172 protein-coding genes, 2 tRNA genes, 1 pseudogene and 1 riboswitch (1 of these 176 running past the window's edge) are annotated in these 168,585 nt (G+C 64.4%); of the genes and pseudogenes, 73 read left to right on the forward strand and 102 right to left on the reverse strand.

Translation table 11 applies throughout. The annotated features are described in order from the left end of the window. Positions 1-222 carry the 5' portion of a CBS domain-containing protein gene (locus tag LZ538_RS12270; protein ID WP_249832314.1) on the reverse strand. The gene continues 207 nt to the left of window position 1, outside the view, so only the first 222 of its 429 coding nucleotides appear in the window; it begins with the start codon at positions 220-222; its stop codon lies off the left edge, out of view. Positions 223-292: 70 nt separating this feature from the next. Here LZ538_RS12270 and LZ538_RS12275 point away from each other — a divergent pair, with 70 nt between their 5' ends. Together LZ538_RS12275 and LZ538_RS12280 are read left to right on the forward strand one after the other, a co-directional pair. Then, on the forward strand, positions 293-577 hold the full coding sequence (locus tag LZ538_RS12275) for a DUF4231 domain-containing protein (protein WP_249832315.1): 285 nt from the start codon (positions 293-295) through the stop codon (positions 575-577). Next, entirely contained in the window at positions 570-959 is a 390-nt protein-coding gene (locus tag LZ538_RS12280; protein ID WP_249832316.1) for an acyl-CoA thioesterase, read from the forward strand. Before LZ538_RS12275 ends, LZ538_RS12280 begins: the two co-directional genes overlap by 8 nt. Here LZ538_RS12280 and LZ538_RS12285 read toward each other — a convergent pair. The 8 genes from LZ538_RS12285 to LZ538_RS12320 form a co-directional block, all read right to left on the reverse strand. Next, positions 938-2,449 (reverse strand): DUF4139 domain-containing protein, encoded by a 1,512-nt coding sequence (locus LZ538_RS12285; RefSeq protein ID WP_249832317.1) that lies wholly within the window; start codon positions 2,447-2,449, stop codon positions 938-940. The genes LZ538_RS12280 and LZ538_RS12285 overlap by 22 nt on opposite strands. A 3-nt stretch (positions 2,450-2,452) precedes the next feature. Next, complete coding sequence (locus LZ538_RS12290; RefSeq protein WP_249832318.1) at positions 2,453-3,871, reverse strand: DUF4139 domain-containing protein; 1,419 nt, start codon at positions 3,869-3,871, stop codon at positions 2,453-2,455. Positions 3,872-3,991: 120 nt separating this feature from the next. Next, positions 3,992-4,630: a DUF4167 domain-containing protein gene (locus tag LZ538_RS12295; protein WP_249832319.1), complete on the reverse strand. Its 639-nt coding sequence runs from the start codon at positions 4,628-4,630 to the stop codon at positions 3,992-3,994. A gap of 222 nt (positions 4,631-4,852) precedes the next feature. Next, a complete protein-coding gene (gene prmC, locus LZ538_RS12300; RefSeq protein WP_249832320.1) occupies positions 4,853-5,680 on the reverse strand; it encodes a peptide chain release factor N(5)-glutamine methyltransferase in 828 nt (275 codons plus the stop codon). Then, a complete protein-coding gene (gene prfA / locus LZ538_RS12305) occupies positions 5,677-6,762 on the reverse strand; it encodes a peptide chain release factor 1 (RefSeq protein WP_249832321.1) in 1,086 nt (361 codons plus the stop codon). The genes prmC and prfA overlap by 4 nt, the downstream gene beginning before the upstream one ends. Next, a complete protein-coding gene (hisS, locus tag LZ538_RS12310; RefSeq protein ID WP_249832322.1) occupies positions 6,759-7,997 on the reverse strand; it encodes a histidine--tRNA ligase in 1,239 nt (412 codons plus the stop codon). Before hisS ends, prfA begins: the two co-directional genes overlap by 4 nt. A gap of 37 nt (positions 7,998-8,034) precedes the next feature. Beyond that, positions 8,035-10,614, reverse strand: coding sequence for a TonB-dependent receptor plug domain-containing protein (locus tag LZ538_RS12315; protein WP_249832323.1), 2,580 nt, complete (start codon positions 10,612-10,614; stop codon positions 8,035-8,037). Between the two features lie 107 nt (positions 10,615-10,721). Then, positions 10,722-11,036 carry a DMT family transporter gene (locus LZ538_RS12320; protein ID WP_249832324.1) on the reverse strand — a complete coding sequence of 105 codons (315 nt, stop codon included), beginning with the start codon at positions 11,034-11,036 and terminating at the stop codon, positions 10,722-10,724. A 50-nt stretch (positions 11,037-11,086) separates the two neighbouring features. Between LZ538_RS12320 and LZ538_RS12325 the strand changes: the two genes are divergently transcribed. Then, on the forward strand, positions 11,087-11,728 hold the full coding sequence (locus tag LZ538_RS12325) for a DUF1345 domain-containing protein (RefSeq protein ID WP_249832325.1): 642 nt from the start codon (positions 11,087-11,089) through the stop codon (positions 11,726-11,728). Here LZ538_RS12325 and LZ538_RS12330 read toward each other — a convergent pair. From LZ538_RS12330 to ispG, 3 genes are read right to left on the reverse strand one after another with little or no spacing between them, the layout of a single operon-like run. Next, positions 11,725-12,624, reverse strand: a complete 900-nt coding sequence (locus LZ538_RS12330; RefSeq protein ID WP_249832326.1) for a DMT family transporter — start codon at positions 12,622-12,624, stop codon at positions 11,725-11,727. The two genes, LZ538_RS12325 and LZ538_RS12330, sit on opposite strands and share 4 nt — an antisense overlap. Positions 12,625-12,643: 19 nt before the next feature. After that, positions 12,644-12,769 (reverse strand): hypothetical protein, encoded by a 126-nt coding sequence (locus LZ538_RS13315; RefSeq protein WP_283937823.1) that lies wholly within the window; start codon positions 12,767-12,769, stop codon positions 12,644-12,646. Between the two features lie 39 nt (positions 12,770-12,808). Continuing rightward, positions 12,809-13,945, reverse strand: a complete 1,137-nt coding sequence (gene ispG, locus LZ538_RS12335; protein WP_249832327.1) for a flavodoxin-dependent (E)-4-hydroxy-3-methylbut-2-enyl-diphosphate synthase — start codon at positions 13,943-13,945, stop codon at positions 12,809-12,811. Positions 13,946-14,064: 119 nt separating this feature from the next. On the opposite strand from ispG, the gene LZ538_RS12340 reads away from it, so the two are divergent. From LZ538_RS12340 to LZ538_RS12360, 5 genes are read left to right on the forward strand one after another with little or no spacing between them, the layout of a single operon-like run. Further along, positions 14,065-16,254 (forward strand): TIR domain-containing protein, encoded by a 2,190-nt coding sequence (locus LZ538_RS12340; RefSeq protein WP_249832328.1) that lies wholly within the window; start codon positions 14,065-14,067, stop codon positions 16,252-16,254. Positions 16,255-16,267: 13 nt separating this feature from the next. After that, positions 16,268-16,651 carry a hypothetical protein gene (locus LZ538_RS12345; RefSeq protein ID WP_249832329.1) on the forward strand — a complete coding sequence of 128 codons (384 nt, stop codon included), beginning with the start codon at positions 16,268-16,270 and terminating at the stop codon, positions 16,649-16,651. A 41-nt stretch (positions 16,652-16,692) separates the two neighbouring features. Beyond that, a complete protein-coding gene (locus tag LZ538_RS12350) occupies positions 16,693-17,274 on the forward strand; it encodes a hypothetical protein (protein ID WP_249832330.1) in 582 nt (193 codons plus the stop codon). After that, a complete protein-coding gene (locus LZ538_RS12355; RefSeq protein WP_249832331.1) occupies positions 17,231-19,090 on the forward strand; it encodes a hypothetical protein in 1,860 nt (619 codons plus the stop codon). The genes LZ538_RS12350 and LZ538_RS12355 overlap by 44 nt, the downstream gene beginning before the upstream one ends. Positions 19,091-19,126: 36 nt before the next feature. Next, a complete protein-coding gene (locus LZ538_RS12360; protein ID WP_249832332.1) occupies positions 19,127-20,047 on the forward strand; it encodes an isoaspartyl peptidase/L-asparaginase family protein in 921 nt (306 codons plus the stop codon). On the opposite strand, the gene LZ538_RS12365 is transcribed toward LZ538_RS12360, so the two are convergent. Genes LZ538_RS12365 through LZ538_RS12385 form a run of 5 tightly spaced genes read right to left on the reverse strand, consistent with a single transcriptional unit; the run spans position 20,023 to position 23,342 of the window. After that, positions 20,023-21,189 (reverse strand): GNAT family N-acetyltransferase, encoded by a 1,167-nt coding sequence (locus LZ538_RS12365; protein WP_249832333.1) that lies wholly within the window; start codon positions 21,187-21,189, stop codon positions 20,023-20,025. The two genes, LZ538_RS12360 and LZ538_RS12365, sit on opposite strands and share 25 nt — an antisense overlap. After that, complete coding sequence (locus LZ538_RS12370; protein WP_249832334.1) at positions 21,143-21,859, reverse strand: glycerophosphodiester phosphodiesterase family protein; 717 nt, start codon at positions 21,857-21,859, stop codon at positions 21,143-21,145. The genes LZ538_RS12365 and LZ538_RS12370 overlap by 47 nt, the downstream gene beginning before the upstream one ends. Beyond that, positions 21,834-22,295: a RidA family protein gene (locus LZ538_RS12375; protein ID WP_249832335.1), complete on the reverse strand. Its 462-nt coding sequence runs from the start codon at positions 22,293-22,295 to the stop codon at positions 21,834-21,836. The genes LZ538_RS12370 and LZ538_RS12375 overlap by 26 nt, the downstream gene beginning before the upstream one ends. Positions 22,296-22,326: 31 nt before the next feature. Then, on the reverse strand, positions 22,327-23,073 hold the full coding sequence (locus LZ538_RS12380) for an SDR family NAD(P)-dependent oxidoreductase (RefSeq protein WP_249832336.1): 747 nt from the start codon (positions 23,071-23,073) through the stop codon (positions 22,327-22,329). Further along, positions 23,070-23,342, reverse strand: a complete 273-nt coding sequence (locus tag LZ538_RS12385) for a DUF3572 family protein (RefSeq protein ID WP_249832337.1) — start codon at positions 23,340-23,342, stop codon at positions 23,070-23,072. Before LZ538_RS12385 ends, LZ538_RS12380 begins: the two co-directional genes overlap by 4 nt. Before the next feature lie 45 nt (positions 23,343-23,387). Here LZ538_RS12385 and LZ538_RS12390 point away from each other — a divergent pair. Next, positions 23,388-23,735: pseudogene (locus LZ538_RS12390) on the forward strand (response regulator); the annotation flags it as partial. 188 nt (positions 23,736-23,923) lie between these two features. Here the strand turns inward: LZ538_RS12390 and rpmG are convergent. Next, positions 23,924-24,091 (reverse strand): 50S ribosomal protein L33, encoded by a 168-nt coding sequence (rpmG, locus tag LZ538_RS12395; RefSeq protein WP_249832338.1) that lies wholly within the window; start codon positions 24,089-24,091, stop codon positions 23,924-23,926. 167 nt (positions 24,092-24,258) lie between these two features. Between rpmG and LZ538_RS12400 the strand changes: the two genes are divergently transcribed. From LZ538_RS12400 to LZ538_RS12410, 3 genes are read left to right on the forward strand one after another with little or no spacing between them, the layout of a single operon-like run. Then, entirely contained in the window at positions 24,259-24,567 is a 309-nt protein-coding gene (locus LZ538_RS12400) for a hypothetical protein (RefSeq protein WP_249832339.1), read from the forward strand. A 41-nt stretch (positions 24,568-24,608) separates the two neighbouring features. Further along, positions 24,609-26,210: a cisplatin damage response ATP-dependent DNA ligase gene (locus LZ538_RS12405; RefSeq protein WP_249832340.1), complete on the forward strand. Its 1,602-nt coding sequence runs from the start codon at positions 24,609-24,611 to the stop codon at positions 26,208-26,210. 45 nt (positions 26,211-26,255) lie between these two features. Beyond that, positions 26,256-27,551 (forward strand): metal-dependent hydrolase family protein, encoded by a 1,296-nt coding sequence (locus tag LZ538_RS12410; RefSeq protein WP_249832341.1) that lies wholly within the window; start codon positions 26,256-26,258, stop codon positions 27,549-27,551. A 59-nt stretch (positions 27,552-27,610) separates the two neighbouring features. Here LZ538_RS12410 and LZ538_RS13320 read toward each other — a convergent pair whose 3' ends face one another. After that, a complete protein-coding gene (locus tag LZ538_RS13320; protein WP_283937824.1) occupies positions 27,611-28,399 on the reverse strand; it encodes a cold-shock protein in 789 nt (262 codons plus the stop codon). Positions 28,400-28,609: 210 nt separating this feature from the next. Between LZ538_RS13320 and LZ538_RS12425 the strand changes: the two genes are divergently transcribed. Genes LZ538_RS12425 through rpoN form a run of 5 tightly spaced genes read left to right on the forward strand, consistent with a single transcriptional unit; the run spans position 28,610 to position 32,680 of the window. Further along, positions 28,610-29,233, forward strand: a complete 624-nt coding sequence (locus LZ538_RS12425) for a ribonuclease D (protein ID WP_249832342.1) — start codon at positions 28,610-28,612, stop codon at positions 29,231-29,233. Positions 29,234-29,235: 2 nt separating this feature from the next. Then, the gene (lptC, locus tag LZ538_RS12430) at positions 29,236-29,874 is read left to right on the forward strand and encodes an LPS export ABC transporter periplasmic protein LptC (protein WP_249832343.1); all 639 of its coding nucleotides are present in this window, start codon (positions 29,236-29,238) and stop codon (positions 29,872-29,874) included. Positions 29,875-29,879: 5 nt separating this feature from the next. Then, positions 29,880-30,431 (forward strand): LptA/OstA family protein, encoded by a 552-nt coding sequence (locus tag LZ538_RS12435; RefSeq protein WP_249832478.1) that lies wholly within the window; start codon positions 29,880-29,882, stop codon positions 30,429-30,431. Continuing rightward, complete coding sequence (gene lptB, locus LZ538_RS12440; RefSeq protein WP_249832344.1) at positions 30,431-31,204, forward strand: LPS export ABC transporter ATP-binding protein; 774 nt, start codon at positions 30,431-30,433, stop codon at positions 31,202-31,204. The genes LZ538_RS12435 and lptB overlap by 1 nt, the downstream gene beginning before the upstream one ends. 15 nt (positions 31,205-31,219) lie before the next feature. Continuing rightward, a complete protein-coding gene (gene rpoN, locus LZ538_RS12445; protein WP_249832345.1) occupies positions 31,220-32,680 on the forward strand; it encodes an RNA polymerase factor sigma-54 in 1,461 nt (486 codons plus the stop codon). On the opposite strand, the gene LZ538_RS12450 is transcribed toward rpoN, so the two are convergent. The 12 genes from LZ538_RS12450 to LZ538_RS12505 all read right to left on the reverse strand — a co-directional run bounded on the left by LZ538_RS12450 (position 32,677) and on the right by LZ538_RS12505 (position 46,872). Further along, a complete protein-coding gene (locus tag LZ538_RS12450; RefSeq protein WP_249832479.1) occupies positions 32,677-33,402 on the reverse strand; it encodes an endonuclease/exonuclease/phosphatase family protein in 726 nt (241 codons plus the stop codon). The genes rpoN and LZ538_RS12450 overlap by 4 nt on opposite strands. A gap of 73 nt (positions 33,403-33,475) precedes the next feature. Beyond that, positions 33,476-36,001, reverse strand: coding sequence for a DNA topoisomerase (ATP-hydrolyzing) subunit B (gene gyrB, locus LZ538_RS12455; protein WP_249832346.1), 2,526 nt, complete (start codon positions 35,999-36,001; stop codon positions 33,476-33,478). A 593-nt stretch (positions 36,002-36,594) separates the two neighbouring features. Further along, complete coding sequence (locus tag LZ538_RS12460; protein WP_249832347.1) at positions 36,595-36,840, reverse strand: hypothetical protein; 246 nt, start codon at positions 36,838-36,840, stop codon at positions 36,595-36,597. A gap of 53 nt (positions 36,841-36,893) precedes the next feature. Beyond that, positions 36,894-38,420, reverse strand: a complete 1,527-nt coding sequence (locus tag LZ538_RS12465) for a DEAD/DEAH box helicase (RefSeq protein ID WP_249832348.1) — start codon at positions 38,418-38,420, stop codon at positions 36,894-36,896. A 187-nt stretch (positions 38,421-38,607) separates the two neighbouring features. Further along, a complete protein-coding gene (gene recF / locus LZ538_RS12470) occupies positions 38,608-39,666 on the reverse strand; it encodes a DNA replication/repair protein RecF (protein ID WP_249832349.1) in 1,059 nt (352 codons plus the stop codon). Positions 39,667-39,696: 30 nt separating this feature from the next. Then, entirely contained in the window at positions 39,697-40,800 is a 1,104-nt protein-coding gene (gene dnaN, locus LZ538_RS12475; protein ID WP_249832350.1) for a DNA polymerase III subunit beta, read from the reverse strand. 84 nt (positions 40,801-40,884) lie between these two features. After that, positions 40,885-41,484 (reverse strand): fasciclin domain-containing protein, encoded by a 600-nt coding sequence (locus LZ538_RS12480; protein WP_249832351.1) that lies wholly within the window; start codon positions 41,482-41,484, stop codon positions 40,885-40,887. Between the two features lie 89 nt (positions 41,485-41,573). Next, a complete protein-coding gene (locus LZ538_RS12485) occupies positions 41,574-43,067 on the reverse strand; it encodes a hypothetical protein (protein WP_249832352.1) in 1,494 nt (497 codons plus the stop codon). 131 nt (positions 43,068-43,198) lie between these two features. Continuing rightward, entirely contained in the window at positions 43,199-44,443 is a 1,245-nt protein-coding gene (locus LZ538_RS12490) for a spinster family MFS transporter (RefSeq protein WP_249832353.1), read from the reverse strand. Next, positions 44,440-45,606, reverse strand: a complete 1,167-nt coding sequence (locus LZ538_RS12495) for a class V aminotransferase (protein ID WP_249832354.1) — start codon at positions 45,604-45,606, stop codon at positions 44,440-44,442. Before LZ538_RS12495 ends, LZ538_RS12490 begins: the two co-directional genes overlap by 4 nt. Beyond that, positions 45,603-46,370 (reverse strand): tryptophan 2,3-dioxygenase, encoded by a 768-nt coding sequence (locus LZ538_RS12500; protein ID WP_249832355.1) that lies wholly within the window; start codon positions 46,368-46,370, stop codon positions 45,603-45,605. Before LZ538_RS12500 ends, LZ538_RS12495 begins: the two co-directional genes overlap by 4 nt. Positions 46,371-46,416: 46 nt before the next feature. After that, positions 46,417-46,872, reverse strand: a complete 456-nt coding sequence (locus LZ538_RS12505; RefSeq protein ID WP_249832356.1) for an outer membrane protein assembly factor BamE — start codon at positions 46,870-46,872, stop codon at positions 46,417-46,419. 185 nt (positions 46,873-47,057) lie between these two features. Between LZ538_RS12505 and LZ538_RS12510 the strand changes: the two genes are divergently transcribed. Next, positions 47,058-47,516, forward strand: a complete 459-nt coding sequence (locus tag LZ538_RS12510; protein ID WP_249832357.1) for a ubiquinol-cytochrome C chaperone family protein — start codon at positions 47,058-47,060, stop codon at positions 47,514-47,516. After that, a complete protein-coding gene (locus LZ538_RS12515; RefSeq protein WP_249832358.1) occupies positions 47,513-48,043 on the forward strand; it encodes a YceD family protein in 531 nt (176 codons plus the stop codon). Before LZ538_RS12510 ends, LZ538_RS12515 begins: the two co-directional genes overlap by 4 nt. On the opposite strand, the gene ssb is transcribed toward LZ538_RS12515, so the two are convergent. Genes ssb through LZ538_RS12540 form a run of 5 tightly spaced genes read right to left on the reverse strand, consistent with a single transcriptional unit; the run spans position 48,040 to position 52,264 of the window. Next, positions 48,040-48,525, reverse strand: coding sequence for a single-stranded DNA-binding protein (gene ssb, locus LZ538_RS12520; protein ID WP_249832359.1), 486 nt, complete (start codon positions 48,523-48,525; stop codon positions 48,040-48,042). The genes LZ538_RS12515 and ssb overlap by 4 nt on opposite strands. A gap of 27 nt (positions 48,526-48,552) precedes the next feature. Beyond that, positions 48,553-50,400 (reverse strand): ferrous iron transporter B, encoded by a 1,848-nt coding sequence (gene feoB, locus LZ538_RS12525; RefSeq protein ID WP_249832360.1) that lies wholly within the window; start codon positions 50,398-50,400, stop codon positions 48,553-48,555. Further along, entirely contained in the window at positions 50,397-50,666 is a 270-nt protein-coding gene (locus LZ538_RS12530; RefSeq protein ID WP_249832361.1) for a FeoA family protein, read from the reverse strand. The genes feoB and LZ538_RS12530 overlap by 4 nt, the downstream gene beginning before the upstream one ends. Positions 50,667-50,708: 42 nt before the next feature. Further along, positions 50,709-51,362 (reverse strand): COQ9 family protein, encoded by a 654-nt coding sequence (locus LZ538_RS12535; protein WP_347402775.1) that lies wholly within the window; start codon positions 51,360-51,362, stop codon positions 50,709-50,711. A gap of 5 nt (positions 51,363-51,367) precedes the next feature. Continuing rightward, positions 51,368-52,264, reverse strand: coding sequence for a DMT family transporter (locus LZ538_RS12540; RefSeq protein WP_249832363.1), 897 nt, complete (start codon positions 52,262-52,264; stop codon positions 51,368-51,370). A 156-nt stretch (positions 52,265-52,420) separates the two neighbouring features. On the opposite strand from LZ538_RS12540, the gene LZ538_RS12545 reads away from it, so the two are divergent. Then, the gene (locus LZ538_RS12545; RefSeq protein WP_249832364.1) at positions 52,421-53,509 is read left to right on the forward strand and encodes an alkene reductase; all 1,089 of its coding nucleotides are present in this window, start codon (positions 52,421-52,423) and stop codon (positions 53,507-53,509) included. On the opposite strand, the gene ribH is transcribed toward LZ538_RS12545, so the two are convergent. From ribH to LZ538_RS12580, 7 genes are read right to left on the reverse strand one after another with little or no spacing between them, the layout of a single operon-like run. Beyond that, positions 53,506-53,928: a 6,7-dimethyl-8-ribityllumazine synthase gene (gene ribH, locus LZ538_RS12550; protein ID WP_249832480.1), complete on the reverse strand. Its 423-nt coding sequence runs from the start codon at positions 53,926-53,928 to the stop codon at positions 53,506-53,508. The genes LZ538_RS12545 and ribH overlap by 4 nt on opposite strands. 4 nt (positions 53,929-53,932) lie before the next feature. Next, positions 53,933-55,216: a 3,4-dihydroxy-2-butanone-4-phosphate synthase gene (gene ribB / locus LZ538_RS12555; RefSeq protein WP_249832365.1), complete on the reverse strand. Its 1,284-nt coding sequence runs from the start codon at positions 55,214-55,216 to the stop codon at positions 53,933-53,935. Positions 55,217-55,270: 54 nt separating this feature from the next. Beyond that, positions 55,271-55,879: a riboflavin synthase gene (locus tag LZ538_RS12560; RefSeq protein ID WP_249832366.1), complete on the reverse strand. Its 609-nt coding sequence runs from the start codon at positions 55,877-55,879 to the stop codon at positions 55,271-55,273. Between the two features lie 8 nt (positions 55,880-55,887). After that, positions 55,888-56,844, reverse strand: a complete 957-nt coding sequence (ribD, locus tag LZ538_RS12565) for a bifunctional diaminohydroxyphosphoribosylaminopyrimidine deaminase/5-amino-6-(5-phosphoribosylamino)uracil reductase RibD (protein WP_249832367.1) — start codon at positions 56,842-56,844, stop codon at positions 55,888-55,890. A gap of 17 nt (positions 56,845-56,861) precedes the next feature. After that, a complete protein-coding gene (locus LZ538_RS12570; protein ID WP_249832368.1) occupies positions 56,862-57,215 on the reverse strand; it encodes a phage portal protein in 354 nt (117 codons plus the stop codon). 7 nt (positions 57,216-57,222) lie between these two features. Further along, positions 57,223-58,542, reverse strand: a complete 1,320-nt coding sequence (gene gltX / locus LZ538_RS12575; protein ID WP_249832369.1) for a glutamate--tRNA ligase — start codon at positions 58,540-58,542, stop codon at positions 57,223-57,225. Then, positions 58,539-60,200, reverse strand: a complete 1,662-nt coding sequence (locus LZ538_RS12580) for an NAD+ synthase (RefSeq protein ID WP_249832370.1) — start codon at positions 60,198-60,200, stop codon at positions 58,539-58,541. The genes gltX and LZ538_RS12580 overlap by 4 nt, the downstream gene beginning before the upstream one ends. Positions 60,201-60,292: 92 nt before the next feature. Between LZ538_RS12580 and LZ538_RS12585 the strand changes: the two genes are divergently transcribed. The 8 genes from LZ538_RS12585 to LZ538_RS12620 all read left to right on the forward strand — a co-directional run bounded on the left by LZ538_RS12585 (position 60,293) and on the right by LZ538_RS12620 (position 64,811). Next, positions 60,293-61,228 carry a ribose-phosphate pyrophosphokinase gene (locus LZ538_RS12585; protein ID WP_249832371.1) on the forward strand — a complete coding sequence of 312 codons (936 nt, stop codon included), beginning with the start codon at positions 60,293-60,295 and terminating at the stop codon, positions 61,226-61,228. Between the two features lie 16 nt (positions 61,229-61,244). Beyond that, a complete protein-coding gene (locus LZ538_RS12590; protein WP_249832372.1) occupies positions 61,245-61,901 on the forward strand; it encodes an SDR family oxidoreductase in 657 nt (218 codons plus the stop codon). A gap of 130 nt (positions 61,902-62,031) precedes the next feature. Then, positions 62,032-62,235 carry a 50S ribosomal protein L35 gene (gene rpmI / locus LZ538_RS12595; RefSeq protein WP_028968696.1) on the forward strand — a complete coding sequence of 68 codons (204 nt, stop codon included), beginning with the start codon at positions 62,032-62,034 and terminating at the stop codon, positions 62,233-62,235. Positions 62,236-62,248: 13 nt separating this feature from the next. Then, positions 62,249-62,617 carry a 50S ribosomal protein L20 gene (gene rplT / locus LZ538_RS12600; protein WP_249832373.1) on the forward strand — a complete coding sequence of 123 codons (369 nt, stop codon included), beginning with the start codon at positions 62,249-62,251 and terminating at the stop codon, positions 62,615-62,617. A 121-nt stretch (positions 62,618-62,738) separates the two neighbouring features. Next, a complete protein-coding gene (locus LZ538_RS12605) occupies positions 62,739-63,494 on the forward strand; it encodes a carbonic anhydrase (protein ID WP_249832374.1) in 756 nt (251 codons plus the stop codon). A gap of 111 nt (positions 63,495-63,605) precedes the next feature. After that, positions 63,606-64,070, forward strand: a complete 465-nt coding sequence (locus LZ538_RS12610) for a hypothetical protein (protein ID WP_249832375.1) — start codon at positions 63,606-63,608, stop codon at positions 64,068-64,070. Then, on the forward strand, positions 64,067-64,522 hold the full coding sequence (locus LZ538_RS12615) for a hypothetical protein (RefSeq protein ID WP_249832376.1): 456 nt from the start codon (positions 64,067-64,069) through the stop codon (positions 64,520-64,522). The genes LZ538_RS12610 and LZ538_RS12615 overlap by 4 nt, the downstream gene beginning before the upstream one ends. A gap of 133 nt (positions 64,523-64,655) precedes the next feature. After that, entirely contained in the window at positions 64,656-64,811 is a 156-nt protein-coding gene (locus LZ538_RS12620) for a hypothetical protein (RefSeq protein WP_249832377.1), read from the forward strand. Positions 64,812-64,882: 71 nt separating this feature from the next. Here the strand turns inward: LZ538_RS12620 and LZ538_RS12625 are convergent, their stop codons facing one another. The 4 genes from LZ538_RS12625 to aceA are packed head-to-tail and all read right to left on the reverse strand — an operon-like array spanning position 64,883 to position 68,551. Continuing rightward, on the reverse strand, positions 64,883-65,386 hold the full coding sequence (locus LZ538_RS12625; protein WP_249832378.1) for a hypothetical protein: 504 nt from the start codon (positions 65,384-65,386) through the stop codon (positions 64,883-64,885). Between the two features lie 56 nt (positions 65,387-65,442). Continuing rightward, a complete protein-coding gene (aceB, locus tag LZ538_RS12630; RefSeq protein WP_249832379.1) occupies positions 65,443-67,011 on the reverse strand; it encodes a malate synthase A in 1,569 nt (522 codons plus the stop codon). After that, positions 67,008-67,211: a DUF4170 domain-containing protein gene (locus LZ538_RS12635; protein ID WP_249832380.1), complete on the reverse strand. Its 204-nt coding sequence runs from the start codon at positions 67,209-67,211 to the stop codon at positions 67,008-67,010. The genes aceB and LZ538_RS12635 overlap by 4 nt, the downstream gene beginning before the upstream one ends. Positions 67,212-67,246: 35 nt before the next feature. Beyond that, entirely contained in the window at positions 67,247-68,551 is a 1,305-nt protein-coding gene (gene aceA / locus LZ538_RS12640) for an isocitrate lyase (RefSeq protein ID WP_249832381.1), read from the reverse strand. 127 nt (positions 68,552-68,678) lie between these two features. Here aceA and LZ538_RS12645 point away from each other — a divergent pair, with 127 nt between their 5' ends. Beyond that, the gene (locus LZ538_RS12645) at positions 68,679-70,097 is read left to right on the forward strand and encodes a helix-turn-helix domain-containing protein (RefSeq protein ID WP_249832382.1); all 1,419 of its coding nucleotides are present in this window, start codon (positions 68,679-68,681) and stop codon (positions 70,095-70,097) included. On the opposite strand, the gene LZ538_RS12650 is transcribed toward LZ538_RS12645, so the two are convergent. Further along, positions 70,094-71,005, reverse strand: coding sequence for a DUF5996 family protein (locus LZ538_RS12650; RefSeq protein ID WP_249832383.1), 912 nt, complete (start codon positions 71,003-71,005; stop codon positions 70,094-70,096). The genes LZ538_RS12645 and LZ538_RS12650 overlap by 4 nt on opposite strands. Positions 71,006-71,065: 60 nt before the next feature. Here LZ538_RS12650 and pheS point away from each other — a divergent pair, with 60 nt between their 5' ends. Both pheS and pheT read left to right on the forward strand, forming a co-directional pair. Beyond that, positions 71,066-72,127, forward strand: coding sequence for a phenylalanine--tRNA ligase subunit alpha (gene pheS, locus LZ538_RS12655; RefSeq protein ID WP_249832384.1), 1,062 nt, complete (start codon positions 71,066-71,068; stop codon positions 72,125-72,127). Beyond that, positions 72,124-74,571, forward strand: coding sequence for a phenylalanine--tRNA ligase subunit beta (pheT, locus tag LZ538_RS12660; protein WP_249832385.1), 2,448 nt, complete (start codon positions 72,124-72,126; stop codon positions 74,569-74,571). Before pheS ends, pheT begins: the two co-directional genes overlap by 4 nt. Here the strand turns inward: pheT and LZ538_RS12665 are convergent. From LZ538_RS12665 to ftsE, 4 genes are read right to left on the reverse strand one after another with little or no spacing between them, the layout of a single operon-like run. Then, positions 74,548-75,249, reverse strand: a complete 702-nt coding sequence (locus tag LZ538_RS12665) for a lysophospholipid acyltransferase family protein (protein ID WP_249832386.1) — start codon at positions 75,247-75,249, stop codon at positions 74,548-74,550. The genes pheT and LZ538_RS12665 overlap by 24 nt on opposite strands. Beyond that, positions 75,249-75,785, reverse strand: a complete 537-nt coding sequence (locus LZ538_RS12670; RefSeq protein WP_249832387.1) for a YdcF family protein — start codon at positions 75,783-75,785, stop codon at positions 75,249-75,251. The genes LZ538_RS12665 and LZ538_RS12670 overlap by 1 nt, the downstream gene beginning before the upstream one ends. Further along, positions 75,782-76,654 (reverse strand): cell division FtsX domain-containing protein, encoded by an 873-nt coding sequence (locus tag LZ538_RS12675; RefSeq protein ID WP_249832388.1) that lies wholly within the window; start codon positions 76,652-76,654, stop codon positions 75,782-75,784. Before LZ538_RS12675 ends, LZ538_RS12670 begins: the two co-directional genes overlap by 4 nt. After that, the gene (gene ftsE, locus LZ538_RS12680; protein ID WP_249832481.1) at positions 76,654-77,373 is read right to left on the reverse strand and encodes a cell division ATP-binding protein FtsE; all 720 of its coding nucleotides are present in this window, start codon (positions 77,371-77,373) and stop codon (positions 76,654-76,656) included. Before ftsE ends, LZ538_RS12675 begins: the two co-directional genes overlap by 1 nt. A gap of 116 nt (positions 77,374-77,489) precedes the next feature. Between ftsE and LZ538_RS12685 the strand changes: the two genes are divergently transcribed. Further along, positions 77,490-78,371: a zinc-ribbon domain-containing protein gene (locus LZ538_RS12685; protein ID WP_249832389.1), complete on the forward strand. Its 882-nt coding sequence runs from the start codon at positions 77,490-77,492 to the stop codon at positions 78,369-78,371. A 1-nt stretch (position 78,372) separates the two neighbouring features. Here the strand turns inward: LZ538_RS12685 and LZ538_RS12690 are convergent, their stop codons facing one another. After that, complete coding sequence (locus LZ538_RS12690; RefSeq protein ID WP_249832390.1) at positions 78,373-78,597, reverse strand: hypothetical protein; 225 nt, start codon at positions 78,595-78,597, stop codon at positions 78,373-78,375. Between the two features lie 170 nt (positions 78,598-78,767). Between LZ538_RS12690 and LZ538_RS12695 the strand changes: the two genes are divergently transcribed. Continuing rightward, positions 78,768-78,854, forward strand: a tRNA-Leu gene (locus LZ538_RS12695). A gap of 21 nt (positions 78,855-78,875) precedes the next feature. Here LZ538_RS12695 and LZ538_RS12700 read toward each other — a convergent pair. The 5 genes from LZ538_RS12700 to LZ538_RS12720 form a co-directional block, all read right to left on the reverse strand. Next, the gene (locus LZ538_RS12700) at positions 78,876-81,566 is read right to left on the reverse strand and encodes an MSCRAMM family protein (protein ID WP_249832391.1); all 2,691 of its coding nucleotides are present in this window, start codon (positions 81,564-81,566) and stop codon (positions 78,876-78,878) included. A gap of 27 nt (positions 81,567-81,593) precedes the next feature. Next, positions 81,594-82,421 (reverse strand): fimbrial biogenesis chaperone, encoded by an 828-nt coding sequence (locus LZ538_RS12705; protein ID WP_249832392.1) that lies wholly within the window; start codon positions 82,419-82,421, stop codon positions 81,594-81,596. 96 nt (positions 82,422-82,517) lie between these two features. Next, positions 82,518-83,024, reverse strand: coding sequence for a DUF4402 domain-containing protein (locus tag LZ538_RS12710; RefSeq protein WP_249832393.1), 507 nt, complete (start codon positions 83,022-83,024; stop codon positions 82,518-82,520). A 171-nt stretch (positions 83,025-83,195) separates the two neighbouring features. Continuing rightward, positions 83,196-83,741 carry a DUF4402 domain-containing protein gene (locus LZ538_RS12715; protein WP_249832394.1) on the reverse strand — a complete coding sequence of 182 codons (546 nt, stop codon included), beginning with the start codon at positions 83,739-83,741 and terminating at the stop codon, positions 83,196-83,198. A gap of 151 nt (positions 83,742-83,892) precedes the next feature. After that, a complete protein-coding gene (locus LZ538_RS12720) occupies positions 83,893-84,417 on the reverse strand; it encodes a DUF4402 domain-containing protein (RefSeq protein ID WP_249832395.1) in 525 nt (174 codons plus the stop codon). A 132-nt stretch (positions 84,418-84,549) separates the two neighbouring features. On the opposite strand from LZ538_RS12720, the gene LZ538_RS12725 reads away from it, so the two are divergent. Next, complete coding sequence (locus LZ538_RS12725) at positions 84,550-86,673, forward strand: transglycosylase domain-containing protein (RefSeq protein ID WP_249832396.1); 2,124 nt, start codon at positions 84,550-84,552, stop codon at positions 86,671-86,673. Here the strand turns inward: LZ538_RS12725 and LZ538_RS12730 are convergent. Beyond that, a complete protein-coding gene (locus LZ538_RS12730) occupies positions 86,626-87,273 on the reverse strand; it encodes a M48 family metallopeptidase (protein WP_249832397.1) in 648 nt (215 codons plus the stop codon). The two genes, LZ538_RS12725 and LZ538_RS12730, sit on opposite strands and share 48 nt — an antisense overlap. 46 nt (positions 87,274-87,319) lie before the next feature. After that, positions 87,320-87,757, reverse strand: coding sequence for a YcgN family cysteine cluster protein (locus LZ538_RS12735; protein WP_249832398.1), 438 nt, complete (start codon positions 87,755-87,757; stop codon positions 87,320-87,322). Between the two features lie 62 nt (positions 87,758-87,819). Here LZ538_RS12735 and LZ538_RS12740 point away from each other — a divergent pair, with 62 nt between their 5' ends. Further along, a complete protein-coding gene (locus LZ538_RS12740) occupies positions 87,820-88,395 on the forward strand; it encodes an ankyrin repeat domain-containing protein (protein ID WP_249832399.1) in 576 nt (191 codons plus the stop codon). 2 nt (positions 88,396-88,397) lie between these two features. Here LZ538_RS12740 and LZ538_RS12745 read toward each other — a convergent pair whose 3' ends face one another. The 8 genes from LZ538_RS12745 to LZ538_RS12780 form a co-directional block, all read right to left on the reverse strand. Then, entirely contained in the window at positions 88,398-88,883 is a 486-nt protein-coding gene (locus tag LZ538_RS12745) for an MmcB family DNA repair protein (protein WP_249832400.1), read from the reverse strand. Positions 88,884-88,970: 87 nt separating this feature from the next. Further along, complete coding sequence (locus tag LZ538_RS12750; protein WP_249832401.1) at positions 88,971-89,582, reverse strand: cell wall hydrolase; 612 nt, start codon at positions 89,580-89,582, stop codon at positions 88,971-88,973. Positions 89,583-89,825: 243 nt separating this feature from the next. Further along, positions 89,826-90,161 carry a DUF1491 family protein gene (locus tag LZ538_RS12755; RefSeq protein WP_249832402.1) on the reverse strand — a complete coding sequence of 112 codons (336 nt, stop codon included), beginning with the start codon at positions 90,159-90,161 and terminating at the stop codon, positions 89,826-89,828. Positions 90,162-90,170: 9 nt separating this feature from the next. Next, positions 90,171-90,635, reverse strand: coding sequence for a PTS sugar transporter subunit IIA (locus tag LZ538_RS12760; protein ID WP_249832403.1), 465 nt, complete (start codon positions 90,633-90,635; stop codon positions 90,171-90,173). Positions 90,636-90,692: 57 nt separating this feature from the next. Next, complete coding sequence (gene hpf, locus LZ538_RS12765) at positions 90,693-91,265, reverse strand: ribosome hibernation-promoting factor, HPF/YfiA family (RefSeq protein ID WP_249832404.1); 573 nt, start codon at positions 91,263-91,265, stop codon at positions 90,693-90,695. Between the two features lie 57 nt (positions 91,266-91,322). Continuing rightward, positions 91,323-92,021, reverse strand: a complete 699-nt coding sequence (gene dnaQ, locus LZ538_RS12770; protein WP_249832482.1) for a DNA polymerase III subunit epsilon — start codon at positions 92,019-92,021, stop codon at positions 91,323-91,325. Positions 92,022-92,028: 7 nt separating this feature from the next. After that, a complete protein-coding gene (gene coaE / locus LZ538_RS12775; RefSeq protein ID WP_249832405.1) occupies positions 92,029-92,622 on the reverse strand; it encodes a dephospho-CoA kinase in 594 nt (197 codons plus the stop codon). Beyond that, complete coding sequence (locus tag LZ538_RS12780; protein ID WP_283937827.1) at positions 92,619-93,200, reverse strand: Maf family protein; 582 nt, start codon at positions 93,198-93,200, stop codon at positions 92,619-92,621. The genes coaE and LZ538_RS12780 overlap by 4 nt, the downstream gene beginning before the upstream one ends. A 316-nt stretch (positions 93,201-93,516) precedes the next feature. Here LZ538_RS12780 and hemE point away from each other — a divergent pair, with 316 nt between their 5' ends. From hemE to LZ538_RS12830, 10 genes are all read left to right on the forward strand, one after another. Next, positions 93,517-94,551 carry a uroporphyrinogen decarboxylase gene (gene hemE, locus LZ538_RS12785; protein WP_249832484.1) on the forward strand — a complete coding sequence of 345 codons (1,035 nt, stop codon included), beginning with the start codon at positions 93,517-93,519 and terminating at the stop codon, positions 94,549-94,551. Next, complete coding sequence (locus LZ538_RS12790; protein WP_249832406.1) at positions 94,548-95,000, forward strand: CopD family protein; 453 nt, start codon at positions 94,548-94,550, stop codon at positions 94,998-95,000. Before hemE ends, LZ538_RS12790 begins: the two co-directional genes overlap by 4 nt. 195 nt (positions 95,001-95,195) lie before the next feature. Next, positions 95,196-96,452 (forward strand): transcription termination factor Rho, encoded by a 1,257-nt coding sequence (rho, locus tag LZ538_RS12795; RefSeq protein WP_249832407.1) that lies wholly within the window; start codon positions 95,196-95,198, stop codon positions 96,450-96,452. A 9-nt stretch (positions 96,453-96,461) separates the two neighbouring features. Further along, positions 96,462-97,133 carry a YjbE family putative metal transport protein gene (locus LZ538_RS12800; RefSeq protein ID WP_249832408.1) on the forward strand — a complete coding sequence of 224 codons (672 nt, stop codon included), beginning with the start codon at positions 96,462-96,464 and terminating at the stop codon, positions 97,131-97,133. 72 nt (positions 97,134-97,205) lie between these two features. Beyond that, positions 97,206-97,928 (forward strand): TerC family protein, encoded by a 723-nt coding sequence (locus tag LZ538_RS12805; protein WP_249832485.1) that lies wholly within the window; start codon positions 97,206-97,208, stop codon positions 97,926-97,928. Between the two features lie 32 nt (positions 97,929-97,960). Then, on the forward strand, positions 97,961-99,241 hold the full coding sequence (gene mnmE / locus LZ538_RS12810; RefSeq protein ID WP_249832409.1) for a tRNA uridine-5-carboxymethylaminomethyl(34) synthesis GTPase MnmE: 1,281 nt from the start codon (positions 97,961-97,963) through the stop codon (positions 99,239-99,241). 66 nt (positions 99,242-99,307) lie between these two features. Continuing rightward, entirely contained in the window at positions 99,308-100,969 is a 1,662-nt protein-coding gene (gene mnmG / locus LZ538_RS12815) for a tRNA uridine-5-carboxymethylaminomethyl(34) synthesis enzyme MnmG (RefSeq protein ID WP_249832410.1), read from the forward strand. After that, positions 100,966-101,616, forward strand: coding sequence for a 16S rRNA (guanine(527)-N(7))-methyltransferase RsmG (rsmG, locus tag LZ538_RS12820; protein ID WP_249832411.1), 651 nt, complete (start codon positions 100,966-100,968; stop codon positions 101,614-101,616). The genes mnmG and rsmG overlap by 4 nt, the downstream gene beginning before the upstream one ends. Continuing rightward, positions 101,573-102,355, forward strand: coding sequence for a ParA family protein (locus tag LZ538_RS12825; protein ID WP_249832412.1), 783 nt, complete (start codon positions 101,573-101,575; stop codon positions 102,353-102,355). Before rsmG ends, LZ538_RS12825 begins: the two co-directional genes overlap by 44 nt. Further along, positions 102,352-103,242, forward strand: coding sequence for a ParB/RepB/Spo0J family partition protein (locus tag LZ538_RS12830; protein WP_249832413.1), 891 nt, complete (start codon positions 102,352-102,354; stop codon positions 103,240-103,242). The genes LZ538_RS12825 and LZ538_RS12830 overlap by 4 nt, the downstream gene beginning before the upstream one ends. Positions 103,243-103,249: 7 nt before the next feature. Here the strand turns inward: LZ538_RS12830 and holA are convergent, their stop codons facing one another. From holA to LZ538_RS12850, 4 genes are read right to left on the reverse strand one after another with little or no spacing between them, the layout of a single operon-like run. Next, on the reverse strand, positions 103,250-104,266 hold the full coding sequence (holA, locus tag LZ538_RS12835) for a DNA polymerase III subunit delta (RefSeq protein WP_249832414.1): 1,017 nt from the start codon (positions 104,264-104,266) through the stop codon (positions 103,250-103,252). Beyond that, positions 104,263-104,760: an LPS assembly lipoprotein LptE gene (gene lptE, locus LZ538_RS12840; protein ID WP_249832415.1), complete on the reverse strand. Its 498-nt coding sequence runs from the start codon at positions 104,758-104,760 to the stop codon at positions 104,263-104,265. The genes holA and lptE overlap by 4 nt, the downstream gene beginning before the upstream one ends. Then, positions 104,760-107,279, reverse strand: a complete 2,520-nt coding sequence (gene leuS, locus LZ538_RS12845) for a leucine--tRNA ligase (protein ID WP_249832416.1) — start codon at positions 107,277-107,279, stop codon at positions 104,760-104,762. The genes lptE and leuS overlap by 1 nt, the downstream gene beginning before the upstream one ends. Positions 107,280-107,289: 10 nt before the next feature. Further along, positions 107,290-107,724: a DUF3576 domain-containing protein gene (locus LZ538_RS12850; protein ID WP_249832417.1), complete on the reverse strand. Its 435-nt coding sequence runs from the start codon at positions 107,722-107,724 to the stop codon at positions 107,290-107,292. Between the two features lie 184 nt (positions 107,725-107,908). On the opposite strand from LZ538_RS12850, the gene LZ538_RS12855 reads away from it, so the two are divergent. Next, positions 107,909-108,622 (forward strand): porin, encoded by a 714-nt coding sequence (locus LZ538_RS12855; RefSeq protein WP_249832418.1) that lies wholly within the window; start codon positions 107,909-107,911, stop codon positions 108,620-108,622. Between the two features lie 8 nt (positions 108,623-108,630). On the opposite strand, the gene LZ538_RS12860 is transcribed toward LZ538_RS12855, so the two are convergent. Further along, a complete protein-coding gene (locus LZ538_RS12860) occupies positions 108,631-109,176 on the reverse strand; it encodes a thiamine phosphate synthase (RefSeq protein WP_249832419.1) in 546 nt (181 codons plus the stop codon). On the opposite strand from LZ538_RS12860, the gene LZ538_RS12865 reads away from it, so the two are divergent. Next, complete coding sequence (locus LZ538_RS12865; protein ID WP_249832420.1) at positions 109,175-109,855, forward strand: YggS family pyridoxal phosphate-dependent enzyme; 681 nt, start codon at positions 109,175-109,177, stop codon at positions 109,853-109,855. The two genes, LZ538_RS12860 and LZ538_RS12865, sit on opposite strands and share 2 nt — an antisense overlap. Then, positions 109,855-110,523, forward strand: a complete 669-nt coding sequence (locus LZ538_RS12870) for an HAD family hydrolase (RefSeq protein WP_249832421.1) — start codon at positions 109,855-109,857, stop codon at positions 110,521-110,523. The genes LZ538_RS12865 and LZ538_RS12870 overlap by 1 nt, the downstream gene beginning before the upstream one ends. On the opposite strand, the gene ribA is transcribed toward LZ538_RS12870, so the two are convergent. The 4 genes from ribA to LZ538_RS12890 all read right to left on the reverse strand — a co-directional run bounded on the left by ribA (position 110,520) and on the right by LZ538_RS12890 (position 115,597). After that, entirely contained in the window at positions 110,520-111,569 is a 1,050-nt protein-coding gene (gene ribA, locus LZ538_RS12875; RefSeq protein ID WP_249832422.1) for a GTP cyclohydrolase II, read from the reverse strand. The two genes, LZ538_RS12870 and ribA, sit on opposite strands and share 4 nt — an antisense overlap. After that, positions 111,566-112,360 carry an exodeoxyribonuclease III gene (locus tag LZ538_RS12880; RefSeq protein ID WP_249832423.1) on the reverse strand — a complete coding sequence of 265 codons (795 nt, stop codon included), beginning with the start codon at positions 112,358-112,360 and terminating at the stop codon, positions 111,566-111,568. Before LZ538_RS12880 ends, ribA begins: the two co-directional genes overlap by 4 nt. 203 nt (positions 112,361-112,563) lie before the next feature. Next, positions 112,564-113,172, reverse strand: coding sequence for a LolA family protein (locus LZ538_RS12885; RefSeq protein ID WP_249832424.1), 609 nt, complete (start codon positions 113,170-113,172; stop codon positions 112,564-112,566). Between the two features lie 106 nt (positions 113,173-113,278). Further along, positions 113,279-115,597: an FtsK/SpoIIIE family DNA translocase gene (locus LZ538_RS12890; RefSeq protein ID WP_249832425.1), complete on the reverse strand. Its 2,319-nt coding sequence runs from the start codon at positions 115,595-115,597 to the stop codon at positions 113,279-113,281. Between the two features lie 103 nt (positions 115,598-115,700). Here LZ538_RS12890 and LZ538_RS12895 point away from each other — a divergent pair, with 103 nt between their 5' ends. After that, positions 115,701-116,915, forward strand: a complete 1,215-nt coding sequence (locus LZ538_RS12895; protein WP_249832426.1) for a UbiH/UbiF/VisC/COQ6 family ubiquinone biosynthesis hydroxylase — start codon at positions 115,701-115,703, stop codon at positions 116,913-116,915. A 6-nt stretch (positions 116,916-116,921) separates the two neighbouring features. Here the strand turns inward: LZ538_RS12895 and LZ538_RS12900 are convergent, their stop codons facing one another. Further along, on the reverse strand, positions 116,922-117,557 hold the full coding sequence (locus LZ538_RS12900; protein ID WP_249832427.1) for an LON peptidase substrate-binding domain-containing protein: 636 nt from the start codon (positions 117,555-117,557) through the stop codon (positions 116,922-116,924). Continuing rightward, positions 117,554-118,459: a tetratricopeptide repeat protein gene (locus LZ538_RS12905; RefSeq protein WP_249832428.1), complete on the reverse strand. Its 906-nt coding sequence runs from the start codon at positions 118,457-118,459 to the stop codon at positions 117,554-117,556. Before LZ538_RS12905 ends, LZ538_RS12900 begins: the two co-directional genes overlap by 4 nt. 168 nt (positions 118,460-118,627) lie before the next feature. Between LZ538_RS12905 and LZ538_RS12910 the strand changes: the two genes are divergently transcribed. After that, a tRNA-Gly gene (locus LZ538_RS12910) sits at positions 118,628-118,702 on the forward strand. Between the two features lie 114 nt (positions 118,703-118,816). After that, on the forward strand, positions 118,817-120,256 hold the full coding sequence (locus tag LZ538_RS12915; RefSeq protein ID WP_249832429.1) for an NAD-dependent succinate-semialdehyde dehydrogenase: 1,440 nt from the start codon (positions 118,817-118,819) through the stop codon (positions 120,254-120,256). Positions 120,257-120,270: 14 nt separating this feature from the next. On the opposite strand, the gene LZ538_RS12920 is transcribed toward LZ538_RS12915, so the two are convergent. The 5 genes from LZ538_RS12920 to hemC form a co-directional block, all read right to left on the reverse strand. Beyond that, positions 120,271-120,840 (reverse strand): prolyl hydroxylase family protein, encoded by a 570-nt coding sequence (locus LZ538_RS12920; protein WP_347402774.1) that lies wholly within the window; start codon positions 120,838-120,840, stop codon positions 120,271-120,273. A 40-nt stretch (positions 120,841-120,880) separates the two neighbouring features. Next, positions 120,881-121,993, reverse strand: coding sequence for a class A beta-lactamase (gene bla / locus LZ538_RS12925; protein ID WP_249832430.1), 1,113 nt, complete (start codon positions 121,991-121,993; stop codon positions 120,881-120,883). Between the two features lie 128 nt (positions 121,994-122,121). Beyond that, on the reverse strand, positions 122,122-122,928 hold the full coding sequence (locus tag LZ538_RS12930; protein WP_249832431.1) for a hypothetical protein: 807 nt from the start codon (positions 122,926-122,928) through the stop codon (positions 122,122-122,124). Then, a complete protein-coding gene (locus tag LZ538_RS12935; protein ID WP_249832432.1) occupies positions 122,925-123,587 on the reverse strand; it encodes a uroporphyrinogen-III synthase in 663 nt (220 codons plus the stop codon). Before LZ538_RS12935 ends, LZ538_RS12930 begins: the two co-directional genes overlap by 4 nt. Further along, a complete protein-coding gene (gene hemC / locus LZ538_RS12940) occupies positions 123,584-124,501 on the reverse strand; it encodes a hydroxymethylbilane synthase (RefSeq protein WP_249832433.1) in 918 nt (305 codons plus the stop codon). Before hemC ends, LZ538_RS12935 begins: the two co-directional genes overlap by 4 nt. A 52-nt stretch (positions 124,502-124,553) precedes the next feature. Here hemC and tsaD point away from each other — a divergent pair, with 52 nt between their 5' ends. Together tsaD and LZ538_RS12950 are read left to right on the forward strand one after the other, a co-directional pair. Next, the gene (gene tsaD / locus LZ538_RS12945; protein ID WP_249832434.1) at positions 124,554-125,585 is read left to right on the forward strand and encodes a tRNA (adenosine(37)-N6)-threonylcarbamoyltransferase complex transferase subunit TsaD; all 1,032 of its coding nucleotides are present in this window, start codon (positions 124,554-124,556) and stop codon (positions 125,583-125,585) included. Next, a complete protein-coding gene (locus LZ538_RS12950; RefSeq protein ID WP_249832435.1) occupies positions 125,582-126,562 on the forward strand; it encodes an NAD(P)H-dependent glycerol-3-phosphate dehydrogenase in 981 nt (326 codons plus the stop codon). Before tsaD ends, LZ538_RS12950 begins: the two co-directional genes overlap by 4 nt. Here the strand turns inward: LZ538_RS12950 and LZ538_RS12955 are convergent. Further along, on the reverse strand, positions 126,559-126,726 hold the full coding sequence (locus tag LZ538_RS12955) for a DUF1674 domain-containing protein (RefSeq protein WP_249832436.1): 168 nt from the start codon (positions 126,724-126,726) through the stop codon (positions 126,559-126,561). The genes LZ538_RS12950 and LZ538_RS12955 overlap by 4 nt on opposite strands. 28 nt (positions 126,727-126,754) lie before the next feature. Between LZ538_RS12955 and LZ538_RS12960 the strand changes: the two genes are divergently transcribed. Genes LZ538_RS12960 through purH form a run of 4 tightly spaced genes read left to right on the forward strand, consistent with a single transcriptional unit; the run spans position 126,755 to position 131,923 of the window. Then, positions 126,755-127,996, forward strand: a complete 1,242-nt coding sequence (locus tag LZ538_RS12960; RefSeq protein ID WP_249832437.1) for an RsmB/NOP family class I SAM-dependent RNA methyltransferase — start codon at positions 126,755-126,757, stop codon at positions 127,994-127,996. 18 nt (positions 127,997-128,014) lie between these two features. Further along, positions 128,015-128,677, forward strand: a complete 663-nt coding sequence (rpe, locus tag LZ538_RS12965) for a ribulose-phosphate 3-epimerase (RefSeq protein WP_249832438.1) — start codon at positions 128,015-128,017, stop codon at positions 128,675-128,677. Next, positions 128,674-130,317 (forward strand): heparinase II/III family protein, encoded by a 1,644-nt coding sequence (locus LZ538_RS12970; RefSeq protein ID WP_249832439.1) that lies wholly within the window; start codon positions 128,674-128,676, stop codon positions 130,315-130,317. The genes rpe and LZ538_RS12970 overlap by 4 nt, the downstream gene beginning before the upstream one ends. 16 nt (positions 130,318-130,333) lie before the next feature. Further along, positions 130,334-131,923: a bifunctional phosphoribosylaminoimidazolecarboxamide formyltransferase/IMP cyclohydrolase gene (gene purH, locus LZ538_RS12975; protein ID WP_249832440.1), complete on the forward strand. Its 1,590-nt coding sequence runs from the start codon at positions 130,334-130,336 to the stop codon at positions 131,921-131,923. Here purH and LZ538_RS12980 read toward each other — a convergent pair whose 3' ends face one another. Then, positions 131,924-133,474 (reverse strand): lipopolysaccharide biosynthesis protein, encoded by a 1,551-nt coding sequence (locus LZ538_RS12980; RefSeq protein WP_249832441.1) that lies wholly within the window; start codon positions 133,472-133,474, stop codon positions 131,924-131,926. It abuts the gene before it with no gap. Then, on the reverse strand, positions 133,471-136,290 hold the full coding sequence (gene polA / locus LZ538_RS12985) for a DNA polymerase I (RefSeq protein ID WP_249832442.1): 2,820 nt from the start codon (positions 136,288-136,290) through the stop codon (positions 133,471-133,473). The genes LZ538_RS12980 and polA overlap by 4 nt, the downstream gene beginning before the upstream one ends. Before the next feature lie 283 nt (positions 136,291-136,573). On the opposite strand from polA, the gene LZ538_RS12990 reads away from it, so the two are divergent. Beyond that, a complete protein-coding gene (locus tag LZ538_RS12990; RefSeq protein ID WP_249832443.1) occupies positions 136,574-138,514 on the forward strand; it encodes a S8 family peptidase in 1,941 nt (646 codons plus the stop codon). Positions 138,515-138,591: 77 nt separating this feature from the next. Here LZ538_RS12990 and LZ538_RS12995 read toward each other — a convergent pair whose 3' ends face one another. From LZ538_RS12995 to LZ538_RS13005, 3 genes are all read right to left on the reverse strand, one after another. Beyond that, positions 138,592-138,861, reverse strand: coding sequence for a hypothetical protein (locus LZ538_RS12995; RefSeq protein WP_249832444.1), 270 nt, complete (start codon positions 138,859-138,861; stop codon positions 138,592-138,594). Between the two features lie 107 nt (positions 138,862-138,968). Next, positions 138,969-140,555 (reverse strand): L-aspartate oxidase, encoded by a 1,587-nt coding sequence (gene nadB / locus LZ538_RS13000; RefSeq protein ID WP_430741986.1) that lies wholly within the window; start codon positions 140,553-140,555, stop codon positions 138,969-138,971. 2 nt (positions 140,556-140,557) lie between these two features. After that, on the reverse strand, positions 140,558-141,487 hold the full coding sequence (locus LZ538_RS13005; protein ID WP_249832487.1) for an ABC transporter ATP-binding protein: 930 nt from the start codon (positions 141,485-141,487) through the stop codon (positions 140,558-140,560). 116 nt (positions 141,488-141,603) lie between these two features. Between LZ538_RS13005 and LZ538_RS13010 the strand changes: the two genes are divergently transcribed. The 5 genes from LZ538_RS13010 to LZ538_RS13030 all read left to right on the forward strand — a co-directional run bounded on the left by LZ538_RS13010 (position 141,604) and on the right by LZ538_RS13030 (position 144,982). Continuing rightward, on the forward strand, positions 141,604-142,128 hold the full coding sequence (locus LZ538_RS13010) for a DUF4402 domain-containing protein (RefSeq protein WP_249832446.1): 525 nt from the start codon (positions 141,604-141,606) through the stop codon (positions 142,126-142,128). Positions 142,129-142,253: 125 nt separating this feature from the next. Next, positions 142,254-142,775: a DUF4402 domain-containing protein gene (locus LZ538_RS13015; RefSeq protein ID WP_249832447.1), complete on the forward strand. Its 522-nt coding sequence runs from the start codon at positions 142,254-142,256 to the stop codon at positions 142,773-142,775. A 52-nt stretch (positions 142,776-142,827) separates the two neighbouring features. Beyond that, positions 142,828-143,028, forward strand: a complete 201-nt coding sequence (locus tag LZ538_RS13020) for a zinc-finger domain-containing protein (RefSeq protein WP_249832448.1) — start codon at positions 142,828-142,830, stop codon at positions 143,026-143,028. Beyond that, a complete protein-coding gene (gene tldD, locus LZ538_RS13025; protein ID WP_249832449.1) occupies positions 143,025-144,446 on the forward strand; it encodes a metalloprotease TldD in 1,422 nt (473 codons plus the stop codon). The genes LZ538_RS13020 and tldD overlap by 4 nt, the downstream gene beginning before the upstream one ends. Further along, on the forward strand, positions 144,443-144,982 hold the full coding sequence (locus tag LZ538_RS13030; RefSeq protein WP_249832450.1) for a DUF924 family protein: 540 nt from the start codon (positions 144,443-144,445) through the stop codon (positions 144,980-144,982). The genes tldD and LZ538_RS13030 overlap by 4 nt, the downstream gene beginning before the upstream one ends. A 6-nt stretch (positions 144,983-144,988) precedes the next feature. Here the strand turns inward: LZ538_RS13030 and LZ538_RS13035 are convergent, their stop codons facing one another. The 3 genes from LZ538_RS13035 to LZ538_RS13045 all read right to left on the reverse strand — a co-directional run bounded on the left by LZ538_RS13035 (position 144,989) and on the right by LZ538_RS13045 (position 149,548). Then, positions 144,989-145,396, reverse strand: a complete 408-nt coding sequence (locus tag LZ538_RS13035; protein ID WP_249832451.1) for a protein tyrosine phosphatase family protein — start codon at positions 145,394-145,396, stop codon at positions 144,989-144,991. 4 nt (positions 145,397-145,400) lie between these two features. After that, positions 145,401-147,617, reverse strand: coding sequence for a M3 family metallopeptidase (locus tag LZ538_RS13040; RefSeq protein ID WP_249832452.1), 2,217 nt, complete (start codon positions 147,615-147,617; stop codon positions 145,401-145,403). A gap of 110 nt (positions 147,618-147,727) precedes the next feature. After that, positions 147,728-149,548, reverse strand: a complete 1,821-nt coding sequence (locus LZ538_RS13045) for an ABCB family ABC transporter ATP-binding protein/permease (RefSeq protein WP_249832453.1) — start codon at positions 149,546-149,548, stop codon at positions 147,728-147,730. Positions 149,549-149,658: 110 nt separating this feature from the next. On the opposite strand from LZ538_RS13045, the gene LZ538_RS13050 reads away from it, so the two are divergent. The 6 genes from LZ538_RS13050 (at position 149,659) to LZ538_RS13075 (ending at position 152,547) form a co-directional block, all read left to right on the forward strand. Further along, a complete protein-coding gene (locus LZ538_RS13050; RefSeq protein ID WP_249832454.1) occupies positions 149,659-149,910 on the forward strand; it encodes a hypothetical protein in 252 nt (83 codons plus the stop codon). Between the two features lie 48 nt (positions 149,911-149,958). Next, a complete protein-coding gene (locus tag LZ538_RS13055; RefSeq protein ID WP_249832455.1) occupies positions 149,959-150,099 on the forward strand; it encodes a hypothetical protein in 141 nt (46 codons plus the stop codon). Between the two features lie 3 nt (positions 150,100-150,102). Then, positions 150,103-150,957, forward strand: coding sequence for an SDR family oxidoreductase (locus tag LZ538_RS13060; protein WP_249832456.1), 855 nt, complete (start codon positions 150,103-150,105; stop codon positions 150,955-150,957). A gap of 365 nt (positions 150,958-151,322) precedes the next feature. After that, positions 151,323-151,508 carry a PspC domain-containing protein gene (locus LZ538_RS13065; protein WP_249832457.1) on the forward strand — a complete coding sequence of 62 codons (186 nt, stop codon included), beginning with the start codon at positions 151,323-151,325 and terminating at the stop codon, positions 151,506-151,508. 54 nt (positions 151,509-151,562) lie between these two features. Beyond that, the gene (locus tag LZ538_RS13070; protein WP_249832458.1) at positions 151,563-151,997 is read left to right on the forward strand and encodes a DUF1810 domain-containing protein; all 435 of its coding nucleotides are present in this window, start codon (positions 151,563-151,565) and stop codon (positions 151,995-151,997) included. Positions 151,998-152,022: 25 nt separating this feature from the next. Further along, positions 152,023-152,547: a peroxiredoxin gene (locus LZ538_RS13075; RefSeq protein ID WP_249832459.1), complete on the forward strand. Its 525-nt coding sequence runs from the start codon at positions 152,023-152,025 to the stop codon at positions 152,545-152,547. Between the two features lie 4 nt (positions 152,548-152,551). Here LZ538_RS13075 and LZ538_RS13080 read toward each other — a convergent pair whose 3' ends face one another. The 4 genes from LZ538_RS13080 to LZ538_RS13095 all read right to left on the reverse strand — a co-directional run bounded on the left by LZ538_RS13080 (position 152,552) and on the right by LZ538_RS13095 (position 156,228). Continuing rightward, positions 152,552-153,457, reverse strand: a complete 906-nt coding sequence (locus LZ538_RS13080) for a hypothetical protein (RefSeq protein ID WP_249832460.1) — start codon at positions 153,455-153,457, stop codon at positions 152,552-152,554. 64 nt (positions 153,458-153,521) lie between these two features. Then, positions 153,522-154,397, reverse strand: coding sequence for a hypothetical protein (locus LZ538_RS13085; protein WP_249832461.1), 876 nt, complete (start codon positions 154,395-154,397; stop codon positions 153,522-153,524). Positions 154,398-154,544: 147 nt separating this feature from the next. Then, positions 154,545-154,991, reverse strand: coding sequence for a nuclear transport factor 2 family protein (locus tag LZ538_RS13090; RefSeq protein WP_249832462.1), 447 nt, complete (start codon positions 154,989-154,991; stop codon positions 154,545-154,547). Positions 154,992-155,151: 160 nt separating this feature from the next. Further along, complete coding sequence (locus tag LZ538_RS13095; RefSeq protein ID WP_249832463.1) at positions 155,152-156,228, reverse strand: retroviral-like aspartic protease family protein; 1,077 nt, start codon at positions 156,226-156,228, stop codon at positions 155,152-155,154. A 274-nt stretch (positions 156,229-156,502) separates the two neighbouring features. Here LZ538_RS13095 and LZ538_RS13100 point away from each other — a divergent pair, with 274 nt between their 5' ends. The 3 genes from LZ538_RS13100 to LZ538_RS13110 all read left to right on the forward strand — a co-directional run bounded on the left by LZ538_RS13100 (position 156,503) and on the right by LZ538_RS13110 (position 159,859). Then, complete coding sequence (locus LZ538_RS13100) at positions 156,503-158,053, forward strand: ATP-binding protein (protein WP_249832488.1); 1,551 nt, start codon at positions 156,503-156,505, stop codon at positions 158,051-158,053. Between the two features lie 94 nt (positions 158,054-158,147). Further along, positions 158,148-158,876, forward strand: coding sequence for an aquaporin Z (gene aqpZ / locus LZ538_RS13105; protein ID WP_249832464.1), 729 nt, complete (start codon positions 158,148-158,150; stop codon positions 158,874-158,876). Positions 158,877-159,205: 329 nt separating this feature from the next. After that, positions 159,206-159,859, forward strand: coding sequence for a hypothetical protein (locus LZ538_RS13110; protein WP_249832465.1), 654 nt, complete (start codon positions 159,206-159,208; stop codon positions 159,857-159,859). Positions 159,860-160,325: 466 nt separating this feature from the next. On the opposite strand, the gene LZ538_RS13115 is transcribed toward LZ538_RS13110, so the two are convergent. The 5 genes from LZ538_RS13115 to LZ538_RS13135 all read right to left on the reverse strand — a co-directional run bounded on the left by LZ538_RS13115 (position 160,326) and on the right by LZ538_RS13135 (position 164,201). Continuing rightward, positions 160,326-160,736: a MerR family transcriptional regulator gene (locus LZ538_RS13115; protein WP_249832466.1), complete on the reverse strand. Its 411-nt coding sequence runs from the start codon at positions 160,734-160,736 to the stop codon at positions 160,326-160,328. 202 nt (positions 160,737-160,938) lie between these two features. Beyond that, the gene (locus LZ538_RS13120; RefSeq protein WP_249832467.1) at positions 160,939-161,253 is read right to left on the reverse strand and encodes a YciI-like protein; all 315 of its coding nucleotides are present in this window, start codon (positions 161,251-161,253) and stop codon (positions 160,939-160,941) included. Continuing rightward, positions 161,250-163,085 (reverse strand): phosphomethylpyrimidine synthase ThiC, encoded by a 1,836-nt coding sequence (gene thiC / locus LZ538_RS13125; RefSeq protein WP_249832468.1) that lies wholly within the window; start codon positions 163,083-163,085, stop codon positions 161,250-161,252. The genes LZ538_RS13120 and thiC overlap by 4 nt, the downstream gene beginning before the upstream one ends. A 10-nt stretch (positions 163,086-163,095) precedes the next feature. Further along, positions 163,096-163,506, reverse strand: a complete 411-nt coding sequence (locus tag LZ538_RS13130) for a DUF2065 domain-containing protein (protein ID WP_249832469.1) — start codon at positions 163,504-163,506, stop codon at positions 163,096-163,098. Next, positions 163,497-163,604: riboswitch (TPP riboswitch) on the reverse strand. Its footprint overlaps the gene before it by 10 nt. Before the next feature lie 69 nt (positions 163,605-163,673). Next, positions 163,674-164,201 (reverse strand): EF-hand domain-containing protein, encoded by a 528-nt coding sequence (locus LZ538_RS13135; protein WP_249832470.1) that lies wholly within the window; start codon positions 164,199-164,201, stop codon positions 163,674-163,676. A gap of 426 nt (positions 164,202-164,627) precedes the next feature. Between LZ538_RS13135 and LZ538_RS13140 the strand changes: the two genes are divergently transcribed. Then, positions 164,628-168,585 (forward strand): beta strand repeat-containing protein (locus LZ538_RS13140; protein WP_249832471.1); only part of this gene is annotated, 3,958 nt, incomplete at its 3' end.

Consider the following 168,585-nt stretch of genomic DNA (forward strand, 5'->3'; position numbering starts at 1 on the left):
TACCCTGCCTACGGGCCAGGCCAACACCTCCGCCCCGTGGTCGCGCAGGCAGTAGATCACGTCCCGTTCGGAGATCATGCCGACGATTCGCCCGTCCTCGGTCACCGGCAGGGCTCCGATTCGCTTTTCGCCGAGCCTGCGGACCGCCTCGAACATGGTCGCATCCGCGGAGATGGTTTCGACGGCGCTACCCTTGGAGCTCAGCACTGCAGAGATTGTCATTGCACTCCCTTTCCGCGGACTCGGCGAGCGACGCCTTGATAGTCCCATTTCGCGTGCGCAAAGGGAAGGCATGCCTCAAATCGATCCGATCCCCAGCCCGCGAATATCGACGATGCACCGCTTCTGGCGGATTTTCCGGCTCCTTGCCCTTCTGTCGATCGTCATCGCCGCAATCGCCGTGTTCATCGTCGCGCGCGGCGATTCGACCATCCACGTGCACATGCTGATAGCGACGGCGCTAGGGATTGGCCTGACGGTCCTGCTCGGTACGGGGCTGATGACATTGGTGTTCCTGAGTTCGTCGAGCGGGCACGACGAGCAGGCGACCCCCCGCAGCGAGAATGAGAATGACTGATAACGAGCGGAAACCGATCCTGCGGGTGATGCCGGGGCCGACTGACATCAATGCCAACGGCCATATCTTCGGAGGCTGGGTGCTAAGTCAGATGGACATAGCGGCCGGCATCGTCGCGTCGCGCCGCTCGAAAGGCCCGGTCGCAACCGTCGCGATCGAAGCCATGGAGTTCATTCAGCCGATCCACCTGCGCGACCTGATCTCAGTCTATGCCCACGTGGAACGGGTTGGACGGACTTCGATGGGCGTAAGGATCGAGGTCATTGCCGAACGCGACCTTGGCGAGACCCAGGTGAAGGTGACCGAAGGCTTGTTCACCTTCGTTGCCCTCGACGCGAATCATCGTCCGCGTTCGGTCGATCAGTCGCCGCCGATCGTATAGTGAAGTTCCGCAATGCCGTTCGCCGGTACGATCGCGCGCCACAGCTTCCAGCCATCGCGCGCCGCGAGCTTAGGGCCAGTCATCGATCTGGCTCCTAGCGGAAATTCGACCTCCACGAGTTGAGATCGAGGGAGGTCGTTGGTGAGCTTGAGTTCGAGATGGTAGCTCTCGCCTAGCCCAACCTGTCTCAGATCGGCCAAGACGCCAGTGGAGGTCGTAACGGGAATCTCGACCTTCTCTCCAACGGTATAGTCGTCGATCCTGCCTTCGCCGAGCAGGATACGCCGGCCGTCTGTTCTACCGAACAACGCGACCTTCCCTGCCGGCAAGGCCAGGCCAAGGCCCTCGGCAACACGATTCCGAGTGACAAGCACTCGTTCCACCTGCGGTGAACCGGATTGATGAGGGCGGAGGCGCAGAATGCTCTCGACCTTCACCGCTGGCTGCCGAAGCAATGCAATCTGCTTTTGCGACTTGGCCGCAACCGTCACCTCGATCGGTATCCGGTAAAGCCTGACATCGCCGAGCTGTTCTTCCTGCGCCATTACGTCGCCTCCGCCGCGCTCGGGCGCTGCGGCCGGCGGCGGTGGTGGCGGCGGGGGCGGGGGAGCGCGAGGAGCGATCATGCGCGACCCGGTTACGGCGATGAATTCGCTTTCCTCGGGCAAGTCGCTGGTCGTGCCTTGCGGCCAGCATTGGATCGAGATCGGTTTCGCCTGGCCGGGATCGACCCACACCCGCTGGCGGTTCAGCTTGCCCGCGACCGCCTGCGTGCGGGCATTCTCAAGCCCCGTGGAATCTCCATTCGCCATTGTCAGCCAGCCGAACAGTGAGATGCTGTCTCCATTATTGGAGAGCTCGGCGACGTAATCGGCCTGCCAGTCGAAATTGTTCGTGATGTAGGAGAGCGTGACCTGACGCTCGATCGCGCGGGGACTGCGCACGCGCACCGACAGCGTGGGCTTGGCGGAAAGGTCGGCCGGCACACGATCCGCCAGCAGCGTTTCCGGCAACCCCGTGCATCGCAGCGCCTCAACTCCGTCTGCGCTCTGGATCACTACCCCGTCATTGTTCGCCCGCACGATGGCATCCTGTTCGCGCACGGCGCCAGTCGCCTTCGACGTGCGCCGAAGATGCAGCCGCTCCCCAAGTGTCGCGTCGAGCAAGGTGCCGGGGGATAGCAGTCGCGCATCGCGATTCTTCTCGATCACGGCTTCGCCAAGTCCGGTGACGATCGCGCTCTGCGGGACGATGCCCGACGTGACGCCGACGAAGCGCAACTCGCTCTCGCCCGCCGGCAGTCTTACGTGGCGCGTCTCACTTACCAGCGCATAGCCGCCGAGCCACGACAGGTTGAGCGGCTGCAGTCCCCGGTCGGGATCGCGGTACACCGTTACGGATACGCGGTCGGGTTCCGGCGAACTGACGATCGCCTGGGCCTCGACGCGCCCTGCCAAGGCAAGCGCGACCAGCGGGAGCAGCACGCGCACGGTTCAGTAGCGGCTGTCGAACGTCGCCGTGACTGTTGCTTCGCCGTTGGCGGGCACGGGAACCCGCCAACGCGCTTCGTCGGCGCTCAGCCGTTCCGATTTCGCGCTTTGGTCGGTGATGCGCGTGTCGCCCCACAGGCCCGATTGGATCAGGTCCACCGTGATCGGCTTGGGTCCGGCATTGGTCAAAGTATAACGCATGCGCGTACGCCAGCGGCTGTCTCCGACTTTCGTCCTTTCCTCCACAACCGGGCGCACCTTGACGTCAAATGCCTGGCCCGTCGCCAGGCTGATGTCCGAACCCATTGGCGTATGGCCGATCCGGTGCTCGCCGACGAACTGCGGATTGCCGCGCGCGTCGCGCTGGTAGACGCGCACCGTCCCGGCCGGCAGCGCATCGCCGAGCCCTTGATTTCGCGAGCTGGAAAAACGCAGGACAGTATTGGCGCTCAGTGGCTGGTCAGCGGTCGAGAGCCATCCGTTGCGGAACTCATATGCCCGCGCGGCCGGTGTATTCTGCACGTCGAGGAAGCTAACCTGCTTGGTCTGCTTGTCGGCGATCGTAGTTCGCTCGGGGAGCGGATAGAGGTAGAAGTCTCCCAGTCGCTCACGCGTTGCCGTCTCCGTGCCCGCGCGATCGATAACCCCCGGTGGCGGAGGGGGTGGCGGGGGCGGCGGATATCCTCCGCCATACCCTCCCCGATACCCGGAATTCTGGCCGACATTGCCGGCCACCAAAAGCGTCGACGCATTCACGTAGGGGGTGCCGCTGTTGTTTGTCAGCGTGACCCATCCCTGCACGTCCATGCGCCCGTTGGCTTCGTCGAACAGCGCAACATAATCCGCCGCCCAGCCAAGGCCTGGGGTGAGATAGGTCAGCGTCACGGGCCGCGATCCGCTCGCATTGGAATCGAGCGTTACCGACAAAGTCGGCCGCGCCCTCAGGCTTGCAGGCACGGCGTCGAAGATCACGCGCGCCGGCAATCCGTCGTCGCGGAGCACTTCGATGCGATCGCCGATCTGCATCACAACGCCGCCATTTGCTGCGAGGATGCGTGCGGGCTCCCGCACTTCTGCGCCGGTCGCCGGATTGACGCGAACCAAGGTCACGGTCTGGCCGACGGCGTTTTGCATCAATGCTGACGGCGACAGCAGATCGAAATCGAAATTCTGCTCTACGATACCGATTCCGCGTCCGTTGAGCGTCACTGTTTCCGGCTGGATTTGCGCTGAGACGTCGCGGAATTCCTGGCGGCTGCGCCCGGCTGGAAGATCGAGCGTGCGCTTGTCCTCAACGAGCGCGCGATCGTTATTGTAGATGGTAACGGCGACGTCGCCCTGCGCGGTCTGCGCCGGGGTTGGAACCGGCTGCGCATAAGCAGCCGACGCAGCGAGCAAGGCTCCCAGCGAGATTAAACGCATGCACTCTCCCCTCCGGTGAATGCGCAGTTTTCACGTCGCCTAGCTGAACCGCAAGTGAGCCGGGTCAAAGAAAAAGGCGACGGGAAACCCCGCCGCCTCAATCTTCATGAGAGATCCAAGTCAGGCCGCTGGCGCGATGTCGCTGTCGTTATCGTCCGAGCGTTGAGCCCTCGTCCGGCGACGCGGCCGCCGCGGTTGCTCTTCCTCGGCTGCCTCGGCGCTTTCTTCGTCACGGCCGATGGCTGGCGGGAGGATGTCGAACGGAATGGTTTCGCCACCGCCGTTTACACGCGGCTGACGGTCTTCGTTGTCGCCAGCATCGTCGGCGGACTGCTCGTCCGCATTACGTGGACGACGCTCCCGGCTGCGGCGATTGAAGCGTTCGCCACGATCGCGGCGGTCTTCGCGCTCCTCGCGCTCGTCGCCTGCGGCCTGCTCTTCGCCCGCATCGACGAGTTCGTCCTCGCCTTCCTCATCATCGAGATCCTCGCCGCGCTGGCGCCTTTGGTCCTCAAAGCGCGCGCGGCTTTCGCTCAGCACGCGGAAATAATGGTCCGCGAACTGCAGATAATATTCGGTCTGGACGCGATCGCCGGCAAGCTGGGCGTCGCGCGCCATATTCTTGTATTTTTCGAGCAGCTGCGCGGCATTGCCCCGCTGACGATTGTCCTGGCGATTCCCCGGCTGTCCGCCGAGGTTCTGTCCCCGCTGTCCCCCGCGACCGCGCCTGCGGCCGCCACCCTGTCGATTGTTGATCAAATGCCTACGTCCTTACGCAGTGTAGTCAGCCCCTTGGGCCCTCAGTCGGGCAGGACCGCAAGCGCGGATCCTGACCCTCTCGTTCCGGTCTCACGCTGAAGCGTGAAGCGAACGGCCGATTGCGTCGGGGGTGGACGGGATGCGCTCTTCAATCCTGGTGGAGCGGACCCGGCCCTGGACACTGATGTAGTGTGCCGGACAGTCAATGCCAAGCAATTTCGTTCAAACCCAGGTTAGAAGCACCGCCCGGGGCCGACCAGCCAGATCGAGTGCGACCTGTGCGTCCAGCCCATCGCGTCCGAGCAGCGCAGGCACTTCCGCGGCCTGATCGTACCCGATCTCGACGGCTGCCAGCCCCCCCTTGCTCAGTAGCGCGGGAAGCTGCGGCGCAAGAACATGATAAGCGTCGAGGCCCTCGCTTCCGGCAAACAGCGCCTCATCCGGCTCGAACTCGCGCACGCCCGGCCCAAGGTCCGCATCGTCGCGGATGTAAGGCGGATTGCACAGGATCAGGTCGAATGTCTCCCTGACACCTGCCGCCCAGTCTCCGAGCTGGAGCTTGAGCCTTTGTTCAAAGCCGAGGCGGCGCGCATTGGCTGCTGCGTAGGACAGCGCCTGTCGCGACAGGTCGATGCCGAGCCCGGTTGCCTGGGGCCAGATGTCGAGCGCCGCCAGGAGAAGGGTGCCGGGGCCCGTGCCCAGGTCAAGCACGCGCTTCGGTCCCGCCGTCCCCTCGAAATGCTCGATGGCCGAAGCGATGAGCACTTCGCTGTCGGGACGGGGAATCAGCACTCCGGGTCCGACATGGAGCTCGATGTTCCAGAATGCGCGCCGCCCGGTGATGTAGGCGATCGGCTCTCCTGCCTGGCGGCGGCCGATCATGTCCCAGAAGCGCTCGGGCACGTTTCGGTCGGGTGGCGAAAGGATCAGCTTGTCGCGGTCGATGTGAAGCGCCTCGGACATCAGCAGCTCCGCGTCCAGGCGCGGGGTATCGCTGTTCTTCTCGAGCTGACGCGCTCCATCCGCGAGCGCGCGGGCAATCGCTTTCACGCGTCCTCCAGACCCGCCAGGCGCTCCGCTTCGTCTTCCGCGACCAATGCATCAATAATCTCGGTTAGTCCGGCGCCTTCCAGGACTTCGTCCAGATTGTGCCGCGTGAGGTTGATGCGGTGGTCGGTCACCCGTCCTTGCGGGAAATTATAGGTGCGAATCCGCTCCGAGCGGTCGCCCGAGCCAACCATGGATTTGCGAGCGCCCGCGCGTTCGTTGGCGAGCCTTTCGCGCTCCATCTCGAACAGGCGCGTCCGCAAGACCTTGAGCGCCTTGGCCTTGTTCTTGTGCTGCGATTTCTCGTCCTGCTGGATCACGACCAGCCCGGTCGGCAGGTGGGTAATGCGCACCGCGCTGTCGGTCGTGTTCACCGACTGACCGCCGGGACCTGACGATCGATAGACGTCGATGCGCAGGTCCTTGTCGTCGATCTGGACGTCCACGTCCTCCGCTTCGGGAAGAACGGCTACGGTCGCCGCCGACGTGTGGATGCGCCCGCCGCTCTCGGTGACCGGCACCCGCTGGACGCGATGGACGCCGCTTTCGAATTTCAGCCGCGCGAACACGCCCGCGCCGTTGATGGAGGCGATCGCCTCCTTGAAGCCGCCGACGTCGGACTCGCTCGCCGAGATCAGCTCGAACCGCCATCCCTGCGTTTCCGCAAAGCGCTGGTACATGCGTAGCAGGTCGCCCGCGAACAGCGCTGCTTCATCGCCGCCTGTGCCGGCCCGGATTTCGAGCATCGCAGCGCGGTCGTCCGCCGCGTCGCGCGGCAGCAGCCTGACGGCCAGGTCGCGCTCCGCCTGTGGCAGCTTGTGGCGGATTTCTTCAGCCTCCGTCGAAGCCATTTCCTTGAGTTCCGGCTCGGCCGTCGGGTCTGCGACCATGCCGTTCAAGACCTCCAGCTCCGCACGCAGCCGCCGGACTTCGCGTGCAGCGGCAGCGACCGGTTCGATCGCCGCATAGTCCTTCGACAGCCGAACGAACTCCTCGGGCGACACGTCCGCGCGCGCCATGGCGTCGGCAAGCTCCTGCTTGCGCGCCTCGATGCTCGCGATGCGTTCCGACGAGATCTGGGTCATTGGCGGATCGCGTCCGCGATAAGGTCGAGGGAGACGCCGCGCTGCTCGCCGGTGGAGAGATTCTTCAGCTGCGCTTGTCCGCGATCGAGCTCGTCGTCACCAAGGATCAGGGCATATTTCGCGCCGGAAGTATTCGCGCGGGCAAGCCTCTTCTTCATATTGCCGCGGTAGCCGATCTCGGTCGCAATGCCTTCGCGTCGAAGGCCAGCCACGATGCGCTGCGCTTCCGCATCCGCGCGCTCACCAAGCGGGATGACCGCGACCGACGCCGTTTCCGCGGGCGGCGCATCGATCATCATGCCAAGACGCTCGATGCCGGCTGCCCAACCGACTGCGGGGGTGTGCGGACCGCCGAGCGCCTCGATGAGGCCATCATATCGTCCGCCGGCGATTACCGTTCCCTGGGCACCCAGGCGATCGGTTACGAACTCGAATGCCGTGTGGCGGTAATAATCGAGGCCGCGAACCAAGCCCGCGTTCCGCTTCCACGGCACGCGGGCGGCGTCCAGCCCAGCGGTGACCGCCGCAAAAAAATCCGCGGCCTCACCCGTCAGATGCTCGTCGATGGCCGGAGCATCCGCACTGATCGCTTTGTCCCGCGCGTCCTTGCTGTCGAGAATCCGCAGCGGGTTGCGCTCCAGCCGCGTCTGGCTGTCTTCGGAAAGCTCGCCGCGATGCGCTTTGAAATAGTCGACGAGGGCGGTGCGCCACGCATCGCGGGTCTCCGGGTCGCCGAGGGTGTTGAGCTCGAGCGTCACGCCCTCGGCGATTCCGAGCTCCTGCAACAGCTGGTAGCCGAAGCTCAGTATCTCCACATCCGCCTGCGGCTCCGCGGCTCCGATGATCTCGGCGTCGAGCTGATGGAATTCTCGGAAGCGGCCCTTTTGCGGACGTTCGTAGCGGAAAGCCGAACCATGGGTCGCGACTTTCAGCGGCGCATATTGCTGCCACCCCTCGGAGAGATAGGCGCGGCAAATCCCAGCGGTGAACTCGGGCCGCAAAGTGATCGATTCTCCGCCGCGGTCCTCGAACGAGTACATCTCCTTTGAGACAACGTCCGTTGTCTCCCCGATGCTGCGCGCAAAGACCTGCGTTTGCTCGACCGTTGGGACCTCGACGCGCCTGAACCCATAAAGACGGCGCACACGGTCGAACGCAGCCACCACCGCCGCAAGGCGGTCGGCGTCTTCTCCCAACAGGCTTTGCATGCCCCGAACGGGCTGAACCGGCGTCATTGCCCGGCCCTAAAGCACAAAATTGCGCAATGCGGAATCAGCGCGGCGGATTGGTCTGCTGCTGCTCGCGCTCGCGTTGCTGCCGATACCAGCTCGGCGGAGGCGAGAATAGCTTGCGGAAGCTGATCATGATCGTTCGGCCGAGGGGCTGCAGCAGGTCCGCCTGGTAGTTGAGCGGCACCTCGCCAGACGCATCCCGCACCTTGGGTTTGCTATTGAAGATGTTGTTCGCCTCGAGGCGGATCTGCGTGCCACGCATCCAGGGCTGCTTCAACGCGAGCTCCGGAATGTCGCCGGGATTGGCGAACAGTCGAAGATCGAACGTGCCGTAGGGGGAGAAGTCGAGATCGTTGCCGTCGAGGCTGTCGACGTGCGTTCCACTGCGCCAGTTGGCCGCCACCCTTGCGCCGAGGCCGTTGTTCGACCAGCCGGCCTGCGCCTGGACCTGATGGCGCGGGGTACCGCCTGTCGATCCCGCTGCGTCGCCATGCAGATAATCGACCTTCGGGATTCCCGGCGCGATGCGCACCTCGTCCACAAGGGTGACCGTGTCGGTTATCGAAAACTGCAATCGCCCGCGGCTGCCGAATCCGCCGCGCCCGAAGCCTCCGCCACCGAAGCCACGGCCTCCCCCGGGACCGCCGAAACCTCCGCCGCCGCCCGGGGGCGGTCCGGCATCGGGCGGTGGCGCTCCCTCAGGCGGCGGAGGCGGAGGCGCACTCTCGCCCTGTGCTCCCGCGCCGCCACTGGACGGTCGACTGCGGCCTCCGAACTGCGCGCGAATCTGATCCATGACCGACTGGGAAGGCCGCCTCGACTTCAACGGCTTCGAGAAGTCGAATCCTATGCGTAGGGTGTCGCGGCGGGCTTGGTCGAAATTGATTGGCCTAAGGTCGACGCTGATGAGAGGGCCGAGGCAAGGCGCCGGCGTCGGGCAATCGCGCACGAACCGTTCGGGAAACGCTGCTTCGATCTCGGGCGTGGCGCTGATGTTGGAGACCGGTTTGTCAATCGTCGAGTGAACATACTCAGCCCGCAGCCTCAGGTCCGTATCCTTGATGGGCTGCCAATTTCCGCCGATCTTCCAGACGTTGCGGCGGTCGGCGAGCAAATCGGGATTGCCGCCGGTGGTAGCCGTTACCTGCACCGTCTCACCCGTCGTGAAGTCGAATATTCGGGCGTTGGGGGTCGTGATAATCGGATCGCCGAGCTGGTTGAGCGTGGGCGCGCCCTCCTCCCTTGTCCAACTGCTGATGAAATTAAGCCGGTCGGCAGGGGACCAGTTCGCACCCGCGCCCAGCACCGTCAGCGTGCCGAAGTCGGACAGATGATCGACTTCCGCATTCGCATTCAGGGTGAGATTGCCGAGCGCGCTGAAGTCGCGATTGCGACGCGATACCGGCAGATCGAAATTGACCGACGCGGTCTCGCTCGTCCTGCCAAGATCGCTTGGGGTCAGGCCGGTCTCGTCGCGGGTCTCGCTGTCGAGCTGGACCGTGCTCAGGCCGAGGCGGAGCGTCGTCATCGCGTCACCGGCGGGCAGGCTGAATAGTTTACCGTTGGCAGTGCCTGTCAGATCGCCCGAAAGCTGGTCGCTAGAAGCGCGATCGCGATCTCCGCTGACATCATCCCGATCGGATCGAGTGACTGAGTGCAGATAGTCGCCGTTTCCGGTGACGTTCCAGTTCCAGCCGCTTTTGTCCCAATTCAGCGTGGTGCCGAGGTGGGCGCCGTTGCTGTTCGTGTCGCGGACGAGCGGTTCGAGCAAAGTCTCGCCAAGCCCGAACAGCGAGCGGCCATCTATATGCTCGACTTCGGTGTTGAGCGTCGCCGACACGTCGCCGAATATGGTTCGGTTGAACACCCCGCTCCCGCGCAGCAGCGTCTTCGATGGGACGAGCGAACGGGCTTCGAGGGCTTGGTTTTCCGTCGCCCCGGCAGGTACATTGGACGCTATGATGTCCCTCTCCGCCTCGGTCAGCATCCCGTTGCTCTCTGCGTGGACGTTGATCTGTGTGCGCCCGTCGCGGCCGATCATCAGCCGGGTAAGGTCTCCCGTGCCTCCGAGATAGCCGCCTTCCGTCGCTGCGTTCGCGCGCGCCTCCGCTACCGTTGACCGGAAACGCTGGCGAAGCACGATGTTCACGACGCGCTGGTCGGCGCGATAGCCATATTTAAGCGCCACCTCTTCCGGCAGGATTTCAACCCGCTGGATCGCTTCCGTCGGGATGTCGCGCAGCTCGCGAAAGCCCGAAACCCTTCGGCCGTTCAGCAGGAGGACCGGGGGACCGCCTTCGCGGCCGCGGGCGCTCCCGATCTGAGGGGCTAGGGCGTCGAGCAATTCGCTGATGTTCGTCGCGCCTGTCGCGCGCACGTCGCGAGAATCCAGGGTCTGTTCCGGGGGAATATCGCCGACGACGGACCCGCGGGGCCGCGCGCCCATGACGACGATTTCCTCGTCGCCATAGTCGCTCGGCTCGACGGCGGGTTGCGGTTGCTCAGCCTCGCCCAGCGCAGCTGCCGTCGCTGAGGAGGGCTGCTGCACGGGCTCAGCCTCCTGTGCTCGAGCCACGGTGGAAAGCGGGAGCAGGAACGCCGCGCTCCCGAGCAGTTTCATCCGAATAAGCATTGCGGCCTGCGCTAGCCCCGCGAGGTGAACCGGGCCTGACAACGCTCGCACGGTCGACAAAGTGCCTACTGCTGCCGACGAGCGGCCGCGGCAGTTCACCCGGTTAGCTTCAGTCCTGCAATTGCCGCGACGATTGCGAAGATCAGCAAGATGCGGATCAGCGCCGCTGGCTCATTGAAGAACAGGATGCCGACAAGGACCGTCCCGACGGCCCCGATCCCGCCCCAGACCGCATAAGCGGTTCCCATCGGGATTGAGCGCGCGGCCAGCTCGAGCAGCCCCATGCTGATCGCCACAGAAATCAGGAAGGTCAGCGTCCAGGGTATGTTCCTGAAGCCGTCGACAAAGCGGAGCGACGTCGTGAATCCAACTTCGAACAGGCCGCCGACGATGAGCCAGAACCACGCCATTGCCAGCCTTCCACTAGACGATTGAACAGGATTCGTTACGGATTGGAACCATGGCTGACCGCCGCTTCATCGGCAATGTGATCGCGCCTCCCCGCTTCCTTCTGTTCCTCGCGTTGCTGCTTGTCGGCTCTTGGATTGCCATCCGCTGCTTGGCCGACACGGCGCTGGGAATCCTGGCGGGGTTCGATATCGCCGCTGCGGTTTTCCTGGTCTCTTGTGTCCCGCTTCTCCGAACGCGCGAAGCTACGACCATTCAGCGGCATGCTAATGCCAATGACGCGAACCGCGAGGTGCTGCTGGTCATAACGGCAGTCGTGATGCTCGTGCTGCTGCTGGCGATCGCCGCTGAAACGATGGGACAACGCCCCCAACCGCTCACCAAAGTCTTGGTTGTTGTCACTCTTCTTGTCGCATGGGTGTTCAGCAACGCCATCTACGCGCTGCATTACGCCCATCTTGCATATCGAGGCCCTGACGCTGACTGCGCCGTCTTGCAATTCCCAGGCACCCCAGCTCCCGTTTACTGGGATTTCATCTACTTCTCATTCACGCTCGGGATGACATTCCAGACTTCGGACGTGACTATCGCGAACCAATCCATACGCCGCGTTGTGATCTTCCATTCGGTCGCGGCGTTCGTTTTCAACATCGGCGTGCTCGCCTTCACGATCAACGTACTCGGAAGCAGTTAGGTATAGTCCATTTCCGGAGGGTCGGTGACTTTGCCGCGCGCGGCCACCGCGCATCCGCCGACGATCAGGGCCGCGCCTGCTACCGTGTAGAGCGAGACCGGCTCCCGGAAGATCAGCCAGCCGAGCGCGGATGCCCACAGGAACGCGCTATATTCGGTCACTGCGAGATAGCTCGCCTCTGCCCGAGCATAGGCCCACGAGAACAGCAGGCCTCCGGCGGTCGACATCAGTGCGGCGGTCAGGATCCACATCCACCAGCCTGCGGGCCAGTGCGGGACTCCAAAAAAAGGTACGGCAGCAAGCCACAGGGCGAGCACCGTGATCGACTGGAAGAAGTTGATCTCGAGCGGTTTCGCGGCGAGGGACTGATGTCTCATCAGTACGATGTTGCACGCATAACAGAGGGCGGACCCCACGATCGCCAGGCTGCCGACCAGCACTTCTTCGCCGAGGTCGGCGCGGGCCTGACCGAGCACGATCACTAGAACCCCCGCGAAAGCCGCGAACGAGCCCGCGACCGAGCGGCGCCCGATCCTCTCATGAAGGAAGAGCGCGGCGAGGATAAGCGCGATCAGCGGAGCGATGAAGGTGAGCGCGATCGCCTGCGCCAGAGGCACGCGCCCGATGCCCCAGAAGAACAATGCCGCCATCACGGTAACCACCACGCCACGGGCGACATGGATCTTCAGCGTCTGACGGCTCGGCCAGGGCAGTCGGCGCGGCAGGTAAAGCGCCCCGGTCAGGACAAGGTTCGTGACCGAGCGCCAGATGCTGACGGAATAAATCCCGATCGCAATCACCAGCGCTTTCATCACCGCGTCCATGATCGACAGGATCGCGACCGCGCCGAGAGCTGCGGCAAAGGCCTGCACGGGATGCTGCGCGACGCGGTTCATCCGCCGCGCTTAGCGGCGATCAGTTCGATGCGTCGAGAGCGGCTGGTGACGGCCCAGAGTCGATCAGCAAGGGCGGCGCAGAGGGCGGTGCAAGCGCATTCGCGAGCGCTCCGCCGATCAGCAGGATGAGCAACAGCTTGGTCACGGCGCCAAGCTGCGCCGATAAGGTTAAGGAAGGCTAACCTTACTCGGCCGCGTCGAGCGTCCGATGCTCTTCCGCGCCCGCCGCTTCGATCTCGGCCGCCTTCTCCTCGACCAGCCGGACGATGTGATCGATCATGTCGGCGTCCTGCACGTGATGGTCCGTCACCCCCGACAGGTAGACCATATGCTTGCCCTGGCCGCCGCCGGTGATCCCGATGTCCGTCTCGCGCGCTTCGCCGGGTCCATTCACCACGCAGCCGAGAACGCTGAGCGACATCGGCGTCTTGATATGCTGCAGCCGCTCTTCCAGCGCCTCGACGGTGCGGATGACGTCGAAACCCTGGCGCGCGCAGCTCGGGCAGGAGACGACGCGCACACCGCGGCTGCGGATTCCGAGGCTCTTGAGGATCTCGTAGCCGACGCGAACCTCTTCCTCCGGCTCCGCCGACAGTGAGACGCGTATGGTGTCCCCGATGCCGGCCCACAGCAGGTTTCCGATCCCGATGGCGGATTTGACGGTGCCGCCGATCAATCCACCAGCCTCGGTGATCCCCAAATGCAGCGGGCAATCCACTTCGCCTGCAAGTTGCTGGTAGGCGGCGACGGCAAGGAAGACGTCGCTCGCCTTCACCGCGACCTTGTAATCGCGGAACCCGTGATCCTCGAGGATCCGGATATGGTCGAGCGCGCTTTCGACCAGAGCTTCGGGGCAGGGCTCGCCATATTTCTCGAGCAGGTCTTTCTCGAGGCTTCCGGCGTTGACGCCGATCCTGATCGCGCAGCCGTTTGCTCGGGCCGCGGCGATCACTTCGCGCACGCGCTCCTCGGAGCCGATGTTGCCCGGGTTTATGCGCAGGCAGGCCGCCCCGGCGTCGGCCGCTTCGAGAGCGCGCTTGTAGTGAAAGTGGATGTCCGCGACGAGCGGGACGCGCGCGGCGCGGACGATCTCCCTGAGCGCCGCCGTGCTGTCCGCAGTCGGGCACGACACGCGGATGATATCTGCACCGGCATCCTCGCAGCGCCGGATCTGGTCGATCGTCGCGCGCGCATCCTCGGTCGGCGTGTTGGTCATCGTCTGCACGGAAATCGGCGCATCTCCGCCAACCGGGACGGAGCCGAGCATGATCTGCCGCGACTTGCGCCGATCGATATCGCGCCAGGGACGAATTGAAGACATTGGCCGCCATATAAGGACCCGGCACCCCCGGGCAAAGCCAGGCCGGCAGATTATGCAAAGACAATCGCGACTCTTAGCCCGTTGTGTTAACAGGCTTAGCGAAAGTCAGGGGGCTGGCCATGCTGAAGCTGGCAGATGTGCCGGACCGACAGGGAGCGCCGAACGCGGCGGCGCAGGACGGATCAGCCATGTTCCGCCCGCAGCACGTTTATTACGCCTTCCTCAGCTACAGCCACAAGGACCAGGAGTTCGCGCAGTGGCTTCATGACGAGCTTGAGGCCTTTCACGTCCCGCGTTCGCTCGCGGGTCAGCTGACGACCAACGGCATCATACCGAGCAGGCTCACCCCGATCTTCCGGGATCGCCAGGAGCTCGCCGCCGCCGACGATTTGACCGTCGAGATCGGAGAGGCGCTGACATCCTCCCGTTTCCTGATCGTGCTTTGCTCGCCCGACGCGGCCAAGTCGCGCTGGACCAACGCCGAGATCGAGACGTTCAAGCGGGTGCGGCGCGAGGGGTGCGTGCTTGCCGCCATTGTCGACGGTGAGCCGTTCGCGAGCGACCTCGAAGATCATGTGGACGAGGAATGCTTCCCGCCCGCTCTTCGCCACCGTTTCGACAAGCGCGGACGCATCACCAACAAGCGCGCCGAGCCGATCGCAGCAGACTTCCGTGAGGGCAAGGACGGACGGCGGCTCGCCTTCCTCAAGCTTGTCGCGGGCATGCTCGGCGTCGGGCTGGACGATCTCGTCCGCCGCGAGCAGACCCGCAGGCAACGGCGCCTCGCGTGGCTCGCAGCCGCCTCGATTGCCGGCATGGGCGTGACAAGCACCCTCGCCATCATGGCCGTCCAGTCGCGCGATGCCGCTCGCGATCAGCGGCGCCAGGCGGAGAGCCTCGTCGCCTTCATGCTCGGGGACCTGAAGGACAAGCTCGAACCGCTCGGCCGGCTCGACGTGCTCGACTCCGTCGGCGCCAGGGCGCTTGCTTATTACCAGAACCAGGACACGGCTGAGCTCTCGGACGATGCTCTCGCCCAGCGATCGAAGGCACTCACCCTGATGGGCCAGGTCGCCAGCAACCGCGGCGATCTCGCCAAGGCCCTAGGCTTTTACCAGGCCGCGTTCGACGGCACGGCGGAGGCGCTTCGCCGTTCGCCCGACAACCCGCAGCGCATCTTCGACCACGCCCAGAATGTCTTCTATGTCGGCGATGTCGCGCGCTCACGCGGCGACCTGAAAACGGCGGAACTCTCCGCGCGGGAATATAAAAAGCTGGCGCAGCGACTGGTTGCCGCGGACTCCTCCAATCCGAAATGGCAGATGGAGGCGATCTACGCTGACAGTAACCTCGGCGTGCTGCTCAACGACCAGGGACGCTATCCCGAAGCCGGCGCGGTCTTCGCCAACGCCCTGGTCGACCGCGAGAGACTCGTGGCGGCGGATCCCGGCAACGAACAATATCGCAAGGCGATGATCGAGGTCGTCTCGTGGCTGGGCGACACGCGCGAGAAGGAAGGCCGGCTCGACGATGCCCTGGCACAGCGCGAGCGGCAGATCGCCTTGCTTTCGCCGATCGTCGCCCGCCCCGGCAGCGATGTCGAATATCGGCGACAGATGGTGGTCGCCTATCGCGCGGCAGGCCGCCTGAATGCAGTCCGGGGCGATGCGGCAAGTGGCGCCGCACAGCTCCAGAAATCGATCGCGCTCGCCGACCAGCTCGTTGCCGCCGAACCGTCGAACACGGATTGGACGTGGCTTTCGGGCTGGTCGAAGTTCGACCTTGCGCGGCTGGATCTGGGCCGCAATTCGATCGAGGAGGCGGCGGCGCTGGTGCGTTCGGGGTGCGATATCAACAACCGGCTGATGGCGAAGGACGCCACCGTCGTCGAATGGCGCGTCCGGATGCGGGGCGAGTGCATGGAGCTCACAACCCGCGTGGCGCTTGCCCGTGGCGCGCAGGCGGAGGCCGAAGATGATGCGGCAAGGATGCTCCAGGGCGCGAAGGACGAGCTCGTGAAAAACAAATCCACGGATGCTCGGCTCGCCCTGGCCAACGCCTATGTCATGACAGGCATAGTGGCGCGCGCGGGGTCGCGACGAGCGGACAGCGCGCGCGCTTTCAATTTCGCCGCGACGACATGGCCAAAGGACCTTCCCGACCGGCCCAGCCTGATTGCCAGGAAAGTCCTGATCATGCGCGGGCTGGGGCGTGGATCCGACGCGCTGCAACTCGCCGGCAAGCTCGACCGAATGGGCTACCGTGAGCCGATTTACCTGCGCGATGCGGCAAGCTTGCGGTCATTATGAGAGGAGCGAGCAGATGGATGTGAAGGTCACTGCCAATGGAAATGCGGCCGGCGGGATCGACTGGGATCTCGACGGGAAGAAGCCCCACCAGTCGCAGATCGATTTTCCGAAGGGCACAGGAGCGCGGGACGTCGCGTTCAAGCTGTTCGATCGCACAGGCCGCAACCTGCGCTTCGACAGCGCGGCCCCGATCTGGGATCATGTCCACGACACGGACTGCCCGCCGAGCGGCGCGGCAAGCGGACAGATCGACGTCGTCGACTGCTCCGACAAGCAGCTGTCAGTCAACAACAAGAATTCCGCAGCTTGCACGCTGCATTACCAGCTCAACTTCGTCGACGGAAACGGTCAGGCCGAAGCGGTCGATCCGATGTTCAAGAATGGCGGCGGCGGCTGATTCCGGACCGCCGGACTGTGTGATAGCCGAAGGGGGAAATTATGGCAGAAGTCATGACAGCTACGCCCACCATGGGCACGGACGGCATTGAGTGGAAACTTTGCAACGTCAGCAAGAATGCATGCGGATCGGGCAAGCCCCAGGATCCATACCCCGCGATCGACCTGGGACCCAACACGGGTCCCCAGGACGTGATCTTCGTGATCAATGACCCCGCGCATCTCGGGATCAAATTCGCAACCAACGCCTTCTGGATGATGCCGGGCAAGGGAAAGCACCCCACCAACCCGAGCGTCGATTCGAACAATCAGATAACGGGAGTCCTGCAGCCAAGCCCGTCGGTGCTCATCGTTTCGGACAAGAACAACGGCAACCAGCAATGGTTCTCTTATCGGCTAAACTTCGTCGACAATGCGAATAACACGGTCAATCCGATCGATCCGGACTGGAAGAACGGGGGCGGAGGCGGCACCCACGCGATGTCCAATCCGCTCGCGACCGCCGGGCTCCTGTTGAGTCTGGCATCTTTGCTGGCAATTCTGTTCGTGATTTACCAGAACTCCTCCTTGAGGCGGATGATTGCGGGGGGTCGATCTGGACCAGCAAGCGGTAATCCCGGCTAGGCAGGAGGCGGTGGGTCGCTCGCTCAAGCGCGGCCCACCCCGCCTGCCCTTCGTGCTCAGCGTCGGCGTCACGGGCCATCGCATCGAAGCCCTTCCGGCAGGAACGGTCGACGGGCTGAACGACAGGATCACAAGAAAACTCGCTTTATTGGCGGAGGGCGCAGCACGGCTGCTGGAGAAGGAGCGCGATTCCTTTGCGCCGGGGCCGGCGCGCATCCGGTTCGTCACGCCCATCGCCGATGGCACGGACCAGATCGCCGCCGAAGCCGCGCTTGCCCTGGGCTGGGAGCTTCATGCGATCCTTCCGTTCGAACGCGGCTTCTATCGCACCACGCTCGCGAACGACGAGGCCCGGCTGCGGTTCGACGCACTTCTCGCGAAGGCCGACCGCGTGCTCGAGCTTCCCGGCGAAAAGGGAGACGAGACCGAGGGCTATGCGCTGGCCGGCAGAGCGACGGTCGCGCATAGCGACATCATCATCGCCGTTTGGGACGGCCTGAAGGCGCGCGGCAGGGGCGGTACCGGCGAGGTCGTGGAGCTGGCCGTCATGCGCGGCAAGCCGGTCGTGCATATCCCGCCCGAAATGGACCGGGCGAGCAGGATCCTGTGGGCTGCGTTCGACCCGGTCGTCGATACGATGGGCGACGACCCCAAGGCGGAGCGCCCATTCGATCGCGAGCATGTCGAGATAATGCTTACCGGGATGCTCGTGCCGCCTCCGGCGCCTCAGGAAAAGAAATTCCTGGCGCGCTTCATGCGTGAGCATCTGCCGCGCTACCGATGGCGGCAGGAATATGCGCTCCTGCTGGCGGTCGCCGGGATCAAGCCCTTCCGGTTTCGCAACATTAAGGAAGAACATGTTCACGCTTATGTGCGCGAGGAATGGGAGCAATATCGCAGCGACGCTGCACCCTACGGCGTAGATGCGCCGCTAGACCTTCTCCAGGACGCCTATAGCTGGCCGGACATCCTCGCGACGAACCTGGCCGCGACCTATCGCAGCGGGCATATCTTCAGCTTCGTCCTGGGCGGTCTGGCCGTCTGCATGGGCCTCGCCGCGTTCATGCTGCCGCACCTCAAGCTGCAGCAGGCCGCGTTCGAAATGGTGATCACCGTCGCCATCATCCTCAATGCGCACATCGGCACCAAGAACGAGTGGCATCGCCGCTGGCTGGATTACCGCCAGCTTGCTGAGCGCCTCCGGGCCATGCGCAGCCTCAAGCTTCTGGCGGTGGCGGCGCCCGATCCGCCGGGCACGGAGACCAATCCCGTGCCGCAGCGGTGGATCGACTGGTACGCCGGCGCGGTGTGGCGCGCGATCGGCTGTCCGGACGGAGCGATTTCGCAATCGTCTGCCGCCAAGATCGCGGAATTCGTGAGCGACAAGGAGATCGCTCCCCAGGTCAGCTATCACAAGCGTAACGCGCACCAGATCCAGCTTCTTGACGAGCGGCTGGAAAAGCTCGGCACATTGCTGTTCTTCGCGACGCTGGTGGTGTCGATCGCGACGCTGGTCGGCCTCTCCTGGCACGCGGAATTCGTGAACACCTATGGCAACTGGTTCACATTGGTGTCCGCCGGATTCCCCGCGCTCGCGACCGCGGTCTTCGGAATCCGCTTCCAGGGCGATTTCGGCGGAGATGCCCTGCGCTCGCTGGCGACAGCGGATGTGCTCGGGCAGATCGACAACGAGCTGCGCAAATATGTCAGCCTCACGCGCGCCGCGGACCTCACCGAACAGGCCGCGCGGATCATGCTGTCCGACCTGGACGAGTGGCGGCTGGTCAACCAGCAGCGGGACTTGGGCGTCGGCTAAGCTGGACAGCCGCAGGAGCGCCGCTATGCGCGCCCCATGACGCGTTGGCGATTAGTGATTCATGGCGGCGCCGGATCGATGCAGCGCGGCCGCCTCGATCCCGAGCAGGAAAAGTGCGCGCGCGCGGGCCTGGAGCAGGCGCTCGCTGCCGGTTCGGCGATACTTTCGAAGCGGGAGAGCGCCGTCGACGCCGTCGAAGCTGCAGTGCGCGTGCTGGAGGAGGACATCTGCTTCAACGCCGGCCGCGGCAGCGTCCTGACCGCGACCGGGTGCATCGAGCTCGACGCCGCAATCATGGACGGCCGCAACCGAAGGACCGGTGCGGTATCCGGCCTTCGCACGACGCGCGCTCCGATAACGCTTGCGAGGCGGCTGCTCGACGAAGGTCCGCACGTCTTCCTGTCCGGTCACGGCGCGGACGACTTCGCGCGCGAGCATGGGTTCGAGCAGGTCGACAACGGCTGGTTCGAGGTGCCCGAGCGCCGCCGGCAGCTGGACGAGTTGCTCGGAAGCGGCGGGTTCGACGACGAGGTGAAATATGGGACGGTCGGCGCCGTCGCGGTGGACGTCGACGGGCATGTCGCGGTCGCGACCTCGACGGGAGGCCTTACCGCCAAGCGCTGGGGAAGGGTTGGAGACACGCCGCTGATCGGCTGCGGGACTTATGCCGACGACCGGTCTGCTGCCGTCTCCGCCACGGGCTCGGGAGAATATTTCATCCGCGCCGTGGCCGCCCATCAGCTTGCGGAACGGATCCGCCTGGGCGGCCAGTCGCTTCAGGAAGCGCTCGACGACGTGCTCGCCGACATTCGCACGCTGGGCGGGAAGGGCGGCCTGATCGCAGTCGCCTCGAACGGCGACGCGGCCTGGGGCTTCACCACCCCGTCCATGTATCGCGGCATGGCCGACGCGACCGGGCGGACCGTCGCGATCTATTCCGACGACGACGAGCGGTAGGGCAGGCTGTCGCGGAGCCAGCCGGCTTCGCTGGCGATGCCCGCGCGCTCGGACTCGAGGAAATCGCCGACCGCTTCGCGAAAGCTGCGGTTGGGGATGAAGTGCGCGGACCTTGTGATCACCGGCTCATAGCCGCGGATGACCTTATGCTCCCCCTGCGCGCCCGCCTGGACGGACGCGAGGCCCTGCGCGATCGCCCACTCGATGGCCTGGTAGAAGCAAAGCTCGAAATGGAGGAAGGGGACGTCCTCGACGCAGCCCCAATAGCGCCCGTAAAGCGCATCCGGGCCGATGAGGTTGAGCGCCCCGGCGATGGGCCGCTCGCCGCGGTAGGCGAGGAGCAGCAGGAGCCGGTCGCCCATCCGCTCTCCGACCTGGTCGAAGAAGGAGCGGGTCAGGTACGGGCGGCCCCATTTGCGGCTGCCGGTGTCCTGGTAGAACAGCCACATCGCATCCCATTCCGCAGGCCCGATCTCGCTGCTGCGCAATGCGCGGAACTCCAGGCCGTCGCGGGCTGCCCTGCGTTCCTTGCGGATGGTCTTGCGCCGCGAATGCCTTAGCGCGGCGAGGAAGTCGTCGAAGCTGGAATAGCCGCGGTTGAACCAGTGATATTGGACGCCCTCGCGGACCAGCCAGCCGCGGCGCTCGCACTCGGAGACGCCGGCATCGTCGATGAAGGTGATGTGCGCCGACGACAGCTCATTCTGGATGGTCACGGCCTCGATCGCGGCAAGCAAATGCTGCGGCCTTGAGCCGAGCAGGCGGGGGCCGGGGACGGGAGTGAACGGCACAGCCACCTGCAGCTTCGGATAATATTGGCCGCCCGCGCGCTCCCACGCGTCGGCCCAGCCATGATCGAAGACATATTCGCCCTGGCTGTGGCTCTTGAGATAGGCGGGCGCGGCGGCGACGAGATGCGATCCCTCGTCCTCGACGAGGATCGGCGCCGGCGTCCAGCCGGTGCCCGGTCCGACGCTTCCGGAATCTTCGAGCGCGGACAGGAAGGCGTGGGAGATGAACGGGTCGCCATTCCCAAGCCGATCCCAGGCATGGGGGTTCAGTCCCGCCACGCCCGCGGCGATCTTGGCGACGATGTCAGATTCGCGGTCGGCCATCGCCTTCCCAGATGAGGGCGTCGGCATGAACCTCGGCTTGCACGCGCTGCTCGGCCGAGGCGATAGTCCAACTGTAAACCGGCATCCTCCGTCGAGCCTGGGCAACCCATGACCTTCCGAGTGCCCTACGTTCAACGGCCAGGAAATGCGGGTCCGCGAGCCACGTCGCCAGCCGCCTCTTGAACGGTGGCAAGCTGTCGCGCACGACCAGGCCGCGCGGAACCTCGGGCATGTTGGTCTTCAGCAACCGAGGAAGCCGCGGGTCGAAGCTCATCACGCCGAAAGGGCCATCGTACCGCGAAATCGCGGGCTTCAGCGCGGGCGCCCAGCGCCAAAGGTCGGAGTCGACCTTGACCTCAAGCAGCAGAGGAACCCGTCCGCCAACGAGGTCGAGGAGGTTTTCGATCGTCGGAATCGGGTGCTCCCCCACGCGAAGGCGTGAAAGCTCGCTCAATCGCTGATCCGAAATGCGCATCGGGCTTCCGCACAGCCGCATGGCGTCGGCATCGTGGAAGACAATGATCCGATTATCCGCAGTCAGCCTGAGATCGCATTCGATCCCGGCGCCGGCCTCGAGCGCGGCGGCAAAAGCAATGAAGCTATTCTCGGGAAAGGCCGAGCCCTGATGAAGCCCGCGGTGCGCGAAGCCGGCCGGGCCGGGGTCGAGCGGGTCAGTCCTTGATCGCGACGATCGCATCCACTTCGACTGCGACGCCGAGCGGCAGGACAGTGACACCGACCGCGCTGCGGGCATGCCGCCCCGCTTCACCGAATACTTCCTGCATCAGCTCCGAGGCGCCGTTGGCGACCTTGGGCTGGTCGGTGAAGGAAGGCGCGCTGTTGACGAAGACCCCAAGCTTCACGACCCGCTCCACCCTGTCGAGCGAGCCGAGCGCGGCCTTGATCTGCGCGAGCAACATCACGCCGCAACGGCGCGCGGCGGCAATGCCGCCGTCAAGGTCGACATCCTCGCCCAGGCGCCCTTTGATCAGGGTGCCATCCTCAGCAAAGCTGATCTGGCCGGAGATGTGCAGAAGCCCGTGCTGTTCGACCGCCGGAACGTAAGACGCGACCGGCGCGGCCGGCGTGGGCAGCTCGATACCGAGTTCGGTGAGGCGTTGTTCGATGCTCATGACGTGCCCCAAGCACCGGGGAGCGGATGAATCAACCCTCGCGATAAACGTTGAAGCCCGCCCAGCTTTGAGTAACCGGCATCAGCTCTATCGCGTTGATGTTGAGATGCGGAGGGAGATTGGCCAGCCACCAAAAGAGGTCGGCAAGATCTTCCGCGGTCATCGGATCCATGCCCGCATAAAGCTTGTCCGACGCGTCCTTGTCCCCTCCGGTGCGCACGACCGTGAATTCCGTTTCCGCCATGCCGGGTTCGATCGAGGTGACTCGAACGCCCGTTCCGGCCAGGTCGCAGCGCAGGTCGAGAGAGAATTGGCGCACGAAGGCCTTGGTGCCGGCGTAGACCGCGCCGCCCTTGTAGGGATAGGTCGCGGCGACCGAGGACAGGTTGATGATGTGGCCTTTCCGCTCGACCAATTTGGGCAGCAGCGCGCGTGTCAGCGCGACCAGCCCGGTCACATTGGTTTCGATGACCTGCTCGACGCGATCCCAGTCGGTCTCGGGCAGAGGATCTGTCGGCGGCGCCAGCCCCGCATTGTTGAGCAGCAGGTCGATATCGCCCCATGGCGAGTCGAGCTTTGAAAGGCTTTCGACCGCCTTGCGATCGCGCATGTCGACCTCGAGCGGAAGAAAGGCCCCGCCGAGGTCGTCCTGAAGCGCGCGCAGGCGTTCCGCGCGCCGGCCCGTGCCGATGACCTTCCAGCCACCGTCGGCGAACTTGCGCGCGGCGGCCTCGCCAAATCCAGCGGTTGCCCCGGTGATCAATATCGTCTTGCTCATGAAATATGCTCTAGCTCGCGCCGCGCCGCTGCCAAGGCCGCCGGATCGATTCCGATTTCCTCGGCCACGGCCACGAGATCCGGCTCATGTGCTTCGAGGAACGCGATCAGCGCGCCCAGCAGCTGGGGCTCGCCCGCCCTGCGCCTGAGTTCATCCGTCCCAATTCCGGTCAGGTCCAGGAACCGGCGGGCCCGACGTTCGTCGCAAAGCGTTGCCGCAAGCGCGGCAAGGGCAATCGTCAGCGGGTCATTTGGCGTCTGAGCGGTCACGCCCTAGGATCGCGCGATGAAAGTGGGGAAAGCGACTTGGCCAAGATACTGATCGTCGAGGACAATGCGCTCAACATCAAGCTGTTCTGCGACCTGCTTGCCGCGCACGGGCATGAACCGGAGGCCGTGACGGACAGCCGCAACGCGCTGGATGTCGCGCGCAGCTTTTCCCCCGATCTCGTGATTACCGACATCCAGCTGCCGCACGTCAGCGGACTGGAGCTCATCCGGATGATTCGGGCCGACGAAAATCTCGCGGAAGTGCCCATCATGGCCGTCACTGCCTATTCCGCGCGTGGGGATGAGGAGCGCATCCGTGGAGCCGGAGCGCAGGCTTATGTCTCGAAGCCGATCTCGGTTGCGAAATTCGCTCAGACGGTCGACGAGTTGCTCGGCCCGGCCAAAGGGGCGGAACAGCAAGCGGCAGTGTGGGCCAATGAGTCGGAGGACGGTCCTGGGCCGTCCGAACCGGGCGGCGAGGAGGTTTAGAAGTGCTCCTGCGAGGCAGGAGCCCAGTCCTTCTTTTGGCTGGATCCCGGATCAAGTCCGGGATGGCGAACGGAGCGTAACCGCTCAGTTCGTCACTTGATTTTGGCTTCCTTGAACTCGACGTGCTTGCGCGCGACCGGATCGTACTTGCGGAAGCTCAGCTTCTCGGTCTGCGTGCGCGGGTTCTTCTTGGTGACGTAGAAGAAGCCGGTGTCAGCGCTGCTGACGAGCTTGATCTTGACGGTTGCCGGCTTGGCCATCGCTAAAACCTCGAACTGTAGAAAAAAGAAAAGCGGCTTCACGCCGCCCCAAAGTCGCGGGCTCCTTGGCTCAACGGGGCGATTCTGTCAACCGACACAGAGCTCGCACGAAGTCGTAACGGCCCCTTAACTAAAATCCCGGACACTGTTTCTCAAGGAGAAGCAGCATGGCAACCGACGCGCTGGATATGGTCCGAGCCCAGGTCGGTTTGCGTGTCGCCGAAATCCGCAGTGCCGGCACCCGCCTTTCACCACTCGATCTTTACGCGCGGATGGATGCGATCCGCCAGCTGGCAGCCGAGCACGGCCTTGCGGCCCTGGAGAGCCTGGCGCGGCGCTCGGCGCAATTCGCGCTGCTTCCGGGCCATCGTGTCGCGATGCAGTCCTGCCTCGAACATGTGGAGGAAGCCCTCGACAGCCGTTCGTCGGCGGACGGCACGATAATCCTCGCTGCGCTCGCGGTCCGTCTCCACTAACGTTTCGGCACCGTAGCGGGGTTCGCGCATTGTGATGCGCGATGCGCGCATTTTCCCAGCTCCTCGATGACCTGACCTACACCCGGTCCCGCAACACCAAGCTCAAGCTGATTGGCGACTATCTGAAGGACACGCCGGACCCGGACCGCGGCTTCGGCCTGGCCGCGTTGACCGGCACGCTGGATATTCCTGCCGTGAAAGGCGCGGCGGTGCGGGCGATCGCCGAACAGCGCGTCGATCCGGTGCTTCTCTACATGAGCCGCGATTACGTCGGCGACATGGCCGAGACCGTATCGCTGCTATGGCCCAAGCCAGGGACCGAGCCGCCTGAGGTCGATGATGCGACGATTTCAATATCGGATGCGATCGCGAGGTTGCGGTCGACATCCCGGCTCGACGCTCCGCAAACCCTCGCCTCCATGCTCGACCATCTCGATGCGTCCGGCCGCTTCGCACTGTTGAAGCTGGCCACCGGCGAGCTTCGGGTCGGCGTCAATGCGCGGCTTGCAAAGCAGGCGCTCGCAGACGCGTTCGGCCTCGATGTCGATGCCGTTGAGGAGGTCTGGCACGGCTTGCGGCCGCCGTTCGACGAGCTGTTCGCCTGGGCCGAAGGCCGCGCGGATCAGCCCGCCGTTCGCGACTTGCCTGTCTTCCGGCCATTCATGCTCGCGCACGCGCTCGAGGAGACCAAAGTCTCGCTCGACGATTATGCCGCCGAGTGGAAGTGGGACGGCATTCGCGTGCAGCTCGTCCACGCGGGCGGGCAGACGCGCCTGTTCAGTCGCACTGGCGACGACATTTCGGGCAGCTTTCCGGACCTCGCCGAAGCGTTCAGCACCCCCGGGGTGCTCGACGGAGAATTGCTGGTGCGCGGCTCCGACCAGGGCGTCGAAGACGTTCACGGCGGGGCCGCGGCCAGCTTCAACGCGCTGCAGCAGCGGCTCGGCCGCAAGAATGTCAGCCAGAAGATGCTGGCCGCATACCCTGCCTTCGTGCGTCTCTACGACATATTGTTCGACGCAGGAGAGGACCTGCGGGACCTGCCGTGGAGTGAGCGCCGCGGACGGCTCGAGCTACTTGCAGCGCGACTGGATCCCGAGCGGTTCGACATTTCCCAGCTGATCGCCGCAAGCAGCTTCGACGAACTGGAGCAGCTGCGCGCCAACGCACGCGACGTCTCGATCGAAGGCATGATGCTGAAGCGTCGCGACAGCCCCTATGTCGGCGGGCGCCGGGCCGGGCTCTGGTACAAATGGAAGCGAGATCCCCTGACCGCCGACTGCATCCTGATGTACGCGCAGCGCGGCTCGGGTAAGCGATCCAGCTATTACAGCGACTATACTTTCGGCTGCTGGGCAGATGGCGGAGAGTTGCTGCCCGTCGGAAAGGCCTATTTCGGCTTCACCGACGAAGAGCTTCGCTGGATCGACCGTTGGGTCCGCGGCCATACCGTCCAGCGGTTCGGCCCTGTCCGCGAGGTTGAGAAGAGCCTCGTCCTCGAAGTCGCTTTTGATTCCATCCATAAGAGCACGCGGCACAAATCGGGCCTGGCAATGCGCTTTCCGCGCATCAGCCGTATCCGCACCGACAAACCCGCGGCGGAAGCCGACAGGGTCGAGACTTTGCAAGCGATGGTGACTTGAAGGCTTTCGCAAGCGCGCTAGCCTGCGCCCCAGAGGGGACTATCAATGATGAGACGCTTACTTGCCGGCGCGCTGGCGGCGGCAATCGCACCGACGGCACATGCCGAGACCTATGCGATACAGGCCGGTCGGCTGATCGTGGACGCGGCCCGGCCGGCGCGCGAAAATTCCACAATCATCGTCGAGAACGGCCGCATCGCGCGGATCGAAGACGGGTTCACGGCTCCGGCGGGCGCTACGGTCGTCGATCAGCGCACCCGCACCGTGATGCCCGGTCTAATCGATGTGCATGTCCACCTGACGCAGACGTCGGGCACGCCTTGGTACGCTTATTACACGCAGAAATATTCCAACGCTTATTCGACGACGCTGGGGCTGACCCACGCGCTCGAGATGGCGCGCGCCGGCTTTACGACCGTCCGCGATTTGGGCGGCAATACCGCGTCGGTCATTGCCGTCAGGGACGCCGTGGCCGAAGGCCGGTTCCCGGGCCCAAGGATCAAGGTCTCAGGCGACCCGCTTTCGATCATTGGGGGCCATGCCGATCCGGCCACCGCGCTTCCGCCGGAATTGGCCGCGGCCGTCAGCGACGCGCACCTCAGCTCAGCCGTTTGCACGGGCGTCGAGCAATGCCAGGAGGTCGTTCGAAAGCTCGCCGCTGCCGGCGTGGACGTCATCAAGATCATGGCGACGGGCGGGGTGCTCGACCCCGGCGCGCTCGGGCTGGAGCAGCATTTCACGAATGAGGAAATGAAGGCGATCGTCGACATGGCGCATGCCATGCACTTGAAGGTCGCAGCGCATGCCCACGGCGCCGGAGGCATACTCGCGGCGACCAACGCGGGCGTGGACTCGATCGAGCATGGGACCTTTCTCGATGCAGCCGGAGCGCAGGCGATGAAGGCGCACGGCACATATTACTCCGCGACGCTCATGGCCTTCACCGGTGTGCAGTCCATCATGGGAACTGGAAAACTCACGCCGGAGATGGAAGCCAAGGCCCGGCTGACGTTCGACGTTTGGGGCAAGGGCCTGAACCTCGCTTACCGTAGCGGAGTGAAGATCGCGCTCGGCACCGATTCGGCAGTTGCGCCGCACAAGGACGCCGCCAAGGAACTTGGGCTCATGGTCAGCAAGGGAGGGATGACGCCGCGCGACGCGCTGATCGCCGCGACCAAAAGCGGCGCGGACCTGCTGAATATCTCGAATGAGACGGGGACGCTGGAAGTCGGCAAGTCGGCGGACCTCATCGCCGTCGACGGCGATCCGCTCGCCGATCCTTCCGCGGTAACCCATCTGGGTTACGTGATGGTCGGAGGCAGGCCCATACCCCTTCAATAAGCAAACGCCCGCCCGAACCTGGGTCCGGACGGGCGCCTTCGCCCCCTGAAGGGCTGATCCTAGCTGATCGTCTGCAGGTTCACCGCGGCATATTTGCCGCGACGGTCGACCTCCAGCTCGAATTCGAGTCGGTCGCCTTCGTTGAGCGTCGGGATGCCCGCCCGCTCGACGGCCGAAATGTGAACGAACGCGTCGGGCTGCCCGTCATCGCGCTGGATGAAGCCAAAGCCTTTCATCGCGTTGAAGAACTTGACCGTTCCGCTCGCCTTCTCGCCAGTAAGCTGGCGCTGCGGACCACCGGCGCCACCGGCGCCGCCGCCGCCGCCACTGCGCTCCACGGGCATCGGATCGCCTTCGATCCGAAGGTTGGTTGCCGAGATGCGTCCGCCGCGATCGACGAGCGTGAACTCGAGCGGCTGACCGTCGGCGAGGTCCGTCAGGCCGGCCTGTTCGACCGCAGAGATATGGACGAAGACGTCTTCGCCACCGTCATCACGGACGATGAAGCCGAAACCCTTTTGCGGGTTGAAGAACTTTACCGTGCCTTTGCCTTCGCCGACGACCTGTGGAGGCATGCCGCCGCCACCGCCGCCACGAAAGCCGCCGCCGCCACCGCCGCGGAAGCCGCCACCGCCGCCGCCGCCGCCGCCGCCGCGGTCGCCGAAACCACCGCCGCCGCCGAAGCCACCGCGATCACCGAATCCGCCACGTCCGCCGCCGCCGCCGCCGCCGAAGCCGCCGCGTTCCTGGAACCCAAAATCTCCGCCGAAATTCTCTTCGCCGAAACTTTCGCGCTTATCGCGACCGCGACCGCCGCGATCCCCCTTGCGCCCTCTATCAAAACCCATGAATTATCCGAACTCTAACCTGCCCCGTTGAACATCGAACCAACGCGCTCGGGCAAAAGGGCGCAACCGGTCGGCGCGATTCTGACTCACGCACGGTTCACGTGCTTACAGGAAAAATCCTGCGTTCTCTAGTGATTCGAGTCCCTCGGGGGGCTGGCATGGCGGGCGCCTGCCGGACTAAAGCGGCGTAGCAGCGATTGAGGAGCGAGAATGACCGTCCATCTCCATCAGGAGGACCTGCCCGCCGACGTGCGGTTTGCCGACGGTCCGATAGCCGTGGATACCGAGGCAATGGGGCTTATCCCGGGCCGCGACCGGCTTTGCCTCGTCCAGCTGTCAGACGGCAAAGGCCACGAGCATTTGGTCCGCTTTCGCAATGGGAGCGATTATTCCGCGCCGAACCTGAAGGCGCTGCTCGGCGATCCCAGCCGGCTCAAGCTTTACCACTTCGCGCGTTTCGACGTCGGCATCATGCAGGCCTATCTCGGAATCATGGCCGCGCCGCTTTATTGCACCCGAACCGCGTCGCGGCTGGTGCGGACCTACACTGATCGTCACGGCCTCAAGGACCTGGTCAAGGAGCTGCTGGGCGTCGACCTGTCGAAGCAGCAGCAAACGAGCGACTGGGGAGCGCCGGAGCTTACGGACGCGCAGCGGGAATATGCCGCGAGCGACGTGCGCTACCTCCATGCGCTCAAGGCGCAGCTGGACGAACGTCTCGCGCGGGAAGGCCGTACCGAACTCGCCCAGGCTTGTTTCGACTTCCTGCCCGCCCGCGCCTTGCTCGATATCGCCGGATGGCCCGACCAGGACATCTTTGCCCATGACGGATAGTCATGTCTGAAGCGGCCACCCGCGGACGCATCGTCCGCCAGCGCTGGGCAGTGCCCGGAAGCGCCCACGACAAGCTCGTGCGCTGGTCGAAGGTCGTGCTGCCGATGGCCGTCGGGGTGCTCGTCGCGATCCTCGCGGTCGCACCGCTCGGCAAGAACGGGGACGTGAGCTTCATCCTCGACAAGAAGAAGGTCGAGAATGCCCCGGAGCGCATGCGTGTCGAGGCAGCGCGTTATGTGGGCGCGGACAACAAGGGCCAGAAGTTCCAGATTACCGCCAACAGCGCCATCCAGCGGAGCTCGGACATCCCGATCGTCGACTTGCGCGGCATGTTGGCGCGGCTCGCAATGACGCAGGGCCCGCTTGTCATCGCGGCGAACCAGGGCCGCTACAATCTCGACACGCAGCAGATCGGAATCAACGGACCGGTGCGCGTCGTCGGTGGCGATGGCTACCGGCTCGCGACGCGGGACGTCCACGTCGATCTGAAGGATCGCAGGCTCCAGAGCCAGGGACCGGTTGCCGGAGAAATGCGCCTTGGCGAGTTCCAGGCGAGCCAGCTGAAAGCCGATCTCGATTCAAGAACCGTCGTGCTCGATGGCCGCGCTCGCTTGAAAATCGTGCAAGGCGCGGTCAGATGAGACAAATGAGGGGCATTGGCATTCTTCTTGCTATGGCGGGCGTGCCCGCCGCAATCGCGGTTGGCCTTTCCGCAACGGCTGCTCTTGCTCAATCGCGCGAGCCGATCTCGGCGCTCAAGGGGCACAATAGCGACGCCCCCGTCGACGTCACAGCCGATCGCATCGAGGTGCAGGACCGCGCCGACCGTGCGCTGTTCACCGGCAACGTCCATGTCACGCAGGCCGAGCTCACGATGGACACAGCGCGGCTAACCGTCGCCTATTCGAGCAACGGGGGCGTGCAGATTCGCCGGCTCGACGCCGCCGGCGGAGTCGTCGTGCGCAGCCCGTCGGAGACGGCGCGCGGGGAGTTCGGCATCTACGACCTGGACCGGAAGCTCATCACCCTGATCGGCAACGTCCAGCTCGACCGCGAACAGAATCGCGTGAGCGGCTCGCGCCTCGTGATCGACCTCGATTCCGGCCGCGCGGTGATCGACGGCGGGCCCGCCGGGGTGAACCAGAGCGGCGGCCGAGTGACGGGCCACTTCACGGTGCCGCAGAAACGCGGCGACTGATGAACGAAGCCGCGGCCTTGGTGCGGCCTGCAAGCGAGGCGGAGCGAGTGGGCGTCGGCCTCGAGGTGCGTTCCATCGCGAAAGCTTACGACCGCCGCGCTGTCCTTCACGACGTCTCCCTGGAGGTTCATCGCGGCGAGGTCGTGGGCCTGCTCGGGCCCAATGGCGCTGGCAAGACGACCTGCTTCTATTCGGTGATGGGGCTCGTGCGCCCGGACAGCGGCCGCATCTTTCTCGATTCGCAGGACATCACCGACCTGCCGATGTACCGCCGCGCGATCCTCGGTCTCGGATATTTGCCCCAGGAGACGTCCATCTTTCGCGGCCTCACGGTCGAGCAGAACATCCGCGCGGTTCTTGAGGTGGCGGAGCCGGACACAGGCGCACGCCGCGAGCGCCTGGAACAATTGCTCGAAGAGTTCGGGATCGAAGGCTTGCGCGATGCACCGGCAATGGCCCTCTCCGGTGGCGAGCGCCGCCGTTGCGAGATCGCGCGGGCGCTGGCTGCGGATCCGTCGATCATGCTGCTCGACGAGCCGTTTGCGGGCATCGACCCGATCTCGATCTCCGACATCCGTGAATTGGTCCGCGAGCTGAAGGGCCGCGGAATAGGCGTGCTCATCACCGATCATAATGTTCGCGAGACGCTCGACATCGTCGACCGGGCTTGCATCATCTACGACGGCCAGGTGCTGTTCGCAGGTACTCCCGAAGCGTTGGTTGCGGACCAGGAGGTCCGGCGGCTTTACCTCGGCGAGAGCTTCGCGTTGTAGCGCGGGAGCAGTCCCGTGGGACTCGGCCCATCCTTAAGCATCCGCCAGTCGCAAGCGCTGGTTCTGACCCCCCAGCTCGCGCAGGCCATCAAACTGCTGCAGCTGAGCAATCTCGAGCTCGAAGCCTATATCGCGGAGCAATTGTCGAAGAACCCGCTCCTCGATAGCCCGGCTGGCGAAGACCAGCCGGAAGGGGGAGACGCAGGGACGGCGGACTTCGCCGACGACGACGGCGACGACGCGCCCGATGACCCGGGCGCAGACGATCTGATCCTGGCGAAAGCCGAGGACGACCGACCCCTGGACGTCGACTGGACCGCTGAGGCGCTGGAAACCGACAGCTTCTCCGACGTTGTTACCTCCGGGGGTGGCGAAGAGGCGTTCGACTTCGACCGCTTGGAATATTCCGCGGCGTCGCTCGCGGAGCATCTCATCGACCAGCTGCACGGCGCCTCGGGACCGGTAGGGGATCTCGCACGGATTCTTGCCGAGATGCTCGATGAGACAGGCTATCTGACGGTGCCGCTGCCCGACATAGCCGAAGCGAGCGGTGCTCCAATTACCGTTGTCGAGCAGGCTTTGGCGCTGGTTCAGGATCTCGAGCCGGCCGGCGTCGGCGCACGCTCGCTCGCCGAATGCCTCGCTCTCCAGGCGAAGGCCGCCGATCGCTACGATCCCGCGATGGCCAGGCTGATCGACAATCTCGATTTGCTATCGAAAGGCCGCACCTCGGACCTGAAGCGTATTTGCGGTGTCGACGACGAAGACCTCGCCGACATGATTCGCGAGCTTCGCGCTTATGACCCGAAACCCGGCTGCCGCTTTTCCCGCTCGGGTGCAGAGGATGTCACTCCGGATGTGTTCGTCCGCAAGGCCAGCGGCGGCTATGCCGTCGAACTCAATCAGGCAACGCTGCCGCGGGTTCTGGTCAACCGCCGCTACTATCAGGAGCTGCGTTCGGGACCTCAGGACAAATCCTCAAAGGCGTGGCTAAGCGAGTGCCTCGCCAGCGCCAACTGGTTGGTGAAGGCACTGGACCAACGCGCGCGGACGATCGTGAAAGTCGTTTCCGAGATCGTGAAAAGGCAGCAAGGCTTTTTCGACCGCGGGGTCGCGGCGATGAAGCCGATGACTTTGCGGGAGGTCGCGGAAGCCATCGAAATGCACGAATCGACCGTGAGCCGCGTGACGTCGAACAAATATCTGCTGTGCGATCGCGGACTGTTCGAGCTGAAATATTTCTTCGGCTCCGGCGTAGCCTCAGCCGAGGGCGATGGCGCTGCGGCGGAGGCCGTGAAGGCGGGGATTCGGGAAATAATCGACGCCGAGGCGGAGATATTGAGCGACGATGCCATCGCCGCCTTGCTCAAGCAGCGCGGCTTCGACGTGGCGAGGCGCACGGTCGTCAAATATCGAGAGGCGATGGGAATCGGTTCGTCGATCCAGCGACGCCGGCTCCGGAAGATAGCCGGTTAAGCGCTCAGCCTCGCCCAGATCGGCAAATGATCGGATGCGCGCCGCGCGGCGGCGCTCATGTGGACCCCCGCCGCCTCGATGTTCAGGTCCTTGTCGACGATGATCCGGTCCAGCGCCGCCACGGGATGACGCGCGTGGAAGCTTGGCCCGGTAGGAGCCACGTGGAAGTCGGGCTCGACCTCGTTCAGGCAGCCTGACGCCTCGCGCCACTCATTCGTGTCGCCCATAAGGACCGTGGGCATCTTCTGGGGCCTGGCGGAGACGGCGCGAAGGATGGCCTGCATCTGGCGGCGGCGCCACAGTCCGGACAGATCCAAATGCATGCCGACCACGCGGATCGGGCGATCCCCGATCAGCAGTTCGGCGAGGACCGCGCCGCGAGGCTCCAGCGTCGGGAGCTCCAGGGCAGCACAATCGATCACCCCGACATGCTGCTTCACCAGAATGGCGTTGCCGTGCCAGCCGATGTTGCGCGTATTCACCTTGAGCAGGCGATCCGCATGTTTGCGCGCCTTGTCGAAGACCCTCTTGTGGCGCACCCCGAGATGAACCGGCTTGTACATGCCATGGCTATCGATGAGCTCGTGAGGAACGGCCGATCCTCGGCCGCCGAACCTTTTATCGGCTTCCTGCAAAGCAATGATGTCGGCGTCGATCTCATGCAGCACATCGAGCACGCGATGCGGGTCACGGCGACGGTCGAGACCGATCGCCTTGCGCATGTTGTAGCTGGCCACGGTGATGCAGGGGGACACGCTCACGTCTGCGCCAATAGCCGTAGCTTACATATGGTTCCTAGACGTCCAGGTTCGCGACGCTGAGCGCATTGTCCTGGATGAACTCGCGGCGAGGTTCGACGACGTCGCCCATCAGCCGCGTGAAGATCTCGTCCGCGACGTCGGCCTGCGCGACTTCGACCCGCAGCAGCGAGCGATTGGCCGGGTCGAGCGTGGTCTCCCAAAGCTGGTCCGGATTCATCTCGCCAAGACCTTTGTAGCGCTGGATGCTGAGGCCCTTGCGGCCAGCGGCAAGCACGGCGTCGAGCAGCTCGGACGGCCGCGTGACCTGAACCGGCTTGCCCTTCGTGTCCGCTTCGACGGCTTCGGTCTCCGCCTCTGCCTCGCCCTCGTTCTCAGTCGCTGGCGCCTGCTCCTGAACCGTCGGCGCGCCCTTCTTCAGGGTACGCAAGATCGCGGGCTTGGCGTAATCCGCGCCCTGCTCGGCCGCGAGCGCATGGAGCTTGCGCGCTTCAGCAGAGACGAGGAAGCTCTCTTCGATGACGTAGGCATCGGTTACCCCGCGCCACAGCCGGCGCAGGAGGTAGCCGCCTTCCGCGGCCAGCTCACCCGACCAGGTCGCTTCCTGGTCGGCAGCGTTGAGCCAATCGGCGACCTTGGCGATCGCTTTCGCCTTCCCGTCCTTGTCGAGGTTCGGCTTGAGGGCGCCATTCACCGCGAGGGCTTCCACCAGCGCCGAATCATATTTCCGCGGCGCGTAGCGCAAAAGGGTGCGCATGCGGCGCGCGTGATCGACAAGCGCCTTCAAATCATTGCCGGAACGCTGACCGCCAGGCCCGTCGAGAACGAGCCCATCGAGGCCTGCCTCCTCCAGATAATCGTCGAGCGCGGCATCGTCCTTGAGATAGACCTCGGACCGTCCGCGGCTGACCTTGTAGAGCGGCGGCTGGGCGATGAAGAGGTGCCCGGCCTCGATCAGGTCGGGCATCTGCCGATAGAAGAACGTCAGCAGCAGGGTCCGGATGTGCGCGCCGTCGACGTCGGCGTCGGTCATCAGGACGATCTTGTGATAGCGAAGCTTCTCGAGATTGAACTCTTCCCGCCCGATGCCGGTGCCGAGCGCCTGGATCATCGTCCCGATTTCCTTGGACGACAGCATTCGGTCGAAGCGCGCCCGCTCGACGTTCAGGATCTTGCCCTTGAGCGGCAGGATCGCCTGATATTTGCTGTCGCGCCCCTGCTTCGCGGAGCCGCCGGCGCTGTCACCTTCGACCAGGAACAGTTCCGACTTGGCCGGATCACGCTCCTGGCAATCGTGCAGCTTGCCGGGAAGCGATGCGATGCCCATCGCGGATTTGCGGCTGGCTTCGCGCGCCTTGCGGGCGGCCTCGCGCGCAGCCGCCGCATCGATGATCTTCTGGACGATCGCACGCGCGTTGGCCGGATTTTCCTCCAGCCATTCGCTCATCTTGTCGGCCATCAGGCTTTCAAGCGGCTGGCGCACCTCGGAGCTCACCAATTTGTCCTTGGTTTGCGAGCCGAACTTGGGGTCCGGAAGCTTGACCGAAACGATTGCGGTCAGTCCCTCGCGCATGTCCTCGCCGGTCAGGCTGACCTTCTCCCTCTTCATCAATCCCGAGCGATCGGCGTAGCCGTTGAGGGTTCGCGTCAGCGCCGCTCGGAATGCGGCGAGGTGCGTACCGCCGTCACGCTGCGGGATGTTGTTGGTGAAGCAGAGCACGTTCTCGTAGTAGGAATCGTTCCATTCGAGGGCGACGTCGATGCCGATCCCGTCGCGCACGGCCGAAATGGCGATCGGCTCCGGGAATAAAGGCGTCTTCGCGCGGTCGAGATATTTTACGAAGGCTCCGATGCCGCCTTCATAGTAAAGCTCATGCTCGACCCGTTCGTCATGACGGGCATCGACGAGGACGAGCCGCACTCCTGAGTTGAGGAAAGCAAGCTCTCGGTAGCGATGCTCGAGGCGCTCGAAATCGAACTCCGTGATCTTGAAGGTGTCAGGACTGGGAAGGAAGGTCACGCGCGTTCCCTTCTTGCCCTCCGGCGCCTTGCCGACGACCTTCAGCGGCGCTTCGGCATCGCCATGGCGGAAGCGCATGAAATGCTCCTGGCCGTCGCGCCAGATGGTAAGGTCGAGCCATTCGGACAGCGCGTTGACGACGCTGACGCCCACCCCGTGCAAGCCGCCTGAGACCTTGTAGGCATTATCCTCCGACGTGTTCTCGAACTTACCGCCAGCGTGCAGCTGGGTCATGATGACCTCGGCCGCCGAGACACCCTCTTCCTTGTGAATGTCGGTCGGGATTCCACGCCCATTGTCCTCGACGCTAACCGAGCCGTCGGGATTGAGCTGGATCAGGATCCGGTCGCAATGGCCGGCCAAGGCCTCGTCGATCGCATTGTCGCTGACTTCGAAGACCATGTGGTGGAGGCCGGAGCCGTCATCGGTGTCGCCGATGTACATTCCGGGCCGCTTGCGCACCGCATCGAGGCCCTTCAGGACCTTGATGCTCTCCGCGTCATAGCTGTTGGTGTTGCCGTTGTTTTCGGGGTCGGTTGCCATAGTCCAGATATAGGGATTTCCGCCCCGATGTCACGCGCGCGCGGGCGTGTGCGTGCGGGCGCGCACACGCGTGGGAATGAATGAAAACGGGGCTCCTTCCACTTCCTCCACTTTGTGACCTTCAAGAAAGCCGGCGAGCCCGTGACGAGTGGTGCAAATAGGATTGGGCCGAAGGGGAAGTTGACCAAGTTGACCGTGCCGCACGCACCGGCGCGAGGCAGCATGCGCCTTCATGGTTGCTTGCGAAGACGGATCGGAAGCGGAGCAGCGCGCCATCGCCGAGCGTGAAGCACAAGAAGGCCGCTGTAGGACAGCGTTTTCCATCGCCGCTAATGTCTGCTTTGGGTGGAAATCAGACATTCCGGCAGCCTAGTCCAACTGTCGTTAGCGGCCCTACTTACTTTTTTTGTGCGGCATGTGTGGCGTTGCCAAGGCACGACGAAGATCATCTTGGAAGCGCCGTGCTTCGAGCTTCATTTGGTCGTAGGTGGATTGGTTTCGGTAATGGTCCATCCGCCTACAGCGGTTCACTTGCCGCGCAGTTCCTTCGACTGTTTCCTCGCACCTATCGGCTTATACTCAGGTCACGAAGCTCATGGGCCGTACTGCTTGACGTTTTGCCTAATCATTCGATCAACATCGGCTTCGTTCTCAGCCGCCTGATCCTTCTTCAGCCGCGCTTCCTGAATGAGCCGCTGGTTACGGTCATCTGGGGTCTCCAGTCGTCGATGCTTTTGCATTGCCGCCTCCACAGCCATCGAACGTTTCGCAGCCATAATAGTCGCATCAGTCGCGCGGCTCTTAACCCAGAGCGTCAGCTTTGGGTCGATAGCTGCCATAAGCGATCGCGCCCGCAAATGGCGGACGCTGATCAGCTTGCCGATTGGAGCGTTTAGCCCTGCGCTCGGCGCGGGCCGCCCGGGCGTCCGCGACGGCCGTGGAACTTGCGCTTGGGCTGGCCGCCATCGGGGCGGAAGTTGCCACGCGCTTCGTTCGCGCCAGCCGGACGCGGGCCGGCATCGGCTTCGCGATAGGCTTCGGGACGGTAGGACGAACGGGCGCCCTCTTTGCGCTGATCGTCGCGGCGCTGGCCGTTGCGATCCTGCGCGCCCGAGCGATGGGCCGCATGGCCATCGGCCCGATGCGGATGCCGCTGACGGTCGTTGCGCTGTTCGCGGCGCTGACCGTCCGCGCGGCGATCCGACTTTGTCGCAGGGCGATGACCGCGCTGAGAGCGCTCCTCCTGCTTCGGCGCGGGCTTGAGGCGCTTCAACGCTTCGGCGGCCTGGACGAACCCTTCGGGCAGCGGTGCGACTTCGATCTTCTGACGGGTTAGTCGCTCGATGTCGCGCAGCAGGCCGCGCTCATCATGGGCACAGAAAGCGATCGCCTTGCCTTCCGCGCCGGCGCGCGCGGTGCGACCGATGCGGTGGACATATTGCTCCGCAACCTCGGGCAGGTCGTAGTTAATGACGTGGCTGACGCCCGGAATGTCGATCCCGCGTGCCGCGATGTCGGTGGCAATGAGCACGGGCACCCGGGCTGACCTGAAGTCGGCGATGGCGCGCTCGCGCTGCGCCTGGCTCTTGTTGCCATGGATCGCGTTGGAGGCGATCCCCGCTGCCTCGAGCATGCGAACGATCTTGTCGGCGCCATGCTTGGTCCGGCTGAAGACCAAAGTCCGCTCCGTTTTCTCGGCCTGAAGGAACATGGTCAGGAGCGCGGTCTTCTCCGGCTGATTCACGAGCACGACCTTCTGATCGACGCGGTCCGCGGTCTTGGCGACGGGCGTCACCGCGACCTCGGCAGGATTGCTGAGATAACGATCCGCAAGCTCCTTGATCGCCTTCGGCATTGTCGCCGAGAAGAACAGGGTCTGGCGCTTGGGCGGGACCAGGCTGACGATACGCTTCAGCGCATGGATGAAGCCGAGGTCGAGCATCTGGTCGGCCTCGTCGAGGACGAGGATTTCGAGCTCGCGCAACGACAGCGCGCGCTGGTCGATGAGGTCGAGAAGGCGGCCAGGGGTCGCGACGAGCACGTCGAGGCCGCGCGCGACGGTGCGAACGCTCTTCGAATTCGGCACGCCGCCGAAAATGACGCCGACGGACAGGCGCATGAAGCGGCCATAGGCCTGCGCGCTGGCCGCGATCTGGGCCGCGAGCTCGCGGGTCGGTGCAAGCACCAGCATCCGCACGTGGCCCGGCTTGGGGAAAGTTTTGGCCGCGGCAAGGCGGTCGAGCGACGGCAGCATGAACGCCGCGGTCTTGCCGGTGCCGGTCTGGGCGATGCCGAGGAGGTCGCGGCCGGTCAGGACGGCGGGAATGGCTTCGCGCTGGATCGGCGTCGCCTGCGAATAATCCTTCGCGGCGAGCGCATCGAGCAGGGGCTTCGAAAGCCCCAGAGAGATGAATGACATTAAAGAATTCCAATATGAACGGCCGCGCCGAAGCGCGGTCGGAGGGGGTCAAAAAGCGCCCCGCGTGAATTGGGAAGCAAGATCGGTCGAGGCGCGGGCCGGGTCCTCGAACTGTCGAGACCGTTCACGCCGCTTGTTGGAAAGCGCCTCGTGTTGCAGTGCAATATAGAGAGAAAGTCCGAAAAGTCTAGGCCGGGTGGACCGAGCCGCTCTCGACGTGGAAGCGGGACGCCTGGCCGATCCCGGCGAAGAGTCCCGCTTCGGTCGCTGTCATCCATACCTGCCCGCGCCCTTCGAGCCGGGTGAAAAGGGCGGCGCGGCGTCCGGGATCGAGGTGGGCGGCCACCTCGTCGAGGAGCAGGATCGGCGGCTCGCCGCGACGTTCGGCCACCAGCTCCGCATGCGCAAGCATGATGCCGAGCAGCAATGCTTTCTGCTCGCCCGTCGACGATCGTGCAGCGGGCATGTCCTTGGCGCGGTGCGTCACGAGCAGGTCCTGGCGATGCGGGCCAACTGTGGCGCGGCCGGCCGCCGCGTCGCGGGAGCGGCTGCTCCGCAAGGCCGCGACGAGATCGTCGCCATTCCAGCCCTCGAGCGCCAGCGAAGCCCGCGCGAATTCATCGTCCGGGCCAGTATCGAGGTGCGTATCGAGCGCGGCCACGGTCCGCGCGCGGGCCGAGCCGATGGCGCTGCCGTGCTCGGCCATCTGCTGTTCGAGGGCGGCGAGCCATGCGGGATCCCCCGGAGCCTCGTCCGCCAGTAGCTTGCTTCGTGCGCGCATGGCCGCTTCGTAGCGCGCGCTGTGGTGCGCGTGGCTCGGCTCAAGCGCGAGGACGAGCCGGTCGAAGAAACGGCGGCGGTCGCCGGGACTGGCGCTGAACAGCCGGTCCATCGCGGGCGTGAGCCAGAGGACCGACAGCCACTCGCTGAGGGAATTGACCGCTGCCGGCGCGCCGTTGATCCGGACTTGCCGGCGCTCCGGGGCCGCGGCCAGCGCCCCCGTCCCGATCTCGCTTTCACCGATCCGCGACGCGACGGCGAACCCTCCGCCGCCGCCGATCCTTGCCATTTCGCCCATGGACGCCCCGCGCAAGCCCCGACCCGGGCTCAGCAGCGAGACAGCCTCGAGCAGATTGGTCTTGCCCGCGCCATTGTCGCCGGAAAGCAGGACGAAGCCGGGCCCGGGCTCGATCAGCGCCGAGGCGTAGGAGCGGAAGTCGGTAAGGGCGAGACGGGCGACCGGCATCCAGCCGACCGTAGCAGTTCAGTCCGGCGCTTAAACCCGCATCGGCATGAGGACGTAGAGCGCGTTCGACTTGTCGTTTTCGCGCAGGAGCGTCGGCGCGGCGGCATCCGCGAGATGCACTTCGACCGTATCGCCGTCGATCTCACCCAGGATGTCGAGCAAATAGCGCGCGTTGAACCCGATCTCGAGCCCGTCGGAACCATAATCCGCCGGGAGTTCCTCGGTCGCGATGCCGTTCTCGGGAGAGGTGACGGAGAGCGTAACCTTGTCGCGGTCGAGGCTGATCTTGACCGCGCGCGTCTTTTCGCTGGCGATCGTCGATACGCGATCGACGCCGGCCGAGAAGCTTTTGGGATCGAGCTTCAGGAGCTTGTCGTTCGCGGTCGGGATCACGCGATTGTAGTCCGGGAAGGTGCCGTCGATCAGCTTGCTCGTCAGGATCGCGCTGCCCAGTCCGAAGCGGATCTTGGTAGGCGACAGGGAAATCTCGACCGTCCCCTCGAGCTCCTCGAGCAGCCGGTACAGCTCGGCGACGGCTTTGCGTGGCACGATCACGTCCGGCATGCCGTCGGCTCCGTCGGGCCGGGCGACGGTGATGCGGGCGAGGCGGTGCCCATCGGTGGCCGCTGCGCGCAACTGGTCGTCGACGATGTGGAAGAATATCCCCATCAGATAATAGCGCGTCTCCTCGCTCGAGATTGCGAAGCGCGTCTTCTCGATGATCTGGCGAAGGGTTGCGGCGGGAAGCTCGAAGCGCGTCGGGAGATCGCCTTCGGCGATGACCGGGAAGTCGTCCCGCGGCAGGGTCGACAGGTTGAACCTGGACCGACCGGCGAGGACCTGCATCTTGCCCTCGGCGGCGGCGATCTCGACCTGGCTGCCCTCCGGCAGCTTGCGCACGATGTCGAACAACGTGTGCGCCGAGACGGTCGTCGCCCCCGGCTGCGCGACATTGGCGGGGACGCTCTCATCCACCTGGAGATCGAGGTCCGTCGCCATCAGGCGGATCGAACCGTCCTCGCGCGCCTCGATCAGAACGTTCGACAAGATCGGAATGGTGTTGCGGCGCTCCACGACCGATTGGACGTGGCCGAGGCTCTTGAGGAGTGTCGCCCGCTCAATCGTCGCTTTCATCTTCTAAAGCCCCATCTTCCGCACGCGTTACGCTCGTTATAGCGAGCCTTACCGCATGCGGAAGTGGGTTGATGAAAGCCTTTTTTAGCCGGCCTTCTCGCCCTTCACAGGCGCTTTGCTCTCCTTGGACGGCATCAGCACCCCGTCGATCTGGTGCACCACGCCGTTGCTGAACTGCTCGTCGGCCTGGGTGATCGTCGCCTTGTGGCCCGCGGCGTCGGTCAGGACGGTCTTGCCGGCCTCCTTGGTCGCGGTCACGACACCGCCGCCCATCGTGGCGAGCGGCGCTTTCCCCTTGCCCGCGTCGATCGCCTTGTCGATGTCCGCGGCAAGAACGGTGCCGGGAAGGATCAGGTTGGTGAGGATGCCAGTCAGCTGAGCCCTGTTCTCAGGCTTGGCGTCGAAGGTGCCCGCCGGAGCAGCGGAGAAGGCCTGGTCGCTCGGGACCAGCACCGTGTAAGGTCCGGCACCAGCAAGAGTCTGATCGAGCCCGGCAGCTTTCGCCGCCGCCATGAACTGACCGTTCCCCGCGAGACCCTGAGCGATCGTCTTGTCGCCTGCAGCCTTCTTGGCTTCCGGCGTCTGCGCGTTGGGGGCGGCGCTGTTGCCGCCATTGTCCTTGTTGCATGCCCCTACGGCGAGAGCTGCGGCCGCGAGGCCGAGCGCGAGTACACGGGTCTTCATGCCCTACGAACTCCTTATTGTTATAGGTACGGAACGGCCCGGCAACGCATGCCGGGCCGTTCTTGTTCAATTTATCAGACGATCCGTGATCAGGTCAGGATCGAGGCCACGATCGCCGTGACGAGCTGCGTCGTCGGGTCGACCTGGTAGATGTAGCCATTGTTGTAACGGTACCAGGCGTTCGGCGTGTCGTAGTAGGTGCTCCTGTACGCCATGGGCACGTTGTACATGTTGTACCCCATCGGGAGCGGCTGACCGACCGCGAAGCCCGGCGTTAGCAGGGCGGCGACCGAGCTGATCATGCTGGTCGACGGGTCGACCTGGTAGATGGCGCCGGGCGCGTACCAGTAATTATAGTCCGGCGTGTTGTAGTACATGTCGCGGTACTGAGACGGCACGTTGTAATAGTTGTACGACACCGGAAGCATCTGTCCGACGCCATAGCCGCCCGCGTAAAGCGGGATCACGTCCTGTACGAGGCCCGTGGCGCAATCCACCTGATAGACGGTGCCGTTGGCGTAGCGATTGCACAGGTTGTTGTAGCCGTAGCCATATCCCGGATCGTAGCCGTACCCGCCGCCGTAGCCGTAGCTGGACGGATAGAAGCTGTTGAACCCGTAATAATTGGGCACGTAGCTGTTCATGTAGGAAGTCGGCAGATACTGCCCCGGCATGAAGCCGCCCGCGAGGAGCGGAAGCACCCAGTTGATCAGGTTGTCGCTGCGATCGACGCGGTACACGTACCCGCCGCCGTAACGATAATAGTAATCGTTTGTGTCGGGATAGAGGTACGAAATGGTCGACGGCATCGCCAGCAGCGGCGTGTAGGCCGAGACCGTATTCACCGGCTCACCGATGAACGTACGGACGCGAACCGGCTCGACGAACTGCGTCGCGATGCGATTGTCGAGTGCCGCGAGGCGGGTGGCCGCGAGGGCCTGCCTCGTCGCGCGGCGATCGTCGATGCGCGCCCAACGCTGGGCGACCGTATTGTCGCGAAGGATTGCCTGGGGGTCTGCACGACGCTCGTCGCGCAATTCCTGACGATTGATCTGCATCGCCTGGCGATCGATCCGTCCCTGCGTTCGAAGCGCTTGATTGTCGCGGACGCGTTCGCGATCCGCCATGCGCACCTGCTGCCGCTCCACGCGGTTCTGACGAACGTCCTGATTGCCGCCGGCGAGCCGGTTTGCGCGCTCCGCCCGCTGGCGTTCCACGCGCTGGTTCTCGGCGCGCGCTACGCGCTGACGCTCGATGTTCGCGGTCCGGTCGACTCGCGCGTGGCGCTCCTGACGCTCGACGCGCTGAGTCTGCTCCGCACGCGCCATGCGCTGCGGCCGTTCGACCCGCTGAGTCCGCTCGGCGCGAACCTGGCGTTGCTGACGTTCCACACGCGGCGCGCGTTCGACGCTTGCCTGGCGCTGCACACGCTCGGTGCGCTGAGCACGCTCCGCACGTTGCGGGCGCTCTGCCCTCTGACTCTGGCCGCCCTGACCGCCATGCTCGCGGTCTGGCTTTGCACTGGCCGGGGCTGAAATCGCCAGCGCGGCAACGCCGGCGGCGAGGATCACCCTATTGAACACGTTATGTCTCCTTTCGAACGGCTAGAACGGTCCGCTAAGCGCACCGTTCCAACCACTAAACGGATGGATCGTGCACCTTAGCGCACTAGGGTGAACCTGAAATGTCCTTGTCGTTCAGATAGTTGGCTGAATTATTCGTCGACCCAGTCAGCCCTCAGGCGGCGCGCGGCGAAAAGCATCAGAACAGCCGCGAGCAGGTAGAAGCCCACCACGCTGACCGCCGCATAGCGCAACGACTCGATCCCGAACTGCTCCGTGAACGCCACCGACAGCGCGCCGATCAGCGTGGGGCCGACGCCGAGACCGATCAGATTGTTGATCAGCAGGAAGCTGGCCGACGCGGTAGAGCGCAACGGTTGCGGAACGAGATGCTGGACCGCAGTGGTGACTGGGCCCAGCCACAGGATGTTGAGCGCATTCGGGATCAGCAGCAACGGCCAGGCGGCCCATGGGTCGGTCGAAAGCAGGCCGAGCGCAAAGGTCGGCGCGGTAATGAGCCAGGCGATCGCAGGCAGCCACGCATACCAGCGGCGGTCGGACTGACCCAGTCGGTCCGCAAGCCAGCCGCCGGCGAAGACGCCGGCAGTGCCGCCGATCAGGAAGATGGACGCCAGGAACTGACCGCGCTCGATCAGGCCGAAGCCGAAGCTGCGCTCGAGCACCGATGGCGTCCACAAAGCCAGGCCGTATCCGGCCAGTGAGCTGCACGACGCAGCAGCTGCCAACAGCCAGAATGTCGGCTTCCTCGCGATCATCGGAAAGGTGCGCCTGAGCGGCGTCGCCCCCGCGGGCGAGGGCCGGGGCAGGTCGCGGACGACGAGAAGCATCAGCGGCGCCAGGACCAGCCCGGCCACGCCCATGGTCATGAATGCGACGCGCCAGTTCACCCAGGCCGCGAGATAGGCGCCGATCAGCGTGCCGCCCGCGAGACCGAGCGGGATTCCGAGCGAGAAGATCGCCAGCGCACGCGCCCGGCGCTGCGGCGGGTAATAATCGGCAATCAGCGCATAGGAAGGCGCCACACCGCCTGCTTCGCCTACCCCGACACCGAGCCGGTAGATGAACATCTGTCCGAAGCTCGCCGCGGTTCCGCACAACGCCGTGAAAGCGCTCCATACCGCCAACGAGCCCGCGACGACCCTGCTCCGGCTCGTCCGGTCGGCAAGCAATGCGAGCGGGACACCGAGCACCGAGTAGAGCAAGGCGAAGGCGAGCCCGCCTATTGCACCGAACTCCGCATCGCTAAGGTGCAGGTCCTTGATGATGGGACCGGCGAGGATGCCGAGGATCTGGCGGTCGAGGAAATTGAAGATGTATGCGGCCAGGAGCAGCGCGAGCACGAGCCCACCGCGCGATTTTACCTCGTCTGCACTCAAGCAAGCCTCCCCAACAACGCAACCAGGCGGTCGACGTCCGCCGCGTCCTGATAGATTCCAAAGCCGATCCTCAGCACGTCGCCGCGGACGTCGGTCATGCAGTTCGCGGACTTGAGGTCGGCATACCAGCGCTGCGCATCGGGGCTGCGGAAAGCCAGGAATCGGGCGTGCGGACCTGATCCGCTCAAAGGATTGAGCAGCTCCGCGCGAGAAAGAGGCGTGCGATCGAGCGCCTCGACCAGCTGCCGCTGGAGTTGCTCGACGTGATGCGAGACCTCAGAAGTCAACAGGCCCTTCGCCTGAAGCATCCGCTGCACGGAGTTGAAGCGATAGAGCGCTGAGGGGTCGAAGGTTGCGCCAAGCAATCGGGTCGCATCCTTCGCATAGCCAACGCTGCCCGGAGGCAGGCTCAGGTCCTCGAACTCGGCGTACCAGCCGGTGACCGGCGGGCGCGGAGCGAACCCCGCGGGCGCGTGAAGGAAGGCGCATCCCTCACCTGCCATCGCATATTTATATCCGCCGCCCAGGTAGAAGGCGGTCGAGCTGGCCGAACCTCCGAAGGGCGCATCGATCGCCATGAAGGCGTGATAGCCGTCGACCACGACCCACGGCCCGCCCGGCCGGCCGAGCGTGGCCAATTCCTCAACCGCCCCAAAAATTCGGCCGCTGCCGAACAGGACATGACTTACGAATATCAGGTCATGGTCGCCGCTTCGCGCACGGGACGAATAGCGCTCGGTGAAGCTATCGAACGGCTCGGCCGAAATGCGCTCGACCTTGATCCAGCCTTCTTCTTCCCACCTGGCGAACTGTCGTCGCGCGCTGTGGAATTCGCCGTCCGTCGTCAGGACCCGCAATGGCCCTCCCTGCCTGCGCGGCGCCGCCGTCACGAGCCGGATCAGGAAATCGTGCGTGTTCGAGGAAAATACGACCGCGTCGGATTGGCCCGTGCCCAGCTCGCGCGAGACGTGGGCCTGGGCTTCGGGCCACACCTCGCCCATGACCTTGTCCCATTTGCGGTCGGCAAGGCGGGCGGCATCGTTCCACGCTTCCGTTTGGCCTTCGAAGCTCGCGTCGGGCCAAAGGTGATGGCTGTGCGCGGCGAAGTGCAGCCGGTCGGGATCAGCCGACAGGCTGCGCGAGAACAAATCCTTGAAGCTCAAAGATCGGTCCTCAGCGCCCAGAGCTCCGGGAAGACGCGCTTATCCAACGTGGCCCGCAGATAGGGCGCCCCGGCGGAGCCGCCCGTGCCGGGCTTGTTTCCGATGATCCGCTCCACCGTCAGAACATGCTTGTGGCGCCAGGCCGCGAGCGCATCGTCAATGTCGACGAGCTTTTCGGCCAGCCCGTAAAGATCGAACCAGCGCTCGGCGTCGCGATAGACCTGCAGCCAGGCCTGGGCCAATGCCGCGACCGAACGGTCGCCGAGATCGAATCCCGCGCGCTCGAGCGCATCCTGAGCGACATCCCTGAGGCTCGGCTCCGCCAGCGCGCCTTCCAGGCGCTGACGCTCGGCGCTCCCTTCCGGATAATGCTCGGTGAACTTCGGCTCCTTGAGGCCGAGGCGGAACTCGATCTCGCGGAACTGCGCCGACTGGAACCCGGACGAGGTTCCAAGCACGTCGCGGAACTTGAGGTAATCGACCGGAGTCAGCGTCGACAACACGTCCCAGGACAGGGTCATGACCGCCTGAATGCGGCTGATCCGGGCCATTGCTTTATAGGCTTCCGCAAACCGGTCCTGCTCGACGAGCCCGATCGCCAGCCGAAGCTCGTGAAGCATCTGCTTCATCCACAGCTCTTTGGTCTGGTGGATGACGATGAAGAGCATCTCGTCGTGGAGAGCCGACAGCGGCTGCTGCGCGCTCAGCAGCTGGTTGAGCTTCAGATAATCGGCATAGGACATGCCGGCGGGCGTCGCGGTCATGCTGGACCGCTTAGGCTAAACAGCCGCAGCGAGAAAGCGGTGGGTCCTACTGGCCGCTGGGCAGGCCGGGCGCGCCGACGGTGCCGATATTGCCGAACAGATCCTCGAAGAAGCCGCGCTGCCGCCCGAGGGTCGGCGTCTTGCGCGAGCTTGGATCCAGCCCGGCGACATATTCCTTGCCCGACTTCTGGATGGCGGCGACGTTGCCCGCCTGGTCGAACTTCACGAGCAACACGGTTTGCTCCCGCACGCGCGGATTGCGGAAGGCGATCTGCTTCGTATCGCGCGACAGATAATACCAGTCGTTGGCGTTGAACTGCCCGGTGAAGGTCGGGCGGCCGAGAAGCTTTTCGACGGACGTCTTGTTGTCGATTCCCGGCTGAATGCTTGCGGCGAGCTGGGGATCGACGACCGCGCCCTTGTGCGCGAGCACACCCGTGCAGCCGCCAACGGTCGCCGCCGCGCAAAGCGCCAGGGAAATTCTGACCAAGCGGGTGTTCATGCGTCTTCGAACCTTTGTCGATCGTGAAAGCCTAGTCGGCTCGGGCTTGCAGCTCAGCGGACCAGCCTCAATATGCTGGGCCTCCGCAGGGGCGCAAGCCTCTGAATCTTTCGAGGCGTTCGACCGTCCCTATGCTCAGGCACCTGTTCCCCGGATTAACGCGCGACCGGAGCCGCGGAGCGACCTTGATCGCCGAGCTGATCAAAATTGCGCGGCAGCCTCGCTGGTATGTCGAGGGGCAAGTTCCGGACACGATCGATGGGCGCTTCCGCATGCTCGCTACCGTTACCGCCCTGACGATGGTGCGCCTCGACCAGCTTGGGCCCGAGGGAGAGGCGATCTCCGCCCGCCTGACCGAGCGGTTCGTCGAGCTGATGGAGACGGAGCATCGGGAGATGGGCCTTGGCGACCCGACCCTCGGCAAGAGGATCCGCCAGCTGGTCGGCGCGCTGGGCAAGCGCGTTGGCCTGTGGCGCGGCGTCTCAGAGGGTCCCGGTGAATGGAACAGCGCGACGGCCGAAAGCGTCTATTCGGGCGATCATCCGCTGCGGGGCGTGGCGTTCACGGCGGGCGCGCTCAAAGATTTCTGGTCGAGGCTTGGCCTGCTGACTCTCGATCAGATCGAAAATGGGGGGCTGCAATGACCGACTCGTTCGCCCACGCGCTGCGCCTCGACCAGATCCGCGACGGCGACCGGCTCGACCTCAATGCCGACGAGGCCGAGCGGCGCGTGATCGCCAAGCGCCTGGGACTTCCATCGCTGCAATGCCTGGAGGCGCATGCGGCCTTGTCCCGCACTGGCGGCGATATCGTGCGCGTTCAGGGCCGGCTCCAGGCTGCGCTCGATCAGGCCTGCGTCGTCACCGGCGAGCCTGTGCCGGCACATGTCGACGAGCATTTCGACCTGCTTTTCATGCCCGAGCCGCAAGGCGACAGCACTGAAGAAGAGATCGAGCTCGGGTCAGCCGACTGCGATATTGTTTTCCACGACGGCGCGGCAATCGACCTCGGCGGCGCGATCGCCGATACGCTGGCGCTCAGCCTCGACCCCTATCCGCGCAGCGCCGGAGCCGACGCCGCCCTGAAGGAGGCTGGGATCATGACCGAGGATCAGGCCAGTCCGTTCGCCGTGCTCGCGCAGCTCAAGCGAAGCGGCAACGACAAATCCTAGAAGGGGACGTCGTCGTCCAGGTCCGTGTCGAAGGCTGCAGGCTGCGGCCGCGACTGAGGCCGCGACGAACCGCCGCCACCGCCGCCGAAATCGTCATAATCCTCGCCGAAAGCGCTGCGGCCGCCGCCGGCCCCTTCGCGGCTATCGAGGAGGACGAGCTCCCCACGGAAGCGCTGCAGGACGATCTCCGTCGTGTAGCGGTCGTTGCCCGACTGGTCCTGCCACTTGCGGGTCTGTATCTGGCCTTCGAGATAGACCTTGCTGCCTTTGCGCAAATAGCTCTTTGCGACCCGGCCGAGGTTCTCGTTGAAGATGACGACGTTGTGCCACTCGGTCCGCTCCTGGCGGTTGCCGTCGCGGTCCTTCCACTGCTCGGACGTGGCGACTCGCATGTTCACCACCTCGCCGCCGTTGTTGAGTGACCGCGCCTCAGGGTCCGCGCCCAGGTTGCCGACCAGGATCACCTTGTTCACGCCCGCCATCGTCCACTCTCCTTCGCTTGAGAGTAGCTATAGACCTAGCGACACCGCCGTCCAGTAGGTCAGTCCCGCAGCGCAATAAGCGAGGACGAACAGATAGGAGACCATGAACAGCGGCCATTTCCAGCCGTTGGTTTCGCGGCGCGTGACCGCGATCGTGGAGATGCACTGCGGCGCGAACACGAACCAGGCGAGGAATGCGAGCGCGGTCGCAAGGGACCAGCGTCCCTGAAGCCGGTCCTCGAGCTTGGTCGCGGCCGCGGTCTCGTCGGAAGAATCGATCGAGTAAACGGTGGCGATGGCGCTGACCGCGACCTCGCGCGCGGCCATCGCGGGAAGCAATGCCAGCGCGATGTCGTGATTGAAGCCGATCGGACGGACAACGACCTCAATCCCGCTGGCGATCTTGCCCGCTATCGAAGCGTCGACCTGGCTCTCGCCGGGCCGCGCCTGGGGGAAGCTCGCCAGGGCCCAGAGCAGGATGGTGGTCCCGAGAATGATCGTGCCAGCGCGCTTCAGGAATATCTCGACGCGGGTGAGAAGGCCGATCGCCACGTCCTTGGCCGCCGGCCACTGATACTTCGGCAGCTCCATCATGAAACCGCCGCCGCCACCCTTGAGGACCCCGCGGCGGAGGACGAACGCGGCAAGCAGCGCGCCCGCGATCCCAGTCACGTAGAGGCCAAACATCACCAGGCCCTGCAGGCCGACGCCCCAGGCCAGGCGCGTGTTCGGGATGAAGGCGGCGATAATCAGCGTATAGACGGGCAACCGCGCCGAGCAGGTCATCAGCGGCGCTACGAGAATGGTGGTCAGCCGGTCCTTCGGGTCGTCGATGGTACGTGTCGCCATGATCCCAGGCACCGCGCAGGCGAAGCTCGACAGCAAAGGGATGAAAGCGCGACCTGACAGTCCGACCCCATGCATCACCCGATCCATGAGGAACGCGGCGCGCACCATGTAGCCGGTGCCTTCCAGCAGGAGGATGAAGAAGAACAGGATCAGGATCTGCGGCAGGAAGGTGATGACCGCTCCGACGCCAGCGATTGCCCCGTCGACGACCATCGAGCGAAGCAGGCTGGAAGGGATGATTTGCGCCGCGAGGCCGGACAGCGCGGCCACGCCGCTTTCGATCCATGCCACGGGCGTTTCGCTCCACGCGAAAACGGCCTGGAACATCACGAACATGATCGCAGCGAGGATCACCGGCCCCATGATCGGGTGAAGCAGCACCGAATCGAGGCGATGGGTCCAGCGGCGCACGGGCGTTTCGCGGATGACAGCGGCGGCCGCGATCTCGCGAGCGCGCCGCTGCAGGTGGATGATGTCAGCCTTCACCGACTCGTGAACGCCGCAGCGGGGAGCGGCGAGCATATCGTCGAGAGCGCCCTGCAGCTCGGAAATGCCGCGCCGGCGGACCGCCACCGTCTCGACCACGGGAACGCCGAGCTCACGCTCGAGGACGCTCGGATCGAGCTCCAGGCCGTCACGCTTCGCGAGGTCGACCATGTTGAGCGCGACGATCGTCGGCAGCCCAAGCTCGATCAACTGCAGCGCGAACCTTAGATGGTTGTCGAGATTGGATGCGTCGAGGACGATGACCAGGGCGTCCGGCTGTCGCTCGCCTTTCTGCTGGCCGAGAAGCACGTCGCGGGTGACGGCCTCATCCGGGCTCGCCGGCTCCAGGCTGTAGGCGCCGGGCAGGTCGACCAGCTCCAGCGGCCGCCCGTCCGCCAGCTGGAGGCGCCCGGATTTTCGCTCCACCGTCACGCCGGGATAATTCCCAACCTTCTGGCGAGCGCCGGTGAGCGCGTTGAACAAGGCGCTTTTGCCGGCATTCGGGCTGCCGGCCACGGCGACGAGCGGGAGCGGGTTCACTTGACGGTCGGGACGACCCGGACGGCGCCGGCGTGCTTGCGTCGGATGGCGACCGTCATTCGGCCGACCCGCACGGCCAGCGGATCGCGACCGAACGGTCCCAGATGCAAGGTCTCGACCGTGACGCCTTCATCGAAGCCGAAATGACGCAGCCGGCTCGATTCGGCCGAGTCCAGTGCCTGCCAATCTATGGCGGCGACCACAGCGCGCGCTCCCAGCTCAAGCTGGTCGAGCGATATGCTGTCCGGTTGGAAGGGTGCGTTCATTCTTGCGACTGATTATCATTAACCGCAGCCGCAGGGAAGCGTCTAGCGCGGTGGGTAGCGCAGCCTCCCCAGGAATCGCGAGACGCTGACCCGGCGATCGGAGGATCCGCGCCACTGGGCCTTCCACTTTTCGAACGTCATGACGTCATCGATGCGCCGGTCGAGGAAGGCCGCGGTTTCAGCCCAGCCTTCGCTTTGATCGTCGAGCCAGACGAGCAACGTCGAGCCGTAGACCGCCCCGAGCGTCATGCGCTTCGTATAGTGATTGAAGTCGGTGCTGGTGTCGCCGGCGAGACGCCACATCAGATCCGCCGTCTGCCACGACGTACGCAGCGCTTGGGCCACGTTTTGCGGCATGGCAAGAATGGCCAGTCCCCGCCGGACCGCCTCACGCGCCGGCCCCATGATCTCGAGCCGGTGCCATATGAGCGCCCGGATCCTTTCGCGAATCTTCATGCCCGCGAGGCGCTTCTGGGTAAAAGAGGCTTCCAGCGCGCGGTCGACCTCCTGGATATAGGCATCGATCATGTCGGACTGGCTCTTCGGCATGGCCAGCCGCGCCTGCAGCGGGTCGACGCCGAGTTGCGCCGCGGCGGAGTCGACTGCCGCCTTGGTCCATCCATCGAACACGGCATTCTCCCCGACCGCGAGGGCGAGCTTGCGCCGCAACCGTTCGAGAGGACTCGGACCTTCCACGCGGCTCAACTGGGCTGCTCCTGCGGGACTGGCAAGCCCCGCTCGGGCAAGCGCACCAGCACGAGCGCCGCGCCGATCGCGATCGCGCCCACCCAATCAAGCGGCGAGAGGGTCTCGCCATAAGCCATCCAGCCGACGAAGGCCGATATCGCGGGCTGGCTCAACAAGGTGAGGCCGACCACCAGCGGCGAGAGGCTGCCGATCGCATAGACGAGCAGGCCCTGGCCGAAGACCTGACTGCTCAGCGCGAGCAAGAGAACCGGAGTCCAGTGGGGCGGCATGATCTGCTCACCGAGCAGCAGGGAAAAGGGCAGGAGCATCGCTGCGCCGAAAGCACTGGCGATGAACAACAGGGGCATCGCCGACAGCATTCCTCGGGCCCGCTGAACCGCCACGAGATAGCCGGTGTAAAGCAGGCCGGCGATCAGGGCGAGCGCATCGCCGCGGACATTGCGGGCGGACAATTCGGCGCTGCTTCCCATCAAAAGGCCGGCCCCGACTGCCGCCAGGATCAGCGCGCCGCCCTGCCGCTGCGACGGCCAGCGGCGCGCCTGCCACAAGCCCCAGGCCGCGAAGCCGAAGCTCGACGCATTGCCGAACAAGGTCGCATTGCCGAGCTTGGTCATGTGGATCCCGGTGTGCCAGGCGGCGAGATCGGCGGCGAAGAAAAATCCCGCGAGCGCAACCAGCATGCCGAGGCGATGCCCCGGCCAATGCGCCGGCCGCCCCGAGACGCTCGAGAGGACGAACAGAAAGGGGAGCGCAAGGAACAGCCGCCAGAATCCGGCGGCGACCGGTCCAACCTCCGAGAGCCGAACCATCCAGGGCCCGACGGCCAAAGCGGTACTTCCGACCAGCAGTGCCGGGAATGCGAAACGATGATGTTCGGGCTTGTTGCTCACTGGCCGCGCCTAGGGGCTTTAAGCCGGGGGCGGAAGCCCGTCTCCGCATGCTCGTCAATAAGGCTGGCTTATGATGCCCCTCGCTGAACTGCGATTGATTGGTCGCGGATCGAAACTAACTTCGCCAGCCAATTCGAGGCAATCAGGAACACCCACATGGCCAGCCTGTTCGATCCGCTCGAGCTCGGAGCGCTCCATCTTCCCAACCGCATCGTCATGGCGCCTCTCACCCGTGCCCGCGCCGGGCGCGACGCGGTGCCGACCCCGATCATGGCCGAATATTATGCACAGCGCGCGAGCGCCGGCCTGATCATTTCCGAAGCAACCGGAATCACCCGCGAAGGGCTCGGCTGGCCCAATGCTCCGGGCCTTTGGAACCAAGCGCAGGTCGAAGGCTGGAAGCCCGTCGTCGCGGCGGTCCACGAAGCCGGCGGCCACATGGTCGCCCAGCTATGGCACATGGGACGGCTGGTCCATCCCGACCTCGGCGAGACCCAGCCGGTCTCTTCGTCGCCGATCACCGCCCCCGGCGACGCCCACACTTACGAGGGCAAGAAGCCCTATGTGGAGCCGAGAGCAGCGACTGCCGCGGACATCGACCGGATCGTGAAAGATTATGCGCGGGCGGCTCGCAACGCCGTTTCCGCAGGGTTCGACGGAGTCCAGATCCATGGCGCCAACGGCTATCTGGTCGATCAATTCCTGCGCAACGGCGCGAACAACCGCGCCGACAATTACGGCGGGTGGATCGACAATCGTCTGCGCTTCATGACCGAGGTGCTGGAGGCAGTCGGCGCCGAAATCGGCATGAGCCGGGTCGGGATCCGATTTTCCCCCAATATCCTCGTCCAGGGCGTCGAAGACACGAACCCGCTGTCGCTGTTCACGGCGGTGGCCGCGCGGCTCGAGGAGCTGAAAGTGCCATGGATAGAGCTTCGCGAAGCACACCGGCCGACGAGCGCGGGCGCAGTGCCGACAGAGCCTGTGAGCCAGGCCATGCGTCCCATCTATTCCGGCAGGATCCTGCTCAACAGCGACTACGACGGACCGACCGCGCGTGCGCGGATGGCGGAAGGCATCGCCGACGGCATTGCCTTCGGCCGGCCGTTCATCTCCAATCCCGACCTGGTGCACCGCATTGCGGCCGGCGCGCCGCTCGCGCCCGGCGACAGCGCGACTTTCTACTCCGGCGGTGCGGAGGGATATGTCGACTATCCCGTTTTCGAAGAGGCGCGGGCCGCTTAAGGGCCGTACTGCTCCCGAAGCTCGTACAGCGCCAGCGCCGCGCGCGCTGCGTCACCGCCCTTGTCGCCCTGGCCCGGGTCGGCGCGCACGATCGCCTGGGCTTCATCCTCGACGGTCAGGATTCCGTTGCCGATCGCGAATCCCTGGAGCGTGAGGTCCAGCAGGCCGCGCGCGCTTTCCGACGAGACGACTTCGAAATGATAGGTCTCCCCGCGGATGACGACGCCGAGCGCGACGAAGGCGCAGAAACGCCCGCTGCGGGCCGCAAGCGCGATCGCGCCGGGCAGCTCGAGCGCGCCGGGCACCGTCAGCGTCTCATGCTTGTGCCCGGCCTTCTCGATCGCAGCTCTCGCGCCTGCGAGCAGCATTTCATTGAGGTGCGGATAGAAGCGAGCTTCGGTGAGCAGGATCGTTGCCATCGCGTCAGGCGTCCTGCTCAATCGCGCGCTCTTCGACGATCGCCAGTCCATAGCCGGACAGTGCGATCGGCGAGTGGTGCGTGTTGGTGAGCAGGATCATGTCGTGGATTCCGAGCGCGGCGAGGATCTGCGCACCGACGCCATAGCCGCGCACGGCGTCGCCAGCCTCCGCAGGCTTTCCGGCGCGCAAGTCGATCGATCGCGAGAGCGAACCCGGCGCCGCCGCATGCAGCGCGACGACCACGCCCGAGCCTTGCTCCTCGATCGCGCGCATCGCGCCCTGCAGCAGCCCCGATCTCGAGCCCGCTTCCCCGAGCACGTCGGCGAACAGGTCGAGGCTGTGCATCCGCACAAGCACCGGAGCGGAAGGGTCGAGGGTGCCGTGAACCAGCGCCAGCTGTTCCTCGCCGGTTGTCCGGTCCCGGAACACCTGCGCCTGCCACTGCAGCCCACTCTGCGCGTTGAACGGGCTGACCGAGACGCGCTCGACCAGGTGATCCTTCTTGAGCCGGTAGGCGATGAGATCCCGGATGGTGCCGATCTTCAGCCCATGGGCGCGCGCGAAGTCCATGAGATCGTCGAGCCGCGCCATGGTGCCATCCTCGCGCATGATCTCGCAGATCACGCCGCTCGGATTAAGGCCTGCAAGGCGCGCGACGTCCACAGCCGCCTCGGTATGCCCGGCCCGGACGAGAACGCCTCCGGGCTTGGCCACCAGGGGAAAGACATGGCCGGGGGACACCAGAGCGTCCGGGCCGTTTGCCGCGTCGATTGCGACTGCGATGGTGCGCGCGCGATCCGCGGCGCTGATTCCGGTGGAGATTCCTTCCCTGGCCTCGATCGAGACCGTGAAAGCGGTTTCGTTGCGGCTGCGATTGGTGCGCGCCATCGGCTCTAGGCCAAGGCTGTCGGCGCGATCCTTGGTCATCGCCAGGCAAATCAGCCCCCGCCCATGCCGGGCCATGAAATTGACCGCGTCCGGCGTCGCCATCTGAGCCGGAATCACGAGATCGCCTTCATTCTCGCGGTCGTCGTCGTCGACGAGGATGAACATCCGGCCGTTGCGCGCCTCGTTGATGATGGTCTCGGTGCCGACGAGGACTTCCGTCGTTCCGCGGTGGATCAGTTTCTCCAGCCTCGTCAGGGTATCGGCGGTCGGGTTCCAGTCCTCGCTCCCAAGCTTGCGCAGCGAATTGGGATGGAGCCCTGCGGCCCGGGCAAGCCCGGCGCGGCTGATCTCGCCGGTGGCGATGATCGCGTTCAGCTGTTCCATGAGAGTCGTGCTCATGGGCGCGCCATTTATCACATCATAATGTGATTGTAAGGAGGAACAGCGATGTTCCTATTGTGCGCGGGCGGTGAGCATCCGATCGAGATAGCGGGCCAGCACGTCAACCTCGACATTAAGTTGTTGTCCGGGCGCGATTTGTCCCAAGGTCGTCTGCCGCGCGGTGTGGGGGATGACGTTCACGGAGAAGTGGGTCGTGCCATCCTCGGCTTCACGCACTTCGTTGACCGTCAGCGACACGCCGTCGAGACTGATCGAGCCCTTCGAGGCGATCATCGGCCCTAAAGCGCGCGGCACGCTGAGGCCCACGCGCAGCGAATCGCCTTCCGGGCAAGTCCCAATGACGGTGGCCACCGCATCCACGTGGCCGGTGACGATATGGCCGCCCAGCTCGTCCCCGAGGCGCAGCGACCGTTCGAGATTCAATGGCGCGCCTTCGCGCCACAGGCCGGACGCCGTCCGTGAAACCGTCTCGGCCGACACATCGACGGCAAACCAGTCGTCGCCCTTGTCGACGACCGTGAGGCAAACCCCGGAGCAGGCGATCGACGCCCCGAGATCGACCGTCGCCAAGTCGTAGCCGGTGGCGATAGTCAGCCTCAGGTCGCCGCGCTGCTCCACGCTGCGCACGCTGCCGACGTCGGTGACGATCCCGGTGAACATGCCGCCGCCTAGCTCTCCCGCACCCGCTCGTAAACTTCGAGGCGGTCGACGCCGAGCCTCTGCTCATCGACCAGGCGCCAGCGGCCGTGCGCGTCGGCGATCGCGTCGAGGCCGACATAACCGAACGAGGACTTGCCCTCGCCGACGATGATCGGCGCGCGATAGATGAGGATGCGGTCCACCAGATCTTCCCCGAGGAAGGCGGTTGCGGTGGCCGACCCGCCTTCGACCAGCAGGTCGTTGACGTCATGAAGTCCGTGGACATCCTGCGGAGATCGAAGGGTTTTCCATCCGTCCACAGCCTCCCCGCGAGTCAGCAGCGCGCGCTTGGGCGAACGTTCTTCCAGCCCGGGCAGGCGAACGTCGAGTCGCGGTCGATCCGCCATAAAGGTGCCGCGCCCGACCAGGATCATGTCGCTCTTCGCCCGCTCCAGGTGGACATGGCGGCGCGCATCCTCGCCGGTGATCCACTGGCTCTCGCCCGAGGGCAGGGCGATCTTGCCGTCGATCGACAAGGCGAGCTTCAACGAGATCCTCGGGCGGCCGAGCTGCAGGCGGGTGAGCCAGCCGGCGAGAGATTCCTTCGCCTCCTGGCGGCAGACGCCCAGGGTCACTTCTATGCCGGCACGGCGCAGGCGACGGATCCCCTTGCCGGCCGTGCGGGGATCGGGATCGCGCAATCCGATCACGACCCGTTCCGGTTGCGCCTCGAGCAGCAGATCCGTGCACGCCGGCCCTCTTTGGCTCGCATGCGCGCAGGGCTCGAGGGTTACGTAGACGGTCGCGCCCATCGCCCTTACGCCTGCCTGGCGGAGCGCAACCGCTTCGGCATGAGGCCGCCCCCCGGACGCCGTAGCCCCGCGCCCGACCACGCGCTCGTTCGGCGAGACGATCACGCAGCCGACGTTCGGATTGGGTGCGGAGCGGCCGCGCGCCTGATCGCCCAAGGCGACCGCGTCGGCCATCCAGCGCCGATCAGGCGTTACATCCCCAGCTTTTTCTCGAGCGCCTGGAATTGCCGTTGCTTTTCTTTTTCGAAGGCTTCCTTTTCCGCCTGATCCTTTTTCTGGTCGGCGATGATCTCCGCATCGGTGCGGTTTTCCGACCAGCTGTCAACGTAGATGATCTGCGGTGACGGGCCGGTACCAATCTTCGCGTCGACGATGAACTCGATGACGATGATCGTGGTGACGAGCAACGCTAGCGCCGCGCCGATCACCTGCTCACGGCTGCGCTGGCGCATGAAGGCGCGAAGATCGCGAAAAGCGACGCTGGGACTGGACGGTCGCGGAAACCAGGACATGCGCGGAAGATAGGGCGTCGCGACGCCCTTCACCAGCCCGCTACCGCCTCGCCGCGGCCTCCAGCCGCCTGACGGCGCGCTCCTTGCCCATGCGCGCAACCAGGCCCGCCATCTCCGGACCGCTGTCGCGGCCGGTCAGCGCGAGACGGAGCGGATGGAACAGTTCGCGCCCCTTCTTGCCGGAGGATTCCTTGAGCTCGGCCGTGAGCTGCTTCCACGGCTCGCCAGCCCAGTCGACACTTTCGGTGACCGTCGCGGCCTCCTTCAGCAGCAACCGCTCGTCATGGCTCAGAGCCGGCGGGTCGATCTCACCGCGAAGCACATCGAACCAGGCCGGGAAGTCCGCGAGTCGCTCCAGATTCGGCCGGAGAAGAAGCCAATCCTCCTCGCTTGCGCTTTCCGGAAGACGATCGGCGACCGCGCCATAATCGAGCTGGTGCAGCAGGCGCGCATTGATCAGCTCAACGTCGTGAGGATCGAAATGCGCAGGGGCCCGCCCGAACGTCGCGAAGTCGAAGCCTTCGGCAAGTTCGTCGAGGCCGAGCGCCGGCTCGACCGGCTGCGACGTGCCGATGCGGGCCAGCACCGCCAACAGCGCAAGCGGCTCGACGCCTTCCTCCCTGAGGTGCGGCGCGCCGTAGGAGCCGAGCCTTTTCGACAATTTCCCTTCGGCCGCCACCAGCAGGGCCTCGTGCGCGAATTCGGGCGGCTTCGCGCCGAGCGCCTCGAACATCTGGATCTGGGCGGCACTGTTCGACACATGGTCCTCGCCGCGAACGATATGCGTGATTCCGAGGTCGACGTCGTCGATGACGCTGGGCAGCAGGTAAAGCCAGCTTCCATCCTCACGGCGAACGACGGGGTCGCTGAGCAGCTTCGGATCGAAGCGCTGCGCGCCGCGGATCAGGTCGGTCCACTCGATTGGAGCTTCATGGTCGAGCTTGAAGCGCCAATGCGGCGAGCGCCCCTCGGGAACTGCCGCATCCGCCGGCTTGCGCTCGTAGACGGGCGGCAGCCCCCTCCCGAGCAGGATCTTGCGCCGAAGCTCTAGCTCCTCGGGCGTCTCATAGCACGCGTACACCCTGCCGGCGGACTTGAGACGCTCGAACTCCCGCTCGTAAAGTTCGAACCGCTCGGACTGGCGGACGCAATCGTCCCAGCCCAGGCCCATCCACTGCAAGTCGTCGCGGATCGCCTCGTCGAACTCCCGCGTCGAGCGCTCGCGGTCCGTGTCGTCGATGCGCAGGATGAAGCGGCCGCCATGCTTGCGCGCGAACAGGAAATTGTGGAGCGCGGTGCGGATGTTGCCGACATGGAGACGGCCTGTCGGGGAAGGCGCGAAGCGCGTGACGACGGTCATTTCGGTGCTTTCGCCTGCGGGCCGGTGTGGAAGAAGTTGCTGATCGGGTAGCGGCGGTCGCGACCGAAATTGCGGCTGCCGATCTTGACGCCGGGCGGCGCCTGCCGCCGCTTATATTCGGCCTTGAGCAGCTTGCTTTCGATGTCGGCGACCAGCGCGGGGTCGGCCCCGGTCGCGTTCGCGACTTCCGTGACCGACATTTCCTTGTCCACCAGCCCTTCCAACATCCGGTCGAGAACCGAATAAGGCGGCAGGCTGTCCTCGTCCTTCTGGTCAGGGCGCAGCTCGGCGCTCGGCGGCTTGGTGATGACGCGCGCCGGCATGACCGGTCCGTCGGGGCCGAGCGCGCCTTCCGGCTTGTTCTCGTTCCTCCAGCGCGACAGCGCGAACACCGTCGTCTTGTAAGCGTCCTTCAGCACCGAATATCCGCCAGCCATGTCGCCGTAGAGCGTCGCATAACCGACGCTCATCTCGCTCTTGTTGCCGGTGGTGAGCAACATCTGACCGCCTGAGTTCGACAGAGCCATCAAGGCGACCATGCGCAGGCGGGCCTGGACGTTCTCGGCCGCCAGGCCGCTCATCTGAGGCAGCATCGCGTCGACCGCGCCGACGGCCGGCGAGATGGTTACGACGTCATGGCGGCAGCCCAGCAGGCGCGCACACTCGCGCGCGTCTTCGAGGCTTTCGCCGCTCGTATATTTCGAGGGCAGCATCACGCCCCAGACCTTGTCCGGCCCCAGCGCGTCTACAGCGACTGCCGCGGAGAGCGCGCTGTCGATCCCGCCGGACAGGCCGAGGATCACGCCGGGGAACCCGTTGCGCTCCACATAGTCGCGAAGCCCGACCATCATCGCCAGATAGACGTCCTTGGGAAAGGCATCGAGCTCGTGCGTCTCCCGCGTCATGCACCGCCACCCTGCCGACGTTCGCTCCCAGTCCGTGATGAGCAACGCTTCTTCCCAGTCGCACAGCTGGACGACGCGTTCGCCGTCCGGATGAAGGACGAAGGACGATCCGTCGAACACGAGCTCGTCCTGCCCGCCGACACGATTGAGATAGGCAATCGGCAGGCCGGTCTGCAGGACGCGGCTGCGCACCAGCCGATAGCGAATGTCGTCCTTGTCGAGCTCATAGGGCGAGCCATTCGGCACAAGAAGGATCTCGGCGCCCGATTCGGCGAGGTGCGCGCAAACCTGCTCCTGCCAGATGTCCTCGCAGATCGGCACGCCGATCTTCACGCCCTTGAACTCGATCGGCTCGGGCAGCGGGCCCGGCGCGAACACGCGCTTTTCGTCGAACGTCCCGTAGTTCGGCAGCTCGCGCTTGAGCGTCGTCGCGATCACCTTGCCGCCGTCGGCGAGGACCATCGCATTATAATCGAGCCCGTCTTCGTGAACGATCGTGCCGATCAGCATTGCCGGGCCCGGTTCCGTCGTGGCCGCGACAAGCTCGTCGGTGCATTCGTGGACCCGGCGCACGAACTCCGGCTTCAGGACAAGGTCCTCGGGCGGATAGCCCGTAACCTGCAGCTCCGGGAGAAGGAGCAAGTCGGCGCCCGCCGCCTCGCGCCGCATCTCCAGCATCGCCCGCGCATTGCCTTCCAGGTCGCCGACGCGCTGGTTCATCTGGGCAAAGGCGATCCTCAAGCGATCCGTCATGCGCGCGATTTAGCGCTCCGCCCCGCTTCGGCAACCTTTGCGGAACGGCGACCGCCTCGCTAAAGCCCGCTCAGCCGCTGGGGAAACGACACATGAAATTGCTTGCGGGCAACAGCAACCTTCCGCTGGTCCGATCGATATCCGACTATCTCGAAGTGCCGCTCACCGATGCGAGCGTCCGCCGCTTCGCCGACGAGGAAGTGTTCGTCGAGATCAACGAAAACGTGCGCGGCGAGGATGTTTTCGTCATCCAGTCGACCAGCTACCCGGCCAACGACAACCTCATGGAGCTGCTGATCTGCATCGACGCGCTGCGGCGAGCGTCGGCCAAGCGGATCACTGCGGTTCTCCCATATTTCGGCTACGCGCGCCAGGACCGGAAGCCGGGCCCGCGAACGCCGATCTCGGCCAAGCTGGTGGCCAATTTGATCACCACCGCAGGCGCCAATCGCGTGCTTTCGATCGACCTCCATGCGGGCCAGATCCAGGGCTTCTTCGATATCCCGACCGACAATCTTTTTGCTTCGCCGGTGATCGCGACGGACATCCACGCCCGGCTGGGGAATCGTCAGCTCATGGTGGTTTCGCCCGACGTCGGGGGCGTCGTGCGCGCGCGCGGCCTCGCCAAGCGACTCAACAACGCGCCACTCGCAATCGTCGACAAGCGGCGCGAGAAAGCGGGCGAGTCCGAGGTCATGAACATCATCGGCGACGTCGAAGGACGCAGCTGCGTGCTCATCGACGACATCGTCGATTCGGCCGGCACCTTGTGCAACGCCGCCGCCGCGCTGAAGCAGCAGGGCGCCGTCGAAGTGTTCGCTTATTGCACGCACGGCGTCCTCTCGGGCGGCGCGGCCACCCGCGTCGCCAAGTCGGAGCTCACGGAGCTGGTCGTCACCGACACCATCTGGAGCGGGGAGGCCGACCCCAAGGACAGCAAGATCCGCCGCCTCAGCGTCGCTCCCCTGCTTGCCGAGGCGATCCGCCGGATCGCCGACGAAAGCTCGGTGTCGAGCCTGTTCGACTGACCGACGGGACGGGCTGATGCCTTCCGTCCTGATCACTGGCGCAAACCGCGGCATCGGGCTCGAGTTCGCGCGCCAATATTCCGGCGATGGCTGGGACGTCATCGCGACGACGAGACAGTCGAGCCCGGAGCTCGATGCGCTCGGCGTCGGCGTCGAGACGCTCGAAATGGCGGATGCGGACGCCGTCGCCGCATTCGCAACCAAGGTCGCCCAACCGCTCGACCTCGTCATCGCCAACGCCGGCACCAACCATCCGATGCACGGAGAAAGCGCCGAGGACGCCCGCGCCTGGCAATCGATGATGATGGTCAACGCGATCGGGCCGTACATCCTGGCCAGCGCGCTGCTTCCCCACATGTCCGACGGCGGCAAGATGGTCGCGATCTCCAGCGGCATGGGCAGCATCGCCGACAATGGCGGCGGCTGGGTGCCCTACCGAACGTCCAAGGCTGCGCTCAACATGGCGTGGAGCTCCCTTGCGCTTCAGGCCCGTGGCTGCGGGGTCGCCTGCGTGGTCCTGAGCCCGGGCTGGGTGAAGACGCGCATGGGTGGCGCCGGCGCCGATATCAGCGCGGAGCAGAGCGTCGGCGACATGCGCAAGCTCATCGACCGCCTGGCGATCGGGGACACCGGCCGCTTCCTCCGCCGCGACGGGTCGGAGCTTCCCTGGTAGGTTGCCTTCGCTCGGAAGCGCCTCTATAGGCGCGCGCTTCCAAGTCATTGGAAACAGCAGGAACGGCCCGGCCGAAAGGGCTGCCGTGGCGGTTCGATAACTCGCTCCCCAAGGGAGCAAAGGAGAGAAAATGCCCAAGCTGAAGACCAAGAGCGGCGTGAAAAAGCGCTTCAAGCTCACGGCGACCGGCAAGATCAAGCATGGTGTCGCTGGCAAGCGCCACCGGCTGATCAGCCACAACGCCAAGTACATCCGCCAGAACCGTGGTACCGAGATTCTCGCCGACGCCGATACGGCGCGCGTGAAGGCTTGGGCGCCCTACGGCCTCAAGTAAGGAGTAGAGCACCATGGCACGCGTCAAAAGGGGTGTAACCACCCGCGCCAAGCACAAGAGGATCCTGGATCAGGCGAAGGGCTATTACGGCCGCCGCAAGAACACGATCCGCATCGCCCGTCAGGCCGTCGAGAAGGCCGGGCAGTACGCCTATCGCGACCGCAAGGTGAAGAAGCGGAGCTTCCGCGCCCTGTGGATCCAGCGCATCAACGCTGCGGTCCGCGCGGAAGGGCTGACCTACGGCCAGTTCATCCACGCCCTGAACCTCGCCGGCATCACGCTGGACCGCAAGGTCCTCGCCGACATCGCCATGCATGAGACGGAGGCGTTCAGCGCCATCATCGCGCAGGCGAAGAACGCGCTGGAGAAGAAGGCCGCCTGAGCCTTCTAGCTTTCAGGACTATTGAAGGGCGTCGGAAGCGATTCCGGCGCCCTTTTCCTTGTTGGGACTTGTCCGGATAGGAAAGCCGCCGCGCCCTGCTAGCCCGTCTGCGGAGGTCCGCATGAACCTTGCTTCCACCGTCGCGCTCGGCACCGCAATCATCCTCGGCAGCTCTGCGCTCGCCAGCGCCGAAACCCACCACTGGAGCTATTTCGGCAAGGAAGGGCCCACGCACTGGGCGGAGCTGAACGACCAGTTCAAGGCATGCGCCGCCGGCAAGAACCAGTCGCCGATCGACATCGACACCCACAGGATCCAGACTGCCGCCCTGCCGGCGTTACAGTTCGACTACCAGTCCAGCGCCCTGCACATCGTCGACAATGGGCATACGGTGCAGGTCAACCTGGATCCCGGAAGCTCGCTGGCGGTCGGGAAGGATCGTTATCAGCTGGTACAGCTGCATTTCCACCATCCGAGCGAGGAGCGGATCGACGGGAGGCGCGCCGATATGGTGGCGCACCTCGTACACCGCGACGCGGAGGGCCGTCTGGCGGTCGTCGCCGTGCTTCTCACGTCCGGCAAGCAGAACGACATGGTCGAGGCATTGTGGGACCATCTTCCGAAGCACAAGGATTCGGAGGCGAGCCCAAAGGGCGTGCGGATCGACCCGGCCGCGCTGATCCCGCCGAAGCACAGCTATTTCACCTACATCGGGTCGCTGACCACTCCGCCCTGCACCGAAGGCGTCCGCTGGCTCGTGCTGAAGTCCCCTCAGACGCTTTCCGAGAAAGAGATCGCCACGTTCGCGGCGCATTATCCCAACGACGCCCGGCCGATTCAGCAGCTGAATCACCGCAAAGTTCTCTCGACCAACTGATAAGCGGCCTATTCGTCGTCGAAAGCGCGCACCCGTCGCAGATGCAATAGCCGTCGCAATGTCAGCGACTTAACGCTCGGCCGTCTTCCATGAGATCGGTCGGGGCCCCTCATGCATCGCGTGTTTTTCGGTACTTTGTTGCTTGCTATTGTCGCGGCCTCGCCAGCTTCGGCGACGGGCCCTGCGGTCACGAGTGCCGAACGATTTCCGACTCCTTCTCCATTGCCCGATGGACCGGCACTGCCCGGTGACGAGGCGCTCGATTGCGCGTCGCTCTACGCCGAGAGCAAGTACCGCCTCGCGGAGAACAACAAACTCAACAAGCAGGCGCTCGACAAGACCTACGTGAAAGGGGCCGAAACCAAGGCGCTCGAGACGGTCGGCATGCTGGGCGGGATGATTCCCGTCTTGGGCAGCGTGGTCTCGATGGGCGCGGCGATGGGCCAGATGGCAACCACGAAGGCCGATGCGGAGCGCAATTACGGCGAAATCGACCGCAAGGGCGACTGGGCGCTGGATCGCATGGTTTACGTGTCGGACCTTTACCGCAAACGCTGCATCAGGGGAGCGAAGTGACCTCAATCCGCATAATGTGTCTCGTCGCATGGTCGACGGCTGCCCTCATTCCTGCCGCAGCTTTCGCCGCGCCCGCTACGCCCGCCGCCCCCGCCGGCGATCTGAGTGTCTGCGAGGCCCTGAACACCGAGATGGATGTCATCGGCAAGCAGACGGAAAAGCAAATGGTCGCGATGGGCGGTCGCATCGGCGAGATGGCCACGCAAGCGATTGCCGACAACAAGATGCACAATGCCATTCAGTCGCAGGTCGGGAAGTTGAACTGGGTCGCTCCCGGCCTGGGCACCGCGCTGGATTTGATCAATAAATCCGCGCGCGACGCGAAGACCAAGATGCGGGAGTTGCGAATGGAGCGCGAGCGCGTCGCCGCGACCCTCACCGTCGAGCAGGCGGTGTCCCGAATGGTCGCCTTGTCGAACGAGTTAATCCTCAACGATTGCGCGCAGCTTTAGCCCCCGGATCTGTCAGATCATCGTCCTGCATCCGCAACGGCTGGCATTGCCCATCGGTAGAAGTTACGATGGCTCCCTCCACCGCGCGCTGCCAATGAACAAAGAAAGCGGTCTCGAAACAGGGAGGTAGATCATGAAGTCCAGGGTGCTGAAGGCCTTGCCGCTGGTTGCTCTATTCGCGCTTCTCGGATGTGAGACGGACCCGTACGGGCCGACGCTGCTCGAAAAGCAATATTATGCCGGTTGCGCGACATCGCCTCCGGAAAATCCGGCCTGCGGACACCACTAAGCTTCAGCTCAATCCACCGGGGGCAGCTTAGATTGAAGGCGTCGGAAGCGTTCCGGCGCCTTTCGCCGCGCTTACCCTCTTTCGGGTGAGGGAACCGGCACGCTCTCGCAATAGCCCCCGGGGTCCATCGTCGAACCAGGGGCGCATTGCGCAGCCGGCGGGGCCGGCGCGGCCTGCGGTATTGGCACGGGTTGCGGCGGCGGCGGAAGCACTGGCGGCGGGGGTGGCGGTAGCGGAACGACGTAGACCGGCGGCGGCGGCGGAATCATCGCCGCGATGAATATGGTCGGCCCAGCGTAACCGTAATAGCCGCCATAATAGGGCCGGTAGGCGTAATATGGCCGATAGCCGCCATATCCCCAGCTCCGATAATAAGGACGAGCGATGTAGCCGTACGGACCCGCGTAGCGGCCCGCATAGCTGCGATAACCATAGCCATAATGCCGAGCGGCTGACTCGCCCGGAATGGAAATCAGCGCACTCGCCAGGACGAGCTTCGCTGCAAGAGACAAATGGCTGTGCACGCGGCACCTGCCTTTCTGCGCGCGCGTCTGGCGCGCGATGACGGAGCTCATCGTGCCGGTTGCGAAACGTCACAATCGGGGCATACCCCAAGATCAGGTGGCTGCCGTCAGCCCAGCAATTCGTAGGCAGGCAAGGTCAGGAATTCGACGAGGTCGTCCGACACGATCATGTCGTGCATCAGGCGGGCGGCCTCCCCAATGTCCGGGACCTCAGCGAGCAAGCCCACCTCCTCGTCGAACCATTGCTCGAACAGGTCGAGGGTGAAAGGCCGTCCGTCGTCGAGCGGCGCTTCGAACCGCAGCCACTGCCATAATTGGGTCCGGCAGATTTCCGCCGTCGCCGCATCCTCCATCAGATTGTAGAGCGGCACGGCGCCTTTGCCGCCAAGCCAGGCGGCGAGATACTGGACGCCGACGCGGATATTCTCGCGCGCGCCCGCCTCCGTGCGAGCGCCCTCGTGCAGCTGCAGCATCTCTTCGCGTCCGGGAACATCACCGGGCATCTTCGATAGCTGATTGGGACCCGCCATCGCTTCGAAAGCTTCCATCGCGACCGGGACGAGCGCCGGATGAGCCACCCAGGTGCCGTCGTGGCCATTGCTGACCTCGCGCAACTTGTCTGCGCGCACCTTGTCCATCGCCCCGGCGTTCGCAGCCTCGTCGCCTTTCACCGGGATGAAGGCCGACATGCCGCCCATGGCGAAAGCGCCGCGGCGATGACAGGTTGAAACCAGCCGCAGCGAATAAGCCGCGAGAAAGGCCTTATCCATCGTCATCAAGGATCGATCCGGAGTCAGGCGGTCTGCCGAGCGGCCCAGGCGCTTGATGTAGCTGAAGATGTAATCCCAGCGGCCGCAATTGAGCCCGACGATATTCTCGCGCAGCGCGTAGAGTATCTCGTCCATCTCGAACGCTGCAGGAAGCGTCTCGATCAGGACGGTCGCCTTGATCGTCCCGCGCTCCAGCCGGAGCTTCGCTTCGGCGTGAGCGAAGACGTCGCTCCACAGCGCCGCCTCCTCCATGCTCTCGAGCTTGGGAATGTAGAAATAGGGTCCCGAACCCTTGGCCAATGCGGCGCGAGCGTTATGCCAGACGGTCATGCCGAAATCGAAGAAGGCGCCTGCGACGGGCTCATGACCGACCGTCACATGCTCCTCGGGAAGATGGAGCCCGCGCGGGCGGACCATCAGCACAGCCGGATCGTCGCAGACCGCATATTGCTTGCCGCTGTCGGGGTCGGTGAAGCTTAGCCTGCCGAGCCAATAATGTTTGAGGTTCGCCTGCCCCTGGATCAGCTCGTCCCAGGTGGGGCTGGTCGCATCCTCGAAGTCCGCCATGAAGACCTTCGCGCCGCTATTCAGCGCGTTGATCAGCATCTTCGCGTTGGTCGGTCCGGTGATCTCGACGCGGCGATCCTGAAGATCGTTCGGTATGGATCCGATGGACCAGTCGGCATCCCGGATCTCGCGCGTATCCTCCCGGAAGTCGGGCAGATCGCCGGCGTTGAACCGATCCTGGCGGTCGAGCCGCCGGTCGAGCAGTTCGCGCCGCCGCGAGTCGAACCTTTCGTGGAGCTCGCTCACGAAATCGAGCGCGTCAGGCGTGAGCACGGCCCCCGCCCCGGGCACGCGCGACGGCTCCGCAACGACACGCGACTGATCGATGACTACGTTCACTGGCGCTGGATAGCCGGCTCGATGCAGATCGAATAGCGCTCGGTCGCTCCGCAATTGTCGCGGAAGGTCAGTCGCTGCCATTCCATGCGCGCCTTCACCTCATCGGCGAATGGGCCGCTGATCCTTTCGGTGCCCGGCTGAAGATCCCTGAAACGACAATCGGAATAATGGCCGCCGACAACCCAGTAACGCTGTCCCATGGCTATGCTCCTCCTCTGGTCCGCCCCTGCGCTCTTCACTCCGCCGGAATGGCGTGAACGACATGCTGTTCGGTCCTGAACTGCGCCGCCTCGGTCGATTCCCCGAGTGCGACGGTCGATGATTTGCCGCCGCTGACTGCCATTGCGATCGCGTCGAAATAGCCGGTGCCGACCTCGCGCTGGTGACGGGTGGCGGTGTAGCCGTCAGCCTCGCTCGCGAACTCGGCCTGCTGAAGTTCGGAATAAGCCGCCATGCCGCGATCGCGATAATCGGAGGCGAGCTCGAACATCGCATGGTTGAGGCTGTGGAAGCCAGCCAGGGTCACGAACTGGAACTTGTAGCCCATTGTGCCGAGCTCGCGCTGGAATCGGGCGATCGTGTCCTCGTCGAGCTTCGCCTTCCAGTTGAAGCTCGGCGAGCAATTGTAGGCAAGCATCTTGCCGGGGAACTTCGCGTGGATTCCCTCGGCGAAGAGGCTGGCTTCCTCCAGATTCGGGTGACTGGTCTCGAACCAGATCAAGTCGGCATGCTCAGCAAAGGCCAGCCCGCGCGCGATGCAATGATCGAGGCCAGTGCCGTCGGCGAGGCGGAAGAAGCCCTCGGGGGTGCGCTCTCCGGTGATGAATCGCCTGTCGCGTTCGTCGATGTCGCTGGTGATCAGCTTGGCGCTTTCGGCGTCTGTCCGCGCGACGACGATCGTCGGTACGCCGCAGACGTCAGCGGCTAGCCGCGCCGCGTCGAGGTTGCGGATGGCCGCCTGCGTCGGAATCAAAACCTTGCCGCCAAGGTGTCCGCACTTCTTTTCGCTTGCGAGCTGGTCTTCGAAATGAACGCCAGCGGCACCTGCCTCGATATAGGCCTTCATGATCTCGAAGCAGTTCAGCGGTCCGCCGAAGCCCGCCTCGGCGTCGGCCAGGATCGGCGCGAACCAGTCGCGGTTGGCCCCGCCCTCCAGATGCTCGATCTGGTCGGCGCGCTGCAGCGTCTTGTTGATTTTCTTGGCCAGCTCGGGACCGGAATTGGCCGGGTAGAGAGACTGGTCGGGGTACATCGCACCGGCCACGTTCGCATCGGCGGCGACCTGCCAGCCGGAAAGATAGATGGCTTCGAGGCCGGCGCGAACCATCTGCATCGCCTGGTTGCCGCTGAGTGCGCCCAGCGCCCGCACCGGCTCGTCGCGCTGCAGCAGCTCCCAAAGCTTGAGCGCGCCGCGTCGTGCCAGCGTATGCTCGACCGGGATCGACCCGCGCAGCCGCAGCACGTCGTCGGCGGAATACGGCCGCTCGATGCCGTCGAACCGACCTTGGGGAGCCGCTACTACCTGGCCGAAATCCGTCATGCGCTGTGCCTTTCGCTCGGGTTGTGAGGCGAAGAGAACCATAGCTTCTTGAAAACGATGCACGGAAAAGTGCGAATGTGTCAGGTCAAGACTTGTGAAGTTTGTAAATTCCTTCACAACATGACGAATGACCCCGCAACGCAAGCTCTTCCTGGGAGCCAGGCTGAAGCGCCTGCGGCGCGACCGCGGGCTCAACCAAAGCCAGATGGCGGATCAGCTCGGCATCTCCGGATCGTACCTGAACCATCTCGAACGCAACCAGCGACCGGTGACTGCCGGCATCTTGCTGCGCCTGGCCGAAGCCTTCGATGTCGATGTGAAGGCGTTCGCTTCGGAAAGCGCGGATAGCACCGGCGCGGGCCAGCTGACCGAAGTCTTTTCGGATCCGATCCTCGCCGACCTCGGCGTGAGCCGTCACGAATTGCTGGAGCTCGCCGACAATGCGCCCGGCGTCGCCGAGGGCATTGCCCGGCTCTACACGGCGCTACGGGAATTGCAGCGCCAGCCGGCCGATGCGGGGACGGGCGGCGCCGATCCACGTGTGCTGATCACCCCCGAGACCTGGGTGCGCGATTATATCCAGGCGCAGCGCAACCACCTCCCGGAGCTGGAGGAAGGCGCCGAGACGCTTGGCGGTGCGCTGAGCCATCCGCTGTCGCTCGCCGAGCCGCTTCGCCAGCGCCTGAAGGAAGCCTGGGGCGTCGAGGTCCGCGTCGTCGATCCCGAGTTCCTCGAGGACGCCAGCCAGCATTTCGACCAGCAGCGGCGGATCCTCATGATCTCCTCGCTGCTGCGACCCGAGAATCGCCAGTTCGCGATCGCCTACCAGCTCGCGCTGCTTGAGTTCGCACCGATCATCGCGCGCATGCTGGAATCGGCACGGCCGCCCGACCCTGGCAGCCGTCGGTTGCTGCACATGAGCTTCGCCAATTATGCGGCGAGCGCGATTCTCATGCCCTACGGCAAGTTCCTCCGCGCGGCCGAGGAGCACCGCTATGCCATCGACCGCCTCTGCTCTCAGTTCGGCTCCAACGTCGAGCAGATCGCGCATCGCCTGACGACGCTGGGGCGCTCGGGCGCGAAGGGCGTGCCCTTCTTCATGCTGCGCGTGGACCCGGCCGGGAACATCTCGAAGCGCTATGCGGGCGAGAGCTTCCCCTTCTCCCATTTCGGAGGGACATGCCCGCGCTGGCACCTGCACACAGCGTTTCAAACGCCGGGACAGACCATCCGACAACTGATCGAGACGCCCGACGCTCAACGCTTTTTCACGATCAGCCGCACAATAGAACGACCAATCCGCCCCGATCTCAGGGACGACGCGCTGCTCGCGATCGGCCTTGGTTGCGACGTGAAACATGCGCACCGCATCGCTTATGCGGATGGGCTCGACCTCACGAACACGCCGGCGACTCCGGTGGGACCCGCCTGCGCGATCTGCCCGCGGCTGCAGTGCCCCTATCGCGCGACGGCTCCCGCAGGGCGGATACTCGCGGTCGAAGAGAACCGTAAGACGATTTCGCCTTACCCGTTCGTCCCAAGCTAGGGAGCGACAGGCTCGCGCTCGAGCGTGCTGCGGTCCCATTTCGCGAGGCCGGCCGCGGCGTCGTAGCTGGACTGGAGGAACTCCCCCAGCATGCGGGCCGGGTCGGCGGACGCCCGGACATCGGCATAAGGCAGGACGAACTCGCCGTAGGTTTCGTCGAAACGTCCGTGAGCCACATCGGCCTCCCGAAAGCGGTCAGGCTCCGGGTAAGCGTAGCTGTAGAAGAACGCCTCCGCGGCCGTGGCGCCGCCGGCCCAGAAACCGGCGCTCGACACTTCATGGCTGTACGCCTCACGCGTGACCCGGTCGGGAAGGCCCGGCACCCCGCCCGGATGCGTCGGCGCCTGGCGCCCCGAAAAGCGGCTGACCGCGAGATCGAAGCTGCCCCACCAGAAGTGCACCGGGCTCGCCTTCCCGGCGAAGCCGGCGCGGAGTCGGGCGAAGACCGGCAGCATGGCCGCGATCGCTTCGCGAAAGCGCGCGGCGGAGTCGCGTTCGTAAAGGCGCGGCGCCGAATCGTCGGCAAAGGGAGTCGCGCCCTCGATCTCGCTCGGGGTCCCGTTGAACGTCGACGGCAGGCTGTGCCGGTCGAGCATCGCGATGAGCCGCTTGTGAAGGGCGGCGATGCTTCCAGCGTTCAAGGGAAGTTCTTCCCGTGTCTCGTCGCTCGCCCAGAGCACGATCGCGTGGCGGCACAGGTCCAGCGCGAGGGTGAAGGTGCGGCTGTCGCTCGCTCCTGTGGGCAGCGTCGACAGGCCGCGGGCGTTCGGCTGGAGCGCGACATGCCACCCGTGATTCATCCATGGAGCATGGGCGACGCGGATCTTGCCGAGCATCTGCGCGGCAAGGTGCAATACCGCCAGCGTTTCATGATCGCGCTCTACGCTGAGCTCTGGCCACTCGCTCATCGACATCGCCTGTAGCACGCCTTTGCATTTTGCGCCGCAGCGCGGCTAGAGCCGGTCGCAATGTCCGACGCACTGCTCGACCGCATTGCCGCAACTCAAAACCTGCAGGACCTGGAGTCCGTGCGGGTGTCACTGCTCGGCAAGTCCGGGGAAATCACCGCCAAGCTCAAATCTCTCGGATCGATGGATCCCGACACCCGCGCCAGCGAGGCGCCGAAGATCCACGCGCTGCGCGAGCAAGTCACGGATGCGCTGACCACTCGCAAGGCCGCGCTCGAGAATGCGGAGCTCGAACGCCGCCTTGCCGGCGAGCGCGTCGACCTCTCGCTTCCGGCGCCGCAGGCGCTGCAGGGCACGGTCCACCCGGTAAGCCAGGTGATGGACGAGCTCGCCGAAGTCTTCGCCGATCTCGGCTTCTCGGTCGCCGAGGGACCCGAGATCGAAACGCAGTGGTATAATTTTACGGCGCTCAACATGCCCGAGGATCATCCGGCGCGGGCGATGCAGGACACATTCTACCTGGAGCCGCGCGATGGCGAGGCGGAGCCACGCGTGCTGCGAACGCACACGTCACCGGTGCAGATCCGGACGATGGAGAAGACGCCGCCGCCGCTTCGGCTGATCGCCCCGGGCCGCGTCTACCGCTCCGACAGCGACGCGACGCACACACCCATGTTCCACCAGATCGAAGGGCTGGTGATCGACAAGAACATCACGCTCGGCCACCTCAAGTGGACGCTCGAGACATTCCTTCGCGCCTTCTTCGAGCGGGATGACATCGCGATCCGCATGCGTCCTTCCTATTTCCCGTTCACCGAGCCCTCGGCGGAAGTCGACGTCGGCTATTCGGTCGACAAGGGACGGCGGGTCGTCGGCGGGCAGGAAGGATGGATGGAAGTGCTCGGCAGCGGCATGGTCCATCCGCGCGTCATTGCCAATTGCGGCCTCGATCCCGACGAATGGCAAGGTTTCGCGTTCGGCACCGGCGTCGACCGGCTGGCGATGCTCAAATATGGCATGGACGATCTTCGCGCCTTCTTCGACGGCGATATCCGCTGGCTCAAGCATTACGGATTCAGGGCGCTCGACGTTCCGACCCTTTCGGGCGGGGTCGGCGCATGAAGTTCACATTGTCGTGGCTCAGGGATTGGCTGGATACGGACGCCGATCCACAGTCGATCGCGGACAAGCTCACCGCAATCGGGCTGGAAGTGGAAGGCATCCACAATCCCGCCGAGGCTTTGGCGGCGTTCCGCGTCGCGAAGGTCCTGACGGCGGAAAAGCACCCCCAGGCGGATAAGCTGCAGGTGCTGACGGTGGACGACGGATCGGGTGAAGCGATCCAGGTCGTCTGCGGTGCGCCGAACGCGCGCGCGGGCATGCTCGGCGTTTTCGGCCCGCCGGGAGCCTACATCCCCGGCAGCGACCTGACGCTCAAGGTGGCCGCGATCCGCGGGGTCGAGAGCCGGGGAATGATGTGCTCGGCGCGGGAGCTGGAGCTCGGCGAAGACCATGACGGCATCATAGAGCTGCCGGACGATGCGCCGGTCGGCACGGCCTATATCGACTATGCCGGGCTGAACGATCCAGTCTTCGACGTGAATGTCACTCCGAACCGGCCGGATTGCCTCGGCATCGACGGCATCGCCCGCGACCTCGCGGCGGCCGGAATCGGCCGCTTCCGGCCCCGCGCGTCGGCAGCGCTCCCGGGAGGCTTCGAGCCCGATCCGAAGGTGATCGTGGAGTCCGGTTCCGGCTGCTACGTCTTCTGGCGCCGCGTTATCAGGGATGTCCGCAACGGACCGAGCCCGGATTGGCTGCAACAGCGGCTGAAGGCCGTCGGCCTTCGTCCGATCTCGGCCCTGGTCGACATCACGAACTTCTTCTCGATCGACCAGGCCCGGCCGCTGCACGTCTATGACGTCAAGAAGCTGAAGGGGCATATCACCGCGCGCCGGGCGCGGGCGGGCGAGCGCTTCATGGCGCTCAACGACAAGGAATATGAAGCGACGCCCGACGATTGCGTGATCGCGGATGAAAGCGGCGCGATCGGCTTCGGCGGAGTGATCGGCGGCGAAAGCACCGGCGTCGACGAGAATACGACGGACGTCCTTCTGGAATGCGCCTGGTTCGATCCAGCGGCGATCGCCGCCACCGGCCGCCGCCACGGGATCGTTACCGATGCTCGAGCGCGGTTCGAGCGCGGAATCGATCCGATGAAGCTGTCATCGGCAATCGAGGATGCGGCGCAGATGATCGTTGAACTTTGCGGCGGAGAGGCCTCGGAACCGCGGATCAGCGGCGAATTCCCCGCGGAGGGCTATCCCAATCGCGACAATGTCGTGCCCTACCGTCCTGCGCGGCTGGCAGCCTTGGCAGGCATAGATCTTCCCGTCGACGAGCAGCGGGCAATTCTCGGGCGCCTGGAATTCCTGGCGCTCGACCCGAAGGATGGGGAAAGCTGGCTCAACAAGGGCCAGCAACAGGAGCTGGTCGAGAAATATGACCCGGCCTCTTACTGGTTCGTGCGCGCACCGACCTGGCGGCCGGACGTCGACGGCGAGGCGGACATCGTCGAAGAGATTGCGCGCATTCACGGCTTTGAGGATCTGCCGTCCACGCCGCTCGAAAGAGGCGACGGCGTCGCACGGCCGACCGCGACGCGAACGCAGCTCATGGAACGTCGCCTCCGCCGCACCGCGGCGGCGCGCGGCCTCGACGAAGCGGTAACCTGGAGCTTCGTGTCGGAAAAGGAGGCTGCGGCTTTCGGAGGAGGCGACTGGCGGATCGCAAACCCGATCAGCGAGGATATGAAGGTCATGCGCCCGTCGCTGCTTCCGGGCCTCATCTCCGCGGCCCAGCGCAACCTCAATCGGGGCGCGTCGAGCGTCCGGCTGTTCGAGATCGGCCGGCGCTATCTCGGCGACTCGGAACATGCGACGCTCGGCCTTTTGCTGACCGGCGACCGGACGTCGCGCGACTGGCAGACCGGTAAGGCACAGGATTTCGACGCGTATGACGCCAAGGCGGAAGTGCTCGCCCTGCTTGATGCCGCCGGAGCTCCAACGGCTAATCTGCAGGTGTTCCCGGATGCCGGACCGACATGGCACCCGGGCCGCTCCGCCACGCTGAGGCTCGGCCCGAAAACGATCGTCGCCTCTTTTGGAGAGCTGCATCCGCGCCTTGTCGCCGAGCATGATGCCCCCGGCGGAACGGTTGCGGCGGAAATATACACCGATGCGATCCCGGCCCAGCGCTCGGCCGGCCGGGCACGGCAGGCCTATAGTCCGCCGGCGTTACAGTCCGTCGTGCGCGACTTTGCCTTCGTCGTGCCCAGCGACGTCTCCGCCGATGCGCTCGTGCGCGCCGTGCGGGGTGCCGACAAGGCAAGCATCACTTCGGCCCGCGTGTTCGATCGGTACCTGCCAAAAGACGGCGACCTGAGCCTGGCGATCGAAGTCACTTTGCAGCCCGGGGACAAGAGCTTCACGGAAGCCGAGATTGCGGACATCTCCAGGCGGATCGTGGCCGCGGCAGAGAAACTAGGCGCCCAGCTCCGGAGCTAGCTCGAGTACGTTGATGGCAGCGTGGACGCGCGCTTCGATCTCATCGCGCTTCAAGCCTGCCGGGATGGCTTCTCCAATGTGGAAGGTGATTGTCCCGGCTCCCTTGCTAAGGCCCCTGCTCCACAGCTTCCCGCTATCGACCGCGACGGGGATCACCGGCAGGCCGAGGGCTCGATAGAGCCCCGCGAAGCCCGACCTCAAAGGCGGATGCTGGCCCGGCGGAACCCGCGTGCCTTCCGGGTAGATCAGGATGGCTCGATTGGCGGCGATCGCCTCCTTTCCGGCGGTCAGCATTTCGCGCAACGCCTTCGGTCCCGCTTCCCGATCGACAGGAATGACGCCCCATTGACGCGTCGCCCAGCCGAACAGGGGAATGTCGCTGAGCTCGCGCTTGAGGACGATCACTGGGAGGTCCGTAAGCCGAACCATCTCGAGCGTTTCGTACATCGCCTGATGCTTGACTGCGATCAGGCACGGGCCCGGCGGGATCGATCCTGTGACGCGGGTGCCAATGCCCAGCAGATGCAGGCAGAGCCAATGGTGGAAATCGGCCCACGCGCGAACCACGGAATGCAATGGCCGCTTGCCGAGCGGCAGGGCCGCGAAACAGCCGAGCACGAAGAATGCGGTCGCCGGATAGAAGATCGCCGCGAACAGCAGCGACCTGACCGCCTGCATCACAGATCTGCCCAGACCGCCAAGCGGCGAAGCACATATTTGTTATATTCGCCGAACAAGGTCAGGAAGCTCGGCTCGGAGCGGACGGCGTCCGGGACGATCCTGTATTTGGAGCTCAGGACCTTCCGAAACTCATATTCCGCGCGGCGCATGTGCCAGTCGCTGGTGATGAGCCGCACCGAGCCGAAGCGGTGACGAGCCAGCCAGCGCGACGCTTCCTCCGCATTGGAGCGCGTGTCCACGGATTCGCTGCCGAGGTCCACGCAGCATTGCAGCAATCGGCGACCGCCATTCAAACGGCGGCCCAGATCCGCTTTTGTGACGGCAGGATCCGCACCGGCGACGAGGACACGCCGGACCTTCCCTTCTCGCAGCACGTCGACTGCATGCTCGATGCGTCCGCTGCCGCCCGTGAGCACGACCGCCGCATCGGTTTGCGCAGCGCTCGCCTTCGCCGGCTTGCCCAGCGTGAAAGCGAACATCACGAAGCCGAGGGCATAAAGCAGCAGCAGGAAGGCGGCGGCACGTGCAATCACAATGCCTGCCGCAATGCTGTGAGAACGGCAGTTCGCGCAACCCATGTCGCCAGCGCGGTCAGGGCGAGGGGCAACAGCAAAAGCAGCATGATGTCGGCGAGACCCAGGCGCACGCCCCCGGTCAGTTCGCCCAAAGCCGTCGCACTGGCGGTAAATAGCAGCAGGACCGCAGCGGCAGCGGCAGCACCGGCGGCGCTGCCCACCAAGGCGTCGATCGCGATCTTGCGCTGGAACAATTGGGTGACCTGGACATCCGTCGCGCCCATCCCGTGCATCACGTCGATGGTGAAGCGATGCGTGTCGAGCGCTCCTCGCGCCGCGAGGACGACCGCGGCGGCGGCGGCGGCCGCAAGCAGCGCGACAAGTCCGAGCGCGAGCCACTGAAGCACGCGAAGCGAGCGCAATACCGGCCTGAGATTTTCGCGATGCGCAACAATCGTCGCATTCGGGGCCGCTGACTTCACTTGCCGCTCGACTGCCGCGATGTCGGCTCCCGCGGCCAGGTCGAAGCTGGCCATCGCCGGCACAGGCAGATCGGGATTGTCCGCCTCGCTCCCGAGCCACGTCTTCAGCGTGGCCCGCATGTCCGCTTCCGGGACGGCCTCGGCCCCGCTGACCCCGCGCGCCGAGCGCAATGCCGATATGACCGCGGGCAGGTTGCGCGCACCGTCCGGAACCTGGACCGAGTATCGATGCTCAGCCGACTTGGCGATCGTGCCGGCGGTGTTCGAGACGGCGAGTCCGGCCGCCGCGACCACGATCATCGAGAAGCTCATGATCGCGATCAGCCACGGAGTCGGACCGCTGACGCCCGCAGGGCGGCCGAGGATGCGACGCTGCGAGGACGAGGCGAAAAGCCAGCTCAACATCACCGCTGAACTTCCACCCAACCCGTCTGGGGCGGGTTCTTGAGCGCGCCGGTGGGGTCGACCATGGTCCCGCCCTCCAGCCGGATCATGTGCGCACCCGGCATTTCCTTGATCAGGCTGATGTCGTGCGTGGCGACGACGACCGTGGTCCCGAGACGGTTCAGGGCGGTGAACAGGTGCAGGAGCCGCTGGGCCATGTCCGCATCGACGTTGCCGGTCGGCTCATCCGCGACGAGGAGCTGAGGTCGGTTGATCACCGCGCGGGCGATCGCCACGCGTTGCTGCTCACCGCCGGACAGCGTTGGCGGACGGGCGCTCGATCGGTCGGCGAGCCCGACCCAAGCCAGCATTTCGCGTACCGGCGCTTCGACGTCGGCCTCGCTCGATCCGGCGATCCGCAGCGGCAACGCGACATTGTCGAAAGCCGACAAATGGCGGATCAGCCGGAAGTCCTGGTAGACGATGCCGATCCGTCGCCGGAACTCGGGCAAGGCCGCTCGCGGCGCATCGCTAATCTCCTCGCCGAACAACTGGACACGCCCGCGCGTCGGCCGCTGCGCCAGGTAAAGGAGCTTCAGAAGCGACGTCTTCCCCGCACCCGATGGCCCGGTCAGGAAGTAGAACCCGCCCTTTTGAAGACGGAAGTTGAGGTCGCGCAGGACCTCTGCGCCCGTCCCGTAGCGCAAGCCAACGCTGTCGAACTCAACTATCGCGGACAGACCTCGTCCCCCTTTTCCGCCGGCCGGTCTCGCTTCGGCATGGCCTCCGCCTTGCCATTGTGGCCGCATTCCTGTTTACCGTGAGATCACCGTCCCGGAAGAGGGCTTTTGCGTCGATGATCCTCACCTGCCCGAATTGCGGCACTCAATATGTGGTGAAGGACGGCGCAATTCCGCCGCAGGGCCGTCAGGTTCGCTGCGCTTCATGCAAGCATAGCTGGCATCAGGATCCGGAGCCCGGGTCCGGCGCGGACGATTCCCCGGTCGAGGAGCACGAGGCTGCCGAGCCGGAAGGCGAAACGATCGCCGAAGCCACCCTGATCGAGCCCCGAAGCGGCCCCGAAGCGGAAGAGCGCGCGTACGAAGAGGCGATGGTCGAGGAAAATGGGCCGGCTCCAGCCGTCGTGCCGGCCGAAGATGAGCCTGAAGAGGATCGGGCAACGGAAAGCTTGGCGGACGATCGCGTCGAGTTCCGCCCCGAACAGCCGCCGGCTGCCGAAGCGGACTGGCGCGAACCGCCCGATCCCGAGGCGCAGGACGACAGCTTCTCGCCTTTCCCGAACCGGCCGGAGAACCCGCCGCGGCGCGGCAGCGGGATAATCCGAGCGGTTCTCGTGGTCCTCGTTGTGGCCGCCTTGGCCGCGGCTTTCTGGTTTTTTGCGCCGCCTGAGTGGAAAGCACGTGTGGGCCTTGGTGTCGGAGGCGCCAGCCCGCTCGCCCTGGTGACCACGCACATGGACCGGCAGCGGCTGGAAAGCGGCAACGAGCTCCTCACCGTCACGGGACGGGTCATCAACCCGACGAGCGAAAGCCAGAGCGTGCCGCCCTTGCAGGCGCAGCTGAAGACCAAGACCGGGCAGGTCGTCTACAGCTGGACGATCGCCCCGCCCGCGCGGAGCCTGCCGCCTGGTGCAAGCGCCCGGTTCAACAGCGCCGAGGTAAACGTCCCCCCCGGCGGCGACGAGCTGACGATCAGCCTGGGCTCGCCGAAAGCCTAGATTATTCGAATTCGATGATGCGCGCCGCATAGGTCGCCTCGCCGATCCGCACCTTCGTGCGGGTCGTGGACGGCGTTTCCCCGGCAGTCGCATTCGTGAAATCGAGCCGAGCGGCGCGCAGGATCCGCACGCTTGCGGTAGCCTGGACGACCGGCGTCGCCGGAGCGCGCGGAGGTTGCTGCGCAATGCTCTGCGAAGCGAGGACGGCGGCGGCAAACCAGAACATGGCTTCACCCTAACGCCGCCGCGCGAATTTGGTAAAGAAAGTCTTAAAGCGGGTCCCGATCTGGGACGCGACCGGCGCAAGCCGTCGCGGCATTGCGTCGCTTATGGGGCTTTGCTAGGGGCCGCGCCTTGCCAGTGCCGGCTGTTCCAAGCCGGCTCATTTCATGACGTGCGGTCGTGGCGGAACTGGTAGACGCGCAGCGTTGAGGTCGCTGTGGCCGAAAGGCCGTGGAAGTTCGAGTCTTCTCGACCGCACCAATAGCAAATTGTAGCCGGGTTTCAGGGAGTTGCGGAGCCGCTTCCAGCCGCTGCGATGACCGCGATGGGGCTGACCGGGATGGACCCCAGCCGGACCACGCTCTTGTTCGGACCGATATCGATTCGAGCATCGATCATCGGCGAAATCTTCGCGGCAGCGGCGGATTCGGGTGCAATGCGCAACCCGTAGCTACCGTAGGGCACGCGTTCGAACAGGAAGAAGCCGTCGAAGTCGGTCTGAACGGTCGCGACGACCTTGCCTGCCTGGTCGACGAGTTCAAGCGTAAGGCCTTCGAACCCCAGGCCGCCGCTCTTGACGATCGCCCCTTCGACGTCGCCGCCGCCGACCAGGCCGATCTGCACGTCGACCGGAATTCCGGCGCGGGGCACGACAACCTGCAGCGCTTTGCGGGGCGTGAGGGTCGGATCCGATAGAGAAGTTTCATCGATGCCGATGGCCACGGGCGTATATGTGGCGAGGCCGGCCACCGTGGTCGCCCCCTTGGCGTCCGTGAGATGATCCGCCGGCCTCGTTCCGGCCGTGATCAGCGCACCTTTCTCAAGCGGCTCCGAAAAGTCGCGAACGCCATTGTCGTTGAGGTCGCGATAGACCGTCGCCCGCACCAGCCCTCCCTGCGCCAGCGGGGTCCGGGAAATCGAAAGGCCGTTCCGCGGATCGAGCGAGAAGTTGACGTTGAAGCCAAGCGCGACCGATCCGTCGGTCGCCGCCTCGCCGGTCAGCGCGATGGCCATGCTGTCGAGCCGTCGGATATGCGAGACGCGGGCTCGAGCGCGCTTGCTGTCCGCTTCGTATACCAGGTCGCCTTCCCAATCGACACGATCCGAGGCCGACCAGTAAGCCGACAGCTCCGCCGTGCGAAATTGCGCCTTGGGCGAAATGTCGAACGTTCCACCGCCTCGGAGCCGGACGTCGCCGATGCGCCCCGTTCCGATGACGCCCCAGTTGATTTCGGCGGGAGGTGGATCGGCGCCTGTCCCACTGTCCTTGCGATAGCGAAGATCGGTGGCGAGATTGAATCGGCTGAAATTGGCCGCCAGCCTGGCCGCAGCTTCGAGTTGGCGGGTGCCATCCTTGCGATCGACGAAATGCACGTCGGCGTGCGCAGGAAACACCGTCCGCCCGATCTTCAAGGGCGCATCCAAAGCGAGGCGGGCATCCCGCAAGCTTCGCTGACGCGTTCCCTGCAAATGAAAATCGCTTGCAATAATGGCTTCCGCGTTGACGTTGACGGGCCCGAACCGGCCGAGAATCTGCGCGCGGGCGGCCGTTCGGCCGCTCGACTCCCGAGCCGCCGACACTTCGACCATTGCGGGGCCGACCGACCGGCGAATGCTACCCTCGACGAATGTCACGCGCTCATCGTCGAGCAGCATCGTGCGCGCGAGGGCACCGACAGAAGTGCGGTCGTCGATTCCATGTTCGACGGACACCGCAGCCTGCGCCTTCGGAACGTCCGCGCTGACTGCGGTTTTGTGGAGCGCGAAGAGATCGTGGGCCGGCTGATTGAGCCCGGCCCAGTACCAGGTCTTCCCCTTGGGCACGTTCTCCTGCCCTACGTTGATCTGCTCGTCACGCGTTCGCACCTGCCCCTGGGGGCCGTACATCCGTATCTCGATATGGTTGTCGCCGTAGAGAAGCTGAACATCCTCAAACAGATAGCGCTGGTCGGAAGTGGGCTTCGCAAAAGCGAGGAGCTCGCCATTACGGTAGATCTCGGCTTCCCAGCCAACGGGCAGGTCACCTTCGAAGCGCGTTCGATCGAAGGCGGTCTGGGTAACCAGCGGACGGTTGGTCACCACGGCCCCGCGACCGCTGCTGCCCGCCCCCGTCAGCCGACTGTCGAAGCCTACAACATCGCCGACACCGAAATGAGTAGCTTTCAGCGGGCCTAGCAGCTGCGCATCGGGGTCGGAACGGAAGGCACGCACGCGGACGCTCTCCGGCATGCCCTTTTCATTGCTCGTATATTGGGCATCGTAGGACATGCGGGCGATCTCGCCGGCCGCATAGACCGACGTGCGGCGATCGATCCGCATACCGTCCTTGGCGCGGTAGGTGATGCCGCCGCTGACGACGAAGTCGAGAGCAGGGGCGCGCCACATTCGATAGGGCAATCGAATTTGCGGCAAGCCATTGAGGTCGAAAGACGCTTTCCTGATGTGCTTGGCGCGCTGCGCTCGCTCGGCCGCCAGCTCAACCGGAAGCTTCTGAGCCGATTCGAGCTTCAGGACCGAGCCCGACATCACCGGCTTTACGCTGATCCCGAACCATCTGCTCAACGCTGCGGTGTCGACGCACCATCCTTCGGGCGTCTCGCGCACCGTGCCCTCGGCGAGTTGCTCGCTCGCCTCGCCATAGTGCGCCGTGCGCGCCGCATAGTCGATCGCGATCCGGTTCTTCTCCGTGAAAGCCCAACCGCTGGCCCGCTTCGTGGCCAGGTCGATGCTGATCGGAACGTCGAGCGCAGTCAGAAAGTCGCCCAAGACGACACAGGCGCCCTCCGGCATCTGATAAGCCCGCACCCCATCCCCCAGGCGGAGCTGCCGAATGTTGACGTCAAGAAGGAACTGGGTGTCCGGATCGGCAGTCCAGGCGTCGGCCAACGCGCCCGGCGCCGACGCGCCGATGCCGCCGGCACAGAGCGCCAGCAGCACCGCCGCCTTGCGCAGCCATTTGCGGCCGCCGGTCATGACTGCCAGTCCGCGTTCCCCGGGTGCCTAGCGCAGAACTGCCTGGGTCTCGGCGATCACGCGCGAGCCGTCGTCATAAGTCTCGGCATATTGGACGGTGACGGGTCCGGCGAGCTCACCCTTGAAGCGATCGTCCACGGGTACGATCACCCGCCTTTTGCCGACTTCGGTATAGATCGCGACCGCTCGCTGCAGGGCGATAGGCTCCTTCACGCCCGGCTTCAGCACGCGGACCTCCCCGAAGGTCGAACGCGTGCCGTTGCGGCTGAGCTCGAGGGAAATCGCGCGTCCCGTAGCGCTTTTGTCGATCTGCACGTCGGAAATGCCCGCAGTCGCCTGCAAATTGCCGAGCCGCACGATCACCGGGATCGTCACGCCGTAGATCGGGCGCAGCTGGAAGCTGACTCCCTTCACCTGCTTGGCGGCTGCCTCGGCGACAACAGGCTCGGGCGGCGGCACCGCCCGGAACAACAGATGGATGCGATACTCGCCGTCCTGAATGCCCTGCGGAGCACGCGCGGCAATGCGAATGGCCTGAGGTTCTCGCGGGGCGAGCGTCACGCGCCGCGGCGCATAGACGATCATTTCTTCCGCCAGCTTTTCAGCTGCCGAAGGATCCTTCACATCCTCGAGGCTCCCGTCCTCCAGCATGCGCCGAAACTCGACCGACACGCGGTAAGTGGCCGGTTCCTCGCCAATGTTGTTGAGGATGATCTCGGTGCCTTTGCGACCGTCGAGGATGATCCGCGTCGGCGCCACGAGAAGGTCGCCAACACCCGCGCTGGCGGGTGTCGGCGACGCGAGTAGCGGCACTGCAAAGGCGAGCGCCATCGTCGTCCTGGTCCACAAGTTCATTGGAAGCGATCCCCCACTGGGCCCGATGCCGAGCCAATCGCTTCCGCTTTGGTCCAAAATGGTTGATTTTCGGTCAACCATGAATGTTTCAGGGAATCAGTAGTCGACCGTTACGTTGAAGGTGCCTTTGTAGACACCGCCTGCGGTCGTCGAGCTTAAGGTGATCCGGCCGCCGAGCGGAAAGTCGACGCCCTTGTTCCCGGAATTGGGAAGACTGACCGTACCCGGACTGTCGACGACCATTATGAGCGTCTGCGTATTGTCGGCCTGGTTCACCAGGGTCACGTTCGGCGCAGAGATGCGGACCGTCGTCCCGTTGGTTCCGGTCACATTATATTTCGCGACTGCCGTCGGGCCCGTGCACACCAGTGCGGCCGGACAAGTGAACACGCCGGCGCGGGAGATGCCGACGACAGCTCCGGAAAAAGCGCCCGTTCCTAGAGCGATGGTGCCAAGATCGAGATTCTGAAGCCAGGTGACCGTAAGCGGCTTCACCACCTGAGCGTTGACCTGCACGTTGCTGGTCGCTGCATGCGCGGGGCCGGCGGCAACCGCGGCCACCACACTGACGGTACTGAGCCAGAGCGTAGCAAGGCCGCGCACGATTCCCCCCTCGCCCGAGACGGACGACACCAGCCGTGCGGGTACAACCGGAATGGTTTATTTTCGGTCAACCATGGTCAATTCGAGCGGGCAGTAAAAAAGGGGCCGCCGATTAACGGCGACCCCCCCTTGCCTTCCAGCGGTCGTTCGAACCGCCTTCAACGCAACGAATTACATATAGTCAGCGGTGACCGCGAAGTTGCCCGTGTAGACACCGTCCGGCGTCGCCTCGGTAAGGTCGAACTCGCCGCCGATTGCGACGTCAACGCCGCTGTTGCCCGAGTTGGGGAGCAGCACGTCGCCGGCAACTCCCGAAGGCGCCAGGTTGTTGGCTGCAAGCAGGCGGACGGTAATGCTTCCGCCGCCGCCCACGCGATTCATCGTCACGTTCGGCGTGCTGACATGAACCAGCTGGTTGTTCGTGCCCTTGACGTTGTACGAGGCGACCGAAGTCGTGCCCGAGCAGGTCAGCGGCGCCGGGCAGACGATCGGGCTGCCGTTGAAGGGAACGCGAACGGTCGCCGTGAACGGATTCGTGTCGAGCACGATGTCGGCGAAGTTCAGGTTCGTGTTGTTCCACGTGATGCTGAGCGGCTTCAGGATGCGGGCGTTAGCCGTCGCCTGAGACGTCGGCGTAGCCGCCTGGGCCGGAGCGGCCGTGAAAGCGAGAGCAGCGACGGTCGCGGCGACCGACGTCATGCGAAGAAGAGTGCGCATCGAATGTTACCCCACTATTGGTTCCAGTTGCCGGCTGTCCTGACTTCAGTCCGGCCACCCGTGGCGCTGCTATTAACCCTGCCCGCTTACGGCTTCCCTCAAGGCTGTGGTTAATGGCGAATTAGGCTTTCCGCCGAATTGGACCCGATGGTCAGAGGTACTCGACGGTGATGGGCAAATCCCCGCGGAAATCGCCTTCGGCGTCGCCCTCGACGCGAATGCGCCCCCCGAAACGGAAGCTCAGCTGACCTGCCGAATCGAGCCGCGGCAGAGCGGCAAGATCGGTGACGATCTGGTCGAACGTGATCCGCCCGCCATTCATCGAATAGAGCTCCACGCGTTGCGGCATCTCCACGCGCACCGCGCGACCAGGCTCACCGTGTATCGCCGCGCTGCCGACCATCGCCCGCCCGGCAATGGCAGCGATCGCGCCTTCGGTGCTGGTCGTGCCGTCAGGGCGGATGAGCGCGGAGCCGCCACCCTCGCCCGCAAGTATCAATCGATCGAAATCGAGGCGCGTCTCAATCTCCAGGCGTACCTGGGAATCGCTCGATATCGACGGGGCCGAGGTAGTCGGGCGATCGCACAAGCGGCATTGCGCCCGCGACGGCGAAATGCCGGCGCAGGCTGCGGCAAGGGCCGCGATCCCGAGAGCAAGGACTTTCGACCGGCTCATTCCTGCCGCTCTATGCGGCGCAGGCTAAGACAGGGTTAATGGCCCGCTAACGCGACTCATCGGCCCGCACGGCCTGTCGCGATAAATTGCGCCTATTGTCGGTAGCGCTCCGACTTTCTATCCCCTCGCCGAATGGCTCGAGTGCCCACCGCCAAAACGCCCAAGGGGCGATCGACTGCGTCCTCCATCCTCAAGGGTCTGGCCTATGCGGCGCTGCTGGGCTTGCTTGGACTGGTGGTCGCGGTCGCGGTGGCGACGGCCTATCTGCCGAGCTACTCGGAACTGACGAAGCGGTCCGACCTCGGGCAGATGATCCGCGTGCGCGCGGCCAACGGGACGGTGCTCGTCTCGCTTGGCCCCAGCTTCGGCAAATGGCTGCCTTACGATCAGATCCCACCGGAAATGCGGGCGGCCATGATATCGGTCGAAGACAAGAGATTCAGGAGCCATGTCGGCGTCGACCCGATCGGAATTGCGCGGTCGATCAAGGTTCGTATTCAGAGCGGCCACTTCCGGCAGGGCGGGTCGACCATCACGCAGCAACTCGCGCGCAACATCTTCCTGACCAACAGCCGCACCTTCGGGCGCAAGCTCAAGGAAATGGTGTTGGCGCTCGCCATCGAGCGGAAGTTCACGAAGAACCAGATCCTCGAGCTCTACCTCAATCGCGTCTATTTCGGCGGCGGCGCATATGGCATCGATGCTGCCAGCCGCCGGTTCTTCGGGCATAGCGCCGATCGCCTGAGCCTGGGTGAGGCGGCGATCATCGCGGGCCTCGTCAAAGCGCCGTCCAACTATGCTCCGACCGCGGACGCCGAAGCCGCGCGCAACCGCTCGAGCGTGGTTCTTCAATCGATGGTCGAGAACGGCTTCATCGACGCGAGCGCAGCATCGAGCGTGGACCCGGCGGCAGTCAGGATCCAGCAGACGACACGACAGAACAGCGTAAGGTATTTCACCGACTGGGCGCTTCCGCAGCTCGACGCGCTGATCGATGAGACGTCGGAGCCGATCGACGTCTGGACGACGCTCAGCCCGTCGATGCAGGCCGCCGCCGACAAGGCTATCGCAGCCAACGCGCCCAGCGGAGCGCAAGGTGCTTTGGTCGCGATCGACCGCGACGGCGCAGTTCGAGCGATGGTCGGCGGCAAGGACTATGTCGATTCCATCTATAATCGCGCCACCCAGGCGGAGCGTCAGCCGGGATCGGCGTTCAAGCTCTTCGTCTATCTGACTGCGCTCGAATCCGGCATGAAGCCGACCGACACGATCGTCGACGAGCCGGTGACGATCGACGGGTGGAGCCCGCGCAACTCAACGCGGACCAATCTCGGCCCGGTGACCCTCCGCGAGGCCTTCTCGCGCTCCATCAACACGATCAGCGCAAAGATCGGCGCCCAGCTGGGCTTCGGCACGATCGCCGACATGGCGCGCCGCTTCGGCATAACCACCCCGATCTCGGTCTATCCGTCGATGGTGCTTGGAACCAACGACGTCAGGCTCATCGACATGACCCGCGCATTCGCGTCCGTCGCGAGCAAGGGCGTCGCGATAACGCCCTACGGCATTCGGAAGGTCGTCACCGCGGATGGACGCCTGCTGTACCAGCATGAGCAGGATGAGGAGCGGGTGCTCGTCGCGCCGTGGGTGGCTGCCGAAATGACGGACTTGCTGCAGTCCGCAGTGCTCACGGGCACGGGTCGTGCGGCTCAGATTGGCCGGCCCGTGGCGGGCAAGACCGGAACCACCCAATCGAACAAGGACGGCTGGTTCATCGGCTTTTCGAGCGGCCTTACGACGGGCGTGTGGATGGGCCGCGACGATGCCCGTCCGATCGCCGGGCTGCAGGGCGGCACCGCCCCCGCGCGCGCATTCCATGATTTCATGGCCGCCGCGGTCGCCAATCGCCCCGTCGAGCAGTTCGAGACGCAGGTGCCGATCCCCGACTGGCAACTGACCCCCGAAGAGGAGATGTACGGCGACACCGAGATGGACCCGAACGCGGTGCAGCAGATGGTCGACGAGAACGGAATGCCGATTGGCATGCCGCCGCCTGAGCCGGGAATGCCGCAGCAGCAGCCCATGGTGCGCCCCGACGGAACGGGAGAGCCGACGCAGCAATGGCTGGACCAGGTGCTTCCGCCGCAACAACGGCAACCCCAGCAGCAACAACCGCAGCCGGGGCAGCAGGAGCCGCAGGACGACCGGTCAGCTCCGCCGGCCGATCCGTCGCAACCGAGGGCCTATACGCCTTAAGGTCGCCTTCGCTTCTCCGACGCCAATCCCGAACAGTCGCGCCTCAAGGGCCTTGAACTCAGGCCCGTGGTTGAAGTGCTTCAGATGCGCCACCTCATGCGCAACCACGTATCGCCGGACGTTCGCGGGAGCGAGGATCAAACGCCAGCTCAGGCGCAATCGTCCCTGCGACGAGCAGCTGCCCCAGCGCGAACCCGCGTCGCCTACGGTCACGGCGAGGACCTTGACGCCAGCGGCGGCGGCGAACTCGGCGGCCTCTTTCGACATCGTGGTTCGAGCCAGCGCCTTGAGGAAATTCTCGATGCGGCGCGCATAGCCTTCAAGCGGCCCGCCGCAGCGTAGCTCGGTGCCGTCGAGCTGAGGCGTTCGTGGAAGATGCTCCGACCAGAACAGGACCCGATCGAGCCCCTCGACCGGAATGACGGAGCCTGGCTCGAACGGTTCAGGCGGCCCCGCACGCGCGAGCTGCGCTTCGATCCATTCGTGCTGATCGAGGGCCCACCTCAGGGCCGCACGGCGGCTGCTGCGGGCCGGGCAGGTCAGCTTGAGCGTGCCGGCTGCCTCGTCGAACCGAAGCCGATAGCGCTTCGCGCTTCTCATCTGACGGACTTCTATCGGAACGGGAAATGCGGCATCGAGCCGCGCTTCAGAGTTCGCGCTCGACCACATGATATTCGAGCTCGCCGGCGTCTTCCTCGCTGACCGTCCAACCGCGAGTGGACTGACCGGCCTCGTGCACGGTCTCGCGATTACCGGATATCAGGTAATGCCACTCCGGAAGCGGTTTGCCCGCGGCCCGAAGACGGTAGGCGCAGGTATCAGGAAGCCAGTCGAGCGAGGACAGGTTCTTGCGGTCCAGCCTGACGCAATCAGACACGCGCTTCATGCGGTGCTTGTAGTCGAGGCAGCGCCCGTTACGCCGGTCGAGCAGCTTGCACGCGACATTGGTCGCGTAAAGCATGCCGGTCTCCTCGTCCTCGAGCTTGTGGAGGCAGCAGCGACCGCAGCCGTCGCACAGCGCTTCCCATTCGCCGCGATCGAGCGATGCGAGGGGCTTCTCCCAAAAGGCGCCATCACCATTCATGACAAGGCTACACTTGGTCTGCTATCCGCCCGCGATCAAGCCGGGGTGAAGGGGTTAAGTTGGTGAAGAAGCTTATCTTTGCGCTTGCAGCTGCAGCCAGCCTTGCGCCGGTGCCGGCTGCTGGGCAGCAGCTGAACAGCAATCCCACCTACGATTTCATCAAGGCCGTGCGCGATCGCGACGGCACGAAGGCCAACCAGGTTCTGAGCGACCATCCCAATGTCGTGAACTCGCGGGACACGTCGGGCGATACCGCTCTTAACATCGCGGTGGCGCGGAAGGACGAGGACTGGACCGGCTTCATGATCAACAATGGAGCCGACGTGAACCTTCCGGGCCGCGGAAATGATACGCCTTTGATTGCCGCCGCCCGCGTCGGGTTCGAACAGGCCGTTACGTGGCTGCTGCAGCGCGGGGCCAAGGTGGACGGCACCAACAAGATGGGCGAGACCCCCTTGATCATTGCTGTCCAGCAGCGCCAGGCGCGAATCGTAAAGGCGCTCCTCGATGCCGGCGCCAACCCGGACAAGGCGGATGCCGCGGCGGGACTGTCCGCGCGCGATTATGCCAAGCGCGACTCGCGATCGCCGCAGATCCTGCAAATGATCGACTCCAAGAAGCCGAAAGCCGCCAAGTAAGCCTAGAAAGCTTCTCCGACTGAGGGGTCGATCTGCGCAGCGAGCCGGCGCGCCGCCCGACGCGAGAAGTTCAGCAGTTCCGCCTTTCTGCGTGCCGGAGCCATCGGGCGGTGCGCCGCCGGCCGCACGATTGCGGCGTCGTATCGATCGGCGACGATCAGTCCGGCGGCGCCGGGAAGGTAACGCTCCTCCTCCAGGATCGCGGCTAGATAAGGCGGCACCGCCCAATAGAAGCGGTCGCAATAGTCCAAATAATCCGGCCACTTGCCATCGCCCAGCAAGTCCGCCTTGGCGACCTTGATCTCGACGATCGTGAGCCCGCCCTTCGGATCGATGGCCATCAGGTCCGCGCGCCGCCCATTCGGCAGCGGCATCTCGCAAATGGCGAACTGATCCTGTCGACAGAGCAGCCGGGTCACGCCTCTGGCAACGTCAGCCGCGATAGGCGGTGCGTCGGAAAAACAAGGAGACTCGAGCTGGGTGGCCATCGCCCGATGCTAGAACATCGTTAGAACGGAACCAAAGAAAAACGGGCGGGACCAGCCCGCCCGTTTCCGCCCCCGCGTTTGAAGTTTCTAGCGGTAGAAGACGTGATTGCCGATCGAGGCAACGCGCTTCAGCCGCCAGCCCGGCGATACGTAGCGGGCATGGAAGAAGAGCGCGTTCCCGACCCCAGATTCCTGAAGGTCGCCGTCCACAATCTTGGCGACGGCCACGGCCGTTTTCCATTGCTTGCTCGCGCGCGGAACGCTCGGCAGCGAATGACCGCGCACGAACGAAAACTGGCCGCGCTGGAAAAGCACGCCGCAGTAAGAGGGCGGGAAGCGCCCGCCGGACTTGGCGCGATTCGCGATCACCTGCCCAACGGCCAGCTGGCCGGCGAGAGGCTCGCTCTTGGATTCGAAGTAAATGCCGACGGCCAGGCAATCGAGCTCACGGCTTCCAGCCTCCGACGAGCGGAGCTGCTCCACCATGGAAGCGAGGTCGCCGGTGACGTGCGCGACAGCGGGCTGGGCTAGGGTCGGCTCGGGCTGATCGGCGGCCGGATCTGCGGATTGATCAGCGGGTTGGGAAAGAGCGGGCTCAATGCCGTCGTTCAGCAAATCAGGTGTGGAAACCTTCGGAAGCGATGCGACTTCAAACGCCGATACGGACTCCTCGGTCGGACCGGCTTGAGCCGGCGCCATGGAAGTCGCGCAGAGCGCGCCACAAATCAGCAGCGCTGAACGAAGAGAAACCAGCATGAATTGCCTGAAGCTTTGCGGTGAACGCTCAATATAAGCGAGGCAAAATACTAGCGGTTTACTTCCGCTCAGCCTCAATGATTGTTCCCCGTCTCGCGTGGCACCCGCCGAATGTTCGCGGCGAAATGCCCCCCGCTCTTGTTGTTGATGAGGGTTTCCCTTGCATGAACGTAAGGGTCAACCCGATCAGGTCGTTTCAGCGATGAACCGTTCAGGCTCCGCGATATCCAGTTCAATAACCCATGAATCCTCGTCGAACCGTGTCCGTTTGGCGAGGAATTCATCGATTTCGATGGAACTTGCCGATTCTTTCGGCCCGACCCGCTGCCACTTGTAGATTCCGTCAAATCCCAGAATCCGCTCAAGGATCGCGGCGTGCTGGCCTCTGTTGGCAAGCACGAGCATCAGCGAGCCGCGCTCGGCGTCGCCTTTCCTGAGCACTGTCGCGAAGCCGCCGGCAGCCTCCGCCCGGCGCAAAAGGCCCGCTACTTCCAGATGAGCAGGGAGCCGGTCGCGGCTCAATCCGGGGCCTTAAGCCGCGTCGCGTTCATCGGCGCCCAGGAGCACCGCCGCAAGCGCGTCGCGGCTCCGGGCACCGCGCATCTTTTCCAGCACTGCGCTGTGGCGGGTGACGCGGCTGATGGCCGCGAGAGCCTTGAGATGCTCGGCACCGGCATCGGGCGGCGACAAAAGCAGGAATACAAGGTCGACCGGCCGACCGTCGATGGCCTTGAAGTCAAGCGGCTCGGCGAGCCGGACAAAGATGCAATAAATGCGATTCAGCCCCTCGATCTTTCCATGAGGGATGGCGACGCCCTGTCCGAATCCGGTCGAGCCCAGCTGCTCTCGCTCGAGCAGGCTTGCGTGGATCAGGGCTGAGTCCAGGCCGAGCCGCTGACCGGCGAGATTCGCCAGCTGCTGAAGCAGCGAACGCTTGTTGCCGCCCGAAAGGGCCGGCTTGATCGCGTCGAAGTCCAGGAAGTCGGAAAGGTGCATTCGGCAAGCTCGTATGCAGCGGCAGTCGCATTATCGGCGACCGGTTTGAAGATGGTGTCAGCGGCCCGTCGGCTCAACCCAGCCGATATTCCCGTCCTCGCGGCGATAAACCATGTTGAGTTCACCGGTCCCCGAATTCTTGAACATTAGGGCCGTAGTGTTGCGCAGGTCCATGAGCATCACTGCGTCCGAAACGCTCGCTTCGGGAATATCGACACGGGTTTCGGCGACGATCGCCGGGAAGTCGGCGTTCTCGCGCTCGGCCAGATCTTCGGAGCCGGAAAGAATCGTGTAGCCGGCATTCTCAACCACCGGCTGGGCAGTCTCGTCGACCTTATGTTCTTTCAACCGGTTCGTGTAGCGGCGCAGCTGCTTTTCGATCCTGTCAGCGGCCCCGTTGAATGCGATCTGCGGCTCACGGCCACTATAAGAAGCCTTCAGCACGACGCCGTTCACCACGGGGGCGACGATGTCGCACGTATAGTCGTTGTTCGGCCCTCGCCCGAAGGTGACGTTGGCTCCTACCGAACGCGAGAAATATTTCTCGGTGATGTCGGCGATGCGCTGCACGGCATGGTCCCGCAGCGATTCGCCGGTGTCGACCTGATGACCCGCGACCCGAACGTCCACTTGGCTAAGCTCCTTCGCTCTTGTCGGCGGTCGCTTAGGACCGCCTGGAAGCTTGCGTCAACCAGCCGCGGCGAAGCGCGCCCAAAGCGGATTGACCAGCTTGGAGATAAACGCGCGATGCCGCTCGAGTTCCTCCGCGGCGGCAAGGTGGGGGCGAGCGGGTCGCGGCTCACGTATCGTCACGGGCCGGCTAGCGGCCGAAACCGCCACTTCACGAGTCTCTGCGACGAGCCCGAGGCCAATCTGCCGCCCACCTGTCAGCTCTACATAAACTTGAGCGAGAAGCTGGGCGTCCAGAAGCGCGCCGTGCTTCACGCGCTGGCTTCGGTCAATCCCGAAGCGCATGCATAATGCGTCGAGGCTGTGCTTCGCGCCGGGATGCCTGGACCGGGCAAGGCTGAGCGTATCGACCATCCGGCTCATGCACACCGCCGAGCGGCCACATCTCTCGAGCTCGAAATTCAGGAAACCAAAGTCGAAGCCCGCATTGTGGGCGACCAGCGGCGAATCCGCGATAAACTCGAGCAGCTCTTCGGCCTTTTCCGAGAAGCGCGGCTTGTCGGAAAGGAAAATAGCCGTGAGCCCATGGACGGCCTCTGCGTCGCTCGGCATTTCCCGCTCGGGATTGAAATAGGCATGGAAATGGCGGCCCGTTTCCACCCGGTTGAACATCTCCACACAGCCGATTTCGACCATGCGATCGCCGCCGATTGGGTTGAGCCCGGTGGTTTCCGTATCGAAGACGATCTCTCGCACGCCGGTTTTATTCACCTGCCTTGATTCCGAGACAAGTCAGAATGTCCCTGACCTGGGCCTCAGTTGTGGATAGGTCGGCGCCCGTATCCACTACAAAATCTGCCCGGCGCCGCTTCTCTTCATCTGGTATTTGACGGGCAAGGATGGCTTCGAGCTTATCTTCGGTCATGCCCGGCCGCGCTAAAACACGCTTGCGCTGAACTTCGGCAGGCGCCGAGACGACCACAATCTTGTCGAAGTCGCGGTCGCCGCCGGTTTCGAACAAGAGCGGGATCTCGAATATGAGGGCTGGCGCGGTCCCATGCTCGGCGATGAAGGCCTCGCGAGCGTCTCGCACGGCTGGATGGACCATGCGTTCCAGTTTCTCGAGGCTGGCTGGATCTTCCAGCACGACGCTCGCAAGCAGCTCGCGGTCGAGCATGCCGTCTCGTACGGTCCCTGGAAATTCTCGGCCGATCGGCTCGACCAGGGCCCCGCCCTGACCCTGCAGCTTCCTGACCTCCGCATCAGCGTCGAACACTGGAACGCCCGCTCGTTCGAATATGTGCGCCACGGTCGACTTGCCCATCCCGATCGAACCGGTCAGCGCGATGCGTATCATGACGAAATGATTTCCCGGTCGCGCAATGCGCCGAGCAAAGGAAGGAGCGGCATGCCGAGGATCGTGAAATAGTCGCCGTCTATCCGGTCGAACAATTGCACGCCGCGGCCCTCCAGGCGAAAGACTCCAACGCAATAGCCCACGTCCGGCCATTCCGCGTCCAGATAGTCCTGGATGAATCGGTCCGACAGAGTCCGCACATGCAAGAGGGCGGATTCGACGTGGGTCCAAGCGACCGATCCCGCCTGCACAATCGCGACCGCGCTGGTCAACCGCATGATGCGCGCGGAAAAGAAACGTAGATGCTCCATGGCCTGGTCACGATCCACCGGCTTGTCGAAGAGGCGGCCTTCGACGGAGACCACGCTGTCACTGCCGATGATCCAATCCCTGTCATGCCTCTTGCTAACGTCGAGCGCCTTCACGGCCGCGAGCTGTTCCGCAATCTGCTCGGGATCATCGAGCTCGGCCTTGATGCGGCCTTCGTCGACGCTGGAAGGGTCAGCGGCATAAGCCACGCCCGCATGGTCGAGCATCGCGCGACGGATGGCACTCGAGGACGCCAGGATCAAAGCCAATGAACAACCCTGTGGAAAAGCAGCGGTGCAACGCTAGCGCGACGATGAGGACAAGCTCAACGCTGAAACCATCGCCAACCGCTTCAGCTTTATACGTAGATTCATCCACGGGGACGAAATCGGCCCCCAGCCTGTGAATAACGGTGGCAGAACCGCACGACTCGCGAATCCGCCGAGAGCGGCCCTTGTCCACACCTTGTTGGCAAAATCGGGAGGTGCGCCTAAACCCCGCACTCCCCCGCGCAATCACATCATCAATCTTACCTATATATATAATAAAGGAGTGAAGAGGGTGGCCTCCGAGCCGGCACGCAGCATGACCGGAGCCGACAAGCCCTTGCTCGCCGTGCTGCGCGGCGAACGTCGTGATCCCACCCCGATGTGGATGATGCGTCAGGCCGGCCGCTACCTGCCCGAGTATCGCCACCTGCGAGAGGAGAAGGGCAGCTTCCTGAACCTGGTCTATGACAGCGATGCAGCCGCCGAGATCACGCTTCAGCCATTGCAGCGCTTCCCATCTCTCGACGCTGCTATCCTCTTTTCCGACATCCTGATCGTGCCTTTTGCAATCGGCCAGAACCTGACCTTCGTTCATGGCGAGGGACCACGCCTCACTCCGCCACTGACAAACGCCGCCCTTGGCGATCTACAACCCTTTCCCGCGCGGCTCGACCCGATCTCCGAAACCGTTCGCAAGGTAAAAGCGCGGCTGGATCCGGAAAAGACCCTGATCGGCTTTGCAGGCGCACCGTGGACCGTCGCGACCTACATGGTGGCAGGGCAAGGCAGCCGCGATCAGGGCGAGGCCCGCACGATGGCTTATGGCGATCCCGGCGCATTTGGAGCGATCATTGACCGTATCGCTGACCTCACGTTCGATTATCTGTCGTCTCAGATCGAAGCGGGCGCGGATGCCGTCCAGCTGTTCGATAGCTGGGCTGGGAGCCTGGCCCCGGCAGAGTTCGATCGGTGGGTCGTCGCGCCGACCCGCGGGCTCGTCTCTCGGCTGAAGGAAAAACATCCGGATGTGCCGGTGATCGGATTTCCGAAAGGCGCCGGCGGGAAACTTGTCGCTTATGCGCGGGAGACCGGGGTCGACGTTATCGGACTCGATGAAACCGTTGACCCCGATTGGGCCGGCAAGGAGCTGCCGCGCGGGATGCCGGTGCAGGGCAATCTCGATCCGCTTGCGCTACGCGCCGGCGGAGAGGCCCTGGAGGCAGCTGCCGCGACCATCCTTGACGCGCTTCGCGAGCGTCCGCACATCTTCAATCTCGGGCATGGCATCCTGCAGGATACGCCGCTTGCCCATGTCGAGCGGCTGATCGAACTGGTGAAGGGGGCGGGGTGACGGAGCTGACCGGATTTCTGGGGCCGGCCTATTTGTGGGTGAAGGCCGCCCACGTCACCTTTGTCATCTTCTGGATGGCGGGCTTGTTCCTTCTGCCGCGCTTCTACGTCTACCATCAGGAGACGTCGCCCGGCTCGCCCGAAGACCGGGCATGGATCGAGCGCGAGTCCCGCATTCGTTCGATCATCCTGACGCCCGCGATGGCGCTCGTCTGGGTGCTTGGGATCATGCTCGCGCTGCATCTCGATGCATTCCGCGAGACCTGGTTGCAGGTGAAGCTCGTGCTGGTGATCGCGCTGAGCGGCTATCAAGGCTGGCTCGTCGCCTACGGCAAGAAGCTGGCCTCAGGGACGCGTCCGGTATCCGGTCGCGCACTGCGCATGATCAATGAGATTCCGGGCATTGCCGCGGCACTGATCGTCGTCCTGGTGATCGTCCGGCCGTTTTGAACGGTTCGCCGACGACAGGATGAGTGCCAATTGACAGCGGCGGCTGTCGACCATACCTCGAATCCAGAGACGGCTCGTTCGGCCAGTTCCTCAATCGACATGCCGATCACCGTCAGTCCAAATTCGCGGCGTCCTGCCGTGTCACGCGCTTAATCAGACGAGCTCGTAATCGAAATCCCAAGAAAAGACCGTCCAATGCATTTGAAAGAACTGAAAAAGAAATCTCCCGCCGAGCTTGTTTCGATGAGCGAAGAGATGGGGATCGAAGGCGCGTCGACGATGCGCAAGCAGGACCTCATGTTCTCGATCCTCAAGGTCCAGGCCGAAAATGGCGTCGAGATCATGGGGACCGGCACCATCGAGGTGCTGAACGATGGCTTCGGCTTCCTGCGTTCGCCGGAAGCGAATTATCTGGCGGGACCCGACGACATTTATGTCGCTCCCAACGTAGTCAGGCGCTTCGGCCTTCGCACCGGCGACACCGTCGAAGGCGAGATCCGCGCTCCGCGCGACGGTGAACGATACTTCGCTCTGACGCGCGTCACGGCGATCAATTTCGACGATCCCGACGCCGTGCGCCACCGCGTCAATTTCGACAACCTGACGCCGCTCTATCCCGATGAGAAGCTCAAGCTCGACACCCTTGATCCGACGATCAAGGACAAGAGCGCGCGAGTGATCGACATCGTTGCTCCGCTCGGGAAGGGCCAGCGCGCACTGATCGTCGCTCCGCCGCGCACCGGCAAGACCGTGCTCCTGCAGAATATCGCCCGCGCGATCACCGACAATAATCCCGAGGTCGTGCTCATCGTGCTGCTCATCGACGAGCGGCCGGAAGAGGTTACCGACATGCAGCGTTCGGTGAACGGCGAGGTCATTTCCTCGACGTTCGACGAGCCGGCCTCGCGCCACGTCCAGGTCGCGGAAATGGTGATCGAAAAGGCCAAGCGGCTCGTCGAGCACAAGAAGGATGTAGTGATCCTTCTCGATTCCATCACGCGTCTCGGCCGCGCGTACAACACTGTGGTTCCGAGCTCCGGCAAGGTCTTGACCGGTGGTGTCGACGCCAACGCGCTGCAGCGGCCCAAGCGTTTCTTCGGCGCCGCGCGGAACATCGAGGAGGGCGGATCGCTCTCGATCGTCGCGACCGCTCTCATCGATACCGGATCGAAGATGGACGAAGTCATCTTCGAAGAGTTCAAGGGCACCGGCAACAGCGAGATCGTGCTCGACCGGAAGGTCGCCGACAAGCGCATCTTCCCGTCGCTGGACGTCGGAAAGTCCGGGACCCGCAAGGAGGAGCTGCTGGTGGAGCAGGGCACCCTCACGAAGATGTGGGTGCTTCGCAGGATCCTGATGCAGATGGGCACTGTCGATGCGATGCAGTTCCTGCTCGACAAGATGAAGGACGCCAAGTCGAACGAAGATTTCTTCGCTTCGATGAACCAGTAGCGCTTCGCCATGATCGGCTTTCCGGCCCTGAACTTCTCCGCGGTGTTCACCGCGAGCGGGCTGTCCAAGCTGGGGCAAATCATCGTCGGCGACCTGACCATGGCCGGCGACAATGTCGTCATTATGGGATCGCTTGCCTCGGGCCTGCCCGAGAAGGACCGCCGGCGGGTCCTGATGCTAGGTGTCGGCATGGCTCTGGCGTTCTTGATAACCTTTGCGGTTATCGCGACCCAGCTGCTCAAGGTCACGGGGCTGGTCTTCGCCGGAGGGCTCTTGCTCCTATGGGTGTCCTACAACATGTGGCGGGAGCTCCATCCGCGACAGCCTGTCATTTGCGACGATCCCGACACCCCCGAGATCGAAGGCCCGCCAAGGACGAAAACCTTCCTTCAGGCGGCGGTGCAAATCACGATCGCCGATCTCAGCATGAGCCTCGACAACGTGCTGCTCGTCGCGTCGATTGCCCGTGAGGAACCGGCGCTCCTTTTCATCGGCCTGACCTTTTCCGTGTTGTTCATGGGCTTGGCCGCCAATTACGTGGCGCGGCTGATTCAGCGGCACCATTGGATAAATTATATCGGCCTCGCGGTGATCCTATGGGTTGCGTGCAACATGATCTACGAGGGTTGGGTCGGTGGCGAGCATATTCTCGGCCTGAGGAGCGTGCTCGCCGGGACTTAAGTGGAACAAATGGGCCGCCCTTCGCTTGAGCAGGGTGACCGCAAAGAGGGGGAATCCGTGATCGACGCTCTGATGGTGATGGCGGCCGAATCGAGCGGCTTCGGCGGTCCGGCGGAGATCTGGAAGTCCATTATCAGGGACTTTTCCAGCCTCGATCAGCCGGGGGCCCTAACGGCATTCTTCCAGGTATTGTTGATCGACCTGGTTCTCGCCGGTGACAATGCCATCGTCGTGGGCGCGCTCGCGGCCGGACTTCCCGCCGACCAGCGTCGGAAGGTAATTATGATCGGTGTCCTCGCAGCGCTCGTGCTGCGGGTCGCCTTCGCTCTCCTCGTTACGCAATTGCTCCAGATCGTCGGGCTCATTCTCGCGGGCGGGCTGCTGCTTTTGTGGGTGGCGTGGAAGATGTGGCGCGAGCTTCGCAAGCCGGAAGAATGTTCACCGGGATCTGAAGAGATCGTGGGGGACGAGCGCTCCGGGCTCTATGCGGCCAAGAGCTTCGCGGGCGCGGCCTGGGGCGTGGCCATCGCCGACATCAGCATGAGCCTGGACAATGTGCTGGCCGTCGCTGGGGCGGCGCGTGAGCACCCTGGCATACTGATCGTCGGGCTGGTCTTCGCGGTCGCGCTCATGGGCGTCGCTGCGAACCTCATCGCTCGCTACATTGAGCGGTATCGCTGGATCGCCTGGCTCGGCCTGGTCGTGATCCTGTGGGTCGCGACAAAGATGATCTGGGACGGCTATCATGACGTCGCGCCAGTGCTTGGATGGCCTGCAGCGCATGAGGTGATTTGATCGCCCAGCCGCCCGCGCCTAGGCGCTCTCCGGTGAAGCGAGATACGATTTTTGCACTTTCGAGCGGCCGCCCGCCCGCCGCCATCTCGATCATTCGCGTCAGCGGTTCCGCGGCCCACGATGCCGGCGCTCGCCTTGCGGGAAAGCTCCCGCCACCCCGCAGCGCGGCGGTCAGGCAGCTTAGGTCGCCCGCATCGGGAGAGCATCTGGATGATGCCCTGATCCTGCGCTTCGACGCTCCCGTCAGCTCCACCGGCGAAGATGTGGTCGAGCTCCATTGTCATGGCGGCCGCGCGGTCGTGGATGCTGTGCTTGGCGCGCTCGGGGAGTTCGAGGCCCTGCGCCCCGCGAATCCCGGCGAGTTCACGCGCAGGGCGTTTGAACATGGCCGGATCGACCTAACGGAGGCGGAGGGCCTCGCGGATCTTATTGAGGCTGAGACCGAGTCACAGCGAAAGGCCGCCATCGGAGTTGCGGAGGGCGGCCTTCGCCGAAAGGTCGCTACTTGGCGGGATCGCCTGCTTGCGCTCTCCGCAGAAGCAGAACGTGCAATCGATTATGTCGACGAGGGCGACGCAGAGGCCGCCCAGCTTTCTAGCGATTGCGCCGCATTAGCATCAGAGCTTGGAGAATGGCTCGCTCTCCCGCGAGTCGAACCCCTCAAGGACGGTGTCCGGGTAGTGGTCGCAGGCCCACCCAACGCCGGCAAATCTAGCCTTATCAATGCGATAGCAGGGGAAGAGAAAGCGATCGTTACCCCAGTCGCGGGGACGACTCGGGATCAGATCGAGGTGCCGTTGGCACTTAGCGGAGTGCCGATTTTGTTCACGGACACGGCCGGAATTCGGGAAGCGACCGACGAGGTCGAATCCATAGGTATTGACCGGGCGCGCAAAGCGTCCGCCGCTTCCGACATCCTACTCTGGCTCGGCGAGGCCCCTGAGTCTCCAAAGCATGGGACGATCGTGCTGATCCATTCAAAGGCGGATCTTGCGGATCGCGCCGACGCCCCTCCCGGGTCGATCGCCGTGTCCGCGCTCACCGGCCAGGGCATAACCGATTTGCTTGAGCGGGTCCGAATGGAAGCGCTCCGCATGCTTCCGCGCGCCGATGCAATTGCATTGAACCGTAGGCAAGCGAACCTCATTGCGGAGGCCGAAGCGGCCTTGGGGCGCGCCGCAGAATCAAATGACCCTGTCTTGATTGCAGAGGATTTGCGGCTGGCCCGAACGGCATTTGACCGCCTGACGGGGCGGGCGGGCGTCGAAGACGTGCTCGACGCGCTATTCGGTCGGTTTTGTCTAGGGAAGTGAGTTCGGTTGTTTCACGTGAAACAGGCGTTCTCGCCTTCCACGCCGACTTCGATTAAGCCCCAGCGGATGTTCGACGTACTGGTCATAGGCGCCGGCCATGCGGGATGTGAGGCTGCTGCTGCTGCCGCCCGGCGCGGCGCGCGGGTAGGCTTGCTCACCTTTCGGCCAGACGACGCCGGACAGATGTCGTGCAACCCATCGATCGGGGGAGTGGGGAAGGGGCATCTCGTCCGTGAGCTCGATGTGTTCGACGGGTTGATGGCGCGCGCTGCAGACTGTGCGGCCATCCATCGGCGCATGCTGAATCGGAGCAAGGGGCCTGCGGTCTGGGGCCCGCGCGTCCAGGCGGATCGAAAGCTCTATCGCTCCGCTATCGCCAAGAGCGTTGCAGAGAACGGAGTGCAGCTTGTCATTGCCGAAGCGAGAAAGCTTCTCCTTGGAAACGGCCGCATTGCCGGCATCGAGACAGATCAGGGAGTGATTGAGTGCAGTGCGCTTGTGATCGCCACGGGCACGTTCCTCGATGCTCGAATGTTCATTGGCGAAGCGATCTTCGAAGGTGGGAGGCGAGGCGAAAGATCCTCGGCCGCCCTGGCGGTCCAGGTTCGTGAGATCGGACTCGCGCAGGGGCGCCTGAAGACCGGCACGCCGCCCCGGCTGGACGGCCGCACGATTGACTGGTCTCGAATGCAAGATCAGCCGAGCGATGAGGAATCGTGGTCAATGTCGGCGTTGGATGCCGGCGTTCGCCAGCCGCAGCTGAGCTGCGCAATCACGCGCACGAGTGCCCAGACGCATGAGATCATCGCAGCAAATTTCGATCGATCCCCTTTGTTCGCGGGGACGATCGAGGGCCGTGGCCCACGATATTGCCCCTCTATTGAAGATAAGGTGAAGCGCTTCGGTGACCGAGACGGCCATCAGATCTTCCTCGAGCCCGAGGGATTGGACGACTTCCTGGTCTATCCCAACGGCATATCGACCTCGCTCCCCGCGGACGTACAGCTGCAGTTCGTTCGCTCAATCGACGGGCTCGAGCGTGCCGAAATTGTGCGCCCCGGCTACGCGGTCGAATATGAGTTCGTCGATCCACGTACGCTCAATGGAACGCTCGAGGTTGGAAATATTCCGGGGCTCTTCCTCGCGGGCCAGATCAACGGGACGACCGGATATGAGGAAGCGGCGGCCCAGGGTTTGTTGGCAGGATTGAATGCGGCGGCGCGCGCATTGAGTCTGGACGAGGTCCGCCTCGATCGGCGCACGAGCTATATTGGCGTGATGGTGGACGATCTCACGCTCCAGGGGGTCAGCGAGCCCTATCGCATGATGACTGCTCGGGCCGAGTATCGATTAGCCCTTCGTGCGGATAACGCGACCGCCAGGCTGGGGCCGACGGCGCTTGCCGCTGATTCTGTAACCCCACGCCGCCGGCGAAGCATTCTGGATCGGCTCGAACGCGGGCCGAATGCGGCCGAGGCTGAGGCGGACCGGTTGTACGCTCCTTATCTCGAGAGGCAGCAGCGCGAATGGGACGCCGTACGAACAGACGCAACTGCCTGGATCCCGCGCACGCTCGACTATGCCACCGTCCCCGGCCTTTCGAACGAGATGGTTGAACGTCTTTCGTTAGCCCGTCCCGAAACGATCGACCATGCGTCTAGGGTCCCCGGTGTCACCCCGGCTGCCCTTTCCGCATTGTATGTAGCCGCGACCCGACGCGCCGCATGATTGGTCAGCTGGAACAGGCTGCTGCCCGTCCTGTTTCACGTGAAACATTCGACAAGATCCGTTCCTACGTGAATTTGCTGCAGGCCGAGAGCAGGCGGCAAAACCTGATTTCTGCGACTTCCGCGGAGCAGCTATGGGAACGCCATATCCTTGATTCAGCCCAGCTGGTGCGGTTCGAGCCCCAACCCCGCGCTTCGTGGGCCGACATCGGTTCGGGGGCGGGCCTTCCCGGGATCGTTATCGCGTGTCTGGTGGAGGGGCGAGTGACGCTTATCGAGCCTCGCAAGCTTCGGGCGGAATTTCTCGCACAAGTTGTCTCGCAATTGGATCTGAACGCGGTGGTTTTGGCGACTAGGGCGGAAAAGGCGTCCGGCCAATTTGACGTGATCACGGGGCGTGCGGTCGCGCGCCTCTCTGATTTCCTCCAATTGTCCGCACATCTGTCCACAAGAAAGAGCGTTTGGGCGCTTCCCAAGGGCCGAAGCGCCCAGTTGGAACTGGTCGAGGCTCAGCGAACATGGCAAGGTACGTTCCACGTGGAACAAAGTGTTACCGACCCCGGATCTTACATCGTGGTCGGGACGGGGGTGAGGGCGAAGCAGAATGATCCGCATCGCGGTAGCCAATCAAAAAGGCGGGGTCGGTAAAACGACGACTGCGATCAACCTTGCGACTGCGCTCGCTGCGATCGGTTCACGGGTATTGCTCATCGACCTTGATCCCCAGGGCAATGCATCGACCGGCGTCGGGATCAGCCCGGCTCAGCGCGTCCGCTCGAGTTACGACGTCCTTATCGGAAACTCTTCAATAGTGGACGCAGCACTAGCAACACGCGTGCCGCGGCTCGACTTGCTGCCTGCGACCGTCGATCTGTCGGGGGCGGAAGTGGAGATGGTCGCTCTCGAGGACCGAGCGCATCGCCTGGACAATGCGATCGCGGACACGCCCCCTGGGCGATGGGATATTTGCCTGATCGATTGTCCGCCCTCACTGGGCCTGCTGACAGTGAACGCGCTTGTCGCTGCACGTCATCTCCTGGTCCCGCTGCAATGCGAGTTCTTCGCCTTGGAGGGACTCAGCCAGCTGCTTCAGACCGTCGATCGGATCCGTCAGGCGTTCAACCCGAGCCTGGCGATTCTCGGTGTAGCGCTGACAATGTTCGATCGCCGGAACAACCTTTCCAGCGCGGTGGCGGAGGACGTTCGGGCCTGCCTGGGGCAGGCGGTCTTCGATACCATCGTTCCTCGGAACGTGCGCCTGTCGGAGGCCCCGAGCCACGGACTGCCGGCACTTATCTACGATCTGCGCTGCCCAGGCTCCGAAGCCTACCTTAGGCTTGCAAGAGAATTGATCGGGCGCCTCCCGGCGCTCGCGGAGGCCGCATGAGCGCCGATCGCCCCGCCAAGGGGCTTGGAATGGGATTGTCCGCGCTTCTTGGAGAGGGGGGACGGCCGCCGGCCCCTTCAGGAGAGGCGGTTGGGAGCGGGGTCCGGGAGATCGAGCTGACCCGCATTCGGCCCAACCCCAACCAGCCGCGCCAACAGTTCAGCGAAGAATCTATTGCGGAGCTTGCCGATTCGATCGGGCAACGCGGTGTGCTTCAACCAATCCTGCTGCGGCCCGACGGGGAGGGGTATCAGATCGTTGCGGGCGAGCGGCGTTGGCGGGCGGCCCAGCGCGCTCGGCTTCACAAGATTCCCGCGATCATCCGCGACGTCGACGAGGGCACAACCGCGGAGCTCGCTCTGATCGAGAACATCCAGCGGGAAGACCTCAACGCGATCGAGGAAGCCGAGGGCTACCGGCAGCTGGTCGAACATTATGGTCATACCCAGGAAGATCTCGCCAAGATCGTGCACAAGTCGCGAAGCCATGTCGCCAACTTGTTGAGACTATTGGATCTTCCAGACTTCGTAAAACAATCGCTAGTGCGAGGCGATATCAGTATGGGTCATGCGAGGGCCGTTGCGACGGCTCCGGATCCGGATGCTCTCACGCAGGAAGTGATCGAAAAAGGCTTGTCCGTCCGCCAAACCGAGGCCAAGGCACGAAACGCCAAGGGGCCGGGCTACGACATTGCGCGCGGTAGCGCCCGGCAGGCCAAGCAGAACATGGACGCCGACCTGGCTGCGCTGGAACGGCAGCTCGGCGACATGTTAGGCCTGAAGGTTCATGTGGCTCACAAGGGGCAGGGCGGGCAGGTCACACTCCATTATTCGAGCCTCGATCAACTCGACATGATTTGCCAGCGCCTGTCAGGCGAGCCAATCTGACCCAGTCTTAGCGGCGGCTTCGCGCTGCGCGCGCGATCGAAAGCAGTTCCTCGCCAAGGCTCTCCCGCTCCGGGGAAGGACTGAATATCAGGGTGCGCTCCAGCTTCGCCGCGCGTTCCGCAACCTTCGCCAAACCAGCCGCGTTCCAGCGTGAGAGCATCCGGCCTACGATCTCCTTGTCCTTCCAGAACAGAGACTTGCCCAACGACGTCATGACGGCGTCCAAGCGGTCGCCGTGCTCCATCCGCGCGCGTGCGGGCGCGAGCATCATCAAGCGGCGCTGGAGCGCGCGAACGACTGGTATGCCTTCAGCGCCCGTCGGCAGCTTCGCGAGCTCTTCCGTGAGTGCTTTCAAATCACCCGCGAGCGCAAGATCGGCCACGCGGGGAATATTGCCCTCCGACAGTTCAGCGCCCACTGCGTCGAGCGCCTCAACGTCCAGGGGCTTCGGCGTCTGCGGGGATGCGTCGACATAAAGCGCGAGCTTCTGCATCTCCTGCGCAACCAGCGCCTGGTCGTTGCCGCAGCTCTCGGCAATTCGGTTCGCAAGTCGCGGGTCGCACTTCAGCCCAAATCGCCGGCCGACATCGATGACCATGCGATCCGCTTCCGCACCCTCTGGCGGGTAGGCGGCGAAGGCGACCGCTCGGGGCGACGCCTCCGCGAGCTTGAGCAGCTCCGACGTCTTGCGCAGCGCTCCTGCAATGGCGACGACGGCGCTCTCGGTGGCTTCGATTTCGAGAAGGGCGCGGACGCCCTCCGCGATGTCTTCGCTGGCAGGTTCAATCCAGATAAGGCGCCGGCCCCCAAACAGGCTGATCGCCGCTGCTTCCGAGGCTATCAGCGCGGGGTCCGACTTCACCGCTCCAGCCGCAATGATGACCTTTTCGGCGCCAAGCGCCTCGACCAAGCGTGCGCCGAGCGCTCGCGATTGCCCGTCGTCCGGACCATGAAGCAGATAGAAGCGGACCGCTGGATCGGGCTGATCGATGCTCCGGGCGACGCTCTGCTTGCTGACCTTCACTGCTTCGGCGGTGTCCGTGAGGCATAGAGCCCGATGCGCGCGACAATCTGGTCCGCTACCACCTCCGCCAGATGCTCGAGCGCGGTCTGTTCGCTTGCAACGGTCGCATATTCCGAGCTCACGATGTCGATGCCGGCGTCAGAGCCCGCAGTGGCGTCGAGAACGACCAGGCCGGTGTCTACGCTTACGAGCTGGTACCTGGCGCGGAGCGTCCGACGTTCGCGGGTCGCGGCCTGGTCCCTCCGGATACCGAAGGCAGTAATGTTGTCGTCGAGCGTCACATCGAGGCGGTAAGCGGCAGTTCCCTCGCCGCTTTCTTGAAGCCGGTCGACCAGCTTGTTCCTGACAAGCCAGCCGCTTTGTCCCTCTATGGGCCCGACCTGCACCGAGCGTAACACGGAAGCGACCTGGCTATTCTCTCCGCCTGCGTAGAGCGGGCGCAAGCCACATCCGCAAAGAGCAAGGGCACCGGCGACGATTAAGGAGGCGCGCATCACGCGACGATATTCACCAGTCGGTCCGGAACGACAATGACCTTCCGCGGGGTCGCGCCTGCCAGCAAGCGCTGCACTTTCTCCGAAGCCAAGGCCAGCTCTTCAGCCGCTGCTCGCTCCAGACCGCGCGGGGCCATCAAGGTATCGCGCAGCTTGCCGTTGACCTGCACCGCGAGCGTTACCTGGTCATCCACCAGCAGCGCGGGGTCGAACGACGGCCAGTCTGCCTCAGCGACGAGGCCGGCCTCGCCCAGATTTGCCCATGCCTCTTCGGCAAGGTGCGGCGCCATCGGCGCGATGAGCTGAATTAGCGTCCTGACCGCCTCAGCGCGCGTCTGCGAGGGCGCGGCCTTCTCGATTGCGCTGACGAGCTCGTAAAGCTGCGCAACCGCCTTGTTGAACTGAAGCCCATCGATGGCCTCACCGACGGCGGCAACAGTCCGGTGAAGCTTGCGACGGAGCGTCTCGTCTTCCCCCTCGCCCCCATTCTCGGCAGTTGCCAGACGCCATACGCGCTGGACGAAACGCGAAGCGCCCTCGATCCCAGCTTCCGACCATTCGAGATCCCGCTCGGGCGGACTGTCGGACAGCATGAACCAACGCACGGCATCGGCGCCGTACTTGGCGACGATCGGCTCCGGATCGACGGTGTTACGCTTCGACTTGGACATTTTCTCGATCCGGCCCAGCGACACGGGATGGCCGCTTTCGATGTGTATCCAGTCGTCGCCGTCACGGCGAACTTCGTCGGGGCTTAGCCAGCTGCCGTCTCCGGCGCGATAAGTCTCGTGGGTGACCATGCCCTGCGTGAACAGGCCTTTGAACGGCTCGGCCATTCCCAGCCGCCCGATCCGCTGCAGCGCTCTCGTCCAGAAGCGCGCGTAGAGAAGGTGAAGGATCGCGTGCTCGACGCCGCCGATATATTGCGCGACCGGAAGCCATTTCTCCGCTTCTGTCCGATCGAACGGTCGGTCCTTCGGCTGGCTGGCGAAGCGCATGAAATACCAGCTCGAATCCACGAATGTGTCGAGTGTGTCGGTCTCGCGCGTGGCTGCTTCCCCGCAGGACGGGCAGCTAACGTACTTCCACGTCGGATGACGATCGAGAGGGTTGCCAGGAACGTCGAAGCTGACGTCCTCTGGAAGTACGACCGGCAGCTGCGCGCTCGGAACGGGGACCGCCCCGCACACGCTGCAATGGATGATCGGGATCGGCGTGCCCCAGTAACGCTGGCGCGATACCCCCCAGTCGCGAAGACGATAGGCGGTCGTACCCCTGCCCCAACCGGCTTGTTCGGCACGCCGAATGACCTCAGCAGAAGCCTGGCCGGAGGTTAGCCCATCGAGGAAATCTGAATTTACGGCGACGCCCGGCGCATTCTCGGCCTCGGCGCCGATCGGCTCGGAAGCCTGGTCCGTGCTGGCGGCGACCACGCGCCGGATCGGGAGCTTGTACTTCTTCGCGAACTCATAGTCCCGCTGGTCGTGGCCGGGCACGCCGAAGATCGCGCCGGTGCCATAATCCATCAGGACGAAGTTCGCGATGTAGACCGGTAGCCGCCAATCCGGATTGAAGGGGTGGACCGCCTCAACGGACGTCTGGAAACCCTTCTTTTCGGCCGTTTCCAGCTCGGCCGCGCTGGTGCCTCCAGCTCGGCATTCCTCCACGAAAGCATGTGCGTCGGCGTCCGCCTCGGCGGCGGCAAGCGCGATCGGATGGCTCGCCGCCACTGCCACGAATGACGCACCGAAGATCGTATCGGGCCGCGTTGTGAAGACGTCGACTTCTTGCAGGTTGGCGGAAGACCCCGTCAGCCGGAAGCGGAATTGCAGGCCCCGGCTCTTCCCGATCCAGTTCTCCTGCATGACCCGTACCTTGTCGGGCCACTGATCGAGGGACTTTAGCCCTTCGAGCAGCTCGTCGGCGAAGTCGGTGATCCTGAGGAACCATTGTGCGAGCTTGCGGCGCTCGACCGGTGCGCCGGAACGCCAGCCCTTGCCGTCGATGACCTGCTCGTTCGCGAGCACGGTCATGTCGACAGGGTCCCAATTGACCTCGCTCTCCTTGCGATAGACCAGTCCGGCCTCGAACAGGTCCAGGAACAGCGCCTGCTCATGCCCGTAATAAGCGGGGTCGCAGGTTGCCAGCTCGCGGTCCCAGTCGAGCGCGAAGCCGAGCCGTTTGAGCTGCTCGCGCATCGTCGCGATGTTTGCCCAGGTCCACTCCCCCGGGTGGACGTTGCGTTCCATTGCCGCATTTTCGGCCGGCATCCCGAATGCGTCCCAACCCATCGGGTGCAGCACTTCATGCCCCTGCATGCGCCGGTACCGCGCGATCACGTCACCCATCGTGTAGTTGCGGACATGGCCCATGTGGATGCGCCCCGAAGGATAGGGGAACATCTCCAGCACATAGGTCTTGGGCTTCGCGCTCTCGCTGTCGGCAGCGAAGCTTCGCGCTTCCTCCCAGCGCGCTTGCCAGCGCCGGTCGGCTACGTTCGGGTCGAACCGCCCGGTCATGTCAGCGCACTTAGCCCGGGATAGCAGCGCGGCGAAGGTCGCGGGCGCGGGTGAGGATGATCTCTTCGACCTTCTGGACTGTGGCGGCCTGGACCGGCGCATCGACCCACGCGCCATTCTGAAGGATCTGGCGCGATGCAGCGACACGGAGCGCGTCGGCGCGCAAGTCAGCGTCCAGCACGGCAACGGTAAGCTTCACGCGCTCGGTCGGAACTCGCGGATTCTGGTACCAGTCGGTGATGATAACCCCCGAACTGACGTTCGCCTGAAGAAGCGGCGCGAAGGAAACGGTGTCGATCGCGGCGCGCCACAGGTAGGAATTGACGCCGATATTCGTCACCCGCGATGGGGCGAGCTGCGTTGGCAGCGAACGATTCTTGGCGCAGCCGGAGCCTGCAACGGCAACGACAATCAGTGCAGCGGCAACTTTTTGCAGGCGATTCATCTACGATCCTCGGCAGAATTTCCGTGTTTGGCCGCGTTATAGATGGTCAAGGCCCTCCCGCAAGCTGTCCCGTGCCGGGGCGAAGTCGTTGTGATTCGGCAACAGACGCGGACGGAATCGATTCGGGTCATGGAACCTTCAGCTACGGTTGACTATATCGACTCGTGAACAGGGAGTTGGTGGATTGCTGAGTCTCGCGCATCGTAGGGAAGCCAAGCTGCTCGCGGCCGTTGCCGCGGCCGGCCTGCTGCTGACCCCTGCATTCGCGGCCAGCACCTCCAAGAAGCGGGCGCCGGCAGTCTCGGTGAGCTTCGATCCGATGACCTCCTTCACTCCGGCGAATGCCGATCCGAAGCTGGCTGCGGCTCTTGGCGACCGTGGCATGTCGCTCACGGATTTCAAGTTCACGCCAGCTCCGGCCAAGGGTCGTCCGTCGCAGGTGCGGGTGGCGATTCGTGCGAGGACCGCACCGGTCCAGACACAGCTCGCGTCCGTCGACAGCACGGTGGCCGTCAACGCGCTTAACCCGACCAGCTATAATCTGGGCGTGGCCGTCGGCTGGAAGCGCTTCGCGATATCGGGCGATGTCGGGAAGGTCAGCAACCCGAACAAGGCGATCGGCGATCGCGAGAGCGCTATTGTGGGCGTCAGCTACTCGCTGAACAAGTTCACGGGCCGGGTTGCGGTCGGTGCAGACCGTCCGACGGGCAACGCATTGCCGGCATTGCGCCACGGCGAGAATTATTCGGTCGACGTCGGCGGATCCTATTCGCTTTCGAAGCGGATCGCGCTGACTGGCGGAGTCCGGTACAATCGTGAATTGGATCGCGCATCGGCGCTGAACGATGAGCGCCGCGACAGCCAGGCCGTCTACGTCGGCACGGCGTTCAAGTTCTAAGCGCCCACTCAATCTTCTAGCCAGGCGTCGATACCAGCCCATCCATGAAACGCGCCCTGCAGCGGCGCGAATCTTTGCGCGTTCATCCCGCCCATCGCGATGGCGGGAAGGCCTGCTGCTGCAGCGATCGCGACGGCAGCATCGGGTCCGAGCGGTTCGCGCCCTGGATGAGAACGCGTCGCGAAGACCGGCGAAATGAAAACCAGAGCGGCGCGCTGAGCGCGGGCCCGAATCGCATCTTCGATCGAATGAACCGACTTCGAAAGGCGAAGCGTCCCTGCCGGCTCAGGGGCATTGTGAATGAAGTCGGCGCCGACTTCGTGGGCCAGCGCGGCATCGCTGCCCAGGCCCAAGGCAAGATCGCGCTTCCTGCAGCACTCGGCTACTTGCGCTGCAAGCCGCCCGCGAACGGTCTTTTCCGTCGCATAATGACGGAATACGATTCCGGCCTCACCGGCAGGCAGCCGCTCGATCGCCTCCCATAGCCGATTGCCCATCCGCTCGTCGGTCATCAGCCACAGGCGGGGGAGCATCATCATCTGGCGACCCATCATGGCGCTCCCTATAGCCCAGCCGATGATGAGTGCCGCAGACCGTCTTGCCAGCGTTCGTGGAGATATCGCCGCTGCCGCGAAGCTCGCCGGCCGCGATCCCGCCGGGGTCGAGCTGGTAGCCGTGAGCAAGTCTCGCGCCAGCGATGAGATCGAGGCCCTCATTGCGGCAGGCCAGCAAGAATTCGGCGAAAGCCGCGTCCAGGAAGCCCTTACGAAGTGGCCGCCCCTTCTCGCCGCGCATCCTGATGTGCGGCTCCACTGCATCGGGCGCCTCCAGTCGAACAAGGCGGCGGAGGCGGTAAAGCTGTTTGAGACGATCCATTCGGTCGATCGTTTGTCGCTACTCGATGCGCTCGTTCGCGAGGCGGAAAAAGCGCGCTGCACGCCGCGGGTCTACGTGCAGGTCAACATCGGTGAGGAGGAACAGAAAGGCGGTTGTGCGATCGGCGAGGTCGGAAAGCTGGTAGACGCCGTTCGCAGATCCCCCCTCCCCCTTGCGGGCCTGATGGCCATACCGCCTCTCGACGTGGAGCCGAGTCCTTATTTCGCACTCCTCGCACAAATCGCCCGGCGTCATGACGTCGAAGGGCTGAGCATTGGAATGTCTGGAGATTTCAAGGAAGCGGTGATGCTTGGCGCGACTGCTGTCCGCGTCGGAACGGCCCTGTTCGAGGACTGATGCGAGCGGTCGACGCGATCATTTTCGATTTCGACGGCGTGCTCCTCGAAAGCGAATTCGAGGGCAATGCGATGCTCGCCGAGTTGCTTACCGATCTCGGCCATCGCACCAACGTCGCGGAGGCTATAGAATATTATGTCGGTCTCAACGGCCCCGAGTTCATCGCAGCGATCGAAGATCGTATCGGGACCGAGCTTCCGGCGGAGTTTCACGAGCGCCGCAGGGAACAGTCGATTCGCGCGCTGCGGGAAGGCGTCGGGGCCGTGGCCGGCGCCGTCGAGTTCGTGCGCTCGCTGCCACCTACGATTCCCCTCGCCGTCGCCTCGTCCAGCTCGACTCGCTGGCTGAATGGCCACCTCCGCCATCTCGGACTGACCGATGCTTTCGGTGAGCATGTGTATAGTGGTCGGGAGCATGTGAATCGCGGCAAGCCCGCTCCGGATCTCTATCTTCATGCGGCCAGTCAGTTGGGCGTCGATATTCGCCGTTCCGTGGTCCTCGAAGATTCCAGGATTGGAGTCACCGGCGCGCTCGCGTCTGGCGCCTGGGTCATTGGCCTGGCTGCGGGCAAGCATTGCTTCGACGGGCACGCCGAATCGCTTCGGGCGCAAGGAGTCGCCGATGTCGCGCACAGCTTCGACGAGGTGCGTGACCTTCTGCGCCTCTAGGTCAAGTGACCGCTCTTCTTCCGCTTCGTCGCAAGATAATCGGCGTTGTGCGGATTGGTCGGCATATGGTGTGCAACCCTCTCCACGACCTCGATCCCTGCGTCGCCGAGGCCGCTGACCTTCGAGGGATTGTTGGTGAGCAGTCGCACGCTGCCGATGCCGAGCGCATGCAGGATCGCGGCCGCATGCGCGTAATCGCGCTCGTCGTCCGGAAAGCCCAGGCGCAAGTTTGCATCCACGGTGTCGAGACCTCGATCCTGGAGTGCATAGGCGCGCAACTTGTTCGCGAGACCGATCCCGCGACCTTCCTGGCGCAGGTACAGCAGCACCCCGCCGCCTTCGTTCCCAATGATGCGAAGGGCCTCCTTGAGTTGCGGTCCGCAATCGCACTTGAGTGAGCCGAACACGTCGCCGGTGAGGCACTCGCTGTGGATGCGCACGAGGGGCGGCTTGCCACCGAAGGCACCGACAATCAGCGCAACATGGTCTTGCCCGTCATCGTCCGCGCGAAAGGCCACGATCTGCGTATCCGGAAGGTCTTCAACCGGCAGCCTTGCGCGCGACAGGAGTTGGACGCCTCCACGAGATTCCGTAATTTCTTCGATGGAGACGGATTCCTTGACCTGGCCGGAATCCACGACCCACAGCGCAGGCAGTAGGCCGGCCAGCCGCGCCAGGGTCAACCCCGCCTTGGCCGCGTCGGCGCAATCGAGCGAAACCGGGTGCAGCGGCCCGATCGGAGCCCGGTCGAGATCGCGCGCCGGGTCGGCAATCGCCAGGGCGGCTTCGGGGTCCAGCCACTCCGCAGGCTCGATCAAGGCCGGCGCTGCCGGGTCGGCGGCGTCGCGGATGTTGGACAATGACAGGGCAGCGGCTCTTTCGCCGCTGATGAGAAGCCGCGCGTGCTTGTGCGGGTCAAGGATTGCCAGGATTTCCGGCGTGGCGGTCTCAACTGCCAGGATTGTCACCGGACCCGATCCCGTCAGCCTCAGCGGCCGTCCCGATCGCAAGGTCGCGATCGCGCGCCGGACAGGGCTGTCCGTCAAACTTCAAGCTCGCAAATGAGCGGGACGTGATCGGACGGGCGCTCCCAGCTACGACATGGCTTCAGCACGCGATGGGCGGTCAGCGATCCCGCCAGCTCCGGGGACGCCCACATATGGTCCAGCCGTCGGCCGCGATCGTTCCTGGTCCAGTCGGGAGACCGATAGCTCCACCAGGTGAAGCAACGCTCGGGCGCGGGGATGAACCTACGTCCGATGTCGATCCAGTCATGCGCCTGCTGCAGCCGGTCCAGCGCTTCGACTTCGACCGGAGTGTGGCTGACAACATTCAGCAGCGCCTTGTGGCTCCAGACGTCGCACTCGAGCGGTGCGACGTTGAAGTCGCCTAAGACGATTGTCGGGTCGCGCAGACCGTCCGACCAGCGCGTCATTCGCTCGATGAAATCCAGTTTCTGGCCGAATTTCCTGTTCTGCTGACGGTCAGGAATATCGCCGCCGGCCGGCACATAGACGTTTTCGATCCGGATTCCGCATTCCAGGCGAACGCCGATGTGACGCGCTTCGCCATTGTCCTGCCAGTCGTGCCGCCCCGGCTCCCTCACGGGCACGCGGCTGAGAATGGCGACTCCATGATGCATACGCTGCCCATTGAGCGCCATATGCTTGTAGCCGTGACGACGGAACAGGTCGGCGGGGAAGACGCCGTCGACCGCCTTGGTCTCCTGAAGGCACAGGATGTCGGGCTGCTCTTCGACGATCAGCCGCTCCACGATGCCGGTTCGGGCGCGGACCGAGTTGATGTTCCAGGAGGCGATTTTCAGCTGTTTGCTCACGCACGATCCCTAGCCTGACGGACCGAAATGTAAAAAGGCCCCCGCTCCGGGGGCGTGGAGCGAGGGCCGACCAAGCGTTCGTCACGCAAGGGATCCTGCAGCCCGGGTAACAGGGGGAAACCCCAAGCAAATGCAGAATCGGTTTTCTCTCTACGCGCCCCTGTCTGACGCCGGGATGAACAAGTCCCGAATTGCAACGGACTTTATCGCCGCTTCTTCGGCTCGGCATAAGTGAAGGCGCTGTCGGGCACGGCGACATTATAGCGCACGTTAGACAACCGCACGGTCGTGCGCTTGTTCTGTGCATCGATCGCCGTCCACCCGTGTAGCTGGAGTCCGCCCGGTGCGCTCGGGCTCCGCACGAACGCCAGTAAGAGCGAGCCATATTGGGCAGGATCGCGGGCCTTGATCACAACCACCCTGGGGTCGTTGCCCGGCACGACCTGCGCCCGGCCCCTCAGGTTGGGTGAGCCGGAAAGCAGAACGCCGAGCGGCGTGCGGCTGAGCGGCCAGCTCGATTTCTGGCCAACCTGATAGTCCAGGTAGCTGAGCGTCTTGCCGTTGGCGACCAGCAGCAGGTCCCCGCTGCCATATTCGAAGCGGACGCGACCCGGCCGCTTCATCTGGATCTTGCCCGCAGCGGCGCGCCCGCGCTGATCGGTCTGGACGAAGTTGGCCGTCATGGTCTGCACGGCCGAGATGTGCGCGGCAAGCTTGGCGAGGTCCGCGGACTCTGCCGCCGGCGCCGGCGCTGCGGCGGCAATCACTGCCACTGCGAAAGTGGCGCGCGCGAACGAACTTGAGAAACTCATTCGAATACTCCTGGGATTTTGCCCGCCGCTATGGCCTTGGTGCTTTGAATGCGCTCTTAACTCGCCGGTTCCGTAACGTTCAGGCGGGCACGGTGGCGCGAACCGGTCAGATCGGGTGTCCGTCCGGGTCGATCAGCACCTCGCGCCTGCCCACATGGTCGGGCTGGCCGACCAGGCCTTCCTTCTCCATTCGCTCGATGAGCCGCGCCGCGCTGTTGTAGCCGACGCGTAGCTGGCGCTGCAGATAGGATGTCGACGCCTTCTGGCTTTCGGCAACGATCTGCACCGCTTTACGGTAGAGCTGCGTCTCCGCGTCTTCTTCTCCGGCCGGCTGTCCGTCGAGCAGATAGCCGCCGTCTTCGGGCTCTTCGGTGACCGCCTGTATGTAGTCGGGAGCGCCCTGCCTCCGCCAATGCTCGGCAACGGCGCGGACCTCCTCGTCGGAAACGAAAGGACCGTGAACGCGCATGATCTGCTTCCCGCCCGGCATGTAGAGCATGTCGCCCTTGCCCAGGAGCTGCTCGGCGCCCTGCTCGCCCAGGATCGTGCGGCTGTCGATCTTGCTGGTGACCTGGAAGCTGATGCGGGTCGGCAGGTTCGCCTTGATGACTCCGGTGATGACGTCGACGGATGGCCGCTGGGTGGCCATGATCAGATGGATTCCGGCGGCGCGCGCCTTTTGGGCCAGCCGCTGGATGAGGAATTCCACTTCCTTGCCAGCCGTCATCATCAGGTCGGCGAGCTCATCGACGACGACGACGATTTGGGGAAGGACCTCATATTCGAGTTCCTCCACCTCGTAGACGGGCTGGCCCGAATCCGCATCGTAGCCGGTCTGCACGCGGCGCCCGAGCTTCGAGCCCTTGGCTTTGGCTTCGCGCACTTTGGCGTTGAAGCTCGGCAACGCGCGGACGCCGAGGTTCGCCATCATGCGATAACGCTCCTCCATCTGCTCAACCGCCCATTTCAGCGCGCGGATCGCTTTCGGCGGCTCGGTGACGACCGGCGCCAGCAAGTGCGGGATGTCGTCATAGATCGACAGCTCCAGCATCTTGGGGTCGATCAGGATGAGTTTGCACTGGTCCGGCCCGTACCGATACAGGAGCGATAGGATCATGCAGTTGAGGCCGACCGACTTTCCGGATCCAGTCGTGCCGGCCACAAGCAGGTGGGGCATCGGCGCGAGGTCAGCGATCACGGGATCGCCGGCGATGTTCTTGCCCAGGATCAGCGGCAGAGCGTGGTTCTGATCCTCGAAAGCCTGGCTGCCGATCAGTTCGGCCAGGCTCACCGATTCGCGTTTCGGGTTGGGCAGCTCGATGCCGATGACGCTGCGGCCGGGTATCGTCGCCACACGCGCCGACAATGCCGACATGTTGCGCGCGATGTCGTCGGCAAGCTGGATGACGCGGCTGGCCTTGATTCCGCTGGCAGGTTCCAGTTCGTACATCGTCACCACGGGCCCGGGCCGCACCTCGACGATATCGCCCCGCACATGGAAGTCTTCGAGAACGCTTTCGAGAAGCCGTGCATTCCGCTCCAGCCCTGCGCGGTCGATCTGCTGCTTTCCCTTCTCCGGAGGCCGCGCGAGCAGCTCCAGCGTCGGAAGCTGGTAGCTGTCGCCAAGAGCCAGCGTGGGCTGGGCGACGCTCTTTCTAGCGGCGCCCCGGCCGGCCGGCGCAATCGCCCTCGCAGGCTCGGCGACTGCGACCGTTGGACGCGCCTTCGGAGGAGCGGGCAGCGTCCGCTCTTCCCGAAGTTCCGTTGCGCGGGGCTCGGCGCGCCGTTCGCGTGGCCTGCGACGAAGCATTCCGCCCATGCGCTCTTTCTCGTCGGGCCGTAAGCCTAGAGCAACGTAGCCAAGCAGCAGTCCGCCAATCGCGAACAGCAGCAATACGGTCAGTCTTGCGGGTCCTGCTATTGAGGGATTCTCGATCAGATCTGCCGCCTGGTCGATCGCCCAGGCACCTCCGAGTCCGATCGCGCCGCCCCATCCGGCGGGCAGCCCCGAAACCGCCGAGGCGCTGGTGAGGCTGAGTGCTATGCCAAGCAGGAGAGCGCCTGCGCTGGCGACGGCGAGAGCTCGGCCGAGCCTTTCGGCAGGCTGCAGGCGAAGCATGCGGATGCCGGCAAGCGCAAGCACCGGTAACAGCAACACCGAGCCGATGCCGAAGACGAGCAGGAGCGCATCGCTGGCATAGGCGCCGACACTTCCCATCCAGTTGGTCGCCGGTCCGCCGGCCGCCGTGGTGAACGAGGGGTCCGTGGGGCTGTGCGTCGCCAGTGCAATCGCTGCAGCAATGCTGAGGCCGAGCAGGAAGGCGCCGACGAGGCGCACGACCAGGCGGCGCAGCGAGTCGCGGAGCGCGTCCCGCCAGTCAGGCCCCAGTTCGCGCTTCGGCGCGCGTGTGGCCACAGTCGCCATTCCCTACCCCCAATACCTTCCGAAACCGTAGAATCCTCCACGCGGACTCGTCGGTCAAGCGAACTTCTTGGCGTCATTGCCGAGCACGAGTACGGACATCGCAATGGATCGTGCGGACGTGATCATTTTCGGCGGCGGCATGGTCGGGTTGGCGCTTGCGGCCGCCCTCGACAGCAGCGGTGTTTCCGCCGTTGTCATCGATCCTGCCGATCCTGCGCCGCGCACTAGCTCGGCGTTCGATGGCCGGACGAGTGCGGTCTCGTCGAGCTCGATGCGTATGCTCGAGACAATCGGCGTGACACAGCATCTGCCTGCTCCCGGTTGCCCGATCCGGCGCATTTCGGTCGCGGACGGACTTCAGCCCGGCGGCCTGCATTTCGATGGCGATGACGAAGAGCCGCTCGGATGGATGCATGAGAACCGGCATCTCCGCGCAGCGCTTCAAGCCCGCGCGGAAGCTGGCAGGCATACCTGGCTGCTCTGGAAATCGCGGGTCGCGGACGTGGTGAGGGGCGAGACCGGCGTGCTTGTCTCTCTCGAAGACGGTCGAAAGCTCAATGCGCCTCTGCTGGTGGCTGCGGACGGCCGCAACTCGCGCACGCGGGAAGAGGCAGGAATCCGGGTCGCGCGCTGGAGCTACAGGCATCAAGCCATAGTCTCCGTGCTCCGGCACCAGCGGCCTCACGACCATGTTGCCTATGAAATTTTCTATCCGTCGGGCCCGTTCGCCCTGCTGCCGATGACCGACGATTCGCAGGGCCATCGCTCGGCGATCGTCTGGTCCGTGCGGCAGGATGATGCGGCCGGCTGGCTTTCCTTGAGCGACGAGGATTTCGCCGCCGAAGCCGAAGCTGCGATGGGCGGTTTCCTCGGGAAGATCGCGATGCTGGCGCCGCGCTCGTCCTTTCCGCTCGGCTTCCATCATGCCGCGCAGATCAGCGACAAGCGGCTGGCGCTGATCGGCGATGCCGCGCATGCGATCCATCCGATTGCCGGACAGGGCGTGAACCTGGGATTCCGGGATGCTGCCGCACTGGCGCAGGTGCTTGTCGAAGGCGCGCGGCTCGGGCTCGACCTCGGCGACGCACAACTGCTGGCTCGCTATCAAAGGTGGCGCTCGCTTGACGCGCTTTCGGTAGCCTTCGCGACGGACTCCCTGACGCGCATCTATGGCATACCGGGCCGGGCTGCCTCGGCGGTTCGCCGCTTCGGCATGGGCCTCGTCGAACGGATATCGCCGGTGCGCGATCGATTGATGAGCGAAGCGCGCGGGACGAGCGGCGATCTCCCGCTGCTCCTCAGGGGCCTGCCGATCTAAAGACGGCTATTGCAACGTTGGCTCGACCTCGACGCCGCCGGTCATCGCGATGCGCTGGAATTGCATGAGCTGGACAAGCAGATCTGCACGGCTCGTGAGTGTCGGCTCCTCGAGCAGCGCCTGCTTGGCGCCATAGTCGAAAGGCGCAACCTGGGCGATCGCATTGACCAGGGTCTCGTCGTCGAGGCGGCTGACCGCCGCCCAGTCGATCACGAGGTTCATCGCATCTCCAAGACGGCGGGATTCGCGTTCCACTTCGGCGCGCTGACCTAGCGACAGGGCTGGGGGCTCGCTGTCATCGAAGGCTTCGATGTCGATCTCGCCGCAACGGTAGCTTGCATCGATCTCCGCTTCCCGCACCAGCCTGAAACGGTTGGTTCCAAGCAGCACGATGTTGAAGCGACCGTCATCCAACTCTTCCACGCCGACGATCTCACCGACGCAGCCGGTCTCGTAGAGAGGCGGATCCGCCTCGTCGTCGAGGCGCGAGGGTTGTATCATTGCGATGCGGCCCGGGCCCTCGATCGCGTCACTCACCATCTCTCGATAGCGATTCTCGAAAATGTGAAGCGGGAGCTGCGCGCGAGGAAACAGAATCGCGCCCGCGAGCGGGAATAAGGGCACGCGGAGCAGACGGCTCATGTGAAGAGGACGGCCGACAAGCGCCGGCGCTGAGCGCTCGACCACGGATCTTCGAGCCCTTGCGCCTCAAGCAGCTGGAGGAAGCGCTTCCGCGCTGCCCCATCATTCCACTCGCGGTCGCGCCGGATGATCTCGAGCAATGCATCGGCTGCGCTGTCGCGATCTCCCGCCGAAAGCTTGGCGTTCGCGAGTTCTAGCCGCGCCTCATGATCATCGGCATTTGCAGCGAGCCTCCCTTCGAGGTCCGCGGTATCGGCCGGCGCCGCTCCAGAGAGTTCGAGCAATGCCTGCGCGCGGGCAATCTCCGGCTTTCTTGCAAGCTCCGCCGGAAGCCCGCTGAGGATTTCGCGCGCCTCATCCAGTTGTCCGTCAGCCGTCAGCGCGCGGAGCAAACAGCCGATGCCGCTCGCATTATCGGGTGCCAAATCGCGGACCTGCCGGAAAATGTTCGCTGCACGCGCCGCATCTCCCTCGCCTAGCACCTGCTCGCCCGTGGCGATGAGCGGCTCGACGTCGGCCTGCGGCTCCACGTCTTGGGGCTCGATGTGGAGCTGCGCCAGCAGCTGATCGATCACCTTCTTGAGCTGCCCTTCGGTCCGGTAATTCGTGAGGTCAGCTACCGGCTGGCCACGGTAGATGGCGTAGACAGTCGGAATGGACTGGATGCGAAACTGTGCCGCTATCAATTTTTCCTGGTCGACGTCGATCTTCGCGAGGATGATGCCTTTGGCGGCGTAATCAGCGGCAACCTTTTCCAGGACAGGCCCGAGCTGCTTGCACGGCCCGCACCACTCGGCCCAGAAGTCGAGGATGACGAGAGACGTCATCGACGGATGGATGACATCCGCCTCGAAACGTTCGACCGCCTGGCGTTCGGCTTCGGTCAGGCCCAGCGTCGCCACGTCTCACAGCCTCCTTCACATACGGTCGGGCAGGCTCCATATGGTCGGGAGCGGCGCTCGTAACAAGCTTGCGAACGCCGCGCTTGCGGGAGGCCCATGGCCCATGCTAGGCGCCCGCCTCACCTCCGCCGGAGAGCGCTCTCGAAGCCGCCGGTGTCCAGCGCACGAGCGGGCGTAGCTCAGGGGTAGAGCACAACCTTGCCAAGGTTGGGGTCGAGGGTTCGAATCCCTTCGCCCGCTCCAGCGCCGATCCCAATAGCCGGCGGCCGATCCTGCTGATCGAGCCATGTGATCGGAGCCCCATTGGTCGGCTGCGCCATCAAGCCTATGCGCGACCCACAAGTGGGAGATTCGCGCATGGTCGAACAGGCTGAACTCACTCACCCACCGAGCAATGAGCGTTTGCGGACGACAAACCCTGCCACCGGCGAACCGGGGCGAGCCTATGACCCGCACACGATCGACGATGCGCGTTCATCCGCCGCAGCCGCGCGCAATGCTTTTCTCGATTGGCGCGGCACGAGTTTCGCCGACCGCGCTGCGGTCATTCGCAAGGCAGCCGAGATCCTCCGCTCGCGGCAGGATGAGTTCGCGCGGCTGATGACCGAAGAGATGGGGAAGACGATCGCCGACGGGCGGGCCGAAGTCGAGAAGTGCGCCTTTCACTGCGATTGGTTCGCCGGCCACGCGCAGCAATATCTCGCGAATGAGCCGATCGACATCGGCGGCGGCGAAGCGTTCGTGACCTTCAATCCCATCGGCGTCGTACTCGCGGTGATGCCATGGAACTTCCCGTTCTGGCAGGTCTTCCGCTTCGTCGCGCCTGCGCTGATGGCGGGCAACGGAGCGCTTCTCAAGCATGCGAGCAACGTTCCGGGATGCGCTCTCGCGATCGAGCAGATCCTCCACGAGGCCGGGGTGCCTTCCGATCTCTTCCGCACGCTTCTGCTTCCAAGCCGGAACGTCGAAGCGCTGATCAAGGACGAGAATGTGGCCGCGGTAACCCTGACCGGCAGCGTTGCCGCGGGAAAAAGCGTCGCAACGGCTGCGGGATCGATGCTCAAGAAATGCGTTCTCGAGCTTGGCGGGTCCGACGCCTACGTCGTGCTCGAAGATGCCGATATCGAAGCGGCGGCGAAGGTCGCGGCGACTGCACGCATGGTCAATGGTGGGCAGAGCTGCATCGCCGGCAAACGCTTCATCGTGGTTCATTCGATCCTTGAGCAGTTCGAGGCCGCAATGGTCGAGGCGATGGCCGGTTACGAGATGGGCGACCCGCTCGATCCCGCGACAAAGCTCGGACCCATGCAGAGCGTCAAGGCGCGCGACGAGATCCACCAACAGGTCGAGAGCAGCATACGGAACGGCGCCCGCCTCCTGTTGGGTGGGAAAGTGCCGGATCGATCTGGCGCCTGGTACCCGGCTACGGTTCTTTCGGACGTCCAGCCGGGGCAGCCCGCCCACGATGAAGAAGTGTTCGGACCTGTCGCGGCGATCATTGCCGCCAACGACGAGGCCGATGCGATCAGGATCGCCAATGACAGTGAGTTTGGCCTCGGATCAGGCGTCCTCACCGGCGACCTCGACCGGGGCCGGCGAATCGCCGCCGAGCAGCTCGAAGCGGGCATGAGCTTCGTAAACGAGAACGTTCGCTCCGACCCGCGAGCCCCCTTCGGCGGCGTCAAGCATTCCGGTTACGGCCGCGAATGCGGGAGCTTCGGGATCCGCGAGTTCGTCAACATCAAGACCGTCCACGTGAAGCCGCAGAGCGAGGGCGGCAACTCACGCACAGAATGACCCCGGGGCGGCGCTCAGCCGGCCCGCTCGCGAAACCATTTGGTCAGCACATATTTGGTCCCGCGGCGCACCTTCATCCCCTGGTGCAGGGTTGCCGGGTTGGGACGACCGTCCGGCAACAGGTTGTTCCAGGCCAGGAGCTTGCCCGTTTCGGGCTGGACAGTTTTTCCTATCGCCTTGAAGCGAGTTGCTCCGCCGTCCTCCGGCTCATTGAGGTAGCACATGGCGGTCCATGTCCGCTGGCCCCTGTCACTCGTATGGACGAGGAAGTCGTAACCGCCTGGCTCGAACGTGTCCGTGTGAGGCCTGAACTCCTGCCCCGTAGCATAGCGCTGGCCTTGCAGCGGCTCGCTTGCGGCCAGCGGCAATCCGAGCAGCTCGGCTATGCGGCTGTCGACGGTTGCTACGACCGGGTCGCGCCAATCGAGATCGCAGGTTTCGCTCGTCCGGAACTTGGCGATGCCGACATCGTCCGCGATCTCGGAGGGCCGTGGGCGCTCGTCGATGCGGCGGATCAGCGATGCGCAAGTCGCTTCGTCCAGGAAGCCGCGGACGATGAACAGCTCAAGCTCGCGGCTCGGCACGCGCTGCACGCCCGGAGCAGCGCGCAGCAGTTCGGCCGGGCTAGCGGCCGGAGGCGTAGGCCGCCCCGCGCATCATCTCATGCTGGGCGATCACTGCGCGCACGACATTGTTCATCAAGGTCATGCGCGTCGGCAAAGGCGTGGATGTCTTCTTGATCATCACCGCGACAGCATAGCTCCGGCCGTCGGGCGCGGTCAGAACGCCTATGTCGTTGTAGCCGGCTTGATAGGGGCCGTAGACTTGCCCGGTGCCGGTCTTGTGGCTGAGGGACCAGCCAGCTTGCAATCCGCCCTTGAGGCGATTCGCGCCGGTCTTCGTGTTGCCCATGATCCCGAGCAGACGGCGCGTGGATTCCGGCGAAAGAAGCTCGCCACGCTTCAGGCGCGCGAGCGCCGCGGCGATCGCACTGGGCGCTGCGCCGTCATACGGGTCGGCGACGTAGCGGTCGAAAGCAGCCTTGCGGATCGACGCCGGCAAAGCGTCGCGCGCCTTGTAGAAGGCCCCGCCGACCGAATAGCTCTGCGTCCAGGTCAAACCGGCGATCTTGCTCTGCAGCGAGCGCTCGCCGTTGTAGAAGCGGATTGCGCCGAGGCCCTTGCGGCCGATCATGTCGCGCACGGCCTGCGGCCCTCCCACCGAGCGCATCAGCTTGTCGTTGCACGTGTTGTCGCTCTTTGTGATCGCGTCGAACATCAGGGCGGACAAGGTCGTCGTATAGCCTCCGCCCAGGATCTTGGCCGAGATCGGCTGGTGGAACAGCGTAAGGTCATCACGGGTCAGTGTGACCTTGTCGTCGAGCCGCACCCGCCCGCGATCGACCGCGTCCAGCGCCGTGATCGCCACCCATAATTTGCTCACGCTCTGCTGCGGGTAGAGATCATCGGCCTTCCATCCGGTCGCCCAGCCGCCGTCGATCGACCTGACGGCAATGCCGACCTGGCCGTTGAACTTGCGCCCGAGCTCATCGACGCGATCACGAATGTAGGCAGGGGCTTGCGCCGCCACGGGAACGGCCTGGGCGACCTTCTGGGGCTTTTGGGGCTTCGGAAGTGGCGTCCTTGGAGCCGTCTGCTGCGTCGCGGCGGATGCGCTGATCTGTGCGCCCGCGGCCATCACCAGCCCAAGTCCCAAACGCCTCCAAATTGACGTCATGACTGCAATTCCCCCACAGAATATGCTCGTTCGGCAGATGCTTAGCGCAGGGCAGGTGAATCCAGCCTGTGCGCAAGCAGCCCAAGACTCGCATCAACAGGAGTCCTTGCCAACCCCCGTTTCGTCGATCAGCGAATGTTATTTGCCGGGGTCAGAAGCGCCGCGGATTCAACCTCGTCGAGCGCGCGATGGACGGCGATGTAGCGGCGCGCCCGGGCGACCCAGGCTCCCGCGTTGGCCGCCCCCGGCAAACGCATGGTCTGGGCCAGCGCCTGGTCCACCTCACCGGCAGACAGTCGCTGCAAGGCCTGGTTGTAACGCGCGTCGGGATTCGTCGAAGGCTTGTCCGCGCGGTGGACTTCCACGAGCGAGCCGAGCTCGCGCTGGAAATTGGTCCACCAGCTGTCCTGCGGTCCGCCGCGGCGAAGGTCGGGCGCCAGCGCCTGATACTCTGCGATTAGGTCGCTGAGGGGCACCGGCTGGTGGGAAGCGGTGACGATCGTCGCCACCGCCGCCTGGTGCTGCGCGCCGAACCGGTCAACGAGGGCATTTTCAAGATATCCCAGCGCGACTCCGCGATCGATCGCGCGGCGTGCAGCGAAAGCGACGACGAGCGCGTCTGCCCGGCCCGCGGACCCTGCCGCGCGCTGCGTTGCATTCTCCACGCGGGCCAGTCGTGCTTCCAGCTCGGCGACGCGGCCGTCGTCCAGCGGCGGAACGGCGGCGCTAACCGCATCGTGGCTGCCCGCTCCGGTCGAGACCAGGCGCTGCGGCTGCGTCTGCGTTGGAGCAGGGGCCACCCCGAGCAAGCGGGCGGCGGGCTGGTAATGAGCAAGCCCCCATGTCGCGGCCGCAGCACCGGCAATGATCAGGACCATGCCGATCAGAAGTCGCGCGCTCCAGCTTATGCCTGTGCGAGATGTGGCTGTGTTCATTCCCCGTCAGGCTTGTTGCACAGCCTCGCGGCGAGAGCCAGCAGCGCATCGTCGTTCGGGCTTTCTGCTGCCTCTACGCTCTGCCATCCGTACCCGGTGGCTTCCGCCGCCGCGCGGCTGATCGCGGCGACGCAAACGTTTCCGCGGTCTTTTACCAGAGTTGCGAGGCGCCGCGCTGCGCGGGGCGAATGCACGACTATGACGGCCCCGCTTGTCTCCCCCAGGTCCGCAGCTCGTTCCTTCGCACGATAGACAATGACCGGCGTGATTCTCTGGCGCGCGTCTCCCGGAGCCGTCCTGTCTTCACCGCACAAGTGAAGCAGTTTCAGGTCTGCGTCGATCGATTCCAGCAGGCGGTCAACGCCGTCACCGCCAATGCTCTTGATGTCGAGGCCTGCATCTCTCGCCGCATCCGCCGTCGCTTGGCCCACCGCATATGCCGGCAGTCCGCGGAGATCGCGCAGCCGTTCGCCAGCATGCCTCACAGCATTCGCGCTTGTGAGCAGCAGCCCGTCGAAGCTTCCCTGGTGCGGCACATTCCATTGGACCGGTTCGATCTCGAACAAGGGAATGGAGATCGCATTCAGCCCGCGTTCCTGGGCCTTTTTCAGGGTGGCGCTCGCGCCCGGCTCAGGGCGCAGGACCAGCAAGCGCCTCATCGCGCCGCGAATAGCTTTCTTATCGAATCGGGCGCCTTGGCCAGCAAGGCACGGGCGAGTTCAGCCGGAGCATTGCAATCTCCACAGTCGAACACGGCGCGGTCCTCGACCATCTCGCTTCCGTCCTCGCTGAACAATTGCGCGCGCATTCGGAGGTCCCCGTCCTCGAGCACGCAGAAGGCCGCAACCGGTGATGCGCAGCTGGCGCCAAGGGCCCGGGTGAGCGCCCGTTCGGCCATCACGCAATCGTAGGTGATCTGGTTGTTGATGGTCGTGAGCACGCTTTGTGTGCGGGTGTCGTTCGTGCGGCACTCCATACCGATGACAGCCTGCCCTGGCGCCGGCAGAATGATCTCCGTCGGGATGGCGGTGCCGATCGACATGTCCAGGCGCTTCAGGCCCGCCGCGGCGAGCAAAGTCGCGTCGATCTCGCCGGATTCGACTGCTTTAAGTCGTCTTTCGACGTTGCCGCGCAGCGTCACGATCTTGAGGTCGGGCCGAAGCCGAAGAAGCTGCGCGGCGCGCCGCGGCGAAGACGTGCCGATTACCGCGCCCTTCTTGAGCGCGTCGATCGAATCCGCGCCGATGATGCGGTCGCGCACATCCCCGCGCGGGCGCACCGCGGCAATGTGGATTTCGGGCGGCCGCACGCTTTCGACGTCCTTCATCGAATGCACGCAGAAGCTCACCTCGCCGGCAAGCAGGGCCCGGTCCAGCTCCTTGGTCCACAGCGCCTTGCCACCCAGCTCCGCGAGCGGGCGGTCCTGGACCTTGTCGCCGCTCGTCGTGACGGGCACTAATTCCACATAACCGTCTGGCCAGCGCTGCGCCGTTTCAATCGCTGCCGCGACCTTGCGGGCCTGGGCCATTGCCAGTGGCGATCCGCGGGTTCCGAGCTTCAGCGTGTCGGGCATGAGTGCACCCCTAGTGCATTGCTCCGCCTTCAGGCAAAGGGCCGGACGCGAAATGACCGTGATCCTGGGCCTCGAATCGTCGTGCGACGATAGTGCCGTCGCGCTTGTGACGAGTGATCGACGCATCCTCGCGCAGGCGGTCGTCGGCCAGAACGCAGCACACCAGCCCTATGGCGGCGTGGTCCCCGAGATTGCGGCGCGGGCTCATGTCGAGATCCTCCCGGGCCTCGTGCGGCAAGTGCTCGGCGAGGCGAACCTCTCGATTGCCGATGTAGATGCAATTGCGGCCACCGCGGGGCCGGGACTTATCGGCGGGGTGATGGTGGCGCTGCTTACGGGGAAGGGACTCGCTCTGTCGGCCGGAAAGCCCTTGATCGCAGTCAACCACCTCGAAGGCCACGCGCTCTCCCCGCGACTGGTCGACCCGGATCTGGGGTTCCCATACTTGCTGCTGCTTGTCTCGGGAGGTCACTGCCAGCTTCTGGAGGTGAGCGGCGTCGACAAATATCGACGACTTGCCACGACCATCGACGATGCCGCCGGCGAGGCATTCGACAAGGCCGCCAAACTGCTTGGTCTCGGATATCCCGGCGGACCCGCGATCGAGGCGCTTGCCGAATCGGGCGATCCCTCCTCGGTTGCGTTGCCTCGTCCCCTCGCCGGGTCGCCCGAACCGCATTTCTCCTTCGCGGGCTTGAAGAGTGCGGTCCAGCGCGCCGTCGCTTCGGGCCAGCACGCCCGGGAAGACATAGCGGCGAGCTTCCAGCAGGCGGTCGTCGACTGCCTGCTCGACCGCACTTCGAATGCTCTAGCGAAAACGGATGCGCCGGCGCTGGTCGTTGCCGGCGGAGTTGCCGCCAATCACGCCATTCGTGGCGCTTTGTCCGAGCTGGCTGCTCGGGAAGGTCGCGAATTCAGCGTGCCGCCCGCGTGGCTTTGCACAGATAACGCCGCGATGATTGCCTGGGCCGGCGCCGAGCGATTTGCGGCGGGCGTCTTCGACGCTCTCGACGCTCCGGCGCGAGCCCGGTGGCCACTCGATCCCGAAGCGGAGAAAGTGCGCGGTGCGGGTGTGAAGGCATGAAGCTCGGCGTAATCGGTGGCGGCGCCTGGGGCACAGCGCTGGCGCAGGTCGCCGCCGCGGGCGGGCGAGAGACCTTGCTGTGGGCGTTGGAGGCGGAAGTCGTCGCTGCGATCAACGAACGGCACGAGAATTCGCTCTTCCTTGCCGGGGTACCGCTCGATCCTCACATTAGGGCAACCTCTGACCTCGGCGAGCTCGACGCATGCGATGCCTGGCTCGTCGTCACTCCGGCTCAGCATATGCGGTCCGTGCTCGCGAGGGGGCCCTTAGGCGATCGGCCGCTGATCCTCTGCTCGAAAGGCATAGAGGAGAAGTCCGGCGCGCTTCTTCACGAGGTTGCGCGTGAGGCCGCTCCGAATTCTCCGATTGCCGTCCTGTCCGGACCAACCTTTGCGCATGAGGTCGCTTCCGGCCTCCCGACCGCGGTGACCCTGGCTGCTTCTGACTCCGCGCTCGGCGAGCAATTGCGCGAGCGCATCGCGCGCCCGCAGTTCCGCATTTACGTTACGGACGACATAGCGGGGGCAGAGATCGGCGGCGCAGTGAAGAACGTGCTGGCGATCGCATGCGGCATCGTCGAGGGGAAGGGTCTGGGCCAGAATGCCCGGGCGGCTCTGATCGGTCGCGGCTTCGCCGAGATGACGCGCTTCGGGCTCGCGTTCGGCGCAAGGCGTGAAACGCTCGCGGGCTTGTCCGGCCTTGGCGATCTCGTTCTCACCTGCTCGTCGACCAGCTCTCGAAACTTCTCGCTTGGAAAAGGGATCGGAGAGGGCCGAGCGCCTGCAGAGCTATTGAGCGATCGCCGCACTGTCGCGGAGGGGGCGTTCACCGCTCCGGTCCTCGCTCGCATCGCGCGTGAGCGCGGCATCGACATGCCGATTGTGCAGGCGGTCGACGCGTTGCTTACTGGCGGGGCCAGCGTCGATACTGTCCTCAACGAAATCCTTTCGCGGCCTCCAAAGGCCGAGGCGCTTTAGAAATCGACCGCGATGCCCTTCTTTTCCCAGTCCCCGTATCGCGTCGGGTCGAGTCGGGTTTCTTCGCCGGCAGGAGCATTCGCTTTATCGCGCGGCTCGGGCGCAGGAATGGGCGGAGACTTGCTCAGATGCTTGGGGGCATCGAGGTGCTTGGGTCGTTTCACGCGCGCAAGATGATGTGGGCAGGCATCGATGCCAAGCGTTGAAGGTTTGGGCGCACGGCGCGCGTCGCTGCAATTGCTCGACGCGGTGCTCCGGCGTGGGCAAACATTGGAGGGGGCTGCATCCTCAGTGAAGGGCCTGTCTCCGCCTGACCGCGCGCTCGCATTGGCGATCGCCGGCGAGACGTTGCGGCGCATGCCGGATCTCGACGACTTGATCGACAGCGCCACGCGACAGCGCCTCGCCGACGACAGCAAGGCCCGCATGGTCCTGCGACTCGCGCTGGCCCAGAAGATTGGCCTGAACACGCCCGACCATGCCCTGGTCTCGACGGCCTTGCCGTTAGTCGATGGCGGTCCGCGGCGACTCGTCCACGGCGTGCTCGGGACGTTGCTGCGGCGCGGCCTTCCGGTCGCGCAAGCGGCGGCATTGCCCCCGGCCGTCGAAGATCGATGGCGCGAAGCCTGGGGCGACGAACCGGTTGAAGCGGCGCGTCGTCAGATCGTTCGTCGCCCGGCCCTCGACCTCAGCTTCGCGGATGATGATGAGGCCAAGTCCTACGCTTTGGAGCATGACGGGACGTCGCTGGCGCCTCGCCACGTTCGGCTCGCAAGCACGTCGGTGACCGATCTGGCCGCATTCGATGAGGGACGCTGGTGGGTCCAGGACCTCGCGGCCTCGCTTCCGGCGCGGCTGATTCCGCCAGGCGCCGCGGACGTGCTGGACCTTTGCGCAGCCCCGGGCGGGAAGACGATGCAGCTGGCGAGCGCGGGCCGTCGCGTCACTGCTGTCGATGCGTCCGAAAGTCGTCTTGGACGACTGAGCGAAAACCTGGCGCGGACGAATCTTTCCGCCGAGCTCGTCCAAGCCGATGCGCTTGAATGGCAGCCCGATCGAGCTTTCGACGCGATCCTTCTCGACGCGCCTTGCTCCGCCACCGGCACTTTCCGCCGTCATCCCGAAGTCCTCTATCGCGCCCGCCCCAGGATTATCGCCGACAATGCCGGACTTCAGGCCCGCCTCCTTGCGCGCGCTGCGCAGTGGCTCAAGCCCGGCGGCGCTCTCGTCTATTCGGTATGTTCGCTGGAGCCTGTGGAAGGGGAGAATATCGTGGCTTCATCCGGCCTCCGGGTGGATCGGCCGGCCATCGGCGAGCTGCCCGACTTTGCTTTGCTATCAGACGAGGGTTGGGTTCGTATCGTGCCGGGCATCCTGGAAGCTGAAGGCGGACTCGACGGCTTCTTCATGGCGCGGCTTGTCCGGGGGGATTAATCCCGTCTAATCGGGCCCATGGCCGCACCGTTAATTTCGCCTTCAATCCTGTCCGCCGACTTCGCCAAGCTGGGTGAGGAGGTCCGCGCAATCGACGCCGCCGGGGCCGACTGGATTCATGTCGACGTGATGGACGGCCACTTCGTGCCGAACATCACGATCGGGCCGGGGGTCGTTAAGGCCATTCGTCCGCATTCGTCGAAGCCGTTCGACGTCCACCTCATGATTTCGCCAGTGGACAATTTTCTCGATGCCTTCGCTGAGGCAGGCGCGGACATGATCACCGTCCACCCGGAGGCCGGACCGCACCTTCATCGAACCATCCAGCGCATCAAGGCTTTGGGCAAGAAGGCTGGCGTTTCGCTCAATCCGGCGACGCCGGCCAAGATGCTCGACTATGTGCTCGAGGAACTCGACCTCGTTCTCGTCATGAGCGTCAATCCGGGGTTCGGCGGGCAAAAGTTCATTCCGAGCCAGCTCAAGAAGATCGAAGCGGTCGCCAACCGCGTCGCGAAGGAAAATCTTCGCGTCGACATCGAGGTCGATGGCGGAATCGATCCGCAGACGGCGCCGCAGGCCGTCTCGGCGGGGGCCACCGTGCTCGTTGCAGGCACGGCAGCGTTTCGCGGCGGGCCAGGCGTTTACGCCGCGAACATTCAGGCGCTTCGGGGCGGAGGATGAGCTCGCAAGGCTCGACGGCCGAACGTGACATCGTCCGCAAGCTTGCACGCGGCTCCCTGCTTTCCCGGCTGAAGGGCTCGCGCCAGCCATTGAAGCTCGCGGCGGTGCCGCGCGACCACGTGCAGGGCGATCGCCAGCGCGGCGAGGCCCTTCTGCTTGGCAAACTTATAGCCGGAAGCGAGGCCATCCCCTTGTTCGAAGGGGACTTTGGGGCATCGGGCAAAGGCGCTGGGCTGCTCCAGGGGTTCTCCTGGCTGCGCGATCTCGCCGCCGCCGCGTCTCGGGAAAAAGGTGCGGCCCTGGCGGAGGCCGTGGTCGGCAAATGGCTGCTCGCTCACGGGACGAAGGTCGATGAAGCATGGGCGCCGGACTTCTGGGGCGAGCGCATCCTGTTCTGGGCCGCCTACGCGCCATATATCCTCTCGAGCGGCGATGGCGGCTATCGCTCCGCGCTGCTGAATACTTTGGCCCGTGGCGCCCGCCACCTCGACAGCAGCGCGGAGAAGGCGCCGGCCGGCTTGAAGCGCGTCACCGCCTGGTGCGGGGTGATCGCTGCCGGCCTCCTTCTGCAAGGCGGCGTATCTCGGGTAGCGCGCGGAGAGGCTGGCCTCGGGCGCGCGCTTGCATCGGCGCAGTTCGATGACGGCGGGCTGATCAGCCGCTCTCCGATGGAACAGTCTTTGCTGGTGGATCGCCTCGGACTTCTCAGGTCCTGCTATTTCGCGGCGAAGCAGACGATTCCCGATTCCCTTGAAGCTGCGGCTGCCGCGGCGCTTGCTGCGCTTCATGGCGTCACCATGGGGGATGGTGCGCTGTCGAGCTGGCAGGGTTGCGGTCCCGGCGAGGCGCAGCGCCTCAACGCGCTTATCGAAGGCTGTGGCCTCCGCGCACGGCCGCTTCGTCACGCGCGCGGCTGGGGCTACCAGCGCATGTCGGCGCTGGGCACGGTCGTAGTCATAGACGCCGCTCCTCCACCCTCGCAGAAGGCGGCTGCCCAGGGGTCGGCATCCACATTGGCCTTCGAGCTGTCGGATGGTTCGCAGCGGCTGGTCGTGAATTGCGGCGGCGCGGGCCCACTGCCGACGCAGCTTTCTGAAGACCTCCTGCAGGCCCTGCGCACGACGGCCGCCCACAGCACGCTCGTGCTCGACGATACGAATTCGACCAACATCCTTCCTGACGGGTCATTGAGCCGCGGTGTGGAAGATGTCGCGATCGAGCGCAGTGAAGACAATGACGCGAGCCGCCTGACCGCGAGCCATGGCGGGTACGTCCGCGCATTCGGTCTCGTTCACAAGCGAAGCCTCATGCTCGGTAATGATGGCAAGGAGCTGCGCGGCGCCGACCAGCTCGTCGCGCAGGGGCGCAAGAAGATCAAGGAAGCGGCTGGCTACGCTGTGCGTTTTCACCTCGCGCCGGGTATCGAGGCTACGCCTACCGCTGACGGAATGGGTGCGATCTTGCGCTCGAAAGGTGCGCCTCCATGGAATTTCCGTTGTCGTGGCGGGATGTTGACGACAGAGGAAAGCTTGTGGATCGACGGCCGCGGCCAGGCGGTCCCGACCGTGCAGCTTGTCATCGTCGGCGAAGTCTCGTCGCTCGGCGGTGAGATCGGCTGGCTGTTTCGCCGCACGAGTTAATCACGAAGGATCATTGATGGCCGACCTCGTACGCGTCCGCCGGGCGCTTGTTTCGCTTTCGGACAAGACCGGGCTCGAAGAACTCGCCGCCGGTCTTGCGCGGCATGGGGTCGAGATTGTGTCGACCGGCGGCACGGCCGCGAAGATGCGAGAGCTGGGCGCTCAAGTGCGCGACGTGTCGGACCTTACCGGCTTTCCGGAGATGATGGACGGCCGGGTGAAGACTCTTCATCCCAAAGTGCACGGCGGCCTCCTGGGAGTCCGCGACAATCCGGAGCATGCGGCCGCGATGGAGGAGCATGAGATCGCTCCGATCGATCTCGTGGTCGTGAATCTCTATCCCTTCCTCAATACCGTCATGAGCGGTGCGGACCGCGATACGATCATCGAGAATATCGACATCGGTGGGCCCTCGATGGTGCGGTCCGCGGCCAAGAACCACGCTCACGTCGCCATTGTGACCGACCCGGCCGATTATGCCGTGCTGCTCGAGCAGCTCGATGCGAATGGTGCGACCACGCTTGAGTTCAGGAAGAAGCTGGCCGCGAAGGCGTTTGCGCTTACGGCCGCCTATGATTCGACCATCTCGCAATGGTTCGCCTTTGCCGATCAGGGCGATCGTTGGCCGCAGAGCTGGACTCGCGCGAGCACGCTCAAGATGCCGCTTCGCTACGGCGAAAATCCGCATCAGCAGGCTGCGCTGTACGTACCTGTCGGTCCTCACGCCCACGGTGTTGCGCAGGCTGAGCAGGTTCAGGGCAAGGAGCTGAGTTACAACAATCTCAACGACGCGAACGCCGCGCTGGAGTTGGTCAGCGAGTTCCGCGACGGCCCGCCCACGATCGTCATCGTCAAGCATGCGAATCCCTGCGGCGTCGCAACGCGCGACGAATTGCTCGATGCATGGAAGGAGGCCCTTGCCTGCGACAGCGTTTCCGCTTTCGGGGGCATCGTCGCCACCAACCGTCCGCTGAATGCGGCTACGGCCGAAGCAATGACTCAGATCTTCACTGAGGTGGTCGTCGCGCCGGATGCAGATGACGATGCCAAGGCGATCTTTGCCAAGAAGAAGAACCTTCGATTGTTGCTGACCGGGGAGCTTCCGGATCCCACCCGTGCCGGCCAGACGCTCGCCGTCATCGCCGGCGGAATCCTCGTCCAGGACCGCGACAACGGCCACGTAACCCGCGATCAGCTGATATGCGTCACCAAGCGCCATCCGACCGAACAGGAATTGAAGGATTGCCTGTTCGCCTGGACCGTCGCCAAGCACGTGAAGTCGAATGCGATCGTCTATGCCAAGGACGGCGTCACCGCCGGCATCGGCGCGGGGCAGATGAACCGCCGCGACAGCGCGCGCATTGCAGCAATTCGCGCAGTGGAAGCAGCCGAGGCGAACGGCTGGGCCGAACCGCGCACGGTTGGCTCAGCAGTGGCCTCCGATGCATTCTTCCCGTTTGCGGATGGTTTGCTGGCAGCCGCAGAGGCAGGCGCTACTGCCGTCATCCAGCCGGGTGGCTCGATCCGCGACGATGAGGTGATCGCCGCCGCCGACGAGGCTGGCCTCGCGATGCTGTTCACGGGCATGCGTCACTTCCGCCACTGATCAGCGGGCGACATCTCCGGTGGTCCCGGGAGCCGGGACTTCGATCTCCTGGAGCTCCTCGATGTCCGCCTTGCGCATTCGGAAGAGCTCACGATCTTCGGCCTTGAAGCCCTTCGTCCACAGGACGGCGCCGAACGCGAGGAGGATTGCCGGGATCCCGAACAGGAGCTCGGCCCATTCCGGCAGGAAGGTCGACAGCCAGCCGACGAAACCGCCGGCCGCCGCGGCCCAGATCAGCGGCCAGCGCCATCCGTTCACGCGCGCACCCAGCATCCCGCAGAGCAACCGTGACTTCACAACGGCGGCGAAGAACAAAGCGAGCAGAAGGCCGATTGCCGGTCCCGTCGCCTGCCACATTTCCGGCAACTTCATCCCGCGCATCACCAGGATCAGCGCGACCGCGAGTCCGGCCTCCACGGCCAGCATGATGATGCTGATGAGCATATTGCGGTGGCGCGCGACGTAGATCAGCGCCGCTTCGCTTACGGCCGCCATTGCCGCGACCACTTCGGCGAACAGAAGGAAGCATAGCGCGGCGGTACCTGCGACGAAGGCCGGCCCGACGAGGCCCATCACTGCTTCGCCGGGAATCGCCAGCGCCAGCGCAACGCCCAGCTGCGCCGCGATCACCCAAAAGCCGACTTGGCGAACTTGCTTGGCCACTGCGCCTTTGTCTCCCGCCGCGATGTTGCGGGCGATGACCGGTCCCAGGATCGGATCGAAGCTGGTTTTCAGCTTGGCGGGAAGCGAGGCTACGTTTTGCGCCACATAGTAGATGCCGACCACCTTCGGAGCGAAGAAAAGGCCGAGGACCGCGATGTCGATGCGCCGCGATCCCCATTCGACGGCGTCTGCCGCAGCCACCGGCACATTCCGGCGCGCCATGCGCCACAGGGTCGCGGGGTCCGGGCGCCAGTCGTGGGGCAGGCCGTAGCTGCGAAGGAATGGGATGGCCGACGCGACTAGGGCGCCGATCATGGACAGCACGTAGGAAATGATGAGGCCGTCCCTGAGCGAGATGAACGACCATGCGAGCGCGCCCGCGCTGATGATCACCGGCTCAACCACCGCCCGCGCCCGCACCGTCGATGTGACGTCATGACGGTAGGCGAGCGCCGCCAGCATGATGTCCGACCAGGCGAGCGCGATGATCGTCACGGGCAGGAGCCAGTCGAGGCCCTTGATCTCGCTGTTCGGGTACATGGCCTGCGGGAACAGCATCAGGATACTCATGGCGATCGCCGAGCCGATGCCCGCGACGATCAGCGCGTCGAAGGCGATGCAGGCGTGCGGCTTCTCGGTGTGCGCAAGCTGCTGCGCCAGGCCGCGCTTTAGCCCGAGCGTAGCGAGCTGCGCTGCAAATTCGACGATCAGGATCGCATAAGCGAAGCGGCCCAGCTCGGCGGCGCCGTAGATCCGGCCGGCAATGAACAGGAACGGAAGCCTCGCTGCCAGCCGGACACAGAAGCCCAGGAAATTGATCCGCCCGCCACGCGCCAGCGCCGCCAGGTCGGCGGTTGGAGCCGGTTGCTCACCCGCTTTCGTACTCAATGCGCTTCGCCCCAGTGCGCGCCCCAGCCCACTTCCACGTCTAGCGGCACGTCTAAGCGGATCGCTGGCTCGGCGGCGCTCGCCATCACCTTCTTGATGACGGCCTTGGCTTCCTCTTCGCGGCCGTTGGGCACTTCGAACACGAGTTCGTCGTGGACCTGCAGCAGCATTCTTACGTCGCCGAGGCCCGCTTCGCGCAGCGCATCGTCCATCCGCGCCATGGCGCGCTTGATAAGGTCGGCGCTGGTGCCCTGAATCGGCGCATTGATGGCCGCGCGCTCCGCGCCAGCACGGATCGACGGATTGGGCGAGCGGATGTTGGGCAGGAAATGAGTCCTCCGCCCGAACAAGGTTCGCGTGAATCCATGCTCCCGAACGAACGACAAGGTGGAATGGGTGAAGGCGCGGATGCCGGGGAAGCGCTCATAGTAACGGTCGATGATCGCCTTGCCCTCATCCTTCGGCAGTCCCAGCCGTCCGGCGATACCCCAGGCCGAGCTGCCGTAGAGGATGGCGAAGTTGATCGTCTTCGCCTGGTTGCGCCTGTCGCGGTCTACCCGACCGAACAGTTCCTCCGCAGTCAGGCTGTGAATGTCGACGCCGTTGCGGAACGCCTCCTTTAACTGCGGCACGTCCGCCATCTGCGCAGCCAGCCGCAACTCGATCTGGCTGTAGTCGGCCGAAAGCAATTTATAGCCTTCGTCCGCGATGAAGGCATCGCGGATCTTGCGCCCGATCTCCGTCCGGATCGGGATGTTCTGCAGGTTCGGGTCGTTGGACGACAGGCGGCCGGTCTGCGCGCCGGTGAGCGAAAAGCTCGTGTGGACCCGTCCGGTCTGCGGGTTGATCTGCGCCTGGAGCGCGTCCGTGTAAGTGCTCTTCAACTTCGTGAGCTGGCGCCATTCGAGCACCAGCGAAGCGCATTGGACGCCTTCACCCGCAAGCCGCTCCAGCTCGTTCACGTCCGTCGAATATTGGCCGCTCTTGCCCTTGCGGCCGCCCTTCAGGCCGAGGCGACCGTAAAGGACTTCTCCGAGTTGCTGGGGCGACCCGATGGTGAAAGGGCCGCAGGCAGCCTCGTAGATCTTTTCCTCGAGAGACTGGATGTCGCGCCCGAATTCAGAGGACAGGCGGGCAAGATAGTCGCGATCGACCTTCACCCCGCGACGCTCCATTCGACCGATCACGGGGACCAGCGGCTTGTCGACCCGCTCGTATACCTGCGTCGCGCCCTCCGCCGCGATCCGTGGCTTCAGCCAGAGCCAAAGGCGCAGCGTGATGTCGGCGTCCTCGCCCGCATATTCGGTCGCTGGCCCCAGCTGCACCTTGTCAAAGGTGATCTGCTTCGACCCGGTCCCGCATAACTGCTTGAAGGGAATGCATTCGTGATCGAAATGCGCTTTCGCGAGCTCTTCGAGACCGTGCCCGAAGGACTTTCCCGCATCGAGGTCGAAGCTCATGACCATCGTGTCGTCGACGGGAGCGACGTCGGTTCCCGCCTTGTCGAACATCACCCAGTCATATTTGAAATTATGCCCGATCTTGATCACGGCCGGGTCTTCCAGCAGCGGCTTCAGCTTCTCAAGAACCAAAGATTCGGGCAGCTGTTGCGGGGCGTCGGACAACAGGTCGCCGCCTATATGGCCGACTGGGATGTAGCATGCCCTGTTCGGCGCCGTCGCAAGGCTGATCCCGGCCAGCCTGGCGATGATGCAGTTGATGCAATCCGTTTCGGTGTCGAGGGCAACATAGCCTTGGGCCCTGGCTTCCGCGATCCAGCGGTCGAGCGAGGGCTCGTCGATGATCGTCTCATATTTTGAGCGATCGACATCGATCTTCTCTGTGATCGGCGCAGCGGGCGACTTGGCGTCCATTGCCGCCATGACGTCATTTCTTACCGTCGCCCCGGTTTGCTGGACGCCTCCCCCGTGCAGCCGATTGAGCAGCGATTTGAAGCCCTGATCCGCAAGGAATTCTTCCAGCGGTTCTTTCGGAATATTCTTTAGGACCAGCCCGTCGAGCGGCTCGGGAAGGGGCGCGTCGCAGACCAGCCGCACCAGCTCGCGGGACAGGCGTGCATTGTCGGCATGGTCGATCAGAGACTGCTTCAGCTTGGGCTTGGTGATCTGGTCGGTACTGCCCAGCACCGTTTCCAGGTCGCCAAATTGCTGGATCAGCTGTGACGCGGTCTTCGGGCCGATCCCAGGGACGCCCGGAACATTGTCCACGCTGTCGCCCATCAGTGCGAGCACCTCGCCGACTTTCTCGGGCGGCACGCCGAATTTCTCGAGCACCTGTTCGCGGCCGATGCGCCGGTCGTTCATCGTGTCGAGCATGTCGATTCCGGCATCCTCGTCGATCAATTGCATCAGGTCCTTGTCGGAGCTGACGATCGTCACCTTCCAGCCGGCGCTCTTCGCTGCTGCGACGTAGCAGGCGATGATGTCGTCCGCCTCCAGCCCGTCTTCCTCGATGCAGGGGATGGAAAAGGCTCGCGTGGCGACCCGGATCAGGGGGAATTGCGGGACCAGGTCTTCAGGCGGCGGAGGCCTGTGCGCCTTGTACTGGTCGTACATCCGGTTCCGGTGAGTCTGCTCCGACGCGTCCAGGATCACCGCCATGTGCGTGGGGCCATCAGCCTTGCTGAGCCCGTCGGCGAGCTTCCACAGCATCGTGGTGTAACCGTAGACCGCGCCGGCCGGCTGGCCATGCCGGTTCGTCAACGGCGGCAGCCGGTGATAGGCGCGGAAAATGTAGCTCGATCCGTCGACCAGATAGAGATGGGGCTGGGCTGGTGCTTGGGCGGCGTCGGACATGAAGGCGAGGGGTTTAGCAGGCTAGTTGCGGGAAGGAAGCTTATCGCAATGTAGGGGCCATCGGCCTGTTTTGAACGCTTGCCGCAGGAGGTTTTGCGGAGCCGAGCGACTAGAGCGGAGCGGCGCTCGCGAGGATGCGGCGCGCCATGGTTAAGCTGCGGGGCACCCTCGCCGGTCATCTGCCTTTAACAGCTTTGTGGTAATGCTAATTAATTGAGCTGTTTACGAAATTTTCGTTTTCAAAACGCATTTGTTGGGTGAAGTTGACCCCGGGGAGGGACAGATGCCCGCAGTATACGCGTTTGGAGATGAAGCGGCGGATGGCCGCGTTCTCCTGAAATTCCGTCACGAGGCAAGCGCGGGTGAGCGCGATCACGCGCTCCAGAAAGTCGGTGGCGAAGTCGAAGAATCCTTCGGATTCGACGGACGAGAGCATGTTCACAAGGTGGCGTTGGGGCAGGGGGTCAGCGTCGACCAGGCGGTTGAGACGCTCTCATCGGACGGTGCCGTGAGCTATGCCGAGCAGGACTCCATCGTTCATGCGCAAGTGCTCTCGAACGATCCGGGTTGGACCGCAGGCCGCATGTGGGGAATGGCCGGCGACCTCAGCACGCCCAAGAATGCCTATGGCAGCCAGGCGGCTGAAGCTTGGGCGGCCGGCTATGTCGGTTCGACGAAGGTCGCGGTGGGCGTCGTCGACAGCGGCGTCGATTACACGCATCCCGATCTCTACCAGAACATCTGGCTCAACAATAACGAGATCCCGGTCGCTTTCCGCAGCAGCCTCGTCGACAGCGACAAGGACGGGACGATCACGTTCCGCGACCTTAACGCTGCCGCGAACGCCGCTTACGTCCGGGACGTCAACGCCAACGGCTACATCGATGCCGGGGACCTGCTGAACGACACCCGTTGGGAAAACGGAGTCGACGAGGACGGCAACGGCTATCGCGACGACCTGATCGGCTGGGATTTCGTCAACAACGACAACGACCCCTACGACGACAACGGGCACGGCACGCACGTCTCGGGCACCATCGGAGCGACCGGGGGCAATGGGGTCGGTGTTGCCGGCGTTGCCTGGAATACCTTGATCGTGCCGCTTAAGTTCCTCGATGCGAGCGGCAGCGGATACACGTCCGACGCGGTGAAGGCGCTTGATTACTTCACCAACCAGGGGAGCAAGTCGACGGCCGTCGACTTCGTAGCGACGAACAATAGCTGGGGGGGCGGCTCCGCTTCGCAGTCGGTGCTCGACGCGATCGTTCGCGCCGCGCGACAGGACATCCTGTTCGTCGCGGCTGCCGGCAACGGGGGCGCGGACAGTGTCGGCGACAACAATGACGCTGTCGCCAACTGGCCGTCGAACTACAGCACGCTGGCGGCGCTCGGCTGGGATGCGGTGATCGGCGTTGCAGCGCTGACCTCGACCGGCGCGCTCGCGAGCTATTCCAACTACGGCGCGAGCACCGTGGATATCGGAGCCCCTGGCTCGTCCATCTATTCGACTCTGCCCGGCGGGACGTACGGCTATTACAGCGGTACCTCGATGGCGACGCCGCATGTCACCGGCGCCATCGCGCTCGCCGCCGCGGCTTCAAGCACCGACACGGCTCAATCGCTCAGGGCTGCGCTGCTGAACTCGGCGGCGGCGACCGCGTCTCTGGCGGGCAAGACGGTGACTGGCGATCGCCTCGACGTCATGAGCTTCGTGCAGGCCATGGGCTCGACTCCCACACCCACACCCACACCCACGCCGACCCCGACACCGACCCCGACCCCGACCGTCACCAACATCTACGGCACCACGGGCTCCAACTCGATCATCGGTACAACCGGCAACGACAAGATCTGGGGCGTACCCGCATCCGGGACGACGGCTGCGTCGCTCGGCCGCGGCTCGGTTGACACGCTGAAGGGCAACGGCGGCAATGACGTCTTCGTTCTCGGCGACGCGCGAGGCCGCTTCTACGATGATGGCTCTTCGTTCAATGCCGGCACCAATGATTATGCCCGGATCACCGACTTCAGCAGCGGCGACAAGGTGCAGCTAAAGGGCGCTGCGTCGGACTATCTTTTGAAGACGACGACGCTCGGCGGAGTAAGCGGTACCGGCATCTATTACGACACCAACCACAATCATTCGTGGGACACACGCGACGAGCTCATCGGTCTCGTTTCAGGGTCGAAGACGCTCGCGGCCGCCGACCTGTTCTTCGTCTAGATACGAAAAAGGGCGCCCTCCTTTCGGGGGCGCCCCTCGCCAGCCCACCTGCGTGCGTGGTGGCCTGGACGTAAGCCTTAGTTGGCGCTGTTTCCGTCGGCGTCCGCGCTGCTGCGGGTCGCGTCGGCCGCTTTCTCGCCTGCTGCGCGGGTCGCGTCGGCCTGGTTCTCGAGAGCGTCTTCAGTCGCCTCGTTGCCCGTGTTGTCCGCGGCCTCTTCGAGATTGTCCGCAGTCGCTTCGGCATTGGCCTCGATATTGTCTGCAGCCTGCTCCTGCGGCGTGTTGTTGTTGCAAGCCGCAAGCGCTCCGAGACCGATTGCGACGCCGAAAACCGTGGTGAGCTTCATTAGCTTTCCCCTGCTGTGTTGCGGAAGGCCCGTGGCTTTCGCCCGCGGGCCTTCGAAACGACACTAATCGTCGCGGCACTTTTTTGTTCCGTGTTCGCAACGGGAAGCTAGGGAACGAGCACGGTATCCTTGGGTTTCGCGAGCTGGTCCGGGTAATCGATCGTATAGTGCAGTCCGCGGCTCTCGTGCCGGTTCAAGGCGGATCGGACGATCAGGTCGGCGACCTCGACGAGATTGCGCAATTCGATCAGGTCCGGCGTCACCCGGAAGTGCGCATAATATTCCTGTACTTCCTGGCGAAGCATGTCGATGCGCCGCTTCGCGCGCTCGAGCCGCTTGGTCGTCCGGACGATCCCGACGTAATTCCACATGAAGCGGCGGATCTCGCCCCAGGTCTGGGCGATGACGACCTCCTCGTCGCTGTCGGTCACCCGGCTTTCGTCCCAGGCGCGGATGGCGGGCACGTCCGGCAGGTCGTTCCAATGCTCGGCGATATGCTTCGCCGCGGCTTCACCGAACACAAGGCATTCGAGGAGGCTGTTCGATGCTAGCCGGTTGGCGCCATGGAGGCCGGATTGAGTGACCTCGCCCGCCGCATATAGACCCGCCGAATCCGTGCGGCCATCGAGATCCACGACTACTCCGCCGCAAGTATAATGTTGGGCAGGGACAACGGGGATCGGCTCCCTGGTGATGTCGATCCCCAGCGCGAGCAGCTTTTCGTAGATGTTCGGGAAATGCGAACGGATGAAATCCTCGTCACGGTGCGAGATGTCTAGATGCACATAGTCGAGGCCCAGGCGCTTGATCTCATGATCGATCGCTCGCGCGACGATGTCGCGTGGGGCGAGCTCCGCCCTTTCGTCGAACCGCGGCATGAAGCGCGTGCCGGCGCCCTTCACGCCGGGTGGGAGCTTCAGCTGTCCGCCTTCTCCACGCACCGCTTCGGTGATCAGGAAATTCTTGACCTGCAGGTTGTAGAGGCAGGTCGGATGGAACTGCATGAATTCCATGTTCGAGATGCGGCAGCCCGCGCGCCACGCCATGGCGATGCCATCGCCGGTCGCGCCGCGCGGCGCCGTTGAATAGAGGTAGGCGCGCCCCGCGCCGCCCGTCGCCAGGATGGTGGCGCGTCCCGTCAATGTTTCGACGCGCTTTTTCTTCCGATTGTATGCGTAGAGGCCATGCACCGCCCCGCTGGTCGAGAAATGGGCTGCATGACGCCCGGTGATGAGGTCGATGGCGACCATATCCGGTACGAGCGTGATGTTCGGATGTTTGGCGGCAGCTTCTTCCAGCGCCTGCTGGATAGCGTAGCCGGTCGCATCCGCGACATGGACGATTCGGCGGTGGCTATGCCCCCCTTCGCGGGTCAGGTGCAGCGCATCCCCTTCCGTTGCGAATGGGACACCTAGCTCGATCAATCGTGCAATTGCGTGCGGGGCCTCGCTGACCACATGTTCCACGACTTTCCGGTCGTTGAGGCCGGCGCCCGCGATCATCGTGTCGTTGACATGCGCTTCGAAGCTGTCGCCCTCTTCCAGGACGGCCGCTATCCCGCCCTGCGCCCAGCTCGTCGCGCCTTCGCCTAGAGCGCCCTTTGCGACGACCGCGACCGAGTGTTTCTCGGCGAGGTTCAGAGCGGCGGTGAGGCCCGCGGCTCCCGAACCGATGACCAGTACGTCGGCAGTGATGCTCACGCGGCTTCCTGCCCGGACGACACCAGGCTCAGGAAAACGTCCTCAAGGTCCGGATCCCGCGTCGACACGTCGACGATGTGCAGGCCGTCGGCGGTGAGCGCGCCCAGTACGTCCCCGGCGTTCACCTTGTCCTTGCGATAGGTGATCTCGAGCGTGCGCTCGTCCACCAGCGCGATATTCTCGAAACAGGCATTGGTGGGCACTGCGCCAATGTCACGGTCGAATGTGACAACGACGGCCTTCTCCTGAGCCTTGGCGATGAGCTCCCGCGTAGGCTCATTGGCGACCACGCGACCGTGGTGGATGATGGCGATGCGGTCGCACAGCTGCTCGGCTTCCTCGAGATAATGGGTGGTCAGAACGATCGTCACGCCTTGCGCATGCAGTCGCCGCACATAATCCCACAGCTGGCGCCGGAGCTCGACGTCGACGCCCGCGGTAGGCTCGTCGAGAACGAGGATCGGCGGCGAATGCACCATCGCCTTTGCGACGAGCAGCCGCCGTTTCATGCCGCCGGACAGGGTGCGCGAATAAGCATGCGCCTTATCGGTAAGGTGCATGGCCGCGAGTAGTTCGTCGCTTATCCGCTCGCTCTTGGGAATTCCGTAAAGGCCGGCTTGGATCTCAAGAGTCTCTCGCGGCGTGAAAAATGGATCGAAGATGATCTCCTGGGGCACCACGCCTATCGAGCGCTTGGCGTTGCGCGGATGCTCGTCGAGGTCGAAGCCCCAGATCGTCGCCTTGCCGTCGCTCTTCATGACGAGGCCAGCAAGGATGTTGATCAACGTCGACTTGCCCGCGCCGTTCGGTCCCAGGAGGCCGAAGATCTGGCCGCGGGGAACGTCGAAGCTGACGTCGTTCAACGCCCGTTTTCCTCCCGCATAGGTCTTGCAGAGAGATTCAATGCGGATTGCGGGCTCGTCCATCTCGCGAAGCGGCATAGGATCGCCGTCGTTGGCCGACAAGCGGAGGCGGTAAATTGCGCGTTTACCTTAAAAGCTAGAGTGATGTTGAAGTTAACCACGTAACGCGTGCGGCGTTCATGAGTCCCTTCTCTTCCTCTCGAAGCGCGATCGCGCTGTTCGCTTTGCTTGTCGCCCCCGCGGCGATGCCGGCGACCGCCGCGACACCGAGCTCGAACGCCATCTCCACAGCGGCCATCCTGCACCCGATCAACGTAATCAAAAGGGCTGACCTGGACTTCGGTTATGTCGGTGCCGGCACCGGTGCGGGAACCGTGGTCATCGACCCTGAAACCGACGCCACCACGTCGACCGGCGGAGCGCTGCTGCTTGGCGGAACCCCGCACTCGGCTGCGTTTGTCGGCGCCGCCGGAAGCAGCAGCGTCGTCAACATCAAGATCCCGAAGCAACCGGTGACGCTCACGCGCGTCGGGGGCACCCAAACGATGACGGTTTCCAAATTCACGCTGCAGGGCCTGGACAAGCGCTTCGTCGCCAAACAGGTCGCGTTCGATTTCCGTGTCGGGGCGACTCTGAACGTCGGCGCGAACCAGGTGGAGGGTCTTTACACCGGATCGTTCGACGTGACGGTTCAATATCCCTAATTCGGCGATGTGCTTGCGCGTTAAGGTAAACCTTAGACCAACCCTCTCTCTTCAACGGCTGGTGATATCGGCTCGGTGATACTCGGCAATTGTAGTTTGCTGCGTATCGGGGAGCCTGGCCAATCATGTTCGGTAAGTATCGTATCGCCATTCTTGGCGCGCTCGCCCTTGCGGCAGTTCCGGCTATGGCCGCGCCTGTCACTCCCAGCAGCCAGGCACAGAGCCGAGCGCTGATCCTCGTTCCGCTGACCCTGACGAAGATCGACGACCTCCGTTTTGGAACCGTTGTGCCATCCTCCTTGTCGGGAATGGTCTCCATCAATGCCTCGACGGGAGCGCGCACGATCGCCGGAGGCGTGACCGGTGTGCCGAGCGACGTTGGCCAGCGTGCTTATTTCGGTGGGGCGGGAACCGGCAACCAGCAGGTGATCATCACCTATGTTCAGCCCACGGAGCTGACCAGCACGACGAACAGCGCCGACAAGATTCCGGTCCTGGCGCTCACGCTCGACGGCTCGCCTATCCGTACGATCAACCCCGTGACGCGGACCTTCTTCTTCGGAATGGGCGGGATCATCATGATCAACGCTGATCAGGCGGAAGGCCTTTACGAAGCCAATTTCGACGTCACCGCCAACTATCAATGATCGGGTCACCCCCGATCTTGTGACCCATCGTTCGGCAGCCTAAGTGGCGGACATGTCGTCAATCCCGCCCCCCGAAGTCTTTCGCGTCTCGACCGTGCAGGTAGCCTGCGACGGTTCCGGTGAGATCTCGCCAGCGCTCGGTCATCCGCGAGTATTCCTGCGCATCGACCCCGAGGTCGGCTACGTCGAATGCGGCTATTGCGACAGGCGCTTCGTTTACATCGGGGGACCGGCGGACACCCAAGCCGCATGAGCTCGGCCGATCCCCGGCGGTTTCTGTACCGAAGCCTGGATCCTCAGGCTGCCCAGCAGCTCGCGACCAAGCACCTCTCTGGCTGCGACGATGGTGAGCTTTACCTGCAATATAGCGCAAGCGAGGCTTTCGGCTTCGACGACGGACGGCTGAAGACCGCGGATTATCACACCACGTCCGGCTTTGGATTGCGCGGGGTGACCGGCGAGACGACCGCGTTCGCCCAGGCCAACGAAATCAGCGAATCTGCGATCGAACGCGCGGCTTCGACACTCAAGCTGCTCGACCCCAGGACTACCGCGCCGGCGGCTTCTCCGCCGCGCACCAACCAGGCGATGTATCGCGCGGACGACCCGCTCGCCTTGGTGCCATTCGCGGAGAAGGTCGCGCTGTGTGAGACGATCGACGCGGCGGCGCGATCGCGCGACCCGCGCGTCGTCCAGGTCAGCGTCTCGCTCGCCGCGAGCTGGAGCGTGATCGATATCGTGCGCGCCGGCGGTTTCGTCGCCCATGACGTGAGGCCGCTGGTTCGGCTCGGCGTCCAGATTGTCGTCGAGCAGAATGGCCGCCGCGAAACCGGCTACCATGGCCTCGGCGGGCGTTATCTTTACGGCAGCCTGTTGGAGGCTGCGCAGTGGAACCGGGCCATCGACATCGCTCTGGCTCAGGCTTTGACCAATCTCGAGTCGGTCGCCGCACCGGCGGGCGAAATGCCCGTGGTCCTCGGCCCCGGCTGGCCTGGAGTGCTGCTGCACGAGGCGGTGGGGCACGGCCTTGAAGGCGACTTCAACCGCAAGGGCACCTCGGCCTTCTCCGGACGGCTGGGCGAACGCGTGGCGGCTCCAGGCGTGACGGTCATCGACGACGGAGCGATGGAGCAGCGCCGAGGGTCGCTGACGATCGACGACGAAGGCACGCCGACCCGGCGCAACGTCCTTATCGAGGATGGCATCCTCAAAGGCTATTTGCAGGATCGTCTCAATGCGCGGCTGATGGGCGTCGAGCCGACCGGGAACGGCCGCCGCGAGAGCTTCGCGCATGCGCCGATGCCGCGCATGACCAACACCTTCATGCTCGCCGGCAACGACGACCCCGGTGGATTGGTCGAGCGCGTGAGCGACGGCATTTACGCAAAGAGCTTCGGCGGCGGGCAGGTCGACATCACTAGCGGGAAGTTCGTCTTCTCCTGCACCGAGGCCTACCGCATTCGCGGCGGAAGGATCGCGGAGCCGATCAAGGGCGCGACGCTGATCGGCGACGGCCCGACGGTCCTCACCCGTGTCAAAGGCATTGGCAACGATCTCGAGCTCGACGAGGGCATCGGCGTGTGCGGCAAGGGTGGGCAATCGGTGCCGGCGGGGGTGGGCCAGCCCACCTTGCTGATCGAGGGCTTGACGGTAGGCGGCACTGCGGCGTGAGCGCCGATTGGCGGAGCGACGTTCTGAAATTCTGGTTTGCGCTCGGCTATGCCCGTTGGTGGAAGCGCGACGACGCGCTCGACCACCAAATCAAGCAGCTGTTCCTGAAATTATGGGCTGAAAAGCGCGAGCTGCCGGCAGAGGCTTTCCTGGCCGATCCGCTGACCGCGCTCGCGGCGGTGATCCTGTTCGACCAGTTTCCGCGCAACATGTTCCGAGATCATGCCGATCAATTCGCGACCGACCATCTGGCGCTGGCAATTGCGAAAGAGGCGATCGCTCGCGGCTTCGACGAACAGCTTCAGACGGATGAACGCGCATTTCTCTACACGCCGTTCCAGCATAGCGAGAACATCGACGATCAGAACCGATCGGTGCTGCTGTTCAACGAGCTCGGTGACAGCCGCTACCTGCCTTTCGCGGAGAAACACCGCGACGTGATCCAGAGGTTCGGTCGCTTTCCGCACCGCAATGCAATCCTTGGGCGCGCGCCGCGACCTGCCGAGATTGCCGCCGGCGACGTCTATCCCTGGTGATCTGGATTAAAGCAGGTGCGCGATCGGTGCGAGGCTGACGCCCGCATCTTCCGCGAGACGCTCAACCTCTTCGCGGCCCATCCCTTCCTCCCGCCGGGCGAGCGCCCAGGCGAAGGTCGAACGAGCGCCCGAACGGCAGAACGCCAGCAGCTTGCCGTCCCCGCAATCGCGCATCGCATCCTGAAGCTCCCCGACCTCGGCAGGGCCCGGGCCGCGCCGGATCGGGAGGAAGCGGTAGCCAATTCCGGCGGCTTTTGCCGCTTCCTCGATATCGGAGGCGAGCGGTTGGCCGGGGTCCTCGCCGTCCGGCCGGTTGTTGACGATCATGGTGACGCCATGCTCCGCCAGCCCTGCGACTTCGTCAGGGGCAATCTGCCCGCTTACGAATGTGCGGTCGTCGAGCTGGCGGATCATAAGCTTAGCGTCCTCTCTCGCCCTTCTTCGGAGCAGGCGCTGCCGGGGCCGGTGTCGGCACAGGCGGTGCGCTCGTCGCACCCTCGCTGCTCAGCCCATAATATTCGAGATAGGGCTGAATGCTCGGGTCGTGACCTGCCCAGCTGCGATACATGTCGGCATAATCGATCGTGTTCCCGCGCGACAGGACCATGTCGCGGAAACGCTGGCCGTTGGCGCGCGTAAGCCCGCCATTGGTCTCGAACGTGTTGAACGCGTCCTGCCCGAGCATGCGAGTCCATGGGTAGGCATAATATCCCGCGGAATAGCCATTGCTCCAGATGTGAAGGAAATAGCTCGAGCGGTAGCGCGGCGGCACGTCGGCAACGTCGAATCCGCCCCTGGCCAGCGCGTCTGCCTCGAACTTGTCGACGTCGAGGCGGCCGGTGTCGCCCGGCAGCGAGTGCCAGTCGAGATCGAGCCGAGCCGCGGTCAGCGCCTCGCCGAGCTCGTAGCCCTGGTTGAAGGTGCGCGACTTCTTGATCTTGTCGACCAGGTCCTGCGGGATCGTCTGGCCCGACTGATAATGCACCGCGTAGTGCGGAAGAATCTTCGGATCGAGCGCCCAGTTCTCGTTGAACTGCGACGGGAACTCGACGAAGTCGCGCGCGACGTTCGTGCCCGACAGCGTCGGATAGGTCTGCGCGGCGAACATGCCGTGCAGCGCATGGCCGAACTCGTGGAACATCGTCGTCACGTCGTCCCAGCTGATCAGCGCCGGCTGACCCGGCGCAGGCTTGGTAAAGTTCTCGACGTTGAACACCACCGGCTTAGTGCCGCGCAGGTAGCTCTGGTTGACGAGGTTCGACATCCACGCCCCGCCCGACTTGTTGTCGCGCTTCCAGGGGTCGATGTAGAATATCGACAGCTGCTTCCCGTCCGCATCGAACACGTCGAACACGCGCATGTCGGGGTTCCACGTCGGCAGGTCCTTCCGCTCCTTGAACGTTAGGCCGTAGAGCTGGTTCGCGGCGTAGAAGACGCCGTCCGTAAGAACCTTGTTGAACTCGAAATAAGGCTTTAGCTCGTCGCTATTGAGCGCGTAGCGCTGCTTGCGGATCTGCTCGGCGTAGAAGTTCCAGTCCGCCGGAGTCACCTCGAAATTGGCGCCCTGCGCTTTCGCGAGCGCGCGGATGTCGGCAGCCTCCTGGCGCTCCTTGGCGGAAACGGACGGTGCAAGGCGATCCAGGAAAGCTACCGCCGTCTCGCGCTTCTTCGCCATCTGGTCGTAAAGCGCATAGTCGGCCCAGTTCTGCTCCCCGAACAGAGCGGCTTTCTGGGCGCGCAGCTGCGCGATCTCGCTGATGATCGAACGCGTGTCGTTGGCATCCCCATGCTCGGCGCGATTGAGGCTGGCGTCGAACAATTTCTGGCGCGCGTCGTGGCTAGTCAACGAGTCGGACGCAGGCTGCTGCGTCGTGTTCTGCAGCGGCAGCACATAGCCCGCGACCTTGCGGTCCTTGGCGGCTTCCTGCGCTGCGGCTAGCTGCTCCTGCGACAGGCCAGAGAGGGCGGAGGCGTCGGCCACATGCACCGCACCCGCCTTGGCGGCGGCGAGCAGCTTCTGCGTGAAATCCGTCTGAAGGGTGCTGAGGCGCTTGTTGATGATCTTCAGCTGCGCCTGCTTGGCGGCCGGAAGCTCGGCGCCCGCATGCACGAAGCCCTTGTAATAAACGTCGAGCACCTTCGCCTGCTCCGGATTCAGGTTCAGCTCGGCCTGGTGGTCGTGCAGATATTTGACCCGCTGGAACAGCTTCGCATTGAGATAGATGAAGTCGCCGTGCGCCGCGAACAATGGCGCCGTCTTGGTGTCGGTAGCCTGCAGCGTATCGTTGGTGTTCGCGCCGTTGACCGCCGAGAATGCCAGGTTCGCGCGTTCGAGCAGCTGGCCGGAGCGCTCGAGGGCGACGATCGTGTTGTCGAACGTCGGCGTCGCCTTCTGGTTGGCGACCGCGGTCACTTCGCGCTTCTGCTCGGCCATGCCGGCGAGGAGCGCGGGCAAATAGTCGCTGTCCTTGATCTTGGAGAAGTCCGGCGCCTCCAGCGCGAGGGCGCTCGGCTTGGCGAACGGATTGGAAGCGGAAAGTGTCGCGGCAGGAGCGGCGGCCTTCTTGGTGGCAGCGCCGGCTGGGGCGGCAAAGACAGCGATGGCTGCCGAAGCAAGCAGGAGTTTACGGATCATTGGAATTCCTGTTTCGAATGCGAATAGGCTGATGTTGCACTATTACATGCAGACGCTTTCGTCAGCATGAATGTTTTACAGCAATTCCAATAGCATAGCTGGCGGCGGGCCTATTCCGCGGCTTCTGCGATCTCCTCGGCGAGCCTCTCGGCAGCTTGCCGTTGCCATAACTCGGCGTACAGGCCGTCGCGGGCGAGCAGCTCCTCATGCGTCCCACGCTCGGCAACGCGCCCTTCGTCAAGCACCACGATCTGATCGGCATTGACGACCGTGGAAAGCCGGTGCGCAATCATGATCGTAGTGCGGGTTTCGGCGACCTGCTCCAGCGTCGCCTGGATCGCCTGCTCGGTGCGGCTGTCCAGGGCGCTAGTCGCTTCGTCGAGCACCAGGATAGGTGGATTCTTGAGCAGCGTTCGGGCAATCGCCACGCGCTGCTTCTCGCCACCGGACAACTTCAGCCCGCGCTCGCCCACCATGGAATTGTACCGACCCGGAAGCGCTTCGATGAAGTGATCGATCGCGGCTCCGCGCGCTGCCCTTTCGATGTCGGCGATTTCAGCGCCGCCGCGCCCATAGGCGATGTTGTAGCCGATCGTATCGTTGAACAGCACCGTGTCCTGCGGGACGATGCCGATGGCAGAGCGAAGGCTACGTTGGCGAACTGCGGCAATGTCCTGCCCGTCGATGACGATCTGCCCGGCCGTGGGGTCGTAAAAGCGGTACAGAAGGCGCGCGATGGTGGATTTGCCAGCGCCCGATGGACCGACGATTGCGCAGCTTGTTCCTGCCGGGATCACGAGGTCCACGCCTTTCAGGATCTCGCGCTCGGGTTCGTAGCCGAACCGAACGTTCTCGAAACGCACCTCGCCTTTCGATACGAGCAGCGACTCCGCGCCGGCTCGGTCGATGACCTCGGCGGGTGTGTCGAGCAGATCCCACATGGCTTCCATGTCGATCAGCCCCTGACGGATGGAGCGATAGACCCAGCCCAGCATGTCGAGCGGTCGGAACAGCTGCATCAGCAGCGAATTGACGAGCACGACGTCGCCTGGTGTGAAGCGCCCTTGGCTCCAGCCCCACACGGTGAAGATCATGGCCCCCGCCATCATCAGGTTCGTGATCAGGCTCTGCCCGATGTTGAGCCAGGCGAGGGACGTTTCGTTGCGCACGGCAGCGCGGGTGAAGGTGCCGACCGCCTCATCGTAGCGCTGCGCCTCGCGTTCCTCCGCGCCGAAATATTTGACGGTCTCGTAGTTCAGCAGGCTGTCTACCGCGCGTCCGATCGCCTTGTTGTCGACGTCGTTCATCTGCCGCTGGATCTGTGCCCGCCAGTCGGTCACCTTGCGCGTGAACGTGATGTAGATGGCGACCATCACCAGCGTCGCGGCAACCAGGCCGGGCCCGAACTTCACCCAGAAGATAATGCAGATTGCGGCCAGCTCGATGACCGTCGGAGCGATGTTGAAGAGGATGAAGTAAAGCATCATGTCGATGCTCTTCGTTCCGCGCTCGACGATCTTGGTGAGCGACCCCGTGCGCCGTTCGAGGTGGAAGCGCAGCGAAAGATCGTGAACGTGCCGGAAGACGTTGGTTGCCAATCGACGCGCTGCGCTTTGCCCCACCTTCTCGAACAAGGCGTTGCGCAGGTTGTCGGAAAGGACGCCGGCGAAGCGGGCCGTCGCATAGCCTGCAACCAGCCCCGCAACGACGCCGATCGCGACGGTGCCGCTCGACATGCCGTCGATCACGGCCTTGTACGCGAACGGCATCAGCAGGACCGCGGCCTTGCCGGCGAGCACGAGCACGATCGCGACGACGACGCGCGCCTTCAGCTCTGCCTCGCCCTTCGGCCACAGCATCGGCAGGAAGCGCCAAAGGGCGCCGAAGCCGGCATTGGGCTTGGCAGCTTGCTGGGGCGGTTCGGTCGTCATGCTTCATGAAAGTAGGAGCGCTGCACCGCCCTGCCAATTAAATGCGCCGAAACGTTTGGAACCGTGTGGAAAATCGCCGGTTATGGAACCCAGGTTTTGCGAGGTTGAACATGGGACCGGGCTATTTCGTCATTGCAATTCTTGGCTGCGCCGACGGCGGGTCGCAGTGCACGCCGGTGGCTACCCTGCCGACGCGGTACGAAAGCCAGGCTCAATGCTCGACAGCCACTGCGCATGCGCTCGAAGCGAACACCGAGTTCGACTTTCCGACCCTGTTGGCCCAGTGCCGCGCCGGCGCGGCTCCTGCCGCCGCGGATGCGGGCAGGAACGACCCCGCTCCTGACGGAGCGCGCCGCGGCTGAGCTGACCCTGCGGCGGGAACCCAATGTCCGGCTGCGCTTTCCACTTCGATGACAAAGACCAGTAAATCCAAAGCCGCAAGCAAGACGCCGCGCGGCCGCGCGACCGGTCATCCGGCGGGCGGAAAGCTCAACCAGGCGACCACCAAAGAATTCGAGCGGGAGGAAATGGGCATTGCGCCCAAGGAGTAAGCGATGTCCGATCTCATCGAGCCGATGATCCACGAAGATCGACTTCCCGGTCACGAAAGCAAGCTCGAGCCTAAGCCGGACTGGAAACCGCGTTACCCCGGTTCGAACCGGCTGCAAGGCAAGGTCGCGCTCATTACCGGAGCCGACAGCGGGATCGGCCGGGCGGTCGCGGCGCTGTTCGCACGCGAAGGCGCCGACATCGCGATCGTCTATTTGTGCGAGCACGACGACGCCGCGAAGACAAAGGAGATCGTCGAGAAAGAGGGCCGTCGCGCGATCACCATCGCCGGCGACGTCGGCGACAGGGACTTCTGCAACCATGCGGTCGAGCGGACGGTCAAGGACCTCGGCCGCCTCGATGTGCTCGTGAACAATGCAGGCGAGCAGCATCCCGATGAAGACATACGCGACATCACCGAGGATCAGCTCAAGCGCACCTTTCAGACCAACATCTTCGGCTATTTCTTCATGGTCCAGGCCGCGCTCGACCATCTCGGGGAAGGGTCGGCGATCATCAACTGCACCTCGGTAACTATGTACAAGGGCTCGCCGAAGCTGCTCGACTACAGCTCGACCAAGGGTGCGATCACTGCCTTCACGAGGTCGCTTTCGAAAAATCTCATCGACAAGGGCATCAGGGTGAACGGTGTCGCGCCAGGCCCGATCTGGACCCCGCTCAACCCCTCCGGGGGGCAGAAGCCGGAAGACATCCCCGAATTCGGCAAGGACACGCCGATGGGCAGGCCCGGCCAGCCAAACGAAGTCGCGCCGTCGTTCCTGTTCCTCGCATGTGAGGATTCCAGCTACATGATAGGCCAGGTCCTGCACCCCAACGGCGGCGATCACACCTCAAGCTGATCGGAATCGAACTACATTTGTAGCGCTGCTGTCCGGTTTCGGACAGTAGAGCTCATGCGAACCCCGCTGGAGTTGGGAAATTCCACCAACTTGCGGCCGCCTCTAGCCAGAATTGCGGCTGCTTTTCCTACGGCGCTACTGAAAAACAAGCATAATTCTGAATTGGCACGCCCCATGCATTTAAGTTGGCATGGCCCGATGGTCGGGCCGGAATGAAAAATGGGGATTAAGATGTTTGCCAATTTTGCTTCTGCTCGTGAAACCGCCACCGCTTTTGCCGGCGCTTTCATTACCGCGCTCCTGTTCGTCTCGGCCGCCACGTCGCTGCCGATCGCCTGAACGCACTCGAATCAAAGGGAACTGAAATGAACGGACGTTTCCTGATCAACCGGCGCGAAGCCAAAGTGATGGGCGTCGCCGCCGGACTTGCCGATTACACCGGCATCGACCCGCTGATCATCCGCCTCGGCTTCGTTGCCGCGCTGCTGGTCACCGGCCCGGTGATGATCCTTTTCTACCTGCTCGCGGGGCTGCTGGCGCCGGCACAATAGGCGCCAGCCGCTCCCGCCCTTTCCCGCCACCGGCTGTTGCCGCATCATGCCGGCGTGAATTCGCCCGACCCCCACAATCTGCAACGCTTCGTCGATGCGCAGGAAGGCGTCTTCGAAACCGTTCTCCAGGAACTCCGGGCCGGCCAAAAACAGAGTCACTGGATGTGGTTCGTCTTCCCGCAGCTTGCCGCCCTCGGGCGCAGCCCGACCGCTCAATTCTACGGCATCCACTCCTTGGAAGAGGCGTTGGCCTTTCTTTCGCATCCGCTGCTCGGGCCTCGGTTGACCGATAGCGCCGCCGTGGTGGCTGGCTGGGCCGGGCGGCTTACGGCCGAGCAAATCCTCGGCCCGGTCGACGCCATGAAACTGCGGTCCAGCCTCACATTGTTCGATCGCGCATCACCCGGCGACACATTCGGAAATGCGCTCGAGAAATTCTTTGGAGGCCCCGACGAGCGCACACTCGCTCTTTTGCAAGGCGAAGATTAGGAATCCCTGCAAAGGAGAGTCGGTCATGCGGAAATTTCTTCTCGGCGCCGCCGCCGCGCTTCTATCGGTCCAGCCCGCTCAAGCTGCGCTTTCGATCGGCGCCCAGGCCCCAGACTTCACGACTACCGGCGCCGTTGGCGGAAAGCCGTTCAAGCTTCACCTGAAGGACCAGCTCAAGAACGGCCCGGTCGTCCTCTATTTCTTCCCCAAGGCCTTCACCAAGGGCTGCACGCTCGAGGCGCATGCCTTCAGCGAAGCGACCGCGGACTTTAAGAAAGCCGGTGCGAGGGTGATCGGAATGTCTGCTGACGACCTTCCTACCCTCCAGAAATTCTCGGTCGAGGAATGCCGAAGCGCATTTCCCGTGGCGACGGCCAGCCCCGCAACGATCAAGGCCTATGACGTCGTCCTGAAGCAGAAACCGGAGCTGACCAACCGCACTTCCTATGTGATCGACCGCAACGGCAGGATTGCGTTCGTCCACTCGGACCTCGACTGGAGTCAGCACGTGTCAAAGACGCTCGCGGCGGTGAGATCGCTGAAGCGATAGGTCTTCAGTTCGCAGGACCGGCCTGCGGCTCTTCCATGCTGCGTTTCATCCGGTTCGACAGTTCACCGTAATGCACGTTCGCGCGGTACATGTTCGAGAAGCTGTAGAGCGCCTTCAGATAGGCAAGGTCCCACTGCGTGATGCTGAGGGGAGCTGGGCGGCCGGTGGTGGCATCGTCGAGAAGGGTCAGGATCGTCGGCGCCTTCTGCTCGCTCGCCATTTGCGGCTCGGTATGGGCGTAGAGCTGCATCGCAGCGAAATCCGACAATTGCCGCAAGTCGGCTCCAAGTAGCGACTTTGCTTCGATGACCATGACGGAGGCGCCGAACTCAACCCGCAATGGCGAAACGATGCGCGATGCGGTCGTGGTCAGCTTCAACACCGAGTCACGGCTGTTCGAGCGCAGGCGTTCCCGACAGGCGACCGATCCGTCCGACGCGCGATATTGCAGAACCTGCCAGGCGACAGATGGCGCGCTCGCCGACGCGAGCACTGCTCGCTCGGCATATGCCGGGTCGTCGCGATAGCCGAACACCGAGGACGCCGATCTGCTCAGACCGCGCACCAGGCTGGCCTTGTCCCGCACGACGAACAGGTAGACATTCGGCTTGCAGCCTTCGCGGGCGACCTTGATCCCCGCTGCGTCGGCGACCCGTCGCATGCGATCAGCGACCACCGTTCCGTAGGGCGCCTTGAACCCCAGGACGACGGGGCAGACGGGATCCTCGAACCGGCCCAGCTGGTCGTAGGCGGAGGGCAAGGCCATCGCCTTCACGAACTCGCGTCTTACCCGGTCGGCATCCTGGTCGCTGACGACCAGGATCTCGTCATCAGTGGACTTTGGAGCCGCGGCCGATGCCGGCACGTAAAGCAGCGTCAGTGGAAGCAAGAGATAATAGCTGAGGCGCATCGTGGCCCTCCTGCCGGCTTCCCTAATACTCCCTTACGCACAGCATCGTCGAATCCGCACGAAGTCAGTTCGCGCCGGCGAGATTCTGCTTCATGCGCGACAGCAATTCCGCGCGCTGGGGCACCGCCTGCAGGGAGTTGCTCATGCCGTACAGTGCCTTGAGATAGGCGAGATCGTAGGCGGTGACGCTCATGGGCGCCGGACGCTGGAGCCTCTTGTCGTCAAGCAGGCTCAGGATCGTGGGCACAGCGGCGCTGCCATAACCGGACGGCCGCGTCTGCAGGAGGGTGCGCATGGCCACATAATCGGCCAGCTGAGTGATGGTCGCACCGGTGAAGGCCTCCGGCTGCAGTACGACAATGGTGACGTCGAGGTCGGTGCGCGTTTGCGGAAGCAGTCGTGACGAGGTGACGCCGGTCAGCGTGGACGGAGCCTCGCTTCGAGCGCCCGCATTGTTCAGCGTCCTCCCGTCGGAGCCGCGCTGGTCGAACATCTGCCAAGCGACCGCATCGCCGGGCTGTTCGGCGAGCGCCCGCACCTCAGCATCGGTCATCAATCCGAACAGCATCGGCCGCTCGCGTTGCAGCGTCCGGATGAAGCTCGCCTTGTCCTTTGCGACGAACAGCAGGACGTTCCCGGCGCAGCCTTCAGTGCCGACAGCGATTCCAGCCGCGTTCGCCACACGTCGAATTCGCTCCTCGACTTCGCGGTTCATGCTGTCGGACAGCCCAAGGCTTCGTGGACAGATCGCTTTTTCGAAGCGAGCGATCTTTTCTCCCGGGGAGGCGACGGCCAGGGCCTCAACGTAATTTCGAACCGCGGCATCGCGATTCAATTCGCCTTCGACGATGATCGGTGGGTCGCTTGGTGCGGAATTGGCGGCGCCGGCGGTACCGAGAAGTGCCGGCGCCAACAAGCAGAGCATCGATCTTATGCGCATGAAAAGCCCCCTGAACGCAATGAGGTACGTCCCAGGCGCAAGACGGTCGAACGACCGCGATGCAGCGTCAATTCGCTTTCGACAAACAGCAGCGATTGCCTGCAAAGGCGGGGTCGCTACCGCGGCGGAAGCGACCCCGATCGCCCTTTACTCGGCAGGCTGCAGTATCTGGATTTGCTCGGCGACTTGCGCGCGCCCGCTCACTTCCGCCTCCTGAAGGGTGTCCGTATATTCCTGGACCCGGTCGAGCCTAGCGCTCGTGTCGAAATGGAGGAGGTGGCAGAATTGCGCCGAAAGGTCGCGGCCCGTGCCTTTGTTCCTGCCGCGATAACGGCCTGTGCCGATCACGAAATCGCCACCATCGATCAGCTGCTCAAGGTCGACCTTGAATGCGTCGAAATCGGTCAGGGTAGGGGCGAAGACCTGGTCACGGATGGCGCTGAAGCTCCTGTAGGGATTGCCCTTCGAGTAGAGCGAATTGTCCGCCTCGTTCCACAAGATGTCGCTGCTGAGACCGCGTTCGAAAGCGTCGAGATCGCCACGGTTGAACGCCTCGTAGAGACCGCGCGCGGCCTGCACATTCTGTTCAGACATGGATTGCCTCCAATGGGTGACGCGGCGCGTCGCGCCGGTCGGACGGAGTGTCCGGCGGCGGGCGCCGTGACTGCGACTCGCCAGGAAAGCTGACGGGCGCCCTATATCATCGTTCGGCGGTCGATTGGGGGACGGATTTGTTGCGATTTGCCGCTCCCATTCAGGGCCCGCAGACGTCCAGACCTCCATTCGACGAGATCCGCGTGAACGTGTCGGGCGATGTGCTGACGATAATGCCCTGGCTTGCGCAACTTCGAAGCTGGAAGCGCACCCGCCGCGCGCGGAAATCCAGTGAGATACGCCGAAAGGATTCGAGCAAATCCGTGCCGAGCAGGAGCGCCGGCTCATTGGACAGGCCGAACAGCTTGAATGGGGGCACGTCCGCGAAAGCCATCGGTACGTCCCGGATGATCACCGGACCCAGTTGCAGCTCGCCAATGGTGGCAAGCTGCAAATCGGCAGTGGCTCCCGTCACTCCCGTCACGGGGATCGTCACGAACTTGTCCCGGTTTCCCCGGATGAGCTTGTCGCGCAGGGCGAGATTGCCAATGGTAATCTGCGAGCCGGTGTCGATGACGGCGTCCAGTGGCAGGCCGGCGGCGGTAACGTGGGTGAGGATCAATTGACCCCGCTGGCGGCGGGCGGTGATTACAATCTCGTTCGGGTATTTCCGCGCTGGAATTCGCGCATCCTCGACCTTGATGATGCGCTTTTCGAAATCCATCAGCAGCCGCTGCTGCACGAGCGCGTCGATGCCGATCATCCCTTCGCCGCCGAGATCGGATTCCCGGAGAGCAGGCAGCTGCAAGTCCGTGAAGGTGCTCGATCCGATCGAAAGCCGGTCGACCTTCACGCGGTCGACGATGTTGCGTGAGGTCATCCCGTTGAGGATCGCGGGAGTGCCAAGCGGGAGCTGCAAATCCTTGGCGATGCGGAGTCCCACCACTGAGCTGTCGGCCCCGCTGTCGACGATGAATTGGTAGGGACCGCTGCCGTTTACATGCACAGCGACGCTCAGCCGCGTCTCGATCTTCTTTGCCTTCACGTCCTCCCCACCCACCGCAAGGCTGGGGTCGAAATAGGCGGGCGGAAGCTCCATCGTGTCCTGCGGCCCGGGCGGCGGTGCCGGCTTGGGCTTGCTGATCTTGGGCGGGTCTGCGGCGGCCGCCCCCTGGCTCGCCGAGACCGAAAGCATCAGCCCGAACGCAATTACCAACGCATAACGAGGTGTAGACACGTTGCTTTTCCTCAAGCGGCGATCGGCAGCTTATGCTTCGACTGCTCCTTCGGCCACGGTTTTTAGACGCACGGCGTGACTGCTCGACGGACGAATAGCGGCACGGTGGCGCGGACGTGAGCCAAGTGCCTTGCGCGAAAGCAGTTTTTTGCGTGCGAAGATCGTTGCGGGTTGATAACAGCATTCGGTGAATGACGTACAAGTTGAGGAGGCGGACTCGCGCCAGGATGCCGCCGCGCTGAGCGTCGACCTTTACCGGACCCTGTTCGACTCCATGGACGAGGGGTTCTGCATCATCGAATTCCTCGACGGCCCGCACGGACCGCTCAGCGATTACATCCACATCGAGGCCAACGCGGCCTATGCAACCAATGCCGGCATCCCGAACGTGATCGGTCAGAAACTGCGCGAAATGGTGCCCGACGAGGCGGACGCGTGGATCGCCCGGTACGGTCACGTCCTCCGGACCGGGGAGCCGATCCGGTTCGAGCAGGAGCTGGTCGCGACCGGCCGATATCTCGAGCTGTCGGCATTCCGGCTCGGAAGCGCCGAAGACCGGCTCGTCGCCGTGTTGTTCAAGGACGCCACGGCGCGGCGTGACGCTGAAGAGGCATTGCGAAGCCTCAACGAAACTCTCGAGGCGCGGGTGGTCGAGGAGATCGCGGAGCGCCGTGCGGCGGAGGTCGCCCTTCAGCGGGCCCAGAAGATGGAATCGATCGGCAAGCTCACGGGCGGGGTCGCGCACGACTTCAACAATCTGCTGCAGATCGTGTCGGGCAACCTGCAGCTGCTTCAGTCCGACGTCATTGGCAACGAGCGCGCCGAGCGGCGCATCGCCAATGCCATGGCCGGGGTGCAGCGTGGCGCCAAGCTGGCCAGCCAGCTTCTTGCCTTCGGCCGCCGCCAGCCGCTCGAACCCAAGGTCGTCAATGCCGGCCGCCTTGTCGTCGGAATGGAAGAGCTCCTCCGTCGAAGCATCGGCGAGGCGATCGAGATGGAAATGGTCGTGTCGGGTGGCCTGTGGAACGCCTTCGCCGATCCCACGCAGATCGAGAATGCGATCCTCAACCTGGCGATCAATGCGCGCGATGCGATGGACGGCGTCGGCAAGCTCACCATCGAAGTGCAGAACGCGTTCCTCGACGAGGAATATGCCGCGAAGGTCAGCGACATCCTTCCCGGCCAATTTGTGATGATCGCGGTCAGCGACACGGGCTGCGGAATCCCGCCGGAGATCGTCGACCTGGTGTTCGAGCCCTTTTTCACCACGAAGGCGGAAGGCAAGGGATCCGGGCTCGGGCTGTCGATGGTCTACGGTTTCGTCAAGCAATCCGGCGGGCATGTGAAAATCTACAGCGAGGTCGGTGAGGGGACGACGCTCAAGATCTACCTGCCGCGAGTGCACGACAGCGAAGACGTGGCGGCCGGCCCCGAGCTTCTGGACATGAGCGGTGGAACGGAAACCATCCTTGTCGTGGAGGACGATGATGAGGTCCGTGCGACCGTCACCGAGCTGCTTCGCGACCTCGGCTATGACGTGCTCACCGCGAGGGACGCGGCGAGCGCGCTTCCGATCCTTGAAAGCGGGGTCAAGATCGACCTGCTGTTCACCGACGTCGTCATGCCGGGGCCGCTGCGGAGCCCCGAGCTTGCGCGCAAGGCGAAGGAGCGCATCCCCGAGATCGGCATCCTGTTCACCTCCGGCTACACCGAAAATGCGATCGTGCACGGCGGGCGCCTCGACCCGCATGTCAGCCTGCTCACCAAGCCCTATTCGCGCCAGATGCTGGCGGCCCGCATCCGCGAGGCGCTCAACAAGCGCTGACCGTAAAGGGCCCGTCTCCGGACTTCGCCCGATGGCCGCTGCTGGTGGCTGATTTACGACTCTTCCCCGATCAATCTGTCTGGGGAGTGTGGCAATGAAGAAGCTTACTGCTGAGCTGATCGGGACGTTCTGGCTCGTGTTCGGAGGGTGCGGAAGCGCGGTGATCGCGGCCGCCTTTCCCGATGTCGGGATCGGCCTCGTCGGCGTATCGCTGGCGTTCGGCCTGACGGTCCTGACCATGGCCTATGCGATCGGCCATATTTCGGGCTGCCACCTCAATCCTGCCGTGACGCTCGGCCTATGGGCCGGCGGCCGCTTCCCGGCCCGCGAGGTGCTTGCATATTGGGCGGCGCAGGTCGCGGGAGCGATTCTCGGAGCGGTCGTCCTTTTGTTCATCGCCAGCGGCGCGCCCGGGTTCGACCTCGCGACCAATGGCCTAGCGCAGAATGGGTTCGGCGAGGCGTCGCCAGGGCAATATTCGATGGTCGCAGGCCTGGTTTGCGAGATCGTGCTGACAGCCGGTTTCGTGCTTGTGATCCTCGGCTCAACCGACAGCCGTGCGCCGAGCGGCTTTGCTCCGATAGCGATCGGGCTCGCGCTTACCCTGATCCACCTCATCAGCATTCCCGTCACCAATACGTCGGTGAATCCGGCGCGAAGCACGGGACCGGCGCTGATCGTCGGCGGGCTGGCGCTCCAGCAATTGTGGCTGTTCTGGGTTGCGCCGCTGATCGGCGGGGCGATCGGCGGCCTCGGATATCGCGCTTTGTTCGAGGATGCGCCAAAGCGTCCGGATATCGAGGGAGCGGTTGCGGCGGAGTGAGTGACGAGGCCCGCGGGGCAGCGGGCCTCGCCACAATGCACTACTCCCCTCATCCGGATAGGAGAAATGGGGTCAAACCTGTCCGGATTGGGCGGGCTGATAGCGGCGCCGGGCCGGCAGTGTTTTTCATTTGACGCCGTTTTTTGTCCACCGCGCGACACGCGTGGCCTCCGGTAGCGACACGAGCCCGTGAAGCCGCGACGAAATACGGAACCTTTCAGGCGGATGAACAGTACAGTCGGCTCGTCGATTCCGAGGAGCGAATCGTCGATAATTCCGACACTTAGAGCGGTCGAAACTGTTGTTTCGCCATGATGATTACGACCAGAATGCTTCATGCACGAGCCGGCGCCGCCGCGATTGCCGCGGTCTTGGCGCTTTCCCCAACCTATGCAGGCGCAGCACCCAAGCCGATCATCGACTTGTCGAAAAGCCCGGCAATATCCGGCGATCCGCAGGCCACGCCCGCCCCTGCTCCCGCGAGTACGGAACCGAAGATCGGGCCGATCGATCAGCGGACCGCCGAATATGGCGGAGGCGCGCTCGCGCTCATCGCGCTCGGCGCTGGCGCCATCGCCATTGCGCGTTCGCGGCGCAGACGACGCGAGGAGGCGGCGTGGCAGGAAGCGGCCGCGCAGCCGGAAACCCGCGATCCTCTGTTCGACGAGCCGATGTTCCAGCATGAGCCGGAAGTCACAGCGCCCGCCAGCCAGACGTCTGCGTTCGCGTGGGGCAAGGAACAGCCTTGCGACCAGCCAACGGACGACGGCTCCGACCGGTGCCCGGGCGAGAGCTGGGTTGAGCGCGCCTATCGCGGCCCCTCCCCGGCCAATCCGTCGGCGTCGCTCAAGAACCGCCTGAGTCGCGCAGCCTTCTTCGACAAACGCGAGCGCGAGGTTGCGGCGGGCAGCGCTGCTCCCGTCGACCCCGATGCCGGCTTGCCGGACGCGATGGTCGAAGAGCAGGAGCGCGAGACCGCCTGACAATTATTCAAGCGAGAGAGAGGTGAAGCCGCCGTCCGGGAAACCGGGCGGCGGTTTTCTGTGGGCGGGTCACGATGTTGACTGTGCCGCGAATGAAAAAGGGCTCCGTCCAGATCGTGACCTTCGGTCGAAAACGGCGCGAATCCGGTGCTTTCGACGACTTCCCCCCGGGCAGCGAAGTTGACTGTCTTGTGACCTTTGAGCGCGCGGATCGGGCGGTTCGCCAAGGCTCGGTCCCAGGCGGCGGCGAACAAGGCATTCGGCGCACGTCGGCGAAAGCGATAAGCGCTCTCCCGGCTCATGCCGGCGGCGCGGGCGGCCGCCGTCACGCTGCGGGTGCGGGCGAGCGCGTCGAGAAACGCGAGTTGGCGGGCCGGAGTCCAACCGTCTCGGCGGAAGCTTAGGGGCGATTGCGCCTTCATCGGCCAGCGTGGATCACAAAGCGGGCCCTGTAGGACAGCAAAAATTATCTGGGATCGAACGCCTTCAGGATCGGGCACGGACCGCCCCGCTTCTTCGCGCAATCGGCGGCGAGGCCGGAGAGCGCGTCGCGGGCCATCCGAAGCTCGGCAATCTTCTCATCGATCGCCACCACCCGGGCCTGGGCCAGCTCACGAGCGCGCATCCGATCGTCGGAAGCATCGAGGTCGAGCAGCTCGTCGATCTCGTTCAGGGTGAATCCCGCCGCCTGGGCGGAACGGATGAAGCGGAGGCGCTTGAGGTCTTCCTCTCCGTACCGGCGCACCTCTCCCGGCGGCCGCGCCGGCTCGGGCAGCAGCCCACGGCGCTGGTAATAACGCACGGTTTCGACGCCCACGCCCGCGGCCCGCGCGAGCCCGCCGATCGTGTCCGAATTTTTCGCTTGATCCCGTACCATGGTACGGAAGCCATAGGACCTTTACGCGATGCGAATCAACGCTCGCGTCAAAGGAGAAGACGGATGACGACCCAGAGCGAACTGCAGACCAAGGCCGCCGAGCTCGACACGCGGGGCGGATGCCGCTGCAACCCCTGCACCTGCAAGAACTGCAGCTGCTGAATTGCTATTCCGCCGCTCGGGGCACCGGGCGGCGGATAGCTTAAGCCAGCTCCGGCGGGACCGGAGTCGCGGCCAGATCCCCGACGACGGTGGTCCATTCGCGAACGTGCCAGCGCTCGACGAGGCCGCCGGCAACATAAGGGTCGGCCTTCGCGAATTTCTCGGCGATCGATTTGTCTTCGCCGCTGAACATGAGCACGGCGCCATCGACGGGATCGGCAAGCGCTCCGGCGACAAGGATTTCGCCGCGCTCCACCGCCGCCCAGGCGTGCTTCAAGTGGGCGCCACGGAACTGCGGACGCCGTTCGAGCACGTCGGCGGCATAATCGTAGAAGAGCAGGAAATGCTTGCTCATCGGTCGGCCGCCGGGACGTAAAGCTCGCCGCCCTCGTCGTGGAAGCGCTTGCTCATCTCTTCCATGCCCGCGTCCGCGCCTTCGACAGCCTTCTCCTCCTGGAGACGGGCGAACTCGCGCACTTCCTGCGTGATCTTCATCGAGCAGAACTTCGGCCCGCACATGGAGCAGAAGTGGGCGGTCTTGGCGCCTTCCGCGGGCAGGGTCTGGTCGTGATATTGCTCGGCCGTATCGGGGTCTAGCGACAGGTTGAACTGGTCGCGCCAGCGGAACTCGAAGCGGGCGCGGCTTAGCGCATCGTCGTGGAGGCGCGCCGCCGGGTGGCCCTTGGCGAGGTCCGCCGCGTGCGCGGCCAGCTTGTAGGTCACGACGCCGACCTTCACGTCGTCGCGGTCGGGGAGGCCGAGGTGCTCCTTGGGCGTGACGTAGCAAAGCATCGCCGTGCCGAACCAGCCGATCATCGCCGCGCCGATCGCGGAGGTGATATGGTCGTAGCCCGGCGCGACGTCGGTGGTCAGCGGCCCGAGGGTGTAGAAAGGCGCCTCGCCGCAGCTTTCCAGCTGCTTGTCCATATTCTCCTTGATCTTGTGCATCGGCACGTGGCCGGGGCCCTCGATCATCACCTGGCAGTCGTGCTCCCACGCCTTCTTCGTCAGCTCGCCCAATGTGTAGAGCTCCGCGAACTGGGCCTCGTCATTGGCGTCCGCGATCGAGCCGGGGCGCAGGCCGTCGCCAAGCGAGAAGGCGATGTCATAGGCCTTCATGATCTCGCAGATCTCGTCGAACCGCTCGTAGAGGAAGCTCTCCTTGTGGTGGGCAAGGCACCATTTCGCCATGATCGATCCGCCCCGGCTGACGATGCCGGTGACGCGCTTGGCGGTCAGGGGCACGTAGGGGAGGCGGACGCCGGCGTGGATCGTGAAATAATCGACCCCCTGCTCCGCCTGCTCGACGAGCGTGTCGCGGAAGATGTCCCACGTCAGGTCCTCGGCGATCCCGCCGACCTTTTCCAGCGCCTGGTAGATGGGCACGGTGCCGATCGGCACGGGCGAGTTGCGGACGATCCATTCGCGGGTGTCGTGGATGTTGCGGCCGGTCGACAGGTCCATGACCGTGTCCGCGCCCCAGCGGATCGCCCACACCATCTTGTCGACTTCCGACGCGACGTCGGAGGCGACGGCGCTGTTGCCGATATTGGCATTGATCTTGACGAGGAAGTTGCGGCCGATCGCCATCGGCTCGGACTCGGGATGGTTGATGTTGTTGGGGATGATCGCGCGGCCCCGGGCTATCTCGTCGCGGACGAACTCGGGCGTGACGAAATCGGGGAGGGCGGCGCCGAAATCTTCGCCGTCGCGGGCGGCATCGAGTGCGCGCTCCCGGCCCAGGTTCTCACGGATCGCGACATATTCCATCTCGGGCGTGACGATGCCGCGCTTCGCATAATGCATCTGCGTCACGTTATGGCCGGCGCGCGCGCGCAGGACCTTCTTGCGCACGTTCGGGAAAGGCTGGACGCCGCCGCTCCTGTCAGGACCGAGCTGGCCATTGTCCTCGGGCCTCACCTCGCGCTGCGCGACCTCCTCGACATCGCCGCGGTCGCGAATCCATTTCGACCGAAGCTCGGGCAGGCCGGCCATGATGTCGATGCGCGCTTCAGGGTCGGTATAGGGGCCGCTGGTGTCGTAGAGGACGACCGGCGGCTCGCCCGAGCTGGGCTCCAGATCGACGGCTCGCATTGCCACGCCAAGGTTGCCGACGTGGACCTTGCGACTGCCGCGGATCGGGCCGGTCGTGACCTTGAGCTCAGTGCGTGCGGGGATGTCAGCCATTTCTACTCTCTCACAAAGCGGTGGGGTCGGCACGGCCCGTCAGGCCGAGCACGATCAGGACGATTCCGAACAAGGCGGCGAACGCCGAGATCGCGCGCTGGCTGCCGAGGACGGGACGGAAGAAGATCAGCAGGGGCTGTGCGACGATCATGATCAGAAGGCCCTCGATGAGCGCAATCCATGCGACCAGCGAGACGACGATCGCCAGCGGATCGGTCCAGTGGTGGTGGCTCATGATCATCACGCCGCCGATGACGAACACCATGAAGCCGGTCACAAAGCTGAGCGAGGGCGAACGTTCGAATTCCTCGAACATCTGGCTCCAGTCGAGCCGCCCCGTCAGGCCCGCAATGCCCGCCGCCAGCTCGTAAAGGCCGATCAGCACCAGGAGGTGGAGGGTCAGCGGGATTGCGGTCGTCATCTGCCTCTCCCTACGCCGGTTCAAGCCGGATCAGGTTCGACGGGTCGCAGGTCGCTACGCCTGCCTCTCAGCCCAAGCGGGCTCCCCGGGGAAGAGTCGTCCTTAGAATGCAAGGAAGCCGCGCGCCATAGGGCACGCGGCTTCCGATTGCCGTAAACGAGGCGCGCTTACTTTTGCGCGGTCTTCGCCGCCGCCTGGCGCTCGGCCGGGCTCAAGGTGCCGTCCTTGTTGGTGTCGGCGCGATCGAAGCGGGAAAGGATCGGAGTCCGATATTCGTCGGCGCTCACCTTGCCGTCCTTGTTCTTGTCGAGCTGCGCGAGGAGGTTCGACGGGTTGCCGGCCTTCGCCTGCGGCGTCGCCGCCAGGAATTCGGCTTTCGTCAAAGAACCGTCGCGATTGGTGTCGAGCTTGTTGAACTCGGCTTCGACGCGGGCGCGCACAGCAGCCTGCCGCTGCTGCAGCCCCTTGGCCTCGGCGGCGGACAGCTCGGCCGTGCTGAGGAAGCCGTCGCCGTTCGAGTCCAGTCCCTTGAACGTGGTGTCGAGATTACGAACGATTGCGGCGCGGGTCGGCACGGACTGAGCGGCCGGGGCAGCAGCGCCGGTCGCGGGAGCAGCTGCCGGAGCGACCGCGGCCGCCGGAGCGGCAAGCGCGATCGAAAGCAGCGCGCCAAGTGAAGCAGATCGAATGAACACTAAAACTTCCCCCTAAGGATTATGGAAGGGCAGGCGCGAGCGATTAACGACTCAGGTTCGCGCCGTCGATCCGTAGTTTCGCGACGCGCACCTTGCTCGCGACTGAACTGCGAATTTTTCTCTTGCAGCCGGGGAACCAACCGCCCCGACGCTCCAAGTCCCTCTCACGTGCGCATGAGCCGCCGAGGCTTACTGTTGCATGACCGCAACAGAGATTTTGCCAAAACCGTCAGAATCTCAATTCGGATCAACTTTTCCGCTTCTCTTTTCAGCTGGAGTGGGCATAAGCCACGATCAGAGGAATGTTCCGCTTGGGGGCGGGGCTGCGTTGCGTGCCGACTATTCGTGGCCCGGGTGCAGCCTCCAGGTAGAAGGTTCCAGTAGTAACCCACCGCGGCCGCGGTGAAAAAACAGGGGAAGATTTCCATGACGACCTCGTATCGGCGCATTACGCTTCTGGCCGGCGCATCGATCACTGCACTTGGGCTTGCTAGCCCCGCGCTTGCCGCCCCGCACGACGGGCTGCCGCAGGGCACCTACGACAATACCGACAGCCCTTCGATCACCAACGCGGGCGTTGGCAACGATGCCACCGATACCCTCGAGATCTGCCTTGTCGTCGACGAGCCCTGTTTCTTCGGCGAGATTGATGGGGTCACGGGCGGCAGCGGCTCCGCAAATGCGTTCACTTCCCAGGTCATCGTCCAGGAAGCCACGGGCGAGAACATCAACATCGACATCACGAACGCCGGTTCGGCCGAGCTGGGCGCTTTCGCATATTCGACAGGCGGCGCGTTCAACACCGCCAACGCGACGCTGAAGTCGGGCATCTACCAGACCGCGGCCGGCAGCGGCGACGTCACCGCGGACGTTGACAACAACGGCAACCTGCTGATCGACGCCAACGCCTTCGCTAGCGGCGCCAATGCCCGCGCGAACGCGTACGTCACCAACGGCATCTACCAGGCCGCGACGTCGACCGGCGGCGACGTGCAGATCGGCCTCACCAATGACGACGAGCTGACGGTCGAAGCGCGCGCGACGGCCGTGGGCACGGGCAACTATGCTTATGCATCGGCGACGCTCACCCATGCGATCTATCAGTCCGCGGTAGCCGCCGGCGGTTATGCGTCGAACCTCGTCACGAACAACGGCACGATGTCGCTCGGCGCCATCGCCAACGCGGTCGGCTACGGCACGTCGCTGGCGTTCCATGCGCAGGCCACGGCCACCGCCAACCAAGTCATCAAGCAATATGCCAGCGCGACCGGCGCGTTCGATGCTTCGAACACGGTCGACAATGCCGGCACGCTGAACATCGCCGCGCGGGCAGCTGCGAGCGGCTCGGGTCTGGCGTTCGCAAACGCCTATCTGTCGCAGGCGATCGTCCAGACTGCACACGCCGTGGACGGCCTTGCCTCCAACGCCGTGTCGAACACCGCCGACGGCGTCATCGACATCGGTGCTTATGCGACCGCTGTTGCGACCGATGGTTTCGCGAGCGCCACGGCTCTCGTTACCAGCGCCATTGACCAATTCGCTTCGGCAACCGGCAGCGGCTATGCAAGCAACGCCGTCACCAATGCTGGCTCGCTGAACATCCATGCGAACGCCACGGCCTCGGCGGATACCGAAGCCCTCGCTCTCGCCAGGGTGGATGATGCGATCTCCCAGGATGCCAACGCTGCTTCGGGGAATGCCACGAACATCGTCGACAACAGCGGTACGCTGAGCATCACCGCCTCGGCGAATGCCAGCGGCAACACTGCATATGCGAGCGCGTTCATGACTGGCGAACCGATCGACCAGTCCGCAGACGCAACCGACGGTGGCGATGCGACAGTGACCGTCGACAACAGCGGTACGCTGACCATCAGTGCTGTCGCGAACGCGACGGCCGTGACGGGCGGCGCACATGCCTATGCGTCCAACTCGAACGGCGCCATCGACCAGGAGGCCACGGCGACGGGCGGCGGCGACGCGACTGCGCAAATCCTGAACAGCGGAACCCTGACTGTCTCCAGCCTTGCCAATGCGGCTGCGGCATCGGGCGCCGCTTACGCGACGGCCTATGTGACCGACGGCTTCGAACAAGACGCGGTTGCAAATTCCACGCTAACCAACGGCGGCGGCGACGCTCTTGCATTGCTGAGCAACGCTGCGGCTGCCGGCACCGTGCCGGCGGGCGCAATCAGCGTCTCCGCGGTTGCGAACGCGACCGGCCTGACCGCCTACGCCAGTGCCACAGCATCCGACGTCATCAACCAGGGCGCCCGGGCAGCTGACGGCAATGCGACGGCTTCGTTCACCAACGGCGGAACCGTCGACATCTCGGCAAGCGCGAACGCTCTCGCCAGCCATGCTACGCTAACCGCGTTTGATGCCCACGCATTTGCGTCGGTCGACAGCGCGATCGAGCAGGACGCCACGGCGACCGGCACCACCGGCGGCACCGCCGGGGTGAAGCATCTCGCCCTCGCCCAGATCACGAACGACGCAGACGGCGTGATCAACATCAACGCGGTCGCAAACGCGATCTCGACGACGTCCGAAGCGTTCGCGACGGCATCCATGGATACCGTGATCGACCAGAGCGCCACCGGCAACGGCGGCGCCGACGCAAGTGCATTGCTCGACAATGCCGGCGCGATCACGATCGGTGCCGCGGCCTACGCTTCCGGCAGCTTCGGTAGCGCGCACGCCACGGTGAGCACGGCGGTCAGCCAGGACGCCAATGCGTTCGGCGGCGGCAATGCAGTCGCGGGAATAACCAATAGCGGCGACATCGAGATCACTGCGGTCGCCACGGCGCACTCGACGCGGAATTCGGCCTACGCCTACGCGACGGTGACCAACGGCATCTTCCAGACCGCATCGGCGACTGGAGGCGGCTACGCCAGCGCATTGCTCGACAATAGCGGGACGATCACGATCCACGCGACGGCCAATGCCCATGCCGAAACCGAGGCGAACGCCTTCGCATCGGTCAATTCGGCGATCTCGCAGGTGGCGACTGCCACCAGCGATGGCGACGCGGTCGCAACGCTGTCGAACAGCAACAGCATCGACATTGCCGCGGTCGCGAACGCGACGGGCAACTCGGCCTATGCGACGGCCTTCGGCAACTCCGAGATCTACCAGGCGGTGGAAGCCACGGGCGCCGGATACGCCAGCGCGATCATCAGCAACGCAGACGGCGGGTCGATCAGCATTGCGGCGAGCGCGGTCGCGAACGGCGGCATCAACGAAGCCTTCGCACATGCGACGATCCAGAGCGGCGTGCTGCAGTTCGCAACCGCGGATTCTGGAATAGCGCTTGCGTCGATCACGAACGCGGGGACGATGAGCATCGTCGCCAACGCGACGGCGAACGGCGTCACGCACGCATTTGCCAGCGCTTCCGTGACGGCCGACACCGGGCCGGGCGCGGGCATCTGGCAGTCGGCCAGCGCTGAGTCGGGCTATGCAACCGCCGTGCTCAACAACGGCGGGGCGCTGTCGATCGCAGCCAACGCCAACGCTTCGGCGGCGTCGGGCACGGCGACGGCGAACGCCAACGTCGGTTCCGGCAAGAGCGCTGCGGGCATTTATCAATATGCCAGCGGCGAACTTGGCTCCTTCGTGGGCATCGACAACGGCGGCTCGATCAACGTGTCGGCGGTGGCCAACGCGACCGGCACTGCGGTAGCGAACGCCAACGCTTACGCCTTCGGCGCCCTGCAGTCGGCTGCGTCCGGCGGCACGGCCTCGTTCGCGAACAGCGGGACCTATTCGGTTGTCGCCAGCGCGAACGCGAGCGCGACAGGAACCGCCAACGCGAATGCGGGCGCTCTCGGCCTCGTCCAGAATGTTCCGGGCGGGTCGCGCGTGGTTGCCAATGACGGCGCGTTCAACGTCAGCGCGGTCGCCTTCGCGACCGGGTCGACCGGCGATGCCAATGCGAATGCGCTGGGTTACCAGATCAAGAGCGGCGCCAATATCTTTGGCCCGGGTGGCGGCACTGCCGTGGCGGTGGACTTCACGAACAACGGCTCGTTCGTGGTTAACGCGTCTGCAACTGCTCCTGGTTCGGCGGTGGCTCACGCCACGGGCATTGCTGCTGCGGTGTTTGTCGGCGCGTACAGCTCGGCCCAGGCGCTGCTCAGCGGCACAATCTCGAACGCCGGTACCTTCAGCGTGCTCGCGCATGCTTCGGGTGCGACGGACTCGGCAAGCGCCAACGGCATCCTGCTCAGCTCCGGCGTCAACACGATGACCGTGACCAACTCCGGCAGCCTGACAGTCGAAGCCGTGACCGTGAACGGCGGTCCGGCTACGGCTAACGGCCTGGTCGTTACGGGAGACACCACGTTCAACGGCGGCCTGCCGCCGACCGTGGACGATG

Source organism: Sphingomonas hankyongi, from assembly GCF_023516575.1.
GTDB lineage: Bacteria > Pseudomonadota > Alphaproteobacteria > Sphingomonadales > Sphingomonadaceae > Sphingomicrobium > Sphingomicrobium hankyongi.

Excerpts from the sequence above, each read along its gene's own strand:
- LZ538_RS12410 (WP_249832341.1), top strand. The coding sequence starts at position 26,256 with ATGATGAGACGCTTACTTGCCGGCGCGCTGGCGGCGGCAATCGCACCG.
- LZ538_RS13130 (WP_249832469.1), bottom strand. The coding sequence starts at position 163,506 with ATGACGACCGCAATCCCGCTGACCCTCCACCTCCTGGTGCTGATCGGC.
- LZ538_RS12605 (WP_249832374.1), top strand. The coding sequence starts at position 62,739 with ATGAACCTTGCTTCCACCGTCGCGCTCGGCACCGCAATCATCCTCGGC.
- LZ538_RS12620 (WP_249832377.1), top strand. The coding sequence starts at position 64,656 with ATGAAGTCCAGGGTGCTGAAGGCCTTGCCGCTGGTTGCTCTATTCGCG.
- rho (WP_249832407.1), top strand. The coding sequence starts at position 95,196 with ATGCATTTGAAAGAACTGAAAAAGAAATCTCCCGCCGAGCTTGTTTCG.
- LZ538_RS12345 (WP_249832329.1), top strand. The coding sequence starts at position 16,268 with ATGGATGTGAAGGTCACTGCCAATGGAAATGCGGCCGGCGGGATCGAC.
- ssb (WP_249832359.1), bottom strand. The coding sequence starts at position 48,525 with ATGGCGGGCGTGAACAAGGTGATCCTGGTCGGCAACCTGGGCGCGGAC.
- LZ538_RS12505 (WP_249832356.1), bottom strand. The coding sequence starts at position 46,872 with ATGAACACCCGCTTGGTCAGAATTTCCCTGGCGCTTTGCGCGGCGGCG.
- LZ538_RS13020 (WP_249832448.1), top strand. The coding sequence starts at position 142,828 with ATGTCGTCAATCCCGCCCCCCGAAGTCTTTCGCGTCTCGACCGTGCAG.
- LZ538_RS13065 (WP_249832457.1), top strand. The coding sequence starts at position 151,323 with ATGAACGGACGTTTCCTGATCAACCGGCGCGAAGCCAAAGTGATGGGC.
- LZ538_RS12690 (WP_249832390.1), bottom strand. The coding sequence starts at position 78,597 with ATGTTCTGGTTTGCCGCCGCCGTCCTCGCTTCGCAGAGCATTGCGCAG.
- LZ538_RS12995 (WP_249832444.1), bottom strand. The coding sequence starts at position 138,861 with ATGAAGCTCACCACGGTTTTCGGCGTCGCAATCGGTCTCGGAGCGCTT.
- rsmG (WP_249832411.1), top strand. The coding sequence starts at position 100,966 with ATGATTGGTCAGCTGGAACAGGCTGCTGCCCGTCCTGTTTCACGTGAA.
- LZ538_RS12480 (WP_249832351.1), bottom strand. The coding sequence starts at position 41,484 with ATGAAGACCCGTGTACTCGCGCTCGGCCTCGCGGCCGCAGCTCTCGCC.
- LZ538_RS12375 (WP_249832335.1), bottom strand. The coding sequence starts at position 22,295 with ATGAGCATCGAACAACGCCTCACCGAACTCGGTATCGAGCTGCCCACG.
- LZ538_RS12865 (WP_249832420.1), top strand. The coding sequence starts at position 109,175 with ATGGCGCTCCCTATAGCCCAGCCGATGATGAGTGCCGCAGACCGTCTT.
- LZ538_RS12400 (WP_249832339.1), top strand. The coding sequence starts at position 24,259 with ATGGCAACCGACGCGCTGGATATGGTCCGAGCCCAGGTCGGTTTGCGT.
- LZ538_RS12325 (WP_249832325.1), top strand. The coding sequence starts at position 11,087 with ATGGCTGACCGCCGCTTCATCGGCAATGTGATCGCGCCTCCCCGCTTC.
- LZ538_RS13320 (WP_283937824.1), bottom strand. The coding sequence starts at position 28,399 with ATGGGTTTTGATAGAGGGCGCAAGGGGGATCGCGGCGGTCGCGGTCGC.
- LZ538_RS12320 (WP_249832324.1), bottom strand. The coding sequence starts at position 11,036 with ATGGCGTGGTTCTGGCTCATCGTCGGCGGCCTGTTCGAAGTTGGATTC.
- LZ538_RS12830 (WP_249832413.1), top strand. The coding sequence starts at position 102,352 with ATGAGCGCCGATCGCCCCGCCAAGGGGCTTGGAATGGGATTGTCCGCG.
- LZ538_RS12290 (WP_249832318.1), bottom strand. The coding sequence starts at position 3,871 with ATGCGTTTAATCTCGCTGGGAGCCTTGCTCGCTGCGTCGGCTGCTTAT.
- LZ538_RS12895 (WP_249832426.1), top strand. The coding sequence starts at position 115,701 with ATGGATCGTGCGGACGTGATCATTTTCGGCGGCGGCATGGTCGGGTTG.
- LZ538_RS13045 (WP_249832453.1), bottom strand. The coding sequence starts at position 149,548 with ATGACGACCGAACCGCCCCAGCAAGCTGCCAAGCCCAATGCCGGCTTC.
- LZ538_RS12635 (WP_249832380.1), bottom strand. The coding sequence starts at position 67,211 with ATGGGACAGCGTTACTGGGTTGTCGGCGGCCATTATTCCGATTGTCGT.
- ribH (WP_249832480.1), bottom strand. The coding sequence starts at position 53,928 with ATGGCAACGATCCTGCTCACCGAAGCTCGCTTCTATCCGCACCTCAAT.
- pheT (WP_249832385.1), top strand. The coding sequence starts at position 72,124 with ATGAAGTTCACATTGTCGTGGCTCAGGGATTGGCTGGATACGGACGCC.
- LZ538_RS12585 (WP_249832371.1), top strand. The coding sequence starts at position 60,293 with ATGAAATTGCTTGCGGGCAACAGCAACCTTCCGCTGGTCCGATCGATA.
- LZ538_RS13120 (WP_249832467.1), bottom strand. The coding sequence starts at position 161,253 with ATGAGCAAGCATTTCCTGCTCTTCTACGATTATGCCGCCGACGTGCTC.
- coaE (WP_249832405.1), bottom strand. The coding sequence starts at position 92,622 with ATGATACGCATCGCGCTGACCGGTTCGATCGGGATGGGCAAGTCGACC.
- LZ538_RS12915 (WP_249832429.1), top strand. The coding sequence starts at position 118,817 with ATGGTCGAACAGGCTGAACTCACTCACCCACCGAGCAATGAGCGTTTG.
- LZ538_RS13090 (WP_249832462.1), bottom strand. The coding sequence starts at position 154,991 with ATGTCTGAACAGAATGTGCAGGCCGCGCGCGGTCTCTACGAGGCGTTC.
- LZ538_RS12960 (WP_249832437.1), top strand. The coding sequence starts at position 126,755 with ATGCCAAGCGTTGAAGGTTTGGGCGCACGGCGCGCGTCGCTGCAATTG.
- LZ538_RS13035 (WP_249832451.1), bottom strand. The coding sequence starts at position 145,396 with ATGATCCGCCAGCTCGACGACCGCACATTCGTAAGCGGGCAGATTGCC.
- polA (WP_249832442.1), bottom strand. The coding sequence starts at position 136,290 with ATGTCCGACGCCGCCCAAGCACCAGCCCAGCCCCATCTCTATCTGGTC.
- dnaN (WP_249832350.1), bottom strand. The coding sequence starts at position 40,800 with ATGAAAGCGACGATTGAGCGGGCGACACTCCTCAAGAGCCTCGGCCAC.
- LZ538_RS12590 (WP_249832372.1), top strand. The coding sequence starts at position 61,245 with ATGCCTTCCGTCCTGATCACTGGCGCAAACCGCGGCATCGGGCTCGAG.
- LZ538_RS12720 (WP_249832395.1), bottom strand. The coding sequence starts at position 84,417 with ATGAGCCGGTCGAAAGTCCTTGCTCTCGGGATCGCGGCCCTTGCCGCA.
- rplT (WP_249832373.1), top strand. The coding sequence starts at position 62,249 with ATGGCACGCGTCAAAAGGGGTGTAACCACCCGCGCCAAGCACAAGAGG.
- aceA (WP_249832381.1), bottom strand. The coding sequence starts at position 68,551 with ATGACGGATTTCGGCCAGGTAGTAGCGGCTCCCCAAGGTCGGTTCGAC.
- LZ538_RS12370 (WP_249832334.1), bottom strand. The coding sequence starts at position 21,859 with ATGCGATCGTCGCGATCAAGGACTGACCCGCTCGACCCCGGCCCGGCC.
- LZ538_RS12515 (WP_249832358.1), top strand. The coding sequence starts at position 47,513 with ATGACCGACTCGTTCGCCCACGCGCTGCGCCTCGACCAGATCCGCGAC.
- purH (WP_249832440.1), top strand. The coding sequence starts at position 130,334 with ATGGCCGACCTCGTACGCGTCCGCCGGGCGCTTGTTTCGCTTTCGGAC.
- LZ538_RS12860 (WP_249832419.1), bottom strand. The coding sequence starts at position 109,176 with ATGATGGGTCGCCAGATGATGATGCTCCCCCGCCTGTGGCTGATGACC.
- ispG (WP_249832327.1), bottom strand. The coding sequence starts at position 13,945 with ATGTCTTCAATTCGTCCCTGGCGCGATATCGATCGGCGCAAGTCGCGG.
- LZ538_RS13080 (WP_249832460.1), bottom strand. The coding sequence starts at position 153,457 with ATGCGCCTCAGCTATTATCTCTTGCTTCCACTGACGCTGCTTTACGTG.
- LZ538_RS13075 (WP_249832459.1), top strand. The coding sequence starts at position 152,023 with ATGCGGAAATTTCTTCTCGGCGCCGCCGCCGCGCTTCTATCGGTCCAG.
- LZ538_RS12460 (WP_249832347.1), bottom strand. The coding sequence starts at position 36,840 with ATGGCAGCTATCGACCCAAAGCTGACGCTCTGGGTTAAGAGCCGCGCG.
- LZ538_RS12330 (WP_249832326.1), bottom strand. The coding sequence starts at position 12,624 with ATGAACCGCGTCGCGCAGCATCCCGTGCAGGCCTTTGCCGCAGCTCTC.
- LZ538_RS12685 (WP_249832389.1), top strand. The coding sequence starts at position 77,490 with ATGATCCTCACCTGCCCGAATTGCGGCACTCAATATGTGGTGAAGGAC.
- LZ538_RS12450 (WP_249832479.1), bottom strand. The coding sequence starts at position 33,402 with ATGCGCAAGGCGATCGGTCTCGACCGTCGCCGTGACCCGCATCGCGTG.
- LZ538_RS12705 (WP_249832392.1), bottom strand. The coding sequence starts at position 82,421 with ATGAACTTGTGGACCAGGACGACGATGGCGCTCGCCTTTGCAGTGCCG.
- LZ538_RS12560 (WP_249832366.1), bottom strand. The coding sequence starts at position 55,879 with ATGTTCACCGGGATCGTCACCGACGTCGGCAGCGTGCGCAGCGTGGAG.
- LZ538_RS12885 (WP_249832424.1), bottom strand. The coding sequence starts at position 113,172 with ATGAGTTTCTCAAGTTCGTTCGCGCGCGCCACTTTCGCAGTGGCAGTG.
- hisS (WP_249832322.1), bottom strand. The coding sequence starts at position 7,997 with ATGACGCCGGTTCAGCCCGTTCGGGGCATGCAAAGCCTGTTGGGAGAA.
- mnmG (WP_249832410.1), top strand. The coding sequence starts at position 99,308 with ATGTTCGACGTACTGGTCATAGGCGCCGGCCATGCGGGATGTGAGGCT.
- LZ538_RS12530 (WP_249832361.1), bottom strand. The coding sequence starts at position 50,666 with ATGAACGCACCCTTCCAACCGGACAGCATATCGCTCGACCAGCTTGAG.
- prfA (WP_249832321.1), bottom strand. The coding sequence starts at position 6,762 with ATGACCCAGATCTCGTCGGAACGCATCGCGAGCATCGAGGCGCGCAAG.
- LZ538_RS12340 (WP_249832328.1), top strand. The coding sequence starts at position 14,065 with ATGCTGAAGCTGGCAGATGTGCCGGACCGACAGGGAGCGCCGAACGCG.
- LZ538_RS12665 (WP_249832386.1), bottom strand. The coding sequence starts at position 75,249 with ATGCAGGCGGTCAGGTCGCTGCTGTTCGCGGCGATCTTCTATCCGGCG.
- LZ538_RS12380 (WP_249832336.1), bottom strand. The coding sequence starts at position 23,073 with ATGAGCAAGACGATATTGATCACCGGGGCAACCGCTGGATTTGGCGAG.
- LZ538_RS12625 (WP_249832378.1), bottom strand. The coding sequence starts at position 65,386 with ATGAGCTCCGTCATCGCGCGCCAGACGCGCGCGCAGAAAGGCAGGTGC.
- LZ538_RS12850 (WP_249832417.1), bottom strand. The coding sequence starts at position 107,724 with ATGAATCGCCTGCAAAAAGTTGCCGCTGCACTGATTGTCGTTGCCGTT.
- LZ538_RS12725 (WP_249832396.1), top strand. The coding sequence starts at position 84,550 with ATGGCTCGAGTGCCCACCGCCAAAACGCCCAAGGGGCGATCGACTGCG.
- aqpZ (WP_249832464.1), top strand. The coding sequence starts at position 158,148 with ATGAAGAAGCTTACTGCTGAGCTGATCGGGACGTTCTGGCTCGTGTTC.
- LZ538_RS12990 (WP_249832443.1), top strand. The coding sequence starts at position 136,574 with ATGCCCGCAGTATACGCGTTTGGAGATGAAGCGGCGGATGGCCGCGTT.
- bla (WP_249832430.1), bottom strand. The coding sequence starts at position 121,993 with ATGACGTCAATTTGGAGGCGTTTGGGACTTGGGCTGGTGATGGCCGCG.
- LZ538_RS12890 (WP_249832425.1), bottom strand. The coding sequence starts at position 115,597 with ATGGCGACTGTGGCCACACGCGCGCCGAAGCGCGAACTGGGGCCTGAC.
- LZ538_RS12745 (WP_249832400.1), bottom strand. The coding sequence starts at position 88,883 with ATGGCCACCCAGCTCGAGTCTCCTTGTTTTTCCGACGCACCGCCTATC.
- LZ538_RS12545 (WP_249832364.1), top strand. The coding sequence starts at position 52,421 with ATGGCCAGCCTGTTCGATCCGCTCGAGCTCGGAGCGCTCCATCTTCCC.
- pheS (WP_249832384.1), top strand. The coding sequence starts at position 71,066 with ATGTCCGACGCACTGCTCGACCGCATTGCCGCAACTCAAAACCTGCAG.
- lptE (WP_249832415.1), bottom strand. The coding sequence starts at position 104,760 with ATGCGCGCCTCCTTAATCGTCGCCGGTGCCCTTGCTCTTTGCGGATGT.
- leuS (WP_249832416.1), bottom strand. The coding sequence starts at position 107,279 with ATGACCGGGCGGTTCGACCCGAACGTAGCCGACCGGCGCTGGCAAGCG.
- LZ538_RS12275 (WP_249832315.1), top strand. The coding sequence starts at position 293 with ATGCCTCAAATCGATCCGATCCCCAGCCCGCGAATATCGACGATGCAC.
- hemE (WP_249832484.1), top strand. The coding sequence starts at position 93,517 with ATGACCGGAGCCGACAAGCCCTTGCTCGCCGTGCTGCGCGGCGAACGT.
- LZ538_RS12800 (WP_249832408.1), top strand. The coding sequence starts at position 96,462 with ATGATCGGCTTTCCGGCCCTGAACTTCTCCGCGGTGTTCACCGCGAGC.
- LZ538_RS12465 (WP_249832348.1), bottom strand. The coding sequence starts at position 38,420 with ATGTCATTCATCTCTCTGGGGCTTTCGAAGCCCCTGCTCGATGCGCTC.
- rpmG (WP_249832338.1), bottom strand. The coding sequence starts at position 24,091 with ATGGCCAAGCCGGCAACCGTCAAGATCAAGCTCGTCAGCAGCGCTGAC.
- LZ538_RS12500 (WP_249832355.1), bottom strand. The coding sequence starts at position 46,370 with ATGACCGCGACGCCCGCCGGCATGTCCTATGCCGATTATCTGAAGCTC.
- rpe (WP_249832438.1), top strand. The coding sequence starts at position 128,015 with ATGGCCGCACCGTTAATTTCGCCTTCAATCCTGTCCGCCGACTTCGCC.
- lptC (WP_249832343.1), top strand. The coding sequence starts at position 29,236 with ATGTCTGAAGCGGCCACCCGCGGACGCATCGTCCGCCAGCGCTGGGCA.
- LZ538_RS12900 (WP_249832427.1), bottom strand. The coding sequence starts at position 117,557 with ATGAGCCGTCTGCTCCGCGTGCCCTTATTCCCGCTCGCGGGCGCGATT.
- LZ538_RS13100 (WP_249832488.1), top strand. The coding sequence starts at position 156,503 with ATGGACGAGGGGTTCTGCATCATCGAATTCCTCGACGGCCCGCACGGA.
- LZ538_RS13040 (WP_249832452.1), bottom strand. The coding sequence starts at position 147,617 with ATGATCCGTAAACTCCTGCTTGCTTCGGCAGCCATCGCTGTCTTTGCC.
- ribB (WP_249832365.1), bottom strand. The coding sequence starts at position 55,216 with ATGAGCACGACTCTCATGGAACAGCTGAACGCGATCATCGCCACCGGC.
- LZ538_RS12805 (WP_249832485.1), top strand. The coding sequence starts at position 97,206 with ATGGTGATGGCGGCCGAATCGAGCGGCTTCGGCGGTCCGGCGGAGATC.
- LZ538_RS12425 (WP_249832342.1), top strand. The coding sequence starts at position 28,610 with ATGACCGTCCATCTCCATCAGGAGGACCTGCCCGCCGACGTGCGGTTT.
- LZ538_RS12870 (WP_249832421.1), top strand. The coding sequence starts at position 109,855 with ATGCGAGCGGTCGACGCGATCATTTTCGATTTCGACGGCGTGCTCCTC.
- lptB (WP_249832344.1), top strand. The coding sequence starts at position 30,431 with ATGAACGAAGCCGCGGCCTTGGTGCGGCCTGCAAGCGAGGCGGAGCGA.
- LZ538_RS12970 (WP_249832439.1), top strand. The coding sequence starts at position 128,674 with ATGAGCTCGCAAGGCTCGACGGCCGAACGTGACATCGTCCGCAAGCTT.
- LZ538_RS13055 (WP_249832455.1), top strand. The coding sequence starts at position 149,959 with ATGACAAAGACCAGTAAATCCAAAGCCGCAAGCAAGACGCCGCGCGGC.
- thiC (WP_249832468.1), bottom strand. The coding sequence starts at position 163,085 with ATGGCTGACATCCCCGCACGCACTGAGCTCAAGGTCACGACCGGCCCG.
- hemC (WP_249832433.1), bottom strand. The coding sequence starts at position 124,501 with ATGCCCGACACGCTGAAGCTCGGAACCCGCGGATCGCCACTGGCAATG.
- LZ538_RS12675 (WP_249832388.1), bottom strand. The coding sequence starts at position 76,654 with ATGTTGAGCTGGCTTTTCGCCTCGTCCTCGCAGCGTCGCATCCTCGGC.
- LZ538_RS12930 (WP_249832431.1), bottom strand. The coding sequence starts at position 122,928 with ATGAACACAGCCACATCTCGCACAGGCATAAGCTGGAGCGCGCGACTT.
- LZ538_RS12715 (WP_249832394.1), bottom strand. The coding sequence starts at position 83,741 with ATGCGCACTCTTCTTCGCATGACGTCGGTCGCCGCGACCGTCGCTGCT.
- recF (WP_249832349.1), bottom strand. The coding sequence starts at position 39,666 with ATGCCGGTCGCCCGTCTCGCCCTTACCGACTTCCGCTCCTACGCCTCG.
- tsaD (WP_249832434.1), top strand. The coding sequence starts at position 124,554 with ATGACCGTGATCCTGGGCCTCGAATCGTCGTGCGACGATAGTGCCGTC.
- LZ538_RS12360 (WP_249832332.1), top strand. The coding sequence starts at position 19,127 with ATGACGCGTTGGCGATTAGTGATTCATGGCGGCGCCGGATCGATGCAG.
- LZ538_RS12700 (WP_249832391.1), bottom strand. The coding sequence starts at position 81,566 with ATGACCGGCGGCCGCAAATGGCTGCGCAAGGCGGCGGTGCTGCTGGCG.
- LZ538_RS12610 (WP_249832375.1), top strand. The coding sequence starts at position 63,606 with ATGCATCGCGTGTTTTTCGGTACTTTGTTGCTTGCTATTGTCGCGGCC.
- LZ538_RS13015 (WP_249832447.1), top strand. The coding sequence starts at position 142,254 with ATGTTCGGTAAGTATCGTATCGCCATTCTTGGCGCGCTCGCCCTTGCG.
- LZ538_RS12405 (WP_249832340.1), top strand. The coding sequence starts at position 24,609 with ATGCGCGCATTTTCCCAGCTCCTCGATGACCTGACCTACACCCGGTCC.
- LZ538_RS13115 (WP_249832466.1), bottom strand. The coding sequence starts at position 160,736 with ATGGTACGGGATCAAGCGAAAAATTCGGACACGATCGGCGGGCTCGCG.
- LZ538_RS12750 (WP_249832401.1), bottom strand. The coding sequence starts at position 89,582 with ATGGCGCCGGCTCAAGCCGGTCCGACCGAGGAGTCCGTATCGGCGTTT.
- LZ538_RS12650 (WP_249832383.1), bottom strand. The coding sequence starts at position 71,005 with ATGAGCGAGTGGCCAGAGCTCAGCGTAGAGCGCGATCATGAAACGCTG.
- LZ538_RS12735 (WP_249832398.1), bottom strand. The coding sequence starts at position 87,757 with ATGAATGGTGATGGCGCCTTTTGGGAGAAGCCCCTCGCATCGCTCGAT.
- LZ538_RS12760 (WP_249832403.1), bottom strand. The coding sequence starts at position 90,635 with ATGCACCTTTCCGACTTCCTGGACTTCGACGCGATCAAGCCGGCCCTT.
- LZ538_RS12730 (WP_249832397.1), bottom strand. The coding sequence starts at position 87,273 with ATGAGAAGCGCGAAGCGCTATCGGCTTCGGTTCGACGAGGCAGCCGGC.
- LZ538_RS12280 (WP_249832316.1), top strand. The coding sequence starts at position 570 with ATGACTGATAACGAGCGGAAACCGATCCTGCGGGTGATGCCGGGGCCG.
- LZ538_RS12950 (WP_249832435.1), top strand. The coding sequence starts at position 125,582 with ATGAAGCTCGGCGTAATCGGTGGCGGCGCCTGGGGCACAGCGCTGGCG.
- gltX (WP_249832369.1), bottom strand. The coding sequence starts at position 58,542 with ATGACCGTCGTCACGCGCTTCGCGCCTTCCCCGACAGGCCGTCTCCAT.
- LZ538_RS13110 (WP_249832465.1), top strand. The coding sequence starts at position 159,206 with ATGCTTCATGCACGAGCCGGCGCCGCCGCGATTGCCGCGGTCTTGGCG.
- LZ538_RS12935 (WP_249832432.1), bottom strand. The coding sequence starts at position 123,587 with ATGAGGCGCTTGCTGGTCCTGCGCCCTGAGCCGGGCGCGAGCGCCACC.
- tldD (WP_249832449.1), top strand. The coding sequence starts at position 143,025 with ATGAGCTCGGCCGATCCCCGGCGGTTTCTGTACCGAAGCCTGGATCCT.
- LZ538_RS12580 (WP_249832370.1), bottom strand. The coding sequence starts at position 60,200 with ATGACGGATCGCTTGAGGATCGCCTTTGCCCAGATGAACCAGCGCGTC.
- LZ538_RS13060 (WP_249832456.1), top strand. The coding sequence starts at position 150,103 with ATGTCCGATCTCATCGAGCCGATGATCCACGAAGATCGACTTCCCGGT.
- rpmI (WP_028968696.1), top strand. The coding sequence starts at position 62,032 with ATGCCCAAGCTGAAGACCAAGAGCGGCGTGAAAAAGCGCTTCAAGCTC.
- LZ538_RS13005 (WP_249832487.1), bottom strand. The coding sequence starts at position 141,487 with ATGGACGAGCCCGCAATCCGCATTGAATCTCTCTGCAAGACCTATGCG.
- gyrB (WP_249832346.1), bottom strand. The coding sequence starts at position 36,001 with ATGGCAACCGACCCCGAAAACAACGGCAACACCAACAGCTATGACGCG.
- LZ538_RS13050 (WP_249832454.1), top strand. The coding sequence starts at position 149,659 with ATGGGACCGGGCTATTTCGTCATTGCAATTCTTGGCTGCGCCGACGGC.
- LZ538_RS13085 (WP_249832461.1), bottom strand. The coding sequence starts at position 154,397 with ATGCGCATAAGATCGATGCTCTGCTTGTTGGCGCCGGCACTTCTCGGT.
- ribD (WP_249832367.1), bottom strand. The coding sequence starts at position 56,844 with ATGGCCGACGCGGTCGCCTTGGGCGATCAGGCGCGCGGCCGCTCCGCA.
- LZ538_RS12825 (WP_249832412.1), top strand. The coding sequence starts at position 101,573 with ATGATCCGCATCGCGGTAGCCAATCAAAAAGGCGGGGTCGGTAAAACG.
- LZ538_RS12315 (WP_249832323.1), bottom strand. The coding sequence starts at position 10,614 with ATGAAACTGCTCGGGAGCGCGGCGTTCCTGCTCCCGCTTTCCACCGTG.
- LZ538_RS12435 (WP_249832478.1), top strand. The coding sequence starts at position 29,880 with ATGAGGGGCATTGGCATTCTTCTTGCTATGGCGGGCGTGCCCGCCGCA.
- LZ538_RS12365 (WP_249832333.1), bottom strand. The coding sequence starts at position 21,189 with ATGCCGACGCCCTCATCTGGGAAGGCGATGGCCGACCGCGAATCTGAC.
- LZ538_RS13010 (WP_249832446.1), top strand. The coding sequence starts at position 141,604 with ATGAGTCCCTTCTCTTCCTCTCGAAGCGCGATCGCGCTGTTCGCTTTG.
- LZ538_RS12645 (WP_249832382.1), top strand. The coding sequence starts at position 68,679 with ATGACCCCGCAACGCAAGCTCTTCCTGGGAGCCAGGCTGAAGCGCCTG.
- LZ538_RS12350 (WP_249832330.1), top strand. The coding sequence starts at position 16,693 with ATGGCAGAAGTCATGACAGCTACGCCCACCATGGGCACGGACGGCATT.